Annotated in this window: 216 protein-coding genes, 1 pseudogene, 1 riboswitch and 1 other annotated feature (2 of these 219 only partly in view); of the genes and pseudogenes, 35 read left to right on the top strand and 182 right to left on the bottom strand. The window is 56.0% G+C overall.

Annotation, left to right across the window (positions count from 1 at the left end):
- The 5 genes from ABC336_RS30170 to ABC336_RS30150 all read right to left on the bottom strand — a co-directional run.
- Positions 1–67, bottom strand: partial view of a Ger(x)C family spore germination protein gene (locus tag ABC336_RS30170; RefSeq protein ID WP_413242189.1) — the beginning only. 1,139 nt of this gene lie to the left of the window's left edge; 67 of the gene's 1,206 nt are visible here — the first part of the coding sequence; it begins with the start codon at positions 65–67; the stop codon falls past the left edge of the window.
- Positions 64–1,518 (bottom strand): spore germination protein, encoded by a 1,455-nt coding sequence (locus tag ABC336_RS30165; protein WP_413242188.1) that lies wholly within the window; start codon positions 1,516–1,518, stop codon positions 64–66. The genes ABC336_RS30170 and ABC336_RS30165 overlap by 4 nt, the downstream gene beginning before the upstream one ends.
- A 122-nt stretch (positions 1,519–1,640) precedes the next feature.
- A complete protein-coding gene (locus ABC336_RS30160) occupies positions 1,641–2,978 on the bottom strand; it encodes a hemolysin family protein (RefSeq protein WP_413242648.1) in 1,338 nt (445 codons plus the stop codon).
- A 208-nt stretch (positions 2,979–3,186) separates the two neighbouring features.
- Positions 3,187–5,466, bottom strand: a complete 2,280-nt coding sequence (locus tag ABC336_RS30155; protein WP_413242187.1) for a glycoside hydrolase family 3 N-terminal domain-containing protein — start codon at positions 5,464–5,466, stop codon at positions 3,187–3,189.
- A gap of 26 nt (positions 5,467–5,492) precedes the next feature.
- Positions 5,493–5,882 carry a MarR family winged helix-turn-helix transcriptional regulator gene (locus ABC336_RS30150; RefSeq protein WP_413242186.1) on the bottom strand — a complete coding sequence of 130 codons (390 nt, stop codon included), beginning with the start codon at positions 5,880–5,882 and terminating at the stop codon, positions 5,493–5,495.
- A 214-nt stretch (positions 5,883–6,096) separates the two neighbouring features.
- Between ABC336_RS30150 and ABC336_RS30145 the strand changes: the two genes are divergently transcribed.
- Positions 6,097–10,224, top strand: coding sequence for a sulfite reductase subunit alpha (locus ABC336_RS30145; RefSeq protein ID WP_413242185.1), 4,128 nt, complete (start codon positions 6,097–6,099; stop codon positions 10,222–10,224).
- Between the two features lie 35 nt (positions 10,225–10,259).
- Here the strand turns inward: ABC336_RS30145 and ABC336_RS30140 are convergent, their stop codons facing one another.
- On the bottom strand, positions 10,260–11,297 hold the full coding sequence (locus ABC336_RS30140) for a glycosyltransferase (protein ID WP_413242184.1): 1,038 nt from the start codon (positions 11,295–11,297) through the stop codon (positions 10,260–10,262).
- Between the two features lie 85 nt (positions 11,298–11,382).
- On the opposite strand from ABC336_RS30140, the gene ABC336_RS30135 reads away from it, so the two are divergent.
- The gene (locus ABC336_RS30135; RefSeq protein WP_413242183.1) at positions 11,383–12,600 is read left to right on the top strand and encodes a glycosyltransferase family 2 protein; all 1,218 of its coding nucleotides are present in this window, start codon (positions 11,383–11,385) and stop codon (positions 12,598–12,600) included.
- On the opposite strand, the gene ABC336_RS30130 is transcribed toward ABC336_RS30135, so the two are convergent.
- The 11 genes from ABC336_RS30130 to ABC336_RS30080 form a co-directional block, all read right to left on the bottom strand.
- Positions 12,597–12,800, bottom strand: a complete 204-nt coding sequence (locus ABC336_RS30130; RefSeq protein WP_413242182.1) for a hypothetical protein — start codon at positions 12,798–12,800, stop codon at positions 12,597–12,599. The two genes, ABC336_RS30135 and ABC336_RS30130, sit on opposite strands and share 4 nt — an antisense overlap.
- The gene (locus ABC336_RS30125) at positions 12,797–13,555 is read right to left on the bottom strand and encodes a collagen-like domain-containing protein (RefSeq protein WP_413242181.1); all 759 of its coding nucleotides are present in this window, start codon (positions 13,553–13,555) and stop codon (positions 12,797–12,799) included. The genes ABC336_RS30130 and ABC336_RS30125 overlap by 4 nt, the downstream gene beginning before the upstream one ends.
- Before the next feature lie 104 nt (positions 13,556–13,659).
- The gene (locus ABC336_RS30120) at positions 13,660–14,775 is read right to left on the bottom strand and encodes a glycosyltransferase family protein (RefSeq protein ID WP_413242180.1); all 1,116 of its coding nucleotides are present in this window, start codon (positions 14,773–14,775) and stop codon (positions 13,660–13,662) included.
- Complete coding sequence (locus ABC336_RS30115) at positions 14,772–15,881, bottom strand: glycosyltransferase family 4 protein (protein WP_413242179.1); 1,110 nt, start codon at positions 15,879–15,881, stop codon at positions 14,772–14,774. Before ABC336_RS30115 ends, ABC336_RS30120 begins: the two co-directional genes overlap by 4 nt.
- A gap of 19 nt (positions 15,882–15,900) precedes the next feature.
- A complete protein-coding gene (locus ABC336_RS30110) occupies positions 15,901–16,839 on the bottom strand; it encodes a CgeB family protein (RefSeq protein WP_413242178.1) in 939 nt (312 codons plus the stop codon).
- Between the two features lie 273 nt (positions 16,840–17,112).
- Positions 17,113–18,786: an AarF/UbiB family protein gene (locus ABC336_RS30105; RefSeq protein ID WP_413242177.1), complete on the bottom strand. Its 1,674-nt coding sequence runs from the start codon at positions 18,784–18,786 to the stop codon at positions 17,113–17,115.
- A 14-nt stretch (positions 18,787–18,800) separates the two neighbouring features.
- Positions 18,801–19,103, bottom strand: coding sequence for a phasin family protein (locus ABC336_RS30100; RefSeq protein WP_413242176.1), 303 nt, complete (start codon positions 19,101–19,103; stop codon positions 18,801–18,803).
- Between the two features lie 148 nt (positions 19,104–19,251).
- The gene (locus ABC336_RS30095) at positions 19,252–20,025 is read right to left on the bottom strand and encodes a spermidine synthase (protein ID WP_413242175.1); all 774 of its coding nucleotides are present in this window, start codon (positions 20,023–20,025) and stop codon (positions 19,252–19,254) included.
- 256 nt (positions 20,026–20,281) lie between these two features.
- Positions 20,282–22,000 (bottom strand): assimilatory sulfite reductase (NADPH) hemoprotein subunit, encoded by a 1,719-nt coding sequence (cysI, locus tag ABC336_RS30090; RefSeq protein WP_413242174.1) that lies wholly within the window; start codon positions 21,998–22,000, stop codon positions 20,282–20,284.
- A 20-nt stretch (positions 22,001–22,020) separates the two neighbouring features.
- The gene (locus ABC336_RS30085) at positions 22,021–23,874 is read right to left on the bottom strand and encodes an assimilatory sulfite reductase (NADPH) flavoprotein subunit (protein ID WP_413242173.1); all 1,854 of its coding nucleotides are present in this window, start codon (positions 23,872–23,874) and stop codon (positions 22,021–22,023) included.
- A 120-nt stretch (positions 23,875–23,994) separates the two neighbouring features.
- Positions 23,995–26,268, bottom strand: coding sequence for a response regulator (locus ABC336_RS30080; protein WP_413242172.1), 2,274 nt, complete (start codon positions 26,266–26,268; stop codon positions 23,995–23,997).
- A 90-nt stretch (positions 26,269–26,358) separates the two neighbouring features.
- Between ABC336_RS30080 and ABC336_RS30075 the strand changes: the two genes are divergently transcribed.
- Positions 26,359–27,102: a hypothetical protein gene (locus ABC336_RS30075; protein WP_413242171.1), complete on the top strand. Its 744-nt coding sequence runs from the start codon at positions 26,359–26,361 to the stop codon at positions 27,100–27,102.
- 60 nt (positions 27,103–27,162) lie between these two features.
- On the opposite strand, the gene ABC336_RS30070 is transcribed toward ABC336_RS30075, so the two are convergent.
- From ABC336_RS30070 to ABC336_RS30055, 4 genes are all read right to left on the bottom strand, one after another.
- On the bottom strand, positions 27,163–28,005 hold the full coding sequence (locus ABC336_RS30070; RefSeq protein ID WP_413242170.1) for a stalk domain-containing protein: 843 nt from the start codon (positions 28,003–28,005) through the stop codon (positions 27,163–27,165).
- 193 nt (positions 28,006–28,198) lie between these two features.
- The gene (locus ABC336_RS30065; RefSeq protein WP_413242169.1) at positions 28,199–28,615 is read right to left on the bottom strand and encodes an RrF2 family transcriptional regulator; all 417 of its coding nucleotides are present in this window, start codon (positions 28,613–28,615) and stop codon (positions 28,199–28,201) included.
- A 116-nt stretch (positions 28,616–28,731) separates the two neighbouring features.
- The gene (locus tag ABC336_RS30060) at positions 28,732–29,181 is read right to left on the bottom strand and encodes a hypothetical protein (RefSeq protein WP_413242168.1); all 450 of its coding nucleotides are present in this window, start codon (positions 29,179–29,181) and stop codon (positions 28,732–28,734) included.
- A 45-nt stretch (positions 29,182–29,226) separates the two neighbouring features.
- Entirely contained in the window at positions 29,227–29,871 is a 645-nt protein-coding gene (locus ABC336_RS30055) for a helicase-related protein (protein ID WP_413242167.1), read from the bottom strand.
- Positions 29,872–30,147: 276 nt separating this feature from the next.
- On the opposite strand from ABC336_RS30055, the gene ABC336_RS30050 reads away from it, so the two are divergent.
- Positions 30,148–30,639, top strand: a complete 492-nt coding sequence (locus tag ABC336_RS30050; protein ID WP_413242166.1) for a Crp/Fnr family transcriptional regulator — start codon at positions 30,148–30,150, stop codon at positions 30,637–30,639.
- Here the strand turns inward: ABC336_RS30050 and ABC336_RS30045 are convergent.
- The 3 genes from ABC336_RS30045 to ABC336_RS30035 form a co-directional block, all read right to left on the bottom strand.
- The gene (locus ABC336_RS30045; protein ID WP_413242165.1) at positions 30,628–30,756 is read right to left on the bottom strand and encodes a hypothetical protein; all 129 of its coding nucleotides are present in this window, start codon (positions 30,754–30,756) and stop codon (positions 30,628–30,630) included. The two genes, ABC336_RS30050 and ABC336_RS30045, sit on opposite strands and share 12 nt — an antisense overlap.
- Before the next feature lie 223 nt (positions 30,757–30,979).
- The gene (locus ABC336_RS30040) at positions 30,980–31,633 is read right to left on the bottom strand and encodes a phosphatase PAP2 family protein (RefSeq protein WP_413242164.1); all 654 of its coding nucleotides are present in this window, start codon (positions 31,631–31,633) and stop codon (positions 30,980–30,982) included.
- 123 nt (positions 31,634–31,756) lie between these two features.
- Positions 31,757–32,149 carry a hypothetical protein gene (locus ABC336_RS30035; protein WP_413242163.1) on the bottom strand — a complete coding sequence of 131 codons (393 nt, stop codon included), beginning with the start codon at positions 32,147–32,149 and terminating at the stop codon, positions 31,757–31,759.
- Positions 32,150–32,281: 132 nt separating this feature from the next.
- Between ABC336_RS30035 and ABC336_RS30030 the strand changes: the two genes are divergently transcribed.
- From ABC336_RS30030 to ABC336_RS30015, 4 genes are read left to right on the top strand one after another with little or no spacing between them, the layout of a single operon-like run.
- Positions 32,282–33,745, top strand: coding sequence for a spore germination protein (locus tag ABC336_RS30030; protein WP_413242162.1), 1,464 nt, complete (start codon positions 32,282–32,284; stop codon positions 33,743–33,745).
- A 3-nt stretch (positions 33,746–33,748) separates the two neighbouring features.
- Positions 33,749–34,903: a Ger(x)C family spore germination protein gene (locus tag ABC336_RS30025; RefSeq protein ID WP_413242161.1), complete on the top strand. Its 1,155-nt coding sequence runs from the start codon at positions 33,749–33,751 to the stop codon at positions 34,901–34,903.
- A 27-nt stretch (positions 34,904–34,930) separates the two neighbouring features.
- Positions 34,931–35,146, top strand: a complete 216-nt coding sequence (locus ABC336_RS30020) for a hypothetical protein (protein WP_413242160.1) — start codon at positions 34,931–34,933, stop codon at positions 35,144–35,146.
- A gap of 3 nt (positions 35,147–35,149) precedes the next feature.
- Positions 35,150–36,271, top strand: coding sequence for a GerAB/ArcD/ProY family transporter (locus ABC336_RS30015; protein WP_413242159.1), 1,122 nt, complete (start codon positions 35,150–35,152; stop codon positions 36,269–36,271).
- A gap of 63 nt (positions 36,272–36,334) precedes the next feature.
- Here ABC336_RS30015 and nrdF read toward each other — a convergent pair whose 3' ends face one another.
- The 3 genes from nrdF to nrdI are packed head-to-tail and all read right to left on the bottom strand — an operon-like array spanning position 36,335 to position 39,786.
- Positions 36,335–37,315, bottom strand: a complete 981-nt coding sequence (gene nrdF, locus ABC336_RS30010) for a class 1b ribonucleoside-diphosphate reductase subunit beta (RefSeq protein ID WP_413242158.1) — start codon at positions 37,313–37,315, stop codon at positions 36,335–36,337.
- Between the two features lie 40 nt (positions 37,316–37,355).
- Positions 37,356–39,440 (bottom strand): class 1b ribonucleoside-diphosphate reductase subunit alpha, encoded by a 2,085-nt coding sequence (gene nrdE, locus ABC336_RS30005; RefSeq protein WP_413242157.1) that lies wholly within the window; start codon positions 39,438–39,440, stop codon positions 37,356–37,358.
- Positions 39,427–39,786 (bottom strand): class Ib ribonucleoside-diphosphate reductase assembly flavoprotein NrdI, encoded by a 360-nt coding sequence (gene nrdI, locus ABC336_RS30000; protein WP_413242647.1) that lies wholly within the window; start codon positions 39,784–39,786, stop codon positions 39,427–39,429. Before nrdI ends, nrdE begins: the two co-directional genes overlap by 14 nt.
- Before the next feature lie 329 nt (positions 39,787–40,115).
- Between nrdI and ABC336_RS29995 the strand changes: the two genes are divergently transcribed.
- Positions 40,116–41,027, top strand: a complete 912-nt coding sequence (locus tag ABC336_RS29995) for an SDR family oxidoreductase (protein ID WP_413242156.1) — start codon at positions 40,116–40,118, stop codon at positions 41,025–41,027.
- A gap of 176 nt (positions 41,028–41,203) precedes the next feature.
- Here the strand turns inward: ABC336_RS29995 and ABC336_RS29990 are convergent, their stop codons facing one another.
- The 4 genes from ABC336_RS29990 to modA all read right to left on the bottom strand — a co-directional run bounded on the left by ABC336_RS29990 (position 41,204) and on the right by modA (position 45,426).
- Positions 41,204–42,448, bottom strand: coding sequence for an aminopeptidase (locus ABC336_RS29990; RefSeq protein WP_413242646.1), 1,245 nt, complete (start codon positions 42,446–42,448; stop codon positions 41,204–41,206).
- 852 nt (positions 42,449–43,300) lie between these two features.
- Positions 43,301–43,864, bottom strand: a complete 564-nt coding sequence (locus ABC336_RS29985; protein ID WP_413242155.1) for a hypothetical protein — start codon at positions 43,862–43,864, stop codon at positions 43,301–43,303.
- Between the two features lie 75 nt (positions 43,865–43,939).
- A complete protein-coding gene (gene modB, locus ABC336_RS29980) occupies positions 43,940–44,605 on the bottom strand; it encodes a molybdate ABC transporter permease subunit (RefSeq protein ID WP_413242645.1) in 666 nt (221 codons plus the stop codon).
- A 2-nt stretch (positions 44,606–44,607) separates the two neighbouring features.
- On the bottom strand, positions 44,608–45,426 hold the full coding sequence (gene modA / locus ABC336_RS29975; protein WP_413242154.1) for a molybdate ABC transporter substrate-binding protein: 819 nt from the start codon (positions 45,424–45,426) through the stop codon (positions 44,608–44,610).
- Positions 45,427–45,547: 121 nt separating this feature from the next.
- Here modA and ABC336_RS29970 point away from each other — a divergent pair, with 121 nt between their 5' ends.
- Complete coding sequence (locus ABC336_RS29970) at positions 45,548–46,486, top strand: substrate-binding domain-containing protein (RefSeq protein ID WP_413242153.1); 939 nt, start codon at positions 45,548–45,550, stop codon at positions 46,484–46,486.
- Positions 46,487–46,496: 10 nt separating this feature from the next.
- Here the strand turns inward: ABC336_RS29970 and argS are convergent, their stop codons facing one another.
- Positions 46,497–48,224, bottom strand: a complete 1,728-nt coding sequence (gene argS, locus ABC336_RS29965; RefSeq protein ID WP_413242152.1) for an arginine--tRNA ligase — start codon at positions 48,222–48,224, stop codon at positions 46,497–46,499.
- Positions 48,225–48,270: 46 nt separating this feature from the next.
- Positions 48,271–48,492, bottom strand: a binding site (T-box leader).
- A 166-nt stretch (positions 48,493–48,658) separates the two neighbouring features.
- On the opposite strand from argS, the gene ABC336_RS29960 reads away from it, so the two are divergent.
- Complete coding sequence (locus tag ABC336_RS29960; protein ID WP_413242151.1) at positions 48,659–48,871, top strand: hypothetical protein; 213 nt, start codon at positions 48,659–48,661, stop codon at positions 48,869–48,871.
- Positions 48,872–48,919: 48 nt separating this feature from the next.
- Here the strand turns inward: ABC336_RS29960 and ABC336_RS29955 are convergent, their stop codons facing one another.
- Entirely contained in the window at positions 48,920–49,480 is a 561-nt protein-coding gene (locus ABC336_RS29955) for an SLOG family protein (protein WP_413242150.1), read from the bottom strand.
- A gap of 192 nt (positions 49,481–49,672) precedes the next feature.
- Between ABC336_RS29955 and ABC336_RS29950 the strand changes: the two genes are divergently transcribed.
- Positions 49,673–51,235, top strand: coding sequence for a stalk domain-containing protein (locus tag ABC336_RS29950; RefSeq protein WP_413242149.1), 1,563 nt, complete (start codon positions 49,673–49,675; stop codon positions 51,233–51,235).
- A gap of 68 nt (positions 51,236–51,303) precedes the next feature.
- On the opposite strand, the gene ABC336_RS29945 is transcribed toward ABC336_RS29950, so the two are convergent.
- The 6 genes from ABC336_RS29945 to ABC336_RS29920 form a co-directional block, all read right to left on the bottom strand.
- On the bottom strand, positions 51,304–52,035 hold the full coding sequence (locus ABC336_RS29945) for an ABC transporter ATP-binding protein (protein ID WP_413242148.1): 732 nt from the start codon (positions 52,033–52,035) through the stop codon (positions 51,304–51,306).
- Positions 52,032–53,684 (bottom strand): ABC transporter permease, encoded by a 1,653-nt coding sequence (locus ABC336_RS29940; RefSeq protein WP_413242147.1) that lies wholly within the window; start codon positions 53,682–53,684, stop codon positions 52,032–52,034. Before ABC336_RS29940 ends, ABC336_RS29945 begins: the two co-directional genes overlap by 4 nt.
- Positions 53,685–53,687: 3 nt before the next feature.
- Positions 53,688–54,818: a Fe(3+) ABC transporter substrate-binding protein gene (locus tag ABC336_RS29935; protein ID WP_413242146.1), complete on the bottom strand. Its 1,131-nt coding sequence runs from the start codon at positions 54,816–54,818 to the stop codon at positions 53,688–53,690.
- A gap of 183 nt (positions 54,819–55,001) precedes the next feature.
- Positions 55,002–56,042, bottom strand: a complete 1,041-nt coding sequence (locus ABC336_RS29930) for an extracellular solute-binding protein (RefSeq protein WP_413242145.1) — start codon at positions 56,040–56,042, stop codon at positions 55,002–55,004.
- Positions 56,039–57,487 carry a sensor histidine kinase gene (locus tag ABC336_RS29925; RefSeq protein ID WP_413242144.1) on the bottom strand — a complete coding sequence of 483 codons (1,449 nt, stop codon included), beginning with the start codon at positions 57,485–57,487 and terminating at the stop codon, positions 56,039–56,041. Before ABC336_RS29925 ends, ABC336_RS29930 begins: the two co-directional genes overlap by 4 nt.
- Positions 57,484–58,152, bottom strand: coding sequence for a response regulator transcription factor (locus tag ABC336_RS29920; RefSeq protein WP_413242143.1), 669 nt, complete (start codon positions 58,150–58,152; stop codon positions 57,484–57,486). The genes ABC336_RS29925 and ABC336_RS29920 overlap by 4 nt, the downstream gene beginning before the upstream one ends.
- A gap of 272 nt (positions 58,153–58,424) precedes the next feature.
- Between ABC336_RS29920 and ABC336_RS29915 the strand changes: the two genes are divergently transcribed.
- The gene (locus ABC336_RS29915; protein WP_413242142.1) at positions 58,425–59,075 is read left to right on the top strand and encodes a universal stress protein; all 651 of its coding nucleotides are present in this window, start codon (positions 58,425–58,427) and stop codon (positions 59,073–59,075) included.
- 72 nt (positions 59,076–59,147) lie between these two features.
- On the opposite strand, the gene deoC is transcribed toward ABC336_RS29915, so the two are convergent.
- The 4 genes from deoC to ABC336_RS29895 form a co-directional block, all read right to left on the bottom strand.
- Entirely contained in the window at positions 59,148–59,804 is a 657-nt protein-coding gene (deoC, locus tag ABC336_RS29910; RefSeq protein WP_413242644.1) for a deoxyribose-phosphate aldolase, read from the bottom strand.
- Between the two features lie 162 nt (positions 59,805–59,966).
- Entirely contained in the window at positions 59,967–60,899 is a 933-nt protein-coding gene (gene pyrB / locus ABC336_RS29905) for an aspartate carbamoyltransferase (protein WP_413242141.1), read from the bottom strand.
- 149 nt (positions 60,900–61,048) lie between these two features.
- On the bottom strand, positions 61,049–61,648 hold the full coding sequence (locus ABC336_RS29900) for a nitroreductase family protein (protein ID WP_413242140.1): 600 nt from the start codon (positions 61,646–61,648) through the stop codon (positions 61,049–61,051).
- A 95-nt stretch (positions 61,649–61,743) separates the two neighbouring features.
- Positions 61,744–62,052, bottom strand: coding sequence for a hypothetical protein (locus ABC336_RS29895; protein WP_413242139.1), 309 nt, complete (start codon positions 62,050–62,052; stop codon positions 61,744–61,746).
- A 259-nt stretch (positions 62,053–62,311) separates the two neighbouring features.
- Here ABC336_RS29895 and ABC336_RS29890 point away from each other — a divergent pair, with 259 nt between their 5' ends.
- The gene (locus tag ABC336_RS29890) at positions 62,312–64,183 is read left to right on the top strand and encodes an SLC13 family permease (protein WP_413242138.1); all 1,872 of its coding nucleotides are present in this window, start codon (positions 62,312–62,314) and stop codon (positions 64,181–64,183) included.
- A 295-nt stretch (positions 64,184–64,478) separates the two neighbouring features.
- Here ABC336_RS29890 and ABC336_RS29885 read toward each other — a convergent pair whose 3' ends face one another.
- Entirely contained in the window at positions 64,479–64,943 is a 465-nt protein-coding gene (locus tag ABC336_RS29885; protein ID WP_413242137.1) for a hypothetical protein, read from the bottom strand.
- Positions 64,944–65,185: 242 nt separating this feature from the next.
- Here ABC336_RS29885 and ABC336_RS29880 point away from each other — a divergent pair, with 242 nt between their 5' ends.
- Positions 65,186–66,340, top strand: a complete 1,155-nt coding sequence (locus ABC336_RS29880; RefSeq protein WP_413242136.1) for a ParB/RepB/Spo0J family partition protein — start codon at positions 65,186–65,188, stop codon at positions 66,338–66,340.
- 82 nt (positions 66,341–66,422) lie between these two features.
- On the opposite strand, the gene ABC336_RS29875 is transcribed toward ABC336_RS29880, so the two are convergent.
- Positions 66,423–67,253 (bottom strand): squalene/phytoene synthase family protein, encoded by an 831-nt coding sequence (locus ABC336_RS29875; RefSeq protein ID WP_413242135.1) that lies wholly within the window; start codon positions 67,251–67,253, stop codon positions 66,423–66,425.
- Between the two features lie 178 nt (positions 67,254–67,431).
- Between ABC336_RS29875 and ABC336_RS29870 the strand changes: the two genes are divergently transcribed.
- On the top strand, positions 67,432–68,223 hold the full coding sequence (locus ABC336_RS29870; protein WP_413242134.1) for an ion transporter: 792 nt from the start codon (positions 67,432–67,434) through the stop codon (positions 68,221–68,223).
- A 131-nt stretch (positions 68,224–68,354) separates the two neighbouring features.
- Positions 68,355–69,518, top strand: a complete 1,164-nt coding sequence (locus ABC336_RS29865; protein WP_413242133.1) for an AI-2E family transporter — start codon at positions 68,355–68,357, stop codon at positions 69,516–69,518.
- Positions 69,519–69,703: 185 nt separating this feature from the next.
- Here ABC336_RS29865 and ABC336_RS29860 read toward each other — a convergent pair whose 3' ends face one another.
- From ABC336_RS29860 to ABC336_RS29815, 10 genes are all read right to left on the bottom strand, one after another.
- Positions 69,704–70,690 (bottom strand): ABC transporter permease, encoded by a 987-nt coding sequence (locus ABC336_RS29860; protein ID WP_413242132.1) that lies wholly within the window; start codon positions 70,688–70,690, stop codon positions 69,704–69,706.
- Positions 70,687–72,204 (bottom strand): sugar ABC transporter ATP-binding protein, encoded by a 1,518-nt coding sequence (locus ABC336_RS29855; protein ID WP_413242131.1) that lies wholly within the window; start codon positions 72,202–72,204, stop codon positions 70,687–70,689. Before ABC336_RS29855 ends, ABC336_RS29860 begins: the two co-directional genes overlap by 4 nt.
- 124 nt (positions 72,205–72,328) lie before the next feature.
- Entirely contained in the window at positions 72,329–73,450 is a 1,122-nt protein-coding gene (locus tag ABC336_RS29850; RefSeq protein WP_413242130.1) for a sugar ABC transporter substrate-binding protein, read from the bottom strand.
- Positions 73,451–73,956: 506 nt separating this feature from the next.
- Positions 73,957–75,252 (bottom strand): S1C family serine protease, encoded by a 1,296-nt coding sequence (locus ABC336_RS29845; protein WP_413242129.1) that lies wholly within the window; start codon positions 75,250–75,252, stop codon positions 73,957–73,959.
- A gap of 172 nt (positions 75,253–75,424) precedes the next feature.
- Positions 75,425–75,925: a pentapeptide repeat-containing protein gene (locus ABC336_RS29840; protein WP_413242128.1), complete on the bottom strand. Its 501-nt coding sequence runs from the start codon at positions 75,923–75,925 to the stop codon at positions 75,425–75,427.
- Between the two features lie 8 nt (positions 75,926–75,933).
- Complete coding sequence (locus ABC336_RS29835; protein WP_413242127.1) at positions 75,934–76,080, bottom strand: hypothetical protein; 147 nt, start codon at positions 76,078–76,080, stop codon at positions 75,934–75,936.
- 67 nt (positions 76,081–76,147) lie between these two features.
- The gene (locus ABC336_RS29830; RefSeq protein ID WP_413242643.1) at positions 76,148–77,080 is read right to left on the bottom strand and encodes a VanW family protein; all 933 of its coding nucleotides are present in this window, start codon (positions 77,078–77,080) and stop codon (positions 76,148–76,150) included.
- 186 nt (positions 77,081–77,266) lie between these two features.
- Entirely contained in the window at positions 77,267–77,623 is a 357-nt protein-coding gene (locus ABC336_RS29825) for a HesB/YadR/YfhF family protein (protein ID WP_413242126.1), read from the bottom strand.
- Positions 77,623–78,141 (bottom strand): glycosyl-4,4'-diaponeurosporenoate acyltransferase CrtO family protein, encoded by a 519-nt coding sequence (locus tag ABC336_RS29820; protein WP_413242642.1) that lies wholly within the window; start codon positions 78,139–78,141, stop codon positions 77,623–77,625. Before ABC336_RS29820 ends, ABC336_RS29825 begins: the two co-directional genes overlap by 1 nt.
- Positions 78,131–79,279: a glycosyltransferase family 2 protein gene (locus tag ABC336_RS29815; protein ID WP_413242125.1), complete on the bottom strand. Its 1,149-nt coding sequence runs from the start codon at positions 79,277–79,279 to the stop codon at positions 78,131–78,133. Before ABC336_RS29815 ends, ABC336_RS29820 begins: the two co-directional genes overlap by 11 nt.
- 167 nt (positions 79,280–79,446) lie before the next feature.
- Between ABC336_RS29815 and ABC336_RS29810 the strand changes: the two genes are divergently transcribed.
- Positions 79,447–80,946 carry a phytoene desaturase family protein gene (locus ABC336_RS29810; protein ID WP_413242124.1) on the top strand — a complete coding sequence of 500 codons (1,500 nt, stop codon included), beginning with the start codon at positions 79,447–79,449 and terminating at the stop codon, positions 80,944–80,946.
- 139 nt (positions 80,947–81,085) lie between these two features.
- On the opposite strand, the gene ABC336_RS29805 is transcribed toward ABC336_RS29810, so the two are convergent.
- The 3 genes from ABC336_RS29805 to ABC336_RS29795 are packed head-to-tail and all read right to left on the bottom strand — an operon-like array spanning position 81,086 to position 84,248.
- Complete coding sequence (locus ABC336_RS29805; protein WP_413242123.1) at positions 81,086–81,451, bottom strand: response regulator; 366 nt, start codon at positions 81,449–81,451, stop codon at positions 81,086–81,088.
- 35 nt (positions 81,452–81,486) lie between these two features.
- Positions 81,487–83,190 carry a hybrid sensor histidine kinase/response regulator gene (locus ABC336_RS29800; protein ID WP_413242122.1) on the bottom strand — a complete coding sequence of 568 codons (1,704 nt, stop codon included), beginning with the start codon at positions 83,188–83,190 and terminating at the stop codon, positions 81,487–81,489.
- Entirely contained in the window at positions 83,187–84,248 is a 1,062-nt protein-coding gene (locus ABC336_RS29795; RefSeq protein WP_413242121.1) for an HD-GYP domain-containing protein, read from the bottom strand. Before ABC336_RS29795 ends, ABC336_RS29800 begins: the two co-directional genes overlap by 4 nt.
- 219 nt (positions 84,249–84,467) lie before the next feature.
- On the opposite strand from ABC336_RS29795, the gene ABC336_RS29790 reads away from it, so the two are divergent.
- From ABC336_RS29790 to ABC336_RS29780, 3 genes are all read left to right on the top strand, one after another.
- Positions 84,468–85,505, top strand: coding sequence for a LacI family DNA-binding transcriptional regulator (locus tag ABC336_RS29790; RefSeq protein ID WP_413242120.1), 1,038 nt, complete (start codon positions 84,468–84,470; stop codon positions 85,503–85,505).
- A gap of 158 nt (positions 85,506–85,663) precedes the next feature.
- Positions 85,664–86,404 (top strand): 6-phosphogluconolactonase, encoded by a 741-nt coding sequence (locus tag ABC336_RS29785; RefSeq protein WP_413242119.1) that lies wholly within the window; start codon positions 85,664–85,666, stop codon positions 86,402–86,404.
- Between the two features lie 17 nt (positions 86,405–86,421).
- On the top strand, positions 86,422–87,576 hold the full coding sequence (locus tag ABC336_RS29780; protein WP_413242118.1) for an N-acetylglucosamine-6-phosphate deacetylase: 1,155 nt from the start codon (positions 86,422–86,424) through the stop codon (positions 87,574–87,576).
- A 67-nt stretch (positions 87,577–87,643) separates the two neighbouring features.
- Here the strand turns inward: ABC336_RS29780 and ABC336_RS29775 are convergent, their stop codons facing one another.
- Both ABC336_RS29775 and ABC336_RS29770 read right to left on the bottom strand, forming a co-directional pair.
- Positions 87,644–88,057 (bottom strand): MmcQ/YjbR family DNA-binding protein, encoded by a 414-nt coding sequence (locus ABC336_RS29775; protein WP_413242117.1) that lies wholly within the window; start codon positions 88,055–88,057, stop codon positions 87,644–87,646.
- Between the two features lie 97 nt (positions 88,058–88,154).
- Complete coding sequence (locus tag ABC336_RS29770; protein WP_413242116.1) at positions 88,155–88,451, bottom strand: hypothetical protein; 297 nt, start codon at positions 88,449–88,451, stop codon at positions 88,155–88,157.
- Between the two features lie 166 nt (positions 88,452–88,617).
- Here ABC336_RS29770 and ABC336_RS29765 point away from each other — a divergent pair, with 166 nt between their 5' ends.
- A complete protein-coding gene (locus ABC336_RS29765; RefSeq protein ID WP_413242115.1) occupies positions 88,618–89,580 on the top strand; it encodes a hypothetical protein in 963 nt (320 codons plus the stop codon).
- A 1-nt stretch (position 89,581) separates the two neighbouring features.
- Here ABC336_RS29765 and ABC336_RS29760 read toward each other — a convergent pair whose 3' ends face one another.
- The 3 genes from ABC336_RS29760 to ABC336_RS29750 all read right to left on the bottom strand — a co-directional run bounded on the left by ABC336_RS29760 (position 89,582) and on the right by ABC336_RS29750 (position 93,076).
- Positions 89,582–90,364, bottom strand: a complete 783-nt coding sequence (locus tag ABC336_RS29760) for an SDR family NAD(P)-dependent oxidoreductase (protein WP_413242114.1) — start codon at positions 90,362–90,364, stop codon at positions 89,582–89,584.
- Between the two features lie 20 nt (positions 90,365–90,384).
- Entirely contained in the window at positions 90,385–91,851 is a 1,467-nt protein-coding gene (locus ABC336_RS29755) for an alpha-amylase (RefSeq protein ID WP_413242113.1), read from the bottom strand.
- Between the two features lie 232 nt (positions 91,852–92,083).
- Positions 92,084–93,076 (bottom strand): ABC transporter substrate-binding protein, encoded by a 993-nt coding sequence (locus ABC336_RS29750; protein WP_413242112.1) that lies wholly within the window; start codon positions 93,074–93,076, stop codon positions 92,084–92,086.
- Positions 93,077–93,350: 274 nt separating this feature from the next.
- On the opposite strand from ABC336_RS29750, the gene ABC336_RS29745 reads away from it, so the two are divergent.
- Both ABC336_RS29745 and ABC336_RS29740 read left to right on the top strand, forming a co-directional pair.
- On the top strand, positions 93,351–93,959 hold the full coding sequence (locus ABC336_RS29745) for a DedA family protein (protein WP_413242111.1): 609 nt from the start codon (positions 93,351–93,353) through the stop codon (positions 93,957–93,959).
- 15 nt (positions 93,960–93,974) lie between these two features.
- On the top strand, positions 93,975–94,106 hold the full coding sequence (locus tag ABC336_RS29740) for a hypothetical protein (protein ID WP_413242110.1): 132 nt from the start codon (positions 93,975–93,977) through the stop codon (positions 94,104–94,106).
- A gap of 6 nt (positions 94,107–94,112) precedes the next feature.
- On the opposite strand, the gene ABC336_RS29735 is transcribed toward ABC336_RS29740, so the two are convergent.
- The gene (locus ABC336_RS29735) at positions 94,113–94,871 is read right to left on the bottom strand and encodes a DUF3891 family protein (RefSeq protein ID WP_413242109.1); all 759 of its coding nucleotides are present in this window, start codon (positions 94,869–94,871) and stop codon (positions 94,113–94,115) included.
- A gap of 63 nt (positions 94,872–94,934) precedes the next feature.
- Positions 94,935–95,402 carry a MarR family transcriptional regulator gene (locus ABC336_RS29730; protein WP_413242108.1) on the bottom strand — a complete coding sequence of 156 codons (468 nt, stop codon included), beginning with the start codon at positions 95,400–95,402 and terminating at the stop codon, positions 94,935–94,937.
- A 157-nt stretch (positions 95,403–95,559) separates the two neighbouring features.
- Here ABC336_RS29730 and ABC336_RS29725 point away from each other — a divergent pair, with 157 nt between their 5' ends.
- Complete coding sequence (locus ABC336_RS29725) at positions 95,560–97,044, top strand: MDR family MFS transporter (RefSeq protein ID WP_413242641.1); 1,485 nt, start codon at positions 95,560–95,562, stop codon at positions 97,042–97,044.
- 25 nt (positions 97,045–97,069) lie between these two features.
- Positions 97,070–97,831, top strand: coding sequence for a MerR family transcriptional regulator (locus ABC336_RS29720; RefSeq protein ID WP_413242107.1), 762 nt, complete (start codon positions 97,070–97,072; stop codon positions 97,829–97,831).
- A 55-nt stretch (positions 97,832–97,886) separates the two neighbouring features.
- Here ABC336_RS29720 and ABC336_RS29715 read toward each other — a convergent pair whose 3' ends face one another.
- The 5 genes from ABC336_RS29715 to ABC336_RS29695 all read right to left on the bottom strand — a co-directional run bounded on the left by ABC336_RS29715 (position 97,887) and on the right by ABC336_RS29695 (position 103,547).
- On the bottom strand, positions 97,887–99,845 hold the full coding sequence (locus ABC336_RS29715) for a stalk domain-containing protein (RefSeq protein WP_413242106.1): 1,959 nt from the start codon (positions 99,843–99,845) through the stop codon (positions 97,887–97,889).
- Between the two features lie 111 nt (positions 99,846–99,956).
- Positions 99,957–101,546 (bottom strand): family 10 glycosylhydrolase, encoded by a 1,590-nt coding sequence (locus tag ABC336_RS29710; protein ID WP_413242105.1) that lies wholly within the window; start codon positions 101,544–101,546, stop codon positions 99,957–99,959.
- Positions 101,547–101,742: 196 nt separating this feature from the next.
- Entirely contained in the window at positions 101,743–102,009 is a 267-nt protein-coding gene (locus ABC336_RS29705; RefSeq protein WP_413242104.1) for a hypothetical protein, read from the bottom strand.
- 170 nt (positions 102,010–102,179) lie between these two features.
- Positions 102,180–103,112, bottom strand: a complete 933-nt coding sequence (locus tag ABC336_RS29700) for a manganese-dependent inorganic pyrophosphatase (RefSeq protein ID WP_413242103.1) — start codon at positions 103,110–103,112, stop codon at positions 102,180–102,182.
- 147 nt (positions 103,113–103,259) lie between these two features.
- Positions 103,260–103,547 carry a DUF6509 family protein gene (locus tag ABC336_RS29695; protein ID WP_413242102.1) on the bottom strand — a complete coding sequence of 96 codons (288 nt, stop codon included), beginning with the start codon at positions 103,545–103,547 and terminating at the stop codon, positions 103,260–103,262.
- Positions 103,548–103,636: 89 nt separating this feature from the next.
- Between ABC336_RS29695 and ABC336_RS29690 the strand changes: the two genes are divergently transcribed.
- Positions 103,637–103,966 carry a hypothetical protein gene (locus ABC336_RS29690; protein ID WP_413242101.1) on the top strand — a complete coding sequence of 110 codons (330 nt, stop codon included), beginning with the start codon at positions 103,637–103,639 and terminating at the stop codon, positions 103,964–103,966.
- Positions 103,963–104,604 (top strand): metal-dependent hydrolase, encoded by a 642-nt coding sequence (locus tag ABC336_RS29685; protein WP_413242100.1) that lies wholly within the window; start codon positions 103,963–103,965, stop codon positions 104,602–104,604. The genes ABC336_RS29690 and ABC336_RS29685 overlap by 4 nt, the downstream gene beginning before the upstream one ends.
- On the opposite strand, the gene ABC336_RS29680 is transcribed toward ABC336_RS29685, so the two are convergent.
- The 9 genes from ABC336_RS29680 to ABC336_RS29640 form a co-directional block, all read right to left on the bottom strand.
- Positions 104,605–107,130 carry a DUF4850 domain-containing protein gene (locus tag ABC336_RS29680; RefSeq protein WP_413242099.1) on the bottom strand — a complete coding sequence of 842 codons (2,526 nt, stop codon included), beginning with the start codon at positions 107,128–107,130 and terminating at the stop codon, positions 104,605–104,607.
- On the bottom strand, positions 107,127–107,510 hold the full coding sequence (locus ABC336_RS29675; protein WP_413242098.1) for a BlaI/MecI/CopY family transcriptional regulator: 384 nt from the start codon (positions 107,508–107,510) through the stop codon (positions 107,127–107,129). The genes ABC336_RS29680 and ABC336_RS29675 overlap by 4 nt, the downstream gene beginning before the upstream one ends.
- A 187-nt stretch (positions 107,511–107,697) precedes the next feature.
- On the bottom strand, positions 107,698–108,633 hold the full coding sequence (locus tag ABC336_RS29670) for a hypothetical protein (protein ID WP_413242097.1): 936 nt from the start codon (positions 108,631–108,633) through the stop codon (positions 107,698–107,700).
- A gap of 196 nt (positions 108,634–108,829) precedes the next feature.
- Positions 108,830–110,767, bottom strand: a complete 1,938-nt coding sequence (locus ABC336_RS29665) for an ATP-dependent DNA helicase (protein ID WP_413242096.1) — start codon at positions 110,765–110,767, stop codon at positions 108,830–108,832.
- 779 nt (positions 110,768–111,546) lie between these two features.
- On the bottom strand, positions 111,547–111,987 hold the full coding sequence (locus ABC336_RS29660) for a hypothetical protein (protein ID WP_413242095.1): 441 nt from the start codon (positions 111,985–111,987) through the stop codon (positions 111,547–111,549).
- 159 nt (positions 111,988–112,146) lie between these two features.
- Positions 112,147–112,407 (bottom strand): YqkE family protein, encoded by a 261-nt coding sequence (locus ABC336_RS29655; protein ID WP_413242094.1) that lies wholly within the window; start codon positions 112,405–112,407, stop codon positions 112,147–112,149.
- Between the two features lie 3 nt (positions 112,408–112,410).
- Positions 112,411–113,367 carry a ribonuclease Z gene (rnz, locus tag ABC336_RS29650; RefSeq protein ID WP_413242093.1) on the bottom strand — a complete coding sequence of 319 codons (957 nt, stop codon included), beginning with the start codon at positions 113,365–113,367 and terminating at the stop codon, positions 112,411–112,413.
- A gap of 170 nt (positions 113,368–113,537) precedes the next feature.
- Complete coding sequence (locus ABC336_RS29645) at positions 113,538–115,037, bottom strand: IMP dehydrogenase (protein ID WP_413242092.1); 1,500 nt, start codon at positions 115,035–115,037, stop codon at positions 113,538–113,540.
- 138 nt (positions 115,038–115,175) lie between these two features.
- Positions 115,176–115,514: a metal-sensitive transcriptional regulator gene (locus ABC336_RS29640; protein WP_413242091.1), complete on the bottom strand. Its 339-nt coding sequence runs from the start codon at positions 115,512–115,514 to the stop codon at positions 115,176–115,178.
- 122 nt (positions 115,515–115,636) lie between these two features.
- Here ABC336_RS29640 and ABC336_RS29635 point away from each other — a divergent pair, with 122 nt between their 5' ends.
- Positions 115,637–115,852 (top strand): hypothetical protein, encoded by a 216-nt coding sequence (locus tag ABC336_RS29635; RefSeq protein ID WP_413242090.1) that lies wholly within the window; start codon positions 115,637–115,639, stop codon positions 115,850–115,852.
- Between the two features lie 70 nt (positions 115,853–115,922).
- Here ABC336_RS29635 and ABC336_RS29630 read toward each other — a convergent pair whose 3' ends face one another.
- The gene (locus ABC336_RS29630; protein WP_413242089.1) at positions 115,923–116,159 is read right to left on the bottom strand and encodes a hypothetical protein; all 237 of its coding nucleotides are present in this window, start codon (positions 116,157–116,159) and stop codon (positions 115,923–115,925) included.
- Between the two features lie 280 nt (positions 116,160–116,439).
- Here ABC336_RS29630 and ABC336_RS29625 point away from each other — a divergent pair, with 280 nt between their 5' ends.
- Positions 116,440–116,919: a C40 family peptidase gene (locus ABC336_RS29625; RefSeq protein WP_413242088.1), complete on the top strand. Its 480-nt coding sequence runs from the start codon at positions 116,440–116,442 to the stop codon at positions 116,917–116,919.
- Positions 116,920–116,987: 68 nt separating this feature from the next.
- On the opposite strand, the gene ABC336_RS29620 is transcribed toward ABC336_RS29625, so the two are convergent.
- The 10 genes from ABC336_RS29620 to ABC336_RS29575 form a co-directional block, all read right to left on the bottom strand.
- Positions 116,988–117,581, bottom strand: a complete 594-nt coding sequence (locus tag ABC336_RS29620; RefSeq protein ID WP_413242087.1) for a pyridoxamine 5'-phosphate oxidase family protein — start codon at positions 117,579–117,581, stop codon at positions 116,988–116,990.
- 78 nt (positions 117,582–117,659) lie between these two features.
- The gene (locus ABC336_RS29615; protein WP_413242086.1) at positions 117,660–118,589 is read right to left on the bottom strand and encodes a polysaccharide deacetylase family protein; all 930 of its coding nucleotides are present in this window, start codon (positions 118,587–118,589) and stop codon (positions 117,660–117,662) included.
- A gap of 171 nt (positions 118,590–118,760) precedes the next feature.
- Positions 118,761–120,935: a protein translocase subunit SecD gene (gene secD / locus ABC336_RS29610; RefSeq protein ID WP_413242085.1), complete on the bottom strand. Its 2,175-nt coding sequence runs from the start codon at positions 120,933–120,935 to the stop codon at positions 118,761–118,763.
- Positions 120,936–121,001: 66 nt separating this feature from the next.
- Positions 121,002–121,397 carry a hypothetical protein gene (locus ABC336_RS29605; protein ID WP_413242084.1) on the bottom strand — a complete coding sequence of 132 codons (396 nt, stop codon included), beginning with the start codon at positions 121,395–121,397 and terminating at the stop codon, positions 121,002–121,004.
- A gap of 92 nt (positions 121,398–121,489) precedes the next feature.
- Complete coding sequence (locus tag ABC336_RS29600) at positions 121,490–122,380, bottom strand: NAD(P)/FAD-dependent oxidoreductase (RefSeq protein WP_413242083.1); 891 nt, start codon at positions 122,378–122,380, stop codon at positions 121,490–121,492.
- A gap of 44 nt (positions 122,381–122,424) precedes the next feature.
- Positions 122,425–123,204, bottom strand: a complete 780-nt coding sequence (gene pdaA, locus ABC336_RS29595; protein ID WP_413242082.1) for a delta-lactam-biosynthetic de-N-acetylase — start codon at positions 123,202–123,204, stop codon at positions 122,425–122,427.
- A gap of 159 nt (positions 123,205–123,363) precedes the next feature.
- On the bottom strand, positions 123,364–124,476 hold the full coding sequence (locus ABC336_RS29590) for an N-acetylmuramoyl-L-alanine amidase family protein (RefSeq protein ID WP_413242081.1): 1,113 nt from the start codon (positions 124,474–124,476) through the stop codon (positions 123,364–123,366).
- Positions 124,477–124,625: 149 nt separating this feature from the next.
- Complete coding sequence (gene nikR / locus ABC336_RS29585) at positions 124,626–125,084, bottom strand: nickel-responsive transcriptional regulator NikR (RefSeq protein ID WP_413242640.1); 459 nt, start codon at positions 125,082–125,084, stop codon at positions 124,626–124,628.
- Positions 125,085–125,206: 122 nt separating this feature from the next.
- Entirely contained in the window at positions 125,207–125,554 is a 348-nt protein-coding gene (locus ABC336_RS29580; protein WP_413242080.1) for a c-type cytochrome, read from the bottom strand.
- Positions 125,555–125,665: 111 nt separating this feature from the next.
- Complete coding sequence (locus ABC336_RS29575; protein WP_413242079.1) at positions 125,666–126,214, bottom strand: GNAT family N-acetyltransferase; 549 nt, start codon at positions 126,212–126,214, stop codon at positions 125,666–125,668.
- An 81-nt stretch (positions 126,215–126,295) separates the two neighbouring features.
- Between ABC336_RS29575 and ytxJ the strand changes: the two genes are divergently transcribed.
- The gene (gene ytxJ / locus ABC336_RS29570) at positions 126,296–126,637 is read left to right on the top strand and encodes a bacillithiol system redox-active protein YtxJ (RefSeq protein ID WP_413242078.1); all 342 of its coding nucleotides are present in this window, start codon (positions 126,296–126,298) and stop codon (positions 126,635–126,637) included.
- Positions 126,638–126,697: 60 nt separating this feature from the next.
- Here the strand turns inward: ytxJ and ABC336_RS29565 are convergent, their stop codons facing one another.
- From ABC336_RS29565 to ABC336_RS29555, 3 genes are read right to left on the bottom strand one after another with little or no spacing between them, the layout of a single operon-like run.
- A complete protein-coding gene (locus ABC336_RS29565) occupies positions 126,698–127,093 on the bottom strand; it encodes a hypothetical protein (RefSeq protein WP_413242077.1) in 396 nt (131 codons plus the stop codon).
- A 35-nt stretch (positions 127,094–127,128) separates the two neighbouring features.
- On the bottom strand, positions 127,129–127,629 hold the full coding sequence (locus ABC336_RS29560) for a metallophosphoesterase family protein (protein WP_413242076.1): 501 nt from the start codon (positions 127,627–127,629) through the stop codon (positions 127,129–127,131).
- 32 nt (positions 127,630–127,661) lie between these two features.
- A complete protein-coding gene (locus ABC336_RS29555) occupies positions 127,662–128,657 on the bottom strand; it encodes a serine hydrolase domain-containing protein (RefSeq protein ID WP_413242075.1) in 996 nt (331 codons plus the stop codon).
- A gap of 165 nt (positions 128,658–128,822) precedes the next feature.
- Here ABC336_RS29555 and ABC336_RS29550 point away from each other — a divergent pair, with 165 nt between their 5' ends.
- On the top strand, positions 128,823–129,602 hold the full coding sequence (locus ABC336_RS29550) for a YheC/YheD family protein (RefSeq protein ID WP_413242074.1): 780 nt from the start codon (positions 128,823–128,825) through the stop codon (positions 129,600–129,602).
- A 50-nt stretch (positions 129,603–129,652) separates the two neighbouring features.
- On the opposite strand, the gene ABC336_RS29545 is transcribed toward ABC336_RS29550, so the two are convergent.
- The 16 genes and pseudogenes from ABC336_RS29545 to ABC336_RS29470 form a co-directional block, all read right to left on the bottom strand.
- Positions 129,653–130,462, bottom strand: coding sequence for a (2Fe-2S)-binding protein (locus ABC336_RS29545; RefSeq protein WP_413242073.1), 810 nt, complete (start codon positions 130,460–130,462; stop codon positions 129,653–129,655).
- 151 nt (positions 130,463–130,613) lie between these two features.
- Positions 130,614–131,150, bottom strand: a pseudogene (gene msrA / locus ABC336_RS29540) (peptide-methionine (S)-S-oxide reductase MsrA); the annotation flags it as partial.
- Between the two features lie 104 nt (positions 131,151–131,254).
- Positions 131,255–131,626 carry a WGxxGxxG family protein gene (locus ABC336_RS29535; protein ID WP_413242072.1) on the bottom strand — a complete coding sequence of 124 codons (372 nt, stop codon included), beginning with the start codon at positions 131,624–131,626 and terminating at the stop codon, positions 131,255–131,257.
- Positions 131,627–131,773: 147 nt separating this feature from the next.
- Entirely contained in the window at positions 131,774–132,613 is an 840-nt protein-coding gene (locus ABC336_RS29530) for a metallophosphoesterase (RefSeq protein WP_413242071.1), read from the bottom strand.
- Positions 132,610–134,307, bottom strand: coding sequence for a diguanylate cyclase (locus tag ABC336_RS29525; RefSeq protein ID WP_413242070.1), 1,698 nt, complete (start codon positions 134,305–134,307; stop codon positions 132,610–132,612). The genes ABC336_RS29530 and ABC336_RS29525 overlap by 4 nt, the downstream gene beginning before the upstream one ends.
- Before the next feature lie 18 nt (positions 134,308–134,325).
- Positions 134,326–134,616: a hypothetical protein gene (locus tag ABC336_RS29520; RefSeq protein WP_413242069.1), complete on the bottom strand. Its 291-nt coding sequence runs from the start codon at positions 134,614–134,616 to the stop codon at positions 134,326–134,328.
- Between the two features lie 33 nt (positions 134,617–134,649).
- Positions 134,650–135,780: a PQQ-dependent sugar dehydrogenase gene (locus ABC336_RS29515; protein WP_413242068.1), complete on the bottom strand. Its 1,131-nt coding sequence runs from the start codon at positions 135,778–135,780 to the stop codon at positions 134,650–134,652.
- A 205-nt stretch (positions 135,781–135,985) separates the two neighbouring features.
- Positions 135,986–136,108, bottom strand: coding sequence for a cyclic lactone autoinducer peptide (locus ABC336_RS29510; protein WP_413242067.1), 123 nt, complete (start codon positions 136,106–136,108; stop codon positions 135,986–135,988).
- Positions 136,105–136,638, bottom strand: coding sequence for an accessory gene regulator ArgB-like protein (locus ABC336_RS29505; RefSeq protein WP_413242066.1), 534 nt, complete (start codon positions 136,636–136,638; stop codon positions 136,105–136,107). Before ABC336_RS29505 ends, ABC336_RS29510 begins: the two co-directional genes overlap by 4 nt.
- A complete protein-coding gene (locus ABC336_RS29500) occupies positions 136,635–137,258 on the bottom strand; it encodes a hypothetical protein (protein WP_413242065.1) in 624 nt (207 codons plus the stop codon). Before ABC336_RS29500 ends, ABC336_RS29505 begins: the two co-directional genes overlap by 4 nt.
- Positions 137,259–137,268: 10 nt before the next feature.
- Positions 137,269–137,451 carry a helix-turn-helix domain-containing protein gene (locus tag ABC336_RS29495; protein ID WP_413242064.1) on the bottom strand — a complete coding sequence of 61 codons (183 nt, stop codon included), beginning with the start codon at positions 137,449–137,451 and terminating at the stop codon, positions 137,269–137,271.
- Positions 137,452–137,624: 173 nt separating this feature from the next.
- Complete coding sequence (locus tag ABC336_RS29490; protein WP_413242063.1) at positions 137,625–137,924, bottom strand: hypothetical protein; 300 nt, start codon at positions 137,922–137,924, stop codon at positions 137,625–137,627.
- A gap of 4 nt (positions 137,925–137,928) precedes the next feature.
- Positions 137,929–139,038, bottom strand: coding sequence for a nitric oxide synthase oxygenase (locus tag ABC336_RS29485; RefSeq protein ID WP_413242639.1), 1,110 nt, complete (start codon positions 139,036–139,038; stop codon positions 137,929–137,931).
- Between the two features lie 108 nt (positions 139,039–139,146).
- Positions 139,147–140,289, bottom strand: a complete 1,143-nt coding sequence (locus ABC336_RS29480; RefSeq protein ID WP_413242062.1) for a Ger(x)C family spore germination protein — start codon at positions 140,287–140,289, stop codon at positions 139,147–139,149.
- A 5-nt stretch (positions 140,290–140,294) separates the two neighbouring features.
- Positions 140,295–141,539, bottom strand: a complete 1,245-nt coding sequence (locus tag ABC336_RS29475) for a GerAB/ArcD/ProY family transporter (RefSeq protein WP_413242061.1) — start codon at positions 141,537–141,539, stop codon at positions 140,295–140,297.
- Positions 141,511–143,184, bottom strand: coding sequence for a spore germination protein (locus ABC336_RS29470; RefSeq protein WP_413242060.1), 1,674 nt, complete (start codon positions 143,182–143,184; stop codon positions 141,511–141,513). Before ABC336_RS29470 ends, ABC336_RS29475 begins: the two co-directional genes overlap by 29 nt.
- Positions 143,185–143,393: 209 nt before the next feature.
- Here ABC336_RS29470 and ABC336_RS29465 point away from each other — a divergent pair, with 209 nt between their 5' ends.
- Positions 143,394–144,530 (top strand): DEAD/DEAH box helicase, encoded by a 1,137-nt coding sequence (locus tag ABC336_RS29465; protein WP_413242059.1) that lies wholly within the window; start codon positions 143,394–143,396, stop codon positions 144,528–144,530.
- Entirely contained in the window at positions 144,500–144,976 is a 477-nt protein-coding gene (locus tag ABC336_RS29460) for a hypothetical protein (protein WP_413242058.1), read from the top strand. Before ABC336_RS29465 ends, ABC336_RS29460 begins: the two co-directional genes overlap by 31 nt.
- Here ABC336_RS29460 and hrpB read toward each other — a convergent pair.
- From hrpB to ABC336_RS29350, 22 genes are all read right to left on the bottom strand, one after another.
- The gene (gene hrpB / locus ABC336_RS29455) at positions 144,893–147,412 is read right to left on the bottom strand and encodes an ATP-dependent helicase HrpB (RefSeq protein WP_413242057.1); all 2,520 of its coding nucleotides are present in this window, start codon (positions 147,410–147,412) and stop codon (positions 144,893–144,895) included. The genes ABC336_RS29460 and hrpB overlap by 84 nt on opposite strands.
- 42 nt (positions 147,413–147,454) lie before the next feature.
- On the bottom strand, positions 147,455–149,329 hold the full coding sequence (locus ABC336_RS29450) for an ATP-binding protein (RefSeq protein WP_413242056.1): 1,875 nt from the start codon (positions 149,327–149,329) through the stop codon (positions 147,455–147,457).
- 97 nt (positions 149,330–149,426) lie between these two features.
- Positions 149,427–150,503: a sensor histidine kinase gene (locus ABC336_RS29445; protein ID WP_413242055.1), complete on the bottom strand. Its 1,077-nt coding sequence runs from the start codon at positions 150,501–150,503 to the stop codon at positions 149,427–149,429.
- A 4-nt stretch (positions 150,504–150,507) separates the two neighbouring features.
- Positions 150,508–151,212, bottom strand: a complete 705-nt coding sequence (locus tag ABC336_RS29440) for a response regulator transcription factor (protein ID WP_413242054.1) — start codon at positions 151,210–151,212, stop codon at positions 150,508–150,510.
- A gap of 349 nt (positions 151,213–151,561) precedes the next feature.
- Complete coding sequence (locus tag ABC336_RS29435) at positions 151,562–152,215, bottom strand: histidine phosphatase family protein (RefSeq protein ID WP_413242053.1); 654 nt, start codon at positions 152,213–152,215, stop codon at positions 151,562–151,564.
- Complete coding sequence (locus ABC336_RS29430; RefSeq protein ID WP_413242052.1) at positions 152,212–153,783, bottom strand: cobyric acid synthase; 1,572 nt, start codon at positions 153,781–153,783, stop codon at positions 152,212–152,214. Before ABC336_RS29430 ends, ABC336_RS29435 begins: the two co-directional genes overlap by 4 nt.
- A complete protein-coding gene (gene cobD, locus ABC336_RS29425) occupies positions 153,780–154,886 on the bottom strand; it encodes a threonine-phosphate decarboxylase CobD (protein ID WP_413242051.1) in 1,107 nt (368 codons plus the stop codon). The genes ABC336_RS29430 and cobD overlap by 4 nt, the downstream gene beginning before the upstream one ends.
- A 30-nt stretch (positions 154,887–154,916) precedes the next feature.
- Positions 154,917–155,720, bottom strand: a complete 804-nt coding sequence (gene cobS / locus ABC336_RS29420) for an adenosylcobinamide-GDP ribazoletransferase (protein ID WP_413242050.1) — start codon at positions 155,718–155,720, stop codon at positions 154,917–154,919.
- Positions 155,702–156,676, bottom strand: a complete 975-nt coding sequence (cbiB, locus tag ABC336_RS29415) for an adenosylcobinamide-phosphate synthase CbiB (RefSeq protein WP_413242049.1) — start codon at positions 156,674–156,676, stop codon at positions 155,702–155,704. The genes cobS and cbiB overlap by 19 nt, the downstream gene beginning before the upstream one ends.
- A complete protein-coding gene (cobU, locus tag ABC336_RS29410; RefSeq protein WP_413242048.1) occupies positions 156,673–157,266 on the bottom strand; it encodes a bifunctional adenosylcobinamide kinase/adenosylcobinamide-phosphate guanylyltransferase in 594 nt (197 codons plus the stop codon). The genes cbiB and cobU overlap by 4 nt, the downstream gene beginning before the upstream one ends.
- 29 nt (positions 157,267–157,295) lie before the next feature.
- Complete coding sequence (gene cobT, locus ABC336_RS29405; protein ID WP_413242047.1) at positions 157,296–158,363, bottom strand: nicotinate-nucleotide--dimethylbenzimidazole phosphoribosyltransferase; 1,068 nt, start codon at positions 158,361–158,363, stop codon at positions 157,296–157,298.
- Complete coding sequence (locus ABC336_RS29400) at positions 158,360–159,202, bottom strand: heme ABC transporter ATP-binding protein (protein WP_413242046.1); 843 nt, start codon at positions 159,200–159,202, stop codon at positions 158,360–158,362. The genes cobT and ABC336_RS29400 overlap by 4 nt, the downstream gene beginning before the upstream one ends.
- Positions 159,195–160,241, bottom strand: coding sequence for a FecCD family ABC transporter permease (locus ABC336_RS29395; RefSeq protein WP_413242045.1), 1,047 nt, complete (start codon positions 160,239–160,241; stop codon positions 159,195–159,197). Before ABC336_RS29395 ends, ABC336_RS29400 begins: the two co-directional genes overlap by 8 nt.
- 4 nt (positions 160,242–160,245) lie before the next feature.
- On the bottom strand, positions 160,246–161,262 hold the full coding sequence (locus ABC336_RS29390) for an ABC transporter substrate-binding protein (RefSeq protein WP_413242044.1): 1,017 nt from the start codon (positions 161,260–161,262) through the stop codon (positions 160,246–160,248).
- A gap of 204 nt (positions 161,263–161,466) precedes the next feature.
- Positions 161,467–161,698: riboswitch (cobalamin riboswitch) on the bottom strand.
- Positions 161,699–161,747: 49 nt separating this feature from the next.
- The gene (locus tag ABC336_RS29385) at positions 161,748–162,554 is read right to left on the bottom strand and encodes an undecaprenyl-diphosphate phosphatase (protein ID WP_413242043.1); all 807 of its coding nucleotides are present in this window, start codon (positions 162,552–162,554) and stop codon (positions 161,748–161,750) included.
- A 4-nt stretch (positions 162,555–162,558) separates the two neighbouring features.
- Positions 162,559–163,401: an EcsC family protein gene (locus ABC336_RS29380; protein ID WP_413242042.1), complete on the bottom strand. Its 843-nt coding sequence runs from the start codon at positions 163,399–163,401 to the stop codon at positions 162,559–162,561.
- Between the two features lie 1,014 nt (positions 163,402–164,415).
- Positions 164,416–167,613, bottom strand: a complete 3,198-nt coding sequence (locus tag ABC336_RS29375; protein WP_413242041.1) for an efflux RND transporter permease subunit — start codon at positions 167,611–167,613, stop codon at positions 164,416–164,418.
- 45 nt (positions 167,614–167,658) lie between these two features.
- Positions 167,659–168,345, bottom strand: a complete 687-nt coding sequence (locus ABC336_RS29370) for a response regulator transcription factor (protein WP_413242040.1) — start codon at positions 168,343–168,345, stop codon at positions 167,659–167,661.
- A gap of 31 nt (positions 168,346–168,376) precedes the next feature.
- Complete coding sequence (locus ABC336_RS29365) at positions 168,377–169,819, bottom strand: sensor histidine kinase (protein WP_413242039.1); 1,443 nt, start codon at positions 169,817–169,819, stop codon at positions 168,377–168,379.
- 148 nt (positions 169,820–169,967) lie between these two features.
- Positions 169,968–170,528 (bottom strand): signal peptidase I, encoded by a 561-nt coding sequence (lepB, locus tag ABC336_RS29360; RefSeq protein ID WP_413242038.1) that lies wholly within the window; start codon positions 170,526–170,528, stop codon positions 169,968–169,970.
- A 115-nt stretch (positions 170,529–170,643) separates the two neighbouring features.
- The gene (locus ABC336_RS29355) at positions 170,644–172,404 is read right to left on the bottom strand and encodes an ATP-binding cassette domain-containing protein (RefSeq protein ID WP_413242037.1); all 1,761 of its coding nucleotides are present in this window, start codon (positions 172,402–172,404) and stop codon (positions 170,644–170,646) included.
- On the bottom strand, positions 172,404–173,231 hold the full coding sequence (locus tag ABC336_RS29350; RefSeq protein WP_413242036.1) for an energy-coupling factor ABC transporter ATP-binding protein: 828 nt from the start codon (positions 173,229–173,231) through the stop codon (positions 172,404–172,406). The genes ABC336_RS29355 and ABC336_RS29350 overlap by 1 nt, the downstream gene beginning before the upstream one ends.
- A 109-nt stretch (positions 173,232–173,340) precedes the next feature.
- On the opposite strand from ABC336_RS29350, the gene ABC336_RS29345 reads away from it, so the two are divergent.
- Positions 173,341–173,928, top strand: coding sequence for a biotin transporter BioY (locus tag ABC336_RS29345; RefSeq protein WP_413242035.1), 588 nt, complete (start codon positions 173,341–173,343; stop codon positions 173,926–173,928).
- A gap of 134 nt (positions 173,929–174,062) precedes the next feature.
- On the opposite strand, the gene ABC336_RS29340 is transcribed toward ABC336_RS29345, so the two are convergent.
- From ABC336_RS29340 to ABC336_RS29090, 51 genes are all read right to left on the bottom strand, one after another.
- Positions 174,063–174,323 (bottom strand): HPr family phosphocarrier protein, encoded by a 261-nt coding sequence (locus ABC336_RS29340; RefSeq protein WP_413242034.1) that lies wholly within the window; start codon positions 174,321–174,323, stop codon positions 174,063–174,065.
- A gap of 30 nt (positions 174,324–174,353) precedes the next feature.
- Complete coding sequence (gene ptsP, locus ABC336_RS29335; RefSeq protein WP_413242033.1) at positions 174,354–176,087, bottom strand: phosphoenolpyruvate--protein phosphotransferase; 1,734 nt, start codon at positions 176,085–176,087, stop codon at positions 174,354–174,356.
- 70 nt (positions 176,088–176,157) lie between these two features.
- Complete coding sequence (locus tag ABC336_RS29330) at positions 176,158–177,294, bottom strand: mannitol-1-phosphate 5-dehydrogenase (protein ID WP_413242032.1); 1,137 nt, start codon at positions 177,292–177,294, stop codon at positions 176,158–176,160.
- On the bottom strand, positions 177,291–177,731 hold the full coding sequence (locus ABC336_RS29325) for a PTS mannitol transporter subunit IIA (RefSeq protein WP_413242638.1): 441 nt from the start codon (positions 177,729–177,731) through the stop codon (positions 177,291–177,293). The genes ABC336_RS29330 and ABC336_RS29325 overlap by 4 nt, the downstream gene beginning before the upstream one ends.
- Before the next feature lie 55 nt (positions 177,732–177,786).
- Positions 177,787–179,811 carry a BglG family transcription antiterminator gene (locus tag ABC336_RS29320; protein WP_413242031.1) on the bottom strand — a complete coding sequence of 675 codons (2,025 nt, stop codon included), beginning with the start codon at positions 179,809–179,811 and terminating at the stop codon, positions 177,787–177,789.
- Positions 179,812–179,855: 44 nt separating this feature from the next.
- Complete coding sequence (locus ABC336_RS29315) at positions 179,856–181,307, bottom strand: PTS mannitol transporter subunit IIBC (RefSeq protein ID WP_413242030.1); 1,452 nt, start codon at positions 181,305–181,307, stop codon at positions 179,856–179,858.
- Positions 181,308–181,585: 278 nt separating this feature from the next.
- On the bottom strand, positions 181,586–182,077 hold the full coding sequence (locus tag ABC336_RS29310; protein ID WP_413242029.1) for a YlbF/YmcA family competence regulator: 492 nt from the start codon (positions 182,075–182,077) through the stop codon (positions 181,586–181,588).
- A gap of 43 nt (positions 182,078–182,120) precedes the next feature.
- Positions 182,121–183,674 (bottom strand): tRNA (N6-isopentenyl adenosine(37)-C2)-methylthiotransferase MiaB, encoded by a 1,554-nt coding sequence (gene miaB / locus ABC336_RS29305; protein ID WP_413242028.1) that lies wholly within the window; start codon positions 183,672–183,674, stop codon positions 182,121–182,123.
- A 69-nt stretch (positions 183,675–183,743) separates the two neighbouring features.
- Positions 183,744–184,313: a phosphate propanoyltransferase gene (gene pduL / locus ABC336_RS29300; RefSeq protein WP_413242027.1), complete on the bottom strand. Its 570-nt coding sequence runs from the start codon at positions 184,311–184,313 to the stop codon at positions 183,744–183,746.
- Positions 184,314–184,412: 99 nt separating this feature from the next.
- Positions 184,413–185,279, bottom strand: a complete 867-nt coding sequence (locus ABC336_RS29295; RefSeq protein WP_413242026.1) for a 2-oxoacid:ferredoxin oxidoreductase subunit beta — start codon at positions 185,277–185,279, stop codon at positions 184,413–184,415.
- On the bottom strand, positions 185,266–187,014 hold the full coding sequence (locus tag ABC336_RS29290) for a 2-oxoacid:acceptor oxidoreductase subunit alpha (RefSeq protein WP_413242025.1): 1,749 nt from the start codon (positions 187,012–187,014) through the stop codon (positions 185,266–185,268). The genes ABC336_RS29295 and ABC336_RS29290 overlap by 14 nt, the downstream gene beginning before the upstream one ends.
- A 142-nt stretch (positions 187,015–187,156) precedes the next feature.
- Positions 187,157–188,101, bottom strand: coding sequence for a dipeptidase (locus tag ABC336_RS29285; RefSeq protein WP_413242024.1), 945 nt, complete (start codon positions 188,099–188,101; stop codon positions 187,157–187,159).
- 103 nt (positions 188,102–188,204) lie between these two features.
- Complete coding sequence (locus ABC336_RS29280; protein ID WP_020615207.1) at positions 188,205–188,465, bottom strand: stage V sporulation protein S; 261 nt, start codon at positions 188,463–188,465, stop codon at positions 188,205–188,207.
- 149 nt (positions 188,466–188,614) lie between these two features.
- The gene (locus ABC336_RS29275) at positions 188,615–189,412 is read right to left on the bottom strand and encodes a TIGR00282 family metallophosphoesterase (RefSeq protein WP_413242023.1); all 798 of its coding nucleotides are present in this window, start codon (positions 189,410–189,412) and stop codon (positions 188,615–188,617) included.
- A 95-nt stretch (positions 189,413–189,507) separates the two neighbouring features.
- Positions 189,508–191,052 carry a ribonuclease Y gene (gene rny, locus ABC336_RS29270; protein ID WP_413242022.1) on the bottom strand — a complete coding sequence of 515 codons (1,545 nt, stop codon included), beginning with the start codon at positions 191,050–191,052 and terminating at the stop codon, positions 189,508–189,510.
- A 178-nt stretch (positions 191,053–191,230) separates the two neighbouring features.
- Entirely contained in the window at positions 191,231–191,935 is a 705-nt protein-coding gene (locus ABC336_RS29265; RefSeq protein WP_413242021.1) for a RecX family transcriptional regulator, read from the bottom strand.
- Positions 191,936–192,018: 83 nt separating this feature from the next.
- Positions 192,019–193,077, bottom strand: a complete 1,059-nt coding sequence (gene recA / locus ABC336_RS29260; RefSeq protein ID WP_413242020.1) for a recombinase RecA — start codon at positions 193,075–193,077, stop codon at positions 192,019–192,021.
- Between the two features lie 214 nt (positions 193,078–193,291).
- Positions 193,292–194,572 carry a competence/damage-inducible protein A gene (locus ABC336_RS29255; RefSeq protein WP_413242019.1) on the bottom strand — a complete coding sequence of 427 codons (1,281 nt, stop codon included), beginning with the start codon at positions 194,570–194,572 and terminating at the stop codon, positions 193,292–193,294.
- Positions 194,573–194,721: 149 nt separating this feature from the next.
- Positions 194,722–195,300: a CDP-diacylglycerol--glycerol-3-phosphate 3-phosphatidyltransferase gene (gene pgsA / locus ABC336_RS29250; RefSeq protein ID WP_413242018.1), complete on the bottom strand. Its 579-nt coding sequence runs from the start codon at positions 195,298–195,300 to the stop codon at positions 194,722–194,724.
- Positions 195,297–196,625, bottom strand: a complete 1,329-nt coding sequence (rimO, locus tag ABC336_RS29245; protein WP_413242017.1) for a 30S ribosomal protein S12 methylthiotransferase RimO — start codon at positions 196,623–196,625, stop codon at positions 195,297–195,299. The genes pgsA and rimO overlap by 4 nt, the downstream gene beginning before the upstream one ends.
- A 147-nt stretch (positions 196,626–196,772) precedes the next feature.
- Complete coding sequence (locus tag ABC336_RS29240; RefSeq protein WP_413242016.1) at positions 196,773–197,264, bottom strand: YajQ family cyclic di-GMP-binding protein; 492 nt, start codon at positions 197,262–197,264, stop codon at positions 196,773–196,775.
- 81 nt (positions 197,265–197,345) lie between these two features.
- Entirely contained in the window at positions 197,346–198,269 is a 924-nt protein-coding gene (locus ABC336_RS29235) for a RodZ domain-containing protein (RefSeq protein ID WP_413242015.1), read from the bottom strand.
- A 15-nt stretch (positions 198,270–198,284) separates the two neighbouring features.
- Positions 198,285–199,049 carry a DUF3388 domain-containing protein gene (locus ABC336_RS29230; RefSeq protein WP_413242014.1) on the bottom strand — a complete coding sequence of 255 codons (765 nt, stop codon included), beginning with the start codon at positions 199,047–199,049 and terminating at the stop codon, positions 198,285–198,287.
- A 156-nt stretch (positions 199,050–199,205) separates the two neighbouring features.
- The gene (locus ABC336_RS29225) at positions 199,206–199,457 is read right to left on the bottom strand and encodes a DUF3243 domain-containing protein (RefSeq protein ID WP_413242013.1); all 252 of its coding nucleotides are present in this window, start codon (positions 199,455–199,457) and stop codon (positions 199,206–199,208) included.
- Positions 199,458–199,581: 124 nt separating this feature from the next.
- Complete coding sequence (gene ymfI / locus ABC336_RS29220) at positions 199,582–200,310, bottom strand: elongation factor P 5-aminopentanone reductase (protein ID WP_413242637.1); 729 nt, start codon at positions 200,308–200,310, stop codon at positions 199,582–199,584.
- Between the two features lie 14 nt (positions 200,311–200,324).
- Positions 200,325–201,611 (bottom strand): EF-P 5-aminopentanol modification-associated protein YfmH, encoded by a 1,287-nt coding sequence (gene yfmH, locus ABC336_RS29215; RefSeq protein ID WP_413242012.1) that lies wholly within the window; start codon positions 201,609–201,611, stop codon positions 200,325–200,327.
- Complete coding sequence (yfmF, locus tag ABC336_RS29210) at positions 201,608–202,894, bottom strand: EF-P 5-aminopentanol modification-associated protein YfmF (RefSeq protein ID WP_413242011.1); 1,287 nt, start codon at positions 202,892–202,894, stop codon at positions 201,608–201,610. Before yfmF ends, yfmH begins: the two co-directional genes overlap by 4 nt.
- Before the next feature lie 141 nt (positions 202,895–203,035).
- On the bottom strand, positions 203,036–203,821 hold the full coding sequence (gene sleB / locus ABC336_RS29205) for a spore cortex-lytic enzyme (protein WP_413242010.1): 786 nt from the start codon (positions 203,819–203,821) through the stop codon (positions 203,036–203,038).
- A 119-nt stretch (positions 203,822–203,940) separates the two neighbouring features.
- Positions 203,941–206,541 (bottom strand): FtsK/SpoIIIE family DNA translocase, encoded by a 2,601-nt coding sequence (locus ABC336_RS29200; protein WP_413242009.1) that lies wholly within the window; start codon positions 206,539–206,541, stop codon positions 203,941–203,943.
- A 100-nt stretch (positions 206,542–206,641) separates the two neighbouring features.
- Entirely contained in the window at positions 206,642–206,866 is a 225-nt protein-coding gene (locus ABC336_RS29195) for a YlzJ-like family protein (RefSeq protein WP_413242008.1), read from the bottom strand.
- Complete coding sequence (locus ABC336_RS29190) at positions 206,863–207,627, bottom strand: ClpP family protease (RefSeq protein ID WP_413242636.1); 765 nt, start codon at positions 207,625–207,627, stop codon at positions 206,863–206,865. Before ABC336_RS29190 ends, ABC336_RS29195 begins: the two co-directional genes overlap by 4 nt.
- 216 nt (positions 207,628–207,843) lie before the next feature.
- Positions 207,844–209,523, bottom strand: coding sequence for a ribonuclease J (locus ABC336_RS29185; RefSeq protein ID WP_413242007.1), 1,680 nt, complete (start codon positions 209,521–209,523; stop codon positions 207,844–207,846).
- A 257-nt stretch (positions 209,524–209,780) separates the two neighbouring features.
- Positions 209,781–210,653 (bottom strand): 4-hydroxy-tetrahydrodipicolinate synthase, encoded by an 873-nt coding sequence (gene dapA, locus ABC336_RS29180; protein ID WP_413242006.1) that lies wholly within the window; start codon positions 210,651–210,653, stop codon positions 209,781–209,783.
- A gap of 63 nt (positions 210,654–210,716) precedes the next feature.
- A complete protein-coding gene (dapG, locus tag ABC336_RS29175) occupies positions 210,717–211,922 on the bottom strand; it encodes an aspartate kinase (protein WP_413242005.1) in 1,206 nt (401 codons plus the stop codon).
- A 16-nt stretch (positions 211,923–211,938) separates the two neighbouring features.
- Complete coding sequence (locus tag ABC336_RS29170; RefSeq protein ID WP_413242004.1) at positions 211,939–212,538, bottom strand: dipicolinate synthase subunit B; 600 nt, start codon at positions 212,536–212,538, stop codon at positions 211,939–211,941.
- On the bottom strand, positions 212,535–213,434 hold the full coding sequence (gene dpsA, locus ABC336_RS29165) for a dipicolinate synthase subunit DpsA (RefSeq protein ID WP_413242003.1): 900 nt from the start codon (positions 213,432–213,434) through the stop codon (positions 212,535–212,537). Before dpsA ends, ABC336_RS29170 begins: the two co-directional genes overlap by 4 nt.
- 129 nt (positions 213,435–213,563) lie before the next feature.
- The gene (gene dut / locus ABC336_RS29160; RefSeq protein WP_413242002.1) at positions 213,564–214,007 is read right to left on the bottom strand and encodes a dUTP diphosphatase; all 444 of its coding nucleotides are present in this window, start codon (positions 214,005–214,007) and stop codon (positions 213,564–213,566) included.
- Positions 213,988–215,253, bottom strand: a complete 1,266-nt coding sequence (locus ABC336_RS29155) for a M16 family metallopeptidase (protein WP_413242001.1) — start codon at positions 215,251–215,253, stop codon at positions 213,988–213,990. Before ABC336_RS29155 ends, dut begins: the two co-directional genes overlap by 20 nt.
- Before the next feature lie 43 nt (positions 215,254–215,296).
- On the bottom strand, positions 215,297–216,289 hold the full coding sequence (locus ABC336_RS29150; RefSeq protein ID WP_413242000.1) for a polysaccharide deacetylase family protein: 993 nt from the start codon (positions 216,287–216,289) through the stop codon (positions 215,297–215,299).
- Positions 216,290–216,419: 130 nt separating this feature from the next.
- Positions 216,420–218,525, bottom strand: coding sequence for a polyribonucleotide nucleotidyltransferase (pnp, locus tag ABC336_RS29145; RefSeq protein WP_413241999.1), 2,106 nt, complete (start codon positions 218,523–218,525; stop codon positions 216,420–216,422).
- A gap of 225 nt (positions 218,526–218,750) precedes the next feature.
- Entirely contained in the window at positions 218,751–219,020 is a 270-nt protein-coding gene (rpsO, locus tag ABC336_RS29140; RefSeq protein WP_413241998.1) for a 30S ribosomal protein S15, read from the bottom strand.
- Between the two features lie 141 nt (positions 219,021–219,161).
- Positions 219,162–220,115 (bottom strand): bifunctional riboflavin kinase/FAD synthetase, encoded by a 954-nt coding sequence (locus ABC336_RS29135; RefSeq protein ID WP_413241997.1) that lies wholly within the window; start codon positions 220,113–220,115, stop codon positions 219,162–219,164.
- Between the two features lie 56 nt (positions 220,116–220,171).
- Positions 220,172–221,068, bottom strand: coding sequence for a tRNA pseudouridine(55) synthase TruB (gene truB, locus ABC336_RS29130; protein ID WP_413241996.1), 897 nt, complete (start codon positions 221,066–221,068; stop codon positions 220,172–220,174).
- Position 221,069: 1 nt separating this feature from the next.
- Positions 221,070–222,062, bottom strand: a complete 993-nt coding sequence (locus ABC336_RS29125) for a DHH family phosphoesterase (protein ID WP_413241995.1) — start codon at positions 222,060–222,062, stop codon at positions 221,070–221,072.
- Positions 222,059–222,415, bottom strand: a complete 357-nt coding sequence (rbfA, locus tag ABC336_RS29120) for a 30S ribosome-binding factor RbfA (protein WP_413241994.1) — start codon at positions 222,413–222,415, stop codon at positions 222,059–222,061. The genes ABC336_RS29125 and rbfA overlap by 4 nt, the downstream gene beginning before the upstream one ends.
- 7 nt (positions 222,416–222,422) lie before the next feature.
- Positions 222,423–225,095, bottom strand: a complete 2,673-nt coding sequence (infB, locus tag ABC336_RS29115) for a translation initiation factor IF-2 (protein ID WP_413241993.1) — start codon at positions 225,093–225,095, stop codon at positions 222,423–222,425.
- Entirely contained in the window at positions 225,088–225,417 is a 330-nt protein-coding gene (locus ABC336_RS29110; protein WP_413241992.1) for a L7Ae/L30e/S12e/Gadd45 family ribosomal protein, read from the bottom strand. Before ABC336_RS29110 ends, infB begins: the two co-directional genes overlap by 8 nt.
- Positions 225,404–225,715, bottom strand: coding sequence for an RNase P modulator RnpM (gene rnpM, locus ABC336_RS29105; RefSeq protein ID WP_413241991.1), 312 nt, complete (start codon positions 225,713–225,715; stop codon positions 225,404–225,406). The genes ABC336_RS29110 and rnpM overlap by 14 nt, the downstream gene beginning before the upstream one ends.
- 51 nt (positions 225,716–225,766) lie before the next feature.
- On the bottom strand, positions 225,767–226,864 hold the full coding sequence (nusA, locus tag ABC336_RS29100; protein ID WP_413241990.1) for a transcription termination factor NusA: 1,098 nt from the start codon (positions 226,862–226,864) through the stop codon (positions 225,767–225,769).
- 27 nt (positions 226,865–226,891) lie between these two features.
- A complete protein-coding gene (rimP, locus tag ABC336_RS29095) occupies positions 226,892–227,353 on the bottom strand; it encodes a ribosome maturation factor RimP (protein ID WP_413241989.1) in 462 nt (153 codons plus the stop codon).
- Positions 227,354–227,518: 165 nt separating this feature from the next.
- Positions 227,519–230,686: the 3' portion of a PolC-type DNA polymerase III gene (locus ABC336_RS29090; RefSeq protein WP_413241988.1), read on the bottom strand. 1,140 nt of this gene lie beyond the right edge of the window; the window shows 3,168 of its 4,308 coding nt (coding positions 1,141–4,308); its start codon lies beyond the right edge, outside the window — the gene reads right to left on this strand; its stop codon occupies positions 227,519–227,521.

Raw genomic sequence — 230,686 nt, 5'->3', positions numbered from 1 at the left:
GGCTCCAGCAGCCCGGCAGGATGAGGAGGCTGACAGCTAACAGACAGATGGTCGCCAGCCGGATCATCCTCTCCCTCCTCTCTTGCTCAGCCGTCTCACGAACGGCCGTGACAGCCGGACAAAAGTGTCTTTCTGATATCTGATCCGAAAAGGAGCAAACGAAGTCATATAGGGCACGCCAACCGATTCCAACTGACACAGATGCAAGGCCAGCATGATTAGCGCGATAATCATACCGTACAGTCCAAATGACGCGGCAAGAGCCATGATGACAAAACGCAGCATCCGGATCGAGATCGCCATGTTGAATGCCGGCACAGCAAAATTCGAAATCGCTGTAATCGATACGACGATAACCATCGCAGCCGATACGAAGCCGGCTTCTACCGCTGCCTGTCCGATGACGATCGTGCCGACGATCGAGACCGATTGTCCTACCGACTTGGGGAGTCTAATCCCTGCTTCACGGAGAATTTCAAATGTTACTTCCATCATCAGCGCTTCCACAAATGCCGGAAATGGCACGCCTTCGCGTTGTCCAATTAGGGAAATCAACAGGTTGGTCGGGATCATCTCCTGATGGAAAGTCGTCACGGCAATATAAAACGATGGCGTCAGCAAGGAAAGCGCAAAGCAAATATAGCGAAGCAACCGCACCACACTGCCAAAATCCCCTCGCTGACTATAATCCTCGCTGGATTGGAAGAATTGCATAAACAAAGCGGGCACCATTAGTACAAACGGAGTCCCGTCTACAAAGATGGCGATCCTCCCTTCCAACACCCCTGAAGCGATAACGTCAGGACGTTCCGAGTTGTATACCGTAGGAAATGGACTGTAGTGTTCGTCCTGGATCATTTCTTCGATCGCATTGCCCTCCAGTACGACATCGAGCTTGATACCCTCCAGCTTCTTCAGCACCTCGGCCACCGTTTCCTGCGGAGCTGTGCCTTCCAGATACATAACGGCTGTCTCAGTCCCGGTCTCCTCGCCAAGCTTGAAGCTCTTGATCCGCAACGCTTGGTTTTTGACACGCCTTCGTACAAGTGCGATGTTGTCGCGCAGCGATTCAGTGAAGCCTTCCCGAGGCCCTCGAACCACCGATTGGGAAGCCGCCTCTTGTACGTCACGCTGCTTAAGGCTTCCAGTATTTATGGACAGAGCCTTGTCCATCCCCTGCAAGAAAATAATCGTGTAACCCGAGAGGAGAAGGTCGATGATCGTTGTTAACTTGTCTTCCACTACGACCTTGCCCTCTGTAATCGTATGGTGCATCAGCAAGTCAAACAGCTCGGGGGCAGCAAGCGGATCGTCGCCTCTGAGCATCGGCTCTTCCTGAATCGCAGTCAGGGTCGGTCGGGGATCGGCAAGCCCTTCAATATAAATAATCCAGGCTCCGTGATGTTGGATCTCCAAATACCGGTAGATAATATCGGGACTGTCGCCCAGCAGCTTTTGCAGATCAGGTATAAAGCGGGTCGGACGCACCTTCTCGCTGCCGGTCTCTTGATTGTTCATCACGTTCACCCCCTTTGCATGTAGCATGCCCAGAAGGAATGGAATAGAATGCAAAAATATTGGTTCCATCATAAAATAAAACCGCACGGCATTAGCCGTGCGGTCAAAATAAGAGTTTGCAATCAGGTTTCTTCAATATTCTCTTCATCTAATTTTTCATTAACATTTTGCTTGAGCGTCACGCTCAAAATCTGATGATTGTCTGACTCATTTATGTACCAACGATGATCTCCATGATCAACGGGTTCAGACATGCCATCAATCAGATTGGCGCGTATCTGCAGCCACCCTCCAATAGTATCTACATTCTCGCTGTTATCAAATGAAATGCCGAAGCGTTCCTCCAGATTACTGAGCAGGACGCGGCCGTTAATCAGATATTCATCCTCAGACTGCTGAGCGATATCCTCTACCTCATCCTCGTCAAATTCGTCCCGGATCTCTCCGACGATCTCCTCCAGAATGTCTTCCATCGTAATAATGCCTGCGGTTCCGCCATACTCATCGATAACCAATGCCATATGAACGCCGTTCTTCTGCATTTTGACCAGTGCATCATGCAGCGGAGTGGTTTCATGGATCACGTAAATGTCATGAATATGTTCCTTAAGCTCGCCCAGTCGGTTCAGCGCGAGGTGGGTGACCAGCTCCTTGGCATTGTAGAAGCCGATAATATTGTCTTTATTCGAATCTTCAGTTACGGGATAACGGGTATAACGGTGTTCATCGATCAATTGCAGGATTTCTTCCGGTTGATCCTTCGCGTCTACGACGATAATCTGTGTTCGCGGTACCATAACATCTTTAGCTACCCGTTCGTCAAATGCAAAGATGTTTTGCATATAAGCAAGCTCGGTTTGGTTAATCTCTCCGCTCTGGAAGCTCTGCGTCATGATGATCTTCAGCTCTTCTTCCGAGTGGGCCTGCTCATGTCCGATCGGCTTGACGCCAAACATCCTTAGCAGCACCTGTGCGGAGCCATTGAGCACCCAGATCAGCGGAAACAGAATCGTACCAAACGCGACTAGCGGTCGCGAGAGCATCAGGGTCATGCGTTCCGCAAATTGAATGGCCAGTGTCTTGGGGGCGAGCTCTCCCATGACCACATGCAGGAACGTCATGATGGAAAGCGCAAGCGCAAATGAGATAAACGTGCTGACGGCGGCGGATAACCCCCACTCATCAAACATCGGGTGGAGTAGCTTCTCGATCGTCGGCTCGCCTAACGCACCCAATCCAAGCGCAGTAACCGTAATACCAAGCTGACAGGCAGATAAATAGTAGTCCAGGTTGGTGACAATCCGTTTTGCAGCGATGGCTTTTTTGTTCCCTTCCGCCACAAGCTGCTCGATCCGACTCATTCTGACTTTGACTACCGCAAATTCGGAGCCGACAAAAAACGCAGTCAGACCAATCAGGATCGCTACTAAGCCCAGATTAATCATTATGGATGTGGATATGTCCAATTAGTTCCCTCAGAGTGAGGGTTTCACCTCCGCAAAAATAAAAATGATTCCTTCAAGTCGGGTGCCATCTTCTCCGATACGTCGTCGCGACAGGATGCAGCGCTACTTTGCCATGCAACTTCCCAATGGTGTCACCTCCGCTTCTGATCAAATCTGATATTAATTATATATGCTAATGACTCCCAGTGACAACTTTTCGCCGTTACTGGGCAGCAACCGGCAGCTTGCCGGAAGGTTCGAACTGTCCGAATGCAGCCCGCAGGCCAGCGGCTATATTGGGTGGTTCTGCCGCATACACAGCCAGCATCTCCCGAATGTCCAGCAGATGCTGCCATTCATACGGATTGCCCATGGATAGAAACACGTAAGGCAGGCTTTGTTCGTTCAACTCATCGATCCAGCGCTGATAGGAGGCCCAATCATACTGCTCCGGCAGGTTCCTGAACTGGTAGGAGGCGACGATCACCGTATCTGCATCTTCTAGGAAGCGCCTGATCGCAGCGCGGTCAACTCCGCCTGCTATGAGAGTCTTCACCTCGTGCTGCGGCAGCCCGATTCCGGATAACGCTTGCCGGACCAGCGCAGCTCTTATCTCGTCAGGCGCCACGACGGCGATCACCGAGCCTTCGGCTGCCTGCAGCGGCTGAGCGGCAGACAACTGGATCACACGGGTTACAGCTGCTTCGGCGATGCGGCGTTCTGTGTCGCGGTGTGTGGTCGAGCCAGCAGCCTGCACCGCCCGGAGCAGACGCTGTTCCACTGGCGGCTGAGGTTCAAACAAGCCGTAACGGTGCTTGAGTGACAGAATCCGGCTCACGGCCTGATCCAGCTGCTGTTCTTGCAGGTGTCCGGACCGTACGGCCTGGATGATGGCCTCATAAGCGCCGGTAATATCCTCAGGCATCAAGATGATGTCCACTCCCGCATCCACCGCCCGTACTACGGCGTCATGCTCCCCGAAATGATCAGCCAGCGCCTTCATCGTAAACGCGTCCGAGACGACGACGCCGTCATATCCCAGCTCTCCGCGCAACAAACCGCCGATCATCCGCGGAGATAATGTCGCTGGCAAATACACGGCTGAACCGTCCTTGCGGGAGCTTACCCGGGTATTGTCGAGCGCGGGATAGGCGACATGGGCAGTCAAGATCATATCGGCTCCGGCCTGCACGGCCGCCCGGAATGGTGCTAGCTCGACTTGCTCCAGTCGAGCTCTGGTATGGGGTACGACAGGCAGACCAAGGTGCGAGTCGACCGCGGTATCGCCGTGTCCCGGGAAATGCTTGACCGCAGCGATCACACCGCTTTCCTGGAGACCGTTCATAAAAGCCAAGCCCAAGCGCCCAACAAGCTCCGGCTCAGACCCAAAGGAACGAATCCCGATGATCGGATTGGCTGGATTGCTGTTCACATCAAGCACCGGAGCAAAATTCAACCGAATGCCCAGCGCCTCCAACTGTTCGCCGGTGAGCTGGCCTGCGCTGCGGCTCTTCAGCTCATCGCCCGTCGCTCCGAGTGCCATCGCCCCCGGCAGATTGATGCCGCCCGGGATGCGCTTGATCACTCCTCCCTCCTGGTCGATCCCCAGAAGCAGCGGGATATCACCCGCTTGGCGCTGCAGCCCATCGCTCAGCGTGACAATCTGCTGAATACTGGCAATATTTTTGTCGAACAGGATCATACCACCCAGTCGGTGGTCGCGGATCGTTGCCGCCGTCCCGTCGTGAGCGCGAAGTGTTGCGCTGCCCTGCCACATCCGGATATCCGGCATCAGCATCTGACCGGCTTTCTCCTGCAGTGTCATCAACTTCAGCATGGCGCTCCAGTCGGCACTGCGGATCGCTGCGGATCGCTGATGGCGGATGACCCGGGACAGGAACACGGCATACTCCGCCCGGCTTACTTGCCGGGAAGGACGAAATGTGCCGTCGGGATAGCCCCCGGCTAGTGAGTTAGATGCGAGCCTAAGGATATCTTCCTCGGCCCAGTGTCCTGCGATATCCTGAAGTTGGCTGGCGGTCCGACCTTCGGCTAGCGCATAGGCGCGGGTCAGGAGAGCGGCCGTCTCCCCCCTGGTGATCGGCGCATCGGGTCGAAAGGTGCCGTCCGGCAGGCCGCCGGCAAGTCCGGTCCCCGAAGCAATCATAATCTCGCGGTAGAACATATGATGGTCGGGGACGTCAGTAAAGCCTGCCCCCCTTGGGAACTGTTCGTCGCCGTACAGCTCGCGGACCAGGTAGGTTACCGCTTGAGCGCGCGTGATGGACTGAGCGGGACGGAATTGTCCACCGCCATACCCGGCGACGGTGCCGCGGTCAGCCAGATAATAGATGCCGTCTTCGGCCCAGCGGACGGACTGCAGATCGCGAAACGACTCCGCTGCGGAGGCCTCGCCATCCGTGCATACGACGAGCATACCCGCCAACCCAAGAGAGGCAGCTGCGGCTGCCGCATATCTACGTACGTAATGAAAGATCTTCATATGTCAGGCTCCTTAACATTTTGTGCTCAGTGGAATTCAAGCAGATTAGCGCGTTTGAGTTCGTCCATATGAATCTCGGAGAGCTCTTCCAGAATCGACTTTCCTGCTGGTGTAAGATAAATATAAATGCTTCTCTTGTCCGTAGGATTGGGTTGACGCAGCACCATGCCAATCTCTTCGCAGCGCTGGATCAGCTCGACGCAAGCATGCGGCGTAATCTGCAGACGCTCGGCCAGCTCTGTCGGCGTGGCATGCTCCCGGTCAGGGAACCCCATGATCGACAGCATCAACTGGTGATACTGCGGTGTCAGCCCTTTGCTGCGGGCCGCTTCTTCGCTGAATCGGATAAACTTGCGGATCCGGTACCGGAACATAGCCAGTTGTTCATAGATTTCTTTGGGTAATCGGTCAGCCATGGACAATGCTCCTTCGATAAGTCAGATACAGCCGGCAGGATTCTCCGGACTTATCCTTTAAGTGTAAAGGAAATCGGCGTCAAGGACAAACCTTGACCACATTTATTTTTAAATGAAAGCGCTTAATGTTAGATTTATTGACATTGACTATTGACTTTGATCGTACTCCGATATATATTGAGCTTAATCATGTTAGGTAAGCTGGTGATTCGAAATGACCAATAAACGTATACGAACCGTCTGCCCTTACTGCGGTGTTGGCTGCGGCATGATCCTGGAAACTGCAAATGGCCGCATCACTAAAGTAACGGGCGACAAAGACCATCCTGCGAATAAAGGCAGACTATGTACCAAAGGCGCCACAAGTGCAGAGGCTGTCGCTGTCACTGGCCGACTCGCGCATGCCGAGAGCCGTCCTGCGAGAGGAAGCGAACATTCGCAGCTGCCGATGAAGCGAGCGATCCGGGAGACAGCTGCAAGGCTTCGGTCCGTGATGGAAAGACATGGACCTGACGCCATCTCCTTCTATGTCTCGGGGCAGATGTCCCTGGAGTCGCAATATCTGGTGAATAAACTCGCCAAGGGCTTCATCCGGACGCAGCATATCGAGTCCAACTCGCGCCTCTGCATGGCAAGCGCCGGCAGCGGCTACAAGCTGTCGCTCGGCTCGGACGGCCCGCCGGGCTCATATGAAGATATGGATCGGACGGATCTCTTCTTCGTCATCGGCTCTAATATGGCGGATTGTCACCCGATCCTGTTCCTCCGGATGATGGACCGGGTTCGCGACGGAGCCAAACTGATCGTTGTCGATCCCCGCCGCACGGCTACGGCCGACAAAGCCTCTCTTTATATGCCGATTGCGCCCGGCACTGACCTGGCACTTTTAAATGGATTGCTGCATCTGCTCGTGAAGCAGGGCAAGACAGACCCTGATTTTATCTCTGACTATACTTCCGGTTGGGAGGAGATGCCGGCTTTCCTGGAAGATTATCCGCCCGAGCGTGTATCGGCGCTCACCGGCATACCAGAGCGGGATATCCGGCTGGCAGCCGAATGGATCGGGCAATCTCCGAACTGGATGAGCTTATGGACCATGGGGCTGAACCAGAGTACGCACGGCACCTGGCATACCAATGCGATCTGCAATCTCCATCTGGCGACCGGTGCGATCTGCCGTCCCGGGAGCGGTCCCTTCTCACTCACGGGACAGCCCAATGCGATGGGCGGCCGCGAGATGGGTTATATGGGCCCGGGCCTTCCGGGTCAGCGTACCGCTCTGTCCCCTGCCGACCGCAGCTTCATCGAACGGCTCTGGGATATCCCGGAGGGCAGCATCCGTCCGGAGGGCGGCCGCGGTACGGTGTCGATGTTCGAAGAGATGCGCGCCGGCAGCATCAAGGCCTGCTGGATCATCTGCACCAACCCGGTCGCCACCGTCCCGCGCCGTAGCGGCGTCATCGAGGCGCTGCAGCAGGCAGAGGTTGTCGTCGTACAGGACGTTTATCGTGAGACCGAGACCAGTGCTTACGCTGATATCCTGCTGCCCGGCGCGCTCTGGGCCGAAGCGGATGGCGTGATGATCAACTCGGAGCGCAATCTGACGCTGATGCCGCGTGCAATCGAGCCTCCTGGAGAAGCCATGCCCGACTGGCAGATCGTCGCCGAGGTGGCCTGTGAGATGGGATACGCCGATGCATTCACTTACCATAGCGCCGAAGAAGTGTTCTTGGAGCTGCAGCAGGCCTGGAATCCCCAGACCGGTTATGATATCCGTGGCGTAACCTATGAGCGTCTGAGGCGCCAGCCCGTTCAATGGCCGTCGCCCGTCGGAGATACGGAGGATCGACACCCGATTCGCTATCTGAATGACGGCGTCAGCCAATCGCTGCTGACTAGACCAGACGGATCAGTCCCGCGGCTTGCTTTTGCGACCGAAGACCGCAAGGCCCGCTTCTGGGCCAGACCCTATATGCCGCCGGCCGAGCTGCCGGATGATGAGTATCCGATGGTGCTTAATACCGGTCGACTCCAACACCAATGGCATACCATGACCAAGACCGGCAGGATCGCCAAGCTGAATAAGCTTAATCCTTCTCCGTTTGTTGAGCTTCATCCCGAGGACGCCAAGCAGCTGGGAGTTGCCCAAGGCCAGCGGTTGGAGATTGCTTCGCGGCGAGGCCGCGCGATTCTCCCGGCAGTCATCTCGGACCGCACGCAGCGGGGCTCATGCTTCTCTCCCTTTCACTGGAATGACTGCTTCGGGGAGGAGCTGGCGATCAACTCGGTCACGAGCGAAGCGGTTGATGAGATCTCATTCCAGCCGGAATTAAAATACTGCGCCGTCTCCCTGACCAGGGTTGCCGGCGATGAAGACGAAGATTTGCAGGAGACGCCAGGAAACTCGGACTCACACTTCGCGGCAGTGTCCGCAACCTACAAGGAGGAGCTCGTCATGGCCAAAGTTGACGCGTTGGCAGCAATGCTAGGTATCCAAGGGTCTCCGGGATTGACCTTGGACACCCATGAAAAATGGTACGTTGCGGGCTTTATCAATAGCTTGCGAAGCGATGAGGATCGGGGCGGCCCTGGCGTACCGGTCCTCCCCGAAACGGCGCCGCTGGATGACGCGAAGCGCTATTGGCTCGACGGCATGCTGGCAGGCATCTATTCCCGCACCTATCCCCGGACTGCAGCTCTGCCGGCGGAGGCCGGCGCAACCAGCGTTCAAGATGCCGCCAGCAAGCCGCCCGTGACGATCCTGTGGGCGTCGCAAACAGGCAACGCTGAGGCCGTCGCCGCGTCCTGCGCCGCCAGACTACGACATGCCGGACATGAGGTCCGTCTTGTCGAGATGGACAACTTTGCCATGGGCGACCTGCCCAGGAGCCGCAGGCTTCTGCTGGTTGCCAGCACATTCGGCTCCGGCGAGCCCCCGGATAACGGTACCGCCTTCTGGCAGCTGCTGCAGGCCAGCAACGCACCCAAGCTGGCAGGCGTCCATTATGCCGTGCTGGGAATGGGGGATTCGAGCTATGATCAATTCTGCGGCTTCGGGCGTCAGCTGGACGCCAGGCTAGCCGAGCTCGGAGCAGCGCGGATGCTTGATCGCGTCGATGCGGATACGGACTATGAGGAGCAGTCGGAGAACTGGATCGCGGCACTGGAACCAATACTGGCCGAACACGAGCAACATGAAGCGCAGCCGGCTGCAAAGGTTTCTTATTCCCGCAAACAGCCCTTTCCGTCACCGCTGCTCTCCGGCGCTCTGCTGCAGCGCGGAGACTCAGCCAAGGAAACCCGGCAATATGTCTTTGACCTTGCCGGCTCTGGACTGACCTACGAACCCGGCGATGCGCTTGGCATCTGGCCGACCAACTGCCCAGGGCTAGTGGATGAGGTGCTGGCGGCGCTCCAGCTGTCGGGTGAGGAACCGGTGACCGTCAAGGAACGTGGTGTGATGCCGCTGAGCGAGGCTCTGGTGCGGCACGCTGAGCTGACCCGCATCACGCCTGCGCTGCTCCGCTATGTACAGGAACAGTCGGGCAGCGTTGAACTGGCCGTGCTGCTCGAACCGTCCCGGGCCGCAGAGCTCAAAGACTGGTTGTATGGCAAGCAGCTCGCAGACCTGCTCCACCTGTACCCGTTTCGAGCGGATGCCGCGTCTTTCTTTGCAGTGTTGAAGCCTCTGCAGCCGAGACTGTATTCCATCTCCTCCAGCAGCAGAGCACATCCCGATGAAGTGCATATCACCGTCTCCACGGTCCGCTATGCTTGCGGCGACAAATTGAGGAAAGGCGTCTGCTCGACATATCTTGCCGATCGGATCGAGGCGGGCGGCGAAGTCCCGATCTTCGTGCAGCCCAATACCCATTTCCGTGTACCCGCCGATCCCGACGTGCCGATGATCATGATCGGACCAGGAACCGGGGTCGGACCGTTCCGCGGGTTTCTCCAAGAGCGCAAGGCGACAGGAGCGGCCGGCAAAAACTGGCTGTTCTTCGGAGAACAACATGAATCCAGCGATTTCTATTACCGGGAGGAGCTGGAGCAGCTGCAGCGGGACGGCTGGCTGACCCGTCTCGACACGGCCTTCTCCCGCGATCAGGAAGACAAGATTTACGTCCAGCACAGGATGTTGGCGCACGGAGCCGAGCTGTGGTCGTGGCTCAAGGAAGGGGCTCACGTCTACATCTGCGGCGACGCTGCGGCGATGGCCAAGGAAGTCGATGATGCGCTGAGGGCGATCATCCGCGAGCATGGCGGCATGAGCGCGTCCGAATCAGAGACCTATCTCAAAGTGATGGCCCAGTCCAGGCGGTACGCTCGCGATGTATACTGACCCAGGCGGGGAATCCTCCCCGCCTTTTTTTTGATTCAGCTTCCTCTCAGCTGCTCCAACCAGACAAGCCCGGTCTCCGCCCGCTGCCGCCAGCTATTGCATAACGCATAGCCGCGCCTGGGATCGGCTGAACCCGGCTCCTTCAATCTTCGAGCGATCAGCTCCAGCACCTCGTCATGGTTCCTGCCAACCTCTACGACCTCCCCCATCTCCCGGCATTCCGGCAGATCTGTGGAGACGACGGGCTTTCCTGCGGCAAGATACTCGTAGACTTTGACAGGATTGGCCGCCAGCGTAACTTGCTGAGGCAGGAAGGGTACTAGACAGATGTCCAGCATGGCGATGTAAGCGGCCAGTTCACGATGCGGCCGCTGGCCGAGGTAATGAATATTCGGCAGGTGGGCCAGCTCGTACCTCCTTCCCAGCTCCGCTCCGATTACTACGACTTCCCAATCGATGTCCCGCATATGGGCGATCCGTGACAATAGGGCGGCGTCAACCCATGGCGCCCAGGCGCCGACGAAGCCGATTAGCGGCTTTTCGCCGGAAGGCAGATCGCCAGGCATTGTCATCCGTTCATCCCTCAGACCTGTCACATGCAAACCCATATCCTCGTCATAGCCGTTGCGCAGCAACAACCGCGGCTTGTCCGGGTACCGTCTGGACAGCCGTTTGTCAAGTCTGGCAGAGGTACAGACGATACCATCCGCCAGCCGCACCATCGTCTCCTCCTCCGCATACCATTGCGGAAGATCGTCGACACAGTCATAGATGACCGTATCGGGCTCATAACGGTTTAGACTGGCTGCAAGATCCGGCTTGGAGCACCAGACGATGACCTCGCTGGAGGATGCCCGGATATGCGCATAATCCTCCCTCAGCCACCTTTCATGATCGTAGACGATTTGAAGACCCGGTTCTCCCGGCAGCATCAGGACCTTCTGGCCACTGAGGGAAGTCCGGTTGCAGTAGAAGACCCGGCAGCCGCTGCGGGCGAACTGCTTCATCAGCTGCTGGGGACGCTGTGTCATCCAGTCCCAGTCGATCATAGGCGGAAAAATGATCGTACGCATACACTGTTTCCCCCCTTTCCACATATACCTATAAAAGATTGTTCATTAAGCCCGCTTTTGATCACGAGGCGAAGGAGTTGAAGCAATGCGGGTCTTTCTCCTGGATGCCTGGCAGCCTTCGGCCGTGCACAGGCTTGCAGGCTACTTGGCGGACTGGGAGATTATTGACGTTGCGAAGGAACCGGCCAGCAAGATTAATGAACAGATCGCCTGCCTGCAGGACACTTTTTTTGTGACGCTTCGGTCCGCAGATCGTCTGCAAGACGGATTTGCCCAGCTGATAACAGATTGGGTCGCGCAGGCGGAACCGGAGCTTCCCGGCCTGGCCCTGCTGCGGCAGCAGGCACAGACCGGAGCCACACCTGTCGTCTGGCGCACCGCTGCGGTCAGAGAGGCCGGCTTCGCCTCTCCCCCCGGCTTGCCCTGGCGGGAGCTCATGTCGGCTGAGCTTTACGAGAGGTTGGGCGGTGACCGCCTCTGGCAGCTCCTGCATACAGATACCTGGCAGCCTCGTCCAGATCAACCGGCCGACCGCCAGCTGGCGGCTCTCGCTCGTGTGCGGCCGCTGCTGCGCGCTGCCCCCCGGCCATCTCAGCAGGAGACTGCACCGCGGCTCAGCATCGTCATCTGCACCTTCAACGACGCAGCGTATCTCCCCATGGCGCTTCGCAGCATTGCTGCCCAGGAAGAGAGCAGCTGGGAGCTGCTCGTCGTCGACGATGCCTCGACAGATGAGACGGCGGCCGTCATCGCCCCATTCCTCGATGATCCCCGGGTGCAGTTCATCCGGCATCAGAGCAATACGGGCAAGAGCGGCGCACTCAATACAGCGCTCAGTCACGCCCGCGCACCTTGGCTGCTTGAGCTGGATGCCGATGATTGGCTGGAGCCAGGGGCCGTCTCCGGCTTGCTGCGGCATGCGGAAGCCGCCTCCTCGGAGACGGCTATATTGTACGGCCCTTATGAAGAGTGGCGGGAGAACGATCAAGGCGAGCTGCGATACGCAGCTACCCGTTCTCCCCATCCGACACGCACCCAGTTGCTTACGACCGGTTATCCGGTTGCACCTCGTCTCTATCGGACCGCTTATCTTCGCCGGTTGGGCGGATGGCTGACAGATGATCCATATGGCGGTCGGCTTTTCGAGGATTTCCGGATGCTGCTGGCCCTTAGTAAGCAGTATCTGCTGCACAATTGCGGAGAAGTCTATTATCATCGCAGAGTCCGGCGTTCAGGGATCAGCGCCCGTCATACCGACCGTTTCGCAAGCTGGGCCAGATGGATTCGCTCGCAGGGTCTCTAGGCGGACAGGAGGCGGAAATAAGTGACATTGTCGAGAATCAAGCTGACTCTCTCCGTCGGCTGGATATAGGATGGATTCTCGGCATCGATCGTACAATACCCCTCTTCCGCCGCCACCAAGACGCCTTGCAAAAACTGGTTCGGCAAAAAGATCTCGATGCGGCTGCCGATACGGGATTCCAAAAAATCGTACAGACTCATAAGATGCCAGCCTCCTGGACCTGTGAGATAGTAAGAATGGAGCTGATCGGGATTAACGCTTCATCGCCTGTCGCTTCTAAGAGCAGGATGAAGTCGGTGCCTACCAGCGTCAGCACACCGGTGATCAGGCCGGCTTCTACAGTCACATTGACCGTCTGACCTTGCAGCGACTCCAAAAATTCGATCACCTCGGGAGCCACGGCGCCTCCGGGTACCCCCTGTTCCCCTTGGGGCCCCTGTTCTCCCTGCGGACCGATTGGACCTCGCGGCCCTTCCGGCCCGCGCTCTCCTTCATGGCCGCGTGGTCCTCTGCGTCCTTCCTCGCCGCGTTCGCCTTTGATCCCTTGCAGTCCTTGCAAACCTTGCAGCCCTTGGGGACCAACGGGACCCTGCTCGCCGGGATGCCCCTGCGGGCCTTGCGGGCCTTGCGGGCCAGAGGGCCCCTGCGGGCCTACAGGACCTTGAGGTCCTACCGGCCCCTGCGGCCCGATTGGACCTGACAAACCCGGTTCGCCCTGATGACCACGTTTGCCCCGGACGATTTTCACACGGCCGTGCAGCTGCCGTTTTTTCTTTTTGCAGATGCTCCATCCTTTCCGAGTCAGAGCCTTTCCCTTGCGGCACCGTTTTACCTTCGGTTTGTCCTGGGCATGCTTCTTGCAGCGGGCCTTCACGATTTTTATGGAGATCTTCTTCTTCGTGCGTTTGCAGCGTTTGTTCACCGGCTTGCAGAGCAGCATTCGCGTACTCGCCATAGGATTGATCCACACCTCTTCTCTCAGAGTAATAGTCCCATTGTATGTTTCTCGGCCACACACGCCACGGGGACAAACGCTCAAATGTGCAGGAGATACGCGACTTAGAGGGCGACATTCAAATGCTGACGGAGCGCTTCGACGATCGTCCGATACCGCATCTCCCAGCTTTGCTGCTGCAACCACTGATCATTAACTTTGTTATCAAAGGTCGTCTGCCCAGACAGCACCTGAGGCAGCAGTTGCCTCCAGTCATTCAGTCCTTTGCCGATCCATACATGGGGGACGTTGCGCACCTCGGGGAGGTCCGTGGCGAGGACTTTTTTGCCGCTTGCCAAATACTCATACATTTTGACAGGATTGGCAGCTACGGTAATCTCATTAATTTTAAAAGGAATCAGACAGACGTCAAAGTAGTACATATACGCGGGAAGCTCCTGGTAGTGTTTATAGCCGATATAGAGGAGATTCGGAATCGTGCGGTCTACCCGCGCCGCATATTCCACCCCGATAATGACGAAATGGACGGATGGAAAATGGCGGGCGACTTGATGGACGAGCTGCTGGTCGACCCAGTGCGCCCAAGCGCCGACAAATCCAGCGATTGGGCCGTTCAGGGATTTTATCTCCTCCGGCTTGGCAGGAGGGTAGTCCCGGTACTGACGAAAATGAGCCAAATCGCAGCCGTTGGGGACAAGAATTTCCGGCTTGGCCGGATGGGCCCGCAGAATCTGTCGGTGAAGCGCCCGGGCACTGGTGACGACCAGATCCGCCCGGGTCACCATCGCATCCAGATACGGAGCCCATTCGGGAATATCATCCACATAGTCGTAGATGACAAAGTCGGGTTGATACTGATCGATGAAGCCATGCAGCTTGGACCAGGACGTCCAGACGACGATTCGCCGGCCTAGTCGTTTCAGCTCGGAGATAGTCTCTTGGATAAACCTGATATTATCGTGGACGAGATGGAGCTTATCCTGCAGCAGCTCAGCCGGCATGTTCTTCTGCTGTGTCTTGTTGCAATAGTAAACTTCGTGCCCGTGTCGGGCGAACTGCTCCATCAGCTGCTGTGGACGCTGCTTCATCCAGTTCCAGTCGATGGTCGGCGGATAGATAATGACGGCAGGTCCGTTCGACCGCTCTCCCTGAGGGTATGCTTGCAAGGGCAAAAACATCGGCTGAATGTCGGCATATTCCAGACTGACCGGACTGCTCATAGCCTCCCTCCTCTGCTATATTGTGCATAGATGCGTTCCAACTGGTCGGTACAGACCTGCAGATCATAATATCTGGTAATAATTCGCCGTCCAGCGGCAGCCAGCTGCGCCCTGCCTTCGATATCTCGTGCCACACGCTCCAGCTCCCGCAGCAGCTCCTCATCACTGAAAGCGCGGAAGCCGCTCACTGAGCCAAGGATCACATCGTGCGTCGTCTCCGAGATGACGCCAGCGAATCCGTCGCGCATCCCGAATACGGCCGTCCCGCAAGCCATCGCCTCCATGGCGGCGCGGCCGCAGGCCAGCACGAGATCGGCCGCTCTTATATACTCGCGGACATCCTGACTGTGTCCCGCCAAGAACAACTGCAGATCGTTGCCCTGGTACTGGTTCATCGTCTCTCGTGCCTTTACGCGCACATAGTCGCCATATGCACCGCCTCCGACGATAACCAGGTTAAGCCCCCCGAGCCGCTGGGCCAGTCGGACGGCACAACGGATAAGCTGGAGCACAGTATGCTGTTTGCCGTCGGCCAACCGGCACACCGTCACCAGCGTGAACACATCCGGCGCCAATCCCAGCCGCTCCCGGCGCACACTGCTGCTCCCCGCTGAAGCCGGGGCAAATGCAGTCATGTCGATCCCGTTAGGGATGACCGACACTTTCTCGGGATGCGCCGCCGAACGCAGCAGCTGCCGGCTCACTCGCTGGTCAACCGCGAGGATCCGATCGACCCGGCTGCTCGTCAAGTAGCCTGTGGGCGAGCGGTCCAGTCCAAAATCATAGCTGCCGTGGACGGTTACGATAAATGGTTTGGGATAGCGACTGACCAACTCTGCACCTTTGATGATCGCCGAGAACGGATGGGCATGCACAATATCAGGATCAAAAGCGCGCAATACGGCATCCATATCCGTCTTGGCGTCCCAGACTATGGGATGAAAGCGATCGTCTCCAATCATCAATTGTTCTTGTACCTCTGGCGAGATAGCGGCAGCTGCCAGCCGGATCTCGTAGCCGCGCCGCAGCAGTTCGTTGACTTGTGAGACGATATGCGTCTCCAGACCGCCTGCGATGAGTTGATCGGCGAGAATGAGCAGTTTCAATCTTGTCCTCGACCTCCGATCAAGGCAGCGCCCGGATGATCTCCGCAGCCCGCTGCTCATACGTATGGTTGGTATGGACGAAGGTCATGCCCTGCTCGGCGATCCTCCGTCTCTCTGTATCGCGGGTTAGGTAATATTCCATCAATTCAACCGTTTCCTCATAACCCGAGGACCAGACGAGATGCTTGTGATTTTCAAACATGGAAGCAATCGCCTTTGTCTTCTGCGTGAGCAGGAAGCCTCCGCAGCCGAGTACCTCAAACGTACGCATGGACTGCATAGTAGCGGAATTTACGATGGAGTGCAGCCCGAGGACGATCCTCGCCGAGCTGTAGATCACCCCTGTTTCCTCGTGCGGCAGATAGCCTTTATCCACTTCGGCAGGGATCGTATATTGGTGTGCGGGGTTGCTCCAATCCATCCCATACACGGCGATGTTGGCCTTTCGGTCGATAAAGGGTTGGATAATATAGCGATAGGCTTCGATTCGGGGTGCAAAAACGTTGTAATTGTTGCCAATGTGCACGGCATCCAGATCTGCATAACGCTCTGCCACGGGATGTCTGCGGTAGTAATCGGTATCGATGGCAAACGGAATACAGATCGCGCGGTGTCCTCTGTGCGCATAATTGGGCAGCATCTCTACACAGGGTGTAAGACTGAGGACTGAGCGTGCGGCCCAAGCCATTGCCATCCCTTCATTGGCTACGGGATCTTCGACTGCCCAGTAGATATGGGGGAGGGCCTTCTCCTCCAGTACTGGAAAGATCATCTCCTGATGCGAAACGCCGGACTCCGTGAACAGGTAATCGGGCTTGAAGGCGTCGATCTTGCGGCGCAGACCTTGTTCTGTCTGCTCCGGCACCTCCAATCGATCCGTCACCCACCCCTGCTTCTCAAAACCGGGCTGCATCCCGTACTTAATCATCGGTGCCGGATTCGTGAACAGGATCTTCACATCTGCAGCCTCCTTTAGCTGACCGACCCTTAGGTTCGGAAGGTGCTATATCCTATTCCCCAAGGCTGGCACGGCAACGGCTGCTGCCTGTCCGGGCAGGGACGGCTAACGCAAAAAGGCGATGGCACAGTGCCAACGCCAGTCTATTAAGAAGCGGACTGACGTTGGCACACACACCAACGCCAGTCTATTAAGAAGCGGACTGACGTTGGCACACACACCAACGCCAGTCTATTAAGAAGCGGACTGACGTTGGCATACACACCAACGCCTTCAAAACCTGCCCGAACGGAAAATCGCATAGATCAGCCATATAAACAGCAGCAACGCCACTATAAAACCGATCTCGATGACGGGAATCCGCCAAAGCATCGTATTCGACTCGCTGAGCGCCGAGCCGATGATCAGACCGACCATAATGATACTCAGCGAGAGCAGCACGATACTGAACGACAATCGATTGCTGATCCGGTCCATCTTCTTCATCAGGTCTTCGACCTGCGGCGAAGCGACCTCGATCCGCAGCTTGCCCTGTCTCAGCAACGCCGACATCTGTCGCAGGCTGAGCGGCACCTCGCCCAGCATATCCAGATAGTCGGGGAAATCCTCGATCCAGTTTTTGATGATCTGGCGCGGACTCAGTCGCTCCAGCAGCATACGCTTGCCGAACGGCTCGGCGACGTCGAAGACGCTGAAGTCGGGATCGAGCGACGAGACCACCCCTTCCATCGTCAGCAGACATTTGCCCAGCAGCGTCATCTCTGCCGGCATGCGGATCCGGTGACGGAAAGCGATGGCGAACAGATCGTTAACCGAATCGCCCAGACTGATCTGGTGCAGGGGCACCTTATAGTACTTTTCCCGCATCTCGTCCACATCGCTGTACAAAGCATCCTGATCGGCCTCTTCGGGGATGATGCCCATCTGTGAGATCGCCCGGATCACCCCTTTGGTGCTCTGGTTGCGGAGCGCGATCACCAGGGAGGCGAAATGCCTCTTCATCGAAGGGGACAGCTTGCCTACCATGCCGAAATCCAGCAGCGCAAGATCGCCGTTCTTGAGCGCCAGTACATTGCCGGGGTGCGGGTCGCCATGGAACAGCCCCTCCACCAGCACCTGGTGAAAGATCGTCGATGAGAACCGCTCCGCCAGCTTCTTCCGGTCCAGTCCTGCATGATCAAGCAGCTGATGCTGAGTCAGTTTGATCCCCTCAATGTACGACATCGTCAGCACCCGTTTGGTTGAGTAGTCCCAGGTCACCGTCGGCACATGGATATGCTTCAGCTGTTTGCATTGTTCCGCGAACCGTTCTACGTTTCGGGCTTCTGCCGTATAATCGAGTTCGCCTCGCAGTGCCTTTCCCAGCTCATCGATAATATCGCGGAGCCGGTAGTTCCGGGCCCACTCCAGACGGTGCTCCGCCATCCTGGCGAGGTCGGCCAGGATCTCCAGATCGGTCTCGACCGCATGATGTATATTGGGGCGCTGGATCTTGACGGCAACAGAGGTGCCGTCCTTGAGCTCGGCGTGATAGACCTGGCCGATCGAGGCGGAAGCCATCGGCAGTTCGGGGAACGACCGGAATATCTGATCCACGGGAGCCCCGAGTTCGGCTTCCAGGATGGCTGCTGCCTCCTCGTAGGCAAAGGGAGGCACGTGGTCCTGCAGGCGCTCCAGCTCCTGCAGGATATCCGCCGGCAGCAGATCAGGCCTTGTACTGGCGATCTGACCGAGCTTGACGAAGGTGGTGCCGAGCTCCTCCAGCAGCAGCCTCAAGCGTTCTCCGATGCTCTTGCTGTGGATATCCTGACTGTCGTCGCGCCTGAAGATCATTAGTTTGTCGCTGATCCCCATCTCCTGAGAGACATAACCGAGGCCATTGCGGGCAAAAGCGGCGGCGATCGTCCGGTAACGCTGCAAATGTCGTATCCGCTTGCCAGCGCTCATTCCCATACCTCCTGTCAGTGCTCGTTATTCAGCTTCGCCTCCAACTGCTCGATCCGCAGTTCAAGCCTCGCCATCTCTTCTCTGGTAGCGATGCCGCCCTCCCTGAGCATCTCCTGCGTCCTTACCCGGACAGCAGCTTCGATCTGATCCCTCACTTCATCGCCGCGCTTGACGAGATCGTCTACCAGGTCCTTGGATTCGGCCCGGCTGACCTCTCCCTTGCGCACCAACTCCTCGATCGTCTTCTCCACCTGCTCCTTGCCTGCCATCGCAAGTCCGAATCCGAGCGACAGCGCTCTTCCCAACGTATCTCTCATCTCACATCACAGCTCCTTCATAATTAAGATCGATCTTACGTCTTCTCATGATGCAGCAACGGATGTTGTTTCATTCCTAAATCGTAGCATCGGGCATAGAGCCAGTCAAGGCGACACCGTCAAAGAGCCGATCGGCCCCGTCAACTTGTTAGTCATAAATCACATAGCCGGGGAGTACCGGAATCGCCTGAAAACCGGCCATCGCAGCAGGTGAGAAGCGGATCGGGCTATCGCTGGCCGCAATCAGAATATTGCACACTTCAGATGCAGGCATAGCGTCCGGTGCAAAAACTTCAGTATAGGCGTAACACGCAGCCGCAGTTTCGCGGATGGCTGCGACGAGCCTGTCGTTGCTGCGCCGGCCGGCCAGATTGAGGATCAGAATCCCATAATCGCGCAGCTTCGTTCTCGCTAACTGGAAGAACTCCAAGGTGATCAGCTGCCTGGGCGTGCCCGATGCAGAGAAGGCATCGACGATGACGCCATCCAGGCTCGCGCCTTTCAGCTCCTGCAGCAGCGCCCGGCCGTCGCCGATCGTCACGTCAGGACCGTTGTAGCCGAACCATTCCCTGCTCAGACTGGCAATGCGGTGATCCAACTCAGCAATTTTCACAGACAGGCCCTGCTCTTCGCAATGCGCTGGGATCGTACCAATCCCGTGCCCGATCACATACAGCTCCTGAAAGGTGCGCTGTGAATCCCCGATCAGATGGAGGATGGCCTGCGGATACGCGAGGACGACACGACGTGGAGCTTCCAGATCGATCGCCCCCTGGATCGCCATGTCAGCGAATTGCAGCAGCCGAAACTTGCCGCTCCGCCCCTCTGCAAACGTGGTCTCCACAATCCGGATCTCATGATACGCGGTCCGCTCGCGCCACACTTCCTGCATGTCGGCCGCAACTCCTTTCTCCGAGAACATGGCCTCGCAATGCAAAAAGCCGTGGGGCGCACGGCTTTTTGCAATTCTATGCGTATAAGTTTCACATTCATACTCAGCTTAGAATTCTATGGAATGAAACGCGCTGCACCGCCAAAGACGGCGACAGCCGTTTCACCTTGAAATACAAGAAAGTATATGATTCTCCTATCTACTTGGCTTGTATTTCTCCGACAAAGCTCTTCGCACGCCCTAGAAGGACGACGAAGTCGTTTTTGCTTGAGATATATGGTATCGATTAAGCGTGGAAATTGGTTCCCGATGTGACAGCAGTGACATACCCGGCACGGATGACGAAATCGCCAAAATGTTCACCAATTTCGCGCTCGCGGGCATAACGTGCGATGATCGGCTTCAGCTCGGAGAGAATCTGCTCTTCTCCGATATTTTCGCGGTACAGCTTGTTGAGCCGGTCGCCATTGAAGCTGGCGCCCAGGTACAGATTGTACTTGCCAGGCGCTTTGCCGATGAACCCGATCTCGCCCAGACTCGACCTGGCGCAGCCGTTGGGGCACCCGGTCATGCGGATGACGATCTCTTGTTCGGCAAGCCCCTCTTCCGCCAGAATCGTCTCCAGCTTGCCGACCAGGCTTGGCAGATAGCGCTCGGACTCGGCCATCGCCAGTCCGCAGGTCGGGAGTGCGACGCACGCCATCGAATTGCGGCGCAGCGCCGAGCTGTTCAGCCCGCTGGTCAAGCCGTATTGCTCGGCCAGCTTCTCGATCTTGCGTTTGCTCTGGCTGCTCACATTGCCGATGATCAGGTTCTGGTTGGCAGTCAGCCGGTAATCTCCCTTATGGAACTTGGCAATCTCGCGCAGCCCGGTCATGATCTGTCCCTGTTCATCGTCGGCCACCCGGCCATTCTGGATGAACAACGTCAGATTCCACTTGCCGTTGGTACCCTTGACCCAGCCGTAACGGTCGCCATTGGAATCAAAGCGGTATTCGCGGGCCGGCTCCAGCGACCAGCCGAGCCGGCGGGTCAGTTCATCCTTGAACCATTCGATCCCGCGGTCGTCGATCGTGTATTTGAATCTCGCATGCTTGCGCACCGAGCGATCGCCGTAGTCGCGCTGGATCGTCACGGTTTTCTCGGCCACGTCAACTGCTTGCTCCGGCGTACAGAAGCCGACAACTCTTCCCAGCTGCGGATATGTCAGCGTGTCGCCGTGCGTCATCCCTAAGCCGCCGCCGGCAGTCACATTGAAGCCCGCCAGTTTGCCATTCTCGATGATGGCGATGAAGCCCAGATCCTGAGAGTAGACATCGACATCATTGGATGGCGGCACTGCGATGCCGATTTTGAATTTGCGCGGCAGATACACTTTGGTATAGATTGGCTCTTGTTCTACACCATCCTGACTGTCGAAGACTTTCTCGCCGTCCAGCCACAGCTCATGATAGGCGCGGGACTGCGGCAGCAGATGCTCGCTGATCCGGTCCGCCCACTGATATACTTCTGCGTGCACATCGGATTGATACGGATTCGGATTGCACATGACATTGCGGTTGACGTCCCCGCAAGCTGCCAGTGTGGTCAAAAGCGTGTCGTTAATCGTTTTGACAGTATGCTTCATGTTCCACTTGATTATCCCGTGCAATTGGAAGGACTGGCGCGTCGTCAGACGTATCGAGCCGCTGGCATAGTTCTGTGCCAGATCGTCGATGACCAGCCACTGCTGCGGCGTGATGATGCCGCCTGCCGCGCGGATCCGCAGCATGAACTGGTAAGCCGGCTCCAGCTTTTGCTTGGTCCGTTCATTGCGGAGATCGCGGTCGTCCTGCATATAACTGCCGTGATGCTTCATCAGCCGGTTGTCATCTTCGGGGATGGAGCCGGTGATCCGGTCCTCCAGCGTCGCCGCGAGACTCCCGCGCAAGTAGTTGCTGTTTATTTTAATATGCTCGACGTCGCTCGGCGGCGCGTCTTTGGGAGCAAAAGGATCGTTTGCCATGCCCAGTTCCTCGCTTTCACTTAGTAGATGTCCCGCTGGTAGCGGCGCTGTTGGACCAGATCGGTCAGATAAGCAGAAGCCTCGTCAGGCGTCATACCGCCTTCCTGCTCCAGAATCTCGGCCAGCATCAGATGTACGTCATTGGCCATCCGCTTCTCGTCGCCGCACACATACAGATAGGCGCCATCCTTGAGCCACTGGACGAGATCGGCTGCCTGTTCCTTCATCCGGTGCTGGACATAGACTTTATGCTCGGTATCGCGAGAGAACGCCACATCCATCCGCGTCAGCGTACCGTTCTGGAGCCATTGCTGCCACTCCGTCTGATACAAGAAGTCGGTATGGAAATGCTGGTCTCCGAAGAACAGCCAAGATTTGCCCCCGTCTCCATTTTCTTCACGCTCCTGCAGGAAGGCGCGGAACGGAGCCACGCCCGTTCCCGGTCCGATCATGATGATCGGCGTATCGCCATCCTGAGGCAGCTTGAAGTTCGGATTCTCGTGAATATAGACAGGCAGCGAATCGCCGGCAGCTGCCCGTTCCGCGCATTGCACCGAGCAGACGCCATAACGGCTGCGGCCTTGGGATTCGTAACGGACGGTTCGGATCGTCAGATGAACCTCGTCCGGGTTCGCCTTGAGAGAGCTGGAGATTGAGTACAGACGGGCCGGAATTTTGCGCAGCGCCCCTACGAATTGGCGGGCAGGCAGTCCGAGCGGCCCAAAGTCTTGCGACACATCCAGCAGATCCCGACCGCCCAGATAATCCTTTAGTTCGCCTTCATCGGCAACCAGCCTGCGCAAGCCCTCGCTTGAAGATAGCTCGGCCAGCTTGACCATGAGCAGCTTGGTCAGCACGGTAATCTCATAATAACGGGTGAGCGCTTCGGTTAGCGAGCGCTCGTCGCCGTCCTTGTTGACCGGTACGAGCTCTTCCGCCTGCCAGCCGTTCTCACGGATTAGGAGCTCGACCAGCTCCGGATGGTTCTGCGGATAGATCCCGAGGGCGTCGCCTGGTTCATACTGCAGGTTGGAACCTTCAAGAGACAGCTCCAGATGACGGGTCTCCTGATTGGAGCCGCGTCCGTTCAGGTTGATATTATCCAGAATCTCGGCCTCGAACGGATGTGTCCGCGAATAGCCGGGTGCTTCGGCCACGCCTGTCGCAGCGGCTGCCTCTTGGACGGCCGCTCCGGCTGCCGGCGAATGAGACTGGTCCTTGAGGGCTTCCTGCACCTCGCGGAACCAAGCAGCGGCTGCTTCATCATAATCGACATCGCAGTCAGCTCTCGCCGCCAGACGCTCGCCGCCCAGCTCCTCCAGACGCTTGTCGAAATCCTTGCCGGTCTGGCAGTAGAACTCGTAAGACGTATCGCCAAGTCCCAGTACCGAGAACTTGAGCTGATCCAGCTTGGGCGCCCGTTTGCTATGCAGAAATTCGTAGAAAGGCAGTGCGGCGTCCGGCGGGTCGCCTTCGCCGTGCGTGCTGACGAGTATGAGCAGATGCGTGAGCTTCTTGAGGCCGGCCGGCTTGAAGTCCCTCATCGAGGTCAACGTGGTAACTAGCCCTTGCTCCTCCAGCGTACGCGCCAGACTCTGCGCCAGCCGCTGGGCATTGCCCGTCTGTGAGCCGAAGAGGACGGTCACCTCTTTGGGGGCGGCTGGGACAGGGACCACGGCCGCCGGCAAGCCTGCAGGCGCGACTGCAACCGCTGCACCAGCATCCCCTGTTGCTGGCGCGGCCGCAGCTTGCGGAGCAGCGGCCAGATATCCGCTCAACCACAAGACTTGCGATGGCGTGAGCGTCGGCAGCAGACGGTTAAGCAGCTCTGCTTGTTCTTCATTGAATGGACTGTTCGTTACATGAAACTGCAATGCGATTCACCTCGTTCATCTGTATACATACATATGAATTCTATTGTATCGGATCATGAACACCCTGTCATATTAATAGTTCTGATATCATTCGACAGATTTTGTTATAAACCATACCAGTTATGAAGCGGTCCATACATGGATCAGCGACATCAATTGTTTCATGTGGAGCGGCTTGCTGATATAATCCGAAGCTCCGGCAGCGACGCACTCCTCCCTGTCTGATTTCATGGCTTTGGCAGTCATTGCGATGACGGGAAGCTCGCGCAACCGCTGGTCCTTGCGAATCTCTCGCATCGCTTGATAACCGTCCATAATCGGCATCATCAGATCCATCAGGATTAGATGCACGCTGCGGTTTCTTTTCAACTTCTCCAGTGCGTCTTGGCCATTCCAAGCGATGAGTACGTGGAACCCTTGATCTTCCAGATATTCTTGCAGCGCGAACACGTTGCGGTCATCGTCATCTACGATCAGGATCGTATAATCCTCGGGCTTATAACCAGGGGAGACGGATCTTACTTCCGAGGAGAGCATACCCTCACTGTCGATCTCCTCCCCAGTATCCTCGGCACCGGATGACCGGGACGGCAGATAGAGCGTGAATGAGCTTCCTTCGCCAGGGGTGCTCCGCACATGGATACAGCCGCCCAACAGTCGCGAAAACTCACGGCAGATGGACAGACCCAGCCCTGTTCCGCCGTACTGCCTCGACGTTGTTTCGTCAGCCTGCTCAAAAGCTTGGAAGATCGTCTCTTGCTTCTCTCTGGCAATGCCGATGCCCGTGTCCCGGACCCGGAAGCTCAGCACCTGATCGGCCTGCTTCAGTTCATCAGGACAATCCTCCTGCTCTTTGTCCGCGAGGCTGATCAGAACATGAACCTCCCCTTTGCTTGTGAACTTGATCGCATTGGAGACCAGATTTTTGAGGATCTGATTTAAACGTTTGCCGTCGGAATAAACGACCCCCGGCACATCATCCGCCAGCTCAATCAACAGCTCGATCCCTTTGGAGAGCACGATCTTTCCGAAGTTCTCCCGGAGCATCTCCGGCAGTTCTGCGATAACCACGGCCTCGGTGACGACTTCGATCATACCGGCTTCGATTTTGGACAGATCAAGGATATCATCGATGAGCAGCAGCAATTCCTCGCCAGCCCGCCCTATAATGCCCGCATAGTCCGCATCTTCCTCATCGAACTTCCCACCGCGGTTCTCGCTCATCATTTGGGACAGGATAAGTATGCTGTTGAGCGGCGTCCGCAGTTCATGCGACATGTTAGCCAAAAACTCCGTCTTATAGCGGGTCGTTTGCTCGAGCTCAGCAGCATAACGTTCGAGTTCCTGGCTGGTCAACTCCAGCTCGGAAGACTTCTGCATAATATTGCGGTTCTGTATTGCAAGTTGATCGTTGATGGCCTGCATTTGCTCTTGTTGGATCGTCAACTCTTCAGCTTGCGTCTGCAATTCTTCTGTGAACTGCTGGGATTGCTGAAGGAGCCGCTCCACTTCCGTCCGGCTGCGCACACTGTTTACGGCGATGCCGAAAGTATAGCAGAGCAAATCCAGCAGCTTCTCGTGCAGCGGCAGGAACGGCTGCAGCGCTGCGAACTCGATCACCGCTTCAATCTGATTTTCAAAAACAACGGGTTGAATCAGCACACTCACCGGCTCCGCCTGACCCAGCCCGGAGGCGATCAGATAGCCCGCAGGCAGGTCACCGATTACCACACGCCTTTTCTCCAAAGCCACCTGCCCGACCATACCCTCTCCCAACCGAAAGCTGTCGATATGCAGCTTACTGGGCTCGACCGCATAGGCGGCAACTCGAGTGAGTACTTCTTCTCCATTATCTTGTTTACGCAAGTAAATACCAGCCTGCAAGGAAGAGACTTTGGGGGCTACCAATTTCAGAAAGGCTTCGCCCAATACAGCCATATTTTCGACGCCCTGATACAGGTGAGCGGCTTCCGCCAGTGAGGTCTGAATAAAATACTGCTCTTCCTGATGTTCTCTTAGCTTGCGGACCTGACGGTTATGCCTCTCCAGTGCATCGGCCATGTTGTTGAAAGCATCGGCGATATTGTCCAGTTCGTCACCAGTGTCCATGTGAAGCCGAGGCAGCTGTTCGGCCTTGGTAAGATCAACTCGTGTAATGGTATTGGTCACGTGCCGCAGACTCTTGGTCGTTCCTCGGATCACCCAGATCGCGATCAGCACGCTTAGGATCAGGATGATAAGCACCATACAGCCGATAATGAGGGTTGCATTTGCCAGTCCATCCGTTGTATTGTGTACCGTACCGGCAACCAAAGCCATCGTTATGCCGAAGGCAAGGATGAATAAAAGTATAACCGTCCCGAATCCAATGATCTGTCTTTTCCTGTAACTCATGCTTTTAATATGGCCGTCCTCCGATTGTTTGGCATGATCATACTGACCATGCTACACTAGTTCTAGTATGATTGAAAGGCGGAATCGAGCATGGAATATCCATTTGTCATCCCACCCGGCGACTTTACGCCGTTATCTGACGAATCCTCCGTATTAGAGAAATGCCAGGAATGGGGGCTGCTCTCGGATAAGGCGGTCAAATTAAAGGCGTTTGTGTATAAAGGAAACGGCCGGCAGCTGCCATGCTCAGTCGTCGGTTTTATCGATGCGATGACGGCAGTGATCGAATTCGAGAACGGCGAGCTTCATTGTATCCATCCCTCTTACCTGAAAGAGATGCAGACCTCTTCCTTCAGTCAGCGGGGCGGTACCTCCGAACAAGCCCGTACACACACTGGAGCCGTCGACGCATCCGCGTCAGCGGAACCTGTCATGACATCAGCATCCGCCGCCAAGGAGGATGGGATTCCGGCAACCGACGGCGCCGCTACCGAGCCCAAGGCCCGCAAGGAAACCGTCAAGAAAGAAAAGAAAATAAAGCTGAAGCTTCCTGAGGAAAAGGTCAAGCTCTCCGCCGTCGTGAAGGAGTTCGCCTCCATACCCAATCACTTCACGGAAGAAGACGACGAGGTCGTCGTCTACGAGCAGGTCCGGATGCTGGAGCCGGAGATGGAGATCGGCGACGCCTGGTCCAGTTACAGCAACACGCTCAAGAAGCTTGAACTGGCGGAGGGCGATGAGCTGACGTTCGAAGCGAAGATCATCACCAAGAAGCTGACACGGCATCCGGTGCCTTACAAGATCAATAACCCTTCCAAAATTCAGAAACCGTAGCCATCACGGCAGTCCAAAAATAGGACTGCCTCTGCGAGACAGTCCCTGCGCAGCTATGATTCACTTGCGAATAAAATATCCGAGCAGGTCAGCAGTCTCTGGATGAAGCACAACAGTGAGCGGTCCGAGCAGAGCATCCCGCTCGGTCTTGTAAGTGACCGTGACCATCTGGCCATCCAATTTGACCAAAGCCTCAAGTGCGCTGAGCTGATCGCTGCTGCCCCGGATCCCTGCCGTTTGCGCCGGAACGATCTCTACCCGCGCTTCTTCCGGCTTGGTCAGCACCGTCGTCTTCTCCTGTTCCGACACGAAGTGCCAGGCCGCATCGCGGTATGTCTTCAACTGCTCGCCGGACAACTCCCTTTCGCCGACGATGATTACATGGGCCTGACTCTGAGGCGGCAGGCTTTTCGTCATAGCCGGACCGTACCTAGCCTCGATCTTCATGCCCGGTTGCAAATCAGCCGGCATCAGCGTTCCTTCTGTGCCTGTGAGCTCAGTCTCCTCATCTACGCTCAAGACCAGCCACGGATTGGGCCCATGTCCCATCACTTCAACCCGGTAGACACCGTCCGACTCCTCGATGCTTATGATGACGCCGTTAAGATCCAGCAGTTGAACCTCCGGTTCCTGCTCTCCTGCATCCCGTTCCTTCAGGATCAGCTCTTGGCTGCTCCAGTTCAAGTTGTAGCCGAGCAAGTCTGCGGTCTCGCGGGCAGGCAGATAAGCTTTGCCGTCGATGTAGACCGGTTTCAGCGCGGTCTCCGAGCCATCGACCGTCACTTTGACATCGCCATGCTGGATTCCAGTTACGCTCTCCATGAGCGCTCCTGCGCCAGCGCCTGCCGAGGTGGCTAGCAAGCCGGCTGCCGTTATTGCGATCAACCATTTTTTTTGCTTCATCCTGATCTACTCCTTCTGCATCTTACCTAAGGTATATTGTTGATTATTGTTTACTGACGCTCGGTTCTTTCAAAAAGTTCCATCTCCATGTATGAAGACGCTGTTTCGGGAAGCGATATGCCGTCCATTCACATGCAAAAACGGTTATACCCGCTTGTCAATCGCGTGTATAACCGTTTTTGCATCTTGCCTATCAAGCATGCTGATTCACGTCGCAATTCCTCATCGACTCAGCCAGATCAGACAGCTTCTTCTCCCGCAGATGCTGTTCCATCCGCTCTTCGGCCTCTATCATGACCTGCTGGATCAGGCAGGTCGACGGATGATCCAGCGTGCAGTCGAACAGCGAGGCCGTTCCCTCGATCGCGTGGATAACATCCAGGAAGTTGATATCCGCGCTGCGGCGCAGCAGACGGTAGCCGCCATTGGCACCTGATGCGGATTCGATCAGTCCGGCTTTGACCAGCTTGGTCAGAATCTTGGACAGATAGGTAGGCGATACCCCCTGGGCTTCAGCCAGCTTCTGTACCCCGATTGGTTTGTCCGGTGAGGAAGCGACAAGATGCAGCATCGTATGCAGCGCATAGTTGGTCGCTTTGGAGTATTTCATGGATTGGTCCGCCCTTTCTGTCTACCCGTCTTTCGTTCATTTATCATATCGCTGCAAGGTTGCGTCCGTCAAGCTGTACACCACCCGTACAACCCTCTCCGGGGGTATGGCCTGTATCATTCCGGAGCGGGCTCCTGCTTGGATTGATACGTCTGAAGCATATAATATTCCCGATACAGCTTGAGCAGCTCGGTCTCTTTCTCCTGGATCAACGCAGAGAGCTCTTCGATCCGCGGCAGCGCCTCGCTCCCCGTCTCCGGCTCAACCGTCTCGGAGTAGCAGCCGAACGTCTCCTGCGCCCACTGGGCGGCTTCGATACGGCCGCCCTTGCGGTAGATGGCGGAGAACTGCTCCAGGATGGTGTTGATAATCTGGCGCCGTTCGTAATTCAGCACGCCCAATCCATTCTTGGCATAAGAGATCGCTTGCATAAGCTGGAAGTCGACGAGCTTGCCGCGTGTATGCTCGATTCTCTCGATCTCGCCGATCAAGTCCGGATAGATTGCTTGGAACAACTCGGCCTCGGCCAGCATGTCTTCTATGGTAATGATCGTTTCGTTGGTCATAAATGGCACGTCCTTCATTCATTGTCGCCCACTTCCGGCTATCGTTCACAGTGAAGCGGCCGGCTCCAGACCCTCTTTCATACAGAGCTGGTAATTGAGCATATCGATCTTGCCTTCACACATCATATAATAGATACTCGCTTCGGTATGATAGGAGTTCTGCCGGGTAATCCGATTGTTGCGCTGGACGATCTGCGCATAGGTATCAGGATAATCATAATGGATCAGATGGTTGGCGGCCGACAGATTCAGCGATGGGCTGGCGGCATCCGTAAGGACCAGCACCGAGTTGTCCATACGCTGCGAGAACCGGTCGAGCTGTGCGCTTACTTCATGTACGTTTAGGTCAGATGAGAGCACCATAACCCCCCATTCCGCCGCCTCCGCATCCTGCTCCAGCCTCTCTAGGATCGCCATAGCAACACCGCTTGCCCTCGTGATGACAACCGCTTTTTCCCGATTCTCGTATGCTCTACGCAAGACAGACTTCAAGGCATCAAGCTTGGCCGGTTCGGAATGGCACAGCTGCAGCATCTGCTCCTTGGTGTGCATCATCTGTTTCTTGGCATCGATCGACGACGCGCGGTTATTGAGCTCCGAAGCGGCAAAATAATCGTGCAACAGCTGCAGATAGCCGGCCTCCCGCTCTGCTTCCATCGTGACTGCTATTCGCTTCTCAGCTATGTTCATTGCTGCATAACCACCTTCCCGTACGTATCGCAAGCATCGATACTTTGGATCGTTTCCTACCTAGATTAACGGATATCAGTGGAATGAGCCAATTAATTTTCTCTAAGCTGGCGGGCCTGCTATCGTTGTCACCGGATGCCGGGTATGCGTATAATCGTTATAACAGGTCCGGGAAACATAACCATCCTTCTAAATGTTACCCGGTCCACAAATGACCGAACAGCCCCGGTCCCAAGTGGCCCGAGGCTGGCAGAAGAGAGGAGTAGCTGTCAAACGATGCGTCTGCATAAAGGAGAAACCCTGTTCCGACAGGGTGAGAACGGCTCGTTGTACAAGCTGGTCAGCGGCATGCTCAAGATCGTCCGGATCCATGAGAACGGTACTTCGATCCTGATGAACATCATCGTCGCTGACGAGATCATCCCACATCATTCGCTGATCAGTCCCCAGCCCTACCACGGCACCGCTGTAGCGCTGGTGACGAGTGAAGTTGAAGTGATCCCCTCGCGCGACTGGTACATGGAGCTCGAACAGCATCCCCGTAAAGCGCTAGAGATCGCCGGATTGCTTCAGAATAAGCTGCGGATGATGCAGCAGCGGATCGACCAGCTGACACACACCGCACCGGCCGACAAGCTAAACGCTTTACAAGACTGGTTTGGCAACTATATCGGACCCCAGCCGCTGACTGACGTGCTGACACAGGAAGAGATCGGCCAGTTCCTCGGTTTGCGGCGGGAGACCGTCAACCGTCTGCTACGCGCGTGACCCGGCCGCCGCTTCCGATCTCGCGATGTCCAGACTGCCCTCCGGCCCAAAATACTCGCAATGGATATCCGCAGCCTCTACGCCAAGCCCGATCAACGCTACATACACCTCGCGCATAAACGCCTCCGGCCCGCATACATAACAGCTCACATCGGGCTTAACCAGCCCGCATCGATGCGTCCCTCTTTATGAACCCGCTGAGCTTGCCGGTCCTCGTCCGTCGGCTGCTCATAACAGTAATAAGCCTGGATCCGCCCGGAGTCGGCAAAGTACGGAAACGCCGTCTTGTGATTCGGATCACAGTTTTTGCCACATCTTTGTGACGGAACAGGAGTTGCAATCAGGACATCCCGGCCGGGAGCTGCCTGCGGTCGCTGCGGTCCAACCGAACCCGCGAGCCCATCCACTTTTGGACACCGGTCAGCACCACATGGGCAAGCATGATCCCCGCGAACACATCCAGCACCACATGCTGCTTGACGAAGACAGTCGAGACGATAATCGTCCAGGAGAGCAGACCGATCCCGAGCAGGACGCGGCGGCTCACGGCACGGCTGCGGCTGGCTGCGTGGAACAACAGGTAGCTCGTCAGGCAGTGAATGCTGGGGAAGCAATTGAACGGTTGATCATTGGCATAGACGAACTTCACCATCCGGCTAAGCAAGTCGTCTCCAGCCAGCTCCGCACGAGGTACCGTCGTCTGGAACACCATATAGACGCCGTAGCAGATCAGCACACTGACGGTGTAAGCAATGAGAGTCTCATAGTATAAGCGTTTGTCCCGGTAATAAAAGTAGATCAGCGTCAGATAAAGGAACGGCATCCAGATCATATAAGGAACGATAAAGGCTTTGATCATCGGAATCTTGCTGTCCAGATCGGTGACCAGCAGATGAAGCTGACCGGGCTCACGGTTAATCCAGACGTAGAGAAGTCCCATCAACGGGATAACAAGCAGCAGCAGCAACGGGTAAGGCATCACGCGTTTTGGCATTTGAATCTCCTCGCACACGGTAAGATATACCTGATTATATGTGCCTTCAGATGATCGTGCCACCGACCGGAGCCGGGCCTGCCGCTGGACCTCAGTCTAAGTTCCCAGCGTTTTCCGGGTGGGTTAGTCTTCTTTTGTCACCAGGAAAGTGATCGGGATGAACAGTAGAAATGCGAGCAATAGCACCGAGCCGCCGACGATGAAGCCGACCAAGACGAGCGTCTCGTTCAGCCCGAACGGATTCAGATTGTACATCCACATCCCGAAGGTAAGTCCGAATGCGCCGACCATCGCCAATATAGCGTGAAGCGAGACGAGCTTGGGCTTGCGAATGTTGTACACGCGGTAGAAAATCCCCCACGCAAACACGGACAGCCACCCCACCAGCAAAATATGCGCATGGATCGGCCGCAGGCTGTAATCCATAATGCCGGCCATATGCGACCCCATATATGTACCGATAAGTCCAAACAGTGCAGCGAACCGAATCAATCGGATACTCCATACTTTCTCCATGATTGACCTCCTGTTATCTCATCATCGACCTTCATTGTACCATTCGGGCGGGGCGGGATAAAGGCAACGCATGCATAATTGTCCAGATGTCGACGAAGACTAAATTTTGGCTATGACAAGGAGGTGCGTCACATGAAGCGCAAGCCGTCTTTGCTTGAGCAAACCCGGACACAGCTGGAGAAAAGCACGGATGTTATGTTCCAGCCCTTTAAGATCGGTCCCTTCAACTGCCAGCTCGCCTATATCCGCAGTATCGTCGACACCAAAGCTCTTATCGAGGGCATCGTCACGCCGCTGATCCGGGCTGCTGCAGAACCCCCGCAGGACAGCAGTTGGCTGGAGCGGATCGAGAACCGCAGTTTTTTTGCAATAGAACACAAGCGGTCGACCGACCAGGCCGAAATCGCTGATGCCATCCTCACTGGTCATGCCGTGCTGTTCTGCGACGGGTTGCCGTCTGTACTGCTCTTTCCGTTGACGCAGTATGAGAAGCGGGCGGTTCCCGAGACAAGCAATGAGGTGGTCGTCGTCGGGCCCCAGCGGGCGTTTATCGAGGATCTGGATGTCAATATGTCGCTGCTGCGCCAAATTATCAAGCATCCGGATCTGACAGTCAATACCCGCAAAGTCGGGCGGTTTACGAGGAGCAGAATCAATATTATCTATATTGCCGGCTTGTGCCGGCAGGAGCTGGTGGATAATATCAACCAAAAGCTGGATCAAGTCAAGCTGGACGGTATACTAGGCATGAACTACCTGGCGGAATACCTTGAAGATTCTCCCTTTTCGCCGTTTCCGCAGTATCAGTATACCGAACGCCCGGATACTGTAGCCGCCTCCCTGCTCGAAGGACGTCTAGCGATTATTCAGGAGGGCACGCCTTATGTCGTCATACTGCCGGTCACCTTTTTTTCGCTCGTCCAGTCTGCCGAGGATTACTACCAGCGCTTCTATGCGGCTACCTTTATCCGGCTCGTGCGGCTGCTGTTTATCGCCATCTCGTTTCTGCTTCCTTCTCTGTATGTCGCGATTACGACGTTCCATCCGGAGATCATCCCCACCTCGCTGTTGATTACCATCGCCTCGGCCAGGGAGAATATCCCTTTCCCGGCACTGCTGGAAGCGCTAGCCATGGAGCTGACCTTTGAAGGCCTGCGCGAGGCGGGGATTCGGATCCCCAAGCCGCTCGGTCAGACAGTCTCGATCATCGGCGGCATCGTCATCGGACAAGCGGCTGTTGCCGCCGGCATCGTCTCGGCGCCGCTCGTGATCGTGGTGTCGATCACAGGGATCGCCTCCTTTATCGTCCCCCATTTCGAACTGTCCACCGCTTTTCGCCTGCTCCGGTTTCCGGTACTGATCCTTGGAGGCACACTCGGCATTCTCGGCATCATCGTCTCCACTTATCTAGTCTATCTGTATCTGGTCCATCTGCGGTCTTTTGGTGTCCCCTACTTCCAGCCATTAGCCCCGTTCATCTGGAAGGACATCAAGGACACCTTCGTTCGGGTGCCGATCTTCCTCATGAAAGAAAGACCCTCGTCTTACGGCAGTCCCGACAGAAGAAGACAACCTGACAAAAAGGAGCCAGGGTGATCCATGATTAGGCGCATCGCAACAAGGCTCGGTGTCTTCCTCCTGGCCTCAAGTTTGTTCTTGATCAGCGGCTGCTGGTCCAAGGTAGAGGTGAACGAACGAACATTTGTGACAGGGCTCTATATCGACCGGACGGATGACGGACAGGTGGAGGTAACGATCAGCGCGCCGCTGCCAAACCGGCTTGTATCCCAAGTCGGCGAAGGCGGCGGATCGGGCGGCAGCCCCTACGCCATCATCAGCAAAACAGGGCCGACAATTCCCGAGGCCGTCGAGTCCATCCAGCTCGATCTCTCCCGCAAGCTTTCCTGGGGACATACTCGCGTACTAACCATTGGTAAGTCCTATGCCCGTGCCGGCATAGAAGAGCTGTTGAACTGGGTGAACCACGAACCATTGTTTCATCTGAGCAGCTTCGTCCTGGTCGCCCCCGGCAAAGCCAAAGAGCTGACCAAGCTGACGCCGGTGTTCGAGGAATCGCCCTCTGAGGTGCTGCGAGAGTTCTCGAACCGGCATAATCTGCTTACCACGCAAATCCAGGATCTGATGCTTGCCAACGTACTTGATCTCGGAGCAGCCGCGCCTCTCCTCAGAATGGGAATGGAGGAGATGGTCAGCGAAGGCAACAAATCAAGCCCCTGGGTAGGTCAGGACGGCAGCGCAATCTTCCTGGACGACCGGATGGTCGATACTCTCACTATCGATCAGACGTATGCGGTCTCCTGGGCGCGGAACGAGTTGGACCACATGTTTGTGTCTATCACATCTGGAGATCATATCGCGAGCGTCAAGCTCTACGAGCTGGAAGGCAAATTGAAGGTTCGCAAAGAAAACGGCAAACCCGTGTTTGAGGTCCACCTCAAAGGCAAAGGCGCGTTGCGCCAAAATGTCCCCGAGCTGCAGAGTGATCTGGATGTTGCCAAAACCGTGGAGGGCAGCGTGGAGAAGGTGATCACAGGTTATATGGAAAGCGCACTGAAGAAAGCCCGCAGGCACGGTTCCGATATTTTGCTGCTGGCTTACCGGCTTGATTGGCGATATCCCGAATTGTGGAAACAGCATGCGGAGAGCTGGCAGGAATATATGAAGGACGCGATCGATATTCGCGTACATACCGACGTGAATATACAATATTTTGGAGCCAAATCACCAGCTTGACCTTAGCGATGACAGGAGGGGACATCTATGCTTATCGTACTCTTCTTTGCGGCATTAACCCTGTTGATTGATCTGCCTGAAGTGCGCAAAGTGCAGCAGCGCAAGGCGGGCTGGTTTGCGGCTGTGGCAGCCGGACTGCTGATCTGGAACTGCCTGGCCGTTGAGCTGCCTTGGTGGCCCAACCCAAATGATATATTGTTAGCGATGTTCGGGTGGGTGGATCGACTATTGAAGGGAGGGTGATCCATGGTTAAGCTATCATCTGGTCAGGTATACCGCATCGCGTTTGTATACCTCTATTCCGCTCCGATCTCCTATCTCATCCAACGGCTATTCAAGATGAGCGATTATCAAGGGTGGCTGTCTGTGCTGGGCGGGTATGCCCTGAGTCTGCTTTTTCTTTTCTTTACGATCAAGCTGGGACGTACGTTTCCTGAGCGAGGCTGGGCAGATTTCGGCAGCGACATTGTCGGCAAAGGCCTCCACCGGGTGTTTCTTTTGCTGATCGGGATATTCGTCCTTATCCTTGCCTCCTTTGATGTACAGAACTTCATCATATTCCTGCGGACCATCTACCTGCCCGATACCCCCGTTTGGATACTGGTCATACTAACGGTTTTGTGTATCGCCCTGACCAGCCGCGCAGGGCTGCTGACGATCGTGTATATGTCGGAAGGCGTCTTCCTGCTGCAGCTTGTCGCCAGCCTCTTCGTTATTCCTACTGTCATCGAGGTGGAGCAGATCGCGATAGTCCAGAGCTTGATCACTCATCATGATTTGACGGAATTCGCCACAGGATCGCTCAGCGTGATGCCTTGGTTTTCCGAATGGGGGTTATTTCTGTTTCTTGCCCCGCTCACCAGCTTTCTGTTGCCGCTCGGACGCGCTCTGATGCTGGGCGGATTGACGGTTGTGGTCATTCTCATCATTTATTGGCTGCTGGCTTTGATGACCTTCGGTCCCTTTGTTGGGAAAGAACTGCAGTATCCGCTATTGGAGCTGGTGCGTTTTGCACCCTATAGCGATTTTATGTCCAAGCTCGACCCTGTGCTGATCTACTTCTGGTCAGCGACGATGTTTATGCGCACCTCATTTCAGATCTACATCGCAGCGTTCTGCTTCTCCCGGCTGATGGGGATGAAGGATCACAAGCCGTTTGTGTTTCTGGTAGTCGGCTCTCTAACCGCATTCGTCCTGCAGTACGCTGCAGATACGATTGCTTTCGAGGCGGCACTTCGAACGTATGGTGTCTCTGTATATGCGACTTTAATGGATTCTTTTCCGATCGTTTATATGCTGGTTTATTGGATGCGCTTTGGCAGCATTCCGAACAACCGCCCTGTGCCGGCAGCCAAGCCGCCGCCTTAGCGATTACTTCTCTACAAAAAAACCGTCTGCCGGCAACTCCGACAGGCGGTTTTCTTTACGGTACTATTGCACATCGTCAAAATTAAAATCCTCGTCGCGGAGCGGCTCGACATGCATCGCGCGTACATAGCCGTTGCCCTTCTTGGAGAAAAAATCATGCTGCTTAGTACGCGTATTGATGCCGTTAAAGACGATCGGATTTACTTCATCCCCGTCAAATACCGGATCAAAGCCGAGGTTCATCATCGCTTTATTGGCATTGTATCTGAGGAACGCTTTGACCTCTTCGGTGAGACCGATCGGCGTATAGATCTCTTCTGTATATTTCTCCTCATTGGCATGGAGGAACTGCAGCAGTCCCGACAACGTCTCATACAGATCCTGCTGCTCCTCGGCATCCAGCTTGGCGTAGATCTCCTGTGCCAGCATGCCGACGTAGACACCGTGGATACTCTCGTCCCGCAGGATCAGGTCGATGATCTCGCCGCTGCATGTCATCTTGCCCTGCCCTGCCAGATAGAGCGGATAGAAGAAGCCGCTGTAGAACAAGTAACTTTCCAACAGTACCGAAGCAGCCATCGCCATGTACAGCTCCTTGGCGGAGCCGATATTCTCGTAATATTGACTGATCGTCTGCGCCTTCAGCTGCAGCTGCGGATGATGCTCCACCCAATTGAATACGTCGTCGATCTCGCGAGTCGAGGCAAGTGTCGTGAAGATGCTGCTGTACGATTTGGCATGGATCTGCTCCATCATGGCCATGAAGCCGAGCACGGCTTTGCGCTGCAGTCCGTCTACATGCTCCAGGATCCTGGGCATGCCTACGCCGCCCTGCACCGTGTCAAGCAGCGTCAGGCCGCCGAGCACCTTCATATAGCAATCGCGCTCAGCATCGCTCAGCGTGATCCAGGACATCTTGTCATCGGAGAGCGGGATCTCGTCATCGGTCCAGAATTGCATAATGTTCTGATTCCAGAACATCGCTGTGAAGTCATCGTCCGGCCGGTTCCAGTTGACCGCTTGTATCGGTTTGCCTTGCTTCATCTTCGTAACGTTCTCCTTCCGCTATCGCTGCCGGTTCTGATCAGACCGAACAGCTGATGCATTCCTCGACGGACAGACGGTTCGTCCGGGTATAATACAGCGACTTCAGCCCCTTGCGCGCCGCATAGACATAGTATCGGGCCAGCTGGCGTGTCGTCACGTCGCTGTTGACATGCAGGACGGTAGAGATGCCTTGGTCGATGTGTTCCTGGATCTCGGCGATCAGGTCAAGCACCTTGAACTGGTTCATCTGGTAAGCCGATTTATAATAGAAGAAGTTCTCCGGGCTCATGTATGGCATTGGATAATAAGTCGTCGAGTTCGCATAGGTCCGCGTCTCGATCTGCTGCGTGATCGGCATGACGCTCGATGTCGCGTTCTGTACATAAGAGATGCTTTGCGTCGGTGCAATGGCCAATCTGTAGGCATGATACAGACCGTGTCTCGCCACGTCCGCAGCCAGACTCGCCCACTCGGCCGGTCCCGGCAGCGCCATGCCCTCGAACAGTTGTTGTACTCGCGGCGAGACCGGGCGGTAATCCACCGACTCATACCGTGTGAAGTACGAACCGTCCGCATAGTCGGACAACTCGAAGCCAGCAAAGCGGACTCCGGTATCCCGGGCGATGTGCATGCTCTTCTCCAGCGAGTAGTAGTTCATGGCCATGAAGAAGGCACGGGCAAATTCCTTGGCCTCATCGCTCTCATAGGCGATCCGGTTCTTGGTCAGATAGCCGTGCAGGTTCATCGCACCGAGACCGACCGAGTGCAGCTCGCGGTTGGCTTTGGCGACGCCCGGCGCATTGGCTACCGTGGTCATGTCGCTCACCGCGGTCAGCGCCAGCATGCCTTCGTGGACGGACTCGCGAATTCGGCGGCCCTCCATCACATTGACGATATTGAGCGAAGCCAGATTGCAGCTAATGTCGCGGCGGATGATATCCTCGATGCCGTGATCATTGATCGTCGACGTCTCCTGCAGCTGGAAGATCTCCGTGCACAGATTGGACATCTTGACCGGCCCGATCTTGCCCAGTGCATGGCCTTTATTGGCGTTGCTCCGGTTCATAATGTACGGATAACCAGACTCCAACTGTACCATCGCGATCCGGGTCAGCATATCGCGGGCGCTCATGACCGGCTTCTTGCGTACGCGGTCGTCTGCCATCAGCTTGTCGTACATCTCATCCATGTCCATGTCGTCCATGTGGATGCCGTAGGCCTGGAAGACGCTGTAAGGGGCGAATACGTGCAGCATCTCGTTCGCTTCGGCGAGCTTGTAGAACCGGTCCGGGACGATGAGGCCGATCGACAGCGTCTTGAGCCGGGTCTTCTCGTCGGCATTGATTTTCTTGCTGTCGAGGAACTCCAGGAGATCCCACCCGAAGATGTTGTAATAGCCCGCACCAGAGCCTTTGCGCTGGCCCATCTGGTCGGCGTAAGAGAAAGCGTCCTCCAGCAGCTTCAGCACCGGCATGATGCCCTTGGCTGCGTCTTCGACGCCTTTGATGCTCTCGCCCCGCCCTCTCAGTTTGGAGAGGTTGACTGCGACACCGCCGCCGATCTTGGAGAGCTGCAAGCATGTGCCCAACACATAGTTGATCGAGTTGAGCGCATCATCCATCTCCAGCAGGAAGCAGGAGACCATCTCGCCGCGCCGGCTCTTGCCTGCATTGAGGAAGGTCGGCGTCGCCGGCTGCAGCCGCTGCTCCATCATCGAGACCGCGAGCGTACGGGCTGTTGCGGCGTTGCCCCTGCCCAGGTGCAGCGCGACTGCGGCGACCCGGTCGGCGAAGTGCTCCAGATATTGCGAGCGGTTATTGGACTTTACCGCATAATCCGTATAGAACTTGGAAGCGGCCATGTAAGACTGGAACCGGAATGGATGCGATGCCGTGAGTTCAAATACACCGAGCACATCCTCAGTTGCATACTTCGCATAGAAATCCTCGTAATAATCGTTCTCAATCATATAGTCAAGCTTGGCGGCCGTATTCGGGAAGCTGACGCTCCTGCGCGCCACTTCTTCCATAAACGCATCGACCGCCTCACGATCCTTATCCAGTTGGAAAAATCCGCTGGCATCGCGTTTCATTAGCAGGTTATTCAATTCAATGTGCAGCAACGCGATTCACCTCCGATTCAAAACTTAGGATGTCTTGGCGAGTGCCGGAGAGTTCGAATTTGCCGATGATCGGGACGCGGTACTGCTGGGCGATCAGATCGGCGCTGCGGGCAAAGTTCGCCCCCCAGTTGCGGTTGCCGCTGGCGGCAACGCCCCGCATCAGATGGAAGTTGCGCTTCAGAAACGCGCTCACCCGCTCGGGGATCTGGCCGAATCCTGTCGTATAGGTAACAAGCAGAAACGGCTCGTCGATCGTCATCTGCTCCTCGATCTGAACCGCCCGCAAGTTCAATCTATTAATAAATCGCTTGACATTACCCGTCTTCGAATCATAGGCAATCAGCATCTTCTTCATCCCTCTCTCCAGGCTTGTTTCCACCTTTTTACTCAATATGTAGTGTTCGCTTAAATAATTTATAACAATATATAGACAAAGTCAATCGGATCGAAACACAAATTGTTGGGGATATGTAAAAATGGGCATGCCACATCTGGAGCTTCATCGCTTCCCGCATACCATATCTGGCGTCATGCAAGGGCTGGCGGCGTTCTTGAAAAAACAGACTTATAGATTTTCAGGTTCAATATTTTTTTTCGACAGATATAAGACATACGTTGTCATAATGATGACCTACAATTAGTTCGAGACCAAAGCTTAAACGGAGGGTGATGTCAATGAAAGATTTGCAGGGAAAAGTGGCGCTCGTAGCCGGAGGCACTCGGGGGGCGGGAAGAGGAATCGCTGTGGAGCTCGGAGCCGCGGGGGCGACTGTATACGTCACAGGGAGAACGACTCGCAGCATGCGTTCGGAGTATAACCGTCCCGAGACGATCGAGGAGACTGCAGAGCTAGTGACGGCAGCCGGCGGGGTCGGGATCGCCGTTCAGGTCGACCATCTGATCCATGAACAGGTGCAGGCGCTGGTGGAGCGGATCGACCGCGAGCAGGGAAGGCTCGATATCCTGGTCAATGATATCTGGGGCGGTGAAAATCTCGCGCAATGGAATACGCCCGTATGGGAACATTCCCTGCAAGGAGGGCTGCGGATGCTGGAGTTGGCCATCGACACCCATCTGATCACGAGCCACTATGCCTTGCCGCTTCTCATCCGCAAGCCCGGCGGTTTGCTAGTAGAGATGACCGACGGCACAGCAGAGTACAATCAGGCGAATTATCGACTGTCCGTCTTCTATGATCTGGCCAAAACGTCGGTCACCCGGATGGCATGGGGATTGTCCAAAGAACTGGAGCCTTATGGCTGTACTGCCGTTTCATTGACACCCGGCTGGATGCGTTCCGAGATCATGCTGGACCACTTCGGAGTAACGGAGGACAACTGGCAGGAGGCTTGCCAAAAGGAGCCGCACTTCGTCATTTCGGAGACGCCGCGCTTCGTCGGGAGGGCAGTTCGTGCTCTGGCCGCCGATCCGGATGTCCGTCGCTGGCAAGGCCAGTCCCTCTCGAGCAGCGGTCTGGCCCAGTTTTATGGCTTCGACGATGTCGACGGATCCCGGCCGGACTGTTGGCGGTATCTGCGCGAAATCCAGGAAGCCGGCAAGCCCGCCGACGCAACCGGCTACCGCTGAGCGGAGCCGGCGGGTTGCTGCGTATCATTTATAACGGATACCCAAAAGGCTGGACGGAAAACGTTATGTTTCTCGCCCAGCCATTTGGTTTTGGAGACTTGTCGGACAGCCCCTATGCCTGCTGTTTATCTGTTCGCTGTGCAGCTTGGATCCTTGCCTCTAGTGCCTCTCGCGCCTCAGCCCTCGGCCCAGTTGCCATCCCGGAAGATCGGCTCGGACGTGCCGTCCGGCAGGATGCCGTCGATGCGGAGCGCCGCCGAACCGATCATGAAGTCGACATGGATCAGCGACCGGTTCGCGCCGGCAGCCGCCAGCTCCTCCGGCGTCATCGCAGCGCCGCCTTCCAGGTTGACGGGGTAGGCCTGACCCAGTGCAAGATGGCAGGAGGCATTCTCGTCGAACAAGGTGTTGTAGAAGATGATGCCGGAGTTGCTGATCGGCGAGTCGTGAGGCACGAGCGCTACCTCACCGATCCGGCCAGCCCCTTCATCTGCAGCCAGCAGCTGAGCGAGCACCTCATAGCCCTGCTCGGCCTGGAAGTCAACCACTTTGCCTTCCTTGAAGGTGAGCGAGAAGCGGTCGACGAGCTGGCCGTTGTAATTGAGCGGCTTGGTGCTGCGGACGGTGCCACTCACCTCGTCCTTATGAGGCATCGTGAACACTTCCTCGGTCGGCATATTCGGATTGAAGTCGTCGCCCTTGGCATTGGCCTTCGAACCGCCCAGCCACACATGGCCTTCCGGCAGGCCGATCGTCAGATCCGTCCCCTCCCCATGGTAACGCAGCTCCTTGTACCGCTTGGCGTTCAGCAGATCGACACGCTCCCTCAACCGCTTGTTATGCTTTTTCCATGCCGCTACCGGGTTGCCGGCATCCAGTCGGGTCGCTTCGATGATCCGCTGCCACAGCTGCTGCTCGGCTTCCTGGACAGGCAGCTCCGGATAGACCTTGGCCGCCCATTCGGGAGTCGCATAAGAGATCAGTGTCCAGGCGTTGGCGTGGTTCATCAGCTTGCTGCGGTATTTCTGCAGCGCCTGCGATGCTGCCTTGATCGTCTCCCCTACTCGCCGTGGATCGATATCGCCCGTCAGCAGATCCGGGTTGGGCGCATAGATCGTGACGAACGCCGCCCCGTTCTCCGCGTATTCCTCCCATGCACCCGCCCGCCACATCGGGTACTCGGACAGCGACTCCTCCGGCGCATGCTTGTACTTGACCAGAGACAGCTCCTCGTCATTATATTCGACATGGACGTTGTGCGCGCCGGCTTCGTACGCGGCCACCGCGATCTGCCGGGCCAGTCTGGCTGCCGAGATCGGCGCCATGACGACTACCGTCTGACCGGGCTGCACATTGACGCCGATCATGACGATCAGCTCCGCATAGTCCATGATTTGTTTGTCCGTTGGCAACAATTTCATCATCCTCCTTCGGTAATCCCGCGCATTCACCATCCATTATAGGCTTTTATTGCCTGCAAACTCAAATGGCAGCGGGATGACGCGTGATGGCCGACTGGAGCGCATGGTTGAGACCATTATTTCCTCTTCGTTTCCATCCAATATGAAATTTCGTACTCGATTGGCCGATTTTCCGAGAAATGGCGCAACGAGTATGATTTTTCGTGTTCATTTTACGATTATAGCGCCATTAGCCAAAATGAATATGTTTTTTCGAGTTTGTTCTAGAGAAATAAAATAAAAAACCGCCACGCCCGACCGAAGTCGAAACGTGGCGGCTCCTGTGCCGCCTGATCGGGGCGGCGCCGGTACCCGTGGCGCTAGTCATTCATTGATCCGCATCCCGCGCCTCTGCCGAGCTCTGATCTCTAGAGATCGGCAGATCGGGTAAGGGACGCGTTCAACATGTGATTAGAAATGTTGACGCACCTCCTTTCCTGATAACAAGAACTATAGCACACAAATGGCCCATGCGCCACTATATTTTCGGAATGTTCAGAAAACATGTCCCGAGCATAGGACAGGGTTCCCGAGCCCGGAACCAGGGAAGGGACAGCCATGCCCTTCCCTGGTGATGGCTGATCGCAACCGGCGTCTCCAACGAACTCCGACCGACCGTTGTCTGCAGCAGCTCGGAGATTAATGACGTTAAACATCATTGTCTTGCCAGACCCGCTGAGCCCCGTGTCCGCCCAGTGCTCGCCCTCCCGGAACTGACAGTTGACATCCTACAGGATCGATTCCCGTCTCTCTCTCTCCCAGCTACATCTTCCGATTGGATGACCGGTGCTCTCATGGGCGTGCAACCTCCCGTTACGACGATCTACGGAGCCTGCGCAAGATCATCAGGACCCCCAGTGCGACCAGCAAAAGTCCGCCAACTGCGGTTCCCCATACGATGACGGGCTGCCACTCGCTGAATCGGCTCTGCAGATCGACCTCGACGGTCGGCACCTTCCCTTCGCCCAGCAGCGCTATATCCTCCATGGCTCTGGGCGAATCCGCAGCAGCCGAGCGACCACAGGCGATCACCATCTGATCCTCGCCGGACAGCTCCGTGTAGAGCAGGTAAGTCCGCTCCTCCTCGAACGGGAACATGCAGCTCGACCAGCCCGTATAGACGATCACCTGCGTCGTCTCAACGCCCTTCCATGCCCGGTCTACCTCCAGGATTACGGCGTCGTAGCCGTAATCGCGGGTGGGCTGCTTGGCGATATCCAGCACCGTGCCGGTAAACACCGCGCTCGCCTGCTCAAGCGCAGTCTGAACCTCTGGCGGCGGCCCGCAGTCGCACGCCTGCGCCGGAGACGGACGCACAACCATGAGCAGGGGCAGCATGGTCAGGAGTACCAATGCCGCTATGTGTCCTCTTCGCAACTCTCTCACCTCCACCCACATCTTCACTTTCGGCATTGTAGCATGACTTGCGCCAGAAGTATATTCCAGCAGGTTTTAGGTGCGGCGCGACAGCTGCGGCGTGATCAACAGCAATCCGAAGGAGATGACGACGATGGAGACCGTCCAGGCCCAGGCCATCGGATAATTGCCCGACTCCACCGCCACATAGATGGCGGTAGGCAGCGTCTGAGTTTTGCCGGGGATGTTGCCGGCGATCATCAGCGTCGCACCGAACTCCCCGAGCGCTCTGGCAAAGGCGAGGATATAGGCCGTGAGCAGCGAACGCCAGGCGAGCGGCAGCGAGATATAGCGGAACACCTGCCAGGCATTCGCTCCCGTCGAGCGGGCGGCATCCTCGAGATGGCGGTCGACAGAAAGGAAACCGGTCTTCATCGTCTGGTATACGAGTGGGAAAGCGACCACGACTGCTGCGATAACCGCAGCCCACCAGGAGAAGACGATCGGCGCGGACAGCAGCCACTCCGCCGCCCGGCCGATCCAGCTGTTGCGGCCCAGCGACACTAACAGCAAGAAGCCGACGACGGTGGGCGGCAGCACCAGGGGCAGCAGGAACAGCGTCTCCAGCACGATCCGGCCTCGGAAACGCGCCCGGCTCATCCACCAGGCGACAGCCACGCCGAGTGCCAGTGTCAGGATGCTGGCCAGCAAAGCCACCTGCAAGGATAACCGGATCGGTATCCAGTAAGCGCTCCAATCCATCGTCATGATGCGGATCCGAACCCATGCTTCTCAAAAATCGCCACTGTGCCATCCGTCTGCAGATAATCATAGAGCGCCCGGGCCTGCTCGGGATGGCTGCTCCCGGCAATCAAGCCCATCGGATAAATGACCGGGGGATACGCACGTTCTTCCGCTGCAAAGGCAATCTTCACATGATCTGACGAGAGTGCATCCGTACGGTAGACGAAGCCTGCGTCGGCATTGCCGGTCTCGACGTATTGCAGCACGCTCCGTACATCCTTGGCCTGCACGAGCTTGGGCTGCAACGCTTCCCACAGCCCGGCCGATTCCAGCGCGGCTTTGGCATACTCGCCTGCCGGAACGCTCTCCGGTATGCCAATCGCGATGTGCCGCACGGGCTCGCTCTGCAGATCCACCAGCTCCGTCACCGCTTGTTGATCCGCGGGGACGACGACGACCAGCTCATTCTTGAGCAGATCGGTATAATTGTTCCCCTTAATCATGCCCTTCTGCACCAGCTCACTGATATGCTTCGGCGCGGCCGAGATGAACAGATCGGCGGGCGCCCCCTGCTCGATCTGCTGCTGCAGCGCACCGGAAGCGGCAAAGTTAAACAGAAGCTTGATATTGTCGTGGTCAGCCTCAAACTGCTTCTGCAGCTCCATCAGCGCATCCTTCAGGCTTGCGGCCGCAGATATGGTCAGCTCCACGGTCATCTGATTATCCGTCTCCGTCTGCCCGGAAGCTCCGCCTGTATCTGTACCGGTATTGCCGTTATCCGGATCTGCCCCGCAGCCCGCCAACAGGATGACGATGGCGAGCAGCATAACGGTCACCATCCCTCCGATGCTTCTGGTCCTCACCGCTTTCACGCGATCACTTACCTTTCAAGATATAATTGGTTATAATCAAACATAACTAAACATCATTATCTTAACTGAAAGGAAGTGCTTCGGCAACATGGAGCAGGGAATGTCCTATACGACGGAGGAAATCGCCAAGCTGCTGAAAGTATCCAAGCTGACCGTCTATGATCTGATCAAAAAAGGTGACCTGCCTTCCTATAAAGTAGGCAAGCAGATGCGGGTGGATGCTTCGGATCTGGAGGCTTACAAGCAGCGGACCCGGCTGCCGAGTCCAGCATCCGGCGCCCCGACTCAGGACATGCCCCCCGCTGGCACGCAGCCAGCCGGTTCGCTCGTTATCACCGGCCAGGATGTCAGCCTGGACATCCTGGCCGCGCATCTGGCCAAAGCAGCGCCCCAGCTGCGTCCGCTGCGCAGCTACGTAGGCAGTCTGGACTCGCTGCTCGCGCTCTACCGCGGCGAGAGCGATATCGTCAGCACCCATCTGCTGGACGGTGATACCGGCGAGTACAATCTTCCCTATATCCGACGTATCCTGGTCAACGACGCTTATCTTGTCGTGCATCTGTTGGCGCGCCAGGCGGGTCTATATGTCGCCCGCGGCAATCCCAAGTCGCTAACCGGCTGGGCCGACCTGGCCAAGCCGGGGCTAAAGCTCCTCAATCGTGAGCGCGGCGCCGGCGCGCGCGTCCTGCTCGATGAGCAGCTGCGCCTGCACGGGATCGACCGTCGCGCGCTCCAGGGCTATGACGAGGAGCAGCCCAGTCATCTCGCCGTTGCCGCGCGTGTCGCCGAAGGCCTGGCCGATGTCGGGATCGGCATCGAGAAGGCGGCTGCCATCATCGGCGACGCCGTCACCTTCATTCCCCTGATCACCGAACGTTACGATCTGGTTATGCGCAAGCAGCCGGGACGGACAGCATGGCAGGAAAACGTGCTGGCAGTCCTGCGCTCGCCGGAGTTCCGCCGCGAGCTCGCTGCGATCGCCGGGTACGACGTGTCGGATACCGGCAAGGTGCTGCTCGAGACTTGAGCGCCAGCAGCTATATCTCTTTCGGCGACGCGAGACCGATCAGGTAGAGTCCGGTCTTCAGCGTGCGGGCTGTCGCCCGTACCAGCCGGATCCTTGCTTCTCTGACGGCGCCCGTCGCCGTGAAGACCGGGCAATGATGATAAAAATGGTTGAAAGCCTGGGCGAGCTCGATTAGCGTTCTGCTCACAATGGAAGGCTCCAGCTTGTGCTCCGCCTGAGCGATCCGCTCTGGAAACCGTTGCAGGAGTTTGAGCAGCACCCATGCCGACTCGTCGGTCAAATGCGCGGCAGGCTCTTCATTACTTTTCACCTGTTCGTCCGCTGAACCTCTTCTCTCATTGCCCGCTCTCTGCAGCAAACGGCAGGCTCGGGCAAAGGTATATTGCACATAAGGTCCCGTCTCCCCTTCAAAGTTAAGCACATGCTCCCAGTCGAAGGCCACGTCATGCATCCGGCTGCGGCTCAGATCATGGAATATCACCGCCCCCACGCCTACGGCCCTGGCAGCTATTCTCCGTTCGTCTGTCATCTGCGGATCTCTCGCTGCCATGATTGTCTCCGTCTTGTGCACCGCTTGGCGCAGCACGTCCTCCAGACGGACTACATTGCCCTTTCTTGTCGATAGCCCCTCTCCCTGGAAGCTGATCCTACCGAATGGAACATGCACCAGCTCGTCTGCCCAGTCGCAGCCCATGCGTTCGATGACTTTGAACCACTGCTGGAAGTGCAGGCTTTGGGAGTAATCCGTCACATAAATAAGCTTACTGCTGTTGTAGCGATGCTTGCGGTATATCGCCGCCGTGATGTCTCTGGTCGGATACAGCGAGCTGCCGTCAGACTTGAGCATGAGCACCGGCGGCATGCTATATTCATCCAGGCGGACAACCTGAGCGCCGTCATCTTCTTCCAGCAGTCCTTGCTTCTTCAGTTGCTGGAGCACTGCGTTCAGCTTCTCGTTGTAGAAGCTTTCTCCCGTATAGGCGTCAAAGCGGATGCCAAGCAGCTCATAGATGGATTGGAAGGCTTCCAGACTGATCTCCACAAACCATTTCCAGCGATCACGAACCGCAGGCTCTCCCTTTTCCAGACGTACAAACCATGCTCTCGCTTCCTCTTCCAGCTCTGGAGCGCTTTCGGCTTCTTCATGGAAGCGGACATAGAGCCGCAGCAGCTCCTCCATCCCGCCGCTGGCAATGCGGTCTTCGTTTCCCCAATGCTCGTAAGCAGCGAGCAGCTTGCCGAACTGCGTCCCCCAGTCACCCAGATGATTGACTCCGACACATGTATAGCCTCTGAACGCGAGGATCCGGTAGAGTGACTGGCCGATCACAGTAGAGCGCAAGTGGGCGATGTGAAACGGCTTGGCGATATTGGGCGAAGAGTAATCGATAACGACCGTCTGGCCGTTACCGGCATCTGCGGAGCCATAGGCGGCTCCCATCCCCTCCATCTCTTCCAGCAGCTTAACGGCAAACCGTTCCCGATTCAAATAAATGTTGAGATACCCGGATACCGCGCGCGCCTCGACGATGAACTCATCCTTCAGGATACCTGCCAACTTATCGGCGATCTGCTGAGGCGGGCGCCGCAGCTGCTTGCTCAGTTTGAAGCAAGGCAGCGATAAGTCGCCATGTCCCGGATCTGCAGGAAGTTCAAGCATCCCCTCAATCTGCTGCGCGTCAACACCCTCCATGTGCCCAGCTAACGCAGCGGCGATATGCTCGGTCATATTGTTCATAAGCCAACCCTCCTATAGAAAATAAAAAAGCTCCCGTCTCCATAAACATAGAGACGAGAGCTATTCCTCCCGCGGTACCACTCTAAGTGACAGCCGATCACGTCTGTCCACTCCAGGGCTTGTAACGGCGCCTTGCCGGATCTGCCTACTGCGATTTCGGCAGACCATCTCACGGGTCCGTTCCATCCTGGCTTCCGTACCGATTCCCACCTGCCCCGGCTCGCTGCGACTCTCAGCCATGATGTACTATCCCGATCCATGATATTCGTGCATATGATTAGCTTATTTTATACTTCATTCTGGCAAGCGATGTCAAGTAAATTCAGGAATGTTGTTGTCACCTCCGGCGATTTAAGGTACCTTTAAAGGAGGAACGGAATCTGTCTCCGGAGGATTTGTCCGCCGGAATCATCGAGAATTGGAGCGTATGTCAGATGAGAAAATATAATTTTATGCGACCTATTCTATTGCTCGCGGTAGCTTTCTTCGTCTATAATGCCGTGTCCTCCCTATGTATCCTTGCCTTCGGGATGACGCCGGAGACGGCGGAGAATTATGCGTTCGTCGCCATGATGATCAGCGTCATCATCGCTTTTACCCGGATGCGCCGGGTCCAGCGCAACCAGGCCGGCGACAAACCGTCCTGAGCAAGAGCTTCCAGGGGCGGCTTGCAAGCGCTATTAATGGAACAGCTGCTACTCCTGGTAGCTGTTCCAATGCGCTTCGTCGGCCAGGCTCTGCACTTCCTCTGCCGTAATCAGATAATAGCCGTAGCCGTCCCGTTCATGCTTGCGCCACGCCCGTTGCTTGATGAACCTGGGACTAGCCTCTCCCCGTTCCTCGTCATAAAAGAGCAGGATGCCGTCCGACTTGCGCATCAGCAGGTCGTCGCGAGCGGATAGCTGCCATGTCCCTTGGTAAGGCTGCCGGCTCACCAGCCCGTAATAATCGACCTCCTTCACCAACTCCCTGTAGTACGTCTGTTTCTCCTCTTTCCAGTTCGCCTCCGGGTTCTCGTACGCCGCCAGAATCGAAACCTTCAAGTGAGGGTACGTGCTGCGCATCCCGATGACGACCTCGCACGCCCACAGGTCCACGCCGTATTGACCGGGCGTCAGCACCCATTCCAGCCCATCCTCGACCAGCGGGATCAGCCTCGCTTCGATGGCTTGCTTGATAAAGGAGATACCGGGATGCTTGTCGTCATAAATATTCAGTTCGTGGGCTCGGTAGCCCGTCACCAGCAGATTTTTCATCGGTTCCTTCCTTCAAGCCGGCCGCCCGCCTGGCGGACGATCATCAGTATTTCTAACAGTGTAGCGCGGGCGGCTGACATTTGCAAAAAAAATGCCCCCTAACGCGGAACTTTTGCAGTGAGCCTTGCGTCTATACCTTCGCATGGTAAATCCTGTTCTTCCATCCAATTGATCTCAAGGAGCGATGCACTAGTGAAACACCCATGGACGAGGACATGCCTGACAGTAGGATTGGCGCTATCGATCTTCGCCGGCTCGGCAGCGGCTGAGACCGCCCCCGGTTATCGCAGCTACACGGACCACTCATTGATCAAGCAGGACGGTACATATTGGACATGGGGCAGTCTGCAGCCCGTGCCAGTCCAGATCCACGGATTGGGGAATGTCGCAGCCGTTTATAACTTTGGTCGTGATCAAGACCGTAACGGATCGATGTATTATGTGAATTCCCTGATCCAGCTGGCCGACGGCACCGTACAGTATGCCGATTCCCTGAAGGCCGGGCAGCAGCCCCAGCTGACCGCCCTTCCCCATTTGGACAACCTGAAGCAGGTGCTCATCAGGCCTGATCTATTGCTGGTCGTTGATGGAAAAAATCGGCTGCATCTTATCCCCAACCGCGAGTACAGTATCACGCTTTCCGCTCTGCAGTCGAGCACTCCGCTGCCAGGAATAGAGGATGTTGACCAAGTCAGCATATACGAAGAATGGAACGGCACAAGATACGATCGAATGCTGGTCGTCCTCAAGACAGATGGTTCGGTATGGCGTGGCCTCACAACGACACAGGGTGCCGAGCTCGCCCGTATTCCCGGCATCGAGGATGCCACGAAGCTTGAGGGCTATTATGCGTTGACAAGAAACGGCGAACTTCATACATGGAACATCCGCACGCGAGAAGCTTCCGTATCAGCCGGCGCGCCAGCCGTCCGGGTCCCGATCAATAAGAGCCTGCGCTCGTTCGACACCTTTTACTTCGGCAATCTGGCCGTTGACACCGAGGGCGCCCTCTGGTTCTGGGGACGGACCGTTACCGGCGTCTCCGACGGTACCACGCTGCATGAGCAGCCGACGCCGATACGCTTCTCTCAGCTGTCCAATGTCCGGGAGGCCTATATCGCTGAACGCACCTTGTTTGCGTTGACCGAGCAGGGAGAGCTCTACCACACGTCCCTTTATCGAGAATCGATGCCGGCTAATGCCAAATTCGAGCTGCTATCAGACAATGTGCGCAGCGTAGAAGCCGGCGGCAGACATATCATCTTCGAGAAGTCAGACGGCAGCCTCTGGGGCTGGGGCGTCAACAAATGGGCCGAGCTCGGTGTCGGGGACTTCGAGTTCATGTACAACCGCCCTGTGCAGATGCACAAGCCGATTACGGTGAGCTTGAACAATGAGCCGGTGCCGCTCAGCAGCGGCGCCATCCTGCGCGGCGATCAGGCGTTCATCCCGCTGCGCTCCGTCTTCGAGCAGCTCGGCGCCAGCCTGGTGTGGAATCATGACACGAAAGAGGTGGCGATCAGCCGCGATGCCGATGCCGCCGGTGACGCCGTTCAGATCCAGATCCGCTATAACAGCGGCGAAGTGATCATGGGGGATCAGCCGGTCACGCTCCCGGCACAGCCATTCATTATCCAAGGCGTCTCTTATCTGCCGCTTCGTTTCGTCAGCGAAGCGCTCGGCGCCCAAGTGCACTGGTCTGCCGCCGACCGCTCGGTCAGCATCATTCACCCGCCTGTGTCTGGCAGCAGATAACAGCCGAATACAGACAGAAGCCTCCACAACTAAGCTGTGGAGGCTTTCTTTGTCATAGGACGAGACGCTCATACCTGTACGGAAACCCTTCCCGCCGGACGCCCGGCGGATGTCTCCCGCCCCTCTTCGGCGACCGCTGCCGTACCTTCCAGCCATTGCCCGTCTGCTACACGCAATGTCCGGTCGCAGATCGCCGCCACATCCTCCTCGTCATGCGAGACGAGCAGACAAGAGATGCCGCTGCTCTGCAGGATAGCCCTTAACTCACTGCGGATCGACTGCTTGAGCGCGGTATCCAGACTGCTGAACGGTTCGTCCATCAGGAGCAGCTCCGGACCCGGCGCCAAGGCCCGGGCCAGCGCGACCCGCTGCTGCTGACCGCCGCTCAGCTCGTGGGGATAACGCCTGGCGTACTCCGCCATCCGGGTCAGCTCCAGCATCTCTGCTACGCGGCTTCTGCGCTCGCTGCGGCTAAGCCGGTGCAGACCGAAGGCGATATTGTCCGCAACTTTTAGATGCGGGAACAAGGCATAATCCTGGAAGACCATCCCTACATTGCGCTCGGCCGGCGCCAACTCGGTCTGCGCGCCGGACAACAGACGGTCGCCGAGGCGGATCTCCCCCTGCTCGGGCGTCTCCAGTCCGGCTATCAGGCGCAGCAGCGTACTCTTGCCGCTGCCGCTGGCCCCCAGGATGCCGACGATCTCGCCGTGGTTCATGGTCATGGACACATTTTCCAGGATTCGGGGCCGCTGTCGCTCATAGCGGTAAGTCAAACCCTGTATGACAAGCTTGCTCATCGTCTCCTCCCTTTCTCCACACGCAGTACGATAAACACGGACAACAGGCTTAACCCGACCAGCAGCAGCGACGGCAGCGCCGCCTCGTAGATGCGTTCATCAATCGCATAGATATAAGCCCGGGTCGCCAGCGTATCAAAGTTAAATGGTCTCAACAGCAACGTAAGCGGCAGCTCCTTGACGATCTCGATAAAGGTTAAAGCGAAGCCGGAGAGTATCGCATTCCTGAGCAGCGGCAGCTCGACCCTCCGAAAGGCGCTCCCCTGTTTGTGTCCAAGCGTGTGTGCCGCTTCGGTATACGAACGGGGGATTTTGTCATAGCCGGCCTCGACGGCATTGTAGCCCGTGGCCATGAAACGGACGACATACCCCGCAAGGAGCATAGCCAGCGACAGACTAAGTATGAGCGCTCCCGCTTCCCTGCCCAGCCAGACATACAGCGGCGAGAGCAGCTCGTCCAGGCCGATAAACACAGCCAATACTCCGATCGCTATAATCGCACCGGGAATCGCGTAGCCGGCTGTCATCAGCCGCGATAGCGCGTAGGCTCCGGTATGCGCCAGCATCCGCACGCTCTTGGCAGACAGCACAGCGAGCGCCATGACGATCAAGGTTGCCCAAGCGGCACCGGTCAGCGTGTTGAGGATCAGCTCCGCAAAATCACCGCGCCATACATTGCTGTAAGTCCAGGACGACCACTGGACAAGCTGCCCCACAGGCAGCAAGAACCCCAGGACGAATACAAGCGTGCAGAGTGCTGTAGCCGAGACCGCTGCCAGACCTTGCAGTCTGACAGGCTGCAGCGGCTTGCTGCGGCTGCTGAGAGCGCCATAGCGCCGGCCTTGTCGGAGCAGTCGCTCGGCGATGAAGATAGCGACGATGATGACCAGCAGCCAGGCCGCCAGCCGCATCGCCGAATCGATATCGTACATGCCGAACCACGTCTGGAAGATCGCGGTCGAGATCGTCTGGACGCCGAAGTAGCTGGCGACGCCATAGTCGCTCAGCACTTCAAAGGTGACCAGCATGAGACCGGCGATGATCGCCGGCCGGGCGAGCGGCAGCACGACCCGCAGGAACAACCCCGGCCCGCTGCGTCCGAGCAGTCTCCCATTCTCGATATAGGAGCCGCTCTGTCTCTCCAGGTACGTGCGCATGAGCAGGAACACATAGGGATACAGGAACAAGGTCAGGGTAAAGACCGCTCCCCGTGTCGAACTGAGCTCGATCATACCGTGAGGCAGACGGATGTCAAACTGGTTGCGCAATGTCGACTGGATAATCCCGGTATAGCTGGTCATCGTGCCATAAGTATAAGCGGCGATATATGGCGGCACAGCAAGCGGCAGCAGGAGCGCCCACCGGAAGAAGCGGCGCAGCGGGAAGGTGTAGCCCACCACCAGCCATGCCAGGAGCACGCCGATCAGCGTAGCCAGCCCCCCAGTCGTCAACACGAGCTTCGCCGAACCGATCACATAGTCGGTCAAGAGATAAGCCTTGACGGCTGCCCAGTTATCATTGACCGGTCGGAGCAGACCGGACATCACATAGAGAATGGGCAGCAGGATGACTGCTGCCCCGATCGTACTTGCGATTACCCAGACGTTCGTATATTTCCGTATGAATCGGTATCTGCGTTGAAGCTGCATGTCTTATTTCCAGCCTGCCTTGTTTGCGATCTCGACCGCCTTCGGATTGTTCTCCCCGTATACGGCGAAATCGAGTTCCTGTCGTTTGAATTCGCCCCAGCTGGCGAGCAGCTCCGGCAGCTCTGCCTGCTGATTCACCGGAAATTCAAAGTTGGCTTGCGAGATCTTCTCCTGCGCTTCAGGCGCGGTCAGGAACTCCAGCAGCCGGACAGCGTTGTCCTTGTTCTTGCTGTGCTTGATGAGCCCGGCGCCGCTGATGTTGATATGCGTACCTGTCGTCTCCTGGTTCGGGAAGAAGACGCCTACCGCTTCCGCTACCTTCTTCTCTTCCGCATCGTCAGAGACGCTCATCTGTCCGACATAGTACGTATTCATAATCGCGACGTCGCCGGCGCCGGCTACGACAGCTTTGGCCTGGTCGCGGTCGCCGCCTTCCGGCTCGCGCGCCAGATTGGCCGCGATGCCGGCTGCCCACTGCTCGGCAGCCTCTTCGCCTTCCAGAGCAATCATCGACGCGAGCAGCGACTGGTTGTACAGGTTGGTGGAGGAACGCACCAGCACTCTGCCCTGCCATTCGTCTTCCGCCAGCGCTTCGTAGGTGGACAGCTCCGCCGGATCGACCCGATCCTTGGCGTAGACGATGACGCGTGCCCGGGTCGAGAGACCGATCCACTCTTTGTCTGCATCCATCAGACCGGCTCCCACCTGCGCATCGATGACATCCGAGGCGATGGGCTGCAGGAGTCCTTCCACCTTGGCCGTATTGAGGATCCCCCCGTCCACGGTGATGAACAGATCGGCCGGCGTGCTTGCGCCTTCGCGCTTCAGCTTCTCGATCAGCTCGGGCGCCTTGCCCTCGATGACATTGACCTTGATGCCTGTCTCCGCCGTAAATGCTTCATAGAGCTGCGCATCCACATCGTAATGACGGGCCGTGTAGATATTGACTTCTCCCCCGGTTTGCGTCTCTTCTGGCGCTGGCGTGTCAGCGGCGCCTGCCGCGGATTGAGCCGCCGGCTCTTGCGGAGTATTGCTTCCATTGCCGTTGCCGCTGCCGCCTCCGCATCCGGCGACGAGTGCGAGCGTCAGGATGATCCCGACTGCTATGTACCATTTTTTCCAACTAGCTTGCATAACTAGATGCCTCCTTGATTGTTCTCAGCGCTCCGTACCACTCATTCAAGATGAGGTTAATTCTCATTCTCAACCTTTTTGATAATGAGTATCGTTATCAACGCTTGTGATCTCATATCCCAGTATAGCTAACGAAAATGAGAATTTGCTGTGAGAAACCAAGAAATTTGCGCTAACGCTATCTCAATCCCATCCGGTCCCTTCCACAAGCGCCGCCGCTTCAACCTGCAATTCGCCGAGCAGGTCATAATCCAGCGCTTGGGGCTGCAGCTCTCCCCATTCCCGCAGGACAGTCGGCATGTCTGCCAGCGGATGTACGGGATACTCATAACTGAGTGCACTGAGCATCGACTGTCCTTCCTGACTGGTCATGAACTCGATCAGCCTGGTCGCCCCGGAAGGATTGGGAGCATGCTTCAGCAGACCGATGCCGCTCAGATTGACGTGGGTGCCTCCGCTCGCCGCATCCGGAAATACAATCCCAAGTCTGCTGGCAGCGATACGCTGCTCGCGGTGCTCGGAAGCGAGCATCTGGCCAATATAGTACGTGTTCATGAGGCTCACGTCTCCGACTCCATCAGCCAATAAGAGCGCTTGCTCGCGGTCACCTCCTGCCGGTGCGCCAGCAAGATTGCTGGCGATGCCCTCAGCCCATTCCCGGGCCGCGTCCTCCCCTTCCTGGCCGATCATCGAGGCCATCAGCGACAGATTGTACTGGTTAGCCGACGAACGCATGACAACCCGCCCGCGCCATTGCTCATCCGCCAAATCCCGGTAGGTGCGCAGCCGGTCTCGATCCACCCGCTCCCGGTCATAGACGATCACTCTGGCTCTGGCCGCCAGCCCGACCCATTGTCCATCTGCGTCACGCCAGCGGGCGGGCACTTGCTCCTCGATCGCCGCAGACTGGACACGCTGCAGGATGCCGTCCCGCTTGGCCTGGGCCATCGCAGCTACATCGACAGTGACGAACAGATCGCCGCCCGTCGACTCGCCTTCGTGCCGCAACCGCTCCATCAGCTCTTGCGGGGTCCCCTTGACCTCAGTCACACGGATCCCGGTCTGTTCGGTAAAAGCTGCGTACAGCGCCTGATCTGCCGCGTAATGGCGCGATGTATAGACGGTGACTGTCTCCCCCTCCGCTCCCATGCCTGTTCCGCACCCCGCAAGTATGCTTGTTAGCAGAGCTGCGGCAGCCCATGAGATGACCTTGCGTTTGATCATGCCTTCTTCCCCCTGTCCATTGACCCGTCCGTGATCTGCTGCCGCGGCAGCTTCACAATAACAGATGTCCCCTTGCTTTCTTCACTGCGCGCGATGATAGAGCCGCCTGCCTGCTCTGTCAGTCGCTTCGCAATCGACAGACCGAGCCCTGTCCCCCGCATATCGCCGCTGCGCGCTTTGTCTGCACGGTAGAAGCGATCGAAGATAAATGGCAGATCGGCCTCCGAGATCCCGATGCCTTGATCGGCCACTTCCAGCTGCATCCCCCACGCTTCACCGGAGCAAGTGATCCGGATCGGGTTGCCGGCTGGAGAGTAGTTGGCCGCATTGTCCAGGAGGATGATCAGCAGCTGCTCCAGATGCTCTCCGGTGATCGTCAGCGACAAGCCGTTCAGGCCGGCAGCGGTTAATTCGAGCGGATGGGACAGATACACGTCCCGCACCTTGTGAAGGATGCTCTCCAAGGCTGCTCCGGCATCCTCCAGTCCATGGCCCCGCTCCGGCGGCAGCTCCTCGATTCGAGTCAGTGTCAGCAGCTCTTCGACCAGCCTGCGGAGTCTCGCGATCTCTTCTCCCGAAGCCTTCAGCGATTCCTGCAGCACCTCCGGATCCGATGCGCCCCAGCGTCGCAGCATGCTCAGATGACCTTCGACGATAGCAATCGGCGTACGCAGCTCATGTGAGGCGTCCTGCGTGAACTGGCGCTGCCGGTCAAACGAGCGTCCTACATCGTCCATCATCTCATTGAACATCAGCATCAGCGTATCCATCTCATCTCTGCTGCCGGTTACAGGCATCCTCTCCTGCCACCCCTCCTGGCGCACCTTGCGGATGGTCGTCGCCATCGCGCGCAGCGGCCTCAGCAGCAGGCCGGAGAGCCATGCTCCGCCAAGCGCGCTAAGCAATACGGCGCCAATACCGGTATAGAGCATCACTTGCCCGACGCTGCGGATAAGCAGCATCGACTCATCCGTCACCCTGACGATCTCAACCGTTCCCTGGAAGGCATGGATGACGATCGGCGCCGCAAGCACCATGTATCGGGATCCGTCTTCCGTATGGATCGACAGATCCGTCTCAGAAGTCACGGCCCCGGCACCCGCCTCCTCCGGCACGCCATGGGTCACCAGCGCCACAGCCATTCCCTCCTGGCTTACGATACGGATCAGTTGATCTCGCTCATTCATATGGCCGAGAGCCTGGCCCAGACCAGCGAGCTCAGCCTCCATGAAGCCGATCTCCCGCTCCAGGATATGGTTGAGCACCGTAGCCATGGTTGCGCGCATCGACCGCTCGTGGCGCGAGCTCATTGATTGTTCTATAGCCATATATAGCACGATATGATAGCAAGCAAAAATGATGATCAGCATCAATGCCGAGCCGGCCGTCAGCTTCCAGCGGATCGGCAGTCGCACCGCACCTAGTCGTCTGCTCAGCTTGCTCATCGCTTTAAGATGTATCCGATCCCGCGCAAGGTCTGGATGTAGCTGTCCGTCGCGTCCGGCGGGTCGATCTTGTTGCGCAGGTAACGGACATAGACATCGATGACGTTGGCATCGACCTCTGCGTCCAGCCCCCATACCTTATCCAGCAGCATCTCCCGCGAGAGGGCGCGGCCCGGATGCTGCATAAAAGCGGCGAGCAGATCGTATTCCCGCTTGGTCAGTTCGATCGTCTCGCCGCCCCGCTTGACGCTTCTTGCGCCCAGCTCCATCCGCAGCTCGTGGAAGACAAGCGCTTCCTGATCCTCCTCCTGCCTCCGGAACACGACCCGGATCCTCGCGAGCAGCTCTTCCATCGCAAAAGGCTTGGGTACATAATCGTCTGCTCCGATATCCAGACCCGACACCCGATCCGCCACGGCGTCTCTGGCGGAGATCATGACAACCGGGGTCCGTTTGATCGCCCGCAGACGCCGGCAGATCTCCAGGCCGTCTATACCCGGCAGCATGAGATCAAGCAGGATCAGATCCCACCGCTCGCCCAGCGCAGTCTCCAGTCCGGTCCTGCCGTCGTAAACGACGGCGACGTCGAAACCTTCATGCCGAAGCTCGAGCTCAAGAAACCGGGCCATATTTTTCTCATCTTCAATCAGGAGGATTCTTCTCATTGTACAGGTCCTTTCCGAGGAAAACGCTCTATCCTTCTTTCTTCATAGTCATTATAATGAGAATCTTTATCAATCACAACCTGTTTTCGTAAAAAACCAAGCGTTCCCATCTGTTTCACTAGCCGGATACCGGGGTAAAATGTCGGGAATCAGGTGTAACTTCGCCTTTTTTTTGACAAATTCGTATAAATTGGCGGACACCATTTGAAATTGCTTGCAAAATAGCGTAACTTAGAGGACAAAGGCGGCCCGAAAGGAGACATTTCGATTCAATGACTACAGAGAGTATAATGGTATGTGTGTATTATGGACCAACCGGAGAACGGCTGATTAAAAGGGGGATACGGCTCTCGCAGCTGCTGCATTGTCCACTGTACGTGCTGCGCGTAGACACCGTGCCTGACGAAGAGCTGGACATGGATGAAGTCCGTTATTTATCTGTCTGGCAACGGCTAGTGAAGGAAGCTGGCGGCGAATTCATCAACATCGAGTGCAAGGACCGAAAGATTGCGGATACGATCATCAAAGTCGCAGAAAAGAAAAATATCACGCAGCTGATCCTCGGCCAGTCCGGACAAACGCTGTGGCAGCAGATGACCAAAGGCTCCCTCGTCAACCATCTGCTCAACCGGGTAGGCGCGATCGACATCCATATCGTAGCCGTGAAGCGATCGAATGATCAGCTGGAAGAAACGCATGAGCTCGGGGTCAAGAGTTATCTCGTCCGCAGCGGCGATACGTTCCAGCTCAGCGAGACACCGACTGGCAAAGACGTTCGTGAAGGCGTATTCTTCAAAGATCTTCATACCGAATTTGACAGCGGCTTGTTCAAGCTGCAGGTTGACGGTTCGTATATCTATGTGAAGATCAATATGGGAAAAGTGACCGATCCGTCGGCGATTACCGGAAAAGTGAAAAAATAACGCAAACAAGCGTCCCGCATGCGTTACAACGCGAACGGGACGCTTTTATTTTGCTGCATGACACAACGCCAGTCAGTAGCCCTGGCCTTCGCCGCCTCTGACGATCTGCACGCCGGAGCTCGTACCGAGCCTGCTGGCGCCGGCTGCGATCATCGCCGCTGCCGCTGCCGCCGTACGGACCCCTCCGGAAGCCTTGACCCTGACCCGGCTGCCGGTGTACGCCTCCATCAACGCGACATCCTCGGCGGTAGCCCCGCCTTGTCCGAAGCCTGTCGACGTCTTGACGAAGTCGGCACCCGCCAGATCGGAGATGATGCTTGCAGTGATCTTTTCTTCTTCTGTCAGCGATCCTGTCTCCAGGATGACCTTGACGAGCGCCCTCCCCGCTGCCGCTTCGACAACGCTGCGGATATCCTTATAAACAGCAGCCAGCAGACCGGATTTCAACGCACCAACGTGGATCACCATGTCCAGCTCGGTTGCGCCCGCATCGATTGCAAGCAGCGATTCATATACTTTGACTCTGGTCGACACCGCCCCCAGCGGGAATCCGACCACTGTCGCTACGCCCACTCCGCTCTCATGCAGCAGCTCCGCAGCGAGCGATGTCCAGGCGCCGTTGACACATACTGCAGCAAACCGGTACATCCTGGCATCGTTGCACAGCTGGACGATCTCCTCGCGAGTAGCATCAGGTTTGAGCAGGGTGTGATCGATCAGTGAGGCCATCTCATGCTGCTCGTTCCCCCCGGTTGCATGCTGGTCGCTGGCGTCCGCATCTTCCACTTGATCGATAGGATGTACGCCTTGCTCTGTCAACAGTCGGATAACCTTCTCTCTCCAATGAGCCGCATCGGCTTGTCTGCTCATCTTGCAGTCACGCTCCCTTCATCATTGACTTTCGCCTTCGAGACACTGGTTGATCAGTGCCATGCGGATATACAATCCGTTCTGTGCCTGCCGGAAATAAGCGGCGCGCGGGTCGCTGTCCACGTCCGTCTCAATCTCGCCAGCCCGGGGCAGGGGATGCAGGATGAGCGCGTCCGGCCTCATCTGCTCCAGCAGCGGCCGGTCGATGATGTACTTGCCGGCAGCCAGCTCGTACTGCTCTATGGATGGGAAGCGTTCCTTCTGGATCCGTGTCTGATAAAAGACGTCTGCCCTGGATGCGGCACCCAGCAGATCACCGGTCTCTTCATAGCTGACGCCTTTCTCGTCGAGATAACGCTTGACGGTATCAGGGATGCGCGCGTTGGGAGGCGCGATGAATGTGATCCGGATCTGATCGTAATTGGCCAACAGATAACTTAGAGAGTGAACCGTCCGGCCATAGGTCAGATCCCCGATCATCGCGATATGAATCCCGTCGATCTCGCCGCGTTCCTTTTGGATCGTATACAGGTCCAGAAGCGCCTGGGTCGGATGCTCACCAGAGCCATCGCCGGCATTGATCACCGGCACGCCGGATACGCCGGCAGCGCGGTGGGCAGCGCCGACTTCCGTATGTCTCAGGACGATAAGATCGCAATAGCCGGAGACGACACGGATCGTGTCCTCCAGCGTCTCGCCTTTGATAGCCGAAGAGAATGCGGCGGCGTTCTCCGTGCCGATAACCCGCCCTCCCAGACGGTACATGGCTGACTCGAAGGATAGCCGGGTACGGGTACTGGCTTCAAAGAACAGCGAGCACATGATTTTGTCGGAGCGGATCAGCGAACCGCCAGTGTTCGCTATCGGCTCCATCATCGATGCGCTCTCGAACAGCCGCTGCAGCGACGCGCGGTCCATGGATTTGGATTCGATCATATGTAATAAACGACGCATAGTGAGGACCTCCTTGCAAGATATTTCCCGTCACCTGCACATTATAACGCAATCTGGGCGTGAGGAAAAACAGGAGTCCGTGCACCGTTTAGCGGATCTGGATTTATTCCAAAAGAAACCGTGTGCGTAACCGCACACGGTCGCAACGATTATTCGAACACTTTGAACCTTGACTCCACCGACTGAAAAGACTTCTCTCCCGGCTCGGCGGTCGGCTTGCCGAACGGCATCTGGGCGATCAGCTTCCAGGTCTCCGGCAGATCCCACTCCGCTGCCACCTGTTCATCGATCAGCGGATTGTAATGCTGCAGCGATGCGCCGTACCCGTGCAGTCGAAGCGCGGTCCAGACGACATACTGGTGCATCCCGGACGATTGCTCCGACCAGGTCGGGAAGCGGTCCTGGTAGGTAACGTATTGCTGCTGCATGCCCTGGATTACCGATTGATCCTCGAAGAACAGCACGGTGCCGTATCCGCCCTTGAAGGCATCCATCTTCTCTTGCGTAGAGGAGAACTGATCTGCCGGCACGACGGCGCGCAGCGTCTCCGTCGTAATCTCCCATAGCTTGTCATGCTGCTCGCCGAGCAGCAGTACAATACGCGCGCTCTGCGAGTTAAAGGCTGACGGGGTATGCAGCAGCGCTTCTTCGAGAATATTCTTCAGTTCGCTGTCGCTTCCTACCTGTTCCTTGCTGATGCCGTAGATGCTGCGACGTTTTTGGATGGCTTCCAGAAATGCCATGGCCATGGTATCCACTCCTTCTCATGATAGCGTCTGGAATAGATTACCCCCGAAGCCGCCCTTTTACACAACTCACGTGAGACGTTTCGCCCAAGACCTGCTCAATCCTTGGATTTGAACGTATAATCCTTCACTTCATCCAGGCGCTTCATCCGGGAATTGCCGATGGCCGGCCGGCTCTTCTCCCGGGGCACCGTCTCGCGGGCTATAGCTGACAGCATATCCGCATTGTGCTCGGCGAGCTCGACGAGATGTGCCAGCGCTGAGAGAATTGCGACTATGATCAGCGTGAGCAACAATACCAGCAAGTTCAACCATATCGGACTCTCTGCGATAATAAAAAGAAACAGGGTTAGCAAGCCTCCGGCGATTGCGGCCGCCCAGGCCAACCCCTTCAAGATCTGAGGCATTCGTGTCCTCTCCTTCCTCCAAAGCTGCGTAACCACAACCCTACCTCCGTTATGTTACATTGGTATCTAGTACGCAGCTATGGCGGGAAAGTTTCTGTGCCACCAATTCTGATCGGCGTTGTCCAGCGTTCGAAGCGGTTGACCTGCACGCAGAGTCCGTAATTAATGTCTTTAATTAATATCATTAACTGTAGGGCTATGTTCTTCGCGTGGCTGCCATGCTATAGTTGAAAGTAGAAATATATTGAAGGAGCAAGCTATGAATTCAGACATGATCTATACCCTCGTCATCCTCGCGGCGGCGGCTGCCCTGTTCATGAGCGGCAAAGTCCGTTCCGATCTGGTCGCCGTCTGCGCTCTGATCCTGCTGGTCACACTTGGCATATTGTCGCCTGGTGAAGCGCTCTCCGGCTTCTCCAATTCCGTAGTCATCATGATGATCGGACTGTTCATCGTAGGCGGCGGCATCTTCCAGACCGGTCTGGCCAAGATCGCCAGCGGCAAGCTGTTGAAGCTCTCCGGCACCAGCGAGACACGGCTGCTCATCACCGTCATCCTCTCGACTGCCCTGATGGGCGGGTTCGTCAGCAACACGGGGACAGTCGCCGTCATGCTGCCCATCGTCGTCAGCCTGGCTGCCGGCGCCGGGATCAGTCCCGGCCGCCTGCTGATGCCGCTGGCCTTCGCCAGCAGTCTCGGCGGCGCACTCACCCTGATCGGTACGCCGCCTAATATCGTCATCCGGGAGACGCTGATGAGCAACGGCTACGGCGAGCTGTCGTTCTTCTCCTATACTCCGATCGGTCTGGTCGCGCTGACAGCCGGAACTGTACTTATCGTCGTCCTGGGCAAGCTGCTCCTTCCCAAAACAAAAGCGGATGCTGGAGGCGGGGCTGGACAGGGACGCTCCCCTGCTGAACTGGAGAAGCGGTACCAGCTGGCGCAGAATCTGTTCCGAATGCAGGTCAGCGAAGCTTCGCCGATGATCGGCAAGTCGTTGCGGGAGCTGGATATCACTAACGAGTACCATGTACATATTATTGAACTTCGGCGCCGCACTTCCGGCGGCAACCCGTTCTTCAAGACGCTGGACCAGCAATCCGCAGGACCATCCACCGTGCTTCAAGCACAGGATATCGTCTACGTGTATGGCGAATTCGCGCAGGTGGAATCGCTGGCCGCATCTGGAGAGCTGCTGCTGCTGGATGCCAAGACTGCCGAGCAGACCGTGCCGCAGCAATCCGCCCCTTATGTCTCCAGCGAGATCGGGATCGCCGAGCTGCTGCTGCCTCCCGACTCCGGCTTGATCGGCCAGCTCGTCAAGGATACCGGGTTCAGGGAAACCTACGGAATCAATGTGCTGGGCATCCGCCGCAAAGAAGACTACAAGCTGCATCAGCTGAAGGATGAGAAAATCCGCTTCGGCGATGCCTTGCTCGTCCAGGGCAGCTGGAAGAGCATCAACCGGCTTGCCCGGGAGCACAGCGAAGTCGTCGTCGTCGGACAACCGCTTGAGGCGGCCGCCGCTGTCCCGATGAGCAGCAAAGCGCCCATCGCGGCTGCGATCATGCTGCTGATGGTGGTCCTGATGATCGTCGAGGTGTTCCCTGCGGTCATCTCGGTGATGATCGCGGCGGTCCTGATGATCGTCACCGGCTGTATCCGCAGCATGGAAGCCGCCTACAAGACAGTCAATTGGGAAAGCATCGTACTCATCGGCGGCATGATCCCGATGTCGATCGCGCTTGAGAATACCGGTGCGGCCTCTCTACTTTCCACGCAATTGGTCGAAAGTCTCGGCAGTCTAGGGCCGATGGTACTGCTTGCGGGAATTTACTTTACGACTTCCATCTTGACATTGTTCATCAGCAATACAGCCTGTGCAGTTCTATTCGCCCCGATCGCTCTCGCAGCAGCGGTGGGTATCGGGGTCAGTCCGGTACCGTTTATGTTTGCAGTATCTCTATCTGCCGGCATGTGCTTTGCCGTTCCATTCTCCACTCCGCCCAATGCATTGGTCATGACCGCCGGGCGTTATACATTCAAGGATTATGTCAAGCTGGGATTGCCTATCCAGTTGGCGCTCGGTGTCATCATCGTGCCGCTGTTGCCGCTGTTCTTTCCTTTCTAGAAGCGTGGTGAAAATTAGGCCTACGTTGTGCGGATCGTCCTTCCGATCGCTGTGGTTCCCAGAATTCTTGAATCATAACCTCTGGATGAGGTTGAATTCCGGGAACCAAGGCGAACGCTTCAACGCTTTCTGCAAGAAAGCGACTTCGAAAGCATACGCCCTTCTCCAGGACAATTCCGCCCCACTTCCGGCGCTTTTTCACCAATCTTCTAGGAATACATGAAAAAGGACTGGCGCCCTTCTCGTCGATGCGATAGAGAAGGGTACCAGTCCTTTATTTTGATTGCTGCTCCACTCAGCTGCCGCTTGCCAGCCGACTGAGTGCGGGATATTCTTCGAGATAGCCGTGCTCTCTGAGCTCCAACAGTGCTTTGCGGATGCTTTGCTCGTCCTCTCCGGATTGGTCGGACATCTCGAGCAGACCGCTGATGCTGACATTGTCCTGCGATTTGCAGTACGTCAGCAAGCCCTTCGCCGCCCAGGACAAGCGGTCATCCTGGAACTCTCCCACCATTTGACGGAACAGCTTGTGCGGCACCAGCTTGAGCTCAACCAAGCGCTGCATGGCCGAGATCGCTTCTTTGATGGTCATCCGGCCTTTGCGCGCAACGTCTTTGAGCACAGGCATGCCAGCATCCGTGGCGTATGAGCTCAGTACAAAATACATCATCTGCGAGTAAATATCGAGGTCCGGCCTTTGAAAGATATCGCTGGATAGCGTAAAATTGCGGACTCCCGAGGTGCTGGTTTCGTTGTTCATGGTGTCATCTTTCTCCCTTCAAACGTTGGTCGCACTACTAAACATACGAGAAACGGAAGCAATATCCTCGTTTATGAAGAGGAATTAATCATCTCTTCCGAATTCTAATCTTCTGAAGCAGGCCGCTCTCTCTCCAAAGTGACTTGCTTATATGGCGGCAGGTTGCGCTATAATAGAGGAGCAGAGGACTGCGGTCGGACGGTTGGCCGGACATGACTATCAACGACAGGAGACGATACCGAATGAACATAGTAGATTTGCCTATCGAAAAAATAGAGGAAGACAAAGATCAGCCCCGCTACCAGTTCGATGAGGAGGCTCTCCAGGAGCTTATGAAAAGCATCGAAGAACTTGGCCTGCTTTCTCCGATCAAGGTTCGCGAGGCAGGCAAGGACCGGTACAAGATCATCTACGGCAACCGGCGCTACAAAGCCTGCCAGGCTTTGGGACGGGCCAGCATCCCTTGTATCATCTCCGAGGCTGCCACCGATCAGGAGATCTATCTCGAGCAGATCGCCGAGAACCTCACACGCGAGGGCTTCTCCCCGATCGAGGAGGCAGAAGCCTTCGACAAGCTGTTGAACGACCCCAAGTTCAGCAGCTCGGTCAAGTACCTCTCCAGCAAGCTGGGCAAGCCCGAGGCTTATATCAAAAACAAATGCGAGCTGCTCAAATTCGGCGCCCCGGTCAAAAAGCTCGTCGTCAGCGGCACTGCCATCCGCAAAGACAAGCTCACCGAGGATCAGCTGCTGCCGCTCAAGGATCTGCCGCTGGAGCACCGGGATCCGCTCGCCCTCATCATGGCGCGCGACGAGATGCCGGTAAGCGACATCAAGAAGATCGTCCGGCTCTTCAAATCCAAAGACATCTCGGCCTCGACCAAGGACAAGCTGCTCTACAAATCCGGTCGGGAGCTGTATGAAACCTGGTCGGTGTATGATCAGAACCGGGCCGAACGGGCCAAGCCAGCCGAGCCCAGATCAAAATCTGTCAAAGCTGCCAAGACGTCTGAACCGCCTCTAGCTCACGAACCCCTACCTACAGCTGCTAGGGATATGGAAGCTCCTGCTGAAACGGTCGGCCAGATTGTCTATCCCGATATTCAGCCCGGCGATATTCGGGATACGGCTGCGCGTGCGTCTGTACCCGATCAGCAGCCGGCAGCCCGTGATGAGGGGATGTCTACGCCCATGCTTATGCAGGTCGAGCAGCTGCTCAGTATACTGGAAGCTGCTGCTGCTCCAGCAACAGAGGTCTCGCCTTTGTTGGCAGAGGTCAGCACAGCGGACAAGGCGCGGTTGCAGGAATCCATTGAACGTCTGACGGTCAGACTGGAGTCTGAGCTCCACGGCTGGCGCGGTGTCCTGGAGGGATTATACCAGTCCACTCGAACATAGGCACCCCAGCACGTCAAAGGGGCAGTCCCTCGCGCCGATAAGCGGCGCTTGGAACTGCCCCATTTGCATTTATCTATGCGGATTACTGTATCCCATGCTCATTTACCCGGCTGACGATGCTCATCACATGTTCCCTCGTGAGCTTGCCGTCGCCGCTGCTTAGCGCCTCCAGCGTCCCATGCGCAAGTGCCAGCGGGATAGTGCAGAACTCGAGGATCTGGCCCGGCTTAAGCGCCTCCACGTAAGCATCCGCTTCTTGCAGGTTGTGGCGGGCATATTCGAACATCTGTTCCTGCGTCCAATTGTTCGGGAAGAAGCTGACCCCCCGCTCCTCATCCTCTCCGTAGTTGCGCAGGATATTGACCGCCTGCAGCCCCCGTCCAAAAGCAACCGCCTTCACCCTGTCCGTCTCTGTTCCGTCATGCCATCGCCATAAGTCGGATAGCAGCTCCCCTACCGCACCCGCTACACAATACGTATAGTGGTCCAGGTCTTCCCTGGACTGGATCAGCCAGTTCTTGTCCACCCAGTCAGCCATTCCTGACGCCATGACTGCCGTACTCTGCTTGACTAGCGGAGCTGCCGAGTCGGGACTCAACCGCACCCAGTCCTTGAGTCGCAGCGTTACCTCCGGCAGCGCCTCGGCATAGGGCGCGAACAGCCGATCCAGCTCCGCTTCCGGCTCTTCGGTGCCCAGCGCGGCACTGACATGGCGCAGCAGATAAGCTTTGCTGTCCCGCGGCATCTCGGGATGATCTTCGATCTCGTCGATCGCCCGCATGCACAGGTAAGCGGATGCCACCGCCTCCTGCAGCTCGCCGTTCAGCCGGCTGATCGGGATAAAAAAAGTGCGGCTGTTTGTAAGCAAAATATTCATTCCTGTGGTCAGCAATTCGTTTTGGTTGTTCAACATAGCGCTCCCTCTACTATTACGTTGACACTAATAGCGACTGTTTTCTTTAATTATAGCTACATTTTCATGCGTGTTCAAATCCGTGCCCATGACTTCTCTTCCTCCGTCGCTTATGGTACGATTCTTGGTGGTGCAAAACGCCGGCGAAGACGCGTGCCTAAAGGAGGTTATCCCTACATTGACGGTTAAACAATGGGTTGAACACCCCCGATTCACTACGATTGTCATCATTCTCATCGTATTAAATGCCATACTGGTCGGTTTGGAGACCTACCCATATATTTATGATACCTATTTCCCCTGGATTCAATGGGCGGACTGGCTGCTGCTGTGGGCATTTACGCTGGAGATCATCCTGCGCATGGTAGCAAGCAGGCCGACACGGGCTTTCTTTCAAGACGGCTGGAATATCTTCGATTTTGTCATTGTGGCCAGCGGGCATCTGTTTGTCGGCAGTTCATTTATTACAGTGCTCCGTGTCTTGCGCGTGCTGAGAGTCCTTCGAGCCATCTCAGTATTGCCCGCACTTCGGCGCATCGTAACCGCATTGCTGCTCACTTTGCCCTCATTGACGCATATCGCCTTCTTGCTGTCGATTCTATTCTACATTTTCGCCGTTACGGGGACGATGCTGTTCAGCACGGTTTCTCCAGAATATTTCGGAAGTCTCCATCTTACCTTGCTTTCCCTTTTTCAAGTGATTACATTGGAATCTTGGGCAAGCGGCATTATGTGGCCCCTTGTAGAACAGCTCCCGTGGGCCTGGATATATTTTGTCCTGTTCATCTTTTTCGGCTCCTTTATCGTCATGAATCTGATCATCGGTGTTATCGTCACCAACCTGGACAGGTCCAGCGACCACGGCAAAGAACAGCAAGGTGATCAGGAAGACCAGATTAAAGCGCTTCGCAGCGAGGTGAGCGAGCTGAAAACGATGATTCGCCAGCTTGGCGAACGGAAGCAGGACTGAGTATCCATGAGGTCCTTTTGGGTGTCAAATTGGAGGTTTTATTCTTATTTGATCTTGTGCGCCTATGCCGGATATAATGGAAGGACAGCTTACACCAGCTGACTACCCATAGATCAAAGGCGGGCTGAAGGATGGACTCATTGCGCAGAGGCACAGGGCGGTTCAAACAAATGATCCTGAACAACAAGTTTGTGTTGTTCCTGATGATATTGCTGCTCCTGGGCTTGAACATCTTTGTTTTTCATAAAATCTGGTTTATCTTCACGCCCATCGCGGTCCTTCTGAAGACGGTCCTGCTCCCGATCGTCCTGGCCGGCATCATGTACTATCTGCTCAGCCCGATCGTCGATTATCTGGAGCTTCGCAAGGTTAGACGAGTCTATTCCATTCTAGTGCTCTTTATCCTCATCATCGGCCTGATTACTTTATTGCTGGTTGCCGTCATTCCGATCATCTCGCATCAGATTACCAGTCTGATTACCGAATTGCCCGGTTACGCAGAGCAGCTCCGCATCGAGTTCCAGCTCTTCCTCGACAGCGGTATCCAGCGGCAGCTGCAGCAGTGGGTCGATATCGAAGCCATGGATCTGACGAGCAATATCACCGAACGTCTAACCGCCGCTGTGGAAGCCGCCTGGACCAGCATCGGCTCCATCGTCGGCGCGCTCAAGGATGTGATCCTGGCGATCATTACGTTGCCGTTTATCTTATTCTACCTGCTCAAGGACGGCAAGCGGCTGCCTCACTTCATCGTGCGCTTCTTCCCGATCGCGATCCGGCCCGGCACCCTGCGGGTGATGGGAGAGATGAATCAGCAGATCAGCGGGTATATCCGCGGACAGATTCTGGTCAGCTGCTGCATCGGCGTCCTGCTCTATATCGGCTACCTGATCATCGGACTCAAGTATTCGCTCGTCCTCGCGCTGATCGCCGCCTGTACCGCTGTCATCCCATACCTCGGACCGGCCATCGCGATTACGCCGGCGATGATCGTCGCACTTGTCACTTCGCCGCTTATGCTGATCAAGATGATCGTCATCTGGACGATCGTCCAGCTCATCGAAGGCAAGTTCATCTCGCCGCAGATTATGGGCAAGACGCTGCAGGTCCATCCGATTACGATTATATTCGTCATATTGACGGCAGGCAACCTGTTCGGCATCATCGGCATCATCCTGGCGGTTCCGGGTTATGCGGTGCTGAAGGTCATCGTCACCAACCTGTTCACGTATCTGACGAGCCGGTCCCGGCTCTACCGTGCGGAGCCCGAGCCTCATCTCCCTGCGGATCAATAGCTTGATTCAAGGTGAAACGGCTGTCGCCGTCCTTTGGCGGCGCAGCGCGTTTCATTCCGGAGAAATAGAAGCCAAGTAGATGTGTGAAAACATATACTTTCTAATATTTTGAAAAAAAACGCAAGTTCCGCCCTGACCGGATCTTGCGTTTTTTTATGATTGTCGTGTTTTTTATCGGCTTCATTTCAATGTTTGCGTCTGTAATAGGTGATCGCCAGCGCCAGCGCCAGCACCGAGCCTTTGACGATGTCCATCGCGTAGTAAGGCACCGACATCATCACGAGTCCGTAAGAAAGGATACCGATGAGCACCGCGCCGAAGAACGTCCCTAGCGCATTGGGCTTGCCGGCCCCGAGCACGGAATAGCCGATAAATGCCGCTGCCACTGCGTCCATCAGCAGCGATGAGCCGGAGTTGACCTCCGCCGTCATCACCCGGGCACCCAGCATGATGCCGCCGATCGTCGCCAGCAGCGCAGAGATCAAGTAAGCCGCCAGCCGGTAACGGTTGACTGGCAGGCCGGAGAGCTCGGCGGCCTCCCGGTTGCCGCCGATCATATACATATACCGGCCATGCTTCGTATACGTCAGGAAGAGATGGACCACCAGCACCAGCACCAGCATGATGATCCACGGCGACTGGCCGATCTTGCCGAAGATCGCCGGGATCGTGCCTGTAGCGTACTCGCCGCTGGGCATGATCATATTGGGCGAGACGGTTGCGCCGCGCGTATAGGTGAGTGCGATGCCCTGGAAGATGAACATCGTTGCCAGGGTCATCAGCATATCCTGTATCTTGAAGTTGATGACGAGGAAGGCGTTGACGACCCCGACGACCAGACAGAACAGAATCGTCAGGCCGACCCCGACTCCCAGCGAATGGCCGTGCCAGACGAACATCGAGATGACGATCGCATTGGCCAGAGAGGCGGTTGAACCGATCGATAAGTCGAAGCCGCCGACGGCTAGCGAAACGGTCAAGCCCGTTGCAATAATCGTCACGATCGATATCTGCCGCAAAATGTTGAAAAACGAGCTGCTGCTCAAAAAGCTGTCTGTAAACGTACCGAAAATCGCAATCAACACAACGATTGTCAGCAGTGTGCCGTATTTGTACAAAAACTCAACGAAGGAAAATGGCGTTTTGTCCTTGGTCCGTACCGCTGCATTCATGGTTGTCCTCCTCCAGTGCAATATACCATGAGCTCTTCTTCATCCGTCTCTGCCGTGACCAGCTCCCGTACAATCCGCCCGTCATACATGACGTAGATCCGGTCCGTGATGCCGATGATCTCGCTCAATTCACTCGATGCGTACAGGATGCTCTTGCCCCGTCCTGCGAGGCCGGCTATCAGCTCGAAGATGTCCTTTTTGGCACCCACGTCGACGCCTTTGGTCGGTTCATCGAACAGGTATACCTCACTGTCTGCGAGCAGCCACTTGCCAATCGCCACCTTTTGCTGATTGCCCCCCGACAGATGGCGCACAAGTGTACGATCACCGGGTGTCTTGATGCCAAGGCTGCTGATCATTGCCGTGGATGCCGCCCGTTCCTTCGCCGGACTCAGCCAGCCCAGCGCGCGCGTAAATCGGGCAAGCGCGGCGGCAGTCAGATTGGTCCTGACCGGTTCGTGCACGAAGATGCCCTCGCGGCGACGCTCCTCCGGAATCAAAGCCAGCCCCTGCTTCGCCGCTTGATGAGGCGATCGCAACCGCAGCTTGCGGCCGTTCAGCACGACCTCCGATACCGAGCCCGGACTGGCTCCGAACAGCGCTCGGCACAGCTCCGTCTTGCCAGCCCCTACCAGTCCAGCCAGCCCGACCACTTCACCCTGGCGCAGATGCATACGGATGTCCTGCAGCATCATCCCGTCGCTTAATCCCTGCACTTCCAGAACCGTTTTGCCTGGTGCAGATATCCTCTCCGGAAACTGCTGCTCCAGCCGCTGGCCGAGCATGTGCTGGACGACTGTCGCTTGATCCATCTCGTTCAGCCTTCCCCTTGCCACCTCCCGGCCGTCGCGCATCACCGTGATCTCGTCGCAGATGTCATACAGCTCCGGCAGACGGTGCGAGATGAAGATGATCCCCACCCCTTCTTCCCGGAGTTGGCGTACCAGCGCGAAGAGGCGCTCGGTCTCGCTGCTGCTGAGCGGAGCTGTCGGTTCGTCGAGGATCAGGTAGCGGCAGTCGACAGCGACCGCCCGGGCGATCAAGACCATCTGCTTCTCTGCCAGGGTCAGCTCGCTTACGAGCTTGCGGGTCGGGATCTGAACCCGCAGCCGGCGCAATACCGCGCTTGCCGCTTCGTGCAGCTTGCCCCAGCGGATGAATTGGCGTCGGCCCATGCCGTGCACCGTCTGATCAAGCATGATGTTCTCCCCGACGCTGAGATAGGAGACGAGCGCGGTATCCACCTCCTGGTAGACGATCTGGATCCCGAGATCTTTGGCAGCTCGAGGCGTCCGGATATGGACAGGTACGCCTTCCATGAGGATCTCGCCGACATAATGGTCATAAGCGCCGGCGAGCACTTTCATGAGGGTTGATTTGCCGGCACCGTTGGCGCCGATCAGCGCATGGACACTGCCGCCGGCTGCTGTGAAGCTCACGTTGGTGAGCGCCTGTACGCCGGGAAAAGCGATCGAGATGTCCCGCATCTCCAGATCGCCTGCTGAATGCTTCATGTTGGCACTCCTTCCCTAAACAGGATCGGGCGCCCTTATGTTATTCATAAGAGCGCCTTGGTTGATTCCGTTAAGGCAGCAGCCTTACGGTGTATATCTCATACAAAGGTTCTGGATTGGACGATTAGTTGCCTTTCTTCTCCGTCATCCAGTCTTCTTCAAATGCATCCGTCTCTCCCCAGCCAGGGATCAGATCGGCCAGGTTAACCATATTCACCGGCTCAGTCGCCTGCGACAGCGTCTCGATGTCGATCAGCGTTGCTTCCAGGCTGTATTCGGCCGGTGTGTCCTCGCCTGCCATTTTCTTGGCCAGCAGACGCATATTCACCTCGCCGATCATCATCGGATCGACAGCTGCAGTGGCGACCCATGGGCTATTCTCTTCCTGCATGATCTGGAGGTCTGCATTGGAGACGTCGATGCCGTAGATCTTAATCTCCGTACGGCCGGCTTCCTTCAGCGCGCGGGCGGCACCGATTGCAAAGGCATCCCATGTCGCAAAGATCGCGTCGATCTCGCCTTCCTTGTGCTTGGCCAGCAGTGCGGCAACCGCGTTCTGCGTCTGTACGGAGACATCGCCGCTGGCTGTGCCGAAGCGCTCGAGCTCGCTCCAGCCCGGGTTCTGCTGCAGCATGTCCTGGAAGACCGCATTGCGGCGGACCATCGGCGGGAAGCCGTCTACCCACAGGTAGATGATGTTCGCGTCGTCGCCTTGCTCTTCTTTCAAGCGGTCGAGTGCCAGCTGAGCAAGCGATTCGTCATTCTGGGAAGTGAGCGTCACGCCGTTAATGGCGGCCAGCTGAGGGTTCGAGTCGAACGCCACGACAGGCACGTCATTGTCTCTGAGCTTCTGGACCGCATCCACCGTTGCCTCATCGTCGCCATGCGAGATGATGATGCCGTCATAGTTGCTCGAAGCGGCCTGTGCGATCGCATCGTGGAATTTGGCGGCATCGCCGTTGGCCGTGAACGTGTCGACCTTGTAGCCGAGCGCCTCGCCTTCTCTCTTGGCGCCTGCCAGATACTGCGCCGTATGGTCGTCGCCGCCGATCTTGCGGATGACCATCACGCGCTTCTCTTCATCCTCCGTATGGTTCGCGGCGCCGCCCTCTACTGGCGCGCCTGCGTTCTCTCCCCCGTTGGCACCTGTGGTGCTGCTGTTCCCGGCTTGTCCGCCGCAGCCTGTGACGATCAGGACGACCGCCAGCAGCAGCATGGCCAGTTTTGGATACGTTACTCGGTTCATTGCTTTGGTTCTCTCCTTTAATAGTTAACTTTATCTTTAATACTAGTAATCCTATAGGATATATATAAAATCGTCAACCTCTTTCTTCAAAACCCCGAAGTTCCTTTTCCATTTAACGACAGAATCTGTCAAATCGCTTCGTCAGACGACAATTTATCTTACCAAAAATCTGCTGCTTTGGGAATAGTCTGTTCCGTTCCAAGTTGAAACGATTGCACGTCGCGCTCACATAGGTTCGCACTACCGCCCTGGACACAATAGATCCTAATTGCCACAACCCCCAGCCGGGAGCATGCCCTGCGGACACACGATCCGTTATTTGCTGGTTGTGTGCTCATGGAGCCCCGATTCCAGACCGATAACGGATCCTCTGTCCGCAAGTTGAGCAAATTACACGCTCATGCTCGACTTAGCTGCTACTGTGTCCGCTTGTGTCCGCTCGTGGGACGACTATCAAAAAAAGCCTCGGGCGCACATTACGGTGCGACCCGAGGCTTTATAGAGAGCTAGCCGAGCGTTGCCGCCTGGCTCCGATCGCCAATCCTGACGTCGATCGTCAGCTCCCGGCCCTCCCGGATAACGGTGAGCTGCAGCTCGTCTCCTACCGCAGCGTCCTGGATGAGCGCTGTCAGCTCCGAGGCGCTGCCGATCGCTTCGCCATCCGCAGCGGTGATGACGTCGCCTGGCTGCAGTCCAGCCTGGGCAGCCGGATCTCCTTCCTGCACGTAGGCAACCCCTACGCCTGCGTCCTGCGGCAGGCCGAGACTGTCACGGACCTGCGGCGAAAGATCTTGCAGACTGACGCCGATGTAAGGCGACGGGATCGGGGTGTCGCTCAGCAGATTGTCCAGCACCGACTTGATCGTACTGGTCGGGATCGCAAAGCCGATACCCTGGGCTTCGCTGCTGACTGCCGTATTGATACCGATCACCTGGCCGCTCATATTGAGCAGCGGTCCGCCCGAATTGCCGGGATTGATCGCCGTATCGGTCTGCAGCAGGTGCTTGTAATTGCGCGTCCCTTGCTGATCCGGGATGCTGATCGTCCGCTCGCTGGCGCTCAGTACGCCAGTCGTCACTGTATAATCCAGATCGTATGGGTTGCCGATCGCGACGACCCATTCCCCGATTTTCATCTGATCGGATTCCCCGAGTTGAAGAGCCGGGAACGGTGCATTGCCTTCAATCTTCAATACAGCCAAGTCGAGCTCGTAGCTGCTGCCGACCACCTGGGCGAGGAACGGTTCATCATAGCCCTGCATCGTCACTTTGACCTGCTCCGCTCCATGGATGACATGCTCATTGGTGAGGATGTACCCCTCTGGATCGAATACGAACCCCGTGCCAAGCCCGCTCTCGACGAGCCCGCCCGGCTCACCGCCACCCTGCTGCATGCCGTACCAGCCCATGCCGCTGCCGCCAGTGGTTCTGGACTCCGCACCGATCCGGACGACTGCCGGACCCGCCTGCTCCGCAATCTCGGCTACCGAGCCCGCGCCGGCCTGTGGATTATACGAGACATTCTCCACCTGGGTACTGTGGCTTCCAGAGGGCGGTGCGGCGTCGCCCGTAAACAAATTGTAGTGATCGGAAGCAAACATCAGGCTGCCGATCAGCAGCGCGCCCGCCATAAACGCCGGGAAGATGCCCCGGCTCCGCCGGGTACGGGACTGCGGCTGCGGCACGGCCTCCAGCTCACTGCTCCTGCCTGCTACGGGATAAACCTCATAGGCGGTGCGTTCCTCTGATTCCCTGTTGTAGCTGTCGTACCTGGATTTATCGTTATCATATCCGTTGATCATCTTGCATCCCTCCGTCTTGGCTTCGTGGTATTGTTCTATGTCCATAGAATAATCCCTACGCCTGAAACCAATCTGAAAGGAAGCTTATGACAGGTTAAATGTTTGCTGAAAGCAGGCTTAAAAAGGGGGTCAGCCGGATGCCAAATCGAAGGAGGTGACACGATATGTAGACCTAAGCGTCAACGATCAGACCGAGCAGCGGAGCAAAGGCTATCGCCTGCGCCGGGGCGATCCGGCAGCCGCGCAAGTCGCCCGGCTCGGCATCTATGGCGCTGAACTCGCAGGTGCTCAGATCCAAGCCTGCCAGCTTGACGCCGGTCAGCTGGATCTGATCCAGGTTGGAGCGGGTGAGCTCCACTTCCTGGAACGCCCCCTGGTAGCAGTCGGCATTGGCTAGAGCACACTGGTCGAATGTCACTCGTCTCAGATCGGCATACCGCAGGTTGAGATATCTCATATCGCAATGCGCGAAGCTCACGTGACGCAAGGTCGCATCCGAGAGATCAAGCCCCATCAGCTTGCAGTCACGGAACTCGACCCTGTGCATGACAGCACCGCTCAAGTCAAGGTTGGACAGATCGCAATGCTCGAAGACGACATCGACCCATTCGCTCTGATCCGCCCGAAATGCCGTAGCGTCGACATGCCGCAGCCGGAACGTATCAATCGTCACTTTGCCGGTCAGCCTCGCTTCCAGCCGCTCCTGACTGACCGCCCCGCGGTCCCGTACTGCTCCTCCGCAAGACGCTGCACCAGGCCGTCCGCAGTCTGTGCCGGCAGCTGCTCCGGCAGACGCGGTTTGTCCTGTTTATATTTGCTTCCGCTCATCATTTCCTCTCCCTTGCCGGTCACTTGAATCCATCGTTACCCTGCCAAGTATACCATGCTTCGGGTTTTATTGTCCGGACGATGCCGCCGTCTCTTCCGGCAGGGTGCCACGGATCATCCCCGGCACCTCTCGCGGGATATATTCGATGAGCTCGGTGGAATAGATCGTGACATACATCTTGCCCTGAATCGACATCGCCTTGATGAGCACCGGCTGGTTGTACTCGTTGCGGAACGTGAAGTCCGGTCCGCCCCAGCTTACTGTCGCATCGCGGCCGGCCAGCACATACGGCACACGTTTGCTATGGGAGTAGCGCTCGACGATCCGCAGACCGGCCCGGTCGGCCGCGTTGTACAGCGTCGAAGACACCTGACAGATCCCGCCGCCTACCCCTTCGGACAGTTCACCCCTGACGATGATTGGCGCATCCCGGTATCCTCTGCTTTTGGTGCGGATGCCCACTGTCCGGTTGAATGAGAACAGCTCCCCCGGGAATACGACGATGCCGTCGATCGCTTTGGCAGCCAGATCGATATTGTGGGAACGGCTGGCATTCCGGGAGTTATAATAGGTAGCGTAATGGCCGATCGGCTTTTCCCTGACAGCAGCCAACAGCTCACGATCCACCCTGGGATATACCCGTACCAAGGGAACCGCCATTGTCTTCCCGTCATCTCCCTTATGGTAATACCGATCGACAAACAACCGGGCAAACCGGTCGCGGTCAAGCGTAATGCCGATCTGCTCCGGCACGAGCGATCCTTGCGGGGAGATTCTGGCATCCTGCGGGGGCAGATAGACTTGTTTTCGTATCGATTCCGACAGTACTTCGAGCTTGCGGATATCCAACATCTGCAGGCCGGGGAGCGCGTAATCGCTCTCTTGAATCTCCATCACTGACGCATCCGGCAGCTCGATCTTCCATACTTCCGCAGGCGGCGTAAAAGGGTTCATCAGGCAGAATCCCGTAACCATCGTCCATGCGGCCAGCCAATTCATCGCCATCCCTAGTCCTCCTCTTCCTTCCCAGCCGATTCCGCACAGCTATACCCAATGCTGCTATTATGAGTCATGTCCATAGGATATTATGCAGGGACAAAGGACGAATAGCCCCGGCAGACTGCCCTGCCGGGGCTGACCATAAGCAACAGCTACCGTGCTCCGCCATCGCAAACGGAGATGCGCTTAGCGAACTTCCATGTGTATCTCTTCTCCCGCATCATCGATGGAGATATGCAGATCCCGATTGTCGAGATACCATAGCTGATCCTGCTCCATATAAAAGTTCACGCCTTGCACCTGAGCCTGCACTCCCGGCTGCCGGGGCTCGTCGCGCATGATGCCGAGCGAAAGGCCGGGCACGACGCTCCCGCAGCCGCCCAGCTTGATGAATAGACGAAGATGGTCGCCATCGCTGAGCGCCATCTCTTCCTTGTACCATCTCGCCGCCTTCTCTTCTACTACCAGTTTCATCGTTAGCCGCTCCCTCCGCCTGATCTTGTCCGGATCGCCGGAGCCTGTCGCCGCGCCCGGCCCATCCATTATGGGTGATCTCCCGTTCTGACCCCAGTATACCATACCCGCTTCTGAACGCCCACGACGCGCAACAGCCGCGCACGATTGTAACGCTGGACGATGATGCAGGGCATGTTGAACACCAGCATCCATCCCGCCAGTGCCGCCATCCCGCTCCACGTATTCCAGAACAGGAAGAGCGGCAGCGTCAGCAGCATGCCCCAATGCGTCCACTCGCCCCGGCGGGTCTCCTGGGCAAAGCGAAGCAGATATACCTGTGTTCGCGAGGCCAGGACAGACTTGGCAAAGCCGTCCCGGAACCACGAGCCGCCATCCGGCAGCCGGTCCTTCCAGCGTCGGATCCGGAACAGCCGTTCATACACCTTGCCTTCGCGCTCCCAGTGTCTTGGGGCTGTTAACCAGTTGTCCGTCCGAAACCAGGCTGCAGGCAGCCGGACTGCGATCCATGCGCCAAGCAGATGCACAATGAGCAGCGCGACGCTATTAAGCAGCCATTGGGTCTGTATGGACAGATCAGCGAACATCAAGCGTCCGGCCCTTCCAGCTGACTCGTCTAATGACAAATGAACAGACAGCTGCGTAAGCAAATATACCGATGAAAAAAACAAGAAAACCCGGATATACCAGTGCGGTATACCACCGGAATGTGCCTACATTGCGAAGCGCGAGCGCCACAGATGCACATGCCGTCAGATAGACACCCAGCGCACCCGCAGCTTGGGCGATCTCCCCGGCTACCCACAGGCCGGGAATCCCGCCTAGCTGAACCGCGCAGCCCAGCAGCGCCGTCATCCAGGCCACTGTCAGCGTCAGATATACGGACGACGACGCTCCCGCCCCGATAGCGATGCTCTTCGTCCAGCCGCTGATCAACTCCTGCCAGCCATGCGGGTACATCCGGAAACGGAGCACACCAGGCAGGATTGTCCCGCTTACCTTCATGCCCTGCTGCCGGAACCGCTTGCCCAGTTCCAGATGCTCCAGCACCTCCCGATGTACCGCATGATGACCGCCCACAGCTTCATAATCGCTCCTCCAACATACTGCACAAGGGCCAAAAGCCGTGCGTCTTCCCGGCAGCACACTGAGCGCCCCGCTCCCCGCAGCCAAGGCGGCATTAAAAAATGCCGACCATTGCTCCCGGAAGCTCGGCGCTTCGTGATAGGGCTGGATCGTCAGCCAACCGCCGCGCTGACGCAGCAGCCTGCCCACATACGCCACAAAATCCGGGGAGGGGCGGGTATCCGCATCCAGGAAAATGAACCATGAACCCGTTGCTTGCGCGGCGCCTGTCCAGCATGCCCATGACTTGCCCTGCCAGCCGGACGGCAGCGGCGGTGCCTGAACGACACGCGCGCCCATTGCGGCAGCAGTCTGGGCGGTACCGTCAGTCGAGCTGTCATCGACTACGAGTATCTCGACTCTGTTGGCTTGCTGCTGCTTCAGCAGCGGGAGCAGCGTTCTGAGATTGCTCTCTTCATTGCGAGCGGGGATGATGATGGACACTGTTGGCATCGCCGGTTGCGGCTTGTTGAAGCTGGATTTCCGGAATTTGCTGCTTGCAGACGACACTTGCATCTCTTGCCAACGCCGTCCTTTCCCCAGCAGCAGCAAGGCAAGCATAGTCCCGGCCAGCTGCAGCATCCACGTCGAGTCTAGCATCGCTCAAGCGCCTCCTTATTGATCGTCGACTTTTATTTTTTCAGGCCCCTGTATGACACGATCGCCATCCGTAAAGAATGGATATTAATGTAAGTTAGCGCCTTGTCTCTCAATACTCATAGCTAGCAGTATCGACAAATTTCGAAGATTCGAATCAGGAGGAACAGATGAAAAACAAAAAAATCGTAATCATCGGTGCCGGGCTCGCGGGGATGGCGGCGGCCATCCGGTTACGCGCGGACGGTCACGACGTGCTGGTGCTGGAAAAAAACGAGCGCGCCGGCGGTAAACTGAATATTCGTCAAGGGAAAGGCTATCGCTTCGATACCGGCCCCTCGATCCTGACCATGCCATGGGTGCTGGAGCAGTTGTTCGCTTCTGCCGGCCGAAAACTGGCGGACTACCTGACCCTTGTCCGGGTAGAGCCCCAGTGGCGGGCGATGTACAGCGACGGTGCCATCCTTGATCTGCTCGGAGATCTTCCCGCCATGCTGGAGCAGATCGGCAAGCTGTCCGACCGCGACCGCCAGCAGTTCATACCTTATCTGAACTACTGCCGCCGGCAGTATGAGCTCAGCATGAAAAGCTTCTATACCCGCAGTCTGAGCGGCCTCCCCGATCTGCGTCAGCAGCACAGCCTAAAGGAGCTGCTAGCCATGGATCCGCTGAAGACGATGACGCAGATGACCGAGCAGTACCTGGAGCATCCGAAGCTGCGCCAGCTGTTCAATTTCTTGATCATGTATGTCGGTTCATCCCCTTATGCGGCACCTGCCGTGCTCTCTCAGCTCGTCTATGTCCAGATGGGACTGGGTATCTATTATGTCGAAGGAGGCATGTACAACATTGCCAGAGCCATGCTACGTCTGCTGGACGAGCTTGGCGTGGAGGTCCGGACTTCCTGTGAAGTCACGGAAGTGCTGATCGCGGGCGGTCGCGCAGCTGGTGTTGTCGCGGGGGACGAGACATTCGAGGCGGATGTGGTCGTCAGCAATCTGGAGGCAATCCCTGCGCACCAGTCCATTCTCGCGGGTCACTCCCAGAGCTCGCGCATGGTGAAACGGATGGAGAAGTACGAGCCGACCGTCTCCGGCCATGTCATGCTGCTAGGTGTCAACCGGTCGTACGATGCTTTCAAGCATCACAATTTTTTGTTCGCCGACAATGCCCAGCTGGAGTTCGATGAGCTGTTCAACAAGAAGCGTCCAGCAGCAGATCCGACGATCTATGTAGGGATATCCTCGAAGACCGATCCCTCCCAAGCACCTGAAGGCAAGGAGAACTGGTTCGTCCTGACTCATGTCCCGCCGCTGGCGCAGGGCGAGAGCTGGGAGCGCTGGCGCATCCCTTACCGCGAGCTCGTGCTGGGCAAGCTGGAGAGACTGGGGGCAACCGGACTGCGCCAGCACATCGAGTGGGAGCATACGTTCATACCAGACGATCTGCGGTCGCTTTATGGCGCCAACGGCGGCTCGATCTATGGGACCGTCACGGACCGCAAGCTGAACGGCGGCTTCAAAATCCCGCAGCGCAGTCCGATGCTGGGCAATATGTACTTCGTCGGCGGTTCTACCCATCCCGGGGGCGGCGTGCCGATGGTCACGCTGAGCGGTCAGTTCGCAGCCGACCTGATCCGGGATGATCTCGCCAAGCAGGACGTCATCTGATTTCCTGACACCGACTCGGTCAGCTCGTGGACATGCATCATCGCTGTTCCTCCACTTGGCATAGCAAAAAGCCCCTGCCGGCTCGCCTCAAGAGACGTTCCCTGCGGGGGCTTGCGCGTAGCGACTCGCTCAGCAGTCATCAACGGCCAAGAGCCCGAGCAATCTTGTCAAGCAGCCGCTGCAGCTCAATAGGCTTGGTGTCGAAGTCATCGCACCCCGCTTCAAGGGCCCGGCTCTGGTCCGATACCATCGCATGCGCGGTAAGCGCGATGATCGGTATCCTCGCAGTCGCCAGGTCCCCCTTGAGCCGTCGAGTCGCTTCCAGCCCGTCGAGCACCGGCAGACTGAGGTCCATCAGGATCAGATCGGGCTGCATCCTGCCCGCCATGTCTACCCCCTGTTGCCCGTCCTCAGCCAGCAGGATCTCATAACCGCGGCGCTGGAGGCGGCGGGAGAGCATATTGCTGTTCATCTCGTTGTCTTCCACGAGCAGAATCTTGTGCATATCCCAGTCTCTCCTTGTATGTTGATCTTCTCTCACTAGACCAGGCAAGCCTTGATCTCATCAAGCAATTGCATCCGGTTGAACGATCCTTTCTGGATGATGTCCTTCACCGAGCCGTTAAGCTTGTTGCGGTCTTCTGCTGTAATCGTCTTGGCGGTAAGCACGATGACAGGAATCTTGCTCAGTCTCTCGTGAGCACGCAGCTCGGTTATGAATTCGAAGCCGTCCATCTCCGGCATCATCAGATCCAGCAGGATCAGGTGGGGCGTCTCCCGCTGGATGTGATCCAGAGCGAGCCGACCATTATCCGCCTTAATAGCAGTATAACCTTCCTTGTGCAGCATCCTGGTCATCATCTCGCTCGTCGTCTCATCATCCTCGATGACCAGGACCGAATGATGCTCCCGATCTGTGACGAAGCGATCCATCACTTCGATCAGCCGATTCCGGCTCACGGGCTTGGTTAGATATTCGGCAGCGCCCAGCGAATAGCCGAGCTGACGGTCGTTGGTCAGCGAGAGGATCACGACCGGGATATCCGCGAGCTCCGGATCACTCTTGAGCTCAGCCAGCACCGCCCAGCCATCCATGCTCGGCATGAGGATGTCGAGACAGATCACCTGCGGCTTCAAGAGACGTGCCAGACGGATCCCTTCTCTGCCGCTTTGGCTGAAAGCCAGCGACCAACTCTCCTCGGCCAGGTAACGTTCGATAAGTGTCCGATTGTCCGGTTCGTCGTCGATGAACAGGATGCTGATGCCGCCTTCGACGACATCTGCAGCTGCGTCCACGGCAGCCTCCACGGGCTCTGTCTGCATAGACTCTCGGGCGATGTACGTCATCGCTTGCGGCGGTTTGGCAGGCAGCCAGCAGGTGAACGTACTGCCGTTTCCCAACTCGCTGGTTACATCGATCCGACCATCCATGATCTCGCAGAAGCGCTGGCTGATCGATAGTCCCAGACCCGTGCCGCCGTATTTTCTTGTCGTCGAATTATCGGCTTGCACGAATGGCTGAAACAGCTGCTGCTGCTGTTCCAGGGAGATCCCGATGCCAGTGTCGCTGACAATAAAAGAGTAGCCAGGCACCCCTTGCCGGGACTCAGCCGCCACTTCAAAACGGATCTGGCCGTCCTGAGTAAACTTGCTGGCATTGGTCAACAGATTGATAAGGATCTGCCGGAGCTTGGTGACGTCTGTCGTCATCTCGCCATTGGCGGCATGGATCTCAAATGCATTGCCGCTCCGATCCAGGAGCGGCCGGATCGTCGCCATCACATCCTCGATCAATTCGTCGAGCATATAAGGCTCGTAGTAGACATCCATCTTGCCGGATTCGATCTTGGAGATGTCCAGGATATCGTTGATGAGCGAGAACAGATGGTTGCCTGACCGATTGATCTTGTGCAGATCTTCGGCAAACATCGGCTCATCCAGCTCCTTGGCTTCGTCCATTAACAATTCGCTGTATCCGATGATCGCATTGAGCGGCGTTCGCAGCTCATGGCTCATATTGGCGAGAAACTGGCTTTTGGTCCGGTTGGCCAGGATTGCCTGGTCATGCGCTTTTTCCAGCACGGCCGTGCGCTGGATCACCAGGTCCTCCAGATGGTTGCCCAGCTCCTCCAGCTCTGTCTCGAGAGCAGCAATACGAGACAGAGCTGTTGCTTCGCGGCGCTCTGCCTCCTGCCGCAGCCGGCGTTCCTCCGCCAACGCTTCTCTTAATTCCAGTTCATTCATGTCACAGGCTCCTCTACGATCAGCTCGGGCGTCTCTTGGATAAGCGACAGGTAGGCATCTACAACTTCCGGATCAAAATGGCGCTCACGCTGCAGGATAATCTCAGCGGTCGCTTCCTCGGGCGTCCATGCTTTCTTGTAAGGCCGCTCATGAGTGAGCGCATCGTAGAAATCGGCCAAAGCGACGATCCTCGCCTCAAGCGGGATCTCTCTGCCCGCGAGTCCCTGGGGATATCCGGTACCGTCCCACTTTTCATGATGGGAACGTGCGATCACGCCCGCCATCCGGAGCACCTCAAATGAACTGGCCTCCAGAATCTTGTAACCGATCGTCGTATGTGCCTTCATCCGCTCCAGTTCCTCGGGATCAAAGCGGCCGGGCTTGAGCAACAGCTCGTCGGGGATGCCGATCTTGCCGATGTCATGCAGCGGCGCTGCCATCGTGATCAGCTCCGTCATCCGTTCGGGGAGTCCCAGCCTGGCTGCGATCAGTCCGGACAGACGGCCCACCCGAAGGGTATGCCGGCCGGTCATGTCATCCCGGAACTCCGAGGTCTTGCCCAACAGCTGGAGGATTTCCAGCTTGGCCTGCTGAAGCTCGATCGTCCGTTGCTGCACGCGCTCCTCGAGCGTGCTCTTCTGCATGCTGAGCTGCAGATGGAGATACCTGGTACGGAGCAGATTGTTCATGCGCAGGATGACCTCCGTACGGTCGACTGGTTTGGTCAGGAAATCATGCGCTCCGGCCTGCAGCGCCTTCTGCTTGGCCTCGCTTGTTACGTCCGCAGTTAAGACTAGCACCGGCAAATAGTGGTCCTCGCCGCTAAGCTCCCGGATCATGCCCAGCGCCTGCATCCCGTCGACGCCTGGCATATGCCAGTCGAGGAGGATAATGTCCGGCTTGGAAGCCGACACCACTTCTCTGATCCGCTCCGGATCGACCAGCGGGATCAGCCGGGTAAAACCTGCCCGGCTGAGGATTCGCTCCAGCAGATGTATATTATATTCCTGATCATCGACGATCAGGATGGTGGCCGAACTGATCCGATCCTTGTCCATTGCATGTTCTCTCCCTATATGATTCTAAGGTGCGATGTCTGCTTACTATGTATTGAACGGGTTTCTTATCTATATAACGGCATTTTAATGTCAGGTTATGAATAGAGCAAGCGAATTCTTTGTGTAATTCGCCTCCATTCCAAACGAGGCTCGCAAGCAAGCTGAAAGTATGGTAGGATAGGGATATGCAGTAATCGATTACTATCGAGGTGATCACACGTGAAGAAACCGGTAACGATCCACGATATTGCCAGGCTGGCTGATGCCTCTTCGGCCACGGTCTCCCGCGTCCTTAGCAACAGTGGCTATCCTGTTAGCACAGCTATGCGGGAGAAGATCATCCGCATCGCCAAAGAGGTCAATTATATCCCGAACCTGCTGGGCAAGCAGCTCAAGACCAATACAAGCATGACGATCGGCGTGATCATTCCATCAATCAGCAATCCCTTCTACTCGGCCATCATCCTCGGTGTAGAAGAAATCGCGAGAGAACACAATTATCATGTGATCGTATGCAACTCCCTGCACAATCCCGAGTTCGAGCTTGGTTACCTGCAGACGATGGCCGAAAAGCAAGTAAAAGGAATTATCCTGTCCTCTATCTCGCGGGATACGACCCTGCTCCAAGGTTTGCTGCAGAACGGCATGCAGGCGATCGCGATCGATCAGCGGATTGAGGAAGAGAATCTCTCGCAAATTGAGTTTGACTATGCCAAGGGCGGTTATATAGCAGCCAGTCATCTGATCGAACAAGGACATACCAGGATCGGATACGTGACGTCGGAGCTGGACCGGCACAGCCGCACTCAGGTTCACGAAGGCTATCTCAAAGCGATGGCAGAGGCCGGACTGCAGCCAATCGTAGAGATAACCGGTGCTGGAACCGTCTTCAGCACCAGCTACGAATTCGACTGCGGCAAGCAGCTGGCAGCCAGGCTGATGGACAAGCACCACGATCTGACGGCCATCTTTGCCTGCAACGATGTCATTGCTTTTGGCGTTATCCATGAGCTGTCGGCGCGCGGCATTCGAGTACCGGAGGAGATGTCGGTGATGGGCTTTGACGGCATCGAATTCGGACAGATGATCCATCCACCGCTAACTACGATCAAGCAGCCTGACTATGAGATGGGCGTCCTGGCCTGCAAGCTGCTGCTCGACAAGCTGCAAGACAAAGAGCGCTCGCATTTGTCGATGAAGCTGCAGCCCCGTCTGGTGGAGCGAGCTTCCGTTACGACGCCAAACGCAGGAAGCTGACGGCTTCCTGCAATTCGCATCGTTTACACGATGCTCTACAGTAAAAGAAATCGATTTCTGTATTCTTTTTCAGTATTTTATTAGTTGTAGAGCCTGTCACTATACCGTCAGGCTTTCCATACATTGCGTTTTACCATACCAAGGAGGACTGATGAATCATGCAAATCCATATCCACGACAACGCCGACCAATTAGGCGCGCGAGCCGCCGACACCGCAGAGCGAACACTGCAGGAGATCATCGCTGAACAGGGCTATGCCCGAATTGCACTCTCGACTGGCGCTTCACAATTTCCGTTCTTCTCCTCCTTCGTCAAACGGGACCTGCCCTGGGACAAGATCGAGATGTTCCATCTCGACGAATACATCGGTCTGCCCGCTTCCCATCCGGCAAGCTTCCGCAAGTATTTGAAGGAGCGCTTCCTGGATCAAGTGCCGCAGCTGCAAAAGTACTGGCTGGTTGACGGCGAACAGGATCCACAGGCGATGATCTCATGGCTGAACGACGAGATCAGCACAAAACCGGTCGACCTGGCCATGATCGGTATTGGCGAGAATGGTCATATCGCCTTCAACGACCCGCCGGCCAACTTCGATCATCCGGATCCGTACGCCATCGTCGACCTGGATGAAGCCTGCAAGCAGCAGCAGGTCAATGAGGGCTGGTTCGCCACGCTCGATGATGTGCCAAGCCAGGCGATCAGCATGACCGTCCAGCAGATCCTCCGCAGCCGCCGCATTATCTCCTGTGTGCCTCATGCCGCCAAGGCGGCTGCGGTGCGGTCTACACTGGCGCAGACGATCGATCCGAAGTTCCCGTCGACGATCCTGAAGACGCATGCGGACTGGCAGCTGCATCTGGACAAAGCCTCCTCCGCCGGCATCTTTGCCTGGACTTAATACAGGAGGTGCAGAGTATGTATTATCAAGGTAGACGGACCGATAACGGCTCGGCTGTCGAGGTCGAGATTGAAGGGAGACGAATCGCGGCGATCCGGCATCTGGGTCAGACACTGGATCCGCTGCCGTGGCTGTCGCCTGGCTGGATCGATCTGCAGGTCAACGGCTTCGCCGGTTATGACTTCAACAGCGAGCAGGTCAGCCATGCGGATATCGAAGGCGTAACTCGGGCGCTCCACAGCAAGGGCGTAGCCGCATATCTCCCCACCGTGATCACCGGCTCGGACGATCGGATGCTCCATGCTCTTGCGGCTCTTGTAGCGTATTGCGAGGCAGGGGGCTACGGCGCCTCTTCCATCCTGGGGATTCATCTGGAAGGACCGTATCTCTCCAGCGAGGACGGCTGCCGCGGCGCTCATGATCGCGCGCACACCCGCGATCCGGATTGGGATGAGTTCCTGCGCTATCAGGAGACGGCGGGCGGCAGGATCGTCATGGTCACCGTGGCTCCTGAACGGCCGGGCTCGATTCCGTTTATCGAGAAGCTGGCTGCTGCCGGTATCGTCGTGGCCATCGGTCACACGATGGCGAGCGCGGATGAACTCGATGCCGCTGTCCGCGCAGGAGCGACGTTGTCGACGCACCTGGGCAACGGATCTCAGCCGGTGCTGCCCCGCCATCCCAACTATATCTGGGATCAGCTTGCTGACGACAGGCTGTGGGCGACATTCATCCCGGATGGCCATCACTTGGCCCCGCATGTGCTGAAAGCGATGCAACGTGTCAAGCGGGAGAAGACGATTCTCGTCAGCGACTGCGTCATGTTCGGGGGGATGCAGCCGGGCCGTTACCGCTCGCTGATCGGCTCCCATGTCGAGCTGGCTGCGAACGGCCGTCTCTCGATGGTCGAGCAGCCGGCGATCCTGGCGGGTTCGGCCTACTCCCTCGACAGAGGCATCGGCGGCGCTCTCGCCTTCACCGATATGACGTTAGCTGAAGTGATCGCTGCCGTCACTGTCCGCCCGGCGGCGGTCCTCGGCCAGCCCGCACTCGGGCGACTGGAGGAAGGCGCGCCCGCTTGTTTTACCCTTTTCGACTGGGACGAAGAAAAGCATACGATTCGTGTGATCGACACCGTGACAGATGGGATCAGCCGCTTGTGCGGCGGTTAACCCTCACCATACAGACAAAACATCCGCTATCCCGTCAAGGAAAGCGGATGTTCTTGCATGCTATCGGTTAGTGCGGCTTGGCGTACTGCTCCAATACCCGATCCTTCAGCGTCTTGGGGGCCCGCGTCACATAGGCGTCGAGGATAACGCCTTCGATCTCCCGCCAGCGAACCGGCTTGTCCAAGCGGATCCCGATCCAGCCGAGATGGCCCACATAGGCAGGTACGAAGTATTGCCCGGGATTCGCATCGACGAGCACCTGCTGGATGCCTGCCGGAGCAGCACACCAGAGCGCAATCTTGCCGTCGCCATGATGATTGATATGATACTGGGCAAAGGAAAGCTTGTCCTTGATAAAAAAGGTAGGCGCGCCGTGGCTTGTCCGCTCGCTTGCTTCCGGCAAAGACAAGCACAGCCGGTTGATCTGCTCATACAGATCTCTGGCGCTGTGCGGGTAGTCTGCCGTAGAATCGCTATTCATTACTATCCCTCCCATATCTAGGTCTGTATCTATTTTATCATTTCCGTGTCCGGCTGAATACGCTTCGATTCCTGATGATTTTCTCAGAATCGACAAGTCAGCTATCAGTGCCTTCCTGCCGTGCTTTCAACAAAGCCAACAGCGCAAGCGAATCTCCGATAACCGTCACCACCGCTGCCCAAAGGACAATATCCTCGGAACTAATGCCGTTTTGAACAGCTTTTTCGGACGCAGCGCTCGGGGCAATGATTGGGGACGCAGGCGTCTGATCGGCTGCAGGATCGTCAGTTACCGCTGGAACGGTTACCGCACGCTTTTTGGATTTGTAGCTTTTTTGCGATCTGCCTGCCAAGGTTTTTCTTCTTTCCGGCTTCGCATCTGGGTACCAGACCATCTGATCCGCCCCCTCCCATTGTTCTCTCCCGGTATTAGCCTATGCGGGCATCAGCCTGCATGCGTGGGCGTACACCCACATCGGTGAATCCTACTGCCTTGCCAATACGTAATATATGAACAAAACAAGAAGTGTCGATAGATGCTTCTGCTGAGAGGAGCAACTCATGAACGACCAATTGACGATGCTGAACGATCGCTTGCAGACAGCCGCAGAGCGCAGGCGCCATAAGCAAAAATGGGAACGCCAAATTCAGGAATATACGAAACAGCTGCATCAGCAGGAACTCATCGAAAGCCGACTGGAACGCAAGCTGAAGGAAGAAAAAGAAGATCTGACCAAGTTGAACAGCCTTTCACTGGCCAATTTATTCTACACCGTGGTCGGCACCAAGCAGGAACGCATCGACAAGGAACAGCAGGATATCGTCCGGGCCAAGCTGCAGTATGATCAAGCCGTAGCCGAGACGGCTCAACTGAGGGAGGAGCTGGCGGAGCTGAGAAATCTGCTGTCGGACGTCTATACTGCCGAACATGAATACGACGAACTATTCGCCAGGAAGAAAGCGCTGATCCGGGAGCATTATCACGAATACAGAGATGCGCTTGACGCTATCACAGATGAAGAGAATGAGTTGAAGGTGGAATTAAAGGAATTGAATGAGGCTTTGGGGGCAGGTGAGCAATTGCGGGGCGCTTTGGACCAGGCTATGGAGAGCCTCTCCAAAGCCAAACAGTGGGGTACCTGGGACATGATCGGCGGCGGCACCATCTCGACGATGATTAAGCGCGGCCATATGGACGATGCCAGGGAGCGGATCCATCAGGCGCAGCATCTCGTCGCCCGCTTCCAGCAGGAGATGACTGACGTTCGATCGTTTGAGGGCATCGAGCTTGATCTGGGCAGCGGCTTCCTCACCTTTGCCGACTATTTCTTCGACGGCCTGATCGTCGATTGGATGGTCCAGGGCAGGATCAAGGAATCGTCTGATCGCGTCAGCCATGCTATCCATGCGCTGCGGCCGGTGCTGCGCAATCTGCAGCAGGAGACCGCCCGCGTCAGCGGGCGTCTTGCAGCCGTGCAGCAGCAGCGGATCCGGACAGTCGAACAGGCTGCCCCGCTGCGGTAACTTACATCACGGCAGACTTGCCGCCGTCGATATTGACCGAGGTGCCGCTGACATAGGAAGCAGCTTCCGACACCAGAAATGCAATTACGCGTGCAGCCTCGTCCGGTTCGCCGATCCGGCCGAGCGGGATCCCGTGCCGGGCGTCCTTAGCATACTCCTCCCAAGTCTGCTCCGGCGAACTCTCCTGCCACATTCGTTCAACCTGCTCACTGCGGATCGAACCGATACAAACTGTGTTGACGCGGATGCCGTAGGCTGCCAGATCCTTGCTCATGGCTTTGGTCAAAGCCATGCCGGCGGCCCGGCTGACCGAGCTGGGCAGCGAGCCGCCGGACGGCGTCTTGCCGCCGATTGCCGTAACATTGACGATCGCACCGCCGCCTGCCTGCTTCATATGGGGCAGGATTCCTCGCGTGAAGCGGATCGCACCGAACACTTTGAGGTCCAGATCATCCGCCCAGCTCTCGTCTGACACCTGGTCAAACGGACGAGCTGCCGATGTCCCCGCATTATTGATCAGGATGTCGATGCCGCCGAGTCTGGCAACCGCTTCTGCGACCGCGTTGGTCACCGACTCCGCATCGGCTACATCGCCTGTTACGCCATAGATATCCCGCCCCGTCTGCTCCTTGATCTGACGAACCGCCTCCTGCAGCGGCTCAGGGCGCCGCGCCACGATGACTACATCCGCTCCTTCAGCAGCCAGCTGCAGTGCCGTAGCGAGGCCGATCCCTTTGCTTCCTCCGGTTACGACTGCACGTTTGCCTGCCAGTCCTAGATACATCCGCCATCCCTCCAGCAATTTTAATCTACATCAAACTCCGGCAGCGCCCATACCGAGAGCGAGCAGCCGTTCACCGGAAAGTCTGCCCATCCATCCTCGCCGATCTCGACACGGTCATCTCTCGTATTGGTCAGATCAAGCCAGATCTCGCCAGCCCGCTGCTCACCCACAAACATATGCTTAAAGCCTTCCTTGTCATTGGAGATGACAACGGCACAGCCGGAGCGTTCGAACTCCGGTACCCCGCGGCGCACCCACCCCACTGTACTAGGATGGTCCAGGTAGTCTTCCTGCTCTCCATAAGCTTTATGATAACGGGCATATAAGAGAGGGTCAATCGCTTCCTTCTTGTCAGGGATTGGATCCTCGCCTCCGATCCCGAAATAATCGCCATAGAATACACAAGGATAGCCGCCTTCCCGGAGCAGGATAATCGCATATGCGCTCTGTTTGAAGCCGTCGCCTACCCACGATTCAAGCGCTTCTCCCGGCTGTGTGTCATGATTGTCGACGAAGGTCACGGCGTTCATCGGATGCGTGTCGACGAGATTATGGTGGAAGAGTGCCGTCAGATCATAGTCCGCTCCGGCCACTGAAGCCTCGTGTAGCTTGTAATGGAGAGAGACATCGAAGAGCGAGATGCGGTAATCCAGCTTCTCCAGGAATGCCCTGCACTGGTCCGGATCCTCGTTCCAGAATTCGCCGACGATGAAGAACGTTTCGCCGCGGGAGCCGCCCACCTCATCCGCGAATTGGCGGATAAACTCATAATCGATATGCTTGATCGCATCCAGCCGGAAACCGCCGCATTGCAGCGTATCCGCGATCCAGTGCCCCCAGCGGATCATCTCTTCCCTGACCTGCTCGTGATGATAATCGATATTGGCAAACATCAGATAATCATAGTTGCCGAATCTGTCATCTACATTATCATTCCACTGCTTATCGCCATGCACGATTCGGAAGATGCCAGAGCGATCAGAGCTTGCATCGAAGTCGGTGCCGTTGAAGTGCTCATAGCTCCATTTGAATGGCGAATACGTATCGCCTCGTCCCGGAAACGTAAACCGGGTCCAGCCCTCGATCGTGAATGGCTCGGAGACCTCCTCATGACGGTTCTCATCATTGACTTCGATGACCTCGAACGTCTCGGTCTCATCAGCTCCCGCTTTATGGTTCATCACCAGGTCGGCGTACACGGCAATCCCGTGCTCCCGGCATACGCTGACTGCCTCCAGCAGTTGTTCCTTGGTGCCGTACTTGGTACGGACAGTGCCCTTTTGATCGAACTCGCCAAGGTCGTACAAGTCGTAAATGCCATATCCCGTGTCGTGCTCGGACTGGCCCTTGGTAGCAGGCGGGATCCATACTGCAGTAATCCCTCTGGCCTGAAGTTCGGGAGCTTGCGCCTTCAAGCGGTTCCAGTGCTCCCCATCCGGTTGCACGAACCACTCAAAAAATTGCATCATCGTCTGATTTCTATCCATTTCTCTCGCCCTCTCCCCTCAAATCATCTAAAAATAGATACAGACGAATCGCGCTAATTAGCTATTAACCCGACCTTTTTAGACTGAAACTGCCTGACTTCCGCATGGAGGAGCAGTTTTCCGGCTTTATCAGCCTCAGGTTGTTCGAGTTTCTTTTCGAGAAGAGTATACAACAAAAAAACCTGTTAAGAAAGCTGACGTCAGCTATTTAACAGGCTTCATGCAGGCCGGATTAAGGGGCAAGTCGCTCTACGGTATCCGACAACGTTTGTTGTGAGGCGATTGGTCCGCTGTATAGCCAGCTTGTCTCGCGTGTAAACTCGTACACGTTCCCCGCCTGAACTGCAGGCAGGTTGTCCCAGATCGGCGTATCCAGCCCTTCCGGATCGGCTCCGTCGCTGTTGATCAGGAAGATATGGTCCGCGTCCATACCGGCCAGCGCCTCCAGCGAGATCGGATTCCAGCTTGCCCGATTCTCCACAGGGATGTCCGTCACCAGATTCGGCGGCCTCAGACCCAGATCGCCATACAATACAGCCCCGCTAGCCACTGTCTCATCCACCAAGTAGAACGTTTGACTTACCAGCCACAGGATAGCCGCCGATTCGCCAGGCGCGGCCGCATCGATCGCAGCCTTCGCTTCCGCCACTTGCATGTCATACGCCTCCAATACAGCGGCAGCCTGCTCCTCGCGCTGCAGCAGCTCGCCGATCTTGGTCAGCGCCTGCCGCCAGTCCTTCACCGTCTCGCTGCCCAGCAGATAAGTCGGGGCAATCTTGGCCAGCTCGGTCTGTTTGCCTTCGGCAGCCTGGGTATCATCCCCGAGAATGATGAAGTCGGGCGCCATCTCGTTCACAACTTCCAGCGGCAGATCATAGGGGATCGGCGGGATCCCGTCCAGCTCATCGGACAAGTAAGCAAGCGTGCCGTTAGCCACTGACCACTGGGCAACCGGCTTGACATCGAGCGCGATCAGATAGTCTTCCAGATAGGAAGCCAGTACTCGCTGCGGACCGGCTGGGATCGTCACTTCCACACCTGCAGCATCCGTCAGCACCAGTTCCTGGGCCGTTTCGCCACCAGAGTTGCCGTTTCCGTCGTTGTTGCCGTTAACGTGGCTATTGCCGTTATCGCCACCGCACGCTGCCAACAGCGAGCTCATAAGTGTCACTGCAAGAAGCGCTCGCAGCTTAGTTCCCTTAGTTGGTTTTTGCCGATTAAACATAAGATTTCCCCCTTGATGTATGGATCGAACGCAATCTACCCTAGATCTGATTTCACTCTATTAAAGATAATGATAATCACTATCAATGTCAACTGCAATTTTTTATCCCCCCGTCTCTTCTCGTATTGGACTTCAGTCCATGGACGTGCTTTGATCGACTTGCTAGAATGGGATCACACCCGTTTTGCAGACTAAGAGCGGACAAGCCTACATCGTGACTATTGGCGGCATATCCGCACATTCTGGTATTAACCGAACGAAAGAAGGCGCACAAGTGGAAAACTGGATTACGGAGTTTATGGAGCAGTATGGATATTGGGGGATTCTGCTGATGATCGCGGTAGAAAATCTTTTCCCGCCGATCCCCTCGGAGATTATCCTGACCTTCGGAGGCTTTATGACGACTTATACCGGTATGAGCGCGCCCGGCGTCATCCTGTTCGCTACGGCGGGATCCGTGGGCGGGGCAGTCATCCTATATGGCATCGGGCTGCTCATCGACGTGGAGCGGCTGGAGAAGATCGTCGACCGGTACGGCCATATCCTGAGGATCAAGCGATCAGATATCCATCGTGCGGATGCCTGGTTCGACAAATACGGCTACTGGACGGTGCTGTTCTGCAGGATGGTGCCGCTGGTGCGGTCTCTGATCTCTATCCCTGCAGGCATGTCCAATATGCGTTTCTGGCTGTTTCTGCTCTTCACGACGATTGGTACGCTGGCGTGGAACACGATCCTCGTCATGATCGGCGCAGCGCTGGGAGATTCATGGGATAGCGTGCTTCATTACATGGATATCTATTCCAATGTCGTCTATGCCGGACTGGCGATCGGCGCTGTCGTGCTTTCCGTACTATACTATCGCAAGTTTCGCAAATCCTAAGGGGCGTCAAAGAGTATGGATATCTCGGACCTGCTCATATGGCTCCAGTCGGAGCAATTCCTTACGAAACACGTGCCCAACACTTTCAAAGTGGTCATGAAGCGCGCATCGGTGCTGGCCGCGGTTGCCGCATTCATCATCTTCTAGTCAGGGTCACGGCGAAGCGGTAAAGCACACGGTCTGCTCAATATACGGCGCCTGCTTGTATGCTTCGCCGATCCCTAGCCGCCGCCGCGCATCCATCGATATCCGTTTACTGCGGATGGTCGTCCGGAAGCTTCTGGCAAACGGGCTGGGCGTGACGACAACCTCCTCCTTGCCGGCCCATCTGGCGGCATAAGTGACGCCGCCAAGCGAGCCGATCGCTTCGCGGTACCATGGATGCTCATCCTCCTTGCTGACGCCGGGTTCGTTGAAACAGATATAAAGCGATAAACCGTCGCACAGCTGCAGCAGATCGTAATGGTGGGCCAGCAGACTTCTGTCGGGATAACCCAGCCAGCGCGACAGCCGCTCCTGCCGTTCCATCTCCGTGTTATAAAATGCCTGCGTTCCAGGCCCTTCCCCTTTGCGGATCGGCTCAAAGGAGCTGTAATACATACTGCACAATAATCCGGCATAGCCGTTCATCGCCTCGACCTCATCTATGCCTGACTTGTACATCAGCAGCTTGGGCAGCATCGGATAGTCCTGGAAGGAAAACGGCAGCTCCTCCCGGTCATTCCAGACCGGCGTCTCATCCAGCATCCTCCATCCCCTGTCATGTTGACGGATGGCCAGGAGCACCTCATCTCTCCTCGCCGAATCTCCATATAACGGATGACGCAGCTGGCTGGCCAACTCGCCCGCCAGCAAGGCATGGTTGTGCTGCTCTGTCATGACGATCTTATCAGCATAGGTTCTAACAATCATCGGACGCCCTCCCTGATTTGGTGGTGAATGCGCATTCAGCATCAAACAAGTGGAATAACCTTTCTACGTGGTACGATTCTCCCCGCTGGCTTTGATCAGAATCGATTTGAGCTTGGCCATATGCAGCGACAGGTCCGTAAGATCTTCATCCTCCAGGCTCGTGAGCATCTCCTTGAAGCGCTGGGACATCTGTTCATGACAGGAGCGGCACAGGGTCTCTCCGGCAGGAGCCAGCTCGATGATGACGATACGCCGGTCGGTCTCGCTGCTTTTCCTGACGATCATTTCATGCTTCTCCAGCTTGTCGAGCAGCGGGGACATATTGGAGCGGGTGATCTGCAGACGCGAGGAGAGATCGGACACCGTGGCGCAGCCGAGCTCATATACGAGCATCAGCACCCGGTAGGCCGCCGGCGGCAGACGCTTGGGCGAGGTTTCCGGCAAGGCCAGCTTGTCAAATACATGTCTCTGCAGAAGCGGGATAATTACGACAAAGTGCTCCGACAGCTCCTGCAGCGTCTCGTCTCTCATCCTGTCCCCACCCTCCGTTCTAAGTACGTAAATTTTAACACAAGGTCAAGAAAAAGGCTATTGATTCATAATAGTTATTAATTTATAATTATCTCTCGTAGACAATATATGGTTTTGATAGGAGGAACCCGCTGTGAATACCGCCCCTGCGGCCGCCATGCCGCAGACCCAGGATCTGGGCAATGTCAAGCGACTGCCCATTCTGATCTCGCTCATTATTGGCGCTTTTTTCTCGATTCTTAATGAAACGCTGCTCAATATCGCTTTTGTCCCTCTGACGATCGAGCTTGGAGTCAGCTACCCGACAATACAGTGGCTCTCGACAGGTTATCTGCTGGTGGTCGGCATCCTGATCCCGGTAACCGCCTTGCTGGTGCAGTGGTTTACGACCCGTCAGATGTTCCTGGGTGCGATGAGCCTGTTCACAGTGGGGACGCTGGTCTGTGCGCTTGCGCCAGGCTTCGAGATTCTGTTGGTGGGTCGCATCATCCAGGCGCTCGGAACCGGTCTGATGCTGCCGGTGATGATGAACACCATCCTTGTCTTGTACCCGCCCGAGAAGCGCGGAGCCGCCATGGGCAGTATGGGTCTGGTCATCATGTTCGCGCCGGCGATCGGGCCGACGCTCTCCGGATTGATCCTGGAGACCTTTGACTGGCGCTGGCTGTTCTACCTTGTGCTGCCGTTTGCGGTATTCTCCGTCATCTTTGCCGCGGTCTTCCTGAAGAATGTCTCGACGGTCACGCGTCCCAAGGTCGATATTCTCTCCATCGTACTCTCGACCATCGGTTTTGGCGGTATCGTCTTCGGCTTCAGCAGCGCCGGCAAAAGCGGCGAGTTTACGAGTCCCGACGTCTATTTGTCCCTGATCGCAGGTGCGATCGCTTTGACGCTGTTCGTCTGGCGGCAGCTGCGGTCCGAGACGCCGATGCTGGACTTCCGGGCCTTCAAGTTTCCGATGTTCGCGATCTCGACTGTCCTGCTGATCATCGCCATGATGAGCATGTTTGCGACGATGATGCTGTTGCCGATCTATCTGCAAGGCGCACTGCTGTTATCGACGCTCTCAGCCGGCCTGCTGCTGCTCCCAGGCAGCGCCTTGAACGGCTTCCTGTCTCCGATTACGGGCAAGCTGTTCGACAAATTCGGTCCTCGTGTGCTGGTCATTCCCGGGGCTGTGCTGCTCTTTACGATAACATGGCTCTTTACCCGGATCTCCCTGGACACGACACAGTCAACGCTGGTGCTCTATCACATTCTGTTGATGGTCGCGATCTCGATGATCATGATGCCGACGCAGACCAACGGTCTCAATCAACTGCCAAGACGTTATTATCCTCATGGCACGGCGATTCTGAACACGCTGCAGCAAGTCGCGGGCGCGATCGGCGTAGCGTTGTTCATCAGCATCATGAATACTGGAGCGGAGAGTTATGTGGCACAGCTCACCGAGATGCCAGAAGGCAACGTAGATGCGCTGGCGATGAATGCTGGCGTCCAGCAAGCCTTCACGGTCGGTCTCATGTTCGCTGGCGCCGCGCTCTTGCTTTCGCTGTTCATCAAGCGTACCAAGACCAGTGGAAGAATAAGACGGTTACTGAACTGCGAAGGTTTCTTCATCAACCTGCCGCTGTCGTGGTAAGATGTATGGGGGAAGGGGGAGGAAGATGAGGCCGATCGATATTGCCCGCAAGCTGAAAGTCAGCACTCACGCGCTTCGTCACTATGAGGAGTGGGGCATCGTGCCCAAGCCGGCGCGTGGTGCGAATGGCTATCGGCAGTACACAGCAGAGCATCTGGCTTACTTTGAATGCATCCGGGCGATGAATCCCGGCTTCGGGATGGAGCTCATAAAAGAAGTCATGATGGATCTGCAGGAGCGCGATGTGCATCGGGCTTTGTGGCGGATCAGCAAGGTACAGGCCGATCTGTACCAGGACAAGCTCATCGCAGAGCAGACTGTCCGTCTGCTCGAGCGCCAGGAGCTGGATGAGACAAGTGATGCTCCAAGAAGAACCCGCCTCACAATCGGTCAAGCCTCCCGTCAGACCGGCATCCCCGCCACCGCCATCCGACATTGGGAGAAGGAAGGATTGCTCGAGCTGCCTCGCGATCAGGACAACGGCTACCGGATCATCGACCGCGCCAGTCTGCGCAAGATCCTGCTGATCCGAACGCTGAGGACGGCGATCTACTCTCTCGAGCTGATCCGCAATGTCTTGCAGGAGCTGGATAATAACCGGATCGAACAAGCGCGCGAGGTGGCCCGCACTTCGCTGCACCAGCTCAACTTCAAGATTCAGCAACAGCTAAGGGGGCTTCACTACGTCTACCGCCTTTGCGACCTGCTCGGATTGATCGAGCACAACGACTTTATGCCGACTTACGGGTACGACACGCCTGGGGATCACGCCAATGAGCCTGAATAGTAAACGCCAGCCGGGAATTCACCGGCTGGCGTTTGTACATCTTGCGGATTTTGTATTATTGACGTTCTGCAGGGATCGGCATGAACAGCATATTAATCGGCAGGTTGCTGCCCGATGCCAGTGTGAACAGAATCTCTACCCTCTCCTCTGTGTTGCCGGTGCGGTGCAGCACGCCAACCTGATTCGAATCCTTGAGGATGCTGTACTTGGTGACCTCCACCATCTCGCCATTGACCAGGAAACCGCCGGTATAATGGCCGCCCCGAGCGTTGAGCGCGATCATCGTATTCGGCGCTACCCGCGGCATTACGAGCTTGTAAATGACGCCAAAGTTGCCGATATTGAGCATCAGATCGCCAGACATGGCATCGATGCCGTAGAGATAGCTGTCGATCTTGCCATCGCCAATGACCAGGCGGCTGTCATCCGTGCCGACCAGCTTGTTGAGCTCAATGACGCGGTCAGCTGCATCAAATGTGCCGCGGGTATGCTTGTTGTCTACCGGCAGATTGCGTAGACTGGACAACACTTTGATCGGATCATCTTTTTCTTCGACGACTACGACACGATAGCGTACATTTGCCGTATGCGCTACATCAAAGTAGGAAGAAAATACCTGTTTGGGCTTGATGGCAATCTCACTCATCTCCGGCAGGACGATCTTGGTCTCGCCCGGCGCCAGCGACATGGAACCGTAGTTGTTCGGGTCCGCATATGAATTCAGATAACGAAGCGTAGACATCTTGCCGGCATTTGTGGAATATTGATGCGGTCCGCCTTTACCGTAAGCGGTGATGTCGATATCGACGCGGCTCGCGTTGTTATTCGTCGCCAGCACATAGATCTTGAAGTTGCGGTCTACGCCGTTATCGTTGTAGATCAGGAAGCGGGTATCCCCACGCAGCTGATCATCATAGACGATGCCCGGCTCCGTCAGCGTCTCCGGCGAATTGCTCCTTACCATCTGGGCAGGCTGATCGATCGCCGTGAAGTCGATGGAACGGTAGCTCAGGATCGCGGAGCCGGTCGTGTCGTACAGGTCACCAGGCTGCGTATAGATCCGGCCAAATTCTTCACGCGTATAAAGAACTTCTTCCGTTACGGTAATATACTTGGTCACCGTATCGGTGAGACCTTCGCCGTCCTTCACTTCGAGCGTGACCGGATGATCACCAGGTTCGAAGTACGCATGCTTCTGATTGGTCCATTTGACATCGGCGATGTCGTTATTATCATCGGTACTCAGGTCGGTATAATTGATCTTCTCGCCGATCCGGTATACTGTCTTGTCTGTCGTAAAGTCCGCTACCGGCGGCTGATTGGGAAGCTCGACCTGGATCGTCACCGAGTACGGCTCCGTCCAGACTCCCTCCTCATCCATCAGCGTACGGGTGATGGTATATTGGCCAGGCGCCGTGAATACTTCCTGGCGTCCTTCCCACAACTCGTCGACCCATGCCAGTCCGTGCGGGTGTACCGCTTTGTCGATGTAAGTGACTACGGTCTCTCCGGCATAGATCCGGCCCGGCTGTACTTCGAACTCAGCTGTTGCTTCATTCTCCCACTTGAGCACCATATCGCCGCCGACCAGCGACAGCGTGGCCCCCGAGAGCTCTGCCCAGGTGCGGATCGGCACCATCAGCGAGCCATTGAGGATATGGACCGGACCGCTGGAGGTCACATCTTCGCCATTGACCTTGATCACCGCGCTTCCGGGTACAAAGCGATATTCGAGCTCGCCATTGCTGGCGATCGATTCCTTCGTCTCGGGGATGTAGCTCGTCTGGAAGCCAAACACGGATGCAAATCCGGTTAACGGTACAAACGATGCGCCATCCTTGAAGATGACGGGCTGCGCCGCCCGGACTTCTTCGCCGTTAAAAATCATGATGTTGCTGTTTTTTGTCAGCTCAAGCTTGTTGCCCCCTGACCCCTCGGCGGTTGCCGGGGCGGGTGCTGCAGATAATGGGACAGCGAGCATGGACATAACCAATAACGATTTAAGTGATTTCATACTTCGACTCCTTCTGCTAATAAATAGATGATTTCTGATGACGGCCATTAATCTTAGACGTATGAGAGGGAGGAAAGTTTCGTGAAATATAGCGATTATTTCTAATTGATATTACGACGCTCGATAAAAGCCCCGCAACGCCTCCGCAATACCAAGCGGATTGCGCCGCAGGTCCTTGGCGCTGAAAAAGACTGAGCCCTGAACCTCGTCATATCCGTCATTGTATTTCAGTTGATTGATGATCTCCTGAGCGGTGTGCCAGCCCGCATCCGTCGTTCCGAGCTTGTATGGCGAATGTCCGATGTACAGATCGACATCTGTACCCTGTACCTCTCGTACCCACCAATCGACGAGCGTATCATAGCGAGCTGCAGAAAACGACATGCTCCAATACAGCTGCGGCACGACATAATCGATCCAGCCCTGCCGGATCCATGTCCGCACATCTGCCGACATGCTGTCATATGCGGTTACTCCGGCCCTTGTAGCCGAGCCGCTGGGATCCATAGACTGATTGCGCCACACACCGAACGGGCTGATGCCGAATTCGACTTGCGGCTTGGCTGCTTTTACAGCTTGCCCCAACTCGCGGACGAAGGTATTGATGTTGTCGCGGCGCCACTCCGCTTTGTCCAGGAACTGCCGGGGATTATGCGTCCGGAACGTCAGATCGTCATTGAACAAGCCGCTCGAAGGGTAGAAGTAGTCGTCCAGATGGACACTCTGGATATCATACTGCGTGACTACCTCCAAGATCGTATCGATAATATGCTGTCGAGCCTCAGGGATGCCAGGGTTGATATAATGCCGGTTGTTCGAGTTCACAATCCATTCCGGGTGCTGCAGCGCCACATGATTGGCGGCCAACCCTTCCAGCTTGCCGTCCGTAGTCGCACGGAACGGATTGAACCAGGCGTGAAATGACATGCCCCGCTTGTGCGCCTCTTCTACGGCAAATGCAAGCGGGTCGTAGCCAGGGTCCTGACCCTGCTTGCCGGTCAGAAACCGCGACCAAGGGACAATCCGGGAAGGATACAAAGCATCTGCAGCAGGCCTTACCTGCACAAATACGGCATTCATCCCCATCGCTTGCAGTTCATCCAGCAGCTTGATATATTCGCTTTGTTGAGCCGCGCGATTGCCATAAGAGCCGCTTGACGGCCAATCCAGATTGAACACGCTCGATACCCACACGCCGCGCAGTTCATCTGTCTGCCCTGCTCCCTCGCCGGGAGTCGGCGTCTGCCCGGTATAGAGCTGGACAGCACGCGCCGTCTCTTGCCAATCCACTGTTAATCCGAGCTGTTCGCCGACAAAGCGCAATGGCACGGTCACTCTTCCCTGTCGTAATGTGGATGGTGCATCCAGTGTCACTCTTTCATTGACGCTGATATGATCAGCTTTGACTGTAGCCTCGCGCGAGCCTGCTGTCATCATAATTTCCGTGCCCGATTTGCGGATCGTCACCGTCTTGGTCGCAGCGTTCCAGTCGACATATGCGCCCATCGATTCGCTGATCACCCGCATCGGCACCATTGTGACGCCGGGAGGCATTATGTAGGGGGAGACATCACTGGGGACGCGCTTGCCGTCCAAATAGATCGTAATCTCCGCCGCGGCCGTCGAGGCCGGGCTTGCACTGAGGGCAGGAATGCATAGTACCACTGCCAACAACGCGATCAACCATTTTGGTGCTTTCATCAGACCAAATCCTCCAATGGCATAAAATATGAGATTTAAGGAACCGTCACATTATAGACGCAATCGGATACGATTTGTTGCTTCAACACCCCAAATTGTCACAATTTGTTCGCCTTTGTCACACGAAAAAGCTGCCAGCGCACGGGCTGGCAGCAGCATGGCGACTTAGCAAACCTGAATGGACAGAACAGACCTTTTATGGCGTCCCTCGTTCGCCAGGGTTGGGAACACGCGGATTCATATCTGGATCAATCTCCGGGATCTTCTCCGGGACGATCTCAGGCTCCGGCTGGATATCCGGGGGAATCTCCGGCTTTGGATCCGGCAGGATCTCGGGTTCGGGCTGGCGATCCGGACGAATCTCGGGTTCAGGCTGTCTGCCCGGGTTTATCTCGGGTTCGGGCTGAGACGGAATCTCCTGCGGTCGATCATTCAATGGTTGGTTTCCGGTTTCTTCTATCATAGGCGGGCGCCTCCTTTACTAGGTCATCTACCTAGTATTACCTTTGCCGGAGCCAGCTCAAACTTCAGGGCAGCATACAGGCCAGATCAGCCCCCGGGCAGATCTGGCCTGCTGTTTGCGAAAGTCCACCTATGAGAAGCCCCATGGTAGAATTTGGTCCGTTGCGTACCTTACGCTTTGGCGAGCGTTTCCGTAAGTACAGGAACGATCTGCGATTTGCGGGATACTACCCCTTTGAGAACCGCTTTGTTGTTCTCCAGCTTGACATTGTATGCCTGCTCTACCGCTTGCGCGGCGCGGCCAAGCGCCAGCGCCACCGAGTCGTTATTGAGAATATCCGTGACCACAAGGACGAACAGGTCCAAACCCTTTTGACTGATGACGCCGCTCAGGGCATCCTCAAGCTCAGCCTGACGGGAGAGCACATCGTTCACGTCCACTGCATTGACTTGAGCGATCTCGACTTTGGCACTGCCCATCGTGAATTCTTTGGCATCAAGAGTGATGAGTTGTTCGATCGTCTTGTCGCTGAGGTCAGCCCCGGCTTTCAGCATCTCCAGGCCATAGGCACCGCTATCTACTCCGGCGATCTCTGCCAGTTCGCGGGCAGCCGCGATATCTTGATCCGTGCAGGTAGGCGATTTGAACAACAGGGAATCGGAGATGATCGCCGAGAGCATCAGACCGGCGATATTCGGCTCGATCGCGATGCCGTTTTCTTTGTACATCTTGTTAAGGATCGTCGCGGTGCAGCCGACCGGCTCAGCCCGGTAATAGAGCGGATGACTAGTCTCAAAGTTGGCGATCCGGTGATGGTCGATGACCTCGAGCACACGCACGCTCTCGATGTCGCTGACGCTCTGCTGCCGTTCATTATGGTCGACCAGGATGACGGTACCTGTCTCGCCAGCCGCAGATTCGATCAGACGCGGGGCTTCGGCCTGGAACTTGTCGAGGGCATAGCGAGTCTCGCCGTTTACTTCTCCCAGACGTACCGCTTCGACAGTGAAGCCCAGCTTGGTTTTCAAGTCGGCGTATACGAGCGCCGAGGTGATCGTGTCGGTATCGGGATTTTTGTGTCCGAATATGAGTGTTTTTTCCATGTAGAAAAGCTCCTTATCCTATCGTATTTGGCCTGCTTCTGCACATGTGCATCCGGCCAGCTCTATTAATCCAAATAAGATTATAACGCTAAATTCAATATATTCCTATGCCTTTAATCAAGAATTCGCAAAAAAAACCGTCAGTCCTTACACCGTTCTGCAGTGTTCGTCGCAATAGGCAGCCACAAGGGCAAGCTCTTCGGCTTCCAACTCAAAGTTGATATACTTCTCGCTGGCTGCCTCGAGCAGCTCATACTGGACAATGCCGGAGCTGCCTTCCGATACGCGATAGATGACTCTGATCTTGAGGCCTGCTTCCTGATGCAGCTCGTCGTCCTCGGGAACCTCGACTGCAAGCATCACCTCGTACCTCTCCCCTTCCAGTATGCCAAAGGGATCCTTGACTTGTTCCACTACATGACCTGTAATCTCCATCGTTATCTCATCCTTCCTCTTGCATCGCCTCTGGCGAGCCGCACCATTTGATGCTATGATCCTATAAGTAATATAAAGGAGAATCGTTCATGAATCAAAAAGAATGGGAACAACAAATGATCGAGCGTTACCAGGACGACGAGCAGATGATGATCGTCATCTTCGCCCAGTGGTGCGTCAACCGCGGCCTCGACCCGCTGCAAGTATACCGTGATGCCTACCCTGAGCAAGGCGACAATGCTGCCCTCGCAGCCGCCGTGCAACAGACCGTCGCACCTGCCCAGGGAGATGATATATCCGACGACCTGCTCTTTTCGGTATTGGGACTGTTCGGCAATGACCGATTGTCCGAGCACTGCACTGCTCTGATCGACAGTCTGCGCTCAGCTGCGTCCAAAGGAGCAGATGAAGCAGAATGAAGGGCAGCACGCATCTCGCGATAGGTACCGCCGTTGGTTTGGCGGGCATTGTATACCAGGGCGCTTATGAGCCTGGACAAGCAGCGTGGTTGTTGTCCGTCGCCGCTTTCTCCTCGCTCAGTCCGGATCTTGATGCGCCCAGCATGCTCACTCGCAAGCTGACCGCAGCGTCCAGATTCATCAGAGGGCTTGTTGTCTGGGCAGGGACGGCTAGCCTGATCGTTGCCCTGGCCGCTTATGCCAGCAACCGTCTGGTCTACCCGGAGCTTGTCACAGCCGCAGTTGCCCTGATCCTGCTTGGACTCATCGCCAGACAAGGCGTGATCCGCAACGCCCTGGTCAGCGGGATCGGCGCCTGTCTGCTCTACACCGGCGTAGACGGCGGGGTGAACTGGCTTGCCGGATTGGGCTTATTCGTCGTCATAGCCCCCTGGCTGAAACACAGGGGGCTTACACATACCGTATGGGCGATGGCAGGCTGGGGTTATATCGCCTGGGAGCTCGAGCGGGAGCTTCAACTCCCGGGCATCATGTGGGTAGCCATCGCGGCTTACGCATCGCATCTGCTCGCAGACACGCTAACACCCCAGGGAGTCAGGTGGCTTTATCCACTCTGGCGCAAAGCTTGGAAACTGTAACTAGATTTGAGGATCATAACTGATCCGGTCTACCACGTACCCTTCACCATCGTAGCGATAATCCAGCACGAAGTTGCCGGTAAATTCATTGATGGCGATGCTGCCGACTACCGAGGCCGTCAACCGGCCATTCTTCACACCAAAGGATACATGGCTGCCGAACAGCATCTCCTCGTTCGGATAGCCAACCTCGTAATCGATCTCCAACGTCCCGTCCTCGCCTGGCAGAGACCAATAGACATAAGTACGGTCGTCTTCGACTTCGATCCGGCTGTCCATCGCCCCCTCCATCGCTGCAACGGGGTCTTCCACCGCGACTTCCTCCAGCGTGACGGGGTTTACCACATGCACTTCTTGGATCGAAACGCCAGTTCCTCTGCCGAGTGTGGTGGCGACGACAATCTCCGCCCGGCCGTCGCCGTTGATATCCTCCGCAACCATCTGGGGCTCGCCCGTCACGTCAATCATCCCCTTCCAATCGAAGACAGCTCCTCTGCCCTCCAGCTCCAAATGATATCCGAGATGCATGCCGTCCCGCTTCTCCAAACCATATAATTTGACATCACCGTCCCCCGTGACGGCGACAGGCTCGGTGTCCGGCATATAGAGAAACTCGCCGATCAGTTGACGCGCTTCAAAGTATGCCAGCATCTCTCTCGCCAGTTCCTCGTCTCCCGTCGGGCCTTCGAAGGTCAATTGGCGGAAGCGGATTTTGGACTCCCCGCCATCCCTGTAATCCGTAACGCGATAGCCTACCCCCGCAGCCAGATATCCGCCCTGGGTGCCGGCCAGCCGGTACCTGACCCACTCGGATTCCGCTTCCCGGCTGATCCATGGGAGATCCGGGATGACGATGCCGGCGGCATCTTCCGCGCTAACCAGATCCGGATAATAGGCAGCCAGCAGCGGCAGGACACAGCTAACGCACGTACCGGTGTCGTAATAGGTTAGCCTCTGCAATGGATCCTCGGGATCGACGAGCACGACAGTGATCGAGCCATCCGCTGCCAAATCGGCTTGCTCGGCCTGCCAGTGGCGGGGAGCGAGCAGCAGGATCCCTTGATCATAGAATCCCGTCCCCGTCCAGAAGCCGGCCCATGACGCCGTATGCTTCTCCGGAAGCTCAGACAGGATGATCGGCGGCAGGCCTGCCTCCGGCACGAGGCTGGCCGGGAGTGCGGATCCATCCGGCCCATCTGGTCGGATCCCGATCAAAGGCAGATGAAGCGTATCCGGGTACAGCTCATTCGTCTCCAGTCGGATCTGCCCCAGCTCCGCCATCTCGGGCAGGGGCTGGCTCTCCTCGCCCGCTGTACCGCCAGTCGAGCTCGTCAGCGACACCAGCGCCACGACGAGCAGCAGGACGGCCCCCGCTGCTGTATTACGATACGGGGCCGGGCGGAAGGTCCGGACGCCTTCGATCCTGCGCCGCAGCGTCTTGTAGCCGTCCGAAAAGGCAGTAATCGAAGGAGCCGAACGGCGTTGCGCCTGCTCCAGCAGCCGAATCATCGTATGGCCATACACATGTACCGATGGAGTATCGAGGCTGCGCAGCGCCTGGTCGTCGCAAGACAGCTCCTGGTCGTCTCTCATCCCGCGTACAGCATACCAGACGAAGGGATTAAACCAGTGGACAGCCGCTGCCAGCGCCATCAGCCAATTGATTGCCGGATCGCGGCGTTTGCAGTGGACCAGCTCATGCAGGAAGATACAGTGCCACTCCTCCCTTTCCAACTGCAGAAGAGTAGGTGATGGCAGGATCAGTACAGGACGGAATACACCGACAAGTACGGGCGAATTCAGCTCTTCCGACACCCTCAGCCGCGGGAGCCGGCGCAAGCCAAGGCGCCTGCCCGACGCTTCCAGGAGCTGTGGCAGTTCCTCGTCCAGCACCACGACGCTGCGCCTTACGAGTCTGCGAGACTGGGTGAGATGGATGATCAGCCGGCACACCACGAGCGCAGCGCCCGCTAGCCAGATCCATAGCGCCCAGAAGGATACACCCGGGGCGAAGCGTGATGCCGTGTCGGAGAAACCGCCGGCTGTGCCTGCCGACGCCGCCCCATCCACCGGTGGCGTGCTGTTCACAGCAGATTCAGACTCAGCCGGGGGAACGACAGCTGCAGCATCCTCACCGCCATACCCATTGTCCGGAATAACAGCGGGCAGTTGATCCACGGCAAGATTACCGTTGTCAGCGAGCAGTCGCTCTTGTGCCGTGCCCTCGGCAGGAACCAGCTGCATCAGCTGGGCAGGGACCAGTCGTTGTAAACTGAATGTACTTTCCGGACTCCATGGAATCAGCAGCCTGATGAGCAGCACGCCCCAGAGGGCGTATTGCCAGCCGATCGGAAGTTTGCCCCGCAGCAGCAGACGGATCAAGAGAATCAGGCCGATCACGGCCGAAGCAGAGACGGAAGCCGTCAGGAGCCTCTGTAACCAAACGCCGCTATGTTCTGCCAAAAAGGATAACCATCGGATACTCCAAGGTGGAACAGAGGCAAACCAATCGCCAAGCAGCCTCATCTTTGGTCCTCCCGTTTCTCATCCAGCAGCGATTTGAGCTCGTCGATCTCTTGTCGGGACAGCTTTTGCTCAGCCAGAAAATGAGTCAGCATCGGCGCCAGCGCACCGCCATACACCTTACGCAGAAACGACTTCCCCTCGGCTCGCCGACACTGCTCCTCGCTGAGCAGCGGACTGTACAGATAGGTCTTGCCCTCTTGGCGGTATGTGAGAACCTCCTTCTGTACAAGACGGCTGAGCAGCGTCCGAATCGTCTTCGGACTCCACGCGGTTTGATCCTCGAGCCGATCGATCACTTCCTTGGCCGTAGCGGGCGCATGCGTCCACAACACCTTCATCACTTCCCACTCGGCTTCCGAGATGCGCGGGGTATCAGACATAAGCTCACCTCACTGATTACATATGTAGTCAATACGATATTCACATACTACATTTGTAGTCCCATTTTGTCAACCTTCATTTCCGTAACGCCCTTATATTTCAATAAAGGCTCCGCACAGCAACAAGCCCGGCTGTCATAGCCGGGCTTGCCAGGGCATGGATATCGGCACGCATGTGCTAAGTCAATCAAGTAGTCAGGCTCTGCATCGTTGCGGGATTGGCTTCCTCACCGGCCGCGGCAAGCCGCTGCTGCAGCATCTGGCCCAGCTCCTCCGAGGTATCCCAGATTAACGGTCGGATCGAGCGGCTGTGCACCGGCATCGCTTCGAGCACGCTGCGGTGGATCGTCCACACCACGGGGATATCCAGCCCCGCTGCGTATCCGCCCGCGTAGAACACTTCTGCCGAGGATATGCTGATATCGGCAATCACCAGCTTGCTGTCTGCTACACGAGCAATCGAATGATCCGTCTTCTCTTGGGTACGACTGTTGAACAGGTCGGGCAAGTAGCCGCTCTGCTCCAGCTTCGGCAGGATGTGCTGCGCCCACTCCTCGTGCAGCGCCTCGTCATCAGGCAGGACGACGCTGCAAGGCTTCAGTTTGCGCCCGCCGGCGAGCTCCGACGCTTCACGCCAGCCTTGCTCAGTTAGACTGAAAGAATGGCCTTCGCGCGTCAGGGCGCCTTGCTCCTTCAGCTTCTCGATCAAGTAGACTAGCTCCTGCAGATTGTTGGAATACGTCAGATTGTAGCTGCCTGAGAGTTTGTGGATTACTACAGGCTCCCCGGGACCGCGGGCATGCCTGTACAGATATTGCAACAGACGGCCGCCTTTTTCCTCGATCGTGACAGGGACCTTGGGAGAATTCTCGATCGCCCGCACCTCTTTTTCATTCAACGACACCGCTTCCTCACAGTCAGTCAATTCGCGGATATAACCGGAGACCAAAGGGAATAAGCGTCGCTTGTCCTGATATGACATCCGATTCAGCCCGTCATAGCTGTCGGCATGCAAATTATAGTAACCCTCTGGTGCGCAGTAGCAGCCCAGAAAACGTTCGTACGCCCCTTTTGTTTCTACTGAAGCGACCTCGTCGCAGAACAGGCAGCGTCTTTTTTCCATGGCTCTCACCCCTCCAATATACAGTGCTTATTCAAAAGCGGACGTTTTGAACAACGTCTCACAGACTCTTCGCACATCTTATCGGAATTTGCGGAGGCACGGCGATTAGTAATTTCTCATCCCGCTTAAATTTCTCTCACATTGTGAGACACACAAAAAAGCCGCGCTCCGCGCGGCTCTTATCAAAATACACCTATCAACTTGGCTTGCCCATCGGCAGGACCGAGGCAATCCGCTGCTGAACAGCGGAAAGCTCATACTGGATCTCCACAAAGATCGCCGCGCTTCCCCGGTCTTCGCGGCTCCGGATCAACCTGCCCAAGCCTTGGCGCAGTCTCAACAGCATGTAGGGCAGATCGACCTCATGGAAAGGATCGGATGCATCCTGGCGCTTGGCCATATAGACGGGATCCTGAGGCGGGAACGGCAGGGACCAGATGATCACCTGCGACAGGGACGGTCCCGGAACATCCAGCCCCTCCCATAAACTGATGGCGCAGAGGCAGCTGGTCTCCTCTTCCTGAAAGCGCTCGATGAGGGTACTGATCTCCTGATCTCCTTCTACATAGAACTTCAGATCGCGGCAGGCCTCCTCCTCCGCGATGGCCTGCTTGAAGTGCAGCATCTCTTCCCGGGAAGAGAACAGGAGCAGCGTCCTGCCTCCTGCCGCAGCCAGTCGTTCCGCCGCCGCCTGCAGCTTCTCCCTGAAGCTGCCCCCCTCGCTCCACTTGGGGATCTGAACTTCCATCTGTGCCCGGTAGTCGTATGGGGAAGCAACAGTAAATGACAGATAGTCGTCGATGCCGAGGCTGTCGGCAACATAACCGAAGGAGCCTTCCGTCGACAGCGTAGCCGAGGAAAAGACGATCGGCTTGGGAGCCGCGAACACCCGCTCCCGCAGCACCTCCTTGACAGCCTTCGGCATGATAGCGACAGCGAGACCGTCCGAGCTTTCCGTCCCCCAGCAGATCGGCGGCTCCGGACGCTCAAACAACCGCAAGGCCGTCTGGAGCATCTCCAGATGCTCTTCAACGATCCGCAGCTGATAATCTGCCAACGTATACAATCCGCTCTCATACACCAGCTCTTCCTCGATGGCCGAGAGCAGCGAGCAGAAGCGCTTGATCTCCCGCAGGAGCAGCGCATCCACCTGGATCGCCAGCCGCTCGGAGCCGGCGATCGCCGTGGTCCGGCTGGCGAACACATCGAATAGCAAGTCGCTCTGTTCGATCGCATCCTCGATTAGAAGGGCAAGCGATTCGCGGATCGCATTTTGCAGCAGCCGCGTGATGATCGCCGTAAATACGCGATGCTTCACGTTGTAGGTCAGTGCTTTTTGGGCTGCAGCCTCCAACAGATGCCCCTCGTCAAATACGATCGAGCTGTGCTCCGGCAGCAGCGGCAGCTGCCCTTCACGCTTGCGGCCTTCATAAGTCCAGACATGCTCCATATAGAAGTCATGCGAGCATATGATCAAGTCAGCCGCCCGACGATAATGGTCTCTCGACAGCGTCTGCCCGCAGCGGTGACGCTGCTCGCAGACGAAGCAATCCTGGAAGGCGTCCCAATTCACCCTCGACCACTGCTCGTCATTCAAATGAGAATAATCCCTGCGATCGCCATAGGGATGAAAGGCCTGCAACGGCTTGGGCTTGCGCACAAACTCAGGCAGCGACCTGTGGATGTCATCATACAACTCATCATCCCCACCATCCGCGATCGCCTGATCCAGCTTCACCAGGCATAGATACTGATCCGGCGATTTGCCGAGTCTTGCGTCGACAGTCAGGTCAAGATGACGTGCGAGCTTGGCCACATCACCCTGCGGCTTCACCAATTGTTCGATCAAAGACTCGTCAGCGCATGCGATAATCGCAGGCTGTCTCATATATCGCGCATAAGCAATAGCGTACAACAGATAGACCAGCGTCTTGCCTGTGCCCACACCTGCCTCCGCGAAGATCGGGCGTTTCTCGGCAAACGCCCGTTCCAGTTGAAAAGCCATATAGATCTGTTCATCCCGCACTTCAAAGCCGGCGGCCGGCAGCTGCTCGTAGAAAACATCAGCAATCCAGTCTCCGGCCTGCTGCACATAAGACTGGGCGGGATCGTAATCGAATGGGTACTTCTTCACTTCCTATGCCTCCACATCCGGGTGCGTCTACAAGAGGCTGTTCAAAAGAATCGCTTTCTGAACACACACTTGGATCAGACATACACGCCTAAAGTGGCATTATCTCACGGCCTCCTCAAAAACACAACAATTTAGCCAGTCTTATTCCAAGGAATAGAGATGCTTTGACAGCAGTCTTCGACAGCATCCTCAGCAATTACAATGTATGCTAAGAGTTGATGCAGCCAAGCCGTGCGCACCGATAACGTATCTCGCACGCACCAAGCTGCTACATCTGGTTTACAAGGAGGCCGCAAAGATGGAACCCGAAATCGCCAAACAACCGGTCAAGCCCCCCAGATTGTCTATGAAAATGCTCCATGACCTGATCATCCACCAGCAACAGATCCAGGAACAGCTGATGAAACGAATCGAGTGGCTTGAGCAGCAGATAAACGCAGCCGTACTTGCCCCCCATGAACCGCAGTCAGATGCATTACCCTCGGAGCAAGACGATACCCTGTCCGTATCACCTCCGAATATTGCAGACACAGATATGCCGGAATTGGGGCTGGAGGCGCTCATCGAGGCTGCCCTGCACCCGGATGGCCTGCCGATCGCCGAACCTTCGCACACAGAGGATACCGATCTTGCTCTAGCCGATCAACGGCTTCCCCACGATTCATGGTCTTGTATCGAGATTCCCAGATCTCTGAGACATGCTGCTCCCGCCAAAAAAAAACGGATCTGGGACAAGCTCTGGCACTGGAGCAGCGCCAGCTCGTCCGGATCGCGATCGGTCACACATAAGCGGGATGCACAGCGTATGCCTGCTCCCAGGCTATCCCTAGAGATGCCACACGAACCAATGCGGCTCCGGTCGTCGTCGGAATGAGCCAAACCGGCAGCTCGGAAAGCAGTCCCGAAGGAAAGCGGAAGACGTCTCCGTCGTCGGTCTGCTGACTCGTCTGTGTCCGCATCCGGATGCTTCCGGAAGCAAGGTAACGGTTCGTGCATTCATCGAACCTGGCGTTATGCCACTTCACCTCTTCGACCTGTTCGACAGACAGGATCAATTCGGTTCCTCTCGATTGCAACAACCGGAGATGGGGCAGCTCTAGCTTGCCAGCGTGCAGCAGGATGGCTGCCTGATCCATGGCTTGGCGCGGGTTTCCCGCTTCTGTAGCGTAAGTGACGGCGACTTCGACGACTGCCTTTCTTCTCAGCGTGCTTTTGCTCATAGTTCGGTGTCCGGTCTCCTTTTCCTCTGTTTCGTTTTTTTCAACAGGATCATTATATGGACCGGGTTGCGGATTTATGACGCCGAACGTTCTGCGATACCAAACAAGCCGGATGAGTACTTCACTAAGGAAGTCTCCATCCGGCTTGTTCGGGTCCAACTATTTGAAGTTGCGCCAATCTTGCTTGCTATTATTCAGCAGATGCTCAAAGTCCTGCTCCAGCAGTTTCTCGCGGTCAAGCCGCTCCTGCTCCGCCTGACGCCGCTTGGCTGCCTTCGCCTCGGCTTGCTCCGCTTGCCAGGCCTCCGACTGCTCCTTGAGCTTGCGGGCGACCTCAGGATGAAGCAGATCCTTAAGCGTTGCTGCGCCGTCTGCTGCCGATTGGCCTTGCTGCGGGGCGGGCTTTCTTCTACGGACCATCGCTTATACCTCCTTGTAGCGCGTATCTCCCATCAGTTCCCGGCGATGAACCGGCAGCATCGTCAGATCCCTGGGTGCGAGCACAGGCGTGTGGATCTCCGCCGCCTCAGATGCGCAATACTGTACTTCCTCATCGTTATAACGGGTACTGAAATGCGTCAGGACCAGCTGCCGGACTCCGGCGTCGCGCGCGGCCTGAGCGGCCTGATGTGTCGTCGAATGTCCATATTCCACAGCTTTATCGGTCATCGCTGCTACGAATGTCGCTTCATGTACGAGCACATCGGCATCCTTCGCCAGTACCCCGACAGCCGGACACGGGCTGGTGTCACCCAGGATCGCAATGATCCGTCCCGGCAGCGGCGGTTCCGTGACGTCTTTCGACCGCACGAGCCGGCCATCAGGCAGGGTCAGGCTGCCGCCTTGCTTGAGCTTGCCGTAATCCGGTCCAGGCGTCACGCCCCATTCCCGGAGCAGCTCGACCTTCAAGCGGCCGCAACGCGGCTTCTCCACGATCCGATAGCCGTAGCATTCCACCCTATGCTGCATGGGTGCAGCCTCGACGATAAATGAATCATCTTCAAAGACCTTGCCTTCGGTAACCTCATAATATTCAATCTCATAGCTCAGATGGGACGCTGTCATCCCTAGCGTCAGCTCCACCCACTCCTTTAACCCCTTCGGACCGAACAGCTTAAGCGGCTCGGTGCCGCCAAGAAATGCCCGGCTGCACAGAATGCCCGGCAATCCAAAAGTATGATCCCCGTGCATATGAGTAATGAAGATATGCTCCAACCGGCTGAGCTTGAGCGGTGTTTTCATCAGTTGGTGCTGCGAGCCCTCGCCGCTGTCGAACAGCCAGAACGTACCGCGGTCCTCTGGCATGCGCAGCGCGATCGACGTCACATTTCTATCCTTCACGGGCCTGCCGGCCCCTGTTCCAAGAAACCAGAGTTCCATATGCACCCTCCTTCAAGTCATGCTGCTATTGTAACGCTGCCGCAAGCGCAAAAGCAATCGGGCCTGAACCACGCTACAGCGTCCCCCCGGCATAACCGTACAGCACAAACAGGCGCAGCGCCCCTGGGTAGGCGGCTGCGCTCTGCTTGGATCAACGGTTCAAATGGGAATTATTCGGCAGACAAGCTGTTTTCTTTGAGGATAACATCATGCGCGCCGCCCTCGACCAGACTCGTCTCCGACACCAGGGTGATCCGGGCATCTCGGTGCAGCTGCTTGATCGACTTCACGCCACAGTTGCACATCGTGGATTTGATCTTGCCGATGGTGCGGTCCATGTTCTCGCGCAGACTTCCGGCATAAGGAACGTAGGAGTCTACCCCTTCCTCGAACATTAATCCTTTTTTGCCGCCCGAATCGTACCGCTGCCAATTGCGCGCCCGGTTTGAGCCTTCACCCCAGAACTCCTTGACAAAGTTGTTGCCTACTTTCAGCTTGCGTGTAGGGCTCTCGTCAAAGCGTGCGAAGTAGCGCCCCATCATGACAAAATCCGCTCCCATCGCCAGCGCCAGTGTAATATGGTAGTCGTGGACGATCCCGCCGTCGGAACAAATCGGTATATAAATCCCCGTTTCTTCATAATATTGATCCCTGGCTTCCGTAACCTCGATGACGGAGGAGGCTTGACCGCGTCCGATCCCTTTCTGTTCCCTGGTGATACAGATCGACCCGCCGCCGATGCCGACCTTGACGAAGTCTGCTCCCGACTCTACCAGATAGAGGAAGCCCTCCCGGTCCACCACATTGCCAGCGCCGATCGGCACATTGAAATTCGCTTTGACGTACTGAATCGTCTCTCGTTGCCATTCGCTATATCCGTCAGATGAATCGATTACCAACACATCGACCCCGGCTTCGACCAGTGCGCTTACCCGCTCTTCGTAGTCTTTCGTATTGATGCCGGCTCCTACGATATAGCTCTTGTTATGATCCAGCAGTTCAAGTGGATTTTCCTTGTGGGCGTCATAATCCTTGCGGAAGACCAGATAATCCAGATTGCCCTCTTCATCCACGATCGGCAGGCAATTCAGCTTATGCTCCCAGATCAGATCGTTGGCCTCGGAGAGCGTCAGGCCGGAGCGGCCATAGATGACCGAAGCAAGCGGCGTCATGAAGCTTTCAACTCGTTTGTCCAAGGCATCACGGCTTAGACGATAATCCCGGCTTGTCACGATACCCAGCAGCTTGCCCTTGGGCGAACCGTCTGCAGTGATCGCGACCGTCGAGTGTCCCGTCTCTTCCTTAAGATCCAGTACATCCTGCAGCGTGTGCTCCGGCGTCAGGTTGGAACGGCTGACGACAAATCCGGCTTTGTAGCTTTTCGCTTTGCTTACCATACGAGCTTGATCTTCTACCGACTGGGAGCCAAAGATGAAGGAGACGCCGCCGCAGCGTGCCAGTGCCACTGCCATCTTGTCATCAGACACGGATTGCATGACTGCCGAGGAGAACGGGATATTGAGTGAGATCGCCGGTTCTTCGCCACGGCTGTGCTTGACTAGCGGCGTCTTCAGGTGAACGTTCTGCGGTGTACAATCTTTCGTAGTGAGGCTTGGAATCAGCAGAAATTCGCTGAATGTTCGGGACGGTTCCGTATAATATTTAGCCATGCACGCTTCATTCCTCTCAATTTGTATTTCATCTAGGAAGGTAAATTTTATCAATCGTACCACCACAGCCTGTCCAGGTCAATATCAGCCTCGCCTCAGTCTGGGTTAGCTGCAAAGAAGCCGCTTCCGCGGCTTCACTTAACGCATGAGTTTGTTGATGGTCGTTAACAATTCTGGTACAACTTCCATGTCCCCGTCCTGGATTCGCTCCATCACGCAGCTCTTGAGGTGATGTTCCAGCAGCAGCTTGCTGACGCCATTGAGCGCGGACTGGATCGAGGCGATCTGATTAAGGACATCGTCACAATAAACATCGCGTTCGATGAGACCCTTTACCCCGCGCACCTGTCCCTCGATCCTGCTAAGCCGATTGGTCAGGCTGCTCTTGACCTTCTCTGAATGATGACTTTGGCGCTCCCCGTTTGTATGACATGCCGCGCCTTCATCCTGCAGCTGCTGCTCCGGCAGATTGCTCATCTCGCTTCCCCCCACCGCCTTTTCTTTTACTATATCATACCCCGCCCTCCTATTCCTATATCCTGCGCTGTGCTACAATATAATATGGCTTATTCATTCAATAGATAGGCAGGTGAATGCTGATGTCACAGATGAGACGACTGGCGTCTGCACGTGATTTTGCCGAGGTCGTGGAAAACGGCAGAAACGTTCGGGTATTCAAAGACGACTTGCTGATCGAGGACCGGGCAGTCATCGTCCGATTCGATGATACGCTCGTTGTCACACAGAGCAGTGTCAGCGATATCGCCTATCACGACCGGCAAGAATGCGAATTTTATGAGATCCGGAGACGATAGGAGCGGTCAAAAGGAAAAGGACAGCCTCCGCCAGATGGGTGGAAGTTGTCCCTATTATATCGGTCCAGGCTTATTCTTCAACATCATACGGTTTATATTTATTCGCACTTGAAGACTGGTGCTTCGTTTCGGTTTTGCGTTTTTCCTCTTCCATCTCCAGTGTCAGATCCTCCATCGGCAGAGGATCCACGTTGCGCTGACTGATGAACTTGTCGAACTGGCTTTCCTTGTCTGTCGGATACTGCTCGGGATTGTCTCGGGTGCCTTCCTGCCGTGTGTCCTCGCGTACCTTCTCCCACTCGTTCATCGTGTTCACCTCCTCGACGAATCAAAGTATACTAGCCATTAACCAAGCTGCAGCCTGTTCAATCGGAGGGCATAGTAAACAGCCGTCTCAGCGCTCCCAAAACGGCTGCATCATAAATGAATCAATTATGAGAATATTCTCATCTCGATCTAATAAACCTGCCTATTCCCGCGTCTGGCGTGATTCCGGGCTCTTCGTGGGAATAATTAGTAGGTTTTTGTGTGCTATAGTTAATCCTGGTTAAGTGATTACTGCAATAAACGGAGGGACAACAAGAGATATGCGTAAGCTTACATTCGTAAAACGTGTACTTGCTACAGCCTTGTGCGCTACCATCACGATAACGTCATTTTCGATCGGCGCTTCCCAAGTGGATGCAGCCACACCTAGATCCGAAGCACTCATTCAAAGCGGCAAACAATACCTGGGCGTGCCATATCGACTCGGTGCTCCGAGCGGTGCTACATATGCGTTTGACTGCTCATCGTTTACTCAATATCTGTTCAAGAAAAACGGGGTTACACTGCCTCGTACTTCCGCTGCTCAAGCTACGAAAGGCACTTCGGTGGCCAAAGGTTATCTCAGTATGGGAGACCTCGTATTCTTCAAGACCAATGGTCGAAGCATCAGCCATGTCGGTGTCTATGCCGGTCAGAACAAAATGCTGCATACATCCAGCAGTCAAGGTGTCGTAATCACCAACATGAATACGAGCTATTGGAACAATCGTTACGTCACTGCACGCCGCGTATTGAACTAAAATACCTTGTTCCGTAAACCGTCTCTGACAACAGAGACGGTTTATTGCTTTGCTGGCGAGCGGGAGCGCTATCCCAGCTTCATCCCGTTGATCGCCAGATGCGCCTGGAACATCTCAGAGACAGACGGCAGTTCCTCTTTGGCGAGCCATTCCTCATATGTCCACACGCCCGAGGTCTTGAGGGCACGCGGACAATGAATGAAGCATTCTTCGACTTCGACGATGACAGCGAGCTGAGGCGTCTTGCCGCTGAAGCCCTGAGCGGCGATCAGCTCCGTCTGCTGCGTAATCGCCGCGCGCCCGTTGATTCTTAGCACCTCCTGCATGCCCGGGATAATGAAGAGCATGCCGAGTCTAGGATTATCCAGCAGATTGAGCAAGGAGTCCACTCGGCGGTTGCCGGGCCGCTCAGGATAGATCAGTCTGCGGTCGTCCAGCACCTTGACGAATCCCGGCTCGTCGCCCCTCGGCGAGACATCGCACCAGCCCAGTTTATCTGTTGTAGACACAAAAAATAAAGGTGATCTGGACAGAAAATGACGGATATGCTCATCGATCTGAGCGATACTCTTTTTTACAACAGCCTCATGCGGGGCTCCGACCAGCTCACGCAGCTGTTCGGGATCTGTGATCTGTCCCTCGACGATTCCGTTCCATTGCATAATATAAGTTCACTCCTGTTGCCGGTTATTGGCGCTTCTCATTTGAGAAGAGTTATCAATATTGTACCCCAGGTTCAGCTAACCCTCAACCCAAGATACAGAGGGCTCCAGAAGCTCTGAGAGCAACGAGGATGAGGTGACCGTCAGCCGGTTCAGCTGCATCGGGTTATCTCCCGGACGGACGAGGCCTTGTCTTACCGTGAAGGCCATGCGATAGCCCGATTGCCGCAAATAGTAGACCATCTGCTGCCGGAACTCGCCATAAGGATAGGCAAAGTACGGTGTATCAATGCCTATTTCTCTCATCTTGTCGATATCTGGACGCAATAGCTTTTCATTCATCCCGGCCCCGTACTCGTTGCCGCAATGCAGCTCCCGCTTGAAGTGCAGATCATAGGTATGGCTATGGTACTCGAAGACATCGACGGTCTCTGCCATCTGCTGCTTCGAGAGAAAGCTTTTGCGCGCTGGGTCAAACTCTCCCGTCTGCTCCTCGATATTCGAGCCAACGACAAACAAACTTCCTTTAAAGCCATACTTCTTCATGATCGGGTAAGCGTAAATAATGTTGTTCTCGTAGCCGTCGTCAAAAGTAAGTACTACTGTCTTCTCGGGAAGGGAGCGTTCTCCGATTACATAAGCCTCCAGCTCCTCCAGAGTGGCTGTATAGTAGCCTTGCTCATATAGATAATCCATTCCTGCTTCGAAAGCTTCAAGATTGATCATCGAATTGTTGCCGGGTTCCAAATTGAGCGCTGCAGGCACGATGTAATGGTACATCAGTACCGGCACACTCTCCGCCCCGCCAGGGTCGGCGAAAGCCTTCGCGGAAGGATCCAGCGCCGCCAGTCGGGGCGCATTGGGATGAGTCAGGGCAAACGCCTTGTTCTTGGCCATAACCCAGGCCATACACCCTTTATGCGATAGTGCGGAATCCGGGAATACTACCATCAGCGTCGCCGCCAGTAAACTGAAAGCCGTAAGGACGAGCATGGCTCTCTTCACCATCAGAATCTGTTTCTCCTTCCAGCGGCGTCTCCGCTGCATGGGCTTGGACCTTTTCACATCGGTGATGATTGATCACTACAGATTAGACGGCGCAAAGGATGCGAAAGTTCCAATTTTGAAAAAAAAACTCCCGGCTTATATTCATAAGCACGGGAGGCATACAAGCTGATCTTATGGTGCTGTCGTCTCTTCGACGGAAGCCGGCTTTTCCAGCGACTTTTTCTTCAGCAACAGCCAGAACTGACAAGCAACGAAAATGGAGGAGTAAATGCCGAATACCAAGCCCAAAGTCATCGCGAGCGAGAACAGTTTAATGGATTCGCCTCCGAACAGGTACAAAATCAGGGCAGCTACGATTACTGTAATCCCAGTATTAATAGATCTTATCAACGTCTGCGAGATACTCACATTGACTAATCGAACAAGATCGTCATACGATTTGAGCTTCGCAAAACGCAAGTTCTCCCGAACCCGGTCAAAGATAACTATTTTATCATTGATCGAGTAACCGATAATCGTCAGTACGGCAGCGATAAACGGGAGGTTCACTTCCAACCGGAACACGGCAAAAATCGTAACGACGAAAAATGCATCATGGATAAGTGCAATAATCGCCGAAATCGCAAACCGCCATTCAAAACGCAAAATAATGATAAGGGCTACGCCCACAAATGCGATAAGAACCGCGATGATCGCTTTGATCCCCAGTTCTTGTGCTATGCCGGGATCGACAGTATTCTCTTCCCGGGACACCTCATCCCCATATCGTGCCTCAAATACTTCCATGATCTGATTGACCTCGCCTGCATCGGAATCGAGGATCTGCTCGAACCGGGCGGAGACACGATTGTCGTTGGCACCGCCGACAGTAAAGGACGATGGCACGAATCCCGATTCCTCGAACATCTGCTCCGCTTCGTCATGCGTGATCGATTGCGGGAGGCTGATATCCAGACTCGTCCCCGCCTTGAAGTCGACGCCGTAGTTCAAATTGGCTGCCAGCAAGACCACGATTCCGAGCACGGTAATCGCAGACGAGAGGCTGAAGAACAGCTTGCGGTGCTTAACGAAGTCATAGATCTTGTAGTAAGGATCTTCACCCTTCTTGCTCTCGGCCAGTGAACGGATATCTTCTTGTTTGACACCCATCAAGCGCGGGTTTTTGACAATATTGCTGCGCACCAGCAGGTTCAGCAGCAGACGCGAGAACGAGACGTTCGTGAACATACTCAGGATGTTGCTCAAGATCAGCGTCAGCGCAAACCCCTGAATCGCACCCGTACCGATAAAGTAGAGTACTGCAGCTGCCACGATGGACGTCAGATTGGCATCCAGGATCGTGCGGAACGATGATCGGGAGCCTGTCTTAAGCGCGGAAGCGAGACTTTTGCCGCTGCGCATCTCCTCTTTAATCCGCTCTGCTGTCAGGACATTGGCGTCAACGGCCATCCCGATCCCGAGCACGAACGCTGCAATCCCCGGCAGCGTAATCGTCGCATTCATCCAGTAGAACAACAGCAGGATGCCCCAGCTGTAGACGATCAGCGTGATGCAAGCGATCAGGCCAGGGATGCGGTACACGAACAGCATGAACAGCAGGATGAAGATCGAAGCGATCCCGCCTGCCATTAGAATCTGGGTCATCGATTGCTGCCCCAGCGTCGCGCCGACGGATTGGGTATAGATCTCCGTCAAGTTGAGCGGCAGTGCGCCGAGATTGATGACACCGGCGAGCTCACGTGCTTCCTCAAGTGTATAAGTGCCTGTAATTGTGGCTTTACCGTCCGTCAGAAGAGACTGAATGGTGGGCGCCGACAACCGCTCCTCATCCAGATAGATAGCCAGCGGCTGGCCAAGCAGCCGTGTCGTTACATCCCTTAGCTTTTCTGCATCCTTCACTTCGATCGAAACGTTAGGTTGGTTCAGATCATTGTAGATGACTCTAGCCGCACCCTCCACGAAATCAACGCCGCGCATCTCGATCGTGCCGTCCGGACCCCGGAAGGTCAGCTCAGCCGGCTTTCTCATGATGCTGCGTACTTCTTCTTCATTCGTTACGCCGGCGATCCGCGCACGGATCCGGTCGCTGCCTTCAGGCGTAATCTCGGGCTCCGCGACGCCATAAGCGTCAGCACGAGTCTGCAGGGAACGGGCGGTCTCCCGCAGCGCTTCCTGGGTTACCGTACCGTCCTCCATGACGGGCGAAGCCTGGTACAGGATCTCAAATCCGCCCTTCAGATCCAGACCGAGTCTGAGATTCTGGACGATGTGCGGCGATGTGGCCGCGACGATACCGAGACAAATAGCAACGGTTAATAAAAAGGCTATAAAACGTTTCATAATCATAGACATGAGAACTCCTCTTCCTGTTGGTTGGGCACCGCTGCGGGTGCGGGTAATGAACCGATAATATCAGCAGGGAAGAACGCAGAAGCGGCTCACGTAAATCGATGTATGCTTGACAGGGGCCAGCTTGAGCAGTGTCATGCGGATGCCGATCCATGCATTGCCGGGTACCGCAGGCACGTTGGCGACTCTCCGGTAGTACAAGGCTCCGACGACGATCACGATGAAGCCATAGCCTGCCCAGATCAGCTTCTTGGGCTGCAGATACCTGGGCGCTGTCAGATAGCTGGATTCACCGGGTGCTGATAAGGCTGGGTGATCCGCAGCTTCAGCGGGTCGTTCCACAGAAGCAGGCATGCCGGTGACCGGAATCGAGAGCAGCAGGATCATGACAACGCCCAGCCAGGAATACGCTTGCCGGCTGCCGCAGGTTAACGCTAGATTAGTTAAGGGCTTGTCCATCCGCTTCCCCCTCTCCCTTTTTGGACTCGTACTTTATGGCACGACCAGTTTATTATATACGAAACGTACCATGGGAAGGAAGAGTAAATCTGTCAAAGCAAGCTTTTATGCATCCAGATCGCCGCCTGCACTCCTTCACCCATCGCGATGGCGGCCTGCTCGGCGTGAACCCCGACATCCCCGGCCGCCCATACATGCTGTACGGAAGTCATCTTGCTGCGGGGATCCGTCACGATATGACGGTTCTCCAGCCGCTCTACGCCTAACTGGTGCGCGAGGCCGGAACGGACCTCATTGCCTCCGAACGCAAGAAAGCCATGGGTGGCCGGGAGGAAGGGGGCGTCTGCAAATTCCAGTCCTACCATAGATGAACCATCCGCTACAATTCTTTTTACAGGTTTGTCCAGCACAGGGATTTCGAGCCTGCTTAATGCTTCGCTGGATTGCACTGATAATGACCTAGCTTCATGATTGATATAGGTCACTTGACTCGTCCAGTAGGTCAATCTGCAGGCCATCGCGGCTCCCGCATCACCTGATCCCAGCACAATCGCCGGACGGTCTGTCACCTCATAGCCGTCGCAGTCGGGACAGACGAACAGGCTGATCCCGAGCAGCGGCATCAGTCCATCCAGCGGCGGCAGACGGTCGACCACACCAGTCGCCAGCAGCAGCCTTTTCCCCCGGTATACGGTGCTGTCCTGCGACACGAGCGCGAATCCATCACTTGTACGCTCCGCCCGCTCGATCCAGGTATGGACCAGATGCACACCAAGACGCTCTGCTTGCAGCCTGCCCAGGGCGCGCAGCTGTTCGCCTCCGATCCCGTCCGGCCACCCCAGCAGGTTGTTGTAGCTGCGGCACCAGGTCGAGCGGCCATCGGCGCTGTCGAGGACGACGGTCGGTCGGCCATAACGCCCAAGCTGGACCGCCGCTTGCAGCCCGGCCAGCCCGCCGCCTACAATCAGGCAATCGTAGATCATCCCGTTCCTCCTCTCTATGCCGTATAGCGGACTTTTGAACAACGTTAATAAGATTTGAGGCGGAGCTCGTCAAGGCTTTTGAATGTATACCCCTGCCGTCTTGCTTCATCGATGATGCGGCCAAGCGCCTCCGCATTGTCGCGCGATACCGAGTGCAGCAGGATGACGGCTCCGGGATGCAGCTGTGCGATGACACGGTCATAGGCATAATCCGCCCCTCTCTGGGCATTGACGTCCCAATCCTTGTAGGCCACCGACCAGAAAACACTCGTGTAGCCAAGCTTACGGGCCTCGGCAAGCATCTGCTCATTAAAGATCCCGCGCGGGGGGCGAAGATAGCTCATCCCCAGCTGCGGCGTTCTCGCGAGCACCGCTTCCTTCACCCGCTCCAGCTCATCCTTGATCGCTGACGGAGCAAGCCTGGTCATGTCCGGGTGATGCCAGGAGTGATTGCCGATCAGATGCCCTTCCGCAGACATCCGCTGCAGCAGCTCGGGCTGATCGGTGATGTACTGACCTGTAACGAAGAACGCTGCCGGCACCTTTTTGTCGCGCAGCACATCAAGCACCTGAGCCGTATATCCATTCTCATAGCCGTTGTCGAACGTCAGGAACAGTTCTTTTTGCCCGGTATCGCCCAGGAATACCGCCCCATGCTTGGAAAGGATGTCCTTGAAGCCTTCCTCATTGATCGACGGAAGCGTCCCTCCGCGGCTCGGCTTGAAGCCAAAATGAAACACCTTGTCCGAGCCAAATCCGGCCAGCACAAAGCAAACGCACAGCAGCAGCGTGATCAACCCTCTCGCGTAGAAACGCCTATGCATCCTAGATCCCCCTTGATTCATATTTGTCCTCTGGCAGTAGAACATGCCATCGTTGCCCAAGGGTAGTATTTCCAGCCTAATACTGGAACATGCAACTGCTGCTATACAAAAAGGCAGCCTCAAAAGTCCTTGACCTTCGAGGCTGCCTGAACATGCGGCTTATTTAAAATAGTTTTGCAGTCCGACTGCAATCGCATCGGCCGCTTTGCGCTGATAATCGCTGGTACGTACGATGCCCTCGTCGCGCTTGTTGGATAGGAAGCCCAGCTCCAGCAGCACCGCAGGTGTACGGTTCTCGCGGAGCACATGGTAATCTCCGAAAGCTACCCCATGGCTTTTAAGTCCGATCCCGCCAGCCAGTTGACGTTCGATCGCGTGGGCGAGCGGCCGGTCTTTCTTGCTGGAGTAGAAAAAGCTGAGAATCCCCGAGTTGTTGCGTTCGGAAGAATTATAATGAATGCTGATAAACGCATCTGCGCCCGCTTCGTGGCTGATCGCCACGCGTCTGGGCAGTTCGGGCTTCTGGTCGTCTTTGGTTCGTGTCATAACGACCGTCGCTCCAAGGGCTTGCAGCTTGTCCTTCAAGTAGTTGGCCGTGCTCAGATTGATGGTCTTCTCGGCTGTCTTGTAAGTGGTGCCTATCATGCCTGGATCAGATCCGCCATGACCGGGGTCGATGACGATCACTTTGCCGCGCAGCGATCCGGATCCCGACCCTGCCGAACGTTGGCCGGGAGATACGGTGATCTGTTCACCATCGCCCACATACTGGGAGGATACCCAGCCTCTCTCGCCGCCGGAGACGACGTGCAGCCAGCCTTTGACGCTCTCCTGGATGGAGACGGCTGCCCCCCGATACAGCATGCCATTAATCTTGTAGTCGGTTCCCGGACCTTCACGCACTCTCAGAGCATCAGCCAGCACAACCGATGCATCGGCAGAACTGCGTGATCCGCTGCCGCTCGACTTGTCTGCAGATGCCGTACTGACAGAGCCAGGCTTATTGTCCGTCTGCAACAGATAGTATCCGGCAACCCAGCCTTCCAGACTGCCGTGCTTGACGTAGTACCAGCCGTGGAACTCTCGGGTCACCAGGACGATCTCGCCCCCTTTGACCGAGCCCTTGACTTCTGCATCCTTGGCCGCATCCTCGCGCACGTTGAGCGAGGTAGCATTCACCTTGGCATAATATTGGCCGCTCGCCAAGGCTTCCCCCGGCTGGACCAACAACAACGAAGCAACAGCCGAGAGCAGCAGTACACCAAACATCATAATCAACTTTCTTCTTGCGATATGTATCATAGCAACCCCTCTCTGGTTGACAGGATAATATGAAGCACACAGGCTTCCAGGGAGTCAGCAGCGCACACACGGTTTATATACACCAAATTCTGCCTGCCTAAACAGTCTTGAAGTCATCTTCATCGATGATGATGGTGATGCCCCCCGCTGTCACCGCTGCCGGCATCTGCATAAGTGACCGACAGCTCCGCATAGATAACGCCTTTCTGCACCTGAATCTGCTGCTTCAGTCGGCGCAGATGGGACAATTTGCCTCTGACCACGATCACCTCCAGACATTGGTCGTGATTGAGATGGACATGCATGGTCGACACGATGGCATCATGATGGTCGTGCTGCAGCTCCATCAGCACGAGCGGCAGTTCACTCACATGATGATCATATACCATAACGATCGTCCCTGCGACATGCTCATCATCCTGCATCTTCGTGGCGTCCAGTATCGAGCGTCTTGCCATATCCCGGATCGCTTCCGAACGGTTGGTGTAGCCCTGTGCTTCGATATAACCGTCGAACCGTTCCAGAAGCGGTGCCGGGAACGACACGCCAAAACGGATGACTTCTTCCTTCTCTGCCACTCTCATCACCTGTTCTGCATCAGTATGTCGTGTATTTTACCATATTCCGGGCCGCTTGGGAACGGGACAAAGCCCCATCCCTGACTTCTGGGCGATGGGGCCTGGCGAGTGGCAACGAACGGCTATTTGTGCGATACAAGCCAGTTGGCAAGCGTCCGGATCTCGGCCGGCGTCATCTGACCGCTAAACCCCGGCATACCGCCCCGTCCCTTGCCGATCACGGCCTCCAGCTCTTGCTTTGTATACTGGGAGCCGATCCGGCTGAGATCGGGTCCTACTTTCCCCCGGAGATCCGTGCCATGACAAGCTAGACAATGCTGCTTGTATAGTCCCCCTCCAGCCGGAGCCGAGGCAACCTCAGCTGGCTGCCAGGCCTGAGGCACCAGGCCGACAGCATCCGTCATGCTCGGTGCGAAGCAGAACATCACAGCGCTACACAGCAAGATGGTCCGCATCACTCTATCTCTCATTGCTATCCCTCCTTCATGTCTAGGGATAGTCTGTGCAAGAAGCCGCGCACTTATGAAAGATGGCGCAGTTCCACAGCATAGTATTGATGGCTCCGACTAACTGCCTGGACCTCAGGTAATACGTGTCGCATTGGAGAACTGCTGTACAGGACCTTGCCAGCGATCGTCGCTGAGGATGGTTTCTTTGTAACTCTCATTGGTATACTCGCCAATCACCGTTCGCCAGAACTGCTGTGATTTGATATTCTCCTGCTCCTGGCGGATCTCCCAATGACCCGGCAGCATATCGAAGATCTCTTTGACGACCACCCGGCCGATCCGCTTGCCTCGCCACTTGCGCATGATGAAAAAATCTGCCAGATTGCGTGTGGCCGGATCGCGGGGAATAAGCAGACTGAATCGGTTGATAAGCATAAAGCCAGCCAGCTTGTCATTGATCTGGATCAGGATCGGGATGCGGCCCTCCTCTGTCCTGCCTACCTCCGTCCAGTAATGATCGAGCTCGCTGTAATCAAAAAAACCGTGCTTGTCGGGATCCTTGCCGTTGAACTCACTGGTATCGTAAAGGTACATCTGCATCAGATTGCGAAACACGGACTTATCCGACTGCGGGGCGTCGATCAGCTTGATTTGATACCCCCGGTGTTCGATCAGATTCATTACGCATACCTCCTCATCTTCTCATACTTGCATCTCTGTATTGGTTTAGGGTACGATTTTCGTACAAAGGAGGAGAAAACTATGGCAAGCTACAAAGAAATCGATACCCTTGAACAATGGAAACAATTGCTGGACGCGTCCCACGACCATCAAGTCGTCATATTCAAGCACAGCACCACATGCCCGGTCAGCGCGAACGCTTTATCCGAATTCGAACACTATCTGGATGCTCATCCGGATAATGCGACAACGTACGCCCTCGTCAAGGTGATCGAATCCAGACCCGTATCCAACCAGATCGCGGAAGACACGGGAGTCAAGCATGAATCGCCGCAGATCATCCTGCTTCAGGGCGGCAAGAAGTACTGGACTGCTTCCCACTGGTCGATCACGCAAGAACATATGAAAGCAGTTATGCAATAATGCTTTGATGTCATCATGCCGCGTATCCGAACCGATTCCGATGGGAGAGGACTGCGCGGCTTATTCGGCGATCCGGTTCAGTCCGCTGTAGCGGGCGATAACCTCCATCAGGCGTTTGTGAAGCGGGAACACGAATTGCATTGCACCTAGCGTCTTTAAGCCGCTGCGGTTATGCACTGTCGCTGCGCTGACGTATAACCGATACTGATCGGTATCCGGCGTAGTACTGATATATTCCGCCCGGTCCTCGCGTTTGTTCTTGTGGGCGAAGAGGCGGCCGGTCTGTGCTTCGAATGGAGTAATACTGATAATATCCGCCAGCTTAATATGATAATTGACATGAGGTTTGTGGAAGACTAGCTCCCTCGTAGATACCGTAACCCCGTAGTTGCTCTTCTTTTGCGACAGTTTCAGTTCGCCTTCAAGCGATCGCAGCTGGATAAAGTCCGGATGCACGCCATCCCCTCCCTTGTATGATGTGTAGTGACGGCTTATTCCTTCCGGTCAAAGTAGACGATCTCCCCGCTAATCCCCTGTTCAGTGATATCCAGTCGTCCATAAGAATAGGAACGCTGTCTGCGCTTATCCGTAGGAGAGCCGGGATTAAACAGGATTACCCCGTTGCGGCGCTCATAAAGCGGGCTATGGGAATGTCCGAATACGACCATATCCACATTATCCCCTGCAAATGCTTCCGCCGCGCGTGAATCAGTCGTACCCTGGCGGCCATGCCCGTGGACGAGGCCAATCCGCTTGCCCTCCAATGTGACGATCTTCCGATAACCAAAAGCTTTGACGATCCGTTCCCCGTCGTTGTTGCCGGCAATGCCGTGTACCGGCGCGTAAGCCGCCAGCATGTCGTACACCTCGTAGCTTGTCCAGTCTCCGGCATGCAGGATCGCATCGACCTGTGACAGTTCATCCTGCAGCGCCTGAGGCAGCTGGCGCGCCTTTGCCGGCATATGCGTGTCGGACACGACAACTATGCGCATGCGACTCCCTCCGATCCCCGAATATCCATATTTCAGCCTAACGTGGCCGGGATAATATGGTCAAACAACAGTTCTTTGGCGAGCATCGCCCTGCTCTTCCCCTCAACCGACTTACGAATCACAACGACCAGCTCCAGCTCCGGCACGATAAACAAATACTGTCCTCCGTAACCAAGGGCAAAAAACAAATCACAGCAATCATTGTGCTCAGCCGTGGATACCCACCAATGGTAGCCGTATTCTCCATAAATAGGAGGCTGGTAATGAGGTAAACCTCTCGATTGAACCTTTGTTGATGCCTCAATCCATGACTGGGACAGCAGCCTTTCTCCCTGCCAAACCCCCTGCTCCAGATAGAGCAGCCCGAACTTCGCCAGATCCTCGGCTGTCAGATGCAGCCCCGCTCCGCCTTCGCTTATCCCACCGTGGCGCGCCCAGCGCACACTTCTGAATCCCAGCTTGCTGAAAAGGCGCCGCTGGGCAAACAACTGGGCCGGTTCTCCGGTGACACGGGTCAGGATGGCCGATAGAAGGTGGGAGCAGCCAGAATTGTAAGCAAAGATCTGGCCGGGTCGGTGCACGAGCGGCTGACTGGTAATAAAGCCGATCCAGTCCCCGGTACGCCGCATCTTGAAGTAAGGTTTGTCGAATTCGGGCCAGTCGAAGCCTGGGGTCATCGTCAGCAAATCCCGGACGGTGATGGCCGCTTTGCGGCTGTCTTTACTGTCGTGCAGCCATTCGAAGAAGTGTGAAATCGGCGTATCGAGCTGCAACAGCCGATCATCAACTGCCATGCCTATAAGGGCGGAGACGATACTCTTTGTACAGGAATAGACAGCGGCGATTCGGTCGCTCCCCTGCTCATGCCACCGCCAGAGCAGCTCGCCTTTTCTGACGATAAGCACATCCTTTATCGAACGATCCGGCAATTCAGCATTCATCCTGCGCAGCCGATGCTCGTCCATTCCGGCGATCCCCGGCTCGCCGGCCGGCAAGCGCATCCAACGTCCCGCAGCTCGTACGGTCATGGGAACCTCCTATTTATACTCACCTAGTATATACTTTTATTGTGAACGACCTGAGCCTAAGTTGTCAAACCGCCCGGGCAGGCAGCCGCCCCTTTGCTCATTACTCAGCATACGTCCAAAAACTATGCTGCATACCTACATAAAGTAACCAAAGAGGTGATCTTCGTGTACAAGAAAAGGTACAACAGCCGCAATATCCGCGGCAAACTGCGTGTATGCCGATACTTGCGGGCCAATCCGAGCCTCAAGAGCAATGTGCCCCACACCAAAGCGTTCACGCTGGCTAATCTGAGATCCATGACAGACAAGTATAATTCGGTGTATATTAAACCGGATATCGGCTCGATGGGAATCGGAGTCTACAAGCTGAATATGACGGGGAGTGGGTACGAGCTATACTCGACTTCCAAGCGCAAGCAGCGCCGCGATTATTTTTCGAGCCGCAGCGCCGTATATAAACATCTGAAGAAAAAGCAGGGAAGCAGCCGGATGATTATCCAGCGCACGATCCCTCTTGATACCGTAGAAGGCCGCCCTTACGATATCCGCACCATGGTCCAGCGCAAGCCGGGAAAATCATGGGTATGCACCGGATTTCTTGTTAAAGTGGGGAAGCCGGAACGTATCGTGACCAATTATTATCAGGGCGGCAGGATCTATACACTTAGCAAATGGATGCGTAAGAAGGGCTGGTCCGAGACAGCCAGCCGCGCACGGGAGCAGCAGCTGTCGGGTACGGCGCTGGCGATCTCACAAACGCTCAGCAAGCGCCGCAGCGGCATGCATGAGATGGGCATCGACTTTGCTTATGACCGGCATGATCGCCTTTGGGTCCTCGAAGTCAATTCCAACCATCCGCAATTTTACCCTTTGCGCAAGCTGGACCGGGCCGTTTTTCAAAAGATGAAGCAGTATGCCCGAAGCTACGGGCGGATGGATGCCTGAACGGCAAGAACCGTTGGGCCGGAGTTACCCGGATTGCGAGTCCTTCTCAATCAGTGGGCTGCGGCGGCGTATTGCTGCCGCAGTTCTTCACATTTTTCCGCCCGCTCATGGCCTTTAAGCTTGGGGCAAGTATAGCAATATTGCCCGCCTTCGGTTTTATGGTACAGGCAGCAGACATTTTTCATCTTCATCTGCTTGCCCTCTTCCCGATAATCGTCAATGTAACGGGGCTTTACCACCATCGGATTACGTGTACTCCCGAACACGGCCGGATCAAGAGCTTGCAGCGCCGCATAATCACTGCCCAGACGTTCGCTCACTGAACTGTGATTAGGATCGCTCAGCAGCCGTTCCACATAGAAGCCGACTCTTGTCGGCATCTGTCCCCACAAAAATCCTGGATTCAAGCCGGCTGCAGTCGCCGCTGCGTCCACTAGCGGGCGGAGTGTGCCGCTGATCAATGTCGTCAATTGTTCCTGCACCCACCGCTCCCTCTCGATAGGCTCCGCAGGCCCCTCCACGCCTTGAAACGCTTCAACAACCGTGCGAATCTGGCTATATTCACCTACCTGGATAACTTTGATGGTCAGTCGATCAGGCTCCAAAGACAGCGAACGGTTCCAGCAAGATAATGAATAAAGCAATGATATCAGCATGCCGCTGTAATAGCTGCTTAGATATGCTGCAGGCACATCAAGGTCCACCGCTTTGATGCTCCTGCCATACGCTTCTAGAAAGCTGTGCAGCTGCTCTTGCTGATGCAGATCTGCAGCCGCAGCTTCATAAAGGGTTTCATGCTGGTCCGTGGCGTCAACAACGAAGAAATGTTCTCCCAACAAACGATAATTTACAGGCATCATGCCAACCGCTCCCCTCACACTATAGCTCAATCGTTATTGATAATCATTATCAAACTATTATAGCAAGGCTGCGTCTAGAAAGCTATCCTTAGGCGGACAAAAATAAACCTGCACCAACCGATGCAGGCTGCAGCAAAGCAAGCGGCTACTTCCAATGACTGGCAATGAAGCCGTCTCTTCCGGATGCGTTGCGATACATTTTATAACGGATTGTATTTTTGCGATGATATCCTTGATGATAGTCTTCTGCTGGATAGAACGGGGCTGCCGGCACGATCGGAGTGACGATCGGATTCGTAAAAATACCGCTTTCCTTCAACCGCTTCTTGGAGGCTTCCGCTTGTTTTTTTTGCTCCGGAGTATGATAAAAGATCGATGTACGGTAGGAAGCGCCCCTATCATGGAATTGTCCTCCGGCATCGGTGGGGTCGATCTGACGCCAGAATAAATCCAGTAACTCTTCATAGCTCATCAGCTTGGGGTCGAATGTAATCTGGACGGCCTCCGCATGTCCCGTCGTCTCGGAACATACCTCCTCATAGGTAGGATTTTCCGTATGGCCTCCTGTATAGCCGGAGAGCACCTCAATGACACCGGGGCGCTCCTCGAAAGGAGATACCATGCACCAGAAGCACCCGCCTGCAAATGTCGCTCGTTCGTAAACAGGCGTTTCATTTTGTTGTTCCATTGCAATTGCCTCCTTATCACCAGAGTTTACCCTATCATTATAGCACAAGCAGGCATTAGAAAACCCCGACCTGATCGGTCGGGGCATGTACGCACGAATTCAAATTAATGAGCTTCGCGGTTCCTGCCGCGCAGTCCCGCCAAGCCGATCAGACCGAGCAGACCAAGCCAGCCCCAGTCCATTCTGTCATTGTTTGCGGCAGTTGTCCGGTAGCGGCCATTGTCCATACCATACGCGCCAAAGTTGTTGTCCGATTGAACCCGGTTGCCTTGCGTAAATCCGTTCATGCCGGCACCTCTGTTCATGGTATTGCCTCGCATGCTGCCATCCATCGATGTACGTTGAGTCGTGTTATTCAACTCGACCCCAGTATTCGATTGCTTCATCATTTTGTTTGAAGACTCGGCGAAGGTCGGTACGGCAAGCATCAGCATGAGTGAAGCAACAATCAGAAAGCTCAGCGACAGACGTTTCATAGCAGCTCATCATCCCTTCTCAAAGTAGGTGACTCCAAAAGACTCGTCTAAAGCAGACAGACTTTTCAGGTCCCGTCTTTGTTGTTCCCGGAAGGCCGAGGGCTGATACATGGATAATGATTGCTGTCTGCTGAATATCCGTATGTATTAACCTCGAACAAGCTGAATGAGACTTAGCTCGGGACGGCAGAACATGCGAAATGGAACGCCGGTTGTACCCACACCCCTATTGGTGTAAACGGGTAGCCGCCCCCGATAATTGAGCCGGTCAACATATCTGCCTCCCAATGGCGGCGTGATCAAGTGACCGAACCATGGGAGCCTGATCTGGCCGCCGTGGCTGTGACCGGACAATTGGAGTCTTACGCCTAGATTATCCCCATAGGAATCGGCATAGTCGGGCTCATGAACGAGCATAATAATGTAGTCGCCGTCTTGCGTGCCCGCAAGGGCAGCTGCCGGGTCTGGATCGGCATGCATGACATCCTCCAGCCCGATCAAAGAGATGGCGCCATCCTCTCCTTCGATACGGTGCGCAGCGTTGTGCAGCACCTGGAATCCCGCACGCCCCAGTGCATCTGTCACCAGATCGGGACGCTGCCAATAATCATGGTTGCCAAGCACAGCTACTTTGCCGAATGGCGCTTGCAGCCTGCTCAACACCGGAATACTGGCTTCCAGCAGCTCCAGTCCATCCTCTAACAGATCGCCAGTAAAACATAATAGATCAATCTCATGCGTCAGGATCGTATCCACCAGCCGTTCGAGGTCCGAAACATCATAGTGGAAGCCCAGATGAATGTCGCTGAAATGCATAATGCGAAAACCGTCAAAGGAAGCCGGCAGATCAGGAAGTGGAAGGGTAAGGCTGTCGGTATGCAGCCACCTGCGCTCGATATAATGAGCATATAGCGGCGTCCCTACCGCAGCGGTAGCCAACCCTCCCAGCGCCAAGCGGATAAACTCCCTTCTCGTCAGCTGTTTCATTGAAGCATTCTCGTCACGCGCAACTCCAGCTCGACAATGGAGAATGGCTTGGCCATATATTCCGCTGCGCCAAGGAGCAGTCCGCGGACAACGTCATCCTCCTTGCGCCGGCCTGAGAGCATAATGACTTTGGTAGGAACAGAACGTTCATCCATGGATTCCTTATACTTCTGCAGTAGTGCAAAACCGTCGAGCTTGGGCATGACGCCATCCAATATGCAGACATCAATCACATGGGTTTGAAGCAGATGAAGCGCCTGCTCTCCGTCACTGGCTTGCAAGATTTTAACGGGCAAATGACTCAGGTTGGTCACAAGTATGTTGCGAAGAATTTCGTCGTCGTCAGCTATGAGCAGCGTTTTTTGATGGGCTTCTGACGCTTCAGGAGGCTCGGCCCCTTCCTTGCCGATCACGATCTGGTCACGACCGCTTTTTTTGGCTTTATACATCGCCTCATCTGCTGTCTGCACCCAGCTTTCAGCCGTCATCGTTGCCTGCCACTGTGCAATCCCTGCAGAGAAGGTCACATGAAAGGATTGGCCATTCACCTTAGCAACCGGCTGCTGATGGACAATCTCTCGCAATTTGGAGAGCAGCTTTTCCGCTTCAATCTCCGTCGTGCCTGGCATCAGGATAACGAATTCTTCGCCGCCGTACCGAGCGATCAGGTCGGTTACCCGGGATTGATGATTCAACAGGCTGGCCAGGCCCTGCAGCACGTGATCGCCTACCGCATGACCGTACGAATCATTGATTCGTTTGAAATAATCAATATCGATGAAGGCAATCGAGATCGGTGTTGGATAGCGCTGGATACGCTGGAGCTCCGACTGAATCTGATGGTCGATGTATCGTCGGTTGTACACCCCGGTCAACGGATCCCGAAACGCCATCTGTTCATACGTTTTGCTGCGGGTCAGCAAGCTGTAGATCCGGGCAGCCAATTCTTCGTACTGAAAAGGCTTCGTGACATAATCGTCTGCCCCCAGATACAAGCACTGCATTTTGTCTTCAAGATCCTGCCGCCCCGACAACACGATCAGCGGCAGCCATTTGAGTGTCGGATCTTCTTTCAAAAACTCGAATAGATCGTACCCGGAATGCGGGTACATCATCAGGTCAAGTATGACCAGGTCGAAATGCGCCTCATGCAGCAACTGTTTGGCTGCCTGCACGGTAGAAGCCTCTGTCACTACATAGTCATCGAGTTCAAGTCTGCGGAACAAATACGAGCGCAGCGCATCCTCATCATCAATAATCAGCAGTCGGCTGCCGGCCATGGTGGGGCGATCATTGCGGATTCCCGAGTAGTCCAGGGCGAGCTCCTTCTTGCACACTTCGTATTCCATCGCCAGTTGTTCCTGGAGCTTCAAGCTGTTCTTGACAGCCGAGGGGATGAACGACGCGGGATCGGCTTCGCACTCCGACCACTCCCACACCTGCATCAACTCTTCAGCGAGTTGCCCGATGCGATGAAGTCCGAAGACGGGGGCGCTGCCTTTCATCGTGTGGAACATTCGATACAGATTTTTGCAGCATTCGAGATCGTCTTTTTCCTTTGCCTGAACCATCAGGCTGTTGATTTTGGTTAAATGAACTTCCATTTCTTGGATGAACCGCTCGCGGCCTTGCCTTAGCAATCGCTGCCCGCGGTCTTGCTTGGCGGTAAACTGTTTTGAGCTACTGGGTTCCATCTATTCACTTCCTGGGATTTAAATGGTAGGCTGCTGTGGACTAGAGTCCAAGGCAGCCATGGCAATCTGAATCAACCCTTCGAATAATGCATCATCTTCCTCGATACGATCCTCCATAGCAAATATCTCTTCCTCACGTCCTGAAGTATCCAGGAAGAACAGGCCGTATGACCATTCTTTGCCTTTCTTGCTCTGCAGCGCCATCTCGTAGGCATCGCGATGGCCTGCAAAGCGGAATTGCACGTTGCCGATATAGCCGTCTTCCTTCGAATAGGTCATTGACGCCGACAGTATCGTAATTTCGTCCATGGGCTAAACTCCTTTGATTGATTCTTCCTTCAGCTATTCTGCTTCCTGCCAATCAATCCGCAGCAGACGATCATCGTCACCGGTCGGACTGCCCCGGCCATCTGTGTTATTGGTTAAGACATAAAGACCGCCGTCCGTGTAGACGACATCCCGCAGACGCCCTACGCCGTCCAATACATCCTCGATGGGGCTGCCGTCCGCTGCGAACCGCGCCAAGCGCTCCCCGCGCAGACCCGCGATGACAATCTCGCCGCTGGGCAGGACTGCCAGGCCGGATGGAGCCAGTGTATCCTCTCCGGTATGGTAGAGCGGCGGCATCATCCCTTCCTGCTCCTCGTCGCCCTGAATCTCAGGCCACCCATAGTTGGCTCCGGCTTCGATCAAGTTCAATTCGTCGTGAGCATTGGGACCGTGCTCTGCGCTGAACAACCGGCCTTGCTCATCCCAGTCCAATCCTTGCGGATTCCGGTGTCCCGAGCTGTAAACATACGAGCCGGCTGTCGGATTGTCCTCGGGTACGCTGCCATCCGGAGCGATGCGCAGGATCTTGCCGGCTAGCGAATCCGGTTGCTGTGACAGCGACCGGTCTCCCGCATCGCCAGTAGTCGCATAGATCATCCCGTCCGGGCCCCATGCAAGCCGGCCGCCATTATGGGTGTTGCCGCCAGGGATCCCTTCCAGAAGCGGCCTCGATTCCAGCCAGCTTGACTCGGTATGCTCGAGGATGGCGATACGGTTCAGTACCTGGCCGTCTTCTTCATACGTATGATAAGCGTATGCCTGCCTGCTCTGGGGAAAGTCGGGACTCAGCAGGAGCCCGAGAAAGCCGCCTTCACCTGCCGCATGCACAGGCTTCGCCAGCTCAACCGGCTGACGGATCAGCTCGCCATCCAAGATGCTGACGATGCTTCCCTCACGTTCGCTTACATAGATGGTATCTGCGTCATGAGCGATAGACCATGGCGCTTCAAGCTGCCCGGTTAATACCTGATAACCTTCGCCTGACGGTTCCGGCTCCTCCTGGGGCGGTTCGGCTGGCGATTCTGCGGGCGACTGATTTTCCGGCGGCGGGGCTGATTCGACAGGCGCATTATTCTCCGGGGAGCCGCAGGCGCCCAACAGGAGAGCTGCTGCTGTAACTAAGGGTAGCTTCCATGTCTTCATCCTTCCATCTCCCTTCTGCAGATTATACCATCAGTATAGCAATTTTCCTCTCCCGCTACCAAACGCAGAGCAATTTGGTACGTTTGCCCTAGAAGCTGGCAAACAAAAGAAAATGGCGATGTCCAGTTAGACTGGCACCGCCATTTTCCGAGATGAAGATGGGTAATGAGCTCCTGAACCGTCCTGTTTCGTGTCCCATTTGCCGCTATTCTAACAGTTCAGCTGGTACTTCCGGTTGATTGACATACCAGATACTGGCTGTCGAGACAAGCATGACCGCCAGTGCGGACAGCATTGTCGCGACTCGGTAAGCGAGTTTTTTCTTCATTTACCTGTTCCTCCTTTCGCGCCAAAGTGAACCAGGGACAAGCTCTGGACCAAAAACGTCGCCGCTAATACCGATGAACCAATGAGGAAATTAGCTGCTACTAAAATACTACTAGAAATTTTGAGAATCGGGAAGTACTTTGGCGGGATTCTGGTTTGTTTTTCTATTTTTGACGGTGCAAACAGCAGGCATAAGAGCACGCTTATCGCATTGGCTACCCAAATCATGGTCTTATCCAGCGGCACTAGCGAAACCAGCAGGATAATGGCGGTGGATACGATGACACAGGCAATCCCGGATTTCAGGTGGTAACCGCCGGACATTTGGCGCAATACAGCAAACATTACAAGGGCGATCGCGACCTCTTGAGTTACTCCGAGCGGCCAGGAGACCAGCAAGGATAGTCCGACAATGAGGACGCCATTGACGATCGCCTCAAGTGCAAAACGCAGCACTTCGACACTTGCTGGATGGTTCGGCACCATTGCCTTCAGGTTCATCGCAAGTCTGCGGGCAATGAACGTAATCATTCTTTGGACTCCCTCCTTACAGAGAAATATAAGAACACGCCCATTGCGACAGTAAGCGCTATGATGTCGATCAGTGCATCTCGCTTATAAAGGATTAATCCGCTTAACATTAGCGTACCGAAGATAATAGTCAGGATGATGGCTTTCTCCCATTTAAGCCGTTTTTGATCAAATTCAAAAGAAAATCCCAATCCTCTGGAGTAAAGATACCGGCTCAGCAAAAAAGTAATCAAGGCGGTTAATGACTGCAGCAAGTATCCTTTATTCGGATTGCTCTGGACTTCGGCTACAGACAACCATCCAAACGACAATTCAACGATGACTGCCTGCATAAGAACGACAGCGATATATCCGCCAAGCGCGACAAATCCCGACCAGTGAATCGGAATTTTGAGAAAGGTCGTTAACAGCAGCGCAAGCAGGATCGCGTTGATCAGCGGGACGAAGCTCGCAAGCTCGTATTCGCTTCGCAGCAGTAGGCTCTGTACCGCCATCAGCATGGCGATCAGAATTGCCGGCTTATATACCTCCCTCAAACGGTATCGAAACAAGACCAGAGCAATCGAAATGACTGCCACACTTTCGAGCGAGGAAAAAAATATGAACAATGCCTCTTCCATGGTTGCACCCCTATTTTCTATGTACTTGGTACTCGATGACACTTTCTTTGGTGATTAACAAGTTGCCGGCATTGTCCTTGCGATGAGTCAATTTTCCTAATGCGCACAAACGGGAGATTTGCCTGCGGGTGACATCCAGCATTTCCGCTGCTTCAATCGCTGTCAGAACTTTCTCAAGTGCAGTTTCTTTCAACCCTTCCCCTCCTAGCCGGAACGTCTCGATCGGGACCTTTGGACAGCATCATATCACGTCCCGATCGAGACTGTCAATGTGTATAATTCGATTGCTTCGCTTCCATTCAAAAAAACCTTCCGCATGATTAACGGAAGGGAAGCTGACTTGCTTTGCTCATCTTGCAACCTGATTCATATGCCAAACCGCTCCATCTGCTCAAGCTGCCGCTCCAGCAGTAAAATCTCCCGCTGCCTGCTCCCGATCAGATCGAAATGGGGGTAATGCTGCCGATGATGGATATAGCGGGGGTCCAATCCATAGCCGATACACCAGTCGGAGAGCTTGGCGATATCGCTGCAGCCAACCTTGGTAACGGTCCGGATCCCGGGAAAGCGGGGCTCCAGCCAATAATGCGTCAGATAAGCAATCTCCCCGCGCTGCACCTGCTCCTTCCAGCGCTTCATCTCAGATCTGGTAATGCCGAATGCCATCAGATCACCTCTCACCGTGTCCGAATGGACATTGCTGATAGTCATAGGACGGCTTCACGATATCATTAGGATAACTGCGATGGAAGATCTGGGTGGCCGCCGGGGAGACCGGTGGGATCAACCAGGCCCAATTGCCAGTAACCGCTCTGCCGGCCTCGCACTCCTGCTGTTCGAAACGCACAAACTGCTCGGCTGCCGTATGATGATCGACGATGCTGACACCAGCCGACTTGTAGGAATGCATGACCGCTACGTTCAACTCGACCAGTGCCTTATCCTTCCATAACGTGACGTTGCTCTCCGTCGACAGTCCCATCAGCTGCGCCATGCGAGGCAACAGATTATAACGGCTTGTATCCGCAAGGTTGCGCGCACCGATCTCCGTCTCCATATACCAGCCGTTGAACGGAGCAGCCGTATAGACGATACCGCCGATCTCCAGCGACATATCAGCGATCATCGGCACGGCATACCATCTCACGCCAAGCTCCGCCACCGCCGGCAGTTCGGGATGACGAATCGGCACTTCCAGGATCAGCTCGCGCGGCACTGCACGCCAGCGCGGCTGTTCCTCGCCGAGCTGGATGACGATCGGCAGCACATCGAATGCCGTTCCTTCGCCCCGCCAACCAAGCTCCATGCATATATCCGTAAAAACGACCGAGGCCGGGTCACCGATCACACCGTCCGGCGTCCGGTAGCCGGCGTAGCGGATCAGCTGATGATTCCAGATCCTTACGCGGGGGTTCCTCCCCCCAGCGGGAGCAAATACAGTAATTGCCGGGCGTATCCTGCCGCCATTGGTTGCGTAGCGGATATGCTCGAACACCGCCTCGAACAGCTCGTCCACTGTGTGCAGATCCCGTGCATCCTTCACAACGAGACTATTCCAGAACAAGCGGCCGATGCATTTATTGCTGTTGCGCCAGGCGACCCGGGCGCCATATGCCAATTCATCCGCCGTATGGCTGTAGCTTCCGGTCTGATCAAGCTCGCGCTTCACCAGGGTCAGGCGGTCGTCCAGCTCGGCGTCAGACTTTCCTAGCTCAGCATAACATTGCCGGATGAAGCTCTCTGCTTCTACACATAACTGTCTATCTTCCTGAACCTGCATCGCAGACCTCGTTTTCTCCTGCTGCATCAAAGCAAACCGGGGTTTTGCTTCCATTATAGCCTAATCCCGCTTCGGCTGGTAATGTAAAAAGTCCCCGTTTTGCTGCCATTACTCCATCTCCATACCTGTATTTCGCAGCTCGAAATGATAGGAGACGATAATTTCGGCTTTCGGGAATGCCTCAGCCCAGTTTATTTTCTTCCAGATCTTCGGGTAAAAAGCGTGAATATCCTTTCCCAGCCCCAGCGCATCGCTGCGGGACTGCTGCAGCTTGCGGATCATTTCCTTGGCTTTCTCCTCCAAGAACGCATTGGCATCCCGCTCGATTTTCCGGATATCTTCAGCAGTGAACAGATCTTTGCCAAATGTCTTCTCGAGCAGATTGCCTTCCAAATGGATGTCATATTTCACCTTGACCACATCGTTCTCCAACTCGACGGATTTTCGCGATCTGATCAATTCGGTCCCGATCGTGATCAACTGATCCTGCTTTCCCTCATAGGCAAACACAAGATCGCCTCCGTCCATTTCATCATCGATACGGAGCATTTGCCAGGTATCTTCTGTCCCGAGTGTACCGACCATCCGATCGCCGCGGAACAAGGCTACACCGTTCCAGACGAGCTCGTTGCCGCTCACTTCGAGATAATTGAGAAACGGTTCTCTTCCCTTCGTTGACAGATCGATAAAAAAATTGCCGAGGTTCATATCAGGGATCGTCCCCATCTTCGTACCGTTTTCAAACATCGACATAATATAGACCGAAGGGATCTGTTCGAGATTAGGCCTGCTGCGCAGCAGCTCGCTGGCTCTGCCCTTGACGACGATCGGCCAGAGGAGGCGGCGGATCTCGGGATCTCTGCGGAACGGATCAATGATTGTATGCATACCTTGCCGGGCAAGTCCTTCGCCAAAGGCCAGGATGCGCGTCTGACCAAAAAAGATCTTTTGATTCAACCGGTTCTGCAACACCTGGATCGCCTCCAGCACCGTCCTCCCTTGCGCTTCCATGATGATAACCGCGTCTTTGGAGTCGCCGCCCCCGTCGGCACCGCTGGAGCTGGCAATCTTGAGCGGCACCGGAATCTGTACACTGACTAACAGCATCTCTGGCTGATCCTCCACAAGATCCAGACCAATCGCAACGACACTGGTGCGTTCCTCGATCTCCCGGCGGTCCCAGCAACCGCTGAGCATGGCGACTAGGAGTAAGAGCAGCAACATACGTATGGTGAACCGCAGCTTGAACAAGCCTATCACTCCTTCCCGGCACGGTCCGAACCGCCAGCCGGCTTATCGTTTCCTTCAGAGGGAAGACGTTGGCGGAGTACGCCCAGCAGCCCGAGGAACAGCGGAATCCCCATAGCGCCTCCCATTGCCATATTGCCTATAACCGTCTGAGTGGTAAAGAGCTCCTGCATGTTATTCGGCTGCATCGCCACCCAGTACAACACCGGCAGCAGGATAACCGAGATTAACCGGTGGTTTGTCAGGTTAAGGATCTGCTTCAATATTAGCGATGTCGCATAATAATAATTGGCCAGCGTCGTAAAGACCGCAGTTACCCAGACAGCCAAGAAACCCGACTCCAGCCGCTCCAGGATCAACCCCGGCACTTCAGTCGACTTGACCAGCTCCAGCGTCGGCCAGGCAAGCAGATGCAGCTCTTCATAACCGAAAACGGAAATGCCGGCGATTGCGACCAGTACATAGAGGGCCCCAGGAATGGAGATGCCCACCAGATTGTTCCTGATCAGACTCGGCCCCTGCTGGACATTGGCAGACAACAGCAGCATAACCTCGAAACCAAGCAGCGCCGGTGTCGTAATTACTACCGAGTTCAACAACGTCTGCCAGTCTATCTCAAAGAGCGGGAACAAGTTCTCCAATCGTCCCCTCTGAAAGGAGGAGATCGCGATAATCAATATCGGGACGACGATGAGCGGCAGCATGATCTCGTTGACCCGGGCCAACACCTCTACCGCATACATCGTCAACAGAAAGCCTGCTGCCAGCATCGTTATGATAATGACCTCGACCGGCGTTGTCGGCAGCATGGTCGTGGATACGACTTCACCGAACAGACGCGCAACCAGCGCGGATGCCCACCCCCAAGAAACGAACAGCAGCAACGCAAAAGGCAGCATGAGCAGTTTGCCCAGCCACCGTGCTTTTCCTGGCGTCAGCAGGTTAGCGCCGTAGGTGATGACGCTTTGCGCCTGGAATCTCCTGCTGAGCCTGGAGATGATCCACATAATCAGCATGGCGGTCAGTGTGCCTAAGACAATGCCCAGCCAGCCGCTTTGATTGGAAGCCGATACCGCTGCTCTTGGCAAGGTAAGTACGCCGATTCCAATCATAGTACTAGCGATAATAGAAGCAGATTGCCTTGGGCTGATCACGGACGCTTCCGAATTTTGCGTTTTGTCTGGACCTGACCCGCCATTGCCGGATGATCCACCTTTGGATGGCTCATTTGTCTGTGCTTCCTTCTGTGGCATTGCTGGTCTCGCCCTCCTTATCTGCTTCCCCTGACCTATTGCCCACCCGGATTGCATCCTTGGGACGAATCGGCTTCGGTCGCTTGGACATCCATTGCAGCGGCGCCCTGATCAATGTATCCTTGTTGGCATTGATATTCATGGGCGTCATCGGTGACAAATAGGAAACGCCAAACGATTTGAGCGTACAGAGATGGATAATAATAATGATCAGCAGCAGCATGATGCCATACAAGCCGAACAAGGAAGCGGCGATCATCATGGGAAACCGGAGCATACGGAGGGAGATGGCCGCGCTGTAGCTTGGCGAGGCAAAGGAGCCGATCGTCGTCAGCGCAACGATGATAACCATGATCGGACTGACGATACCCGCCTGGACGGCAGCCTGGCCGACGACGAGCGCGCCGACGATGCCGATCGTCGGCCCGATCGGCCCAGGCAGCCGAACGCTGGCCTCCCTCAGAATCTCCATGGTAACCTCCATCAGGAAGGCTTCGATGATCGAGGGAAATGGAACTGTCGAACGTCCGGCAGCCATCGCGATGACAAGCCGTGAAGGGATCATCTCGGGATGATAGGAGCTGAATGCGATATACAGGGACGGCAGCAGCAGCGCCATCCCCATGCTGACGATCCGGATGAGCCGGATCAAGGTGCCGATCAGGAATCGCTCGTAATAATCCTCCGGACTCTGATAGAACTGGGCAAAGACGGAGGGGGCGATCAGGACAAACGGCGTACCGTCACTGATGATAATGACTCTGCCTTCGAGAATATTGGCGACCGCCTTATCCGGCCGCTCGGTGTTCTGAATGATCGGAAACGGGCTGATGTGATGATCTTCAATAAATTGCTCGATGTACCCGCTCTCCAGCACAGCGTCGATGTCGATCTCTTGGATACGCCTCCTGATCTCCTGCACCAGCTTGGGATCGACGATATCTGCCAGGTACATGATGGCAATATCAGTGACGCTTCGTCTGCCCACTGACATACTTTCAACGCATAGATTGGGATCGCGCAGCCTTCGCCGGATCATCGCCGTATTGGTACGGATCGTCTCGGTAAAGCTGTCCCTCGGCCCCCGGACGACAGATTCTGTGCTTGGCTCCTCGATCCCCCGCTGCACCCATCCCTTGGTATTAAGCAGCATGACCCTAGGCAAGCCGTCGATGACGACAGCCGAGTCGCCGGAGAGCACCGCGAAGATGAGATCCCGGTAGTTCTCGCCTACTTCCAGCTCATTGATCGGAAGCTCCAGCCGGCGCAGCTCATTCTCGAGCCGGTCCGTGGACGACTCCTTGCCCTCTTGCGACAAGATATGATCGAGACTGGTGTCGAACATCCCAGCTTTGAGGATGAATTGATCGGTCATCTGCGCGGAGGACAACCCATCGATGAAAATGACAGCTGCTCGGGCAGGAGAATCCTGACCGAGATAGAATTCACGGATGACCAAGTCATTGCTTGTGCGGAGAATGTCCTTGACCTTATCCAGCACTTCGGTCAGTGTCTCGGGCAGCTTCTCCTCTTCCAGGCTGTCAAGCTTGCTTTTCGACCTTTCATTGATATGGGTGTTCATGCGTTGTTTGCGGCCGTGCGTCAACTTGGACGTCAAAGTCTGGAACAGGCTGCCTTTAAACATTGGTTAACCCCCCCACTGCAGGATAATCGGATCATAACTGCCAGGAAAGCGCAGGTTAGGGGTATTGTTGCCTCCGAGCTGGCCAATTATTCCTTTCTACTTACAGCCGATATGGTATACTCTATAAGCATGTCGATCCACCATTCCATCAGAACACCGAACGTCTTCGCATCCTCACGGATGGAAGCAACAAGAAAAGAGGCTGCTTTATGTCCAATACATTCGAACAATTGCAAATACAACCAGAACTCACCACGCTACTCAGACAGCATGGCATCACCGCACCGACTCCGGTCCAGACAGCAGCGATTCCGCTGGCCCTGGAAGGCAAAGACATCATCGTACAGGCACAGACGGGCACAGGCAAGACGCTCGCTTTTGCCCTGCCTATCCTGCAGCGGTTACAGCCGCAATCTCCTCATGTACAAGCGCTTATCGTGACTCCGACACGCGAGCTGGCGATCCAGATTACCCAAGAGCTCCAGAAACTGGCTCCAGCGACAGGATGCAAAGTGCTGGCAGCTTATGGCGGTCAGGATGTCGACGCCCAGATCCGCAAGCTTCAGGGCGCTGCCCAGGTCGTCGTCGGCACGCCCGGCCGTCTGCTCGACCATCTGCGGCGAGAGACGATCTCCTTCTGGAAGCTCCAGACTCTCGTCCTCGACGAAGCGGACCAGATGCTGCACATGGGCTTCCTCGCGGAAGTCCAGGAGATCATCGAGCAGACGAGCAAGCACCGGCAGACGATGCTGTTCTCCGCGACGATACCGGATAGTGTGAGACACCTCGCAGCCAACTACATGCAGCAGCCGGTCGATACCCGGATCAAGGGCACGCATGTGACGCTGGATACGATCGAACAGATCGTCATCGAGACGACCGACCGTGCCAAGCTGCAGACGCTGATCCGGCTGATCGAGGAAGACAACCCCTATCTGGCCGTCGCCTTCTGCCGCACCAAGATCCGTGCCAAGAAACTGACCGAATCGTTGCAGGAGCACGGATTGCTGGCGGACGAGCTGCATGGAGATCTGACGCAGGCCAAGCGGGAGCAGGTGATGAAGCGATTCCGGGATGCCAAGCTGCAGATCCTTGTCGCTACCGATATCGCTGCCCGCGGTCTCGATGTCGAAGGTGTGACACATGTATACAACTATGACATCCCCCATGATGCGGAATCGTACATCCACCGGATCGGCCGGACCGGCCGCGCCGGACATGAGGGCAAGGCCGTCACGCTGGCTTCGCCGCGCGACCGGATGACGCTGCAGGCGATCGAACGGGGCATTCGCCACGCTGGAGCGCCGTCGGGGCGATGCGACAGAGGCTGGACCTGCAGGCGATAGCGACGCACCTCGTCCGCGCGAGCGCCAGCCGCAAGCCGGGCGCAGCTCACGCAGCCGAGGTGCGGAACGGCCGGAGCGCGGCGCACGCGGAGCGCGCGCACAGCAAAAAGGCCGCGAGCGCGGCCGTGGTCAAGGCAGAGATCAAAAAAGCGGCTCCGGAGCCCCGGCCTCATCCGCCAGCGGTCGAAGCCAGGCCCGCAGTTGGGGAACCGGACCCGATCCCAAGCCGCAGCGCAGCCAGTCCGGCCGCAGCTCAGGCTCATCTGCCGGGGGGCGGGGAGGACGCCAGCAGACGAACGCCAAGTCCGGACGGACAGAGACCAGAGGCGGAGCCGGGCGCGGCAGACGCGGCAGATAGACGGCTAATTGCGAGGCTTCGCATGGCTGGTTGCGGTCGCGCTCAGCGGATCATCGGGCCAGTAATGCTTGGGATACCGGCCCTTTAGATCTTTTTTGACATCAAAATAAGCTTCTCTCCAGAAGCTTGCCAAATCCCGCGTGACCTGCACCGGCCTGCGAGCTGGAGACAATAGATGCAGTGTCAACGGGATTTTGCCGTTGCTCAATCGCGGCGTCTGCTGCCAGCCAAATATCTCCTGCAGCCGTACGGCAATAGCCGGGGCGTCCGGATCGTCGTAATCGACCGGGATGGAAGAGCCGCTCGGCACTCGGATATGGGTAGGCGCCTGCTCCTGAAGCGTAATGCGCTGAGCCCAGCTGAGCATTCCGTTCAGGATATCCGATAGCGGCAGCCGCTGCAGCTCTGCTCTGCTGCGCAGACCGTACAGATGCGGCTCCAGCCAGTCCTCCACATTGTCCAGCAACGCGGTCTCGGTCACATCCGGCCACCCGGACTCATGTTTGTGCATAAACCGCATACGCTGCAGCAGCTGCCGATGTGCCCGGCTCCAAGGCAGCAGCTCCAGGCCATACCGTCTGACGGCCGCCCCGAGAACAGCCGCAAGTCGGACCGGATCAGGCCCCGTCAGGGGACGCTCCCGCAGCAGCAAGCTGTATAGCCGTTGCTGCTCCGTGGACTTAATCGTCTGCTGCTCCTGCTGCCATACGATTTCTTGATGAACGGTGATCCGCTCCCGAAAATGCGCTCTGAGATCATCTTCATCTACCGCTGCTGCCAGTATAATGCGGCTATCGGTCCCTTGGTCATCCAGATGAATGGCGGCGAGATATGCGCTCGCCGATATCGGTTCGACATGAGGAAGTTCCGCCCCGCGGCCGCTGCTCAGCAGGTAACGACCGCTGCTTCGGCGCTGCGCGATCCGATCAGGATAAGCAACCGCCGCCAACAGGCCGCAGACCCGCTCGTCCCAGCTCGCCGGCTCTCCACTCTCTAGTCCCGACTCGCGGCGCAGTGTCCGCACCTCCTGCCGCACCCGCTGCAGCACGCTGTTTTCACACTCGCATCCCGGAGCCACCTTGCCGTTATAAGCCTCCAAACGCAGCCACAGATCGGCTGACAATCGCCCGCCCACTGCCTTCAATACGTCTCTCTCTTGAAGCAGGGCAGCCATGACAATCGCCAACTCCCCGTGTCCAAGAGCGATCCCCTTCAGCACCAGATGAGCCAGTCTCGGATGCAGCGGCAGCTCGCTCATCCGCCTGCCGTGCGCTGTCAACTGGCCGCTCTCATCTACCGCGTCCAGCTCGCGTAGCAGCTCCAGCGATTGCGCGTAAGCTGCTGCCGGCGGCGGATCCAGCCAGCTCAATTCACTCGGCTCACGAACCCCCCAGACGAGCAGCTCCAACGCCACTGCGGCCAGATCCGTCTGGCGGATTGCCGGAGTGATGGCAGGCTCCAATAGCCGCTCCTCCTCCACGGTCCAGAGCCGGTAGCAGTGTCCACTGCCCGTCCGCCCGGCTCTGCCCCGTCTCTGGTTGGCGGAGGCCAATGCGACCCGGACGGTCTCCAGCCGAGACATGCCTGTGCGGGGAGAGAAACGGGAAGTGCGCGACCAGCCGCTGTCGACGACAATCCTCACCCCTTCGACGGTAAGACTCGACTCTGCTATGGATGTCGCAAGGATAATCTTGCGAAGCCCGTCTGGATGCCGCTTCACCGCCTCGTCCTGGGCTGCCATTGGCAGATTGCCATGCAGCACCGCAATATGAACGCCAGTCAGTCTCAGACCGTCCAGGCGGTTCTGCGCGCGGCGGATCTCCGGGAGACCGGGCAGGAAGACGAGAACATCGCCTTCTGCATGCTCGCGGATTGCCCTGGCCGCTGTATCGGCAACTGCTATCTCGATCGGACCTGTGACTGGCGCATCCAGATGAATGGTTGTCACCGGGTAGAGCCGTCCGGCGCTTTCGACGACCGGAGCATCCCCGAGCAGCCTTGTGACGGCCGCCGTATCCAGCGTCGCCGACATGACGAGCAGCCTCAGATCCTCGCGCAGCAGCAGCTGGCTCTGCAGGCTCAAGGCAAGTCCGAGATCGGCGTGAAGACTTCGCTCGTGGTATTCGTCGAAGATGACGATGCCATAAGCCTCCAGAGCCGGATCGTCTTGCAGCAGCCTTGTCAATATACCTTCTGTGACTACTTCAATGACCGTGTGCGGACCGACCTTGGTGTCCTGTCTAACCCGGTAACCTACGCGTCCGCCTGCCTCCTCGCCGAGGGACCTTGCCATGAAGCGGGCTGCCGAACGGGCTGCCAGGCGGCGCGGCTCCAGCATGATGATCTTCTTGCCCTGCAGCCACGGTTCGGCCAGCAGCGCCAGAGGCACATGAGTCGTCTTGCCGGCGCCCGGAGGTGCAGCCAGTACGGCGTTAACCCCCGATCTCAGCACATCCTGGAGCCGGGGGATAATATCCAAGATCGGCAGCCGGGAGCCGCTTGCTCCGCTGCTTGTATAGTTCATGAGAGTCCTCTCTTCCATCAGAAGTTAGAATGCCGGTTGATGTCACTGCATGCCAGGCTCCGCGAAGCGAAGCGGCAGGCGGAGCACGAAGGCCGCACCCTCCTGCCTCCCCCGTTCAGCGTGTAGGGTCCCATGCATGAGAGATGTAAGTTTTTTGCAGATTGCCAGACCGATCCCTGTCCCTTCATAGCTGCGGTTCAGGTCAGAGTCGAGCTGGCTGAACGGCTCGAACAAACGGTGGAATTGATCCTCGGAGATGCCAATCCCCGTGTCGCTTACCTTGATCTCCAAGAGCGCCTGCGCATCCGAGTGACCCAAGCCAGCCGGTGCCGCCTCGATGCGGATCGCCCCTTGCTCCGTAAATTTGACTGCATTGCTGAGCAGGTGGACCAGGATCTGGCGGATCCGTTCGGTATCGCCCACCAGCGGCTGCTCCAGCACCTCGTCCAGCTCACATGTAAGCTCAAGCCCCTTTTCGCTGGCTTCCATCGTCACCGCGTCCATGCACTCGGAGATGAGAGGCAGCAAGCTGAAGCGTTCTTCGGCTAGCACGATCATCTCGGTGTCCATCATCGCCAGCTCCAGCATGCCATTGATGATCCCCATCAACGCCTCGCTGCTCTGTGCCTGTTGCGTGAGCATCTGCGCCTGATATTCGTCCAACTCGCTGTCTGCCAGCAGCTGATTCATGCCGATAATCCCGTTGAGCGGCGTACGGATCTCATGACTCATCATCGACAAAAATTCGCTCTTGAGCCGGGAGGCGCTCTCTGCTGCTTCCTTGGCCAATACCAGCTCCTCCTCTGCCCGCTTCTGCTCCGTAATATCTTTGGATATCATGTAGATATACAAGCGTTGTCCCAGATACAAGGGGAACAGGGTCGTCTGAAGGAAGATAACATGTCCGTCCGCATGACGGATTCGAAAGTCCATTTTTTGCGCGAGTCCACGGATGACTTCACCCAGCGCATGGCGCAGTCTCCCCAGCTCCTCCCCATCTGCCATCAATTCCGTGTAGTCCATCTCACTCAGTGCAGCCGTCGTATAACCGGTTATCCGTTCAAAAGCCGGGTTGGTGGAAACCAGCTGACGCTCCTGCGGATCGTAGCAGACCACGATATCCGGACTATAGTCGAACAGAGTCATATATTTGCGTTCATTATGTCTGGCGACCTTCATCACTTGCTGCAGATCAGCGATCAGACCCGTAAGCACCACGCCGAGAATGATCAGCCCACCTGTACCCGAAGCAATTGCCACCAGCGACCGTTCGATCCCGTACCAGCCAGTATACACCATATCCGGGTTCGGCGATATTCGAAACGCTAGGATGGCTGCCAGATTGATCGCAGCAAGCGCCGCCCCGACGAGCAGACTGCCCACGAGCTTTCCGCGAGCTGTAAGGAATGGACTGAGCCGCTTTTTGTAAATATAACAAGCATAAACTGCACCAAACGATACCAGCAGCGTAATAAAACCTGAGATGAGACCCACAATTGGATGAAAGACGGCTATAGCAGCGACACCCATCGACTTGAGGCTTGTGTAGTGCATCATCATCAGAGAGATCGCGACGCCTGCGCTGCTGAGCAGCATGGCCGGCCAGCTGGCAGTGCGGCTCGTGACAAACTGAAGCAGCAGTTGGGAGGCTAACACCACAAAGAGGAAGGATAGCAGCAGAAAAAGCGGATTGTAATAAATGGTATGGCTGTGCTTAATTGAAAGCAACGCAATGAAGTGCATCGTCCAAATGCCTGTGGCCATGATAACGGCCTGCAATAGTGTCCAGCCGCGGAATCTGGCATGACCGGCCATCGTCCGCTCCACCATATCCATGGAAGCAAAGGCGGAGGCGGCGGCCACAACCAGCGAAAAAATTAGCAGCAGCTCGTTGAAATTCATGATGTGATCGTGCATGACCTTCCCCCCTTAGTGTCTCTCTCTCCCCGATTCGTTCGTGTTATACACTAAATACACCAACTGAGAGTAACCCAATCATGAGGGGGATAAGGGCCTATTGCACTAAGGGGAGCCGTACGCGGAAGGTCGTCATGCCGCTGCGGCTGCTGGCATCGATCGACCCGCCGTGCCGCTCGACAATGCTCTTGCAGATCGCCAGACCCAATCCCGAGCCCCCTGAGGATTCCGTCCGGGATTTGTCCACCCGGTAAAACCGGTCGAAGATATAGGGAAGATCCGCTTCCGGGATCGGATCACCGTCATTTGCAATCTCTACTACCGCATAACCCGGGTCCCGCTTGACCTGGACCTCTACGGTCCGGCCGCCGGCACCGTACTTGACGGCATTGGAGATGAGATTCTCGAATACCCTCACCAGCTTGCCGGCATCGCCGGGCACCGAGATGCGCGTATCTTCCGAGCGCAACTCCGGGGACAGCCCCGCTTCCTCCATCGACAGGCGATACTGCTCCATCAGCTGACCGATCAGCTCCACCAGATTGAGCGATTCCAGCCGCAGCGACGCGCCTTCATGTCTCAACCGGGTATAATCGAACAGATCCTGGATCAACCCGTTCAGCCGCTGGCTCTTGGCATAGGCGATCTGGACATAATACCGCAGCTCCGTCTCGTCCCGGTAGCGGTCCTGATCGATCAGACCGAGATAGCCGATAATTGACGTGAGCGGTGTCCGCAGATCATGGGAGACATTGGTGACAAGCTCGTTTTTGGCGCGCTCCGCCCGACGTTCCTCTTCCATCGCATTGGTAAGTCGGGCCACCAGATTGTTGATCGTGATGGCGATCTCCGCCATTTCACTATTGCTCCTGACCGGCACCTTGCGGCCATACTGGCCGTCCGCGATCTCGCTGACCGCCCGGTGCACCTGCGCCAGATAGCGGTATTTGCGCCATTCGAAGAAGGTCATGTATAGAATAAAAAAAACAAACGTGACGATGACCAAAAACGCTGACAGGCCTATCGTCGATCGCACCATGTCCTCCATCCAAAGGAGCGGCGTAAAATAACCGGTCAAACCGACAGCCAGGAACAGCGCAACATACATGGAGATGACCGCCAGAACACCGCTGACAAAAAAGGAGAGCAGCAGCCGGAAAACCATCCACGCCATCACATTACCCTTCAATTTTGTAGCCAACCCCCCATACAGTCACGATAAGCTTGTCACCTGCCTCCTGTTCCAGCTTGTCCCGCAGCTTGCTGATATGGACCATCACAGTATTGTTCGATTCAAAATATTTCTCTTTCCAGACATGCTGGAAAATGTCCTCGGCGCTGAACACCCGGCCCGGATTGCTGGCCAGCAAATGCAAGATGTTGAACTCCGTAGAGGTCAGATGCAGCGCCGTGCCGTTCACTTGCACCGTGTGCGTCGATTTGTCGATCCGCAGCGGTCCGAGTCTCAACGTATGGTCTGCCGGCTCTGCCGGCGCATGCATTTGGTTATAGTGGTACGAGCGTCGGAGCAGCGACTTGATACGGGTGACCAGCTCCAGCGGATTGAACGGCTTCACCATGTAGTCGTCGGCACCGGTCATAATCCCCATGATCTTGTCCATGTCCTCGGCTTTGGCGCTCAGCATCAGGATCGGCACAGCCTGGTCGCGCCGCAGCCGGCGGCACACCTCCAGGCCATCCAGCTTCGGCATCATAATATCCAGCACGACGGCATGAAAGGCATGCTGCCCGAACACCTCCAGCGCTTCCTCGCCATCGCCTGCAATGACGGTTTCGAAGCCCTCGTTTTGCAGATAGATTTGGATCAGGTCTGCAATTTCTTTCTCATCATCGACAATCAGTATTCGGCGGTTATTTGTCATCCGAGCAGCTCCTTGCTTATAGAGGTTGTTCAAAAAGTCCGCTGCCCATCACGAAGTGACTCAGGAAGTAATTCGACATCGAATGCTGAGTTTCCGAAGGAAACTAGCTTCGTAAGCTTCCGCATAGGTGCTCACGTAGCCGTGCTTCCGAAGTCGTTTTCTACGAAAACGTGGGCCGCTCCTCATTTCCTCCCGCCGTGGGCCTTCTCGGTGCTGAACACCGACCTTTTTGAACACGCACTTATAGCGTTTTTTCTACTATACACCATGGGGCGATCATTGTCCCGGAAGCCGCACAGAGTTAAGAATGATTAAGGTTTTATTAAGCCTTTTTTTAAAATCTCCCGTCTCAAACCAATTGAACCGGCGGATTACCTGCGCTTAACGATAACAGACCGCCTGTCGGGATATCGATCTCCCAGAAGGCAAGCTCCGGTACAAGCAGCGTTGCAAGCATCCGGATCGTCCCGCCGTGGGCAACCACGAGCAGCGGCGGTTCCTCCCGCCTCTCTTGTGCGTCTAAGCTATGCGAAAGCCTGCTTCCAAGCTCGCCGAGCCGCACTGCCCCCTCCAGCTCGTCCAGCCACGATACTACCCTTCCGCGAAACGCGGCGAAGCTCTCGCCCCCCGGCGGACTGGCAAGCTCCGGATCGGTCAGCCACAATCGATAAGCGGGATCATGACGGAGCTCTTCATACGTGAGTCCCTCCCAGCCTCCAAAATGGAGCTCGCGCAGACGCTTGTCGTAACGGGGCGCCTCCCCCGCATCTGGCCGTACCAGAGCAAGGGTTTGCCGCGCGCGCAGCAGGTCGCTGCAATGAATGCCCGCCAAGCGTCGTCTTTGGAGATAGAGACGAGCCGCTGCCAGTTGCTCTGCGCCATCCTGCAACAACGGCTGGTCCGTCCAGCCGAGATATCGCCGTTCCGCGTTCCAACGCGCGTGTCCGTGCCGCAGCAGCAGTATAGGCGGCAGAGCGGGATACGGCTTGCCGTGGCCGCTCACCGGCGTTCCGACTCTCTGGCTTCGAGCCCCATGAGCTTGTAGACCGCTTCTATATCCACATGGGCGCGGACATGCTCCGCCAGTCGGGCAAACGAGTCCTGACGCCGCTCGTGATACGGGAAGCCAGCCTCTCCCGGGGGCCATCCGCGATCCTTCCGCAGCTGATCGAGCCAAGCCCGGCGGAAGCCGTCATTGTGCAGGATGCCATGGATGAAGGTGCCCCAGATCCTGCCGTCTGGACTAGCGGCTCCTTCTGGTACAGGTGGCGCCGAAGTCTCAGGCGCGTGAACTGCGCTCTGTATGCAAAACGGCTGCTGCACGCTGGCAGGCATCGCAATCAGGCCGGTGTGGATCTCATAGCCTTCGACGGGATATGATCCTTCCATTCCCGGCAGCGAGCCATGACCGCTTACGCGAACTGTCCGTTTATCGGCGGCAAAGACTACGTCGAATGGAAACCAGCCCAGCCCGGGCAGCTCCGACAGCTCGGACTCGGTCCGCTCGGGGTCCAGCAGCATGCGGCCCATCATCTCATAGCCGCCGCAGACGCCGACCACTCTGCCGCCCTGGTCAGCATAGCTCAGCAGCCCTTCCGCCATCCCCGAGGACCGGAGTACCGCCAGGTCTGCCATCGTGTTCTTGCTCCCCGGCACGATGACCGCATCCGGGCTCCCCAGCGCCCTGGCAGAGTCGACATAGCGCAGATGAACGTCAGGTTCGGCAGCCAGCGGATCCAGATCTGTAAAGTTGGACAGTCGCGGCAGCCGGATTACGGCAATATCCAGACGACCGGTCTGCAGGTTATCGACAGCGGCCGGCCGAATATTGTCCAGGGAGAGCGAGTCCTCCGACTCCAGCTCCAGACCGGGCAAGTACGGGACCACCCCTAATACTGGCTTGCCGGTGCGCTGCTCCAGCCAATCCAGTCCGGGGCGAAGCAGCGACACATCGCCCCGGAACTTGTTGATGATCACGCCTGCCACCCGATTCCTCTCATGCGGCTCCAGCAGCTCCAGCGTGCCGACGATAGCTGCGAAGACGCCGCCCCTGTCGATATCCGCGACGAGCAGCACAGGCGCCTCCGCCCACTCGGCCATCCGCATATTGACGATATCGCGATCCTTGAGATTGATCTCGGCCGGGCTGCCGGCGCCTTCCAGCACTACGGCATCCGTGTGTGCCCTCAGCCGCTCCAGCGCCTCCCGGACGATCCGTTCCGCCAGCGGCAGCAGCTCCTCCCGATAAGCGCGCGCCTCATAGTCCCGCAGCGGTCTGCCGTGGACGATCACCTGGGAGAGCATCTCCCCCTTGGGCTTCAGCAGGATCGGATTCATGTCGGTCGTCGCCAGGATGCCGCAGGCATCCGCTTGCATGCCCTGGGCGCGCCCGATCTCCTTGCCATCCCAGGTCACATAGGAATTGAGCGACATGTTTTGCGATTTGAAGGGAGCCGTCCGCCAGCCGTCTTCGGTCAGTATCCGGCACAAAGCGGCCGTGAGCAAGCTTTTGCCCACATCAGAGGCTGTCCCCTGCAGCATAATCGTGCGCGCTTGCGGAGTGTCTGTCATCCCTCTTCGCTCCTTTCCGCCAGCTTATGGATCGCTTCTGCCAGATGTCGGAGCAGCCGTTCATTCTCTTCACGCAGCCTCACGGCAAGCCGGAAGTACCCTTCCTTCAGTCCGACGTAAGTCGAGGCGTTGCGGATCAGCACCCCTTGGCGACCTAACGTATCTTGCAGCTGGGACACTTGCAGGCGCCACGCTTCCGGCATCCGCACCAGCACATAATTAGCAGCGCTGTCATACACACGGAATCCGAGCGCTTGCAGTCCGGCAGTGAACCAGGGCCGTTCTTCCGCGAGCCATTGCAGCGTACGTCTCGCATACGCCTCATCCGCCAGCACAGCGCAGCCGATCCGCTCGGCCAGCGAGTTGACGCTCCATGGAACCTGCAGCTCCCGAAGCGCCCCGATCCGCGACGGCGAACCGACGATATAGCCGAGTCTGATGCCCGGGATGGCGTAGAACTTGGTCATCGAGCGAATGACGAGCAACTGGTCCGACCCAGCCGCTTCCCTCACCCATGAATAGTCGGCCGCTGCCGGCACAAAATCCATGAAGGCTTCGTCCAGGATCAGCTGGTCTCCCCTCTCCAGCAGTCCTCTTATCACACTGCGATCCAGCAGCTGACCGGTCGGATTGTTGGGCGCGCCCAACAACCAAAGGTCCGGACGCAAGCCGCTTGCTTCCAGCCGGACCGTGTCGAGCCGGAACCCCTCGGACTCCAGCAGAGACAGATGCTGCGCCGTACTGCCGGATTTGCGGACCGCGTCGCCGTATTCGGCAAAGCAGGGGACAGCCAAGCCCGTCGTCGCGGGTCGGAGCCAGCGAACGGCAAGGTCGATTAGCTCTGCGGCACCGTTGCCGACCAGGATATGCTCCTCGCCGATGCCATGATGCAATGCCAGTCTTCTCCTCAGCTCCCTCACCGCCGGATCCGGGTAGCAGTGGATCTGCTGGGCATAAGCGCCGATAACCGCCCGCACCGCTGCCGGCGGACCGAAGGGATTCATATTGGAGCTGTAATCCAAAAAAGCTTCCGGCGCATATCCATATGCCTCGGAAGCTGTTCGCAAATCTCCGCCGTGTCCGTATTGCTCCAGTTTGTTCAACCGTATTCCTCCTTCTGGTAGCTCGATAGGCTAGATGATCAGAATGACGACGGTAAGCAGCACCGCCTCAAGTCCTTCATTCATTGCTCCGTAAGTATCGCCTGTCAATCCGCCAAGCTTGCGCGTCAGCCACCAGGCGGCGATCGCGCCTGCAAGCGCAGTAATGGCTAAGCCGCCCAGCGACATTCCGAGCGCTTGCCATAGGTATGAGCCGCCGATCCACAACAGGACGGCGGAGAAGCTGAGCGCCATAACGGAAGCCAGCGCCAACTGACGCCACCCGGCCGTCATGAACAGCGCGGCCATCCCGCCGTCCGCCCGGGCTTTGGGCCAGTGGATAACAGCTGCCGCCATCCACCAGCGGCTCCATACGGGGACTGCAGCCAGCGTCCATAGCGGCAATGGCTCATGCGGCACCTCCAGCAGGGCAGCCAGCAGACTGAATTTGTACAGCAGAAGCAGCACGCCGGCGATCGCACCCATCGCACCGACCCGGCTGTCGCGCATAATCTCCAGCATCCGCTCCCGACTGCGGTGGCTGAGGACGCCATCCGCCGTATCCATCCAACCGTCCAGATGGAGACCGCCGCTGAGCGCTGTCCAAACCGCCAGTATCAGGACCGCCGCCGGGAGCGGCGGCACCAGCGAAGAGATGCCCCAGGCCGCCAGCGCGAGCAGGGCGCCGACGGCCAGACCGGCCAGCGGATACCACCCCAGACTGCGGGACGCTGCCTCCGGCGTGAAGGCCGGCCGCAGCGGCAGCGGCAGCCGGGTCAGAAATTGCATCGCAATCACAGCATCCGACAGCCAGCCGGTCAGCCGCTTATCCACCATAATCCGATCCCTCCTGCAAACCAAATAATACTGACGCCATACAACAAGCGGACGCAGCGCCGGATGTCCTCCGGTTCGATCGGACGCAGCGGCCAGCCCAACCGGGCGCGCTCGCTGGGCTGGCCGAAGTAATAATTGCGACCGCCCAGCTCGATGCCCAGCATGCCGGCAACGGCAGCCTCGGGGATGCCGCTGTTGGGACTGGGGTGCCTGTGCGCATGCTCGGTTACGGCACGCCTGCCCTGGCGGGGAGAGAGACCTTTCAATGGCCATCCCGCCAGCAGAAGCAGCCAGCCGGTCAGCCGCGCCGGCACATAATTGAACCCGTCGTCGAGACGGGCGGAAGCCCGGCCGAAATGGAGATAACGGTCGTTCTTGTAGCCGACCATCGAGTCCAGCGTATTGACGGCTCGGTACAGCATCGCCAGCGGGGCGCCGCCAAGCAGGGCATATACCAATGGCGAGACGAGCGCATCCACCGTATTCTCCGCTACCGTCTCCACCGTAGCCCGGGAAGCTCCCCGGGCATCCATCCCTCCTGTATCCCTGCCGACAATTCGGCCCGTGTAATCACGCGCTTCTGCGAGCCGCCCCTCGCTCAGCGCCCGGTAGACGAGCATTGCTGCATCCTTTAGCCCTTTGACGGCAATCGTCGTCGAGAGCATCCAGATGCTCGCAGCATAGCCCAGCCAAGGATGGAACAGCTGTGCCAGCAAGATGATGCCCAGCGTGGCGGCACCAGAGACCAGCGGGATTGCGAGCGCCAGCACGACGCCTTTGCGGCGCTGCAGACTAGCCGGATCCTCCGCAGCATATAGCCATTCCTCCAGCCGGCGTATGCCTCCGCCGATCCGGATCACGGGATGGACCGGCCATCTCGGATCGCCGATGACCCAGTCTACCGCGATGGCCGCTGCGATGATGAGCAGAATCTCAGACCAGCTGTAGAAGATCACAGGTCATCCAGGCTGGCCGCGATGGAGGTGAGCTCCACCGGGATCCCCGCCGTCACCAGATAGACTCGTCCGCACACCTCGGCCAGCCGGCGATTGAGTCTGCCCGCCTCGTCTCGGAATCGGCGTCCCAGCGGGTACTCCGGCACGATCCCGCCGCCCACTTCATTGGTGACGAGCAGGAGCGGCAGCGGATAGCCGCTTACTGCCGCGATCAGTTGATCCGTCTCCCGGTCCAGCGCCGCGCCCGCGATCTCATCCCATCCTCCGCCCGGTCTTTCATGAGCGAGCATCCGGTTGGTCAGCCATAGCGTCAGGCAGTCGACCAGGACAACCGGCGGTCTGGCAAGCGTTCCATGCTCGTGCGCCAGCTGCTCCAGCGTCGGCACCAATGCCGATGGCGCCTCCACGGTGGTCCAGCGCATCCCGCGCTCTTCACGCTGCTTGCGGTGCTGCTCCACCCGCTCCTGCAGCTCGTCATCCAGCGGCTGCATCGTCGCGATGTAGATGCCACTATCCGCCAGCCTCGCCGCCGCGGCTTCGGCGAAGGCGCTTTTGCCGCTCCGCGCCCCCCCTGTGATTAATATAGCCATCTTCCGCCATGCCTCCCTTTCCATACCGGCTAGCCTCTGGATACGCCCGCATCCTCAAAGGTAGCCATCTCGCGCAGGATCCGTGCCGCTGCCTCCACCAGATGAAAACAGAGCACGGCTCCCGTTCCTTCTCCCAGCCGCATATCCAGCCGGATCGGTGCATCCAGCTCCAATATTTCCAGCAAACGGCCATGCCCGCGCTCCTGTGAGAGATGCGAAGGCAGCACATAAGGCGCAGCCGCCGGAGCCAGCCGCAGCGCCGCCAGGGCGGCTGCCGAAGAGATGAAGCCGTCGATCACGACCGGCCGTCTCCTGAGCGCCGCACCGATGATCACGCCGGCCAGGCCGGCGATCTCCAGCCCGCCGACCTTGGTCAATACGTCCAGCGGGTCGCCCGGATCAGGGCGGTTGATGCGGATGCTCTTAGCGATAACCGCTTGCTTGCGCTGCCGCGTTTCCTCGGAGATACCCGTCCCCCGTCCCGTAGCGTCCTCTACATCTACACCGCCAAGCACGGCACAGATGGCTGAGCTGGCCGTCGTGTTGCCGATGCCCATCTCGCCGGTCGCGAGCAGCATGATCCCCCGATCCGCCAGCTCGCCAGCGATCTCGATGCCCGTCAGCACCGACCGGACCGCTTCGTCTCGGGTCATCGCCGCTCCCCTGGCGAGGTTAGCCGTTCCCGGCCGGATCTTGCGCGGCCATATGGCCGGATGGTCCAGCGTGGCGGCAATCCCGATATCCACGCAGTGCACTTCCGCACCTGCCGCCCGGGCGAGGACATTCACCGCAGCGCCCCCGGAAGCGATATTGAGCGCCATCTGCGGCGTCACTTCCGCTGGATAGGCGCTCACCCCCTCCTCGCAGACGCCGTGATCCGCAGCCATAACGATAACCGCCTTCCGGGTGATTGAGGGAAAGGCTTGCCCGGTAATGCCCGCCAGACGGACGGCAAGCTCCTCCAGTCTCCCCAGACTGCCTGGAGGCTTCGTCAGAGTGTCCAATCTAACCGATGCAGCCTGCATCGCCATTTCATCGAGCGGGGCGATCTGACGGATCAGCGCCTTCAGTCGCTCTTCGTTTCCTTGCTCCTTCATCTTGTGCCGCCTCTCTGTTCAGGTGATTTATCCAATAATGCAAGAGCCGGATCGCCGGGTCCGGATCGCCGCGGATTTAGCAGTACCTGCGGACTGCCGCTCTGCGGATGCGACAGCACCGAAGCATCGGCCCCGTACACCTCGCGCAGCAGCTCGGCTGTCAGCACTTCGTGGGGCCTGCCCGTTGCTGTCAAGCGCCCGTCGTGGAGTACAAGCAGCCTGTCGCAGTATTGCGAGGCGAGGTTCAGATCGTGGAGCACCGCCACAACGGTCAGCCCGTCTTCCCGCTGCCAATCCCGCACCGCATCCAGCAGCTGCATCTGATAGCCGATGTCAAGGTATGTTGTCGGCTCATCTAGCAGGATCAGCTCCGGCTGCTGCACCATTACTTTGGCCAGCGCTACCCGCTGCCGTTCGCCTCCGCTGAGCTGGCGCAGCTGGCGGTCGGCGAGTGCTGTGAGCCGCATCGCTGCCAGCGCACGATCGATGAGCGCACCGCTGTCCGCTTCCTCATCGCCCAGCCAATTCTGGAACGGGAAGCGTCCCATCTGCACGACTTCCCGCACCGTAAAAGCAGCCGGGGGCAGCCCTCCCTGCTGCAGGACAGCAAGCCATCTTGCCAGCTCACGGCGGCCATAGTCTGCGACGGGCCGCCCCCGCAGCAGTACTTGCCCGCCATCCGGCCGCGAGATGCCGGAGATCGCGCCGAGCAGCGTCGATTTGCCGGCTCCGTTGGGTCCGATGATCCCGACGACCGATCCCGCTTCGACATGGAAGCTGATCCCGTCCAGGATGCGTCGTCCATGTGCTTGTTTGATGAGCTGTCGCACCTCAATCATATCCTGCCTCCTCTCTCATCCCCGTCTTGCGCCGCTTCAGCAGATAAGCAAAGAACGGCGCGCCGATAAAGGCGGTGACGATGCCGAGCTGGATCTCTTTGGGACTCGTGATCGTCCGGGCCAGCGTATCCGCCCATAATACGTATATGCCGCCGCCGATCGCCGATAAAGGTACGATCAGCCGGTAATCCGGTCCCACCATCAGCCGGATGATATGCGGCACCACCAGCCCGACGAAGCCGATCACACCGGAGACCGAGACCGCAGCTGCAGTAAGCAGCGTAGAGGCGACGAGCACGGTTATCTTAGTGCGCTCGACGCGCATCCCCAGATGCGCGGCATGCCGCTCGCCCATCGCCAGCAGATTGAGATGGCGCGCATAGTAGACCAGGAACGGCAGCCCCGCCGCCACGAACGGCAGCAGCAGCTGCACATGTCCCCAGTTGCGCTTGGACAAGCTCCCCATCAGCCAGAAGAGGATCTCGTTGACGACACCTTGTGATAGCGAGACCATATAGGATACGAAAGCACTCAGGAAGGCCTGGATAACGACCCCCGAGAGGATCAGCGTCTCGATGCCCATCGCCCCTTGGCTGCGGGCGAGCCAAAACACGGCGAACATCGTCATAAGCCCTGTGCAAAAGGCGACGATCGGGATCGACCAGAGGCCGATCACATGCTGCATGCCGAAGAGGATCAGGAATGCTGCCCCTACAGAGCTGCCGGAAGCGACGCCAAGCGTATACGGGTCAGCCAGCGGGTTGCGGAGGATGCCCTGGAAACCCGCGCCTGCCAATGCAAGACATGCGCCGACCAATATGGCCAGCAGTACGCGGGACAGCCGGACCTGGACGATCACCGCTTCCTCCAGCTTCGTCCATGGCGACTCTGCTGCGCCGTACCACGGCAGCTGGTGCAGCAGGATGCTCCACACTTGGGCAAGCGGAAACCCGGCCGAGCCGATCGATAGAGAGGCCAGTATAGATGCGCCAAGGAGGAGCATCGCTGCTCCTCCAAAGATGTACAATCGTATGCGCATGGTTCTACTCGACGAGGTCCGGGTGAATCGCCCGGGCCAGCTCCAGCAGCCCGTCAGTCAGTCGCGGACCTACCCGCACGAGCGGATCGTTCGTTACCGCATGCAGTTCATTGTTGCGCACGGCATCGATCTCTTGCCAGCCCGGACGGCTCGCGATCTGTTCGGGAATCGTGTTGTCGCCCTCAATGTCAGGATAGATAATAATTTCGGGATTGCTCTGCAGCACCTGCTCCGGATCGATCTCGAACCAGCCCTGCTGGTCGCCGGCCACGTTCTCTCCCCCTGCAAGCGTCAGCAGCTCGTCCAAAAACTCGCCTCTGCCGACGGAGTAGCCGGGCGAGAACTCAAGGTACACTCTTTTGACCGGTGCATCCTTCACCGCCTCGATGACACGCTCTTTGTCGGCGCGCATCTGATCGGCGACCCCGCCGGCCTCCTGCTGACGATCCATGATCAGGCCGAGCTCCTCGATATGCGCCATCGTCTCGTCAAGCGTTCTGGGATTGGATGCAAACACCGGGATGTCCAGATCGCGCAGTGCCTCCAGCGCGCCTGAATTCATCGAGGAGTTAGCGACCACCAGATCCGGGTTCAGCGCCGCTACGGCTTCAATATTTGTCGTCAAATCGCCGATCTTGGCGATCGAGAGGACCTCCTCGGGATAGTTGCTCCACTCGTCGACGCCGACGACGCGGTCGCCTGCGCCGATGGCGAACAGCACCTCGGTCTCGCTCGGTAAGAGAGAGACGACTGCCGCTGGAGCGGCTTCAAGTGTCACTTCGGTACCTGTCGCATCAGTGATAGTCAGCGGGTACTCAGTTGCCCCCGCCAAGCCATCTCCGTTATTGTCTTCGCCAGCTGCGTTGTCCGGCGTCTCGTTATTGACAGCAACGCCCGGATCCTGGATCCGCGAATTGTCCTCGCCATTGTCGCTGCCGCAGGCAGTCAGCACCACCATCACGGCGATCAACCACATCGCGAGCCATGCCGTATACCTCTTGTTTTTGCTGTTGTTGCTCATCTCTGTCATCCTTCCATGATCGATCTGGTCTCTCTAACGTGCCTGCAGTCCAGGCGGCCGGACATCAAAAAGAGCATGCCCGACTCATAAGTGTCAGACATGCTCCAGTGACTCCGTCAAAAATAGGCAGCCAAAACAGCTGCCGATAGCGCGCAAGCGCATCGGAACCGTATATCCAACACCTGCCTAAACCGCGTAGGCTGTGGCGTTCACAGATTACAGGCAGGTCTCCTGACTTGGATCCTCGCAAAGGCTTGTCTTCCCGGGCATGCCCAGTGACGCTGATCGCCTGTTGGTCTCCGGCTGTCTGGCAGCGCGGACTGGATCCTTACAGTGGCGGGTCCGTGCCGGATTCTCACCGGACTTCCCTATTATGGCGCTCGCGGGCCGCGATAAAACACGATCCATGAGTATCACCTGTAACCGAACGTATGAAGTTTACGCTTCACTATACCACCTGTGCGGATTCTTGTCCAGATGAGACATCACATGAGCACGAAGAAGTAAAACACCGCCGCAAGCGCAAACCGGTACAGCGCAAACCACATGAGCCGAAGCCGCTTGATCAGGCTGATAAACGTTACTACTGCCAGCATGGCAACGATGAAGGAAGCAGCCAGACCGACCAGAAAGACAGGCAGGTCTGCCGCCGACAGCACATCCCGGCTCTCGTATACGTCCAGCAGGGTTGCCCCCAGCATGACCGGCACCGAGATGACAAACGTGAACTCGGCAGCCGCCTTTTGACTCGTGCCAAGCAGCAATCCGCCAGAGATCGTCGATCCCGAACGCGAGAATCCCGGCCAGAGGGCGAGACATTGGAAGCAGCCGATGCCGAGCGCCTGCTTGTATGACAGGTCATCCATCTCTGGCGCTGTTACGGGCCTGTTGCTCCTCTCTGCGATGATCATAAGGATGCCCCCTGCTATCAGGCTGTAGAGTACAGGCTCGGGCCCGAACAGATACTGCTTGATAAAGCCGTGCAGGATAAAGCCGAGCACCACAGCCGGCAGCAGGGCCAGGACGATATGCAGGATGTCGATCCCGTCTCCTTTGCGGAGCAGTCGCCCAGACAGCAGATCCCGCGCCAAGGAGACAAATCGCTGCCAGTAAAGTACCAGCACCGCCAACACGGCCCCCAGCTGGATCACGATTTTGAAGGTCTTGGCGGATTCGCCGACGAAGCCGAGCCACTCGCCCGCCAGAATCAAATGTCCTGTTGATGAGACCGGCAAAAATTCAGTCAACCCTTCCAGGATACCCAGAATTATCGCTTGTATCAGTTGCTCCAATAGGCTACGCCTCCTCTGATAGACCTCCTAGCCGCTCCATCACTCTGCGTCTGCGATAGAGCATATGGGCAGCCTCCGCCGTATCCTTCAGCATTCCCCGATTGATGAATGCCCCGAATACCATGCCGGCTATGGGGATCATCTGGAACAGCTTTTTCCAACCGAAGTTATCGCGATAGGCTGCCATAACCTCGCGCCAGCCCTGCAGCTGAGATATGACCGCAACCTCCATGTCCGCTTCTCCATACCGTGTAAGCTCGTCCAAGATCGCCTTTTTGCCGACGATGTCCGACGAGGCGAACTGCAGACATTTGACGGCAAAGATCCGCTCTTCCTGGCGAGACGGGTCGTAGCCGTAACTGAGCGCGATCTCCTGGATGATCTTCAGGCAGAGGCCCAGGATCGCCGGGATATCTGCCGCCAGTGTGAATAGACCGCCGATGCCGGTACTCGCCCCCTGGACGGTCGCCAACTGCGTCCTGTGCTCCGACAGGTCTGCTGCGACCTGCCGCATGACCCCTACCGGTACATGAACCGCGACCTCATCCAGCGACAGACTGCGGTACCTCGCCGCTTCCGGATCGCCGCTGCTTAGCCACTGCTTCTCTATCCGCTTGACCGTCTGGCGCTCGGAGATCAGATAGCGGCCGCCGCTTTGCACGTAGGAGCCGATCTCGTTAAGGATATCGCTGATCTTCTTTTGAATAATACGCGGTGTCAGCTTGTCCAGCAGCAGAAATGGCAGCCGCCCGAGCTTCTCCCAGAACCATTGGTCCTTCTGATCCTTCTCCCAGGACCGGATCTCTACCAGCATATGTTGCAACTCGTCCCATGATTCCTTTTTCATCAAGCAAGAGCCCCTCTCCAGACTAGTCCTTTGCTACAACTGATCTTACAGCAAAGTCAAACACAAGTTCCAGCACAAGCAGAACAAAACCTGCTAACGCAGGTTGGCACTGCCGACATGCACAAAATACAGGCTGTTGAAAAAAGAAAGCCTACAGTCACGGATCGATCTTCCAATCGCTGTTGTCCCCAGATTTCTTGATTTTATACCCCTTTTAGGGGTGAAATCCGGGGACTCACACGCTTTCTGCAAGAAAGCGACTTCGTAAGCATAAGCTGCGCTTCTCCAGATTCGATTCCGTGCCTCTCCGGCCATTTTTCAACAGCCTGAAAATAGCGCCTATTTCGATCAAAACCCTACTCGGAGCAGGTCCTACGGACACACGATCCGTTATGTGCTGATTTTGGGCTCGTGAAGCGCCATTTTTAGACCGATAACGGATCCTCTGTCCGCAAGCTGCTCTAAAAACAGGTCCATGCCCGAAATAAGGGCTACGGTGTCCGCTCGTAAGTAAATGCAGTCAGGGAGCCACTTCGTGGCCCCCACAATTTTATACTTATCTGTTCAAGGTGAAACGGCTACGCCGTCTTTTGATGGCGTCGCAAGTTTCATTCCGGAGATTTATAAGCTGATATATGTGTGAAACATATATACTCTTATAAATCAAGGTGAAACGGCTGTCGCCGTCTTTTGGCGGCGCAGCGCGTTTCATTCCGGAGAAATACAAGCCAAGTAGATAGGAGAATCATATACTTTCTAGTATTTGAACAAAACCTGCTAACGCAGATTGGCGAGAAGTGAGGACACATGCCGCAATCGGGTCAACCCCCGATAACTGATCGGACCAACCATTTGGTCGGATTCAAGTAACATTTTACCCCTGGTTGTGGACCGCGGCATCCAACTCAGCTGGGAGCACAACTTATCCACAAGTGACGAAAGTCATCATTTCCTAAACAACAAAAAAAACTGCCTTCAGCCATTAGAATGGCCAAAGGCAGCTGCATGCAGTCTCTAGTTCTCGTGGCTCGGCGCCTTGCGGAATCTAGCCATGAACTCATATACAATCGGTACAATGATCAAAGTAAGCAATGTCGAGCTCGTCAAACCGCCGATGACGGTGACGCCAAGTCCTTTGGAGATCAGTCCTCCGGATTCCAATCCCAGAGCAAGAGGGGACAGTGCACCGATCGTCGCAATCGCGGTCATCAGGATCGGTCGCAGTCGCGTACCCGCAGCCTCCAGCAGCGCTTCCCGGACCGGAAGGCCTTCCTTCTGCTTCTGGATCACCCTGTCGATCAATACAATCGCATTGGTGACGACGATACCGATCAGCATCAATGCGCCGATCAAGGCGGTGACGCTGATCGTCTCGCCAGCGATCCAGAGACCGACCAGTGCTCCGATCACGGTAAACGGCAGCGAGAACAGGATGCTGAACGGCGTCAGCGCGCCGCCAAACGTAATGACCAGCACAAGATAGACAATTGCGATCGCTGCCAGCATCGCCAAGCCCAACTGCGTAAAGGATTCATTGATCTGCTCGGTGACGCCGCCAAAGCTGACTTCTACCTGCGGCGGCAGCGCAAGCTGATCGACTTGACGCTGGAGCTCGGCAGAGACGCTCGCAACATTATCAGTCGTCGCCTTCGCGCTTACTTCCGCATAGACGCGGTCGTTGCGCTTGGTGATCGTATTGGCCGCTTCGCCCTCTTCGATCGTTACCAGTTCACTCAGAGGGATCTGCATGCCGAGCGGCGAAGTGAGCATCACATTCTCCAGATCTGTGCGATCCGTATATACAGCTTCTTCTACTTGAATATACACATTCAGTTCCTTGCCTTCGTGCTCGATCGTCGTGAGCGCCGGCCGCTGACGGTTCGGACTAAGCTCCATGGCAATCTGGCCTGCCGCCAGACCGTATTGGCTCAGCTTCTGCTGATCGGCAACCAGCACATATTGCTCATAGCTCTCGGACATGCTGGAGCCGATACCTGTCAGCTGTTCCTGCGACCCCATCATCTCGGCAACTTCAGCCACAACCGGACGGATCGTCTCCATGTCCGGACCATAGACGAACAAAGACAGTCCGCTGCCGCCAAGGCCGCCGGTCATAAAGTCCTGCTGCTTCCATTCGCCAGTACCGCCAATCGCCTGAAGCTTCTCAAGCACGATGTCTTTTTCTTCCGTAAATCCTTGGAAGTCCGCGTCATAACTGAGGAAGAACAACGCCTGCTTGGAAGCCCCGGGGTTCATCGGATTCTGACCGCCCACGGAATACTGCAATGTCTGGACTCCATCCTGCGCCATCAGCGATTGCTCGGCCTGAAGTGCCAGCTGCTCTACGCTGTCAAGCGACTCACCAGGCGCCGGGTTATACGTGATCGTCATCATTTTCTGCTCTTCCTCCGGCAGGAAGCTGGCGCCGATGATCGGAGCGATGAACAGACTGGCCAGGAGGACCAGGAATGCGCCTCCGAAGGTAATCGCTTTATGATTCAGCGACCAGTTGAGGATTCTCTTATAGCCTTCGGCCATCCGCCCAGGCTTCTCTTCATGCTTGATAACCTTGCCGCCGCTGAGCGCTTTGCGGAACATCATATGCGCCATCATCGGCACGATCGTTATCGCCACGAGCAGTGAGGCCAGCAGGGCAAAGACGATCGTCAGAGCAAACGGCATAAAGATCTCGCCGATCGCTCCCTGGACCAGCGCAAGCGGCAGGAAGACGGCGATCGTCACGATGGTCGAGGCGAGAATCGGGATGAACATCTCCCGGGTCGCATCAAGGACCAACTGTTTGCCGGTTAGCTTCTCGCCCTTAAGCGACATCCGCCTGTATATATTCTCGATGACGACGATCGAGTCGTCAATGACGCGTCCGATCGCAACCGTCATGGCGCCAAGCGTCATGACGTTCAAGGTAATATCCATCCGGCTCAGGATCAGCATCGCTATCAGGATGGAGAGCGGGATCGAGACAACCGAGATAATCGTCGAACGTACATCACGCAGGAACAACAGGATGATAATGACAGCAAATAGCGATCCGATCAGTGCTTTGTTAAGCATCGTGTGAACGGAATCTTCGATCGGTTCGCCTTGATCCAAGCTGATCGTGGCGGTTAGGCCGGCGTATTGACCTTCCAATTTTTGTATCTCAGCTTTGACGCCATTGACGACGTCTACTGTATTGGCATCTGCCGCTTTGATGATCGAGATGCCGATCGAATCCTGACCATTGGTCCGCGAGATCGACTCCGCTTTGCCGATGACCGACACTTCGGCGATCTCACTAAGCGCGACAGTCGGCAGTCCGGGCAGCTCCATGCCCTCCGGCAGCTGCTGAGCCGCCTGTCCGCCTTGGTCTGGCGCTGCTGGCTGCTCGACTTCGGGAGCGCCCTCCGCCGGCGTATCAGGCATAGCCACCGGTGGCGCAGCCGGCAGCTCCATGCCTCCTCCCGCTGCAGGAATGGCCGGGATCCGCAGATTGCGCAGATCCTCCAGTCCGATGATATTGCCATCGACCAGAACGGCCTTCTCGGTATCGCCGAACTCGAATATGCCGAGCGGGACCTGGAGTGCCGAGCCCTGGATAATCCCCTGAACCGTCTGGGCGTCGAGACCGAGCTCGCTCATCCGCTCCTGGTTGAAGTCAAGCTGGACCTCCTGCACGTGCTGCCCTGAGATCTGGACGTCGGCTACGCCGTCGACCCCTTGCAGTACGGGCACAAATGAATCCTCGACCAGCGCGGTCAACCCGGCCAGGTCGGCATTGGTGTCCGCGACACTGAAGGTGATGACGGGAAACGCGTTGAGCGAGATGCGCGAGATGTTACTATCCTGCACACCTTCGGGGAGCTGCATGCCTTCCAACTGCTCCTTGACCTCGGCCTGGGCGCGTTCCATATCTTTTTTATAGTCGAATTCCAGGATAATCGACGATACGTTCTCCATCGACGTCGAATTGACGACGCTGACGCCTTCGAGATTGCGTGTGCGCTGCTCGATCGGCTGGGTAACTTTATCCAGCACCTCTTCCGGTGTTGCCCCCGGATATACGGTTGTGATGCTCAGAATCGGCACGTTGATATTCGGGATGGTCTCCATCTTCATATTCAATCCCGAGTACAGTCCGGCAACGGTAACGATAAGCGTCAAAATCCATAAAGCGAATTTGTTGTTCAACGAAAACTGGATAATGCTCTTCATACGTGTTTCTCCCACTCCTTTTTCTATCTCAGCTTTACAGCAAATCTATCTGAAGCGGTACCCGACACCCCATATCGTCTCGATATATTGCGGGTTGGAAGGATCCTGCTCGATTTTCTCGCGCAATCTGCGGATATGCACGGTGATGGTGTTCAGATCCCCCATGGAATCCATTCCCCAGATCCGCTCAAATAACTCGTCCTTGCTGAATACACGGTCCGGATGACTGGCCAGGAGCATCAGCAGCTCATACTCCTTGCTCGTCAGCAGCACTTCCGTCTCGTTCATGTAGACCCGGCGCGAAGGTTTGTCGATGATCAGCCCCCGCACCCGAACCTGATCCTGCAGCTGTCCCTTCGTTCCTTTAAGCCTTTCGTAACGAGAGAGATGAGCCTTTACCCTCGCGACCAGCTCCCCTGGGCTGAACGGCTTAGTCATAAAATCATCCGCCCCCAGACCGAGCCCGCGGATCTTGTCGATCTCCTCTTGCTTGGCAGATATCATCAGGATAGGAATATCGTTCGACTGCCGGATCTGCCTGCAGATTTCAAACCCGTCGACGAACGGGAGCATCAGGTCGAGGATGATGAGATCATAATGCTTCGCAAGCGCCTGCCGCAGACCGCTTTCCCCGTTGTTCTCCATCTCCACCGTAAAGCCGTGACTTTCCAGATAATCCCTCTCCAGCTCAGCGATCGCGCTCTCGTCTTCGATGATCAGTATGCGGGCCATCGCTTTTCAGCCTCCTTTATCCTCATACATGTTAGCCTTCCATCTGCTGTGCAAGCGGCAATGTCAATACAATGCTGCTGCCTTGTCCGTGTTCGCTCTCGGCATATACCCGTCCGCCGTGCCCCAGGACAATCTGCTTGACGATCGCAAGCCCCAGTCCGCTGCCGCCAAGCGCCGAATTGCGGGATTGCTCTGCCCGGTAGAAGTGGTCAAAAATATGCGGCAAGGCTTCGCGTTCGATCCCTGGTCCGGTATCCCGGATTTCGATCTGCGCTTCACCTGCTCCCTCAGTAAGAATGACAGAGATTCGCTTCTCTGCAGAAGCCGGCATGCGCGCCATGTACTTAAGGCTGTTGTTGATCACGTTGGACAGCACCCGGCTGAGCTTCTCGCGGTCGGCCAGCACCGGCAGCTCACGCCCAGCTTGGATGACCACATCCAGATCAGCCCCGGTCTTCTCGATATCAAACCGGCATTCCTCCAGATAGTCTTCCAGATACCTGAGCAGATTGACCGTGCGCATCTCGTAAGGCTCCTCATTCAGATCGAGCTTGGAGAACAGGAACAGTTCATCGATCAATCCATCCATCTCAGTCGCTTTCTTGTAGACGGTCCGGATATATTTCGTACGCATCTCATCCGTATTGGCCACGCCGTCCAAGATGCCCTCGACATAACCTTTGATTGCAGTGATCGGCGTCTTCAGATCGTGGGAGATGCCCGCGATCAGCCCTTTCCGGTTGGTATCGATCTGGTCTCTCTCCTCGATGGACTGCTTCAGACGGAGCCGCATGCTTTCAAACGCGTTGCGCACCTGACCAATCTCATTGTTCTTCATCGCATCCAGACGGTAATCCAGATTGCCTGCCTCGATCTGCTCTGCGGCACGCCGCAGCTTCTCCAGCGGCCTGGTCAATGATTGGGATACCAGATAGGCCAGGACAAACATCGTAATCGCGATCGAGATCAGGAACAGCAGCATAATCAGCGGCCTGAAGTAAAAGGGCAACGGATCGTAATTCAGAAACAACGTCACGGACAGCCCCCTGTCTGAGCTGGCGCTCGGCGGCGTCAATTGCGTGACAAAATAGTGCTTGCCGCCATATTTGACGGTTTCTGCTTCGCCCTGGATGACCTGGCCCGCATCGATTCCTTCGATCCAGCTCGTCTCTGCGATCAGCTGCCCTTCCCTTTCGATCCGGATAGCCGACTCCCACTGGCCGTACCGGTCGATCAGCTCACCGGCGTAAGCTGGATTGCTCAACTTTTCCGCATCCTCTCGAAGGACATAATTTACCTCCCCCGTCAATCCGATCAATTCTTGCTCTCGCTCGCGGTTCACCTCATAGGCATTGAACAGATCGATATTGTCTCCGATAATCGGCCAAGCCAGCAGCAGTACCCCAACGAGTAACAGCTGAGGCGCGACGAGCATTGCCAAAAAAGCCAGCTTCAGTCTGCCCGTAATCGACATCCTATTCTCACGCCTTTGCTTGAAGTATTCTAATCATACCCGGTAGATATGAATGAAAAAGAAACTAGTTATTAAATAATTCTTAAATGGGAGTTCATACAAAGAAGACGCAAGCCGTGAATAATACGTCGGCCGCGTCTCGTCCCCGTTATCTAATCTCGCCAAACTTCTGCAGCGGCCATACCCGGAACACCGCTTTGCCTTCCAAGGAGTCATAGCTGATCGTTCCCAGCTGCCTGCTGTCCGTGCTGTTCTCGCGATTGTCACCGAGCACGAACACCTGATGCTCCTGCACGGTAAACGGCACTTCCAGCCCGACCGGGAACGTCTGCCCTTTGGCGTAGGGCTCTTCCAGTCTGGTTCCGTTCAGATAAACGGCTCCCTCCCGTATATCGACTGTATCGCCCGGAAGCGCGATTAACCGCTTGATCAGGCGGACATCGCTCTCTGGACCGTCGATGATGACGATATCTCCGCGCCGGGGTTCAGAGAATATGTAGCTGAGCTTGTCCTCCACCAGCCGGTGGCCTTCCTCCAGCGTACCCGACATCGAGCTCTGCCTCACCTCTGCCTGGGCAAAAGCATAGTTCTGGATCAGCAGTGCAATGCCGACAGCCATTGCGATCGATACCAGCCATTCGCGCAGTTCCTTTCGCCATCGTTTGCCCTTCGCCTTGTCTTTTTCACTGTCTTTTCCCTTCGTCTGCATCGCAAGCTCCTCCTCGCCTCATTGACAGTTGTTTATACGAATAATAGATAAAATTGTTGCAGATTTGGCAGATTTTCAGGGAATACGCGGTGCAGCTGCGACCCGCTCCCGAGAGTTACAGCCAGCTCCGCGCAGCCGCAAGCCCCAGAAACACCATGATTCCAGCAGCCAGCAAGAGGTAGTCCGCCTGCTGCAACCGCAGCCGGTACAGCTTCGGCCCGGCTGCGGCGTCCCGACCGAGCCCGCGCACCTCCATCGCTTCGGAGATCTCTTCAGCTATCCGCAGCATCGATAGCAGATACGGCACCAGCATCCGGGGCAGCTGGTTCATCGGTACGCGTCCAGGCTTGGCAGCCGACTTGCCGCGCGCTCGAGTAATCCTCGCAAAACGTTCCCATTCTGTGGTGAGCATCGGGATAAAACGAAAAATGAGCGAAACGACTAGGGCGAGCTCGCGTACCGGCATACGCAGCCGGGTCAAGCCGGCAAGCCCTTGCTCCAGAGCCCGCTGCATCCGGAACGGTGTGACGATCTGCGCCAGCGTCAGCCCGAGCAGCATGATCAGCAGGATCCGCGCGAACCGGAATGCCGATATGCTGGCTGCCCCGGCATTCCAGCCGGGAGGCGATAGCTGTACGGAAGCCACCAGAACTACGATAATAGCAAATAAAATGTAGATCCGGATCGCACCGCGCCATGCTGTCAGACTGGCTCTTGCCTGCCACAGGACGACACCGGTTAATGCTCCGCCCAGCAACAGACCTGACCAATCTTGCTGGAGCAGAAGACCGAAGCTGAAGAGCAGGTAAGCGACCCATAATATCCGCGGATCCCGCCGAGACCAGCTGCTCCCGCCAACCGCCTCGGGATCAACAGACGGCTGCTGCACAACGGCTCTGCGGGGATCATTAACCGCCTCCGGACTCTCCGCCGGCCGTCCAGCTTGAGCCGGAGGCGTGACGGCACCCGCCGGGTCAGGGCCACCGCAGGGAGTGGACGCCTCAACTCGATTCGTGCGAGCTGAGGCGATCAGTCCGGCAAGTCGTTCCGGCGGCAGCGGTTCTATGTCGGATAAGGCAGGCCATTGCAGACCTTGGCGGCGGAGCGCTGCCAACACAGCCGCTTCCGCAGGCATGGAGAGCTCCGGCGGGTCAGAATGATGCAGCGGCTCCAGCCAGCTGGCAGCAATCTCCGGTCGAGAGCGTCTGCTCATCATCCGACCTGCCTGCAGCACGACATTCCAATCGGCAACTGGCCACAGTGCATCCCAGTCGTGCGTGACGATAACCGCACCTCCTCCCCTTGCCCGATGGCCGCGCAGCATCTCCTGCAGCCGTTCGATGCTGGCTGCATCCAGTCCGGCCGTCGGTTCATCAAGCAACAGCCAGCGTGGTTTAAGAATGATCGCGCAAGCCAGTGCGAGCCGACGCTGCTCACCGCCGCTCAGGTGCCACGGATCTGAATCCAGCAGTTGCGGTTCCAATCCCATGACAGACATGGCCTCCAGCATCCGTTCGTTGATCTGGCGCTCTTCGAGTCGCAGCGGGGAAAGCGAGTACCGCAGTTCTTCGCGCACAGAAGGTGCAAACCACTGAGCATGACTCTGCTGCAACGAGAGGCCGAATGTCAGCAGGGCACCCCGGTTCAGCCGGTTGCCTTGCCATAATGTCATATGATCTACATGGATTCGTCCGGTTCGCAATGGACGCAGACCGGCCATGGACTCAAGCAGTGTCGTCTTGCCCGCTCCGTTAGGACCTGTAAGAATGGTGATCGCCCCTGGCGGGAAGGACGCCTGAGGCAGATCCAGTATTAACCCCGACTCTGGACCGGACGCTCGGACCTGCAGTCCTTCGATATGCCAGCCGCCGTGCATTATGTGCACACCGCCAGGGCCAGCTGTTCGCCGGTGAGCGGCAGCGGCTGCAGTCTTACCCCCTGCGCTTGCAGTTCGAGCGCCACTTGTACGGCGTAAGGCGGTGTCCACTCCAGCCGCTCGCAAGCCGATGGCGCACCATCAGCGGATGGCAGATAGAAGCCTTCCGGATCACCGTCATAGATCAGCTGCCCTTGGCACAGCGCCAGCACACGATCGCCGCTCTGCCACTCCTCGAGCCGGTGGGTGACCCAGATGACAGTCAGCCCGGCCCGGTGCAGTCGGCGTACCACAGCAAGCACCTCAGCCCGCGCAGCGGGATCCAGCATCGAGGTCGGCTCGTCCAGCACCAGTATCGGCGGCTTGCCTGCCAGGCAGCTTGCGATAGCAGTCAACTGCTTCTGCCCGCCGGACATCCCGGCTACGGCTTTGTGCTCCAGACCGCTCAAGCCGGTCCGCGCACATACATCCATCATGACGGCTGCCATTTCCTCCGCATCTGCCCCTCTATGCTCCAGGACGAGCAGCAGATCCTCCCATGGCGTTGCTCCGAGGATGCCCGCCTCGGGGTTTTGCAGGACATATGGGACCGGCAGCTTGCCGGCAAAGCCATGGTCCAGAGAACCGCTGACTGAGCAGCTGCGGCCGAGCTGGCCGGTCAGCAGTCTGACCAGCGTACTCTTCCCGCTGCCATTGGGCCCGGCGATCTGGACCCATTCGCCGCATCTGATATGCAGTGTCACCCGGTCCAGCATTGCTCTTGCCTCACGGCCGTTTGGCCCGGCGGCCGTCACAGTCACTTCTCGGAGCTTAATATCGTTTACCATCAATTTTTTCCTCCAGACTCTTCCCAAAACGGGGGCACTCATGGTATGATCCGAATTGTTAACCACCAAAAAAATATTTTGGTTAACATTATAAAGGAGAGCTGCATTAATGTCTACGTCTGTCCGTCATCTCGTTTTTACGGCTTTGTTCGCTGCATTGTTCATTGTCATGAGCACCCTCACTATCTATGTTACAGCTGTGCCAATTACCCTGCAAAATCTGGCTATCATGCTGGCCGGCGGCTTTCTCGGCGCACGTTACGGTTTCTACAGCATCGGTATCGTTATGGCTTTGACTGCTGCCGGCTTGCCGCTGCTTCATGGTCAGGGCGGGCTATCCTTTATCTTGGGTCCAACTGGCGGTTTCTTGTGGATGTTCCCTGTCTGCGCTTTGCTGTGCGGTTTTTTTGTCTCACGCATCCTGGATCAAGCCGACAACATTTCGCGGGCTGCAACCGTAGGCTGGCTGTTCGCAGTGTGCATGCTGTTCGGCTCACTGATCTCCTATGTGACAGGCGTGCCTTGGCTGGCTCACTTCGCCAATCTGTCGCTGGAGCGGGCATTGGCTGTCGGGATGTACCCCTTCCTGCCAGGCGACGCTGTCAAAGCCCTGATCGCCGCATTGGTATTGTATGCCGGCCGGTCGCACCGACCGATGCTGCATCGCCAGGTTGAGCAACCCGCTCATCAAGTCTGACCTATTATACCTTCCTCTTGTCTGCAAGCAAAGCTTGTGTTTCGGGAGAACTGCATCTGAATGCGACAAGGCGGCACAGCAAATGCTGTGCCGCCTTGTCGCGGATAATCCGGACATAGCTTCGTCCCGGCTATCTATTCATGTATTTCAGTGAGCAGCTTGCCCAGCGTCTCCTGTGCTTCCTCTTCTCTTTCGCCCTCTGTTTCAAGCAGCACCTCTTCATTGTGAGCGATTCCCAGGGTGAGCATGCTCAGGGAGCTTTTGCCGTTTACCCGCTTGCCTTTGCTGGTGACGAAAATTTTGCATGGAAATTCTGACGCTTTTTTGACGAAATCCTTAATCGGCCTTACATGGAACCCGGTCGGGTTCAGGATCGTATAGGTTTGCGAAGTCATCGCACATCCCCTCCTCTAGTAGATCATTTTCTATTCTCCTGCTGCTGCTGCCGCCAGACGGGTTTGGACAAGCTCCAGCACTTCCTGCTCGCTGCCCAGGGCAAGCGCTGCAAGCGCCGTTTCCTGCCAGCTCGCATAACTCAGTTCAGCGATCTGAGCCCGCGCTCCCAGGATCGCTCCGGCGCTCATACTGAACTCATGCAGTCCGAGGCCGAGCAGCAGCGGGATCGCCCGTTCATCGCCCGCCATTTCGCCGCACATGCCGACCCAGCGTCCATGCTGCGCAGCAGCGTCGATCACCATCCGTACCAGTTGCAGCACAGCCGGATGGCAAGGCTGGTACAGATAACTTACCTGCTCATTCATACGGTCGGCAGCCATCACATACTGGATGAGATCGTTGGTTCCGATGCTGAAAAAGTCCACGTGCGGCGCGAACACTGCGGCTCCCAGCGCTGCAGCAGGGATCTCAATCATCATACCGACTTCGATATCACTTGCGATATCGTGACCCTCCCGCAGCAGGCTGTCCTTCTCCTCCTGCAGGATGCGCTTGGCTTCCTGAAGCTCGCTCAGTACAGCGATCATCGGGAACATAATTTTCAATTGGCCGTGCTTGCTGGCTCGCAGCAACGCACGCAGCTGAGTGCGGAACAGCTCCGGTCTTGCCAGACACAAGCGCAGCGCCCGCTGGCCGAGGAACGGATTGTCTTCCTTCGGCAGCTCCATGTATGGCAGCTCTTTGTCGCCGCCGATATCCAGCGTGCGGATGACTACCGGCTTGCCCGTCATTTTCTCCAGCACATACTTGTATTGGTTGTACTGTTCCTCCTCGCCTGGCATGGAAGAACGACCCATATACAAAAACTCAGTCCTGAACAGACCGATTGCCTCGGCGCCGTTGTCCAGCACATGCTGCATATCTTCCACACTGCCGATGTTGGCCGCCAGCTCGACATGATGGTCGTCCAGCGTTACTGTCGGCTGGTCTTTTAGCCGCGCCAGCTCACGCTGGCTATCCAAATAGCGCTGGCGATCCTGCTCGTACTGAATCAGCTCTTCCGAGTCAGGATTGACGATGACCTGCCCGTGATCAGCATGCAGGACCAACTGATCGCCGGCTGTAATCTCCTTTACCCGTTCACCTGCACCTACTATAGCCGGGATGCCCAGCGAACGGGCCATAATGGCGGAATGCGAGGTGCGGCTGCCGACCCGGGTGATGAATCCTCGGACAATGTCCAGATCCAACTGAGCGGTGTCTGAAGGCGTCAGATCGTCCGCAACGATAATACAAGGCTTCCGGATACTCGTAAGACTGCTTGCTGTGCGGCCCCGCAGCGCATTCATGATCCGGCCAGCGACATCCTCTACATCGGCTGCCCGCTCCCGCAGCAGTTCGTTGTCCATCTCCCGCAATGCATCTACAAACGAGCGTGACGTTTCATATAGCGCATATTCTGCCTGTATCCCCTTCTCCAGGATCTGTTCCTCGATCACATCGATCAGATCCGGATCTTCCAGCACCAGCTGGTGTGCTTCGAAGATCTCCGCTTTCTCCTCACCGAGCCGTTCAATCGCAGCCAGCCTGATCTCCTCCAGCTCCTCACCCGCCTTGGCCACCGCTAGCCGGAAACGTGACGCTTCGGCTTGCGGATCGGCTGCTCTTTCCTCAGCAGGCACATAAGATTCCGTTTCGATGACAAAGGCTGGCCCGATTGCAATGCCCGGCGATGCCGAGATTCCTTGTATACTGATCGTCATGTCCGATCCCTCCCTGCTGGTCGCCTGCACTTTTGCACAGACGTTTTATTAATGCTGCACTCTTGTTGCATCAGGAGTATGCATGATAAGCCGCAATCGCGGCATCATGCAGCGGATGGCCTGCTGGCAGCTCGGTCACGCGCGTCAACGCCCGCGCCGCCCCCTCCTGCCGGATCATCTCCTGCAGCCTGTTCGCATCTTCATCATCTGCGACGTCAAAATGAAGCGCCGCCCCCATCGCAGCCGTAAGCCGGCCGGTCTCCAGGCCCAGCTCGAAAGCTTGTCGTGCAGGTCGTACCAATCGATCCTCCGGCGACAGCTTGCGCAGCGGCGATCGACCAACACGTGCCACCTCGTCGCTCAGATGGGGATTGCGGAAACGTTCGATGATCGTATCGATATACTGCTGATGCGCCGCGCGCTCGAAACCGTGCTTGACGCTGAGCATATCCCCTGTCTCGGCTAAGGTGCCGCTTACTTCCTCCAGCACCTCCGGCAGCTCAAGCGCCTGCTGAATCGTCGACGCCCCGAGCCGGTAGCCATGGTAAGCAGCCGTACAATGCCCGGTATTGACCGTGAACAGCTTACGCTCCACATACGGCGTCAGCTCGTTGACATAATGGATGCCTGTGATCTCCGGCAGTCCCAGCTGATTGCGCTCGACGACCCATTCGTAGAATGGCTCTACTTTGACGAATAAAGGATCGGCATGGGACTGGATCGGCACGATGCGGTCTACCGCCGCATTAGGGAAGGCAATCTTCCGGTCTGCCTCTTCCCGCTCCGCCTCCTGAAGCAGCGGATAGACATGCGACCTCAGCTGCGCACTGGCGCCGATGGCATTCTCGCACGCAATCACCTGGAGCGTTCTGCCTCCGGCAGCCAGGCGGCGGGAGATGCCTTGCGCGATCCCGGGCGCGATATGCCGCAGTGCGCCGACCCCGACTGCGGTCGTCACCAGATCGGCCTCCGCCACGGCCGCAGCCACGCTATCGAGCTCCGTGCCGTCGATTGCCGTCACTCCGCCTACTACTACCGTGTCGCCATCATCGCTTGCCATGGCTACTTTATAGCTGCGGCGCGTGCGCAGTTGCTCGACCAATTCACGGTTGACGTCAACGAAGCAGACTTCATAGTTGGCCGCTCCCAGGATCAAGCCGATGAAGCCGCGTCCGATATTGCCCGCGCCGAAGTGTACGGCTTTCATTCCTCCGCACCTTCATTGAAGAGCTGTGCCAGCTCGGCAGCGGATGTAGCGTTGATGATCCGCTGCAGGTTCTCCTCCTCCGAGCACACCATGGCGACATTGGTCAGCAGCTCCAGATGATCGTCTCCCAGTGCAGCGATACCTACGACAACATAAGCAAGCTCGCCTTCTCCGAAGTCGACGCCCTCAGGCAGTTGTACGACTGACAGTCCGGTCGAACGGATCAGCGACTTGGACTCATTGGTGCCATGAGGGATGGCCAAGCCAGAGCCCATATAGGTAGACAGCGTCTGCTCCCGCTCGATCATCTTGTCCACGTAGGCAGCATCTGCATGCCCCCCTTGGACCAGCAATTCCCCGGCGATCCGGATCGCTTCGAACTTGTCGGCTGCTTGGGCATTCAGCTTCACCATCGATTCAGCTATTGTCAGACTCATCATGCATCTCTCCATTCCGTTGATTTTTTAAAATCTCCATTCTAATCCGACTGGCTCACACACGGTGCAGGATATCCAGCCAGGCGCCGGCAAGCCACTGACGGATCTCTTGCTCGCTACCCGCTTCAAGCAGACGCACCAGCTCGTGCTCCAACAGCATGGCGCTGATCTCACTGAGCAGGCTGAGCTGTACAGCCGGCAGCTCCTGGGGAGCGAGCATGTACAGCAGTGCTTCGATCTGTCCCGCCGGATCGCCAGCGATGATCGGCTTCTCCAGCTTCAGCAGCACGAGCAGCGGCTGAGCCACATGCTCGCTTCGCGTATGCAGGAGCGCCACTGTCGATTCAGGCAGCACCAGGCTGCCATAGCTTTCCCGGACCATCACCTTGTCAGCCACCTGTTGGCCAAGAACGACATGCCCCTGCTCTTCTAGAAGGGCAAGCAATCGCGAGGTCAGCTCGGCCATGCCGTCGCCGGGCAGTTGTCGCAGCCGGCAGACCATCAGGCGATCCAGCAATTGCAGCATCTCATCAGCAGAGCGGTGCAGCTCCTGGAGTCTGTACAGCGACGATAGATCCGGAGACGGCGAAGCTGCGGGCGGCTGCACCGGCGGCTGGATATCGCGCAAGAACCGGCGCAGCATCTTCCGGTCTCTTTCAGGCAATAACGGGCTTAGCTTCACATAACGCGATTCAGGCAGCGGCAGATCGATAGTCGAGAGGATCAAGTCATATTCGGTCTCCGGCAGACGGCTGGCTTCGTACCAAGAGACATTACCCGTAATGTGCAGTCTGGGAAACGACTTCGCGAGTCGTGCCGCGAGCAGCCGGGAAGAGCCGATCCCGCTGGTGCATACCAGGAGCGCCCGGAGCCCGTTGCCCCCGCCGCCTTCCGCCCGCTCCAGCGACGCGCCAAAGTGCATCGCCAGAAACCCGATCTCCTCGTCGGGGATCGTAAATCCGGGATACACTTCTCTAGCCGTTTTGGCCGTAGCTTCGAATAGCTGCTCATGATCGTCCTTGATCTGTCTAAGCAGTGGATTGCGTATGGTCTCGCCACGCTGCATCCGTTCCAGCGCCCGTTCCAGGTGCTGCTCAAGCCCCTCGCGGAGCACGGAGTCAGATTCGAATCCTGCCTGCAGCTCCGACTCCATCATCCCGATCAGCAGGTGCACGCTCTGCTGCAGGCGGGGATGCTCCAGCAGCAGAGGTAATGCAGATGCAGAAGCACGGCGGTTTAACAACTCCTGGACGTAGTACCTCTCGCTGCCCTCCAGTGCGATACCGGCAGCAGCTGTCCATAGCTCCAGCTCCTCGCTGCTCACCCGTTCACTCGTTTCGCCGACTGTCTGAGCCGGCAGGACATGTCCCTTGCGCATGCGGGCGATCGCGACGGACAACTGCACGAGCAGCTTCGTGTAATCCGTATCCGTCAGCTCGGAAGGAAATTGCTGCTCCAGGCTCCACAACGCCTGTTCCAGCTTTTGTATACTGTCGATTCCCGCCAGCTCAGCCAGGGGCCTCGACACTGGCGTCAACGGCCGACCGTGCAGTCCGCTATAGAGCTCATGCTCATCCAGCACGTCCATGACTAAGTCGCTGATCATCTCACGTTTATATCGCTCATCGCCCTCGATCTGCACACCGTATCCCCGTTTGCGCAGGAGCGTCAATCGATACCGGCTGAGTGTCTGCTCGAGCTCATCCAGATCAATGGTTATCGTCGGGATTGTTACCTGCAGCTCCGAAGCCAGTGCATACTGTTTGATCGGTTCATCCGCAGCCAGCAGCCGGCAGGCCAGCAGCAGCTCACGCTCCTCAGGTGAATATTCTGCCGCTGTCCGGAGCATGCCTTGCAGCCGAGTCAGCTGCTGAGCGGTTGCTGCCAGCCGAAGTCCAAAGCCGGACTGCTTGATTAGCGACGATCCGGCAGCCGCCAGCACCTCTTCGACCCGCGGCAGCTCGCGATGAATCGTACGGACACTTACACCCAGCTCCCTGGACAGATCGCCGGCTGTCATCCCCTCGGCATGCTCGATCAGCAGCTTCAACAGCTGGCTCTGCCTAGCCGACAGTCTCATCTCATCCCTCCTTTGACCGACCGGTTAATTGCGACCCGGAATGATCAGCTGAGACGTTCGACCAGCTTGTCGTACTCTGGACTCTTCATGAAGTTGTCGATTGAGATATGCTCGGCGTGCGGCGCTTCACCCTTGGCACGATCGGTAAGGGAGCGGTGGGTGATGACGATGTCCGCGTCGGACGGAATATCGCTGATCGCCGTATTTGTCACTTGCACATCGATGCCTGCAGCTTTCATCTTCTTGCGGAGTACGGATGCGCCCATCGCACTGGAGCCCATACCCGCATCACAGGATACGATGATCTTCTTCACTTCTTCTTTAGTCTTCTGACGGTCTGCTGGGGCAGGGACAGCAGACTCTGCTCCGCCAGAGACGGCCGTCCTAGTGCCGCTGGCCTTCATCGCGCTCATCCGCTCGCGGGCATCCTCCAGCGAGGCTTCCTCTTCTTTCTGACGCGTCGTCTTAAGCAGCAATACAGCGATTAGGAAAGAAACGAGGGTCGCCGTGAATACACCTGCCAGCACTGGCATCAGCTCCCCCCTTGGCGCCATAGCAATGTAGGCGAAGATACTGCCTGGGGAAGCTGTGGCGACCAGACCGGCATTCAGGAGCGAGAAAGTAAAGCTGCCTGTTACACCGCCTGCGATAGCAGCCACGATAAGGCGGGGGTTCATCAAGATATACGGGAAGTAGATCTCATGAATCCCGCCGGCAAATTGGATAACTGCCGCTCCGGAAGCGGATTGCTTGGCGCTGCCGCGGCCGGCGATCATGTACGCCAGCAGGATGCCAAGTCCCGGTCCGGGGTTCGACTCCAGCAGGAAGATGATCGATTTGCCCAGATTATTGGATTGCTCAAATGCGATCGGGCCAAGCACCCCGTGATTAATGGCATTGTTGAGGAACAACACCTTTCCGGGTTCGATCAGCAGATTCGCAAGCGGCAGCAATCCGTTGTCGATCAAAAATTCTACGGAATTCGCCAATATGTTGGTGATGTAAGAAATGACCGGCCCGACGCCAAGCATGGCTCCGATGGCCAGGGCACCGCCGAAGATGCCTGAAGAAAAGTTGTTGACCAGCATTTCAAAGCCGGATGGGATCTTGCCGTCGATCATGCGATCAAACTGCTTCAATATCCAGGCTGCAATCGGCCCAACGATCATGGCCCCCAGGAACATCGGAATGTCTGCGCCGACGATGACTCCTACGGTAGCTACAGCACCGATTACACCGCCCCGCATATCATGAACCATCCTGCCTCCGGTGAAACCGATTAGCAATGGCAATAAATAATAAAGCATCGGTTCGACGAGCGCTGCCAACGTTGCATTAGGAAGCCAGCCGTCAGGTATAAAGAGGGCTGTTATGAGTCCCCATGCAATAAAAGCACCCATATTGGGCATGACCATACCGCTTAAAAAGCGGCCGAACCGCTGAACTCGGACACGGATCCCTCCGCCTTCTTCAGCACGCTGCTCAGAATTGTTCATTGGGCTATCCCCCTTACAATTATTTCTTCTTACTATTAACCAAAGGCCTCAAAATCAATCGTAATTCAAAACGCTTTCATGATCAATGATAGGTTAATCTGTTTTCGGCATCATGCTGATGACAGAATTAAACTAATTCCCACAAAGTGAGCGTACACCTATGATGCATAATCAGATACCTTGCGGGGCCCCGGGAGGAATAAGTAAAACAAAAAGCCATATTTCAATCATCATGATCGATGAACTGAAACACGGCTTACTCGGATTTATATGCGTCTTTAATCACTGCATTCCTCGGGTGCAGCTACACCTTCCGAGTCCAGATTGATTTTTTCCGAGACAGTATCGCGGATGATCGAGATGACCATCTGCAGCAGATGATTAATATCCGTCTGGCTTTGCTGGAAGTCGCCGACGATTGGGATGCCGTCCAGTTCGTCCTGCAGAGCCTCCATTTCGCCTTCAATTTTTTTGACCATCGCCTCGTTGTTGAATGATTCAAAGGCGACGATTTCTTTTTGCTTTTTCTTCATCAAAGCGATCAATGACTGTACCCGTTCATTGCCCTGAATTTGCTTCTCGGCCCGCTGGTACTGCTGAATCTCAGTAGACTGGGAGATCAGCTCCGCCAATTCCTTGGCCTTAGCCATGACATCTTCCTTCACCAGCAAATCGCGTGTATTGTAGGATGGCATATCGTGACAATTGCGATCTCCATGCCCGTGTTTGTGCTTATGCTCGCGTCCGGCTTGCGCCTGTTGCTCTGTCATGATTTCTTTTCTCTCCTTCTTTTATCCCGTTACGCGCTTCCGCTCAGGAGCCTACGGCCTCGGCTGGCTGGACCAGTCTGGCCTTCAGATACCAGGTTTGCACTTCGGTAATCTCGACCTCCACGAATTGTCCGATGAGCGAGGCCGGACCTTCGACATGCACCAGCTTATTGGTCCGAGTGCGCCCGGACAACACGCTTGCCTTAGTCTTGCTCTGCCCTTCGATCAACAGCTCGACGGTTTGCCCGCGAAGCTGCTGGTTGCTACTCAGCGCCAATTCCTGGATGAGGAGATTGAGCCGCTGCAGGCGTTGCTTCTTGATCTCCATCGGTACATTGTCCTCCATCTCCGCAGCCGGTGTCCCGGCACGCGGCGAATAGATGAAGGTAAAAGCAAAGTCGTAGCCAACCTCGCGTACAAGCGACAAGGTATCCTCGAACTGCTCGTCTGTCTCGCCTGGAAAACCAACGATAATATCGGTAGACAGCATGACGCCCGGGATCTTGGCTTTGATCTTGGCCACGAGCTCAAGGTAGGTCTCGCGGCTATACTTGCGGCTCATCCGCTTCAGCACTTCGGTGCTGCCCGATTGCACTGGCAGATGGATCTGCTCCACCAGATTGCCTCCGCCGGCGAGCACGTCGATCAGGTGATCGTCGAAATCGCGCGGATGCGATGTGGTAAAGCGAATCCGTGGAATATCGATTTTCGAAATGTCATCCATTAAATCGCCAAAGCGATAGTTCAGATCTTCGAAATCTTTGCCGTATGCATTGACATTTTGTCCTAGCAGGGTCACTTCCTTGAAGCCCTGCCGCGCCAGCTCCCGGACTTCCGCGATTACATCCTCAGGCCGGCGGCTCCGCTCTTTGCCCCGGGTATAGGGCACAATGCAATACGTACAGAACTTATCGCAGCCGTACATGATGTTTACCCAGGCGCGCAGCCCTTCCCGTTTCTTCGGCAGGTTCTCGATAACGTCGCCTTCCTTGGACCAGACCTCGACGACAAGCTCCTTGCTGAAGTTCGCCTCCTGGATCAGCTGCGGCAGCCGGTGGATGTTGTGGGTCCCGAAGATGAGGTCGACGAAGGCATGCTTGTTCAGGATGCGGCTGACGACCGATTCCTCCTGCGACATGCAACCGCACACGCCGAGCAGCAGCTCCGGCTTCTCGGTCTTCAGCGCCTTGAGATGGCCTAGCTCGCCGAACACCTTGTCCTCCGCGTTCTCGCGGATCGCACAAGTATTGAGCAGGATTATATCCGCAGCCTTGCGGTCTTCCGTTGCCGTATACCCCATCTGCTCCAGCAGACCCTTCATCACTTCGGTGTCATGCTCGTTCATCTGACAACCGTAAGTATAGATCAGATAGTGCTTCCCCGCCCCGAGGCAGCGCAGCTCCTCCGGCATCTCTGTCTCATAGACAACCTTGATGTCTTCCTTGCCGCGCTGCTTTTCCTGACGGTAGCTCGGCTGCGACAAGACATGGATGTCTCTGCCCTGAATGCGGATTTTTTTGCCGTGCTCATCCTCGGAGATGACCTTGGCTCCGGAGAAGTCAAAATACTTGCTGTAGTCTTTTGATTCATTGGCCACGCCTGTCACTTCCCTTTACTCCCCTATGGTCATAATGACTCAAATTATACCATAGCCATGCTGCGGGGGCTAGTCGATGATCGTGGCGGTGTCGCCGTTGCGCGCGCCTGCCGCGTTGGCCTCGTCCGTGTCGATGTGCATGTCCAGCGCGAAGTCTTCCGAAACTCTGGCGATCACATGGTCCAGCACCAGCCCCCGCTCGCCCTCAAGCTTGACTCTCAGCTCCTGTTTGTCACGGATGCCCCAACGCTCGGCATCGGACGTATGGAAATGGATATGGCGAGCGGCGACGATGACCCCATTGTCTATGGCGACTTCGCCGGCTGGTCCTCTGAGCTGGATACCGGGCGTATCCTCGATATGGCCGGATTCACGGACAGGAGGGTTGACGCCGATTGCAAACGCATCGGTGCGGGAAATTTCCAGCTGCGTTTGTTTGCGGGCAGGACCGAGAATTCTCACCTTGCCAAATTCGCCTTTTGGTCCGATCACGGCCACAGTTTCATTGGCAGCATATTGGCCGGGCTGAGACAGCGGCTTCAGCTCCGTCAGTTCATAGCCTTCGCCGAACAGGATAGCGATATGTTCCGGTGACAGATGGATGTGGCGGGCGGATACTCCTACTGGTACTTGTTTCATGGGTAATCTTCCTTCCCGTGTTTGATAGGATTAGCACTAGGTTGCCCTTCATTCCTAAGAAGGCATACAGCTAAGCAGCCGTATGCCCCCGTACAGCCGTTATTTGAACTCGGCCAGCAGTTGGTCGAAATGCGCTCTGGACAGCGATAGATCCTGATTGGCCAAGCCTTCGGGCCGGAAACCGCTGATCATATCCTCGTATGGACGGCGTTCCTTGTCCTGATAGATCAATCCGGTCAACAGGCCTCCGGTCTCCATGATCTTCGTCATGGCAGCGATCCGGTTGGACGGATCGTAATCCGGATATTCGTTAAGATTGACGATATGCTCCTTGAACCAGTCATACGTGTTGACCTTATTGAAGGTCACACATGGGCTGAACACATTGATCAGGGAAAAGCCTTTATGATGAAGGCCAGCCTCGATCAGCGCGGTCAGCTGTTTGATATCACTGGAGAAGGACTGCGCAATAAACGTCGCTCCTGCGGACAAAGCGATCTCAAGGGGCGACAGCGTCGTCTCGATCGAACCGTCCGGGGTTGACTTCGTCTTAAAGCCTTCCGCGCTGCGCGGCGAGGTCTGGCCCTTGGTCAGACCATAGATCTGATTGTCCATCACGATATAAGTAATGTCCAGATTGCGGCGGATGGCATGAACCGTATGCCCCATACCGATAGCAAAGCCGTCGCCGTCGCCTCCGGATGCGATCACGGTTAGCTCGCGATTGGCCAGCTTGACGCCCTGGGCGATCGGCAGCGCCCGGCCATGGATGCCATGGAGACCGTATGCGTGGATATATCCCGAGATGCGTCCGGAGCAGCCGATGCCCGAGATGACGGCCAACTCTTCAGGCTCCAGCCCGGTATTCGCGGCTGCCCGCTGGATTGCCGCCTGGATCGAGAAGTCGCCGCAGCCGGGACACCAATTGGGCTTGACGTTGTTTCTAAAATCTTTAAATGTCGCCATTGTTGTTCAGCTCCTTGCAGGCTTGGTAGACTTCCGCAGGCAAAAATGGGTTTCCATCGTACTTTAGAAGGTTGTGAATCTTATCCGCATGTCCGGCATGCAGCTTGATCTGGTCGGCTAATTGGGCTGTCGCATTATTCTCTACGACAAGTACGCTCTCCGCACGTTCAAGCAGAGGCGCCAGCTGCTCCGTCGGGAAAGGATGGATCTGGCGAATAGTCGCATGGTTCGTACGGATGCCATCCTTCTCCAGCCGCAGTCTGGCTTCATCGATCGTTCCGCCGACCGAGCTCATATCGACGATGAGCAGGTCTGCTCGCTCATGTGGTGCTTCACACCTTACCGCTTCGCGGATCCGGAGACCCTTCACCTTGCCAAGCCGCTTGTCCATCATGAGCTTGCGGTTGTGCGCGCTCTCCGATGGCCGACCCTGCTCGTCATGCTCGACCCCGGTTACATGATGCAGACCGTGCGGATCGCCGGGGATCGAGCGGGGCGAGACACCGTCCTCCGTCCATTCATACCGTTTGAATAGCTGACCAGCCGCAAGCGGCTCGTGCTCGCGGACGAGCTTGCCGCGTTCGATTGAGATCTTGTCGTAATCCAACACTTCACAGGATTGCTTGCCCAGAGAGAGCTGCAGGTCGGTCATAAGAATGACAGGCACTTGATACGTATCGGCAATATTGAACGCTTCAATTGTATCATAGAAGCAATCCTCTATGGACGCAGGGGCTATGACAACTTTGGGAATTTCTCCGTGCGTGCCGTAGATCATCGCATTGAGATCGGATTGTTCCTGCTTGGTAGGCAGTCCTGTGGAAGGGCCGCCGCGTTGGGTGTTCACGATGACCAGAGGGGTCTCCGTCATTCCCGCCAGTCCGATTGCTTCCACCATCAGCGACAGCCCGGGGCCGGCAGATGCCGTCATCGCGCGGACACCAGCATAATTGGCGCCGATCGCCATCGTCACCGCAGCGATCTCATCCTCAGTTTGGACGACCGTGCCGCCCACTTTGGGCAGATGCTTGATCAGATACTCCATAATCTCCGATGCCGGAGTGATCGGATAGGCGGCCATCAGCCGGCACCCGGCAGCGATACACCCGAGGCCGATCGCCTCGTTGCCGATCATGAACAGCTTCTGCTTCCCATCGGCGCTGTCCAGACGGAACCCATCGATCGGGCCACCCGCTTGCTCGAGCACAAACGCAGCGCCGCGCCCGACCGCTTCGACATTTTTCTCGACGACGGTTGCCCCTTTGCGGCCGAACTCTTCTTCGACAGCTTTATTGAACACGTCCAGCGGCAGCCCGAGCAGCGCCCAAGATGCGCCGGAAGCGACCATATTCTTCATCAGAGAGGTACCAAGCTCCTCAGCCATCGCCGTGATTGGTACTGCAAACAATTCGACATCGAGTCCCTCCGGGATGGTGGGATTGAATTTGGCATCCGCTACGACGACTCCGCCCGGGCGGAGCTCTGCGGCGTTGAGATCAATGCTCTCCTGATCGAAGGCAACCAGAATATCCAGATCATCGGAGATCGCTCGCAGCGGCTCTGTGCTGATCCGGATTTTGTTATTGGTATGCCCGCCTTTAATACGGGAAGAAAAATGACGATAACCGTACAGATAATAACCTAGCCGGTTGAGTGCAGTCGAGAAAATACGGTCTGTACTCTCTACGCCCTCTCCCTGCTGTCCTCCGATTTTCCAAGATAATTGACTGATCAACGTTTCCATCTCCTCTTTTATATCCAACCTTATCCTCTAAATTCTATGTTCTCCCCTATTAAAATGCAAGCGAATCCAGAGACGCTATGCATAGCTCTTTGCGATTGTATTCATACCTATATCAGATTGAAAAGATACTTTTTCATCCCGTTGGAAGATAGTTGAGCAAGTGCCGGTAAGCATTGCCGCTAGTGAATCCTTCCACCTGCGCCTCAGAATAGCGCTTCAGCATTCCCTCGACCAATCGACCGGTATCTACCGGATTCGTCAGCCCTTGCACATAGCTGTCAATACCGTCAAAATCCGAACCCAGCATAATCTGCCGCTCGCCGCCTAGTTCGCAAATATGCTCGATATGCCGCAGCACATCGTCAATTGTCGCTTCTCCAGTCTGACTCACGAACCAAGGAACATAAGTAATACCGATCCGCCCGTCCATCCGGATCAGGGCCTGCAGCTGATCATCCGTAAGATTGCGCGGATGGTCGCATATTGCACGGGCATTGGAATGAGAAGCGATAACCGGTCGTCCTGCCAGCGACACTACCTCCCAAAATCCCCGCTCTGCCAGATGGGAGACATCCACGATGACTTTGAGCTCCTCCGCTACCTCCAGCAGTCGCCTGCCCTTACCCGTCAGTCCGCCGCTACGCTTCTCCATGACCCCGTCGGCAGCCCAGTTGGCGTGGTTCCAGGTTAATCCGACCGACCTCACACCAAGCCGGTAGAGAATCCGCAGCATCTCCGGATCTCCCTCCATCCCATCCACGCCTTCGAGAGACAGCATCGCTGCCAAGGCTCCTTCCCGGGCCGCCCGGTCGAGATCGGCTGCGGTTCGGATATGAACCACCCCGCGGCAGGCCAATATTTTACGATAGAACAGGTCGATTGATCGAAGAATAGCGTGAAGTCCGATCCCCGCTCTTGCAGGTATAAAGACAGCAAAAGTCTGCAGCACGGTTTCCGACAACGCCAGCCTCTCATAGGTAACGTCCAAAGCATCGCTTGCCTCGCCGCAAAACTCGAGTTTCTCATCCATCAACAGCTTGCTCAATACGTCGCAGTGAAAGTCCGCTATACCTCGCATCGTCCGCCTCCTGTATCGCTTTTTTTCATTCGTACACAAAAAAACCTGTTTACAAGCCGTAAACAGGCAGTTGCTCTTGGAAGCTGAGATCAACTAAATCGGCTTATCTCGGCTCGACGATTAATTTGATTGCGGTCCGGTCCTCACCCTCGATCACAATATCCGTAAATGCAGGTATACAGATCAGATCGACTCCGCTAGGAGCCACGAATCCCCGGGCAATCGCCACTGCCTTTACTGCTTGATTCAATGCACCAGCCCCGATGGCCTGCAGTTCGGCGGCGCCACGCTCTCGGAGTACACCAGCCAATGCACCGGCAACAGAATTTGGATTGGATTTTGCTGAAACTTTTAATACATCCATGAATGGTACCTCCCCCGGGAATGATGGATTGAAATCCACTATTAATACCTATTCGAGAGAGGTAAAAAAATTCCTGCTTTTCAACCCTTGACTTTTCACGCGATTCTGATTTGTCAGAATATTGGCGACAAAAAAACTGGTGAGGGCCGTTAGGCCATCAACCAGTCCTCTTCGATCCAGCGAATCTTCGTTACCCCTCGGGCACTGCCCGAAGCATCATCGATATCGACCACAATCGCATGAAAGTGCCACTTGCCTTCGTCTACCGTTAAGCGTGCCGGCATACCGGTCAAAAAACGGTATTCTACCGCTTGACGCTCCATACCTAGCACGCCTTCCATAGATCCTACCATACCGACGTCTGTAATATAAGCCGTCCCTTCCGGCAGCACCCGGTCGTCGTTCGTCTGGACATGGGTATGGGTACCGAGCACGATCGACGCTCTGCCGTCAAGGTACCAGCCCATCGCCTGCTTCTCTGAGGTGGCTTCCGCATGGAAATCGACGAGCACCGGACGTCGCTTGCGGTCTCCCAGCTCCTCCAGCAGACGGTCTGCCGTGCGGAATGGACAATCGATCGGCGGCAGGAATGTTCTCCCTTGGAGGTTGATGATCGTAAGCTCTTTACCCCCTGCCTTGATTACGGCCGCTCCCCGCCCAGGTGCTTCCGGCGCATAATTAGCCGGACGGACGATGCGTTCTTCGTCCTCGATCCACTCGAAGATGTCTTTATTGTCCCATGTGTGATTACCCATGGTAATGCCGTGGATTCCCCAGTTGAAGAACTCTTTGGCGATGCTTGCCGTTATTCCCCGGCCGGCGGCCGCATTTTCTCCGTTGGCAATGATCAAATGCGGTTGATACTTACTCTTGAGTGCTGGCAGGACTTGCTTGACCGCCTGTCGCCCGACCTGACCGACAATATCGCCGATAAACAATACTTTCATGGTTGTGTTACCCCTTCATTTCGTTCTGTCTGTGCAAAAAATATGAAAAGTGGCTGACAAGCAGCCACTTTTCTTCATATTCCCGGATCGGGAGTTTATTTGGCGTATTCGACAGCGCGTGTCTCGCGAATAACGGTGACCTTGATATGACCGGGATAGTCAAGCTCGCTCTCGATCTTCTTCGTGATGTCACGAGCCAGTCGGAACGAGTCGGCATCGTCGATCTTCTCCGGTTGCACCATCACCCTGACCTCGCGGCCAGCCTGAATCGCATAACACTTCTCTACGCCATCAAACGATTCGGAGATTGCCTCCAGCTTCTCCAACCGTTTTATATACGTCTCCAGTGTTTCTCTTCGTGCTCCCGGGCGTGCAGCCGACAAGGCGTCTGCCGCACCGACGAGCATCGCGATGACCGAAGTCGCTTCGCAATCGCCATGATGGGAAGCGATGCTGTTGATTACGACAGGATGCTCTTTGTACTTCTTGGCGAGCTCCACGCCGATCTCTACATGCGAACCTTCGACTTCATGATCCAAAGCCTTGCCAATGTCATGCAGCAATCCCGCACGCTTGGCCAGCGTAATGTCTTCTCCCAGCTCTGCCGCCATCAGTCCAGTCAGATAGGCGACCTCCATCGAATGCTTCAGCACATTCTGACCATAGCTTGTCCGATACTTGAGTCTTCCCAGAATCTTGATCAGATCAGGATGCAATCCATGCACGCCGACTTCAAAGGTCGCTTGTTCCCCGTACTCGCGGATACGTTCATCCACTTCGCGGCGGGACTTGTCGACCATCTCCTCGATACGCGCCGGATGGATCCTGCCGTCAGCGACGAGCTTCTCCAGCGACGTCCGGGCAATCTCGCGGCGGATCGGATCGAAGCCGGACAAGATGACCGCTTCCGGTGTATCGTCGATAATCAGATCAATACCGGTAAGCGTTTCTAGCGCCCGGATGTTGCGGCCTTCACGGCCGATGATCCGGCCCTTCATCTCCTCGTTAGGCAAGGAGACGACGGATACAGTCGTCTCAGCTACATGGTCTGCAGCGCAACGCTGGATAGCAAGCGAGATAATATCCCGCGCTTTTTTGTCTGCTTCTTCTTTGGCTTGCTGTTCGATTTCTTTGATCAGCTGAGCCGTCTCGTGGCGAACCTCTTGCTCAACGTTAGAGAGAATGATCTGCTTGGCATCCTCCATCGTCAGATTGGAGATTCTCTCGAGCTCAGACACTTGCTGCTTGTAGATCGATTCAATCTGCTGTTGCGTCTCTTCGATTCGTTTCTCCTTGTTGGACACTTGTTCTTCTTTGCGTTCCAGCGCTTCTATCTTTTTATCCAGCGACTCCTCTTTCTGCAGCAGTCTTCTTTCCAGCCGCTGCGTTTCACTGCGGCGGTCTCGAATATCCTTCTCTGCTTCGGAACGGAGCTTGTGGACTTCGTCTTTTGCCTCGAGCACCGTTTCTTTCTTTTGCGCCTCCGCTTCTTTCTTAGCGTTCTCCACGATCTGAACGGCGGCTTGTTCAGCGCTTGAAATCTTGGCCTCGGCAATCGACTTTCGAATAAAATAACCAATCGCAACCCCTAAGAATGTCGCGCCAACAAGGAGTAGAATCATGAGCAAGACATCTGGCATCTCTCTCTCACCTCCTCGTTGCTTGCACCAAGGCACACGCCCGGATATTTGGTTGTTTAAGCCGGTTTCCATACCGTTCATCGACAAACTGGGTAAAAATAAGCATTTGAACCCGATTTTGGGAGGAAAATCGTTTCAAATTGGGAGGAATACATGTTCATTTTAGCTTTTGACAAAATCAATTGTCAAGCATTTGCCCCTCTTCCTCGAGGATATCTTCGGAACCTATAACAGACACAGCTTTTCTTGCAACGTCATGCGGATAGCCGCGGCGCAGCAGAAACATGGCCAGCTTGCGTCTGCGGTCGCGCTCTTCTCCCTTCAAGCTGCGCCACTTCTTGGCGGCGGTCCGGATCGCCGCCTGCAGCTCGTCTTCCCTATCGAGCCCGTTCACAGCCTTGACCGCAACTGCTTTGGACACCCCCCGCTGGAGCAGCTCCTGCTGGATCCGGCGGCTCCCCTTCTGCTGGAGACGCAACCGTTGCCTCGCAAAACGCTCAGCATAGTCGGCATCGTCGATAAATTGTTCCTCTGCAAGACGCTCGATGACCACGCCGATATATTCGGCCTGGACCTCTTTGCGGAGCAGGTACCTCTCGATCTCTTTGGCGGTCCTCGCTTTGACTCCCAGATAGGCTACAGCAAGCCTGTAAGCCTGGTGACGGTCACCGGCTTCACGTATGTCGTCTATCGCGGCTGCGCTCAGCACCGCGCCCTTGGACAGCCTGTAACGAACGACGACATCCTCATGCAGCGTTAGTGCCGCCTCTTCCTTATGATCCAGATAGATATGATACAACCCGCGTTTGCGGATATCCTGTTCTACCGATGTAATCGTGCCCCCATTCGAATGTTCAGGTCCCGTGTCCTGCTCATCATCCACGACAGCAAACCTCCTCCGCTAAGAAATCCCCATAACCTATTAACAAAGAAGGCGCCTTGTCGCAAGGCGCCTCATCTCATATGTTAGATCAATTCGAACTCTTCGTCTTCCTCTTCTTCCTGACCCGAGCTGATGACAGTCGTCGGTACCGCCGTGGCCGACAGATTGCTGGCTTGCCTCACCTCGCGCTCGATGACCTCGGACACTTCGGGATGATCCTTCAAATACTGCTTGGCATTCTCCCGGCCCTGACCAAGACGCTCGCCGTTAAAGGAGAACCAGGCGCCGCTCTTCTGGACGATGTCCAGCTCCACACCGATATCTACCAGGCTGCCTTCTCTGGAGATGCCTTCGCCATACATAATATCGATCTCCGCCTGTTTGAACGGCGGTGCTACTTTATTCTTCACAACCTTGATGCGTGTACGGTTGCCGACCATGTCGTTGCCTTGCTTCAATGTCTCGATCCGGCGTACTTCCAGACGCACGCTGGAGTAGAACTTCAAGGCACGGCCGCCCGGCGTAACCTCGGGGTTGCCGAACATGACGCCAACCTTCTCCCGGAGCTGGTTGATGAAGATCGCGATCGTCTTCGACTTGCTGATCGATCCGGACAGCTTGCGAAGCGCCTGCGACATCAGCCGCGCTTGCAGACCGACATGGGAGTCCCCCATCTCGCCCTCGATCTCTGCCTTCGGCACAAGTGCTGCCACAGAGTCGATAACGATGATATCGACAGCTCCGCTGCGTACCAGCGCTTCGGCGATCTCCAGCGCCTGCTCGCCTGTGTCCGGCTGGGACAGCAGCAGCTCGTCAATATTGACGCCCAGCTTGCTGGCATACAAAGGATCCAGCGCATGCTCAGCATCGATGAAGGCGGCTTGTCCACCGATCCGCTGCACCTCGGCGATCGCATGGAGCGCAACCGTCGTCTTACCCGAGGATTCAGGACCATAGACTTCGATGACCCGGCCTCTTGGCAGGCCGCCAATGCCCAAAGCTATATCCAGAGCCAGCGAGCCGCTCGGCACGACCTCAACCTGCATACCGGCGTTCTCGCCCAGCTTCATTATGGAACCTTTACCGAACTGCTTCTCTATCTGACGCAATGCCATATCAAGTGCTGCACGACGATCTGACAATACACTCACATCCTTCACAATTTATAGGGGGGGCTAATTCGAACTTATAGTCTAATGATACCTTGTTTTGCATGCCTTGCCAAGCACTTTTTCGAACATACATTCGTTTTTTTGATTCGGGGGCAATAAAAAAACCGCAGCAAAGTAACTTCGCCACGGTTCTTCCGTTAACTGTCCCCTAAATTATACGTCAAGCCTCTGAGCTTGGCAAGCCTTAATCCGGTACTTTCATACCTGTATGGCCTGAGGTTTCCATAAGACGCTGCCAGAGCCGATAGAACGCAGCCTTGACCGCTCGCAGCCGGATGATCCCGCGGTTGCCGCTCAGCTGGAGCGTGTGGACTTCGGTTTCGCGGCCCTTCTGAGCAAGACCGACATAGACGAGTCCAACCGCCTTGCCTTCACATTCTGCCGGGCCGGCGACACCGGTGATCGAGATGCCAAAGTCGGTTCCCGAAAGCTCGCGGATCCGCTCGGCCATCATCGCAGCTGTCGACTCGCTAACCGCCCCTGGCGCCCCCGGGCCTTCCAGCTGAGACATCGGTATACCCAGCACGCGGTGCTTCATCTCATTGGTATAGGTGACCATACCGCCTTTGAATTCGCTGCTGCTGCCGGGAATGCTGGTGATAGCTTCGGCCAGCAGACCGCCGCTGCAGCTCTCCGCCGATGCTAGCGTGCGCATCGAATTGCGGAGCAGCCGGATCACCGCCTCTTCGATCGGGATATCGTCCTGGGCGTACATAAACTGCTTTAGCCGCTCGCTGATCTGGCTGACAGTGGCGTCGATGCGCTCATGCGCTTCCGCTGCCGTCCGGGCTTTGGTCGAGATGCGGAGCGCCACTTCACCTTCTTTGGCGTAAGGAGCAATCGTCGGATCTGACTGTCCTTCGATCAAGTCGAGGATCGCCGCCTCCAGACTCGATTCGCCGATGCCGGCGAATCGCAGCTGCCTGCTGAAGAGCGGCAGCTCATCGCCCATAATCCGCCGCAGCCAGGCTGTGGTCGGCCCCGTGAACATCGGCTTCATCTCGCGAGGCGGTCCGGGGAGCAATACATAGTGCGTATCACCAACTGTGAGCGCATTGCCGACCGCCAGCCCCGTCTCATTGGCCAGCGGCTCACAGCCCTCGATCATCAGCGCCTGACGGCGGTTGCTCTCCACCATCTTGGCCCCCCGGGAAGCAAACAAGGCCTCGATCTTCGCCATCGAAGGCTCATGGACCACCAGCGCGCGCCCAAGGTCGGCGGCAAGGGTGTCTTTGGTCAGATCGTCCTGGGTCGGCCCCAGCCCCCCTGTAAATAAGATCAGATCTGCGCGAGTGCGCGCGGTATGGATCGCCTGCGTCAACCGCCCGGCATTGTCCCCGACAACGGTCTGGAAGTAGACATCAATGCCCAGGTCAGCCAGTCCTTGCGACAAAAATTGAGCATTCGTATTGATGATCTGGCCCAGCAGCAATTCCGTGCCAACGGCGATAATCTCTGCTTTCATCGGGTAATGTCCCTCCCAAGGATGCCCGCTCCCAGCGGATAAGCGCTCGCTCAATGACAAGCAGCACCAGTTAAACCGACAAATCTCTTATCATTGCAACAAAGACATCATCCAGAGCTGGATGATGTCTTGCCTGTACAAGTCGCAAGTCACTCGGAAGCGGGGATTAGATTTTTGTTCTTGATAAAATAATCGATGCCGGAATACAACGTAATAAGAGCTGCAAGCCAGCTGGAAATCAGATCAAAACGAACGTCGATAAAGGCAAACGGGAAATTGTTAAGCAGCAAAGCGATAATCATCGTAATCTGCACGCCCGTTTTCCATTTGCCCCAGTTGCTGGCAGCGACCACCTTGCCATCCAATAAAGCGACCTGACGCAGACCGGTTACGGCAAACTCGCGGCTGATGATGATGATTGCAATGACTGCATCGAGCTTGTTCATCTGCACCAGCGAGATCAATACAGCAGCCACAAGCAGCTTGTCTGCCAGCGGATCAAGCAGCTTGCCAAGATTGGTCACTTGCTTGTTCTTGCGGGCGATATATCCGTCCAGTCCGTCCGTGCTGGCGGCGATGATAAAAATCAGCGCCGCAATGATCTGATTGTAGGTAATCTGGAATTCACCGAATACGATCGGTTCGATATCCAGTCTGACCAGCAGGAAGAATACGATGATCGGCACCAAAAATATTCTCGCCAACGTGATGCGATTGGCCAGATTCATGCAATTCCCTCCCCGGAAAGATCGAACTCATAGGCATGTGTAACTTTGACCTTCTGTATCTCTCCGATGGCTGCAGAAGCTTTGGTAATAAAGACTTCGCCGTCAATCTCCGGCGCATCATACTGGGAACGGCCGATATATACATCGCTGCGGCCGTCATACCGTTCTACCAGCACATCGATCTCACGGCCGACGTATTTGCTGCCATTATCCTTGGACACCTCGCGCTGGATCTCCATCAGCGTATTGGCGCGCCATTCCTTGACTTCGTCCGGGACATGGTCGGGAAGTCTGACTGCAGGGGTATCCTCCTCACTGGAGTAGGTAAAGACGCCCAGCCGGTCAAATTTTACTTCACGCACAAATGCGCACAGACGCTCAAAATCCTCCTCCGTCTCGCCGGGAAAACCGACGATAATCGAGGTCCGCAGCGCCGCCTCCGGCATCCTGCTGCGGATCTTGGCGATCAGTTCGCGCACATCGCGCTGCCGCCCGGGTCTGCGCATCCGCTTCAAGATTCGATCTTCGCTGTGCTGCAGCGGCATATCAATATAGTTGCAGATCTTCGGATTACTGGCCATCTCCTCGAGCAGTTCGTCCGTAAAAAATCCCGGATAGGCGTAATGAAGCCTTACCCAGACAATCCCCGGCACCTTGCTCACTCGGTTCAACAGCTCGGGAAGCATAAAACGATCATACAGATCCGTCCCGTAATTGGTAGAGTCTTGAGCGATCAAACTGACTTCTTTGACGCCTTGCTCGGCCAAGAGCCTGACTTCCTCGACAATCGATTCCACAGAGCGGCTGCGGAACTTGCCTCTCATGATCGGGATGCTGCAGAACGTACAAGCGTTGTCGCAGCCTTCGGCGATCTTGACAAAGGCGGTGTACCTCGGTGTCGCTACCTTGCGCGGCAGCGCCTCCTCATAATTGAATACGGGGTTGCCGACCCGGATGGGCCGCTTGCCCCGCAACGCCTCATCGACGATTTCATTGATATTATGAAAATCCCCGGTACCTACAATGCCGTCTATCTCAGGCATCTCCTCCAGCAGCTGTTGCTTGTAGCGTTGTGTCAGGCACCCCGAGACGATAAGCGCTTTGAGTCTGCCGGTTTGTTTCAGATCGGCCATGTCCAGAATCGTATTCACGGACTCCTCCTTGGCCGCATCGATAAATCCGCACGTATTGACGATGATTACCGTCGCTTCATCTGCTTGCTCCACCAGCTCAAATCCCCGCTGGTCGATCAAACCGGACATAATCTCGGAATCGACCAGATTTTTCTCGCATCCGAGCGTTACTACCTTTACACGTTCAGTCATGTTCAGATATTCCTCCAGATTCCAGTGCCTCAACGATCAGCCTAACCTTTAGAATTAAAGTATATACGACAACCCTTCGCGGTGTCAAAACGTCCTGAGAAACCGGTCTCTTTCTGAACAGCCTGCTTCTATAAAGCGCGGTGTAATCTACTTGTAGTTCATAAATTGCAGATCTACCGTAAGATCCGCTTTGCGAAGGAGTTGGATCACTGCTTGCAGGTCATCCCTGCTTTTACCGGTGACGCGGATCTGATCCCCTTGAATCTGAGACTTTACTTTCAGCTTGGCGTCGCGTATAAGCACATTGATTTTTTTGGCATTTTCCTGATCAATCCCGGACTTAAGCTTGATCCGCTGTCGCACAGTACTTCCGGAAGCTGGTTCAACTTTGCCGTATTCGAGATTTTTAATCGGCACGCCGCGCTTGATCATTTTGGACTGCAGGATATCAAGGACGCCTTTCAGCTTGAACTCATCATCGGAAGCAACGACAAGCTCGCCGTTCTCCAGCTCGATGCTGCTCTTGCTGCCCTTGAAATCAAAGCGGGTGCCGATCTCCCGTTCCGCCTGATCAATGGCATTGGACATCTCCTGCATATCGACCTTGGATACAATATCAAATGAACTCTCTGAACTCATACTATCGACTCCTCCTCTTCGTGTCCACCTTGGCAAAAGACATCCTCGTCATAACACCAAGGATGCCTTCTGCAACATGTCTTATTGCTCACCCGCGCCAGCTGACTGGCTGTCCACAGGCGTAATCAGGTAACGCTTGCTGGTGCCGCTCTCGCCGCCATTATGCAGCGGCTGTCCATCCACTCTCACTTCCACGCTTGGTGCAAAGCCGAGGCTGATAAACACGGGACCAGTCAGTTCGTGGGTCTCGGTCGTATCTGACACGTTCTTAAAGATCAGACGCTCGCCGGATTCTTCGCTGCGCAGCTCCACCCAGCTCTCGCCCTGCACGATGATCTCATACGTATGCGTACCTGCCGGAGAAACCTCGTATTCGGTCGTCCGGCGAGTAATATCACCTGTTGCCGTAACTACCGTCTCACCGTTCGGAGGCTGATCCCCCTCATCCTCGCCCCCCGGCTGTTCTCCACCGTTATCCGGCGTATCCGTCCCCGGCGCTTCGGGGCCACCACCGTTATCCGGCGTATCCGTCCCTCCAGGTTCCCCATCGTCTGCCGGCGGCTCATTCGTGTCCTCGGTCAGATTCGTATCATCGACGACCGGCGGCGGTTCGTTGGGCGAATCGAGCACGAAGATATAGACCAGCACGACGATCAGCGCCAGGAAGCACCAGAGCAGGATGCCAAACCCCCATTTGCTCCACCGGTCGGACGCTCTTGCCGAAGCGCGCCTAGGCTTCATCATCGGCTCGGCAGCCGGCTCCGTCGGCAAAGCGGGAACTTCATGCTGATGCTGCTGCAATAGCTCGTCCGGATCTAGACCTACCGCTTCCGCATAATTTTTGATAAAGGCTCTGGCATAAAAAGAACCCGGGAGAACATTATAATCTCCAGCCTCGATCGCCTCAAGATAACGGACTCTAATCTTCGTCATTTCCTGTACATCATTGAGGGTATAACCTTTTCTCTGGCGGGCCTCCTTGAGCAGTGTGCCCAACTCTGACATGTCTTCACCTCCCGGTTAGAATTCGTTGAAGTCATTAGTAAAGGTTTCGTACGAAATCTCTTCATCAGGCGTACTGCGAAGCTCGATAATGCAGTCATAAATGCTGTGATCGTAATGTGATTCCTTGATGAAGATATCCGGATGTTCGATAACCTTGGTAGACGGCATCGCCATGATTTCCTGCAGCAGGCTATAATGCTTTTCATTGGAACGAACCGTACTCACTATACCATCTATGATGAAGATATTGCCCGCATCCATCTCTTCTTCGGAAAGCTGACTGCGTACCGTCTGACGCAGCATCGTCGAAGATACGAATGCCCAGCGCTTGCTGGCACAGACACTGCCTGCGATGATGGACTCCGTCTTGCCGACGCGCGGCATGCCGCGCAGGCCGATCACTTGATTTCCCTCGCGTTTGAAGATCTCCCCCAGGAAGTCAACCAACAAGCCCAGTTCATCTCTGGTAAATCGAAACGTCTTCTTATCATCTGAATCTCTTTCGATATAGCGGCCGTGACGAACGGCAAGGATATCCACAAGCTTGGGCGGACGCAGTGCGTTAATCGTAATATTATCCACCTTTTTCAGCATTTTGCCCAGCAATTCGATCTTTTCGTCATCGTCGGTCTGCAGCAGCATGCCGCGGGTCCGATTCTCGACGCCGTTGATCGTGATGATGTTGACCTCCAGCATGCCGAGCAGAGAAGCGATATCTCCGAGCAGTCCGGGACGGTTCTTATGTATCTTGTACTCCATATACCACTGTTTGTATTCCATAGGTCTCCTTCCCTGGCTGTACGGACTTGGATTTTACATCTGTAAAGTAATAAGCGTACCAAAATTTATAATTCTACAATTTTCGTCAAACTCCTGCAACAATGACTCGGAACATGACAGAAAGGCCCCCGAACGGAGGCCAGTCTGCAAAGCCTATTACGAGTTCTGGACAAGCTTCACCATGAGGCGCGCAATCGTTTTGCGCTCGCTCTCATCGCCGACATCCCAAATCTCCTTCAGCGCACGCTGCTCGTCGTTTTTCGGATCGACTCTCTCGTCCAAAAAACTGCCGATTTCGTATGCCAGATTCGAGATTGCTTCTTCACTTAACCCGATTTTCTTGGCCTGCTCCACCCGATCCGCCAGAAAATGCTTCCACGTATCAAAGTTGTTCAGGACAGTTGACATATCTTTTCGCCTCCTGTAGTCGTTGAAGAAAAGGATGTACAACAGTCCTATTGTTTACTGCCTTGCCGCTAATTATTCGACGATTGTCAGCAGGCAGAAGTTTCATCAGATGCAAAAGTCGTCGTCAAGTAATCCAGCCGCCGTTGGGGCTAATGATCTGACCCGTGATGTATCCCGACTCGGGCAATGCGAGAAAATAAACAAGCGACGCGATCTCGTCGGGATGCGCTAATCGACCGGCTGGAATATCTTCGGCCAGCGCCGCTTGTTCTTGTTTATTCAGATGGTCATTCATAGACGTGTCTACAGCGCCCGGAGCCACAGCATTGACCGTGACGCCAGAGGGTGCCAATTCTTTGGCAAGCGCTTTGGTGAACGCGTTCATCCCGCCTTTGGTGGTTGAGTATAGAACCTCGCAGGAAGCCCCTGACAGTCCCCACACGGACGACACATTAATGATGCGCCCGTAACGCCGGCTGATCATCGCGGGCATGAATAGCTGCGTGCAGAGATACATCCCTTTTAGATTAACCGTCATTACATCATCCCAAACGTCATCGGTCACATCGGCCAACATGCCATAATGGGCGATGCCGGCATTATTGACGACGATGTCCGGACTCATCCCGCTGTCCTCCAGCTTCTCCTTCATGCGAGTCAACTGATCCCGGGATCGCAGATCGGCGCTTGCGGTCATCACATGGCCCCCCAGACGCATACACTGGCGCGCCGTGTCATTGGCAGCCTCATGGGAAGCATTATAATGGATGACGACATTCATCCCTTCCATTGCAAAACGCTTGACGATCGCGGCACCGATCCCCCGGCTTGCTCCGGTAACGAGCACTGTCATCTCGCTAAGCGGCTTCACGGGGCCGCCTTTTCGACGATCGATACCGCCATTTGGTTCCAATCAAAATGCTCGCGCATCCGGTCGTTAGCCTGTTCCAACGTCACCGATTCGTAAAGGGGCAGGAGCTCGAACAAGTCGCTCCCGCGGAACTTATAACGGGTGAATTCATTGGCGATCGCCTCAGGCGAATTAAGCATCCGCAAATAGCTGCCGATCCGTTTGCGACGGATTCGCTCGAAATCATCGGGCTGGATGCCGCTCGCCAGCGTTGCCTCGACAGAGGCGCGGATTGCGTCCAGCAGCGCCTGTGGATCTCTTGTCTCGCCGCCGATTAAAGAAAATCCGTAAGTGGCGCTGCTATTATATTCGTAACCGAACGAATCGGAGATCAGGTCGTCGTCATATAACTGCTGGTATAACTTGGAGCTTGCCCCAAGCAGCGCCTCAAGCATCAACTTGCTGGTCACTTCTTTCATCAGCAGCTCCGCGCTGTCCCTTGGCATTTGGCGTTCCTTGAAGCCGAACATCATCTTAGGCAAGCTGACAGCCAGCTCGCTGCGCTTTACTTCTAGTTTGACACTGTCCGGCTCATTTTCGATCAAGCGCTTGATCTGCGGGGCTTCGCCGAAGGTTTTGGCAGCCTGATTGCGACGCACCACATCCATGATCTCATCCTTATCGACACCGCCGACTACAAACAGCAGCATGTTTGACGGATGATAAAAGGTCCGGTAACACTCGTAGAGACTCTCTTTAGTTATCCTTCTAATCGATTCCACCGAGCCCGCGATATCGATATGCACCGGATGCTTGTGATACAGCGCATCAATCAAACCCGTGTATACCCGCCAATCCGGATTATCGCTGTACATGTTAATCTCCTGCTCGATGATGCCTTTTTCCTTGTCCACGTTCTCATCCGTAAAGTATGGATTCTGGACAAAATCAAGCAAGGTTGTAAGATTGGCTGCGATCTGTTCTGTTGCCGAAAAAAGATAAGCCGTACGGTCAAAACTGGTGAACGCATTGGCTGATGCTCCCTGGGATGCAAAAGTCGCGAAGATATCACCCTCCGGCTCCTCGAACATCTTGTGTTCAAGGAAGTGGGCAATCCCGTCCTCTACGCTCACAGGTTCTGCCCCTGCAGAAGCAAAACGATTGTCTACCGAACCGAATCGGGTGGTGAAGGTGGCGTATGTCTTCTGGAAACCATGCTTGGGCAGGAGATACACAGACAGGCCATTGGGAAGCACTTCATGATACAGCGTCTCCTGAACCTTCGGATAGTTCAGCGTCTTCATGGTTGCGCTACCTCCTTCCCGTGCAGAAAATATATCGTATCCAGCTCTACCTTGCCGGCGACGCCGACAATCTCCTCCACGCCAGCGGCTTCTACTGCAGCGATGAGCTCGGAAGCCGAACGGGCTTTGCCGGATAATACACTATTAAAGTCATAAGCGATCATCTCGAATGCAGAATCCTGCATCTCGCGCAGCTGATTGCTGATCATCGCACGAGTCTGGCTCAGTTCAAGCTCAGAGATCTGTCCCGCTCGCATACTCTCCAACTGCTCAAGAATAATCGTCTTCGCCTGCTCGAAGTTTGCAATCTCTATGCCCGATTGGATCGTACAAATTCCTTTATGTCCGTCCAGCCTGGACGCTGCATAATAAGCAAGACTTGCCCGCTCTCTGACATTGAGGAACAATTTGGAATGGGGATAGCCGCCCAGGATACCGTTATACATCAGCAGCGCGGGATAATCGTCGTCCGAGTAGCCGGTATTGGTTCGCAGTCCCATATTTAACTTGCCTTGGCTGACGCTCAGAGATTCAGTCACCGTCCTGACGTCCTGCACCGGATGGACGACCACGGGTTTGGAATATCCCTCGCCTTGGCCGGACGACAGATGGAATGCCTCCGAGGCGAGCTGCTTCACCTCGGCCAAAGACGTATCTCCAGCAACGTAGAGATCCAGTTCCGCCTGGCCTAACCAGCCGCGGTAGGACTCGAACAGCGAATCTGCTGTAATCCCGGACAGATCCTCCAATCTGCCAAGGGCATGAAGCCGGTAAGGCTCATCACGGCACATCTCTGCCAGACAGCGCTCGGCAGCATATCGAATCTTATCGTTGATGATTGATTCTAACCGCTTCTGGAGCGTGACTTTCTCGGCCGCTACGTATTTCTTGCGAAAAACACCGTCCTCAAGCGCCGGATCCGTCACGACCTCACCGAGCAGCTTCATGGCAGCTGCCAACAGGGACGTATGGGATGAGACGAACTGATCATTGATGACGTCCAGACGGAACTGGACGATCTGTGCATCCCCACGCTTGTAGATATCGAAGCCGAAACCCGCTCCGTAGAGGTGATCCAGGCGTTCACGAAAAGCCAGTGTCTCTGGCGTCGATTGCGTTCCTCTCCGCAACACGAATGGCGTTAAGGCAGTAGTCGTTACTGTAGATTCAGCAAGCGGAATACCCGCGTACAAGGAGATTGCAAAGGTCTTGAAGCGTTTGGTGGGCATGACATGCAGCCGCAAGCGACCGGTCTGCGCACGCTCAAAGGGAGTTGCCGTCACGATAGTCATTACTCCTTCCGTCTTTGCATCCATACTCCGTAATGTATTCGATTCTGAAAGACTCTATACCATTCTAACCCATCGGAAATGGAAGAAGCAACCCGCACTCCGATGTCCGGAGCGGGGTTACTTCCATGTGTTCTACATACAGAAAATATGTTTGCCAATAGTCATTACCTGCGGCCTCGACCAGATCCACTTGGAGGTTGCAGTCACCGGATTAAAGTAATAGGTGCACCCTTTGGTCGGATCCCATCCCTTGACCGCATCCTCAACCGCCTGTCGTGCTCTATCATTGGGCTCGAGCCAGATCTGCCCATCTGCCACCGCTGTAAACGCCAACGGCTCGAAAATCACTCCGGAAACGGAATCAGGAAAATTCTCGTCCCGCAACCGATTCAATATGACAGCTGCAACTGCTACCTGGCCTTCATAGGGTTCGCCACGGGCTTCCCCATAGACAGCATTGGCCATCAGCTTGAGATCGTTCTCTGACAGTCCCATTTTGTTGGATTGGGCCAGATTGCCGCCGCCGGAACCCCCGCCGCCGCCGCCCCCATTCGCAGTGCCTGAAGCTCCTCCCGGCAGCTCATCCGCGCCAGGACGCCAGTCCTTGGTTGCTTCCCATAGTTTCAGCTTGGTCTTGGCGCCGACGATCCCGTCGGATTTCATACCGAATTTCCATTGGAACCACGTGACGGCGTTTAGGGTTTTGGGACCAAATTGACCATCAACCTTGCCGTCATAATAACCTAATTTTTTGAGACGGCCCTGCAGCTCATAAACATCTTTTCCGGTAGACCCCTGCTTCAATATTGCATTGCTGAACGTTTCCGTTGAGACGCCGTGCTCCTGCTTGCTGATGGCAAAAGAGCCGAACAACAGGCAGACAATAACGGCTGTTGCGACGATTAGTCGGATTTTCATAGGTCGGATCAAGCCTTTCTGTGCGTAATGATACATCATTCTGCGAGAAGCGCTTGATCCTAGTATGATTAACCGCATGGTCTTCTATGCATTGTTCTCCAATCAAGGTAATAAAGCAGTCACGAAGTGATCTTGCCGGCTTGGTACTGCTCGGGCGACATCAGCACCTCACGCGGCTTGCTGCCTTCGTAAGGGCCGACGACCCCCTTGGCCTCCATCGTATCAATCAGCCGGGCAGCTCTAGTGTAGCCGACTCTCATCCGACGCTGCAACAAGGATACCGAAGCCTGCTTGGCTTCGACGACGATCGTAACCGCTTGTTCATACAGCTCATCTACGTTCTCGTCCTCGTCCTGGACCATCTCCTCCACTTCGGGAACGAGGTCTTCGGCGTAATCAGCCTCTGCTTGTCCTCGTGAATAGCTGACGATACTCTCCACTTCCTGATCCGAGAGAAATGCTCCTTGGACACGGATCGGCTTGGACATGCCTACCGGAAGGAACAGCATATCCCCGCGGCCAAGCAGCTTCTCGGCGCCGACCATATCCAGAATGGTCCGCGAATCGACTTGCGAGGAGACGCCAAACGCGATCCGGGATGGAATATTGGCTTTGATCAGACCGGTAATAACATCAACGGATGGCCGCTGGGTCGCTATGATCAGATGGATTCCCGATGCGCGAGCCATCTGAGCGAGTCGACAGATCGCATCTTCTACGTCGTTCGCAGCGATCATCATAAGATCTGCCAGCTCGTCGACGATGACCACGATATAAGGAAGTACCGCACCCGGATTGTCGGCCATCAGCGTATTATACCCTTCGATATTGCGCGTTCCCGATTTGGAGAACAGCTCATAGCGCTTTTCCATCTCCACGACGATCTTCTTCAGGGCAAGCGATGCCCGGCGCGGGTCGGTGACGACAGGAGCCAGCAGATGCGGAATACCGTTATACACATTGAGCTCGACCATTTTGGGATCGATCATGAGGAATCGGACTTCATCCGGTTTGGCCTTGTAGAGAATGCTCGTTATGATCCCGTTGATACAGACGGATTTGCCTGAGCCCGTCGCCCCCGCGACGAGCAGATGGGGCATCCGGGCCAGATCGCCGACGATCGGCGTGCCCGCGATATCTCGTCCGAAGACGATCGACATCTTGGAGGCGGCCCTTTGAAATGCAGACGTCTCCATCACCTCTCGCATAGTAACGACCGACACTTCCGTGTTGGGCACTTCGATCCCGATCGCCGATTTGCCAGGGATCGGCGCTTCCATCCGGATATCCTTGGCCGCCAGGGCCAACGCTATGTCATCGGTCAGTCCGACGATCCGGCTCACCTTTACTCCTGTCGCAGGCTGCACCTCATAACGGGTTACCGCTGGTCCGCGTACGACATCAAGTACATTGGCCTTGACGCCAAAGCTCTCCAGCGTCGCTTCCAGCTTGCGCCTGGACTCCAGAGCCCCCTCCGGTCCGGATTTGCCGTGGCCGTTCGGCCTGGCGAGGAGGGACAGAGGCGGCAGCCGGTAGGGCTTGACCGTCGAGGTAATGACTTGAGCCGGATCCCCATCGTCTGCTTCAGCTGCCGATCTTATAACGCCCTCTTCTTCCTCGCCCGTTGTTGGATCGTCGCTTTCTTGCACCAGCAACAATCCACCTTCGGTTTCCGCTTCACCGGCTTCTTCTGCAATTTCCGGCATGAGCGTGTCAGGCCATTGCGGCTCTTCTGACTGTGGCGTGTCGTCGGCAGCAGAAGCCTCTGTATCTTGCCATAAAGGAACTTCCCGGACATCGTCCTGTTCCATGCCATAGCTCTTAGTCTCGGGCTGCCAACCCGGCTGTTCCTCCTCCAGATCCTCGCCTTGCTGCACAGGATTCGTCTTATCGTTCGTTACCGGCTCCTTCCGCAGCTTGTCCGCATAATCCCGAAGCCAACTAAAAAACGCCGGTTTCTTCCCCGGTTCGTCTACCGGGAGCTGCGGACCCTCGTGGTCATCTGGAGCGTAAGGGTCATAAGGCGCCAGCTCGTCAGGCTCGATTGGATCATTATGTATTGCTGCAGTCGCTGCCGTGGATCGTTTGGCAGATGTCTTGGCCGCAGAACGCTTGCTGCTCTTGAACTTGAGCCGGAGCAAGGTGTACAGCCTGCCAAGCTTGCTGCTTAGGGTGCGAATGAGTTCTACATAGGACTTTCCTGTAATGAGCATTATGGATATCGCGAACATGACAATCAGGACAAAACGGGCCCCGATATTGCCGAACAGCCAAAACAGGATCGAATATTGTACTGCGCCGGCATATCCCCCGCTAATCGGCTTGCTCATCATCGGGGTTTCCGGCTGGACGCTGGCTGTCAGCAGCTCCCCCCGGATATCGCTGCCCAACGTTTGAAGGATCGTCCCGGCTGTAAGCGTCGTCGATGCTTCAACACCGATAAACTTGGCGTTAATCTCGGCGATCGAGCTCATAAGCGTCAAAGCCAGGACAAACAGCAGGACACCGCTTTTCCGAGGGGACCAGCCGCTGGGCCAAGCCCGCTTGACCATCACTGTCAGACCTACATAAATGCCGACAAGCGCCAGCACAAAATAAAACTTGCCCAAAAATAAACCGAACAGCTTGGAAAGGGAGCGGCCGACGACCGCTTCCCCGGACAAGGCTATAACGGATATCGTTATCAGCAAGATGCCATACACCTCATATTTTAAGGTCATGCCGATTGACTTCTTCCTTCGTTTGCGTTTTGCCAACTTGGTCACCTCTCGATAACCCATTATAGCACATTTGTTCCCAGCTTCCTATCACTTGGGGAACCTACAAATCCTGCTGTTCCAACATAATGAGACTGCCTGGCATCAAGCTGGGCTCCAGATAATCATATAAACTGCAATCCAGCAGACGAACAATGCGGCCGATCCCCGGAGAGACGGATTCCACCTCCATGCGAATGCCTTGCCTCTCGATAACGAGCGACGCTTCGCGCTCCCTGTCCCATCCTTCCAGTACGATCTCCAGTGGCACGGTGGTGTGAAGAATCATTGCATCATCGCCCCTGCCGCCAGAGCCCGGTTTTCCTCAATCCTTCTGTTCAGCTCACGGATAGCCGCGCCGACTCCGCCAACGGCGTCGATAAGTCCGTAGGTCACTGCATCAGCGCCGATGACTGTAGTGCCGATATCACGGGTCAATTCTCCGGTTTTGAACATGAGCTCTTTGAATTTCTGTTCCGAGATCCGCGAATGTGACATAACGAAGCGGACAACCCGCTCCTGCATTTTGTCCAGATATTCGAACGTTTGCGGCACGCCAATGACGAGGCCGTTAAGTCGGATAGGATGGATCGTCATCGTAGCCGTCTCTGCGATAAACGACATATTGCCTGCCACTGCAATAGGTACGCCGATCGAATGACCGCCGCCAAGGACAATGGTCACCGAAGGTTTGGACAACGAAGCGATCATCTCGGCGATCGCCAGTCCGGCTTCGACATCCCCGCCTACCGTATTCAGAACGATCAGCACGCCTTCGATCTTGGGATTCTGCTCAGCAGCGACCAATTGCGGGATCAGATGTTCATATTTGGTCGTTTTATTTTGGGGCGGCAGCACGAGATGTCCTTCGACCTGCCCGATGATCGTCATGCAGAAAATATTGGACTCCAATACGGGGACTGTTGTTTGTCCCAATTGCTGAATCGTATCGACGACAGGTGACCTCGGCTTCTCCGGCATAACTGGAATGGAAGGATCGGGTTGCGGCTGGGGTTGTTCCTGATTTGTATAATTGCCTCTGTACATCATCATCGCATCTGCCTCCTGGCTCGGATTACTGGCACGTCCGGACAGCTGATTCTGGTCTCATCCGGGCCCGCACTTCAGCTTGTCATAGTATGGGTCCAGAAGTTTGTTTTATACAGTCCAAGCTGCTGTGCGACCGATAATCCGGACGCAAAAACGCCATTGACGGCTCCTGGAGAAAGAGCACATCAATGGCCAGTGGCTAGGTAGAGTTGATAATCAAACTTCCATTATAATTGGCAGAATCATCGGACGGCGGCGGGTCTGCTCGTACAGGAATCGACCCAGCGCATCCTTGACATTGGTCTTGAGCGATGCCCATTCGTTGACCTTGTCGTTCATCAGCTTGTTCAAGGTGGACGTGACGATCCGGTTGGCTTCGTCGAGCAGTCCCTCCGATTCTCTGACGTAGACGAAACCGCGCGAGATGATATCCGGTCCTGACAGGATCTTGCCATCCTGCTTGCTCAGTGTGACGACGACGACCAGGATGCCATCCTGGGACAGCAATTTGCGATCACGCAAGACGATATTGCCGACATCGCCGACGCCGAGGCCGTCGATCAGGATGTTCCCTGCAGGCACTTTATTGCCTTTGCGGGCTTTGCCGCCGGCGATCTCTACCGTGTCGCCGTTATCGACGAGGAAGATGTTCTCCCGCTCCATGCCGATCGCTTCAGCCAACAGTGCGTGCTGGCGCAGCATCCGATACTCCCCGTGAATCGGGATGAAGTACTTCGGCTTGATCAGGTTCAGCATCAGCTTGAGCTCTTCCTGGCTGCCGTGTCCGGACACATGAACGCCAGAGACGGAGCCTGGGCCATAGATAACATTGGCGCCAAGGCGGAATAGCTCGTCCACCGTACGGCCGACGTACTTCTCATTGCCAGGGATCGGTGTCGCCGCGATGATGACAGTATCTCCCGGCAAGATGTCGATCTTGCGGTGCGTTGAGCGTGCCATCCGTGTCAGCGCGGACATCGGCTCGCCCTGACTCCCCGTCGAGAGAACAACCACGCGATCCGCAGCCAGACGGTTCACCTCATCCGGCTCAATCAGCATGCCTTCAGGAATATTAAGGTACCCAAGCTCGGAAGCAATGCTGACTACGTTAACCATACTCCGTCCGATGACGGCAAGCTTCCGCTTGGTTGCCATTGCGGCATTGATGACCTGTTGGATCCGGTGAACATTGGACGCAAACGTAGCCACGATCACCCGCTGCGTCGATTTGCGGAAGATATCTTCGAACTCATTGCCGATGTTGCTCTCCGACGGTGTGAATCCGGGACGTTCCGCATTGGTGCTGTCCGACAGCAGAGCAAGTACGCCGCGGCTGCCGATTCCGGCCATCCGCTGAAGGTCAGCATACTGGTCATTGACCGGCGTGTGGTCGAACTTGAAGTCACCTGTATGGACAACGATGCCTTCGGGTGTATCCAGACATACGCCTACCGAATCCGGGATACTGTGATTCGTACGGAAGAACGTAGCCTTGATCTGGCCAAGCTCGACTTCGGAGTCGGCATTGATCAGAATCCGCTTAGTCTCACCCAGCAGTCCTGCTTCCTTCAGCTTGCCCTCGATCAGTCCAATCGTAAGCTTGGTAGCGTAGACCGGCACGTTGAGGTTCTTGAGCACATAAGGCAATCCGCCGATATGGTCCTCGTGACCATGTGTAATGAGAATGCCTCTCACCTTATCCCGATTTTCCTTCAGATAGGTGATATCCGGGATAACGATGTCGATCCCCAGCATGTCCTCTTCCGGAAACTTTAACCCTGAATCTACGACAACGATGTCGCTTCCATACTGAATGACATACATATTTTTGCCGATCTCACCTACTCCGCCCAATGCAAAGATCAGCAGTTTATCTTGATTATTCTTTTTTGACACGTCTATCTTTACCTCCTATGTTCGTGTAACGCTTCTCCAAACGTTCGTATTTACTTTCAAAAAAATTGCCGCACCCAGTCACTTGAAATCCATTATACATGATTGATTTAATAAAACACAAGTCAATCCGCTGGCAGCAATATGTACTCCCTGACCAATGGAAAAACCAGTCCCGCAATCACTTATGGGCAAGGTCCGAAAATAAAGGAGCCGGTGCTGACCGCACCGGCTCCTATATAAGCTCCAAAAGGGGCTGATTACAGCAGTTTGCGCAAAAATTCAGCTTCCTGATCGGTTACATCGACAAGCGGCAGCCTGACGCCGCCCACATGCATGCCGCTCATGCCTAAAATAAATTTGATGGCCACCGGATTGGGAACCGGGTGCGGAGCATCAAAAATACCTTTGAACATCGGATGATATTGGCCATGCAGTCTGGCAGCTTCCTTGACGTTGCCCTGCAGATAGGCTTCAATCATCCGTTTCATTTGTGGTCCGATGACATGACTCGCCACGCTGACGATGCCGTGTCCGCCGATCGCAAGAACGGGCAGCGTCATGCTGTCGTCGCCGCCATAGACGAGGAAACCCTCGGGGGCAGCGCTGATAATATGGGTCAACTGATCCAGCGAAGCGCATTCTTTGGTTGCTACGACATTCTCGATATGCGCCAACCGGAGCGTCGTCGCCGCACTCAGGTTCGCACCTGTACGACCAGGTACATTGTAGAGCATGACAGGCAGCTTGGTTGACTGCGCGATTGCCTTGAAATGCTGATACAAGCCCTCCTGGCTCGGACGGTTATAATAGGGCACGACTAAAAGGATTCCATCGACGCCAGCCTCCTCGGCTTTCTGCGTCAGATGCATGGAATGGGCGGTATTGTTGCTCCCCGTTCCTGCAATGATCTTGCAACGCCCGTTCGCATGCTGGACCGCAAAGCGGAAGAGCTCCACTTTCTCTTCGTCAGTCAATGTCGGGGACTCTCCAGTAGTACCGGAGACGACCAGGCTCTCGCTTTGCTGTTCATCTATTAAATAATCAATCAATCGTCCCGTCGTGTCCCAATCAATCTGACCTTGCACATCAAACGGGGTGACCATCGCAGTCACTAATCTCCCAAAATCCATCCTGAATCCTCCTAAACTCAATGAAAGCTTCTTTATCCTATATTTATACCATTAACTTTTCCTCTATGGAAGATGAAGTTCGAATTTTGCATGAAGTGCCCTGAGCGCTGGCACCATCTCCTCCTCTGCTACCAGCACCCAGATCGTCGAATTGGAATCCGCCGACTGCAGGATCGTAATCCCGCTTTTGGTCAGTGCTTCGACGATAGAGGCCATGATGCCCGGCACGCCGTTCATGCCGCCGCCGATGACCGACACTTTGGCGCAGCCGTGTACAGCCTGCGGCGAGTACCCGATCTGGCTCAGTACATCCAGCGCCTGAGCGGCATCGGCATCGAACACCGTATATACTGCGCCGCTCGGCGTCACATTGATGAAATCAACGCTGATCCCGTGCTTGGCCATGGCCTGGAACACCTGGAGCTGCATGTCGCTCTCCTGATCACGCGCCTGGACAGACAACTGGGTGATGCCTGCCACATGCGCAATGCCAGTGACATGGCGGTCTTTCACAGCCGCTGCTGCCTGCAGCGGACCGGAGACCAGCGTCCCCTCCTCGTCCGAGAACGTCGAGCGGACGCGCAGCGGCAGATTGGCCTGAGCGGCAATCTCCACTGCCCGAGGATGGATCACTTTGGCGCCTTGCCTGGCCATATTGCACATCTCCGCGTAGCCAACATGACTGAGCGGACGTGCATTCTCGACAAACCTCGGATCGGCCGTCAGGATGCCGCTGACATCGGTGTAGATATCAGCTCTCACCGCCTGCAGCGCTGCACCAAGCGCAGTGGCCGAAGTGTCGCTGCCGCCGCGGCCCAGCGTCGTCCATTCCCCGGATTCCGTCCTGCCTTGAAAACCTGCGACGATGACGACTTTGCCTTGCTGCAGATGGCTGATGACGGCTCCGGTCTGCATATCGACAATCTGGGCCTGACCATGATGACTGTCGGTGACAATCCCCGCCTGTCCGCCGGTAAGCGCGACGGCATCGATACCTCGTGTCTGCAGCAAGCCGCACATCGTCACAGCTGAGATGATCTCGCCGCAGCAGAGCAGCAGATCACGCTCGCGTGCTGGCAGCGTTTCTCCTTTATCAGCCAGCTCAAGCAGGGAATCCGTCGCATAAGGTTCACCGCTCCTGCCCATAGCAGAAACGACAACAACAAGACGATGTCGCTGCCGCTCCCTCTCGATATGGCGTACTACATGCTCTCTGGCTTCGGAAGAGGACAAGGAAGTTCCGCCAAATTTTTGAACGAGTATATTCATTGCCTTCATACCCCGGTCAGCTTCCATAATTAAAGCGCTCGATAACCATCGGCTGCAGCTGCTGGCCTGCAATCGCAGCTTCGCAAGCCTCCACCACCAGATCCATCCGGGCAACCAGTGAATTCGGCTTTTGCTGCGGGTTATCCTGACCAAAGGGCACAAAATAAATGTTTTTCGTCACGAGCAGCTTGGCGATGTTGGCAGCGTTGAGGCCCAGCCCGTCATTGGTCGAGATCGCCAGCACGACCGGGCGGCCGTTGCGCATCTGTGCCTTCGCCGCCATCAGGACGGCGCTGTCGGTCATCGCATTGGCCAGCTTGCTGGTCGTATTGCCCGTACACGGGGCAATTACGAGTACATCCAGCAATTTGGAAGGCCCTAGCGGCTCTGCTTGTAAGATCGTAGAGATAATCTCGTTGCCGGTGATGGCTTTGAGCTGCCGCTGCCACTCTTCCGATGTACCGAACCTCGTGTCGGTCGTCATGATCGTAGAGGTGACAATCGGCACCACCCCGGCGCCTGCATCTATAAACCTCTGGATCTGCGGCATAACCTCCGCAAAGGTACAATGTGATCCGGATAAAGCATAGCCGACCGTTTTGCCTTGCCAGTTCATCGTCCATCCCCCCGCAATTGTAAATCGTCCTGAATTAACCGACTCAAGCAATCCGCCATGATGCGTCCTGCTGTTCTGGGAGCGACGATTCCGGGGAGACCAGGCGCTAAGATCGCCTTGATTCCGCGCCTCTCGGCGAAGCGGAAATCAGTACCGCCCGGCTTGGAGGCTAGATCGATAATAACTGCGCGCGAAGGCAAATTCGCGATCATTTGCGCTGTGACTATCATAGTCGGAATTGTATTAAAAATCAAGTCGGGGTTGCTCATCTGAGGCAGCAGATCCGTGGTGTAAAATGGCCGGAACCCCATCTCGTGCGCTCTTGCAAAATCAGCTTCGCTGCGGACCCCCGCCTTCACGGAAGCCCCCAGTCCCTGGAGCGTTCTGGCCAAGGTAAACCCTGTACGACCCAGACCGAGCACGATGCACTCTGCTCCGTGAATCGTAATGTCCGTATTCTGGATGGCCAGCATGACTGCGCCTTCCGCTGTTGGGATCGAGTTATAGATGGCGACATCATCTCTCTCCAGCAGCTCCACCAGCCGAATGCCGTAATTGTCGCATAACTGCCGAAGATACGGTTTGGCCATACCGGTATAGATCGTGCTGTGCTTAGGCAGCTTGGCGACATGCCCATCCTGAAGTTTCAGCTCATCATTGCTGAAGACGGCAGTAATCTTGCCATCATCATCAGTCCCGACAGCAGGCAACACGACAACATCCGCTTGTTCAAACAACTGCTCGCCGTATTCCGCATGTACCGCGCTGCTCAAATGCGTATGAAGGCCATCGAAGCCTGCCAGAGTTACAGAGGCATCCAACTCGCTCAGCTTGTGGATGATCTCGAGCGCTCGGGCATCCCCTCCCAGCATTAATACGTTTGTTCCTGTCAGCATGGCTGCTCCACTCCTTTCTGCACGGGTCATAAGCTATCTTATGCGCCTGCCCAGATCGTGGTGAACGAACAATCTCCCAAAAAGACAAAGAACCTTGCGCAGCGCACAAGGTTCTTTGCTTGAAATGGATTATTTGCCTGTATGACCAAAGCCGCCGCTGCCGCGTACCGTATCGGAGAGTTCTTCGGTTTCTTCGATCTGGACCTCAGGCACAAGCTGAAAGACCATCTGTGCAATCCGTTCGCCCCTGGAGATCGTAAACGGCTCTTGCCCGAGATTGATCAGCAGCACCTTGACTTCCCCCCGGTAATCCGCATCGATCGTGCCCGGCGAATTCAAGCAGGTGATCCCATGCTTGTAAGCAAGTCCGCTGCGCGGACGGATCTGGGCCTCCAGTGCGGGCGGCATCGCCATCGCAAAACCTGCCGGCACAAGCTGACGTTCGCCAGGTGCCAGTACGATCGGCGCCTCTATCGCTGCATGCAGATCGAACCCGCTCGCTGCAGCCGACATCTTGACGGGCAGCTGGATGTCTTCATTGCCCGGCAGTCGTTTAATTGCTACTTGATACAAAATAATTCCTCCCTAGGTTCTGTGCCGCTTTGTCGCTGGTGCCAACCATAGCGACAGCAAACGGCTCGGCCAGCATATGTCTGGTTACTTCCTGAATCGTCTCCATGGACACTTCATCGATCTTCTCCAGCATCTCATCCAGCGTATAGTGCCTGCTTAGCATAAGTTCGTTTTTGCCGTTACGGTTCATCCGGCTGCTCGTACTCTCCAGCGACAAGATGAGACTGCCTTTGAGCTGCTCCTTGCCCCGATGAAGCTCAGCTGCGGTCAGCCCCTTGGCAGCTACCTCGCCAAGCAGCTCCAGCGTCAGATCCAGGACATCCTTAGTCTGCTTCGGTGCCGTACCCGCATAGATCGTATATAGGCCGCTATCCGCGTATGAAGTGTGATAAGAGTACACGGAATAAGCCAGACCGCGTTTTTCTCTGATTTCCTGGAACAGGCGCGAACTCATGCCGCCGCCGATCGCATTGTTCAGCAGAATCATCGCATAAAGTCGCGGATCGGCTATGGAACAACCCTGAAACGAAAGACAGATGTGATTTTGCTCGGTCTTCTTTTTGTGGAATAAGTATTCGCCCTTAAACACCGGCGGTTCGACCGGGGCACTTGTTCCACGCGTATCAAACCGGCCAAAGTATTGTTCCAGCAGAGCGATAACGGCTTCCGATTCTACATTGCCCGCCACGCTAATGACGGTATTATCGATCCGATAGTGACCCTTCATATAAGTACGCAGCGTATCAGGCGTCATCGCCAGCAACTTTTGCTCTTCACCAAGAATCGAGTAAGCGAGAGGATGATTGCCGTAGCTTGCCCGGGACGCATCGTCATGTACTTTGTCGTCCGGCGTGTCCTCATACATGGAGATTTCTTCGAGGATGACATTTTTCTCCTTCGCCAGCTCTCCTTCATCGAACACCGATTCAAAGAACATATCCGCCAGCGCGTCCACGGCTATCGGCAGATGCTGATCCAGTACTTTTGCATAGTAGCAAGTATATTCCTTGGATGTAAAGGCATTGACATTACCGCCGATGCCATCGAACACATCGGCGATGTCCTTGGCCGTGCGCTGCTTCGTCCCTTTGAAGAGCATATGCTCGATAAAATGCGAAATGCCGCTGTTCTCCATCGTTTCATTGCGGGAGCCCGTCCTGACCCAAATGCCGAAAGAGACGGACCGGCAGGTCGGGATGCTCTCGACGATAACCCGGAGCCCGTTACTCAAGGTGTATTTCTTCAAAATAGGTTACCCTCCTAAAATCAATGATCTTACTATATCAGAATTACGAAGCTTGCTCAACCGCGCCGACCCGCTTGGTCGATAGCAGCTCGCTGACCGTGCCCATCTCGAGCCGCTTGCTCTTAATCGCAGCGATCATCCCCGGCAGCGCCTCGCTAGACGAAGCTGTCGGATGCATGAGGATCATCGCTCCAGGTTCGAGACGAAGCGAGATCTTGCGGACGATCCATTCCGGAGCGGGCTTTTTCCAGTCCACGGTATCCAGCGTCCATAACACGGTGCCCAGCCCCTCACCTGCTGCGATATCGACGGTCTGCTGATTGTAATCCCCTGATGGCGGGGCAAACCAGCGGTTGCGCACCCCAAGCTGTTCCTGCAACAGCTTCTCGGTACGGGTAATCTGACTGAGAGCAGCAGCACGATCCAACTGGCTCATGTTAGGATGAGAGTACGCATGATTGGACATCTCATGTCCAGCGGACTGGATTTTCTTCGCAATATCAGTATTTTTGCTTAGCCAAGAGCCGTCCAAAAAGAACGTCGCCTTCACATCCTCATCAGACAATACCTTTAGGATCGGGTCGATGTATTCATTGCCCCAGGCGACATTCACCATCAAGGCGACCATCGGCTTGAGCGGATTCCCTTTGTAGATCGGATGCGCGCCCAGGTCCTCCAACCTGACACCAGGCTCGACCTCCCGATAGACGAATTGAAGCTCGCCGCCGCTCCAGGTTTGTTGGTTCAATGTATAGGTGCGCTCGATGTCGACTTCTACCCCGTTATAGCCGGGGATCAGCTTCCATACTCTGTCCAGCCGCGGCTCGACCGGTGCGATCCGTCTGGCCGAAGCCTCCTCCCGGATGCGGTTCATCAACTCGTCATCCGCTTTGCCTGCCGTGCCGAACGCAGCTTGCGGGTAGACCGCCCCATCCTTGACGGCCGAGATATATAGCGGCACGCTATTGTCCCAGCTCAACCATATCACAAGCGCGACAAACGTCATGCTCATGGCAACCATTTTTTTGCGCAGCATCGTACTCCCGCCCTTCTTGTTCAATCCATCTTATGAACGGAGGGACGAGATTATGAAGTCACAATATGAAAAAAGAGTCAGACAGAATCTGGCTCTTATCATTGTAGCTATCTAATTGTGGCTCGCATGCTTATTTGGACGTTACTTGGCTCTGCGCTGCAAGTACCGCTTTGCGGGAGAGATTAACTCGCCCTTGCTGGTCGATCTCGGTAACTTTGACGGTGATCTGATCGCCGACATTTACAACGTCCTCAGTTTTGACTACCCGTTCAGCAGCCAATTGCGAGATGTGAACCAAGCCTTCTTTGTTCGGCAGGATCTCGACGAAAGCCCCGAATTTCTCAACGCGTTTGACGGTTCCGACATAGATCTCGCCCACGACGACTTCCTTGACGATTCCCTCGATGATCTGTTTGGCCTTCTGGTTCATCTCTTCGTTCGAAGAAGCGATGAACACCGTTCCGTCCTGTTCGATATCGATTTTCACGCCGGTTTCTTCGATAATCTTGTTGATGATCTTGCCTCCCGCGCCGATCACGTCACGGATCTTGTCCGGATTGATCGAAAGGATCAGAATCTTCGGCGCGTATGGCGACAGGCTGGTGCGCGGCTGCTTCATTACCTCAAGCATCTTGTCCAGGATGAAGAGACGGCCGATCCGTGCCTGCTCCAGCGCCTGGTTCAGGATCGAACGATCGATACCGGCGATCTTGATATCCATCTGGATAGCAGTTACGCCTTCGGCTGTACCGGCAACTTTGAAGTCCATATCGCCAAGATGGTCTTCCATACCTTGAATATCCGTCAGGATTGAGAAATGCTCGCCATCCTTGATCAGACCCATCGCTACCCCGGCTACTGGCGCTTTGATCGGCACCCCGGCATCCATCATCGCCAGCGTGCTCGCACAGATACTGGCCTGTGATGAGGAGCCGTTGGATTCCAACACCTCAGAGACCAGACGGATGGTGTAAGGAAAGTCTTTCTCCGACGGAATCACCTTGGCAAGGGCCCGCTCGCCGAGCGCTCCATGGCCGATCTCACGCCGACCCGGCGCACGCAGCATTCTTGCTTCACCGACACTGAATGGCGGGAAATTGTAATGATGCATGAACCGTTTGGTCTCTTCCAGCGAGATGCCGTCGAGAATCTGGACATCACCCAATGCACCAAGCGTACAGATGCTCAGCGCTTGGGTCTGACCGCGCGTGAACAGGCCAGAGCCATGCGTACGAGGCAGTTGGGCGACATCGCATTCAATCGGGCGAATCTCATCGAGTTTGCGTCCGTCTGGACGGACCTTGTCCACTGTAATAAGTCGGCGAACCTCTTCTTTGACGATATCGTGAAGAACTTCCTTGACGTCTGCCAGGTGCTCCGGCGTCTCGGCGTACAGCTCCTCGAAATGAGCCACTGCTTCATCTTCGATGGCATCAATGGCATCCTGGCGCGCATGCTTCTCATGAATCCGGATTGCGTCTACCAGTCGATCCTGGGCATAGGCGCGTACCGCTTCGTTAACTTCCTGGTTCACCCCGTGGAGGACGACCTCCATCTTCGGCTTGCCGGCTTTTGCAACGAGCTGTTGTTGGACCTCGACGATCTTCTTGATCTCTTCGTGACCGAACATGATCGCTTCCAGCATGACTTCCTCGGATACCTCATTGGCCTCTGCTTCCACCATCATGATGGCATCCTTGGTGCCGGCGACGACGACATAGATATCACTCTTCTCCTCCAGTTCGATCGAAGGATTAATGATGAATTGTCCATCGATACGGGCAACGACGACACCGCCGATCGGTCCGTCAAACGGTACGTCGGAGATTGCCAAAGCCGCCGATGTGCCGATCATCGCTGCGATGCTTGGCGAGCAATCCTGATCCACACTCATGACCAGATCGAGAATCTGCACGTCATTGCGGAACCCTTCGGGGAACAGCGGACGAATCGGACGGTCGATCAAGCGGCTGGCCAGAATGGCTTTTTCGCTGGGACGACCTTCGCGTTTGATAAAGCCGCCGGGGATTTTGCCTACGGCGTACAGCCGTTCTTCATAATTCACCGTCAGAGGAAAAAAATCAAGCTTCTTTGGTTCTGACGAAGCCGTAACTGTACACAGGACGACAGTATCGCCATAGCGCACGGTTACGGCAGCATTGGCTTGCTTGGCCAGCCGACCGGTTTCCAGCACGAGTCGTTTGCCGCCGAGCTGCATTTCTACGCTTTGTAACATGTAATCCCTCCTGTCTTCCTTTGTTCAATTCGACAGTACCCGGGCATACTCCTGCCACAGGCAAGCCTATGTATAAGTCAAGCCATAACGACACGCCATCCCCATGGGCATGCGCATCGCACCCGGCCCAAAACATGTGACAATGCTATAAAAAGCAACCAGGTGACAGCCATCTGCTTGGAAACGGCTGTACTACCCGGTTGCTTTTCATCTTGTCCCCCTCGATTAACGACGAAGACCAAGCTTCTCGATCAGTGCGCTGTAGCGTCTGACATCCTTGTTCTTCAAGTATGCCAGCAGCTTGCGGCGTTGACCTACCATCTTGAGCAGACCGCGACGGGAATGATGATCCTTCTTGTGCGTACGCAGATGATCAGTCAAGTTCACGATATTCTCTGTCAGGATCGCAACTTGCACCTCTGGAGAACCGGTATCTGTATCATGCGTCTTGTGCGTATCGATCAGTTCGTTCTTACGCTCTTGTGTGATAGCCATTCTCTTCACCTCCCAAATCATAATCGCCTATGGCCTCGACACCGCCGGTGAGTCGAATATCCAAGCCACGGTTTGGATGCGTATGCGAACCGCAACCTGAATCAGTATAGCACAGTGCCTCTTCGAAGTAAACCTGTGACCTTAGAGGGAGACGTTGGCGAGCAACCGGCGCGCCTGCTCGGCATCAGCACCGATCTGGGCGATCAACTCGTCCACAGAACCAAACTTGCGCTCTTCCCGAATGAAATGACAGCAGGCTACCTGCAGCTCTTTGCCGTAGAGATCACCTTCGAAATCAAAGATATGCACTTCGGCTGTCGGCGCACCGCCGGGGTCGTTGAACGTGGGCTTAAAACCCAAATTCATGACGCCTGCATATGTCGCGTCGCCTGTCGTGGCTCTGACGGCATAGACGCCAAGCCGCGGCAGTACATAAGGCTGGATCAGATGCACGTTCGCAGTAGGGAAACCGATGGTACGTCCTCTGCGGTCACCCGTCTGGACGATGCCGGCGAACCGGTAAGGTCTGCCGAGCAGCGGCTCCACCTTCTCGACGGCACCAAGCGCCAGCTGTTTACGGATCAGTGTGCTGCTGACCTTCTCATCCTCCATATGATAGGGAGCGACGACCTCGACAGCCATCGTCTCGCCGCCGAGTTCCCGCAGCGTCTCGGCCTTGCCCTCGCCGCGATGTCCGAACGAGAAATCAAAGCCAACAACAGCCTGTTTCACCTGCAACGGCAGCAGCACCTCTTCCACAAAATGAGAAGGGGAGACCGCCGCAAAGGTCAGATCAAAACGGAAAACGTAAGCAACCTCCACACCAAGCTCGGCAAACAGCGCCATCTTGTCATCAAGCGGAGTCAGATAAGTCAGATATGGCTTTTCCTGGGCCAAGACCTCCCTAGGATGGGGATGGAAGGTCATAATCGACGGGCAAAGACCAGCCGCACGTGCGGTATCAACTGCCCTGCGAATGACCTGCTGATGGCCCTTGTGCACGCCGTCGAAATGACCGATCGCGAGCGTCTGCGGCAAGGCGCAGTTATCCAGCTGCTGTTCGGTTAACGGATAGCTTAACTCGATTGTTTTCACTGCTGCTACACCTGCAATTCTTTCATAAGCTAATAATACGCTGAACAACCTCTAAATTATGAGAATACTTTGACCGGGCAGATCAGTCCACGCTCGGCATCGGTCCGAAACACACCCAAAAACGCATCTCGCTCATCATATAAACGAATTAAGCGGTCTGCCGCCAGTTTCTCTGTCTGCAGACGGAGCTTTTGACCTTTGAGCGCGCGATCGGCAGACTCGCGATCGATGACGAGCTTTTCCATAAAGCTCAAGCCCTGGTCAGGGCTCAGCAAGCGTCCAGCCAGCTCACCCTGCTCATGAAGCTCAGCGATCTGTTCCAATGTGAGGCAGTCGGCTTCGCCCAAGCCGGCAGACTGTGTACGTGTGAGCTCGGCCATCGCGGCCGGCACGCCCAACGCCTTGCCGATATCGACGCACAACGTGCGGATGTAAGTGCCTTTGGAACATGTAACCGAGAAAGCAATACGCGGCTTGCCGTCCTGCTGCGCCACGGAGAGGAGCTCCAGCTCGTGGATCGTCACCCGCCGTGCCTTGCGCTCGACCACTTTGCCTTCGCGAGCAAGCTCATACAATCGGCGTCCGTCCACCCGAACGGCCGAATACATCGGCGGCACTTGCTCGATCTCGCCGATGAAGGAGAGAAAAATCCGGTGCAGATCCGCTTCATCCACGGAGATATCCTCTGCCGTCTCGATGACATCACCGGTCAGATCCTCCGTGTCCGTGGCTACCCCCAGCTGCAGTACCGCCTGATAAGCCTTGGGCTGCTCCTGCAAATATTCGACTACCCGGGTCGCTTTGCCGATACAGAGCGGCAGCACCCCAGTCACTTCAGGATCCAGCGTCCCGGCATGACCGATTCGTTTGATCCGCAGCATGCCTCTAACCTTGGCAACGACATCATGCGAGGTCCACCCTGCAGGCTTCCATACGGCCAATATACCATCCATACTAATGCAATGCCCTCCTGACAGACTCCACCACCATACTGATGACATCCGGCACCTGACCCTCAATCCGGCAGCCCGCTGCCCGAACATGCCCGCCGCCTCCGAAGGTCTGGGCAATAGCGGCCACGTCGATCTTGCCGGCGGAGCGGAAGCTGACTTTGGTGTGCCCGTCCGTCGTACCTTTGTACAAGATGCCAACCTCTACACCTTCCACATTAAGGGCATAGTTGACCAGCCCTTCCAGGTCCTCGCCGGCCGCACCCGTCTCTTCCAGGTCGGCAGGCTCCATGAACAACCAGCTGATCTTGCCATCTTCGGTAAAAGAAAGCCGCGATAGTCCGCGCTGCAGCAAACGAAGCTGAGGCGTCGTCATCTGCTCCAGAAGATGATGGGCAAGATTGCTGCCCTTTACCCCGAGACGGAGCATCTCGGAAGCAATCTCCATGACATGCGCCGATGTGTTGGCATAGCGAAACCCTCCCGTGTCCGTCAGCAGCCCTGTATAAACAGCAGTAGCGGCTTGGAGGTCAAGCTCAACACCGCTATGTACGATTAGGTCATACAGGATCTCGACCGTCGCTGCGGCGTCAGCGCGAATCAGGTTCACAGTGCCGAATGCGTCATTGGTCGGATGATGGTCAATATTAAGCAGCTGCGCATCTTCCGCGAAGAATTGGCTTACTAGCCCGATCCTTCGGAAATCCGCGCAGTCTACAGAAATGATATGAGAAAAGGAACGCTCAAGAGGCCGCTCCGTCATGCAAGTAATCGAATCTGCCAGCTCAAGAAAAGATAGACGTGATGGTACGGATCCTTCATTGACCAGGACGGCCCGCTTGCCGAGCCGTCCCAATAGCCAACCGATCAATACAGTCGAGCTGATCGCATCCCCGTCCGGCTGGACATGGGAGACGACCAGGAAGTCGTCCCTGTCTGCCATAAACGCGTATGCCTCCGACAACTGCTGCTTATAGGCTGCCGTTCCCTCAGTCATCGATTGTCTTTCTCCTGATTGAGCTGATCCAGCATAGCTTCGATGCGGCTGCCGTATTCGATACTGCTGTCAAACTTGAAGATCAAATCCGGTGTATGCCGGAACCGAATCCGTTTGCCCAGTTCGGAGCGCAGGAAGCCTTTGCCGCGGGCCAGCGCCTTCAGCGTTTCTTCCTTTTGCTCTTCATTGCCGAGGACGCTCAGATAGACACGTGCCTGCGAAAGGTCGCCCGTCACCTCCACACCGGTTACTGTAATGAATCCGATGCGCGGATCCTTCAGCTCGGATTGAATCAGCTGACTAAGTTCTTTTTTGATTTGCTCTCCTACGCGTTCTACCCGAATTTTGGCCACCTGCGGCTCACCTCTCTACGGTTTCCATGATGAAGGCTTCGATAATATCGCCTTCCTTTAGATCATTATAGCCATCGAGCGTAATTCCGCACTCGTAGCCCTGAGCGACTTCTTTTGCATCGTCCTTGAAGCGTTTGAGGGAGTCAAGCTTGCCTTCGTAGACGACGATACCGCCACGGACGACACGCGCTTCCGCATTGCGGGCCATTTTGCCGGAAGTGACCATACAGCCTGCGATTGTACCGACCTTGCTCACTTTGAACAGGCTGCGTACTTCCGCATGTCCGATAACCGCTTCTTTGAAGACTGGATCCAGCATGCCTTTCATCGCCTGTTCGATCTCGTCGATGACGTTGTAGATGATCCGATGGAGACGGATATCCACTTTCTCTTGATCGGCAGCGATCTTCGCCTGAGGCTCCGGACGGACGTTGAAGCCGATGACGATCGCATTGGAAGCCGTCGCGAGGATAATATCCGATTCGGTTATGGCGCCGACACCGCTGTGGATGATTTTGACACGAACCCCTTCAATTTCGATCTTTTCAAGCGAGCCTTTGAGAGCTTCGAAGGAACCCTGCATGTCAGCCTTGATGATGACGTACAGGTCCTTGATCTCGCCTTCTTTGATGTGCTGGTACAGATCGTCCAGCGTGACGCGCGTATTGGAGCCAAGCTCGGATTGACGATGCTTGATCGCACGGCGATCCGCGATGGCACGGGCTTTGCGCTCGTCTTCGAACACGAGAAAAGGATCCCCAGCTTGCGGGACATCAGTAAGACCCGTAATCTCAACTGGCGTTGATGGACCAGCTTCTTTCATTCTGCGGCCTTTGTCGTTGACCATGGCGCGAATCCGGCCAAAGCAATTGCCTGCTACATAAGCATCGCCTACTTTTAGCGTACCATGCTGTACCAGGATCCGTGCTACAGGACCTTTGCCCTTGTCGAGTTCAGCCTCGAGTACGGTTCCGCGGGCGCGTTTATTGGGATTGGCTTTGTAGTCGTTCACCTCGGCAACCAACAGGATCATCTCCAGCAGTTCCTCCAGATTGATGCGCTGTTTGGCGGACAGTTCAACGAAGATCGTATCTCCGCCCCACTCTTCCGGAACCAGCTCATACTCTGTCATCGCTTGCTTGATCTTGTCAGGATTGGCGCCTTCTTTGTCGATCTTGTTGACCGCTACGATAATAGGAACCCCTGCTGCTTTCGCGTGGTTGATCGCCTCAACAGTCTGCGGCATTACGCCATCATCGGCAGCTACGACCAGGATGGTAATATCCGTTACCTGGGCGCCGCGTGCGCGCATCGTCGTGAACGCTTCATGGCCCGGTGTATCCAGGAAGGTGATTTTCTTCTGATTGACCTCGACCTGATAAGCACCGATATGCTGCGTGATGCCGCCGGCTTCACCACCGGTGACATTGGTATGGCGAATGGCGTCAAGCAAGGTTGTCTTGCCATGGTCGACGTGACCCATAATCGTAACGACGGGTGGACGCCACTCCAGATCAGCCTCGTCATCGACCTCTTCGAGCGTCTCGAACTGATCTTCCTCCACCGGGATCTTCACTTCCACCTCGACCTTGAATTCTTCGGCAACCAGATGGATGGCATCCATCTCCAGCTCTTGATTGATCGTAGCCATCACGCCCAGGAAGAGAAGCTTCTTGATGACCTCAGAGGCATCTTTATGAAGCAGCTTCGCCAGTTCTCCGACCGTCATATTGCCGCGGACGATGATTTTCTTTGGCGTGTTGTCTATTTTCTCTCGACGCTCCTGCTGGTTATTGTTACGGCCGCGATTGTTCTTGCCGCCTCTGCCGCTGCGGAAATTGCCGCCGCGGTTATCGTCAAACCGACGTTGGCCGCCGCCACCGCCGCCGGGGCGGGACTTGCGGGAGTCGCCGCCAGGACGTCCGCCTGTAGATCCAGCGCCACCGCCCGGACGGTTCTGTCCCGCTGGACGATTGCTGTCGGAGCGTTGGCCGGCCGGCCGGCCACTGCCGCCAGCTGCAGGAGTACTGCTGCGCGGACCACTGCCGCCCTGCCCTTGTGCCGGTCGCTGACCGCCTTGACCTTGTCCGCCGCCCTGCCGATTGCCGCCGCCTTGGCCTTGACTTTGGCCGCTTGGACGGCTCGCGCCCTGACCTTGGCCTTGACGAGATGGACCGCCTTGGCCACCGGGACGCTGAGCGCCTGCGGAACGTTGACCGCCTTGCGGCCGCTGCTGACTGCCGGATCCTCCAGCCGATTGCTGGCGCTGTGAGTTGCCCTGGTTTTGTCCGGATTGACTTCTCTGCTGAGTTGAGTTGGTGCTCTGTTGGTTTTTCGATTCAGTACTGTTCATAGGTTCCTGCCGTTCCATCGATTTATTTTTGTTGCTTTGCGGTTGAACTGCCTGATGCGATTGGCGATTTCCAGAAGGCTTCGAGGCCTGTGCAGCTGCGGACACTGTGGCTCCGCCTTCCTGGGCTCGCTTGGCCGCTGCGTTGGCTTTGATGTCCCGGAAAAAGCCTTCCACTTTGCCTACCATCTCATTTTCCATGACGCTCATATGGTTATTGACCGGCAAATTCAGACGTTTCAGAATTGTAATGATTTCTTTACTGCTCATATTGAGCGATTTTGCATATTCATACACGCGCAGTTTGTCCTTGTTGTCTTGTTTAGTCAATATACTCCACCTCCGCTAGATCACTCAGTTGATTTCGTATCATCTTCGCAAATCCCTGGTCGGTGACGGCGATCAGCACTCGCGCTTCCTTGCCGATCGCTCCGCCGATCAAGACCCGATCGTAAGCTTCTGCAATCTCAACTCCATAGGTGCTGCACTTGTCGCGGAATTTCTTCTTCGTGTTGTCGGAGGCGTCGCCGGCGACGAGTACAAGGCAGGCTTTCCCTGCGCGGATAGCCTTGAGGACGGTGTCTTCACCGGTGATCAGCTTGCCTGCCCGCATCGCCATGCCGAGCGCCGATAATCCTTTATCCTTCGACATCGGGTTGCTCCCCTCTGGCAAGGAACTCATCCTGTACCCCGATAAAATCCTGTTCGAGCTGCTGGTAGATCTCAGGCGACACCTGCTGTTTGAGTGCGCGTTCAAACGCTTTGCTCTTCTGAGCGAGCCTGAAGCAGTCCACCTTGCCGCACAGATAGGCGCCGCGGCCTGCCTTCTTGCCGGTCAGGTCGATCAGGATTTCCTCCGAAGGTGTGCGTACGATACGAATGAGTTCTTTCTTTGGCATCATTTCCTGACAGGCAATACATTTTCGAAGCGGTATTTTTCTAGGCTTCATCTCACACTACCCCCTGGCATGTCGGTGATTCAGTAAAAACGGCGCATCGAATCAGTCGATCGAGACCGAATCCTGGTGCATCGTGCCCGACTGCGTTTTGGGGCGACCGTATTCTTCCTCGGCCTGCGTCTCGCTCTTGATATCGATCTTCCAGCCGGTCAGCTTGGCAGCCAGCCTGGCATTTTGGCCTTTGATGCCGATCGCCAGCGAGAGCTGGTAATCCGGTACGATGACCCTTGCCATCTTCTCCTGCTCAAATACGATGACCTCGACAACCTTGGAAGGGCTAAGCGCATTAGCCACATATTCCTCCACGCTGTCTGACCAGCGCACGATATCGATTTTCTCGCCCTTTAGCTCTGTGACGATCGTCTGCACCCGCATCCCTTTGGGACCTACGCACGACCCGACCGGATCGACCTCATCGTTGCGGGAGTGTACGGCAATCTTCGAACGGAAGCCGGCTTCGCGGGCAACCGAACGGATCTCGACCACCCCGTCGTAGATCTCCGGCACTTCCAGCTCAAAGAGACGCTTGAGCAAGCCCGGATGCGAGCGCGAGAGGATGATCTGCGGGCCCTTGGTCGTGTTCTCCACTTTGGTGATAAAAGATTTGACACGGTCCCCGTGCTTGAACTTGTCTGTCGGCATCAGCTCTGTGAGCGGCAGGACGGCCTCGACCTTGCCCAGGTCGATAAACAGATTGCGTGTATCCTGACGCTGGACGATCCCGTTTACAATATCTTCTTCCTTATCGATAAAGGCATTGTAAATGAGACCCCGCTCCGCTTCGCGGATGCGCTGCGTGACGACCTGCTTGGCCGTCTGGGCGGCAATCCGGCCAAAGTCGCGGGGCGTAACTTCAATCTCCGCGATATCGTCCAGCGAGTAGTGAGGATTAATCTCCCGCGCAGCTTCCACGGATATCTCCAAACGCGCATCCAGCACCTCATCTACAACCGTCTTGCGGGCATACACTTTGATGACGCCGGTATAACGGTTGATGTCTACCCTTACATTCTGGGCGCTGTTGAAATTGCGTTTATAGCTGGAGATCAACGCCGCTTCGATCGCTTCCAGCAAGACATCCTTGTTGATTCCTTTATCCCGTTCGATCTCCGACAGGGCTTCAATAAAATCCATGCTCATCTGAAATGAGTTCCTCCTTGTGGGCAATTAGAAAACGATGGCCAAACGGGCGCTCGCCACTTTGGCATAAGGTATTTCAACTTGCTTTTTGCCGATTTCGATGACGAGCAGTTCCTCTTCAAAGGAGACCAGCCTGCCTTCAAATTCCTTGAGCTTGCCGATAGGCTCATAAGTGGTTACGAACACATGCTTGCCGACTGCCCTGCGCAGGTCCTCGGACTTCTTGAGCGGTCGCTCGGCGCCGGGCGAGGAGACCTCCAGAAAGTAAGCGTCCTTGATCGGATCTTCCTTATCCAGCTGCTCGCTTATATATTCACTGATGACGCCGCACTCGTCGATATCAATGCCGCCTTCCTTGTCGACGAAGATCCGGAGAAACCAGTTACTGCCTTCCTTGACATACTCAATATCGACCAGCTCGAAACCCCCGGATTCGAGATACGGGGCAACCATGGACTCGATAGCGGATTTAATGTTGGATCTGCTCAAACGTTGTAACCTCCCGGTTGTCATGCCGAAATTGGTGTGGACAAAAGGTAAAGAGTGGGTTGCCCCACTCTTTGCGCAAATACCGATATCATCAGGATTACCAGAAAAATTATACCATAACCATGATAGTGACAAGGGTGACGGCGAGAACAAGACCTGGCGAGTCTAGAACAGCGAGAGCTGATTGGACTCCGGCAGTCCCCTGAAGCAGCCCATCGTCCCCAGCACTTCTACAATCGTCTTGCCAACCTTGGCTTTTTGCTGAAAATCCTCAATCGAGAGGAAATCTCCATGCTCGCGGGCGGCAGCTATATTGCGGGCGGCATTATCGCCGATCCCGCCGATTGCCGAGAACGGCGGGATCAGCGAGTCGCCGTCGACCTGGAAGCGTGTCGCGTCCGAACGATACAGATCGACCGGCTTGAAGGAAAAGCCGCGGGCGGTCATCTCCAGAGCCATCTCCAGAATGGAGATCATAACCTTTTCCTTCGGCAGCGCCTGGAAGCCCTTGGCCTCGATCTCGATCAGCTTGCGCTTGATGGCGTCGTAGCCCTGACAAAGCAGCTCGAGATCAAAATCCTCAGCCCGCACCGAGAAGTACGTCGCATAGAAAGCAATCGGATGATACAGCTTGAAGTACGCCGTGCGAACGGCGGAAATGACATATGCGGCAGCGTGAGCTTTCGGAAACATGTATTCGATTTTCAGGCAGGAGTCGATATACCACTGCGGCACCTTGCATGCCTTCATCTCATCGATCCACTCGGGTGTCAACCCTTTTCCTTTCCGCACACTCTCGGTTATTTTGAAGGCTAGCGAAGCATCCATGCCCGCCTTGTAGATCAGATAAAGCATGATATCATCGCGGCAGCCGATAACGGTTTTGATCGAACATGTGTTGTTCTTGATAAGCTCCTGCGCATTGCCCAGCCACACGCCCGTACCATGCGAGAGACCGGAAATCTGCAGCAGGTCGGCAAAGGTTGACGGCTGCGTCTCCTCGAGCATCTGGCGGACAAACTTGGTACCCATCTCCGGTACACCGTACGTAGCCACCGGGGATTTAATCTGCTCCGGCAGAACGCCCAAAGCGTCTGTGGAGTTAAACAAGCTCATCACTTTCGGATCGTTCATCGGAATCGTCGTCGGGTCGACGCCGGTCAAGTCCTGCAGCATCCGCATCATCGTCGGATCATCGTGACCAAGGATATCAAGCTTGAGCAGGTTGGCGTCAAAGGCGTGATAATCGAAATGCGTCGTCTTCCATTCAGCGCTCGTGTCGTCCGCCGGGTACTGTACCGGTGTGATGTCCTCGACCTCCATATAGTCCGGCACCACCACAATCCCGCCCGGATGCTGACCGGTGCTGCGCTTGACGCCGGTACAGCCGGCGGCAAGCCGACTCAGTTCGGCGCCGCGCCATTTTTTATCCAGATGCTCTTCATATTTCTTGGCGAACCCATATGCCGTTTTCTCCGCTACCGTGCCGATCGTCCCTGCGCGGAATACGCATTTCTCGCTGAACAGCACCTTCGTATAATTATGCGCATGAGGCTGGTATTCCCCCGAGAAGTTTAGATCGATATCGGGCACCTTGTCGCCCTTGAACCCCAGGAACGTCTCAAAAGGGATATCCTGGCCTTCGCCTTTCATCGGCTTGCCGCATTTCGGGCAGAGCTTGTCCGGCAAGTCGAAGCCGCTCGGAATGCTGCCGTCGAGGAACCACTCGCTATACCTGCATTCGCTGTTGCGGCACATGTAATGGGCCGGCAGCGGGTTAACCTCGGAGATGCCCAGAAATGTTGCGACAACCGAAGATCCGACTGACCCCCTGGAACCGACCAGATATCCGTCCTCGTTTGATTTTTTGACCAGCCGCTCGGAGATCAGATAGTTGGCAGAGAAGCCATAGCCGATGATCGGCTTGAGCTCCTTCTCCAGCCGCTCCACGACCACCTCGGGCAGCGGCTCGCCATAGAACGACTTCGCTGTTGCGTAGCACGTGTTACGGATCTCTTCCTCCGCGCCTTCGATGATTGGTGTGAACAGCTCCTTGGGGAACATATCGAACGGCTCGAACCGTTCGCTGAGCGACACTGTATTCTCTACGACCACTTCGAACGCTTTTTGCTCGCCGAGAAATGCGAATTCTTCAAGCATCTCATCCGTCGTGCGGAAATGCGCGTCAGGTTTGTTCTGATCCTTCAGCGGGCTGAAGCCGGTGATCCCGTGAATCGTAATATCGCGGAACATCTTGTCTTTCGGATTCAGATAATGCACGTTGCCAGTAGCGATCACCGGCTTCTCCAGCTTCTCCCCGATCTCGACGACGCGCCGCAGCGCTTGCTCAAGTTCGGCGCGGCTGCCGACCAGGCCTTTGTCCACCAGATGCATATAGAAGGTAATTGGCTGGATCTCCAATACATCATAGAAACGGGCGACTTCCTCCGCTTCCTCGACAGTTTTGTTCAACACCGTCTCAAAAAACTCGCCCTTTTCGCAGCCGGAGATGACTAGCAGCCCTTCGCGCAGCTCAACCAGCTTGCTTTTGGGGATCGTCGGGACCCGTTTGAAATGCTCGGTATGGGAGAGAGAGATCAGCTTGAACAGATTTTTTTTGCCGGTCGCATTCAGTGCATAGATGCAGCAGTGGAACGGTCTGACGTTGGAGAGATCAAGACCGACATAATCGTTCAGCTGATGCAGGCCGGTAACATTGCGCTCCGCCGCATCCTTGATCAGACCGTATAGCACACCGCCTAGTGCCAAGGAGTCATCGACGGCCCGGTGATGGTTCTCCAGATTGATCTTGTACTTGTCCGACAAGGTGTTAAGGCGATGATTCTTCATCGACGGATGAAGGAAACGGGCCAGCTCCAGCGTGTCCAATACCGGATTTTTGATCTCCGGCAGCCCGAGCGTCTTACAGGATGCCTGCAGAAACCCGATATCGAATCGCGCATTGTGGGCGACAAGCACCGTATCGCCGATGAAGTCGATGAACTCGCGGAGCTTAGGCTCCAGTTCCGGTGCGTCCCTGACCATGTCGTCGTTGATATTGGTCAACTGCTGGATATGATATGGGATCTTTTCATGCGGATTGATAAAGGTAGAGAATCGGTCGATTTCTTTGCCGTGCTGCATCTTGACTCCCGCCAGCTCGATGATCCGGTTATTGATGACGGACAAGCCAGTCGTCTCAATATCGAATACGACGTAGACCGCATCCGCCAGCGATTCCTCACGAGGCTCCAGCACCATCGGCACCGCATCGTTGACGACATTGGCTTCGACGCCGAACATGACCTTGACGCCATGCTTCTTGGCAGCCTT

It is taken from the genome of Paenibacillus jepli, from assembly GCF_047238105.1.
Classification (GTDB): domain Bacteria; phylum Bacillota; class Bacilli; order Paenibacillales; family Paenibacillaceae; genus Paenibacillus_D.
This window is presented reverse-complemented; position numbering and strand designations above follow the sequence as displayed.

What these genes read in the sequence shown, in the direction of transcription:
- ABC336_RS30165 (WP_413242188.1), bottom strand. Translation starts at nt 1,518, where the DNA reads ATGAACAATCAAGAGACCGGCAGCGAGAAGGTGCGTCCGACCCGCTTT.
- ABC336_RS30155 (WP_413242187.1), bottom strand. Translation starts at nt 5,466, where the DNA reads ATGAAGATCTTTCATTACGTACGTAGATATGCGGCAGCCGCAGCTGCC.
- ABC336_RS30150 (WP_413242186.1), bottom strand. Translation starts at nt 5,882, where the DNA reads ATGGCTGACCGATTACCCAAAGAAATCTATGAACAACTGGCTATGTTC.
- ABC336_RS30145 (WP_413242185.1), top strand. Translation starts at nt 6,097, where the DNA reads ATGACCAATAAACGTATACGAACCGTCTGCCCTTACTGCGGTGTTGGC.
- ABC336_RS30140 (WP_413242184.1), bottom strand. Translation starts at nt 11,297, where the DNA reads ATGCGTACGATCATTTTTCCGCCTATGATCGACTGGGACTGGATGACA.
- ABC336_RS30135 (WP_413242183.1), top strand. Translation starts at nt 11,383, where the DNA reads ATGCGGGTCTTTCTCCTGGATGCCTGGCAGCCTTCGGCCGTGCACAGG.
- ABC336_RS30130 (WP_413242182.1), bottom strand. Translation starts at nt 12,800, where the DNA reads ATGAGTCTGTACGATTTTTTGGAATCCCGTATCGGCAGCCGCATCGAG.
- ABC336_RS30125 (WP_413242181.1), bottom strand. Translation starts at nt 13,555, where the DNA reads ATGGCGAGTACGCGAATGCTGCTCTGCAAGCCGGTGAACAAACGCTGC.
- ABC336_RS30120 (WP_413242180.1), bottom strand. Translation starts at nt 14,775, where the DNA reads ATGAGCAGTCCGGTCAGTCTGGAATATGCCGACATTCAGCCGATGTTT.
- ABC336_RS30105 (WP_413242177.1), bottom strand. Translation starts at nt 18,786, where the DNA reads ATGAGCGCTGGCAAGCGGATACGACATTTGCAGCGTTACCGGACGATC.
- ABC336_RS30100 (WP_413242176.1), bottom strand. Translation starts at nt 19,103, where the DNA reads ATGAGAGATACGTTGGGAAGAGCGCTGTCGCTCGGATTCGGACTTGCG.
- ABC336_RS30095 (WP_413242175.1), bottom strand. Translation starts at nt 20,025, where the DNA reads ATGTTCTCGGAGAAAGGAGTTGCGGCCGACATGCAGGAAGTGTGGCGC.
- cysI (WP_413242174.1), bottom strand. Translation starts at nt 22,000, where the DNA reads ATGGCAAACGATCCTTTTGCTCCCAAAGACGCGCCGCCGAGCGACGTC.
- ABC336_RS30080 (WP_413242172.1), bottom strand. Translation starts at nt 26,268, where the DNA reads ATGAGTTACAGGAAAAGACAGATCATTGGATTCGGGACGGTTATACTT.
- ABC336_RS30075 (WP_413242171.1), top strand. Translation starts at nt 26,359, where the DNA reads ATGGAATATCCATTTGTCATCCCACCCGGCGACTTTACGCCGTTATCT.
- ABC336_RS30070 (WP_413242170.1), bottom strand. Translation starts at nt 28,005, where the DNA reads ATGAAGCAAAAAAAATGGTTGATCGCAATAACGGCAGCCGGCTTGCTA.
- ABC336_RS30065 (WP_413242169.1), bottom strand. Translation starts at nt 28,615, where the DNA reads ATGAAATACTCCAAAGCGACCAACTATGCGCTGCATACGATGCTGCAT.
- ABC336_RS30060 (WP_413242168.1), bottom strand. Translation starts at nt 29,181, where the DNA reads ATGACCAACGAAACGATCATTACCATAGAAGACATGCTGGCCGAGGCC.
- ABC336_RS30055 (WP_413242167.1), bottom strand. Translation starts at nt 29,871, where the DNA reads ATGAACATAGCTGAGAAGCGAATAGCAGTCACGATGGAAGCAGAGCGG.
- ABC336_RS30050 (WP_413242166.1), top strand. Translation starts at nt 30,148, where the DNA reads ATGCGTCTGCATAAAGGAGAAACCCTGTTCCGACAGGGTGAGAACGGC.
- ABC336_RS30045 (WP_413242165.1), bottom strand. Translation starts at nt 30,756, where the DNA reads ATGCGCGAGGTGTATGTAGCGTTGATCGGGCTTGGCGTAGAGGCTGCG.
- ABC336_RS30040 (WP_413242164.1), bottom strand. Translation starts at nt 31,633, where the DNA reads ATGCCAAAACGCGTGATGCCTTACCCGTTGCTGCTGCTGCTTGTTATC.
- ABC336_RS30035 (WP_413242163.1), bottom strand. Translation starts at nt 32,149, where the DNA reads ATGGAGAAAGTATGGAGTATCCGATTGATTCGGTTCGCTGCACTGTTT.
- ABC336_RS30030 (WP_413242162.1), top strand. Translation starts at nt 32,282, where the DNA reads ATGAAGCGCAAGCCGTCTTTGCTTGAGCAAACCCGGACACAGCTGGAG.
- ABC336_RS30025 (WP_413242161.1), top strand. Translation starts at nt 33,749, where the DNA reads ATGATTAGGCGCATCGCAACAAGGCTCGGTGTCTTCCTCCTGGCCTCA.
- ABC336_RS30020 (WP_413242160.1), top strand. Translation starts at nt 34,931, where the DNA reads ATGCTTATCGTACTCTTCTTTGCGGCATTAACCCTGTTGATTGATCTG.
- ABC336_RS30015 (WP_413242159.1), top strand. Translation starts at nt 35,150, where the DNA reads ATGGTTAAGCTATCATCTGGTCAGGTATACCGCATCGCGTTTGTATAC.
- nrdF (WP_413242158.1), bottom strand. Translation starts at nt 37,315, where the DNA reads ATGAAGCAAGGCAAACCGATACAAGCGGTCAACTGGAACCGGCCGGAC.
- nrdI (WP_413242647.1), bottom strand. Translation starts at nt 39,786, where the DNA reads ATGCTGATTGCCTATGATTCGAAGACGGGTAATGTCAAGCGATTTATT.
- ABC336_RS29995 (WP_413242156.1), top strand. Translation starts at nt 40,116, where the DNA reads ATGAAAGATTTGCAGGGAAAAGTGGCGCTCGTAGCCGGAGGCACTCGG.
- ABC336_RS29990 (WP_413242646.1), bottom strand. Translation starts at nt 42,448, where the DNA reads ATGAAATTGTTGCCAACGGACAAACAAATCATGGACTATGCGGAGCTG.
- modB (WP_413242645.1), bottom strand. Translation starts at nt 44,605, where the DNA reads ATGGATTGGAGCGCTTACTGGATACCGATCCGGTTATCCTTGCAGGTG.
- modA (WP_413242154.1), bottom strand. Translation starts at nt 45,426, where the DNA reads ATGGTGACCGTTATGCTGCTCGCCATCGTCATCCTGTTGGCGGGCTGC.
- ABC336_RS29970 (WP_413242153.1), top strand. Translation starts at nt 45,548, where the DNA reads ATGGAGCAGGGAATGTCCTATACGACGGAGGAAATCGCCAAGCTGCTG.
- argS (WP_413242152.1), bottom strand. Translation starts at nt 48,224, where the DNA reads ATGAACAATATGACCGAGCATATCGCCGCTGCGTTAGCTGGGCACATG.
- ABC336_RS29960 (WP_413242151.1), top strand. Translation starts at nt 48,659, where the DNA reads ATGAGAAAATATAATTTTATGCGACCTATTCTATTGCTCGCGGTAGCT.
- ABC336_RS29955 (WP_413242150.1), bottom strand. Translation starts at nt 49,480, where the DNA reads ATGAAAAATCTGCTGGTGACGGGCTACCGAGCCCACGAACTGAATATT.
- ABC336_RS29945 (WP_413242148.1), bottom strand. Translation starts at nt 52,035, where the DNA reads ATGAGCAAGCTTGTCATACAGGGTTTGACTTACCGCTATGAGCGACAG.
- ABC336_RS29940 (WP_413242147.1), bottom strand. Translation starts at nt 53,684, where the DNA reads ATGCAGCTTCAACGCAGATACCGATTCATACGGAAATATACGAACGTC.
- ABC336_RS29935 (WP_413242146.1), bottom strand. Translation starts at nt 54,818, where the DNA reads ATGCAAGCTAGTTGGAAAAAATGGTACATAGCAGTCGGGATCATCCTG.
- ABC336_RS29930 (WP_413242145.1), bottom strand. Translation starts at nt 56,042, where the DNA reads ATGATCAAACGCAAGGTCATCTCATGGGCTGCCGCAGCTCTGCTAACA.
- ABC336_RS29925 (WP_413242144.1), bottom strand. Translation starts at nt 57,487, where the DNA reads ATGAGCAAGCTGAGCAGACGACTAGGTGCGGTGCGACTGCCGATCCGC.
- ABC336_RS29920 (WP_413242143.1), bottom strand. Translation starts at nt 58,152, where the DNA reads ATGAGAAGAATCCTCCTGATTGAAGATGAGAAAAATATGGCCCGGTTT.
- ABC336_RS29915 (WP_413242142.1), top strand. Translation starts at nt 58,425, where the DNA reads ATGACTACAGAGAGTATAATGGTATGTGTGTATTATGGACCAACCGGA.
- deoC (WP_413242644.1), bottom strand. Translation starts at nt 59,804, where the DNA reads ATGGCCTCACTGATCGATCACACCCTGCTCAAACCTGATGCTACTCGC.
- pyrB (WP_413242141.1), bottom strand. Translation starts at nt 60,899, where the DNA reads ATGCGTCGTTTATTACATATGATCGAATCCAAATCCATGGACCGCGCG.
- ABC336_RS29900 (WP_413242140.1), bottom strand. Translation starts at nt 61,648, where the DNA reads ATGGCCATGGCATTTCTGGAAGCCATCCAAAAACGTCGCAGCATCTAC.
- ABC336_RS29895 (WP_413242139.1), bottom strand. Translation starts at nt 62,052, where the DNA reads ATGCCTCAGATCTTGAAGGGGTTGGCCTGGGCGGCCGCAATCGCCGGA.
- ABC336_RS29890 (WP_413242138.1), top strand. Translation starts at nt 62,312, where the DNA reads ATGAATTCAGACATGATCTATACCCTCGTCATCCTCGCGGCGGCGGCT.
- ABC336_RS29885 (WP_413242137.1), bottom strand. Translation starts at nt 64,943, where the DNA reads ATGAACAACGAAACCAGCACCTCGGGAGTCCGCAATTTTACGCTATCC.
- ABC336_RS29880 (WP_413242136.1), top strand. Translation starts at nt 65,186, where the DNA reads ATGAACATAGTAGATTTGCCTATCGAAAAAATAGAGGAAGACAAAGAT.
- ABC336_RS29875 (WP_413242135.1), bottom strand. Translation starts at nt 67,253, where the DNA reads ATGTTGAACAACCAAAACGAATTGCTGACCACAGGAATGAATATTTTG.
- ABC336_RS29865 (WP_413242133.1), top strand. Translation starts at nt 68,355, where the DNA reads ATGGACTCATTGCGCAGAGGCACAGGGCGGTTCAAACAAATGATCCTG.
- ABC336_RS29860 (WP_413242132.1), bottom strand. Translation starts at nt 70,690, where the DNA reads ATGAATGCAGCGGTACGGACCAAGGACAAAACGCCATTTTCCTTCGTT.
- ABC336_RS29855 (WP_413242131.1), bottom strand. Translation starts at nt 72,204, where the DNA reads ATGAAGCATTCAGCAGGCGATCTGGAGATGCGGGACATCTCGATCGCT.
- ABC336_RS29850 (WP_413242130.1), bottom strand. Translation starts at nt 73,450, where the DNA reads ATGAACCGAGTAACGTATCCAAAACTGGCCATGCTGCTGCTGGCGGTC.
- ABC336_RS29845 (WP_413242129.1), bottom strand. Translation starts at nt 75,252, where the DNA reads ATGATCAACGGATATGATAACGATAAATCCAGGTACGACAGCTACAAC.
- ABC336_RS29835 (WP_413242127.1), bottom strand. Translation starts at nt 76,080, where the DNA reads ATGAGCGGAAGCAAATATAAACAGGACAAACCGCGTCTGCCGGAGCAG.
- ABC336_RS29830 (WP_413242643.1), bottom strand. Translation starts at nt 77,080, where the DNA reads ATGAATTGGCTGGCCGCATGGACGATGGTTACGGGATTCTGCCTGATG.
- ABC336_RS29825 (WP_413242126.1), bottom strand. Translation starts at nt 77,623, where the DNA reads ATGGATGGGCCGGGCGCGGCGACAGGCTCCGGCGATCCGGACAAGATC.
- ABC336_RS29820 (WP_413242642.1), bottom strand. Translation starts at nt 78,141, where the DNA reads ATGTTCGCTGATCTGTCCATACAGACCCAATGGCTGCTTAATAGCGTC.
- ABC336_RS29815 (WP_413242125.1), bottom strand. Translation starts at nt 79,279, where the DNA reads ATGCTAGACTCGACGTGGATGCTGCAGCTGGCCGGGACTATGCTTGCC.
- ABC336_RS29810 (WP_413242124.1), top strand. Translation starts at nt 79,447, where the DNA reads ATGAAAAACAAAAAAATCGTAATCATCGGTGCCGGGCTCGCGGGGATG.
- ABC336_RS29805 (WP_413242123.1), bottom strand. Translation starts at nt 81,451, where the DNA reads ATGCACAAGATTCTGCTCGTGGAAGACAACGAGATGAACAGCAATATG.
- ABC336_RS29800 (WP_413242122.1), bottom strand. Translation starts at nt 83,190, where the DNA reads ATGAATGAACTGGAATTAAGAGAAGCGTTGGCGGAGGAACGCCGGCTG.
- ABC336_RS29795 (WP_413242121.1), bottom strand. Translation starts at nt 84,248, where the DNA reads ATGGACAAGGATCGGATCAGTTCGGCCACCATCCTGATCGTCGATGAT.
- ABC336_RS29785 (WP_413242119.1), top strand. Translation starts at nt 85,664, where the DNA reads ATGCAAATCCATATCCACGACAACGCCGACCAATTAGGCGCGCGAGCC.
- ABC336_RS29780 (WP_413242118.1), top strand. Translation starts at nt 86,422, where the DNA reads ATGTATTATCAAGGTAGACGGACCGATAACGGCTCGGCTGTCGAGGTC.
- ABC336_RS29775 (WP_413242117.1), bottom strand. Translation starts at nt 88,057, where the DNA reads ATGAATAGCGATTCTACGGCAGACTACCCGCACAGCGCCAGAGATCTG.
- ABC336_RS29770 (WP_413242116.1), bottom strand. Translation starts at nt 88,451, where the DNA reads ATGGTCTGGTACCCAGATGCGAAGCCGGAAAGAAGAAAAACCTTGGCA.
- ABC336_RS29765 (WP_413242115.1), top strand. Translation starts at nt 88,618, where the DNA reads ATGAACGACCAATTGACGATGCTGAACGATCGCTTGCAGACAGCCGCA.
- ABC336_RS29760 (WP_413242114.1), bottom strand. Translation starts at nt 90,364, where the DNA reads ATGTATCTAGGACTGGCAGGCAAACGTGCAGTCGTAACCGGAGGAAGC.
- ABC336_RS29755 (WP_413242113.1), bottom strand. Translation starts at nt 91,851, where the DNA reads ATGGATAGAAATCAGACGATGATGCAATTTTTTGAGTGGTTCGTGCAA.
- ABC336_RS29750 (WP_413242112.1), bottom strand. Translation starts at nt 93,076, where the DNA reads ATGTTTAATCGGCAAAAACCAACTAAGGGAACTAAGCTGCGAGCGCTT.
- ABC336_RS29740 (WP_413242110.1), top strand. Translation starts at nt 93,975, where the DNA reads ATGGATATCTCGGACCTGCTCATATGGCTCCAGTCGGAGCAATTCCTT.
- ABC336_RS29735 (WP_413242109.1), bottom strand. Translation starts at nt 94,871, where the DNA reads ATGATTGTTAGAACCTATGCTGATAAGATCGTCATGACAGAGCAGCAC.
- ABC336_RS29730 (WP_413242108.1), bottom strand. Translation starts at nt 95,402, where the DNA reads ATGAGAGACGAGACGCTGCAGGAGCTGTCGGAGCACTTTGTCGTAATT.
- ABC336_RS29725 (WP_413242641.1), top strand. Translation starts at nt 95,560, where the DNA reads ATGCCGCAGACCCAGGATCTGGGCAATGTCAAGCGACTGCCCATTCTG.
- ABC336_RS29720 (WP_413242107.1), top strand. Translation starts at nt 97,070, where the DNA reads ATGAGGCCGATCGATATTGCCCGCAAGCTGAAAGTCAGCACTCACGCG.
- ABC336_RS29715 (WP_413242106.1), bottom strand. Translation starts at nt 99,845, where the DNA reads ATGAAATCACTTAAATCGTTATTGGTTATGTCCATGCTCGCTGTCCCA.
- ABC336_RS29710 (WP_413242105.1), bottom strand. Translation starts at nt 101,546, where the DNA reads ATGAAAGCACCAAAATGGTTGATCGCGTTGTTGGCAGTGGTACTATGC.
- ABC336_RS29705 (WP_413242104.1), bottom strand. Translation starts at nt 102,009, where the DNA reads ATGATAGAAGAAACCGGAAACCAACCATTGAATGATCGACCGCAGGAG.
- ABC336_RS29700 (WP_413242103.1), bottom strand. Translation starts at nt 103,112, where the DNA reads ATGGAAAAAACACTCATATTCGGACACAAAAATCCCGATACCGACACG.
- ABC336_RS29695 (WP_413242102.1), bottom strand. Translation starts at nt 103,547, where the DNA reads ATGGAGATTACAGGTCATGTAGTGGAACAAGTCAAGGATCCCTTTGGC.
- ABC336_RS29690 (WP_413242101.1), top strand. Translation starts at nt 103,637, where the DNA reads ATGAATCAAAAAGAATGGGAACAACAAATGATCGAGCGTTACCAGGAC.
- ABC336_RS29685 (WP_413242100.1), top strand. Translation starts at nt 103,963, where the DNA reads ATGAAGGGCAGCACGCATCTCGCGATAGGTACCGCCGTTGGTTTGGCG.
- ABC336_RS29680 (WP_413242099.1), bottom strand. Translation starts at nt 107,130, where the DNA reads ATGAGGCTGCTTGGCGATTGGTTTGCCTCTGTTCCACCTTGGAGTATC.
- ABC336_RS29675 (WP_413242098.1), bottom strand. Translation starts at nt 107,510, where the DNA reads ATGTCTGATACCCCGCGCATCTCGGAAGCCGAGTGGGAAGTGATGAAG.
- ABC336_RS29670 (WP_413242097.1), bottom strand. Translation starts at nt 108,633, where the DNA reads ATGGAAAAAAGACGCTGCCTGTTCTGCGACGAGGTCGCTTCAGTAGAA.
- ABC336_RS29660 (WP_413242095.1), bottom strand. Translation starts at nt 111,987, where the DNA reads ATGAGCAAAAGCACGCTGAGAAGAAAGGCAGTCGTCGAAGTCGCCGTC.
- ABC336_RS29655 (WP_413242094.1), bottom strand. Translation starts at nt 112,407, where the DNA reads ATGGTCCGTAGAAGAAAGCCCGCCCCGCAGCAAGGCCAATCGGCAGCA.
- rnz (WP_413242093.1), bottom strand. Translation starts at nt 113,367, where the DNA reads ATGGAACTCTGGTTTCTTGGAACAGGGGCCGGCAGGCCCGTGAAGGAT.
- ABC336_RS29645 (WP_413242092.1), bottom strand. Translation starts at nt 115,037, where the DNA reads ATGGCTAAATATTATACGGAACCGTCCCGAACATTCAGCGAATTTCTG.
- ABC336_RS29640 (WP_413242091.1), bottom strand. Translation starts at nt 115,514, where the DNA reads ATGAGCAATCTGCCGGAGCAGCAGCTGCAGGATGAAGGCGCGGCATGT.
- ABC336_RS29635 (WP_413242090.1), top strand. Translation starts at nt 115,637, where the DNA reads ATGTCACAGATGAGACGACTGGCGTCTGCACGTGATTTTGCCGAGGTC.
- ABC336_RS29630 (WP_413242089.1), bottom strand. Translation starts at nt 116,159, where the DNA reads ATGAACGAGTGGGAGAAGGTACGCGAGGACACACGGCAGGAAGGCACC.
- ABC336_RS29625 (WP_413242088.1), top strand. Translation starts at nt 116,440, where the DNA reads ATGCGTAAGCTTACATTCGTAAAACGTGTACTTGCTACAGCCTTGTGC.
- ABC336_RS29620 (WP_413242087.1), bottom strand. Translation starts at nt 117,581, where the DNA reads ATGCAATGGAACGGAATCGTCGAGGGACAGATCACAGATCCCGAACAG.
- ABC336_RS29615 (WP_413242086.1), bottom strand. Translation starts at nt 118,589, where the DNA reads ATGGTGAAGAGAGCCATGCTCGTCCTTACGGCTTTCAGTTTACTGGCG.
- secD (WP_413242085.1), bottom strand. Translation starts at nt 120,935, where the DNA reads ATGATTATGAAACGTTTTATAGCCTTTTTATTAACCGTTGCTATTTGT.
- ABC336_RS29605 (WP_413242084.1), bottom strand. Translation starts at nt 121,397, where the DNA reads ATGGACAAGCCCTTAACTAATCTAGCGTTAACCTGCGGCAGCCGGCAA.
- ABC336_RS29600 (WP_413242083.1), bottom strand. Translation starts at nt 122,380, where the DNA reads ATGATCTACGATTGCCTGATTGTAGGCGGCGGGCTGGCCGGGCTGCAA.
- pdaA (WP_413242082.1), bottom strand. Translation starts at nt 123,204, where the DNA reads ATGCATAGGCGTTTCTACGCGAGAGGGTTGATCACGCTGCTGCTGTGC.
- ABC336_RS29590 (WP_413242081.1), bottom strand. Translation starts at nt 124,476, where the DNA reads ATGATGTTTGGTGTACTGCTGCTCTCGGCTGTTGCTTCGTTGTTGTTG.
- ABC336_RS29580 (WP_413242080.1), bottom strand. Translation starts at nt 125,554, where the DNA reads ATGAGAGATAGAGTGATGCGGACCATCTTGCTGTGTAGCGCTGTGATG.
- ABC336_RS29575 (WP_413242079.1), bottom strand. Translation starts at nt 126,214, where the DNA reads ATGAATCTGATCGAACACCGGGGGTATCAAATCAAGCTGATCGACGCC.
- ytxJ (WP_413242078.1), top strand. Translation starts at nt 126,296, where the DNA reads ATGGCAAGCTACAAAGAAATCGATACCCTTGAACAATGGAAACAATTG.
- ABC336_RS29560 (WP_413242076.1), bottom strand. Translation starts at nt 127,629, where the DNA reads ATGCGCATAGTTGTCGTGTCCGACACGCATATGCCGGCAAAGGCGCGC.
- ABC336_RS29555 (WP_413242075.1), bottom strand. Translation starts at nt 128,657, where the DNA reads ATGACCGTACGAGCTGCGGGACGTTGGATGCGCTTGCCGGCCGGCGAG.
- ABC336_RS29545 (WP_413242073.1), bottom strand. Translation starts at nt 130,462, where the DNA reads ATGATGCCTGTAAATTATCGTTTGTTGGGAGAACATTTCTTCGTTGTT.
- ABC336_RS29535 (WP_413242072.1), bottom strand. Translation starts at nt 131,626, where the DNA reads ATGAAACGTCTGTCGCTGAGCTTTCTGATTGTTGCTTCACTCATGCTG.
- ABC336_RS29530 (WP_413242071.1), bottom strand. Translation starts at nt 132,613, where the DNA reads ATGAAACAGCTGACGAGAAGGGAGTTTATCCGCTTGGCGCTGGGAGGG.
- ABC336_RS29525 (WP_413242070.1), bottom strand. Translation starts at nt 134,307, where the DNA reads ATGGAACCCAGTAGCTCAAAACAGTTTACCGCCAAGCAAGACCGCGGG.
- ABC336_RS29520 (WP_413242069.1), bottom strand. Translation starts at nt 134,616, where the DNA reads ATGGACGAAATTACGATACTGTCGGCGTCAATGACCTATTCGAAGGAA.
- ABC336_RS29515 (WP_413242068.1), bottom strand. Translation starts at nt 135,780, where the DNA reads ATGAAGACATGGAAGCTACCCTTAGTTACAGCAGCAGCTCTCCTGTTG.
- ABC336_RS29510 (WP_413242067.1), bottom strand. Translation starts at nt 136,108, where the DNA reads ATGAAGAAAAAACTCGCTTACCGAGTCGCGACAATGCTGTCCGCACTG.
- ABC336_RS29505 (WP_413242066.1), bottom strand. Translation starts at nt 136,638, where the DNA reads ATGATTACGTTCATTGCCCGCAGACTTGCGATGAACCTGAAGGCAATG.
- ABC336_RS29500 (WP_413242065.1), bottom strand. Translation starts at nt 137,258, where the DNA reads ATGGAAGAGGCATTGTTCATATTTTTTTCCTCGCTCGAAAGTGTGGCA.
- ABC336_RS29490 (WP_413242063.1), bottom strand. Translation starts at nt 137,924, where the DNA reads ATGGCATTCGGCATTACCAGATCTGAGATGAAGCGCTGGAAGGAGCAG.
- ABC336_RS29485 (WP_413242639.1), bottom strand. Translation starts at nt 139,038, where the DNA reads ATGCAGGTTCAGGAAGATAGACAGTTATGTGTAGAAGCAGAGAGCTTC.
- ABC336_RS29475 (WP_413242061.1), bottom strand. Translation starts at nt 141,539, where the DNA reads ATGCCACAGAAGGAAGCACAGACAAATGAGCCATCCAAAGGTGGATCA.
- ABC336_RS29470 (WP_413242060.1), bottom strand. Translation starts at nt 143,184, where the DNA reads ATGTTTAAAGGCAGCCTGTTCCAGACTTTGACGTCCAAGTTGACGCAC.
- ABC336_RS29465 (WP_413242059.1), top strand. Translation starts at nt 143,394, where the DNA reads ATGTCCAATACATTCGAACAATTGCAAATACAACCAGAACTCACCACG.
- ABC336_RS29460 (WP_413242058.1), top strand. Translation starts at nt 144,500, where the DNA reads ATGCGACAGAGGCTGGACCTGCAGGCGATAGCGACGCACCTCGTCCGC.
- hrpB (WP_413242057.1), bottom strand. Translation starts at nt 147,412, where the DNA reads ATGAACTATACAAGCAGCGGAGCAAGCGGCTCCCGGCTGCCGATCTTG.
- ABC336_RS29450 (WP_413242056.1), bottom strand. Translation starts at nt 149,329, where the DNA reads ATGCACGATCACATCATGAATTTCAACGAGCTGCTGCTAATTTTTTCG.
- ABC336_RS29445 (WP_413242055.1), bottom strand. Translation starts at nt 150,503, where the DNA reads ATGGCGTGGATGGTTTTCCGGCTGCTGCTCTCCTTTTTTGTCAGCGGT.
- ABC336_RS29440 (WP_413242054.1), bottom strand. Translation starts at nt 151,212, where the DNA reads ATGACAAATAACCGCCGAATACTGATTGTCGATGATGAGAAAGAAATT.
- ABC336_RS29430 (WP_413242052.1), bottom strand. Translation starts at nt 153,783, where the DNA reads ATGACAGACACTCCGCAAGCGCGCACGATTATGCTGCAGGGGACAGCC.
- cobS (WP_413242050.1), bottom strand. Translation starts at nt 155,720, where the DNA reads ATGGTGGATAAGCGGCTGACCGGCTGGCTGTCGGATGCTGTGATTGCG.
- cobU (WP_413242048.1), bottom strand. Translation starts at nt 157,266, where the DNA reads ATGGCTATATTAATCACAGGGGGGGCGCGGAGCGGCAAAAGCGCCTTC.
- cobT (WP_413242047.1), bottom strand. Translation starts at nt 158,363, where the DNA reads ATGAAGGAGCAAGGAAACGAAGAGCGACTGAAGGCGCTGATCCGTCAG.
- ABC336_RS29400 (WP_413242046.1), bottom strand. Translation starts at nt 159,202, where the DNA reads ATGATTGAGGTGCGACAGCTCATCAAACAAGCACATGGACGACGCATC.
- ABC336_RS29395 (WP_413242045.1), bottom strand. Translation starts at nt 160,241, where the DNA reads ATGCGCATACGATTGTACATCTTTGGAGGAGCAGCGATGCTCCTCCTT.
- ABC336_RS29390 (WP_413242044.1), bottom strand. Translation starts at nt 161,262, where the DNA reads ATGAGCAACAACAGCAAAAACAAGAGGTATACGGCATGGCTCGCGATG.
- ABC336_RS29380 (WP_413242042.1), bottom strand. Translation starts at nt 163,401, where the DNA reads ATGAAAAAGGAATCATGGGACGAGTTGCAACATATGCTGGTAGAGATC.
- ABC336_RS29375 (WP_413242041.1), bottom strand. Translation starts at nt 167,613, where the DNA reads ATGAAGAGCATTATCCAGTTTTCGTTGAACAACAAATTCGCTTTATGG.
- ABC336_RS29370 (WP_413242040.1), bottom strand. Translation starts at nt 168,345, where the DNA reads ATGGCCCGCATACTGATCATCGAAGACGAGAGCGCGATCGCTGAGCTG.
- ABC336_RS29365 (WP_413242039.1), bottom strand. Translation starts at nt 169,819, where the DNA reads ATGTCGATTACGGGCAGACTGAAGCTGGCTTTTTTGGCAATGCTCGTC.
- lepB (WP_413242038.1), bottom strand. Translation starts at nt 170,528, where the DNA reads ATGCAGACGAAGGGAAAAGACAGTGAAAAAGACAAGGCGAAGGGCAAA.
- ABC336_RS29355 (WP_413242037.1), bottom strand. Translation starts at nt 172,404, where the DNA reads ATGCACGGCGGCTGGCATATCGAAGGACTGCAGGTCCGAGCGTCCGGT.
- ABC336_RS29350 (WP_413242036.1), bottom strand. Translation starts at nt 173,231, where the DNA reads ATGGTAAACGATATTAAGCTCCGAGAAGTGACTGTGACGGCCGCCGGG.
- ABC336_RS29345 (WP_413242035.1), top strand. Translation starts at nt 173,341, where the DNA reads ATGTCTACGTCTGTCCGTCATCTCGTTTTTACGGCTTTGTTCGCTGCA.
- ABC336_RS29340 (WP_413242034.1), bottom strand. Translation starts at nt 174,323, where the DNA reads ATGACTTCGCAAACCTATACGATCCTGAACCCGACCGGGTTCCATGTA.
- ptsP (WP_413242033.1), bottom strand. Translation starts at nt 176,087, where the DNA reads ATGACGATCAGTATACAAGGAATCTCGGCATCGCCGGGCATTGCAATC.
- ABC336_RS29330 (WP_413242032.1), bottom strand. Translation starts at nt 177,294, where the DNA reads ATGAAAGCCGTACACTTCGGCGCGGGCAATATCGGACGCGGCTTCATC.
- ABC336_RS29325 (WP_413242638.1), bottom strand. Translation starts at nt 177,731, where the DNA reads ATGAGTCTGACAATAGCTGAATCGATGGTGAAGCTGAATGCCCAAGCA.
- ABC336_RS29320 (WP_413242031.1), bottom strand. Translation starts at nt 179,811, where the DNA reads ATGAGACTGTCGGCTAGGCAGAGCCAGCTGTTGAAGCTGCTGATCGAG.
- ABC336_RS29315 (WP_413242030.1), bottom strand. Translation starts at nt 181,307, where the DNA reads ATGAACAATTCTGAGCAGCGTGCTGAAGAAGGCGGAGGGATCCGTGTC.
- ABC336_RS29310 (WP_413242029.1), bottom strand. Translation starts at nt 182,077, where the DNA reads ATGACAGAGCAACAGGCGCAAGCCGGACGCGAGCATAAGCACAAACAC.
- pduL (WP_413242027.1), bottom strand. Translation starts at nt 184,313, where the DNA reads ATGAAACAAGTACCAGTAGGAGTATCCGCCCGCCACATCCATCTGTCA.
- ABC336_RS29295 (WP_413242026.1), bottom strand. Translation starts at nt 185,279, where the DNA reads ATGGCGACATTTAAAGATTTTAGAAACAACGTCAAGCCCAATTGGTGT.
- ABC336_RS29285 (WP_413242024.1), bottom strand. Translation starts at nt 188,101, where the DNA reads ATGCGAGGTATAGCGGACTTTCACTGCGACGTATTGAGCAAGCTGTTG.
- ABC336_RS29280 (WP_020615207.1), bottom strand. Translation starts at nt 188,465, where the DNA reads ATGGATGTATTAAAAGTTTCAGCAAAATCCAATCCAAATTCTGTTGCC.
- ABC336_RS29275 (WP_413242023.1), bottom strand. Translation starts at nt 189,412, where the DNA reads ATGAAAGTATTGTTTATCGGCGATATTGTCGGTCAGGTCGGGCGACAG.
- rny (WP_413242022.1), bottom strand. Translation starts at nt 191,052, where the DNA reads ATGCCAGATGTCTTGCTCATGATTCTACTCCTTGTTGGCGCGACATTC.
- ABC336_RS29255 (WP_413242019.1), bottom strand. Translation starts at nt 194,572, where the DNA reads ATGAAAGCAGAGATTATCGCCGTTGGCACGGAATTGCTGCTGGGCCAG.
- pgsA (WP_413242018.1), bottom strand. Translation starts at nt 195,300, where the DNA reads ATGAATCTGGCCAATCGCATCACGTTGGCGAGAATATTTTTGGTGCCG.
- rimO (WP_413242017.1), bottom strand. Translation starts at nt 196,625, where the DNA reads ATGACTGAACGTGTAAAGGTAGTAACGCTCGGATGCGAGAAAAATCTG.
- ABC336_RS29240 (WP_413242016.1), bottom strand. Translation starts at nt 197,264, where the DNA reads ATGAGTTCAGAGAGTTCATTTGATATTGTATCCAAGGTCGATATGCAG.
- ABC336_RS29235 (WP_413242015.1), bottom strand. Translation starts at nt 198,269, where the DNA reads ATGTCAGAGTTGGGCACACTGCTCAAGGAGGCCCGCCAGAGAAAAGGT.
- ABC336_RS29230 (WP_413242014.1), bottom strand. Translation starts at nt 199,049, where the DNA reads ATGGAATACAAACAGTGGTATATGGAGTACAAGATACATAAGAACCGT.
- ABC336_RS29225 (WP_413242013.1), bottom strand. Translation starts at nt 199,457, where the DNA reads ATGTCAACTGTCCTGAACAACTTTGATACGTGGAAGCATTTTCTGGCG.
- ymfI (WP_413242637.1), bottom strand. Translation starts at nt 200,310, where the DNA reads ATGACAGTGCTCGTTACCGGAGCAAGCCGGGGGATCGGTGCCGCGATC.
- yfmH (WP_413242012.1), bottom strand. Translation starts at nt 201,611, where the DNA reads ATGAAGACGCTGAACTATCCGAAGGTTCAGGAGACGCTGTATCATGAA.
- sleB (WP_413242010.1), bottom strand. Translation starts at nt 203,821, where the DNA reads ATGAAAATCCGACTAATCGTCGCAACAGCCGTTATTGTCTGCCTGTTG.
- ABC336_RS29200 (WP_413242009.1), bottom strand. Translation starts at nt 206,541, where the DNA reads ATGACCTTAAAATATGAGGTGTATGGCATCTTGCTGATAACGATATCC.
- ABC336_RS29195 (WP_413242008.1), bottom strand. Translation starts at nt 206,866, where the DNA reads ATGATTCTTCACACCACCGTGCCACTGGAGATCGTACTGGAAGGATGG.
- ABC336_RS29190 (WP_413242636.1), bottom strand. Translation starts at nt 207,627, where the DNA reads ATGATGTACAGAGGCAATTATACAAATCAGGAACAACCCCAGCCGCAA.
- dapA (WP_413242006.1), bottom strand. Translation starts at nt 210,653, where the DNA reads ATGGATTTTGGGAGATTAGTGACTGCGATGGTCACCCCGTTTGATGTG.
- dapG (WP_413242005.1), bottom strand. Translation starts at nt 211,922, where the DNA reads ATGAATATACTCGTTCAAAAATTTGGCGGAACTTCCTTGTCCTCTTCC.
- ABC336_RS29170 (WP_413242004.1), bottom strand. Translation starts at nt 212,538, where the DNA reads ATGAACTGGCAAGGCAAAACGGTCGGCTATGCTTTATCCGGATCACAT.
- dpsA (WP_413242003.1), bottom strand. Translation starts at nt 213,434, where the DNA reads ATGCTGACAGGAACAAACGTATTAATGCTGGGAGGGGATGCCCGAGCG.
- ABC336_RS29150 (WP_413242000.1), bottom strand. Translation starts at nt 216,289, where the DNA reads ATGCTGCGCAAAAAAATGGTTGCCATGAGCATGACGTTTGTCGCGCTT.
- pnp (WP_413241999.1), bottom strand. Translation starts at nt 218,525, where the DNA reads ATGTTACAAAGCGTAGAAATGCAGCTCGGCGGCAAACGACTCGTGCTG.
- rpsO (WP_413241998.1), bottom strand. Translation starts at nt 219,020, where the DNA reads ATGGCTATCACACAAGAGCGTAAGAACGAACTGATCGATACGCACAAG.
- truB (WP_413241996.1), bottom strand. Translation starts at nt 221,068, where the DNA reads ATGGATGGTATATTGGCCGTATGGAAGCCTGCAGGGTGGACCTCGCAT.
- ABC336_RS29125 (WP_413241995.1), bottom strand. Translation starts at nt 222,062, where the DNA reads ATGACTGAGGGAACGGCAGCCTATAAGCAGCAGTTGTCGGAGGCATAC.
- ABC336_RS29110 (WP_413241992.1), bottom strand. Translation starts at nt 225,417, where the DNA reads ATGTCGAAGGATAAAGGATTATCGGCGCTCGGCATGGCGATGCGGGCA.
- rnpM (WP_413241991.1), bottom strand. Translation starts at nt 225,715, where the DNA reads ATGAAGCCTAGAAAAATACCGCTTCGAAAATGTATTGCCTGTCAGGAA.
- nusA (WP_413241990.1), bottom strand. Translation starts at nt 226,864, where the DNA reads ATGAGCATGGATTTTATTGAAGCCCTGTCGGAGATCGAACGGGATAAA.